Origin of the sequence: Vibrio maritimus, assembly GCF_021441885.1 — a bacterium.
Taxonomy (GTDB): Bacteria; Pseudomonadota; Gammaproteobacteria; order Enterobacterales; family Vibrionaceae; genus Vibrio; species Vibrio maritimus_B.
Window position 1 is genome coordinate 3286203 of sequence record NZ_CP090438.1, and the last position, 230686, is coordinate 3516888.

At 48.2% G+C, this 230686-nt stretch carries 214 protein-coding genes, 14 tRNA genes, 12 rRNA genes and 1 riboswitch (2 of these 241 only partly in view); of the genes, 118 read left to right on the plus strand and 122 right to left on the minus strand.

Annotated features, from left to right (window positions below):
• Both gpmM and LY387_RS15140 read left to right on the plus strand, forming a co-directional pair.
• Positions 1-1234, plus strand: partial view of a 2,3-bisphosphoglycerate-independent phosphoglycerate mutase gene (gpmM, locus tag LY387_RS15135; RefSeq protein ID WP_234494681.1) — the 3' portion only. The gene continues 299 nt to the left of window position 1, outside the view; the window shows 1234 of its 1533 coding nt (coding positions 300-1533); its start codon lies off the left edge, out of view; the stop codon is at positions 1232-1234.
• 197 nt (positions 1235-1431) lie between these two features.
• Positions 1432-2562, plus strand: a complete 1131-nt coding sequence (locus tag LY387_RS15140) for a murein hydrolase activator EnvC family protein (RefSeq protein ID WP_234494683.1) — start codon at positions 1432-1434, stop codon at positions 2560-2562.
• Positions 2563-2576: 14 nt separating this feature from the next.
• Here LY387_RS15140 and LY387_RS15145 read toward each other — a convergent pair whose 3' ends face one another.
• The 3 genes from LY387_RS15145 to zapB form a co-directional block, all read right to left on the minus strand.
• The gene (locus LY387_RS15145) at positions 2577-3551 is read right to left on the minus strand and encodes a DHH family phosphoesterase (RefSeq protein ID WP_234496137.1); all 975 of its coding nucleotides are present in this window, start codon (positions 3549-3551) and stop codon (positions 2577-2579) included.
• A 103-nt stretch (positions 3552-3654) separates the two neighbouring features.
• The gene (locus LY387_RS15150; RefSeq protein WP_128649666.1) at positions 3655-4299 is read right to left on the minus strand and encodes a TetR/AcrR family transcriptional regulator; all 645 of its coding nucleotides are present in this window, start codon (positions 4297-4299) and stop codon (positions 3655-3657) included.
• Positions 4300-4495: 196 nt separating this feature from the next.
• On the minus strand, positions 4496-4738 hold the full coding sequence (gene zapB / locus LY387_RS15155) for a cell division protein ZapB (protein ID WP_042478850.1): 243 nt from the start codon (positions 4736-4738) through the stop codon (positions 4496-4498).
• Positions 4739-5063: 325 nt separating this feature from the next.
• On the opposite strand from zapB, the gene glpX reads away from it, so the two are divergent.
• The 3 genes from glpX (at position 5064) to LY387_RS15170 (ending at position 7302) form a co-directional block, all read left to right on the plus strand.
• Positions 5064-6071 carry a class II fructose-bisphosphatase gene (gene glpX, locus LY387_RS15160; protein ID WP_234494684.1) on the plus strand — a complete coding sequence of 336 codons (1008 nt, stop codon included), beginning with the start codon at positions 5064-5066 and terminating at the stop codon, positions 6069-6071.
• A gap of 167 nt (positions 6072-6238) precedes the next feature.
• Positions 6239-6859 carry a helix-turn-helix transcriptional regulator gene (locus LY387_RS15165; protein ID WP_128649667.1) on the plus strand — a complete coding sequence of 207 codons (621 nt, stop codon included), beginning with the start codon at positions 6239-6241 and terminating at the stop codon, positions 6857-6859.
• A gap of 113 nt (positions 6860-6972) precedes the next feature.
• A complete protein-coding gene (locus tag LY387_RS15170) occupies positions 6973-7302 on the plus strand; it encodes a DUF3135 domain-containing protein (protein WP_234494685.1) in 330 nt (109 codons plus the stop codon).
• Positions 7303-7386: 84 nt separating this feature from the next.
• Here the strand turns inward: LY387_RS15170 and LY387_RS15175 are convergent, their stop codons facing one another.
• The gene (locus tag LY387_RS15175) at positions 7387-7812 is read right to left on the minus strand and encodes a DUF805 domain-containing protein (protein ID WP_042478839.1); all 426 of its coding nucleotides are present in this window, start codon (positions 7810-7812) and stop codon (positions 7387-7389) included.
• 15 nt (positions 7813-7827) lie between these two features.
• A complete protein-coding gene (locus LY387_RS15180) occupies positions 7828-8175 on the minus strand; it encodes a 5-carboxymethyl-2-hydroxymuconate Delta-isomerase (RefSeq protein ID WP_042478837.1) in 348 nt (115 codons plus the stop codon).
• Between the two features lie 254 nt (positions 8176-8429).
• Between LY387_RS15180 and tpiA the strand changes: the two genes are divergently transcribed.
• A complete protein-coding gene (gene tpiA / locus LY387_RS15185; protein WP_042478835.1) occupies positions 8430-9203 on the plus strand; it encodes a triose-phosphate isomerase in 774 nt (257 codons plus the stop codon).
• A gap of 142 nt (positions 9204-9345) precedes the next feature.
• Here tpiA and pfkA read toward each other — a convergent pair whose 3' ends face one another.
• The 3 genes from pfkA to LY387_RS15200 all read right to left on the minus strand — a co-directional run bounded on the left by pfkA (position 9346) and on the right by LY387_RS15200 (position 12237).
• Entirely contained in the window at positions 9346-10308 is a 963-nt protein-coding gene (pfkA, locus tag LY387_RS15190) for a 6-phosphofructokinase (protein WP_234494686.1), read from the minus strand.
• A gap of 290 nt (positions 10309-10598) precedes the next feature.
• Positions 10599-11507 carry a CDF family cation-efflux transporter FieF gene (fieF, locus tag LY387_RS15195; protein WP_234494687.1) on the minus strand — a complete coding sequence of 303 codons (909 nt, stop codon included), beginning with the start codon at positions 11505-11507 and terminating at the stop codon, positions 10599-10601.
• Between the two features lie 208 nt (positions 11508-11715).
• Complete coding sequence (locus LY387_RS15200; RefSeq protein ID WP_128649672.1) at positions 11716-12237, minus strand: CpxP family protein; 522 nt, start codon at positions 12235-12237, stop codon at positions 11716-11718.
• Between the two features lie 169 nt (positions 12238-12406).
• Between LY387_RS15200 and LY387_RS15205 the strand changes: the two genes are divergently transcribed.
• The 4 genes from LY387_RS15205 (at position 12407) to trmL (ending at position 16521) form a co-directional block, all read left to right on the plus strand.
• Positions 12407-13090 carry a response regulator gene (locus tag LY387_RS15205; protein WP_042478828.1) on the plus strand — a complete coding sequence of 228 codons (684 nt, stop codon included), beginning with the start codon at positions 12407-12409 and terminating at the stop codon, positions 13088-13090.
• Between the two features lie 2 nt (positions 13091-13092).
• The gene (gene cpxA, locus LY387_RS15210; RefSeq protein ID WP_234496138.1) at positions 13093-14478 is read left to right on the plus strand and encodes an envelope stress sensor histidine kinase CpxA; all 1386 of its coding nucleotides are present in this window, start codon (positions 13093-13095) and stop codon (positions 14476-14478) included.
• Between the two features lie 85 nt (positions 14479-14563).
• Positions 14564-15688, plus strand: coding sequence for a M14 family metallopeptidase (locus LY387_RS15215; protein ID WP_234494688.1), 1125 nt, complete (start codon positions 14564-14566; stop codon positions 15686-15688).
• 356 nt (positions 15689-16044) lie between these two features.
• Positions 16045-16521, plus strand: coding sequence for a tRNA (uridine(34)/cytosine(34)/5-carboxymethylaminomethyluridine(34)-2'-O)-methyltransferase TrmL (trmL, locus tag LY387_RS15220; RefSeq protein WP_128648823.1), 477 nt, complete (start codon positions 16045-16047; stop codon positions 16519-16521).
• A gap of 98 nt (positions 16522-16619) precedes the next feature.
• Here the strand turns inward: trmL and rpmG are convergent, their stop codons facing one another.
• The 3 genes from rpmG to radC form a co-directional block, all read right to left on the minus strand.
• On the minus strand, positions 16620-16787 hold the full coding sequence (rpmG, locus tag LY387_RS15225) for a 50S ribosomal protein L33 (RefSeq protein ID WP_002535344.1): 168 nt from the start codon (positions 16785-16787) through the stop codon (positions 16620-16622).
• A gap of 13 nt (positions 16788-16800) precedes the next feature.
• Entirely contained in the window at positions 16801-17037 is a 237-nt protein-coding gene (gene rpmB, locus LY387_RS15230) for a 50S ribosomal protein L28 (protein WP_004728407.1), read from the minus strand.
• Between the two features lie 299 nt (positions 17038-17336).
• Positions 17337-18011, minus strand: coding sequence for a RadC family protein (radC, locus tag LY387_RS15235; protein WP_128648822.1), 675 nt, complete (start codon positions 18009-18011; stop codon positions 17337-17339).
• A 207-nt stretch (positions 18012-18218) separates the two neighbouring features.
• Here radC and coaBC point away from each other — a divergent pair, with 207 nt between their 5' ends.
• From coaBC to lpxM, 4 genes are all read left to right on the plus strand, one after another.
• Positions 18219-19427 (plus strand): bifunctional phosphopantothenoylcysteine decarboxylase/phosphopantothenate--cysteine ligase CoaBC, encoded by a 1209-nt coding sequence (gene coaBC, locus LY387_RS15240; protein ID WP_234494689.1) that lies wholly within the window; start codon positions 18219-18221, stop codon positions 19425-19427.
• Positions 19428-19632: 205 nt separating this feature from the next.
• Positions 19633-20223, plus strand: coding sequence for a nucleoid occlusion factor SlmA (gene slmA / locus LY387_RS15245; protein WP_042478631.1), 591 nt, complete (start codon positions 19633-19635; stop codon positions 20221-20223).
• A gap of 5 nt (positions 20224-20228) precedes the next feature.
• Positions 20229-21170 (plus strand): Kdo(2)-lipid IV(A) acyltransferase, encoded by a 942-nt coding sequence (locus LY387_RS15250; protein WP_234494690.1) that lies wholly within the window; start codon positions 20229-20231, stop codon positions 21168-21170.
• Positions 21171-21182: 12 nt separating this feature from the next.
• Positions 21183-22139, plus strand: coding sequence for a lauroyl-Kdo(2)-lipid IV(A) myristoyltransferase (gene lpxM, locus LY387_RS15255; RefSeq protein WP_128648820.1), 957 nt, complete (start codon positions 21183-21185; stop codon positions 22137-22139).
• A 73-nt stretch (positions 22140-22212) separates the two neighbouring features.
• Here lpxM and mutM read toward each other — a convergent pair whose 3' ends face one another.
• From mutM to LY387_RS15270, 3 genes are read right to left on the minus strand one after another with little or no spacing between them, the layout of a single operon-like run.
• Positions 22213-23022 carry a bifunctional DNA-formamidopyrimidine glycosylase/DNA-(apurinic or apyrimidinic site) lyase gene (mutM, locus tag LY387_RS15260; RefSeq protein ID WP_234494691.1) on the minus strand — a complete coding sequence of 270 codons (810 nt, stop codon included), beginning with the start codon at positions 23020-23022 and terminating at the stop codon, positions 22213-22215.
• Positions 23023-23057: 35 nt separating this feature from the next.
• On the minus strand, positions 23058-23555 hold the full coding sequence (locus LY387_RS15265; protein WP_234494692.1) for a hypothetical protein: 498 nt from the start codon (positions 23553-23555) through the stop codon (positions 23058-23060).
• Positions 23555-24067 carry an FxsA family protein gene (locus LY387_RS15270; protein WP_234494693.1) on the minus strand — a complete coding sequence of 171 codons (513 nt, stop codon included), beginning with the start codon at positions 24065-24067 and terminating at the stop codon, positions 23555-23557. The genes LY387_RS15265 and LY387_RS15270 overlap by 1 nt, the downstream gene beginning before the upstream one ends.
• A gap of 352 nt (positions 24068-24419) precedes the next feature.
• On the opposite strand from LY387_RS15270, the gene aspA reads away from it, so the two are divergent.
• From aspA to LY387_RS15290, 4 genes are all read left to right on the plus strand, one after another.
• Complete coding sequence (gene aspA / locus LY387_RS15275; protein WP_234494694.1) at positions 24420-25871, plus strand: aspartate ammonia-lyase; 1452 nt, start codon at positions 24420-24422, stop codon at positions 25869-25871.
• Positions 25872-26007: 136 nt separating this feature from the next.
• A complete protein-coding gene (locus tag LY387_RS15280) occupies positions 26008-27318 on the plus strand; it encodes an anaerobic C4-dicarboxylate transporter (RefSeq protein ID WP_234494695.1) in 1311 nt (436 codons plus the stop codon).
• 138 nt (positions 27319-27456) lie between these two features.
• Complete coding sequence (locus LY387_RS15285) at positions 27457-29289, plus strand: protein-disulfide reductase DsbD (protein ID WP_234494696.1); 1833 nt, start codon at positions 27457-27459, stop codon at positions 29287-29289.
• Positions 29290-29434: 145 nt separating this feature from the next.
• Positions 29435-30064, plus strand: coding sequence for a response regulator transcription factor (locus LY387_RS15290; protein WP_128648817.1), 630 nt, complete (start codon positions 29435-29437; stop codon positions 30062-30064).
• Here LY387_RS15290 and LY387_RS15295 read toward each other — a convergent pair.
• The gene (locus LY387_RS15295; RefSeq protein WP_234494698.1) at positions 30061-31806 is read right to left on the minus strand and encodes a potassium/proton antiporter; all 1746 of its coding nucleotides are present in this window, start codon (positions 31804-31806) and stop codon (positions 30061-30063) included. The two genes, LY387_RS15290 and LY387_RS15295, sit on opposite strands and share 4 nt — an antisense overlap.
• Before the next feature lie 337 nt (positions 31807-32143).
• Here LY387_RS15295 and LY387_RS15300 point away from each other — a divergent pair, with 337 nt between their 5' ends.
• Both LY387_RS15300 and LY387_RS15305 read left to right on the plus strand, forming a co-directional pair.
• A complete protein-coding gene (locus LY387_RS15300) occupies positions 32144-32410 on the plus strand; it encodes a DUF4212 domain-containing protein (RefSeq protein ID WP_042478618.1) in 267 nt (88 codons plus the stop codon).
• Positions 32411-32422: 12 nt separating this feature from the next.
• Positions 32423-34126 carry a sodium:solute symporter family protein gene (locus tag LY387_RS15305; RefSeq protein ID WP_234494700.1) on the plus strand — a complete coding sequence of 568 codons (1704 nt, stop codon included), beginning with the start codon at positions 32423-32425 and terminating at the stop codon, positions 34124-34126.
• Between the two features lie 85 nt (positions 34127-34211).
• Here the strand turns inward: LY387_RS15305 and LY387_RS15310 are convergent, their stop codons facing one another.
• From LY387_RS15310 to LY387_RS15320, 3 genes are all read right to left on the minus strand, one after another.
• A complete protein-coding gene (locus LY387_RS15310; RefSeq protein ID WP_234494701.1) occupies positions 34212-34550 on the minus strand; it encodes a DUF3316 domain-containing protein in 339 nt (112 codons plus the stop codon).
• Positions 34551-35032: 482 nt separating this feature from the next.
• Positions 35033-38461: a PAS domain-containing hybrid sensor histidine kinase/response regulator gene (locus tag LY387_RS15315; protein ID WP_234494703.1), complete on the minus strand. Its 3429-nt coding sequence runs from the start codon at positions 38459-38461 to the stop codon at positions 35033-35035.
• A gap of 70 nt (positions 38462-38531) precedes the next feature.
• Positions 38532-39719 carry a 3-phenylpropionate MFS transporter gene (locus LY387_RS15320; RefSeq protein WP_234494704.1) on the minus strand — a complete coding sequence of 396 codons (1188 nt, stop codon included), beginning with the start codon at positions 39717-39719 and terminating at the stop codon, positions 38532-38534.
• A 217-nt stretch (positions 39720-39936) separates the two neighbouring features.
• Here LY387_RS15320 and LY387_RS15325 point away from each other — a divergent pair, with 217 nt between their 5' ends.
• From LY387_RS15325 to LY387_RS15370, 10 genes are all read left to right on the plus strand, one after another.
• Positions 39937-41757, plus strand: a complete 1821-nt coding sequence (locus LY387_RS15325) for a DUF294 nucleotidyltransferase-like domain-containing protein (protein ID WP_234494705.1) — start codon at positions 39937-39939, stop codon at positions 41755-41757.
• Between the two features lie 13 nt (positions 41758-41770).
• Positions 41771-42397 carry a 3'-5' exonuclease gene (locus LY387_RS15330; protein ID WP_234494706.1) on the plus strand — a complete coding sequence of 209 codons (627 nt, stop codon included), beginning with the start codon at positions 41771-41773 and terminating at the stop codon, positions 42395-42397.
• 176 nt (positions 42398-42573) lie between these two features.
• On the plus strand, positions 42574-44523 hold the full coding sequence (acs, locus tag LY387_RS15335; RefSeq protein WP_234494707.1) for an acetate--CoA ligase: 1950 nt from the start codon (positions 42574-42576) through the stop codon (positions 44521-44523).
• Between the two features lie 278 nt (positions 44524-44801).
• Entirely contained in the window at positions 44802-45251 is a 450-nt protein-coding gene (gene aroQ, locus LY387_RS15340) for a type II 3-dehydroquinate dehydratase (RefSeq protein ID WP_042478614.1), read from the plus strand.
• A gap of 59 nt (positions 45252-45310) precedes the next feature.
• Positions 45311-45775 (plus strand): acetyl-CoA carboxylase biotin carboxyl carrier protein, encoded by a 465-nt coding sequence (gene accB / locus LY387_RS15345; RefSeq protein WP_234494708.1) that lies wholly within the window; start codon positions 45311-45313, stop codon positions 45773-45775.
• Between the two features lie 14 nt (positions 45776-45789).
• Positions 45790-47133 carry an acetyl-CoA carboxylase biotin carboxylase subunit gene (gene accC, locus LY387_RS15350; RefSeq protein WP_234494709.1) on the plus strand — a complete coding sequence of 448 codons (1344 nt, stop codon included), beginning with the start codon at positions 45790-45792 and terminating at the stop codon, positions 47131-47133.
• Between the two features lie 104 nt (positions 47134-47237).
• On the plus strand, positions 47238-48119 hold the full coding sequence (gene prmA, locus LY387_RS15355; protein ID WP_234494710.1) for a 50S ribosomal protein L11 methyltransferase: 882 nt from the start codon (positions 47238-47240) through the stop codon (positions 48117-48119).
• Positions 48120-48319: 200 nt separating this feature from the next.
• Positions 48320-49288, plus strand: coding sequence for a tRNA dihydrouridine synthase DusB (gene dusB / locus LY387_RS15360; RefSeq protein ID WP_234494711.1), 969 nt, complete (start codon positions 48320-48322; stop codon positions 49286-49288).
• Positions 49289-49311: 23 nt separating this feature from the next.
• A complete protein-coding gene (gene fis, locus LY387_RS15365; protein ID WP_042478607.1) occupies positions 49312-49608 on the plus strand; it encodes a DNA-binding transcriptional regulator Fis in 297 nt (98 codons plus the stop codon).
• Positions 49609-49874: 266 nt separating this feature from the next.
• Entirely contained in the window at positions 49875-51518 is a 1644-nt protein-coding gene (locus LY387_RS15370) for a methyl-accepting chemotaxis protein (protein WP_234494712.1), read from the plus strand.
• 40 nt (positions 51519-51558) lie between these two features.
• Here the strand turns inward: LY387_RS15370 and zntR are convergent, their stop codons facing one another.
• Positions 51559-51966, minus strand: a complete 408-nt coding sequence (zntR, locus tag LY387_RS15375) for a Zn(2+)-responsive transcriptional regulator (protein WP_234494715.1) — start codon at positions 51964-51966, stop codon at positions 51559-51561.
• Between the two features lie 291 nt (positions 51967-52257).
• Here zntR and purH point away from each other — a divergent pair, with 291 nt between their 5' ends.
• Complete coding sequence (gene purH, locus LY387_RS15380; protein ID WP_234494717.1) at positions 52258-53850, plus strand: bifunctional phosphoribosylaminoimidazolecarboxamide formyltransferase/IMP cyclohydrolase; 1593 nt, start codon at positions 52258-52260, stop codon at positions 53848-53850.
• 149 nt (positions 53851-53999) lie between these two features.
• Positions 54000-55286 carry a phosphoribosylamine--glycine ligase gene (gene purD, locus LY387_RS15385; protein ID WP_234494718.1) on the plus strand — a complete coding sequence of 429 codons (1287 nt, stop codon included), beginning with the start codon at positions 54000-54002 and terminating at the stop codon, positions 55284-55286.
• A gap of 60 nt (positions 55287-55346) precedes the next feature.
• Here purD and LY387_RS15390 read toward each other — a convergent pair whose 3' ends face one another.
• A complete protein-coding gene (locus tag LY387_RS15390; RefSeq protein WP_042478602.1) occupies positions 55347-56033 on the minus strand; it encodes a DUF1481 domain-containing protein in 687 nt (228 codons plus the stop codon).
• Positions 56034-56244: 211 nt separating this feature from the next.
• A complete protein-coding gene (gene hupA, locus LY387_RS15395; RefSeq protein ID WP_042478600.1) occupies positions 56245-56517 on the minus strand; it encodes a nucleoid-associated protein HU-alpha in 273 nt (90 codons plus the stop codon).
• A 316-nt stretch (positions 56518-56833) separates the two neighbouring features.
• Here hupA and LY387_RS15400 point away from each other — a divergent pair, with 316 nt between their 5' ends.
• Positions 56834-57988: a CNNM domain-containing protein gene (locus LY387_RS15400; protein WP_234494719.1), complete on the plus strand. Its 1155-nt coding sequence runs from the start codon at positions 56834-56836 to the stop codon at positions 57986-57988.
• An 88-nt stretch (positions 57989-58076) separates the two neighbouring features.
• On the opposite strand, the gene LY387_RS15405 is transcribed toward LY387_RS15400, so the two are convergent.
• Entirely contained in the window at positions 58077-59966 is a 1890-nt protein-coding gene (locus LY387_RS15405; protein ID WP_234494720.1) for an ATP-dependent zinc protease, read from the minus strand.
• A gap of 274 nt (positions 59967-60240) precedes the next feature.
• Between LY387_RS15405 and LY387_RS15410 the strand changes: the two genes are divergently transcribed.
• Positions 60241-62559 carry a Tex family protein gene (locus tag LY387_RS15410; RefSeq protein ID WP_234494721.1) on the plus strand — a complete coding sequence of 773 codons (2319 nt, stop codon included), beginning with the start codon at positions 60241-60243 and terminating at the stop codon, positions 62557-62559.
• 96 nt (positions 62560-62655) lie between these two features.
• Here the strand turns inward: LY387_RS15410 and LY387_RS15415 are convergent, their stop codons facing one another.
• Positions 62656-63105, minus strand: coding sequence for an ATP-dependent Lon protease (locus LY387_RS15415; RefSeq protein ID WP_234494722.1), 450 nt, complete (start codon positions 63103-63105; stop codon positions 62656-62658).
• Between the two features lie 134 nt (positions 63106-63239).
• Positions 63240-64010 (minus strand): pimeloyl-ACP methyl ester esterase BioH, encoded by a 771-nt coding sequence (bioH, locus tag LY387_RS15420; RefSeq protein WP_234494723.1) that lies wholly within the window; start codon positions 64008-64010, stop codon positions 63240-63242.
• A 361-nt stretch (positions 64011-64371) separates the two neighbouring features.
• On the opposite strand from bioH, the gene LY387_RS15425 reads away from it, so the two are divergent.
• The 4 genes from LY387_RS15425 to cysQ all read left to right on the plus strand — a co-directional run bounded on the left by LY387_RS15425 (position 64372) and on the right by cysQ (position 67048).
• Complete coding sequence (locus LY387_RS15425) at positions 64372-64785, plus strand: ComF family protein (protein WP_234494724.1); 414 nt, start codon at positions 64372-64374, stop codon at positions 64783-64785.
• A gap of 67 nt (positions 64786-64852) precedes the next feature.
• The gene (gene nfuA, locus LY387_RS15430) at positions 64853-65479 is read left to right on the plus strand and encodes a Fe-S biogenesis protein NfuA (protein WP_156111134.1); all 627 of its coding nucleotides are present in this window, start codon (positions 64853-64855) and stop codon (positions 65477-65479) included.
• Between the two features lie 182 nt (positions 65480-65661).
• Entirely contained in the window at positions 65662-66219 is a 558-nt protein-coding gene (gene nudE / locus LY387_RS15435) for an ADP compounds hydrolase NudE (RefSeq protein WP_234494725.1), read from the plus strand.
• 1 nt (position 66220) lies between these two features.
• Positions 66221-67048, plus strand: a complete 828-nt coding sequence (gene cysQ, locus LY387_RS15440; RefSeq protein ID WP_042478598.1) for a 3'(2'),5'-bisphosphate nucleotidase CysQ — start codon at positions 66221-66223, stop codon at positions 67046-67048.
• Between the two features lie 79 nt (positions 67049-67127).
• Here the strand turns inward: cysQ and LY387_RS15445 are convergent, their stop codons facing one another.
• The 12 genes from LY387_RS15445 to gspC form a co-directional block, all read right to left on the minus strand.
• Complete coding sequence (locus LY387_RS15445; RefSeq protein ID WP_419153453.1) at positions 67128-67886, minus strand: type II secretion system protein N; 759 nt, start codon at positions 67884-67886, stop codon at positions 67128-67130.
• A gap of 3 nt (positions 67887-67889) precedes the next feature.
• On the minus strand, positions 67890-68384 hold the full coding sequence (locus tag LY387_RS15450; protein WP_128648810.1) for a type II secretion system protein M: 495 nt from the start codon (positions 68382-68384) through the stop codon (positions 67890-67892).
• Between the two features lie 6 nt (positions 68385-68390).
• Positions 68391-69623 carry a type II secretion system protein GspL gene (gene gspL / locus LY387_RS15455; RefSeq protein ID WP_234494729.1) on the minus strand — a complete coding sequence of 411 codons (1233 nt, stop codon included), beginning with the start codon at positions 69621-69623 and terminating at the stop codon, positions 68391-68393.
• Positions 69592-70605 (minus strand): type II secretion system minor pseudopilin GspK, encoded by a 1014-nt coding sequence (gspK, locus tag LY387_RS15460; protein ID WP_234496139.1) that lies wholly within the window; start codon positions 70603-70605, stop codon positions 69592-69594. The genes gspL and gspK overlap by 32 nt, the downstream gene beginning before the upstream one ends.
• Before the next feature lie 8 nt (positions 70606-70613).
• Positions 70614-71318, minus strand: coding sequence for a type II secretion system minor pseudopilin GspJ (gspJ, locus tag LY387_RS15465; RefSeq protein WP_234494730.1), 705 nt, complete (start codon positions 71316-71318; stop codon positions 70614-70616).
• Entirely contained in the window at positions 71305-71661 is a 357-nt protein-coding gene (gene gspI, locus LY387_RS15470; RefSeq protein WP_081936222.1) for a type II secretion system minor pseudopilin GspI, read from the minus strand. The genes gspJ and gspI overlap by 14 nt, the downstream gene beginning before the upstream one ends.
• Positions 71645-72247 carry a type II secretion system minor pseudopilin GspH gene (gene gspH / locus LY387_RS15475; RefSeq protein WP_234494731.1) on the minus strand — a complete coding sequence of 201 codons (603 nt, stop codon included), beginning with the start codon at positions 72245-72247 and terminating at the stop codon, positions 71645-71647. The genes gspI and gspH overlap by 17 nt, the downstream gene beginning before the upstream one ends.
• A gap of 48 nt (positions 72248-72295) precedes the next feature.
• Positions 72296-72739: a type II secretion system major pseudopilin GspG gene (gene gspG, locus LY387_RS15480; RefSeq protein WP_128648806.1), complete on the minus strand. Its 444-nt coding sequence runs from the start codon at positions 72737-72739 to the stop codon at positions 72296-72298.
• 62 nt (positions 72740-72801) lie between these two features.
• Positions 72802-74034: a type II secretion system inner membrane protein GspF gene (gene gspF / locus LY387_RS15485; RefSeq protein ID WP_234494732.1), complete on the minus strand. Its 1233-nt coding sequence runs from the start codon at positions 74032-74034 to the stop codon at positions 72802-72804.
• 1 nt (position 74035) lies between these two features.
• A complete protein-coding gene (gene gspE / locus LY387_RS15490) occupies positions 74036-75529 on the minus strand; it encodes a type II secretion system ATPase GspE (protein ID WP_234494733.1) in 1494 nt (497 codons plus the stop codon).
• Positions 75530-75531: 2 nt separating this feature from the next.
• The gene (gspD, locus tag LY387_RS15495; protein ID WP_234494734.1) at positions 75532-77556 is read right to left on the minus strand and encodes a type II secretion system secretin GspD; all 2025 of its coding nucleotides are present in this window, start codon (positions 77554-77556) and stop codon (positions 75532-75534) included.
• Between the two features lie 31 nt (positions 77557-77587).
• Positions 77588-78514, minus strand: a complete 927-nt coding sequence (gene gspC, locus LY387_RS15500; RefSeq protein ID WP_419153414.1) for a type II secretion system protein GspC — start codon at positions 78512-78514, stop codon at positions 77588-77590.
• A 262-nt stretch (positions 78515-78776) separates the two neighbouring features.
• Here gspC and hslR point away from each other — a divergent pair, with 262 nt between their 5' ends.
• The 4 genes from hslR (at position 78777) to LY387_RS15520 (ending at position 84038) form a co-directional block, all read left to right on the plus strand.
• Positions 78777-79163: a ribosome-associated heat shock protein Hsp15 gene (hslR, locus tag LY387_RS15505; protein ID WP_042478583.1), complete on the plus strand. Its 387-nt coding sequence runs from the start codon at positions 78777-78779 to the stop codon at positions 79161-79163.
• Between the two features lie 15 nt (positions 79164-79178).
• Positions 79179-80060: an Hsp33 family molecular chaperone HslO gene (gene hslO, locus LY387_RS15510; RefSeq protein WP_042478581.1), complete on the plus strand. Its 882-nt coding sequence runs from the start codon at positions 79179-79181 to the stop codon at positions 80058-80060.
• Positions 80061-80407: 347 nt separating this feature from the next.
• On the plus strand, positions 80408-82036 hold the full coding sequence (pckA, locus tag LY387_RS15515) for a phosphoenolpyruvate carboxykinase (ATP) (RefSeq protein WP_042478579.1): 1629 nt from the start codon (positions 80408-80410) through the stop codon (positions 82034-82036).
• A 109-nt stretch (positions 82037-82145) separates the two neighbouring features.
• Positions 82146-84038: an AsmA family protein gene (locus tag LY387_RS15520; RefSeq protein WP_234494735.1), complete on the plus strand. Its 1893-nt coding sequence runs from the start codon at positions 82146-82148 to the stop codon at positions 84036-84038.
• A gap of 35 nt (positions 84039-84073) precedes the next feature.
• Here the strand turns inward: LY387_RS15520 and LY387_RS15525 are convergent, their stop codons facing one another.
• The 21 genes from LY387_RS15525 to LY387_RS15625 all read right to left on the minus strand — a co-directional run bounded on the left by LY387_RS15525 (position 84074) and on the right by LY387_RS15625 (position 104236).
• On the minus strand, positions 84074-84994 hold the full coding sequence (locus LY387_RS15525; protein WP_234494736.1) for a bifunctional GNAT family N-acetyltransferase/hotdog fold thioesterase: 921 nt from the start codon (positions 84992-84994) through the stop codon (positions 84074-84076).
• A 38-nt stretch (positions 84995-85032) separates the two neighbouring features.
• Positions 85033-85467, minus strand: a complete 435-nt coding sequence (gene dtd / locus LY387_RS15530) for a D-aminoacyl-tRNA deacylase (protein ID WP_234494737.1) — start codon at positions 85465-85467, stop codon at positions 85033-85035.
• Positions 85439-86374 carry a virulence factor BrkB family protein gene (locus LY387_RS15535; RefSeq protein ID WP_234494738.1) on the minus strand — a complete coding sequence of 312 codons (936 nt, stop codon included), beginning with the start codon at positions 86372-86374 and terminating at the stop codon, positions 85439-85441. The genes dtd and LY387_RS15535 overlap by 29 nt, the downstream gene beginning before the upstream one ends.
• Positions 86375-86381: 7 nt before the next feature.
• On the minus strand, positions 86382-86966 hold the full coding sequence (locus tag LY387_RS15540; RefSeq protein WP_234494739.1) for an AAA family ATPase: 585 nt from the start codon (positions 86964-86966) through the stop codon (positions 86382-86384).
• Between the two features lie 421 nt (positions 86967-87387).
• Positions 87388-87503 (minus strand): 5S ribosomal RNA (rrf, locus tag LY387_RS15545).
• Positions 87504-87550: 47 nt separating this feature from the next.
• Positions 87551-87626, minus strand: a tRNA-Thr gene (locus tag LY387_RS15550).
• Positions 87627-87689: 63 nt separating this feature from the next.
• Positions 87690-87805, minus strand: a 5S ribosomal RNA gene (gene rrf / locus LY387_RS15555).
• A gap of 129 nt (positions 87806-87934) precedes the next feature.
• Positions 87935-90821, minus strand: a 23S ribosomal RNA gene (locus LY387_RS15560).
• A 258-nt stretch (positions 90822-91079) separates the two neighbouring features.
• Positions 91080-91155, minus strand: a tRNA-Ala gene (locus tag LY387_RS15565).
• A gap of 42 nt (positions 91156-91197) precedes the next feature.
• Positions 91198-91274: transfer RNA gene (locus LY387_RS15570), tRNA-Ile, on the minus strand.
• Positions 91275-91341: 67 nt separating this feature from the next.
• A 16S ribosomal RNA gene (locus LY387_RS15575) occupies positions 91342-92893 on the minus strand.
• A 403-nt stretch (positions 92894-93296) separates the two neighbouring features.
• Positions 93297-93412: ribosomal RNA gene (rrf, locus tag LY387_RS15580) — 5S ribosomal RNA — on the minus strand.
• 126 nt (positions 93413-93538) lie between these two features.
• Positions 93539-96426, minus strand: a 23S ribosomal RNA gene (locus LY387_RS15585).
• Positions 96427-96788: 362 nt separating this feature from the next.
• Positions 96789-96864: transfer RNA gene (locus tag LY387_RS15590), tRNA-Val, on the minus strand.
• A 66-nt stretch (positions 96865-96930) separates the two neighbouring features.
• A tRNA-Lys gene (locus tag LY387_RS15595) sits at positions 96931-97006 on the minus strand.
• Positions 97007-97008: 2 nt separating this feature from the next.
• A tRNA-Glu gene (locus LY387_RS15600) sits at positions 97009-97084 on the minus strand.
• A gap of 123 nt (positions 97085-97207) precedes the next feature.
• Positions 97208-98759 (minus strand): 16S ribosomal RNA (locus LY387_RS15605).
• Positions 98760-99075: 316 nt separating this feature from the next.
• A 5S ribosomal RNA gene (gene rrf / locus LY387_RS15610) occupies positions 99076-99191 on the minus strand.
• Positions 99192-99318: 127 nt separating this feature from the next.
• Positions 99319-102206: ribosomal RNA gene (locus tag LY387_RS15615) — 23S ribosomal RNA — on the minus strand.
• A 338-nt stretch (positions 102207-102544) separates the two neighbouring features.
• Positions 102545-102620 (minus strand) — tRNA-Glu (locus LY387_RS15620).
• 64 nt (positions 102621-102684) lie between these two features.
• Positions 102685-104236: ribosomal RNA gene (locus tag LY387_RS15625) — 16S ribosomal RNA — on the minus strand.
• The 16S, 23S and 5S rRNA genes sit together here with 7 tRNA genes alongside, the layout of an rRNA operon.
• Positions 104237-104805: 569 nt before the next feature.
• On the opposite strand from LY387_RS15625, the gene LY387_RS15630 reads away from it, so the two are divergent.
• Complete coding sequence (locus tag LY387_RS15630) at positions 104806-105258, plus strand: RNA recognition motif domain-containing protein (protein ID WP_128648374.1); 453 nt, start codon at positions 104806-104808, stop codon at positions 105256-105258.
• Here LY387_RS15630 and murI read toward each other — a convergent pair.
• The 3 genes from murI to LY387_RS15645 form a co-directional block, all read right to left on the minus strand.
• Complete coding sequence (gene murI / locus LY387_RS15635; RefSeq protein WP_234494740.1) at positions 105215-106012, minus strand: glutamate racemase; 798 nt, start codon at positions 106010-106012, stop codon at positions 105215-105217. The two genes, LY387_RS15630 and murI, sit on opposite strands and share 44 nt — an antisense overlap.
• A gap of 80 nt (positions 106013-106092) precedes the next feature.
• Positions 106093-106752, minus strand: coding sequence for an ATPase (locus LY387_RS15640; protein WP_234494741.1), 660 nt, complete (start codon positions 106750-106752; stop codon positions 106093-106095).
• A 50-nt stretch (positions 106753-106802) separates the two neighbouring features.
• Entirely contained in the window at positions 106803-108653 is a 1851-nt protein-coding gene (locus LY387_RS15645; protein WP_234494742.1) for a TonB-dependent receptor domain-containing protein, read from the minus strand.
• A 54-nt stretch (positions 108654-108707) separates the two neighbouring features.
• Positions 108708-108918: riboswitch (cobalamin riboswitch) on the minus strand.
• A 155-nt stretch (positions 108919-109073) separates the two neighbouring features.
• On the opposite strand from LY387_RS15645, the gene trmA reads away from it, so the two are divergent.
• Positions 109074-110183, plus strand: coding sequence for a tRNA (uridine(54)-C5)-methyltransferase TrmA (gene trmA / locus LY387_RS15650; protein WP_128648371.1), 1110 nt, complete (start codon positions 109074-109076; stop codon positions 110181-110183).
• A gap of 67 nt (positions 110184-110250) precedes the next feature.
• Here trmA and LY387_RS15655 read toward each other — a convergent pair whose 3' ends face one another.
• Positions 110251-110622 (minus strand): YijD family membrane protein, encoded by a 372-nt coding sequence (locus LY387_RS15655; RefSeq protein WP_234494743.1) that lies wholly within the window; start codon positions 110620-110622, stop codon positions 110251-110253.
• A gap of 5 nt (positions 110623-110627) precedes the next feature.
• Entirely contained in the window at positions 110628-111263 is a 636-nt protein-coding gene (fabR, locus tag LY387_RS15660) for an HTH-type transcriptional repressor FabR (RefSeq protein WP_234494744.1), read from the minus strand.
• Positions 111264-111644: 381 nt separating this feature from the next.
• On the opposite strand from fabR, the gene sthA reads away from it, so the two are divergent.
• Positions 111645-113045, plus strand: coding sequence for a Si-specific NAD(P)(+) transhydrogenase (gene sthA / locus LY387_RS15665; protein ID WP_234494745.1), 1401 nt, complete (start codon positions 111645-111647; stop codon positions 113043-113045).
• A 66-nt stretch (positions 113046-113111) separates the two neighbouring features.
• Here the strand turns inward: sthA and dinF are convergent, their stop codons facing one another.
• Entirely contained in the window at positions 113112-114458 is a 1347-nt protein-coding gene (gene dinF / locus LY387_RS15670) for an MATE family efflux transporter DinF (RefSeq protein WP_234494746.1), read from the minus strand.
• 97 nt (positions 114459-114555) lie between these two features.
• On the minus strand, positions 114556-115356 hold the full coding sequence (locus LY387_RS15675; protein WP_234496141.1) for a class I SAM-dependent methyltransferase: 801 nt from the start codon (positions 115354-115356) through the stop codon (positions 114556-114558).
• Between the two features lie 603 nt (positions 115357-115959).
• Here LY387_RS15675 and LY387_RS15680 point away from each other — a divergent pair.
• Entirely contained in the window at positions 115960-116103 is a 144-nt protein-coding gene (locus LY387_RS15680) for a hypothetical protein (protein WP_234494747.1), read from the plus strand.
• A gap of 21 nt (positions 116104-116124) precedes the next feature.
• Here the strand turns inward: LY387_RS15680 and LY387_RS15685 are convergent, their stop codons facing one another.
• Positions 116125-116742: a c-type cytochrome gene (locus LY387_RS15685; RefSeq protein ID WP_234494749.1), complete on the minus strand. Its 618-nt coding sequence runs from the start codon at positions 116740-116742 to the stop codon at positions 116125-116127.
• Between the two features lie 195 nt (positions 116743-116937).
• On the opposite strand from LY387_RS15685, the gene yihA reads away from it, so the two are divergent.
• Positions 116938-117597 carry a ribosome biogenesis GTP-binding protein YihA/YsxC gene (gene yihA / locus LY387_RS15690; RefSeq protein WP_197058828.1) on the plus strand — a complete coding sequence of 220 codons (660 nt, stop codon included), beginning with the start codon at positions 116938-116940 and terminating at the stop codon, positions 117595-117597.
• A 676-nt stretch (positions 117598-118273) separates the two neighbouring features.
• Here yihA and polA read toward each other — a convergent pair.
• Together polA and hemB are read right to left on the minus strand one after the other, a co-directional pair.
• Positions 118274-121063, minus strand: coding sequence for a DNA polymerase I (polA, locus tag LY387_RS15695; protein ID WP_234494751.1), 2790 nt, complete (start codon positions 121061-121063; stop codon positions 118274-118276).
• 675 nt (positions 121064-121738) lie between these two features.
• A complete protein-coding gene (gene hemB / locus LY387_RS15700) occupies positions 121739-122761 on the minus strand; it encodes a porphobilinogen synthase (RefSeq protein ID WP_234494753.1) in 1023 nt (340 codons plus the stop codon).
• A 132-nt stretch (positions 122762-122893) separates the two neighbouring features.
• Between hemB and LY387_RS15705 the strand changes: the two genes are divergently transcribed.
• Positions 122894-123655: a TatD family hydrolase gene (locus LY387_RS15705; protein ID WP_234494754.1), complete on the plus strand. Its 762-nt coding sequence runs from the start codon at positions 122894-122896 to the stop codon at positions 123653-123655.
• 346 nt (positions 123656-124001) lie between these two features.
• Here LY387_RS15705 and tatC read toward each other — a convergent pair whose 3' ends face one another.
• The 15 genes from tatC to LY387_RS15780 all read right to left on the minus strand — a co-directional run bounded on the left by tatC (position 124002) and on the right by LY387_RS15780 (position 138080).
• Positions 124002-124748, minus strand: coding sequence for a twin-arginine translocase subunit TatC (gene tatC, locus LY387_RS15710; protein WP_128648368.1), 747 nt, complete (start codon positions 124746-124748; stop codon positions 124002-124004).
• A 71-nt stretch (positions 124749-124819) separates the two neighbouring features.
• Positions 124820-125224 carry a Sec-independent protein translocase protein TatB gene (tatB, locus tag LY387_RS15715; RefSeq protein WP_234494756.1) on the minus strand — a complete coding sequence of 135 codons (405 nt, stop codon included), beginning with the start codon at positions 125222-125224 and terminating at the stop codon, positions 124820-124822.
• Positions 125225-125227: 3 nt separating this feature from the next.
• Positions 125228-125476 (minus strand): Sec-independent protein translocase subunit TatA, encoded by a 249-nt coding sequence (gene tatA, locus LY387_RS15720; protein WP_042477892.1) that lies wholly within the window; start codon positions 125474-125476, stop codon positions 125228-125230.
• Positions 125477-125531: 55 nt separating this feature from the next.
• A complete protein-coding gene (ubiB, locus tag LY387_RS15725; RefSeq protein ID WP_234494757.1) occupies positions 125532-127166 on the minus strand; it encodes a ubiquinone biosynthesis regulatory protein kinase UbiB in 1635 nt (544 codons plus the stop codon).
• The gene (locus LY387_RS15730) at positions 127163-127795 is read right to left on the minus strand and encodes a ubiquinone biosynthesis accessory factor UbiJ (RefSeq protein ID WP_234494759.1); all 633 of its coding nucleotides are present in this window, start codon (positions 127793-127795) and stop codon (positions 127163-127165) included. The genes ubiB and LY387_RS15730 overlap by 4 nt, the downstream gene beginning before the upstream one ends.
• Before the next feature lie 10 nt (positions 127796-127805).
• Positions 127806-128588: a bifunctional demethylmenaquinone methyltransferase/2-methoxy-6-polyprenyl-1,4-benzoquinol methylase UbiE gene (gene ubiE, locus LY387_RS15735; protein ID WP_042477886.1), complete on the minus strand. Its 783-nt coding sequence runs from the start codon at positions 128586-128588 to the stop codon at positions 127806-127808.
• Between the two features lie 45 nt (positions 128589-128633).
• A complete protein-coding gene (gene rmuC, locus LY387_RS15740) occupies positions 128634-130148 on the minus strand; it encodes a DNA recombination protein RmuC (protein WP_234494761.1) in 1515 nt (504 codons plus the stop codon).
• A 67-nt stretch (positions 130149-130215) separates the two neighbouring features.
• A complete protein-coding gene (fliJ, locus tag LY387_RS15745; protein ID WP_234494762.1) occupies positions 130216-130647 on the minus strand; it encodes a flagellar export protein FliJ in 432 nt (143 codons plus the stop codon).
• 49 nt (positions 130648-130696) lie between these two features.
• A complete protein-coding gene (gene fliI / locus LY387_RS15750; RefSeq protein WP_234494764.1) occupies positions 130697-132076 on the minus strand; it encodes a flagellar protein export ATPase FliI in 1380 nt (459 codons plus the stop codon).
• A complete protein-coding gene (fliH, locus tag LY387_RS15755; RefSeq protein WP_234494766.1) occupies positions 132069-132818 on the minus strand; it encodes a flagellar assembly protein FliH in 750 nt (249 codons plus the stop codon). The genes fliI and fliH overlap by 8 nt, the downstream gene beginning before the upstream one ends.
• 2 nt (positions 132819-132820) lie before the next feature.
• A complete protein-coding gene (locus LY387_RS15760; RefSeq protein WP_234494768.1) occupies positions 132821-133837 on the minus strand; it encodes a flagellar motor switch protein FliG in 1017 nt (338 codons plus the stop codon).
• Entirely contained in the window at positions 133803-135548 is a 1746-nt protein-coding gene (gene fliF, locus LY387_RS15765; RefSeq protein ID WP_234494770.1) for a flagellar basal-body MS-ring/collar protein FliF, read from the minus strand. Before fliF ends, LY387_RS15760 begins: the two co-directional genes overlap by 35 nt.
• A gap of 3 nt (positions 135549-135551) precedes the next feature.
• Entirely contained in the window at positions 135552-135908 is a 357-nt protein-coding gene (gene fliE / locus LY387_RS15770; protein ID WP_128648365.1) for a flagellar hook-basal body complex protein FliE, read from the minus strand.
• 12 nt (positions 135909-135920) lie between these two features.
• A complete protein-coding gene (locus LY387_RS15775; protein WP_234494772.1) occupies positions 135921-137264 on the minus strand; it encodes a sigma-54-dependent transcriptional regulator in 1344 nt (447 codons plus the stop codon).
• Complete coding sequence (locus LY387_RS15780) at positions 137265-138080, minus strand: OmpA family protein (protein ID WP_234494773.1); 816 nt, start codon at positions 138078-138080, stop codon at positions 137265-137267.
• Positions 138081-138647: 567 nt separating this feature from the next.
• Here LY387_RS15780 and LY387_RS15785 point away from each other — a divergent pair.
• The 18 genes from LY387_RS15785 to LY387_RS15870 all read left to right on the plus strand — a co-directional run bounded on the left by LY387_RS15785 (position 138648) and on the right by LY387_RS15870 (position 153994).
• Positions 138648-139466: a FliM/FliN family flagellar motor switch protein gene (locus LY387_RS15785; protein ID WP_234494775.1), complete on the plus strand. Its 819-nt coding sequence runs from the start codon at positions 138648-138650 to the stop codon at positions 139464-139466.
• Positions 139463-139834: a flagellar motor switch protein FliN gene (gene fliN / locus LY387_RS15790; RefSeq protein WP_042477867.1), complete on the plus strand. Its 372-nt coding sequence runs from the start codon at positions 139463-139465 to the stop codon at positions 139832-139834. Before LY387_RS15785 ends, fliN begins: the two co-directional genes overlap by 4 nt.
• 6 nt (positions 139835-139840) lie before the next feature.
• Positions 139841-140629 carry a flagellar type III secretion system pore protein FliP gene (fliP, locus tag LY387_RS15795; protein ID WP_419153415.1) on the plus strand — a complete coding sequence of 263 codons (789 nt, stop codon included), beginning with the start codon at positions 139841-139843 and terminating at the stop codon, positions 140627-140629.
• A 9-nt stretch (positions 140630-140638) separates the two neighbouring features.
• Positions 140639-140908, plus strand: coding sequence for a flagellar biosynthesis protein FliQ (gene fliQ, locus LY387_RS15800; protein WP_234494777.1), 270 nt, complete (start codon positions 140639-140641; stop codon positions 140906-140908).
• Positions 140908-141684 carry a flagellar biosynthetic protein FliR gene (fliR, locus tag LY387_RS15805; RefSeq protein ID WP_234494778.1) on the plus strand — a complete coding sequence of 259 codons (777 nt, stop codon included), beginning with the start codon at positions 140908-140910 and terminating at the stop codon, positions 141682-141684. The genes fliQ and fliR overlap by 1 nt, the downstream gene beginning before the upstream one ends.
• The gene (gene flhB, locus LY387_RS15810) at positions 141681-142808 is read left to right on the plus strand and encodes a flagellar biosynthesis protein FlhB (protein ID WP_234494780.1); all 1128 of its coding nucleotides are present in this window, start codon (positions 141681-141683) and stop codon (positions 142806-142808) included. The genes fliR and flhB overlap by 4 nt, the downstream gene beginning before the upstream one ends.
• Before the next feature lie 36 nt (positions 142809-142844).
• Positions 142845-144938, plus strand: a complete 2094-nt coding sequence (flhA, locus tag LY387_RS15815) for a flagellar biosynthesis protein FlhA (protein WP_234494782.1) — start codon at positions 142845-142847, stop codon at positions 144936-144938.
• 40 nt (positions 144939-144978) lie between these two features.
• Positions 144979-145947 carry a diguanylate phosphodiesterase gene (locus LY387_RS15820; protein ID WP_234494784.1) on the plus strand — a complete coding sequence of 323 codons (969 nt, stop codon included), beginning with the start codon at positions 144979-144981 and terminating at the stop codon, positions 145945-145947.
• Positions 145948-146121: 174 nt separating this feature from the next.
• Positions 146122-146973, plus strand: coding sequence for a lateral flagellin LafA (lafA, locus tag LY387_RS15825; RefSeq protein ID WP_234494785.1), 852 nt, complete (start codon positions 146122-146124; stop codon positions 146971-146973).
• A 418-nt stretch (positions 146974-147391) separates the two neighbouring features.
• Positions 147392-148726, plus strand: coding sequence for a flagellar filament capping protein FliD (fliD, locus tag LY387_RS15830; RefSeq protein WP_234494786.1), 1335 nt, complete (start codon positions 147392-147394; stop codon positions 148724-148726).
• An 18-nt stretch (positions 148727-148744) separates the two neighbouring features.
• A complete protein-coding gene (gene fliS, locus LY387_RS15835) occupies positions 148745-149131 on the plus strand; it encodes a flagellar export chaperone FliS (protein WP_234494787.1) in 387 nt (128 codons plus the stop codon).
• Entirely contained in the window at positions 149115-149426 is a 312-nt protein-coding gene (locus tag LY387_RS15840) for a LafD (RefSeq protein ID WP_234494788.1), read from the plus strand. Before fliS ends, LY387_RS15840 begins: the two co-directional genes overlap by 17 nt.
• Before the next feature lie 4 nt (positions 149427-149430).
• Entirely contained in the window at positions 149431-150504 is a 1074-nt protein-coding gene (locus tag LY387_RS15845; protein WP_234494789.1) for a flagellar hook-length control protein FliK, read from the plus strand.
• A gap of 18 nt (positions 150505-150522) precedes the next feature.
• Positions 150523-150999, plus strand: coding sequence for a flagellar basal body-associated FliL family protein (locus tag LY387_RS15850; RefSeq protein WP_234494790.1), 477 nt, complete (start codon positions 150523-150525; stop codon positions 150997-150999).
• 8 nt (positions 151000-151007) lie between these two features.
• Positions 151008-151736, plus strand: coding sequence for a FliA/WhiG family RNA polymerase sigma factor (locus tag LY387_RS15855; protein WP_042477850.1), 729 nt, complete (start codon positions 151008-151010; stop codon positions 151734-151736).
• Between the two features lie 9 nt (positions 151737-151745).
• Positions 151746-152603 (plus strand): flagellar motor stator protein MotA, encoded by an 858-nt coding sequence (gene motA, locus LY387_RS15860; RefSeq protein ID WP_042477846.1) that lies wholly within the window; start codon positions 151746-151748, stop codon positions 152601-152603.
• Positions 152603-153598, plus strand: coding sequence for a flagellar motor protein MotB (locus tag LY387_RS15865; protein WP_234494791.1), 996 nt, complete (start codon positions 152603-152605; stop codon positions 153596-153598). Before motA ends, LY387_RS15865 begins: the two co-directional genes overlap by 1 nt.
• 93 nt (positions 153599-153691) lie before the next feature.
• The gene (locus LY387_RS15870) at positions 153692-153994 is read left to right on the plus strand and encodes a hypothetical protein (protein ID WP_128648354.1); all 303 of its coding nucleotides are present in this window, start codon (positions 153692-153694) and stop codon (positions 153992-153994) included.
• A 100-nt stretch (positions 153995-154094) separates the two neighbouring features.
• Here LY387_RS15870 and LY387_RS15875 read toward each other — a convergent pair whose 3' ends face one another.
• The 14 genes from LY387_RS15875 to flgB all read right to left on the minus strand — a co-directional run bounded on the left by LY387_RS15875 (position 154095) and on the right by flgB (position 165624).
• Positions 154095-154922, minus strand: coding sequence for a hypothetical protein (locus LY387_RS15875; protein ID WP_234494792.1), 828 nt, complete (start codon positions 154920-154922; stop codon positions 154095-154097).
• A gap of 18 nt (positions 154923-154940) precedes the next feature.
• Positions 154941-155243, minus strand: coding sequence for a hypothetical protein (locus tag LY387_RS15880; RefSeq protein ID WP_234494793.1), 303 nt, complete (start codon positions 155241-155243; stop codon positions 154941-154943).
• A 290-nt stretch (positions 155244-155533) separates the two neighbouring features.
• Positions 155534-156568, minus strand: coding sequence for a flagellin (locus tag LY387_RS15885; protein WP_234494794.1), 1035 nt, complete (start codon positions 156566-156568; stop codon positions 155534-155536).
• A gap of 44 nt (positions 156569-156612) precedes the next feature.
• Positions 156613-157515: a flagellar hook-associated protein FlgL gene (gene flgL, locus LY387_RS15890; protein ID WP_234494795.1), complete on the minus strand. Its 903-nt coding sequence runs from the start codon at positions 157513-157515 to the stop codon at positions 156613-156615.
• 9 nt (positions 157516-157524) lie between these two features.
• Entirely contained in the window at positions 157525-158898 is a 1374-nt protein-coding gene (gene flgK / locus LY387_RS15895) for a flagellar hook-associated protein FlgK (RefSeq protein ID WP_234494796.1), read from the minus strand.
• Positions 158899-158903: 5 nt separating this feature from the next.
• Positions 158904-159458, minus strand: coding sequence for a rod-binding protein (locus LY387_RS15900; protein WP_234496143.1), 555 nt, complete (start codon positions 159456-159458; stop codon positions 158904-158906).
• A 9-nt stretch (positions 159459-159467) separates the two neighbouring features.
• On the minus strand, positions 159468-160556 hold the full coding sequence (locus LY387_RS15905) for a flagellar basal body P-ring protein FlgI (protein WP_234496144.1): 1089 nt from the start codon (positions 160554-160556) through the stop codon (positions 159468-159470).
• Between the two features lie 44 nt (positions 160557-160600).
• On the minus strand, positions 160601-161308 hold the full coding sequence (flgH, locus tag LY387_RS15910; protein ID WP_234494797.1) for a flagellar basal body L-ring protein FlgH: 708 nt from the start codon (positions 161306-161308) through the stop codon (positions 160601-160603).
• A 47-nt stretch (positions 161309-161355) separates the two neighbouring features.
• The gene (gene flgG / locus LY387_RS15915) at positions 161356-162141 is read right to left on the minus strand and encodes a flagellar basal-body rod protein FlgG (RefSeq protein WP_234494798.1); all 786 of its coding nucleotides are present in this window, start codon (positions 162139-162141) and stop codon (positions 161356-161358) included.
• Positions 162142-162162: 21 nt separating this feature from the next.
• Positions 162163-162894, minus strand: a complete 732-nt coding sequence (locus tag LY387_RS15920; RefSeq protein ID WP_042477831.1) for a flagellar basal body rod protein FlgF — start codon at positions 162892-162894, stop codon at positions 162163-162165.
• Positions 162895-162905: 11 nt separating this feature from the next.
• Positions 162906-164102, minus strand: coding sequence for a flagellar hook protein FlgE (gene flgE / locus LY387_RS15925; protein ID WP_234494799.1), 1197 nt, complete (start codon positions 164100-164102; stop codon positions 162906-162908).
• 45 nt (positions 164103-164147) lie between these two features.
• Positions 164148-164825, minus strand: coding sequence for a flagellar hook assembly protein FlgD (gene flgD / locus LY387_RS15930; RefSeq protein WP_234494800.1), 678 nt, complete (start codon positions 164823-164825; stop codon positions 164148-164150).
• Positions 164825-165259, minus strand: a complete 435-nt coding sequence (flgC, locus tag LY387_RS15935; protein ID WP_042477826.1) for a flagellar basal body rod protein FlgC — start codon at positions 165257-165259, stop codon at positions 164825-164827. Before flgC ends, flgD begins: the two co-directional genes overlap by 1 nt.
• A 2-nt stretch (positions 165260-165261) precedes the next feature.
• The gene (flgB, locus tag LY387_RS15940) at positions 165262-165624 is read right to left on the minus strand and encodes a flagellar basal body rod protein FlgB (protein ID WP_128648347.1); all 363 of its coding nucleotides are present in this window, start codon (positions 165622-165624) and stop codon (positions 165262-165264) included.
• A 204-nt stretch (positions 165625-165828) separates the two neighbouring features.
• Between flgB and flgA the strand changes: the two genes are divergently transcribed.
• The 6 genes from flgA (at position 165829) to LY387_RS15970 (ending at position 170690) form a co-directional block, all read left to right on the plus strand.
• A complete protein-coding gene (flgA, locus tag LY387_RS15945) occupies positions 165829-166479 on the plus strand; it encodes a flagellar basal body P-ring formation chaperone FlgA (protein WP_234494801.1) in 651 nt (216 codons plus the stop codon).
• Positions 166480-166640: 161 nt separating this feature from the next.
• Entirely contained in the window at positions 166641-166925 is a 285-nt protein-coding gene (gene flgM / locus LY387_RS15950; protein ID WP_042477817.1) for a flagellar biosynthesis anti-sigma factor FlgM, read from the plus strand.
• A gap of 30 nt (positions 166926-166955) precedes the next feature.
• Positions 166956-167399, plus strand: coding sequence for a flagellar protein FlgN (locus tag LY387_RS15955; RefSeq protein ID WP_042477816.1), 444 nt, complete (start codon positions 166956-166958; stop codon positions 167397-167399).
• Complete coding sequence (locus LY387_RS15960; protein ID WP_419153454.1) at positions 167383-168099, plus strand: lytic transglycosylase domain-containing protein; 717 nt, start codon at positions 167383-167385, stop codon at positions 168097-168099. Before LY387_RS15955 ends, LY387_RS15960 begins: the two co-directional genes overlap by 17 nt.
• A 104-nt stretch (positions 168100-168203) precedes the next feature.
• Positions 168204-169100 (plus strand): DMT family transporter, encoded by an 897-nt coding sequence (locus LY387_RS15965; RefSeq protein ID WP_234494802.1) that lies wholly within the window; start codon positions 168204-168206, stop codon positions 169098-169100.
• Between the two features lie 318 nt (positions 169101-169418).
• The gene (locus tag LY387_RS15970) at positions 169419-170690 is read left to right on the plus strand and encodes an NRAMP family divalent metal transporter (protein WP_234494804.1); all 1272 of its coding nucleotides are present in this window, start codon (positions 169419-169421) and stop codon (positions 170688-170690) included.
• 79 nt (positions 170691-170769) lie between these two features.
• Here the strand turns inward: LY387_RS15970 and LY387_RS15975 are convergent, their stop codons facing one another.
• Entirely contained in the window at positions 170770-172347 is a 1578-nt protein-coding gene (locus LY387_RS15975; protein ID WP_234494806.1) for a PTS transporter subunit EIIC, read from the minus strand.
• Between the two features lie 174 nt (positions 172348-172521).
• Between LY387_RS15975 and LY387_RS15980 the strand changes: the two genes are divergently transcribed.
• From LY387_RS15980 to LY387_RS15990, 3 genes are all read left to right on the plus strand, one after another.
• Positions 172522-173250, plus strand: a complete 729-nt coding sequence (locus tag LY387_RS15980; protein WP_234494807.1) for a GntR family transcriptional regulator — start codon at positions 172522-172524, stop codon at positions 173248-173250.
• A gap of 156 nt (positions 173251-173406) precedes the next feature.
• The gene (locus LY387_RS15985; protein ID WP_234494808.1) at positions 173407-174741 is read left to right on the plus strand and encodes a 6-phospho-alpha-glucosidase; all 1335 of its coding nucleotides are present in this window, start codon (positions 173407-173409) and stop codon (positions 174739-174741) included.
• A 38-nt stretch (positions 174742-174779) separates the two neighbouring features.
• A complete protein-coding gene (locus LY387_RS15990) occupies positions 174780-175763 on the plus strand; it encodes an aldo/keto reductase (RefSeq protein WP_234494809.1) in 984 nt (327 codons plus the stop codon).
• A gap of 92 nt (positions 175764-175855) precedes the next feature.
• Here the strand turns inward: LY387_RS15990 and LY387_RS15995 are convergent, their stop codons facing one another.
• The 3 genes from LY387_RS15995 to ftnA all read right to left on the minus strand — a co-directional run bounded on the left by LY387_RS15995 (position 175856) and on the right by ftnA (position 178161).
• Complete coding sequence (locus LY387_RS15995) at positions 175856-177043, minus strand: NAD(P)/FAD-dependent oxidoreductase (RefSeq protein WP_234494810.1); 1188 nt, start codon at positions 177041-177043, stop codon at positions 175856-175858.
• Positions 177044-177240: 197 nt separating this feature from the next.
• Positions 177241-177564 carry a universal stress protein UspB gene (gene uspB / locus LY387_RS16000; protein ID WP_042477798.1) on the minus strand — a complete coding sequence of 108 codons (324 nt, stop codon included), beginning with the start codon at positions 177562-177564 and terminating at the stop codon, positions 177241-177243.
• Between the two features lie 69 nt (positions 177565-177633).
• Positions 177634-178161, minus strand: coding sequence for a non-heme ferritin (gene ftnA, locus LY387_RS16005; RefSeq protein ID WP_234494811.1), 528 nt, complete (start codon positions 178159-178161; stop codon positions 177634-177636).
• A gap of 312 nt (positions 178162-178473) precedes the next feature.
• On the opposite strand from ftnA, the gene LY387_RS16010 reads away from it, so the two are divergent.
• Positions 178474-178899, plus strand: a complete 426-nt coding sequence (locus LY387_RS16010; protein WP_042477795.1) for a universal stress protein — start codon at positions 178474-178476, stop codon at positions 178897-178899.
• A gap of 103 nt (positions 178900-179002) precedes the next feature.
• The gene (locus tag LY387_RS16015) at positions 179003-179881 is read left to right on the plus strand and encodes a carboxylate/amino acid/amine transporter (RefSeq protein WP_234494812.1); all 879 of its coding nucleotides are present in this window, start codon (positions 179003-179005) and stop codon (positions 179879-179881) included.
• A gap of 24 nt (positions 179882-179905) precedes the next feature.
• Here LY387_RS16015 and LY387_RS16020 read toward each other — a convergent pair whose 3' ends face one another.
• Positions 179906-180418 (minus strand): hypothetical protein, encoded by a 513-nt coding sequence (locus tag LY387_RS16020; protein WP_234494813.1) that lies wholly within the window; start codon positions 180416-180418, stop codon positions 179906-179908.
• A gap of 135 nt (positions 180419-180553) precedes the next feature.
• A complete protein-coding gene (locus LY387_RS16025) occupies positions 180554-181333 on the minus strand; it encodes a class I SAM-dependent methyltransferase (protein ID WP_234494814.1) in 780 nt (259 codons plus the stop codon).
• Between the two features lie 172 nt (positions 181334-181505).
• Here LY387_RS16025 and asnC point away from each other — a divergent pair, with 172 nt between their 5' ends.
• The gene (gene asnC / locus LY387_RS16030) at positions 181506-181967 is read left to right on the plus strand and encodes a transcriptional regulator AsnC (protein ID WP_042502002.1); all 462 of its coding nucleotides are present in this window, start codon (positions 181506-181508) and stop codon (positions 181965-181967) included.
• Positions 181968-182029: 62 nt separating this feature from the next.
• Here asnC and LY387_RS16035 read toward each other — a convergent pair whose 3' ends face one another.
• Together LY387_RS16035 and prlC are read right to left on the minus strand one after the other, a co-directional pair.
• Positions 182030-184783 carry a cation-translocating P-type ATPase gene (locus tag LY387_RS16035; RefSeq protein WP_234494816.1) on the minus strand — a complete coding sequence of 918 codons (2754 nt, stop codon included), beginning with the start codon at positions 184781-184783 and terminating at the stop codon, positions 182030-182032.
• Positions 184784-185274: 491 nt separating this feature from the next.
• Positions 185275-187317 carry an oligopeptidase A gene (gene prlC / locus LY387_RS16040; RefSeq protein WP_234494817.1) on the minus strand — a complete coding sequence of 681 codons (2043 nt, stop codon included), beginning with the start codon at positions 187315-187317 and terminating at the stop codon, positions 185275-185277.
• Between the two features lie 186 nt (positions 187318-187503).
• Between prlC and LY387_RS16045 the strand changes: the two genes are divergently transcribed.
• From LY387_RS16045 to LY387_RS16065, 5 genes are all read left to right on the plus strand, one after another.
• Positions 187504-188343, plus strand: coding sequence for a 23S rRNA (adenine(2030)-N(6))-methyltransferase RlmJ (locus tag LY387_RS16045; protein WP_234494818.1), 840 nt, complete (start codon positions 187504-187506; stop codon positions 188341-188343).
• 223 nt (positions 188344-188566) lie between these two features.
• Complete coding sequence (locus tag LY387_RS16050) at positions 188567-189265, plus strand: glutathione S-transferase family protein (protein ID WP_234494819.1); 699 nt, start codon at positions 188567-188569, stop codon at positions 189263-189265.
• A gap of 219 nt (positions 189266-189484) precedes the next feature.
• Positions 189485-190840 carry a glutathione-disulfide reductase gene (gene gorA, locus LY387_RS16055; RefSeq protein WP_234494820.1) on the plus strand — a complete coding sequence of 452 codons (1356 nt, stop codon included), beginning with the start codon at positions 189485-189487 and terminating at the stop codon, positions 190838-190840.
• A 305-nt stretch (positions 190841-191145) separates the two neighbouring features.
• A complete protein-coding gene (locus tag LY387_RS16060) occupies positions 191146-192627 on the plus strand; it encodes a chitinase (RefSeq protein WP_234494821.1) in 1482 nt (493 codons plus the stop codon).
• A gap of 159 nt (positions 192628-192786) precedes the next feature.
• The gene (locus LY387_RS16065; RefSeq protein WP_234494822.1) at positions 192787-193803 is read left to right on the plus strand and encodes an acyltransferase; all 1017 of its coding nucleotides are present in this window, start codon (positions 192787-192789) and stop codon (positions 193801-193803) included.
• 12 nt (positions 193804-193815) lie between these two features.
• Here the strand turns inward: LY387_RS16065 and LY387_RS16070 are convergent, their stop codons facing one another.
• The 10 genes from LY387_RS16070 to LY387_RS16115 all read right to left on the minus strand — a co-directional run bounded on the left by LY387_RS16070 (position 193816) and on the right by LY387_RS16115 (position 201817).
• Complete coding sequence (locus LY387_RS16070) at positions 193816-194799, minus strand: SPOR domain-containing protein (protein WP_234494823.1); 984 nt, start codon at positions 194797-194799, stop codon at positions 193816-193818.
• A 111-nt stretch (positions 194800-194910) separates the two neighbouring features.
• Entirely contained in the window at positions 194911-195852 is a 942-nt protein-coding gene (locus LY387_RS16075) for an ABC transporter permease (RefSeq protein ID WP_234494825.1), read from the minus strand.
• Between the two features lie 2 nt (positions 195853-195854).
• On the minus strand, positions 195855-196832 hold the full coding sequence (locus LY387_RS16080) for an ABC transporter permease (protein WP_042477785.1): 978 nt from the start codon (positions 196830-196832) through the stop codon (positions 195855-195857).
• Between the two features lie 117 nt (positions 196833-196949).
• Positions 196950-198503 (minus strand): ABC transporter substrate-binding protein, encoded by a 1554-nt coding sequence (locus LY387_RS16085; RefSeq protein WP_234494826.1) that lies wholly within the window; start codon positions 198501-198503, stop codon positions 196950-196952.
• 85 nt (positions 198504-198588) lie between these two features.
• Positions 198589-200307 (minus strand): dipeptide ABC transporter ATP-binding protein, encoded by a 1719-nt coding sequence (locus LY387_RS16090; protein WP_112461466.1) that lies wholly within the window; start codon positions 200305-200307, stop codon positions 198589-198591.
• A 931-nt stretch (positions 200308-201238) separates the two neighbouring features.
• Positions 201239-201315 (minus strand) — tRNA-Pro (locus tag LY387_RS16095).
• A 55-nt stretch (positions 201316-201370) separates the two neighbouring features.
• Positions 201371-201446, minus strand: a tRNA-His gene (locus LY387_RS16100).
• A gap of 44 nt (positions 201447-201490) precedes the next feature.
• Positions 201491-201567 (minus strand) — tRNA-Pro (locus tag LY387_RS16105).
• A 68-nt stretch (positions 201568-201635) separates the two neighbouring features.
• Positions 201636-201711: transfer RNA gene (locus tag LY387_RS16110), tRNA-His, on the minus strand.
• A 29-nt stretch (positions 201712-201740) separates the two neighbouring features.
• Positions 201741-201817 (minus strand) — tRNA-Arg (locus tag LY387_RS16115).
• 296 nt (positions 201818-202113) lie between these two features.
• Here LY387_RS16115 and LY387_RS16120 point away from each other — a divergent pair.
• On the plus strand, positions 202114-202527 hold the full coding sequence (locus tag LY387_RS16120) for a c-type cytochrome (RefSeq protein WP_042477783.1): 414 nt from the start codon (positions 202114-202116) through the stop codon (positions 202525-202527).
• A 78-nt stretch (positions 202528-202605) separates the two neighbouring features.
• On the opposite strand, the gene rep is transcribed toward LY387_RS16120, so the two are convergent.
• Positions 202606-204624: a DNA helicase Rep gene (gene rep / locus LY387_RS16125; RefSeq protein WP_234494829.1), complete on the minus strand. Its 2019-nt coding sequence runs from the start codon at positions 204622-204624 to the stop codon at positions 202606-202608.
• 179 nt (positions 204625-204803) lie between these two features.
• Here rep and LY387_RS16130 point away from each other — a divergent pair, with 179 nt between their 5' ends.
• From LY387_RS16130 to ubiK, 4 genes are all read left to right on the plus strand, one after another.
• Positions 204804-205385 carry a TetR/AcrR family transcriptional regulator gene (locus LY387_RS16130; protein WP_042477781.1) on the plus strand — a complete coding sequence of 194 codons (582 nt, stop codon included), beginning with the start codon at positions 204804-204806 and terminating at the stop codon, positions 205383-205385.
• An 18-nt stretch (positions 205386-205403) separates the two neighbouring features.
• Complete coding sequence (locus LY387_RS16135) at positions 205404-206510, plus strand: efflux RND transporter periplasmic adaptor subunit (protein ID WP_128648336.1); 1107 nt, start codon at positions 205404-205406, stop codon at positions 206508-206510.
• An 11-nt stretch (positions 206511-206521) separates the two neighbouring features.
• Positions 206522-209638 carry a multidrug efflux RND transporter permease subunit gene (locus LY387_RS16140; protein ID WP_234494830.1) on the plus strand — a complete coding sequence of 1039 codons (3117 nt, stop codon included), beginning with the start codon at positions 206522-206524 and terminating at the stop codon, positions 209636-209638.
• A gap of 143 nt (positions 209639-209781) precedes the next feature.
• Positions 209782-210033, plus strand: coding sequence for a ubiquinone biosynthesis accessory factor UbiK (gene ubiK, locus LY387_RS16145; RefSeq protein WP_234494831.1), 252 nt, complete (start codon positions 209782-209784; stop codon positions 210031-210033).
• A 119-nt stretch (positions 210034-210152) separates the two neighbouring features.
• Here the strand turns inward: ubiK and ilvC are convergent, their stop codons facing one another.
• Complete coding sequence (ilvC, locus tag LY387_RS16150; RefSeq protein ID WP_006075378.1) at positions 210153-211637, minus strand: ketol-acid reductoisomerase; 1485 nt, start codon at positions 211635-211637, stop codon at positions 210153-210155.
• A 145-nt stretch (positions 211638-211782) separates the two neighbouring features.
• On the opposite strand from ilvC, the gene ilvY reads away from it, so the two are divergent.
• Both ilvY and LY387_RS16160 read left to right on the plus strand, forming a co-directional pair.
• Positions 211783-212673 carry an HTH-type transcriptional activator IlvY gene (gene ilvY, locus LY387_RS16155; RefSeq protein ID WP_234494832.1) on the plus strand — a complete coding sequence of 297 codons (891 nt, stop codon included), beginning with the start codon at positions 211783-211785 and terminating at the stop codon, positions 212671-212673.
• A 97-nt stretch (positions 212674-212770) separates the two neighbouring features.
• The gene (locus LY387_RS16160; protein ID WP_234494833.1) at positions 212771-214303 is read left to right on the plus strand and encodes a phospholipase D family protein; all 1533 of its coding nucleotides are present in this window, start codon (positions 212771-212773) and stop codon (positions 214301-214303) included.
• A gap of 266 nt (positions 214304-214569) precedes the next feature.
• Here the strand turns inward: LY387_RS16160 and LY387_RS16165 are convergent, their stop codons facing one another.
• Both LY387_RS16165 and LY387_RS16170 read right to left on the minus strand, forming a co-directional pair.
• Positions 214570-215529 carry a tyrosine-type recombinase/integrase gene (locus LY387_RS16165; RefSeq protein WP_234494834.1) on the minus strand — a complete coding sequence of 320 codons (960 nt, stop codon included), beginning with the start codon at positions 215527-215529 and terminating at the stop codon, positions 214570-214572.
• A gap of 46 nt (positions 215530-215575) precedes the next feature.
• Positions 215576-215872 (minus strand): helix-turn-helix domain-containing protein, encoded by a 297-nt coding sequence (locus tag LY387_RS16170; RefSeq protein WP_234494835.1) that lies wholly within the window; start codon positions 215870-215872, stop codon positions 215576-215578.
• Positions 215873-215982: 110 nt separating this feature from the next.
• On the opposite strand from LY387_RS16170, the gene LY387_RS16175 reads away from it, so the two are divergent.
• The 28 genes from LY387_RS16175 to LY387_RS27195 all read left to right on the plus strand — a co-directional run bounded on the left by LY387_RS16175 (position 215983) and on the right by LY387_RS27195 (position 227255).
• Positions 215983-216207 (plus strand): hypothetical protein, encoded by a 225-nt coding sequence (locus LY387_RS16175; RefSeq protein WP_234494836.1) that lies wholly within the window; start codon positions 215983-215985, stop codon positions 216205-216207.
• Positions 216204-216401, plus strand: coding sequence for a hypothetical protein (locus LY387_RS16180; protein ID WP_234494837.1), 198 nt, complete (start codon positions 216204-216206; stop codon positions 216399-216401). The genes LY387_RS16175 and LY387_RS16180 overlap by 4 nt, the downstream gene beginning before the upstream one ends.
• Before the next feature lie 4 nt (positions 216402-216405).
• The gene (locus tag LY387_RS16185; RefSeq protein WP_234494838.1) at positions 216406-216666 is read left to right on the plus strand and encodes a hypothetical protein; all 261 of its coding nucleotides are present in this window, start codon (positions 216406-216408) and stop codon (positions 216664-216666) included.
• Between the two features lie 10 nt (positions 216667-216676).
• Positions 216677-216901: a crAss001_48 related protein gene (locus LY387_RS16190; RefSeq protein ID WP_234494839.1), complete on the plus strand. Its 225-nt coding sequence runs from the start codon at positions 216677-216679 to the stop codon at positions 216899-216901.
• Complete coding sequence (locus LY387_RS16195; RefSeq protein ID WP_234494840.1) at positions 216898-217146, plus strand: hypothetical protein; 249 nt, start codon at positions 216898-216900, stop codon at positions 217144-217146. Before LY387_RS16190 ends, LY387_RS16195 begins: the two co-directional genes overlap by 4 nt.
• A gap of 5 nt (positions 217147-217151) precedes the next feature.
• Positions 217152-217415 carry a hypothetical protein gene (locus LY387_RS16200; RefSeq protein ID WP_234494841.1) on the plus strand — a complete coding sequence of 88 codons (264 nt, stop codon included), beginning with the start codon at positions 217152-217154 and terminating at the stop codon, positions 217413-217415.
• Positions 217412-217603 carry an antitoxin MazE family protein gene (locus LY387_RS16205; protein WP_234494842.1) on the plus strand — a complete coding sequence of 64 codons (192 nt, stop codon included), beginning with the start codon at positions 217412-217414 and terminating at the stop codon, positions 217601-217603. Before LY387_RS16200 ends, LY387_RS16205 begins: the two co-directional genes overlap by 4 nt.
• A gap of 18 nt (positions 217604-217621) precedes the next feature.
• Positions 217622-217837 carry a hypothetical protein gene (locus LY387_RS16210; protein WP_234494843.1) on the plus strand — a complete coding sequence of 72 codons (216 nt, stop codon included), beginning with the start codon at positions 217622-217624 and terminating at the stop codon, positions 217835-217837.
• Positions 217838-217851: 14 nt separating this feature from the next.
• Positions 217852-219897: a replication endonuclease gene (locus LY387_RS16215; RefSeq protein ID WP_234494844.1), complete on the plus strand. Its 2046-nt coding sequence runs from the start codon at positions 217852-217854 to the stop codon at positions 219895-219897.
• 438 nt (positions 219898-220335) lie between these two features.
• A complete protein-coding gene (locus LY387_RS16220) occupies positions 220336-220572 on the plus strand; it encodes a hypothetical protein (protein WP_234494845.1) in 237 nt (78 codons plus the stop codon).
• Positions 220553-220843: a hypothetical protein gene (locus LY387_RS16225; RefSeq protein WP_234494846.1), complete on the plus strand. Its 291-nt coding sequence runs from the start codon at positions 220553-220555 to the stop codon at positions 220841-220843. Before LY387_RS16220 ends, LY387_RS16225 begins: the two co-directional genes overlap by 20 nt.
• A complete protein-coding gene (locus LY387_RS16230) occupies positions 220840-221109 on the plus strand; it encodes a hypothetical protein (protein ID WP_234494847.1) in 270 nt (89 codons plus the stop codon). Before LY387_RS16225 ends, LY387_RS16230 begins: the two co-directional genes overlap by 4 nt.
• Before the next feature lie 4 nt (positions 221110-221113).
• A complete protein-coding gene (locus LY387_RS16235) occupies positions 221114-221689 on the plus strand; it encodes a hypothetical protein (RefSeq protein WP_234494848.1) in 576 nt (191 codons plus the stop codon).
• A complete protein-coding gene (locus LY387_RS16240; protein ID WP_234494849.1) occupies positions 221682-222386 on the plus strand; it encodes a hypothetical protein in 705 nt (234 codons plus the stop codon). Before LY387_RS16235 ends, LY387_RS16240 begins: the two co-directional genes overlap by 8 nt.
• Before the next feature lie 145 nt (positions 222387-222531).
• On the plus strand, positions 222532-222654 hold the full coding sequence (locus LY387_RS27190; protein ID WP_267967698.1) for a hypothetical protein: 123 nt from the start codon (positions 222532-222534) through the stop codon (positions 222652-222654).
• The gene (locus LY387_RS16245) at positions 222654-223502 is read left to right on the plus strand and encodes a major capsid protein P2 (protein WP_234494850.1); all 849 of its coding nucleotides are present in this window, start codon (positions 222654-222656) and stop codon (positions 223500-223502) included. The genes LY387_RS27190 and LY387_RS16245 overlap by 1 nt, the downstream gene beginning before the upstream one ends.
• Positions 223503-223511: 9 nt before the next feature.
• Positions 223512-223754 carry a hypothetical protein gene (locus LY387_RS16250; RefSeq protein ID WP_234494851.1) on the plus strand — a complete coding sequence of 81 codons (243 nt, stop codon included), beginning with the start codon at positions 223512-223514 and terminating at the stop codon, positions 223752-223754.
• Complete coding sequence (locus tag LY387_RS16255) at positions 223751-223960, plus strand: hypothetical protein (RefSeq protein WP_234494852.1); 210 nt, start codon at positions 223751-223753, stop codon at positions 223958-223960. Before LY387_RS16250 ends, LY387_RS16255 begins: the two co-directional genes overlap by 4 nt.
• Before the next feature lie 9 nt (positions 223961-223969).
• Positions 223970-224179 carry a hypothetical protein gene (locus LY387_RS16260; RefSeq protein ID WP_234494853.1) on the plus strand — a complete coding sequence of 70 codons (210 nt, stop codon included), beginning with the start codon at positions 223970-223972 and terminating at the stop codon, positions 224177-224179.
• Complete coding sequence (locus LY387_RS16265; protein ID WP_234494854.1) at positions 224164-224532, plus strand: hypothetical protein; 369 nt, start codon at positions 224164-224166, stop codon at positions 224530-224532. The genes LY387_RS16260 and LY387_RS16265 overlap by 16 nt, the downstream gene beginning before the upstream one ends.
• The gene (locus LY387_RS16270; RefSeq protein WP_234494855.1) at positions 224522-225019 is read left to right on the plus strand and encodes a hypothetical protein; all 498 of its coding nucleotides are present in this window, start codon (positions 224522-224524) and stop codon (positions 225017-225019) included. Before LY387_RS16265 ends, LY387_RS16270 begins: the two co-directional genes overlap by 11 nt.
• The gene (locus LY387_RS16275) at positions 225019-225654 is read left to right on the plus strand and encodes a hypothetical protein (protein WP_234494856.1); all 636 of its coding nucleotides are present in this window, start codon (positions 225019-225021) and stop codon (positions 225652-225654) included. The genes LY387_RS16270 and LY387_RS16275 overlap by 1 nt, the downstream gene beginning before the upstream one ends.
• A complete protein-coding gene (locus tag LY387_RS16280; protein ID WP_234494857.1) occupies positions 225647-226081 on the plus strand; it encodes a hypothetical protein in 435 nt (144 codons plus the stop codon). The genes LY387_RS16275 and LY387_RS16280 overlap by 8 nt, the downstream gene beginning before the upstream one ends.
• Positions 226065-226250: a hypothetical protein gene (locus tag LY387_RS16285; RefSeq protein ID WP_234494858.1), complete on the plus strand. Its 186-nt coding sequence runs from the start codon at positions 226065-226067 to the stop codon at positions 226248-226250. Before LY387_RS16280 ends, LY387_RS16285 begins: the two co-directional genes overlap by 17 nt.
• Positions 226231-226746, plus strand: a complete 516-nt coding sequence (locus LY387_RS16290; RefSeq protein ID WP_234494859.1) for a structural protein P5 — start codon at positions 226231-226233, stop codon at positions 226744-226746. Before LY387_RS16285 ends, LY387_RS16290 begins: the two co-directional genes overlap by 20 nt.
• Positions 226747-226781: 35 nt before the next feature.
• Positions 226782-226967: a hypothetical protein gene (locus LY387_RS16295; RefSeq protein ID WP_234494860.1), complete on the plus strand. Its 186-nt coding sequence runs from the start codon at positions 226782-226784 to the stop codon at positions 226965-226967.
• Complete coding sequence (locus tag LY387_RS16300) at positions 226967-227128, plus strand: hypothetical protein (RefSeq protein ID WP_234494861.1); 162 nt, start codon at positions 226967-226969, stop codon at positions 227126-227128. The genes LY387_RS16295 and LY387_RS16300 overlap by 1 nt, the downstream gene beginning before the upstream one ends.
• The gene (locus LY387_RS27195; protein WP_267967699.1) at positions 227121-227255 is read left to right on the plus strand and encodes a hypothetical protein; all 135 of its coding nucleotides are present in this window, start codon (positions 227121-227123) and stop codon (positions 227253-227255) included. Before LY387_RS16300 ends, LY387_RS27195 begins: the two co-directional genes overlap by 8 nt.
• Positions 227256-227326: 71 nt before the next feature.
• On the opposite strand, the gene LY387_RS16305 is transcribed toward LY387_RS27195, so the two are convergent.
• From LY387_RS16305 to LY387_RS16320, 4 genes are all read right to left on the minus strand, one after another.
• Positions 227327-227403: transfer RNA gene (locus tag LY387_RS16305), tRNA-Trp, on the minus strand.
• Positions 227404-227493: 90 nt separating this feature from the next.
• A tRNA-Asp gene (locus LY387_RS16310) sits at positions 227494-227570 on the minus strand.
• Positions 227571-227626: 56 nt separating this feature from the next.
• Positions 227627-227742: ribosomal RNA gene (rrf, locus tag LY387_RS16315) — 5S ribosomal RNA — on the minus strand.
• Positions 227743-227833: 91 nt separating this feature from the next.
• Positions 227834-230686: ribosomal RNA gene (locus tag LY387_RS16320) — 23S ribosomal RNA — on the minus strand (it continues 35 nt past the right edge of the window).

Consider the following 230686-nt stretch of genomic DNA (forward strand, 5'->3'; position numbering starts at 1 on the left):
TGCTATCGACAAAGCAGTTGCAGCAGGTAAAGCGGTTCACCTAATGGGTCTTATGTCTCCAGGTGGTGTTCACTCTCACGAAGACCACATCTACGCAGCCGTTAAAATGGCAGCAGAGCGTGGCGCTGAGAAAATCTACCTACACTGCTTCCTAGACGGCCGTGATACACCGCCTCGTAGCGCTGAAGGTTCATTAAAGCGTTTCGACGAGCTATTTGCTGAGCTTGGTAAAGGCCGCGTAGCGTCTCTAATCGGTCGTTACTACGCTATGGATCGTGATAACAACTGGGATCGCGTACAAGTCGCTTACGACCTACTGACTCAAGGCAAAGCTGAGTTCACTTACGACAATGCAGTAGCAGGTCTTGAAGCAGCTTACGCTCGTGAAGAGAACGATGAGTTCGTTAAAGCAACAGCTATCAAAGCAGAAGGTCAAGAAGACGCAGCGATCCAAGATGGCGACGCAGTTATCTTCATGAACTACCGTGCTGACCGTGCACGTCAAATCACGCGTACTTTCGTACCTGAGTTTGATGGCTTTGAGCGCGCAGTATTCCCAGCGATCAACTTCGTCATGCTAACGCAATACGCAGCTGACATCCCACTATCTATCGCTTTCCCACCAGCGTCTCTTGAGAACACGTACGGTGAGTGGCTATCGAAAGCAGGTAAGACTCAGCTACGTATCTCTGAAACAGAGAAATACGCACACGTGACGTTCTTCTTCAACGGTGGTGTTGAGAACGAATTTGACGGCGAAGAGCGTCAGCTCGTTGCTTCTCCAAAAGTAGCGACTTACGACCTACAACCAGAAATGAGCTCTGAAGAGCTAACAGAGAAGATGGTTGCGGCTATCAAGTCTGGTAAGTACGACACTATCATCTGTAACTATCCAAACGCAGACATGGTTGGTCACACAGGTGTTTACGAAGCTGCTGAGCAAGCTATCGAAGCTCTTGATGCGAGCGTTGGCCAAGTAGTAGACGCGATCAAAGAAGTGGGCGGTCAAATGCTGATCACGGCTGACCACGGTAACGCAGAGATGATGGTAGACCCAGTGACTGGCGGTACGCACACTGCTCACACTAACCTACCAGTACCTCTAATCTACGTAGGTGACAAAGCGGTTGAGTTCAAAGAAGGCGGTAAACTGTCTGACCTTGCGCCAACAATGCTAGCGATGACTGACATGGAAATTCCAGCAGAGATGTCTGGTGAGATCCTAGTTAAGTAATTGCCTTTCGCAGTCATGAAAAACGCCGATGTCTCTACATCGGCGTTTTTGTTTGCTTGCGCCTAAGGTGCCATGTGTGGATATAATGGCAACATCACTTTAGAGGTGCGGATTGCGAACAGCTATAGTGAACTATCAATCAGTTATGATTACTATTGAATGAGCAAACTCTTGTCGCTGCGTGTAGTGGAATTAGGATGAAACCAAACAAAATTAGGCTTTTTACCCCTCGTTTGTCTGCACTGGTCGTGTGTTTAGGGCTCGCTTTACCAAGCGCCCATAGCCTTGCTAACCAAAATGAACTCACAGGTGTAAAAAGTGAGATAAGCCGTCAGCAAAAATCACTATCTGCACAGCAAAAAGAGCTCGACACGCTGCAAAAATCACTGCGTGAGCAAGAGATTGGCATTTCTAATGTCGAGAAAGAAATCAAAGCAACAACGGCAGCGCTTGCTCAAGCCAACCGCAACCTAGATGGGTTTCATAGCCAAGTTGAGGCATTAACAAAGCAAAAAGAGCAGCAACAAAAGGTGCTCGCTGAACTGGTGCAAACCTACTACATCACTAAGCAAAATAATTCTGCGTCCGGTGTGCTTAGCACAGACCCTGACCAAGACCGTATCAGTCAATACTATCAGCATCTAGCGAAGGCCCGTGCCGAAACACTGGAACAACTTGCCGAGACCGAACGCAAGCTAGCGGAAAGTGAGCGAGCATTGGAGCTAGAGCGCAATCAGATCGCTCAGCTTTTAGAGCAACAAAAAGCCAAGCGTGACACCTTAGCTAAGAATCGAAGCAGCCGACAAAGCACGGTAAGCAAAATTCGCCGCAGTATCTCCAACGATAAAAATTACCTCGCGGAGCTGCAGCGCAATGAAACTAGGCTAAAAGCGGAAATCGCCAAAGCTGCGAAGCGCAATCAAGTTCCGATGGATGGTCTTGCACGTCAAAAAGGTCGTCTTCCATGGCCAGTAAAAGGCAAGGTGCTACACAGCTTTGGTACCAAACAAACCGGACAAGTTAATTGGAAAGGCATGGTCATTGCTGCCAATTACGGTGACTCGGTTAAGTCGGTTTACTCTGGTACTGTGGTATTCGCCGACTATCTGCGCGGCTATGGACTCGTGGTTCTGCTTGACCATGGTAAAGGCGATATGACGTTGTATGGCTACAACCAAACTTTGCTAAAGAAAGAAGGCGATAAGGTCGCGGCTGGTGAAACCATCGCTCTTGCCGGTGATACTGGTGGTCAAGACAGCTCATCCCTCTACTTTGAGATCCGTCGTAATAGTAAAGTCCAAAACCCGAAAAGCTGGTTAAAGCGCTAACTCAGTGCCGCTACTCATTGTGATGAGTAGCGCGTTGTTGCAATCTCAATCAACCTTTCTAGCTCGCTCTCTGGCATGCCGTTTATGCCGCCTGCCGCTTCTCTACCACCACCAGTGGCAAACTGACTGCAAATCTCCCCTGCCCCTTGCTTATTATTGAGTGGCGCTCTCACCGACACGGTATAGCACGGCTCTCCCGATGCATCGCTTCTTGGCACTAATGAGATGTGCGCTTGATTAGGGGATTGATTAGCAAGTCTATTAATCCAGGTACCCGACATTCGTCTCGCTGCCGCACTATCCGGCAGCAAGACCACTTTAAGCACCGCTGAATCATGGCGTGTCTGCGCTACGCTCAGCGCTGCTTCGTCCTGTGCAAAGGCCGCTTTGAGTACATGATATGGGGAGCGGTGATCACCAATACACTCAAAAGGATCATGGTAGGCCAAAAGCTGCTGATACAAATCAACCGGATTAAAATGCAGGTCTTCGAGGCTTTCACCGTAGCCGTTGTAATTGATCAGCGTACCCAGCTCGTTAAGTAAGCGGCGCTGCTCATCACTTAACCCTAAAGTCGATGCCAATGCCTCAGCGCTTGCCAGCATGTTGTCGCCATACGCAGCAGCAACCGCCCATAACCTAAATTGGCCTTGGAGCAACTTGTCGACAATCAGTGCCGTACAGGTATTCGCATCAAGGTCAATATGAGCATCAAGATATTGGCTATTTGGAATGGAAGATGCCTTGTGATGGTCAATATAAGTAGTAGGAACATTATGATCCAAAAGCCCCTCAAGCGCGGCTTGATTTTTATCCATCGAGATATCAAGCACCGTCACTGAGCTTGCCTGCTCGGGTGGTACCTGCTGCAACAAAGCGATATCACGTTTAATGCCCGAGATAAGTTGGCTCTCTATTGGCTGCGCCAAACGTAATTGCAGTAAGGCAAGTATGCCGTCGGCATCGCCATTGAATACATCGTAATGCACCTTCACACTCTTCCTTTAATGCGGGGATAGAAACCACAAACCCTACTTGTTAAGTAGGGTTTGGACAATACGAATTGGCTATATATCATGCCGTTAGCGACAGTTAGCTTGTTGGGCTACCCATCATGCGAACGCCATCTTCTAGCAATGTTAGTTGCTCTTTACCTTTATCGGTCGCCAGAGGCTTAACCACATGGATCATTTGCAGCATGCCTTGTTGGATCACCTCTTCGGTGATTTTAGTGCGTGGTGACATCGCCGACTGATAACTTAACCAACCCACCGCCATCATGTGCAGGGTTGTAACCAGTGACTTGAGCTCTTTATCGTTGATGGTGAGCAAATCTAGCTCTACAAATGCCTTGAGAATGTTAACCAAGTTGCCCTGCAAGCGCTCTTGAACCTCGATGTACTCTTCATGCAGCTTTGGGTCTCGCTGCAAAATCTCTGGCAGATTGGCATAGAAGAAGCGGTATTTCCACATCAGAGTGAAGATAGAATCTAGGTAATGTTTCAGCAGTGCTAGGCTCTCTTGCTGGCCTTGGACTGGGGTAAAACGCTCGATGAGTTCTTGCGAGTAAAGCGCAAAAATCTCGCGAACGATTTCTTGTTTGTTTCGGAAATGGTAGTAGAGATTGCCCGGGCTAATCTCAATGTGCGCCGCAATATGGTTGGTTGTCACGTTGCGCTCGCCATCAGTATTGAACAAGTCGAGGGCGGCATAGACTATTTTGTCACGTGTTTTCATTCTAACTTTTCCTTTCCCTAGTTAGAGTTAGTATACGTGCTCAACTTGTACACGAAAAGTCAAGAGACGGTGAGTTACACTGGTTAGACCAAACAACACCCGTGTTTCGCATGTTCACCACGTGATCCATTCATGGTGAGAAAACAAAAAAGCACCCAATGCAGGGTGCTTTCAATATTCTCGAAGGAGCGAAGAATTACTCTACTTCGTCCATTTTACCTAGTAGGTTGCGAATGCGCTCTTGCCATTGGCTATGCTCGCGCTGCATCTGTTCCGTCTTCTGCTCTAGCTCTACACGGCTGCTGCGTAGCTCTTCAGCTTGGTTCGCTAGCTGTGCTTTCTCTTCTTTCAATTCCTCTACTTCCATTTGAAGAAGAGCGATTGTGTCAACTGCAGTTTGAATTTTTGCTTCTAGTTGTTCCAGTACTTCAAAAGACATCTCGGCCTACCCTTGTTTAATCCTGTGAAATGAAAATGCTTCATTCTATATACCCTATAGTGCCCCATTCTACTCAGCCTAGAGAAGATAGACACGTCCTATATTGCAGATTTTTCACTATTCGGTCAAAAAAGCGCCGTAAACTGACCTGCCGTTTACTAAAAAACGTTATTCAATAATGGCTTCGGCTTTGCAAGCACTCCATCATCTGCGATTTTAACGACAAGATCGCCACCAAACAGATAAAAAGGCAAACGTTTCCCTTCTGATATGCTAGAATTCGCGCCGTAAATCATTTGTCATTTTTCATTAAATTGGAGTCAGTATGAAGCGCGATTTAGCAATGGCTTTTTCACGAGTTACCGAAGGTGCCGCACTAGCAGGTTATAAGTGGCTAGGACGAGGCGACAAAAATGCTGCCGATGGTGCAGCGGTGGAGGTCATGCGCAGCCTACTGAACAAGACCGATATCGAAGGTGAAATCGTTATTGGTGAGGGTGAAATCGACGATGCACCTATGCTGTACATTGGTGAGCACGTGGGTATCGGTGGCGATGCGGTAGATATCGCTGTTGACCCAATTGAAGGCACACGTATGACGGCGATGGGTCAGTCTAACGCGCTAGCCGTTCTTGCTGCGGGCGAGAAAGGCAGCTTCTTGAAAGCGCCGGATATGTACATGGAGAAGCTGGTTGTGGGTCCTGGCGCTAAAGGCGTCATTGATCTTAACAAGCCACTCAAAGAAAACCTAAACAACATCGCAGCCGCGCTGGGCAAAACCCTTGATACTCTCGTAGTGACCACGCTAGCAAAACCACGTCACGATCAGGTTATCGCTGAGATGCAAGCAATGGGTGTTCGCGTGTTCGCAGTGCCAGATGGTGATGTAGCGGCATCGATTCTCACGTGTATGCCAGACAGTGAAGTCGACGTGATGTACTGCATCGGTGGCGCGCCAGAGGGTGTAGTTTCTGCGGCGGTAATTCGTGCGCTTGATGGTGACATGAACGGTCGTCTGCTGCCTCGCCACGCTGTAAAAGGCGATACCGAAGAAAACCGTAAAGCAGGACAAGACGAGCTTGAGCGCTGTGCGGAAATGGGCGTTGAAGCGAATGTCGTGCTGCGTATGGAAGATATGGCACGTAGCGACAATGTCGTATTCTCGGCAACGGGCATCACTAAGGGTGACCTACTTGAGGGCATCGCTCGTCAAGGCAACATCGCGACAACAGAAACCCTGCTGATCCGTGGGCGCTGTCGTACCATTCGACGCATCAAGTCTACGCACTACCTAGAGCGTAAAGACCCAGAGATCCGCGATATCATCCTTTAAGCGGGTTCGCGATAGAAAAGCGCTGATCTCCATCAGCGCTTTTTTTATTTGGTTATACGTCATTTATCCATACGCAACATTGTAAATAATTTGCTTTATTAACCTTATCCGCCATAATACCTCGACTATCTTTACCTTAAGGCTGAACAAACAGAACGGATGCACTGATGAAAGCCACTGATCACATCATAGACATCATAAAACGCGAGGGAGCCGTCACCGCAAAACGTATTGCGGAGCGTTTGGGCATCACGACCATGGGGGCAAGGCAGCACCTCCAAAGCCTTGAAGAGGATGGATTGTTGCGATTCGAAGACGTCAAAGTCAAAGTGGGTCGCCCGAATAGACATTGGTCCTTGACCGCTCAAGGTCATGCGCGCTTTTCCGACCGCCATAGCGACCTCACCATTCAGTTTATTGACGCCATTGAGAATGTGTTTGGCAGTGAGGGGCTTGAGAAAGTCTCCAAAGAACGCGAGTTCAACACCCTCACAACCTACCAACCACACTTTGATCAACTACCCGACTTGCAAAGCAAGGTTCAGAAATTGACTGAATTGCGCGAGAAAGATGGCTACATGGCAGAGCTTGAGCAAACCGATGATGGGTTTGTGCTCATCGAGAATCACTGCCCTATTTGCAAAGCGGCTTCTCGCTGCGAAGCGCTATGTCAATCTGAGCTCAATGTATTTCAAGCCTTGGTTGGCAGCGATGTCAACGTCGAGCGCGATGAGCATATCGTTAAAGGCGCCAGACGATGCGTCTACAAGTTCCACGCAAAACAGTGATCCCAACCTACGTGTCTCAACTCTGAGACACGTCATGCATTTAAGTTTGTCTTTTCTCATTAAGTCCTACGCTATGAATATGGTTCGATAACGTTAGGCATAGGAAGGCAAACATGGCAGAGCCGATTTCACTCCCCTCTTTTGAGGAGCTAGCAGCGATGGCAAAAGAAGACCCTGAGAAGCTCAGCCAGCTGCGACATCAATTGTGTGAGCAGTTTATCGAGAGCTGCTCGAGTGACATGCAACCAAGACTGCATGCCCAACAATCGCACATTGAGCGAGTGCTGCAGCGCGCCAAAAACCCTATCCACGCCAATGTGCTGTTGAGAGAAGAGCTCCACAAGCAGATCGTTAAATTTTCAGAGGCACTGCATGGTGATCTCCCATCGCCAAAACAAACGGCCGATGTATTGCCATTTCGCCGCGATGAGGAGTGGCGCTGAACCAGCTCATTAGTAATAGAAAAACAGTCGCGCACTAAAAAGGGAAGCCAATGCTTCCCTTTTCTCACACGATTCGTAAGCGCATTACTTGGGCTCATCACCGTATTGGTTAGGACCTTCTGTGCCCTTAAGAAAACCGCACTCCACTAAAATCCATGCACCACACGCTAGGGCTGAAAACGACAACAAACTTTGCACCATCGACGGCTGAGCGGCTGTCGCAGGATCTAACGTCGGTAAACTCATGCGCCCAAACACCAATGGCAAGTTAAGCAATAGCCACCAATTAGATTTATTGCGGTCATGCCAACGCTTCGCCGTGATAGCTAGGTCAGGGATAAGCAACATCAGCAATAGCAAGGGCAACAAAAACTGCATCACATTAGGGAATAGAAAATTAAGCCCCTGTGCAACAATCATAATGGCTAAGTAGTAACAGACATTCCACATCCAGAATGTCTTACGCCCAATGCGTCCATTGAATGAAAACAGTAACGATTTTAACGGCATCAAATCACTCTCGTATTAATTGGTAATCTTTTGAAAGCAGGTCTTGTCCATATCGCGAATGTTCACTGTTAAGCTCTTAATATGGCTCGCCTGCTCTCTTAGCACTTCCATCAGCTTTCTTGAAAGCTCGCGTTTTTGCTCATCTGTCCTTCCAGATAATAGCTCAAAGCTGATGTGCACAAAATCTTCGCTGTCACCATACTCGCCAATCAACCAGTTGTGGCTGCGCAGGGAACGCGACTTAACAGAATCGGCGTCAAACAGTCCGCAGTTCAACGTCACTCGGTGTAGGTCTTCCAATAACCCTTGTACATTCAACCTTTCATCGGCTGTATTCGAATATTCTAGAACCAGATTCGGCATACGACTTCCCTTTGTTGTGACCAATAGGCGACAAGGTATAGCAAGCCGCGAGTAAAATTCCGAGAAGTATTCTATTATTCTGTTTACTGGATCACTTGGGCGAGCCATTCTGGGCAATTGTTAGGATAAGATACCAAAGCGATAAAGAAATGACCCCAATCATGATCTACATGAATTAATCTGTTATATTCTTTCGTAATCACGTTTATTTTTTACATTCGTTTTTTACAAACACTGATTTTGGAGAAAATCTCATGCGTCAACCTGTAGTTATGGGTAACTGGAAACTCAACGGCAGCAAAGCAATGGTAACTGAGCTGCTAACTGGTCTAAACGCTGAACTTGAAGGCGTAACTGGTGTAGACGTGGCGGTAGCTCCACCAGCACTATACATCGATCTAGCTGAGCGTGTAATCGCGGAAGGCGGCAACAAGATCATCCTTGGTGCACAAAACACAGACCTAAACAACAGCGGTGCTTTCACTGGCGACATGTCTCCAGAAATGCTGAAAGACTTCGGTGCTACTCACATCATCATCGGTCACTCTGAGCGTCGTGAGTACCACAACGAATCAGACGAGTTCATCGCTAAGAAATTCGCATTCCTAAAAGAGAACGGCCTGAAGCCAGTTTTCTGTATCGGTGAATCTGAAGCGCAAAACGAAGCAGGCGAAACTGAAGCAGTTTGTGCACGTCAAATCAACGCAGTGATCGACGCTTACGGTGTTGAAGCACTTAACGACGCTATCATCGCATACGAGCCAATCTGGGCTATCGGTACTGGTAAAGCAGCAACTGCTGAAGACGCACAGCGCATCCACGCTTCTATCCGCGCTCTAATCGCAGAGAAAGACGCAGCAGTAGCTGAGCAAGTAATCATCCAATACGGTGGTTCTGTTAAGCCAGAGAACGCAGAAGCTTACTTCTCTCAACCAGACATCGACGGTGCTCTAGTTGGTGGTGCATCTCTAGATGCTAAGAGCTTCGCAGCTATCGCTAAAGCAGCGGCGGCAGCTAAAGCTAAGTAATCTCTCTTGATTACCAAAGAGCCGGTTCTTGGGGAGCCGGCTTTTTTGTGCCTGCTCGCTAGGCATACTACTCTGGGCTCGCGCATAAAAAAAGCCGCTGCAAATGCAGCGGCTTTTTAAAATCATTTCAGTGCGAGTTCTATTAGAACAGCTCTTCAGCTACCTTGAATAGGTCATCACGTACTGGACGCTTCATGTTCTCAATCGCGTCAATGATGTCGTGGTGAACAAGCTGCTCTTTCTGGATACCAACACAACGGCCACCGTGGCCTTCTAGAAGAAGGTGAACCGCGTAGTTACCCATGCGAGATGCTAGAACGCGGTCGAACGCAGTTGGACGACCACCACGCTGAATGTGACCAAGTACCGTTGCGCGAGTCTCACGACCTGTTGCGTCTTCGATCTCTTTCGCTAGCTCATTGGCATCCATCATTAGCTCAGTAAGTGCAATGATTGCGTGCTTCTTACCTTTAGCAATACCGTCTTGGATGTTGCTGATAAGCTGCTCTTTATTCAGACCCGTTTCTGGAGTAATGATGTACTCACAGCCACCAGCGATTGCAGACATCAGGGTTAGATCACCACAGTGACGACCCATGATTTCTACGATAGAAATACGTTGGTGAGATGATGATGTGTCACGCAGACGGTCGATCGCGTCGATTACCGTGTTTAGTGCCGTTAGGTAACCGATCGTGTAGTCAGTACCTGCGATGTCGTTGTCGATAGTGCCTGGAAGACCGATACATGGGTAACCCATCTCTGTTAGCTTCTTCGCACCCATGTAAGAGCCGTCACCACCAATAACCACTAGTGCATCGATGCCGTGCTTCTTAAGGTTCTCGATCGCTTTTTCACGAACTTCCACTTCTTTAAACTCAGGGAAACGTGCAGAACCTAGGAATGTACCACCACGGTTGATCACGTCAGAAACGCTTGAACGATCAAGCGGCTTGATACGGTCTTCGTAAAGACCAAGGTAGCCGTCGAATACGCCGTACACTTCCAAGCCCTCTGACAGAGCAGTACGAACCACGCCGCGTACCGCAGCATTCATACCAGGTGCGTCACCACCACTTGTCAAAACACCAATTTTCTTAATCATGCTCACCCTCGATTTGGCAATCTAATTTTAAACTTTAAGTAGGTCGCATAAACCTGCGCCCCACGGAAATCTTGTTGTTATCGTTACTCTTTGTCAGCGCGTTCCCCAAAACATCACTGACGTAACTTTATTACTTATGTAAGAGTATTACAGTTTATACTGGCTCTTACGTTGATTCACATCAGAATCGCACTTTTTTATCACGCGCATTGATAATAGACAATTGAATTTAACATTGCCATGTCTACTCAGCCTCACCCCATAGAGCGGGTTGCTCTACGACCCGTGCGTTAAAAGTCTTGTTTCTTCTGTTCAGACTCTTCATGCAACACCACTGAATACGGGTCCTGGTGAATGATGACGTCTGCGCCCGGGAATGCCTCTATCACTTTTTCTTCTGCGAGATCGGCAATGCGATGCGCTTCTATCAGTGGTAAATGGTCATCCAGCTCTAAGTGTAACTGAATGAAACGAACCGGTCCGGACATGCGCGTTCTCAGCTGATGAACACCAATCACCCCTTCTACGTCATTACAGACCTGACGAATCACAACCAGCTCTTCTTCTGGTAGCTGACGGTCCAAAAGCGATTGAACCGCTTCATTAGCCATTTTAATCGCACTCACGAGAATGAAGACGCCAATCGCGACCGCGAACACAGAGTCAGCCTGACCAATGCCATACCAGCTCAGTCCCAGCGCCACCATAATTGCAACATTCATATATAGGTCGGTTTGATAATGCAAAGAATCTGCGGCAATGGCCTGACTGCCGGTCTTTCTCACTACGTATTTTTGAAAAGCTACCAAACCCGATGTGAGCACCAATGCGAATAAACTGACATAGATGCCAAGCTCAGGAGAATTAAGCTCATGGGGTCTAAAGAAGCGGTCAATACCGTTAAGAATGAGGAAGCAGGCAGAGCCAGTGATAAACATTGACTGCGCCAACGCAGCCAGGGATTCGGCTTTGCCATGCCCAAAGGTATGCTCTTTGTCTGCCGGTTGCAGAGAGTATCGAACCACCACTAAGTTAATAACTGAAGCGGCAATATCAAGTAGGGAGTCAATTAAAGAGGCGAGTAAGCTGACCGAGCCTGTCACCCACCAGGTGATTACCTTTGCTATTAGCAAAATGGTCGCTATCGTCGTTGCAGCCCATGCTGCAGTTGTCACCAGTTTCGCGTAGTTATCCTTCATGCGCTAAGTGTTAGGTCCTTGGGTTATTTCTAAACACAAAGCAAGTATACCGATTATTGATGACAAAAATAGAAAAAAGCGACCAAATTTGGTCGCAACAGATAGTGACAAAAGTGAATGAGAAAAAGTCACTATAAGGGAAATTCACAATCATCAGGCCGCAGGCCCCAAAGAAAAGCCATCGCGAACCGCGATGGCTATCAGACTATTACTCTTCAGCAAATTTCTCTGCGCGCTTCTCCATTTTCGCGAAGCATTTTTCCATACGCTCTTGAGACAGTTCTTTAAACTTCACTTTTTGCTCTGGCGTTAGAATGCTCATCATCTCATGTTGCTTCTCTAGCTTTTTCACACGACGCTCAGCTTGTTTTTCAACCATTTCCGTTGCTAGAGCATTTGCGGCTTCTGCATCAAAGGTATCGGCCAATACCAAATCTTGCATTTTTTGCTGGCGAGCCTGCATTTCCGCTTTCTTAGCAGCGAAATCACCACCAAACTTCTGTTTCATCTGCTGCTTGTTGCTTTCGCGAAGCTGCTTCATCTGCTCTTTCTGAGCGTCAGTTAAGTCAAGTTCACGGAACATGCGCTTACCGTCGAAGCCACCGCACATACCCTCACCGCCTTTACCGTGATGACCACCTTTACCACCACCGTATGCAAGTGCGCTTGCTGAGCCTAGAGCGAGTGGAAGAACTGTTGCAGCGATAACCAATTTTTTTGAAAGTTTCATAATCTTTACCCTTATGTGATTCATACCATGGCTGCCTCTGCAGCGCTTGAGTATAGAATAGGGGCTAGCGCGTAAAGCAACGTACAGCGAGCGTAAAGAATCGTAAAGATCGCTTTTTTGGGACATTAACGCTTTATTATTACAGGGCACAATAGATTCTGAGGTAGATATGGCACACATTCTTCTTATCGATGACGACACTGAACTCACCAGCTTATTAAAAGATATTCTCAGCTATGAGGGCTTTGATGTTTCCGAAGCTAACGATGGTTTCGCAGGTCTAGAAGCGATGAGCGAAGAGATCGATTTGGTATTGATGGATGTGATGATGCCGCGCCTAAATGGCATGGACACACTCAAGAAGCTGCGTGAAACCTGGGAAACGCCGGTATTAATGCTCACCGCGAAGGGCGAAGAGATCGACCGTGTCATTGGTTTAGAGCTCGGCGCTGACGACTACTTACCAAAGCCCTTCAGTGATCGGGAGCTCTTAGCACGTATCAAAGCGATCCTCAGACGCACCTCCAACAAATCCGAGACCAATACCTCTGACGGTGTGCGTTTCGACGATATTGAGGTTTTCCCAGCAAGACAAGAAGCAACCTGTCAGGGTAACTTGCTCGATCTCACTACAACCGAGTTCGCACTGCTGCATTACTTTGTGCAAAAGCCTGGGGAGACCTTAACCAAAGAAGCGCTCAGTCTTGATGTGCTCGGCAAGCGACTGTCTGCGTTTGACCGCGCTGTCGATATGCACGTATCGAACCTAAGAAAAAAACTTCCCGAGAAATTAGATGGCAAGCCTAGAATCAAGACCCTTCGTGGTCGCGGCTACTTGCTAGTGAAGGAATAATGATGAAACTGCCCAAGATCACCAGCCTGTATGGTCGTATTTTTGCCATCTTTTGGTTTACCATGTTGTTGGTGCTGATTGCGGTACTGGCACTCCCGCACCTTGATCCTCGCGTGGCAAAAGAGGTCTCCGGAGAAACACTTGGGCAAATGACCAATGTTCGCGACAGAATTGAGCGCGAATTTGTTGGTGAGGACAATATTGGGCGTATCGTCTACAAGATTGACAAATCTGAACGACAGCACAATAAAGACCATAAATCCAAAGGACCGAGCTTCTTTATTGTCGACCAAGAAGGCAACATCCTGAGCACGCAAAAGCGCACAGATTTCAAAGAGCGTATGCTCAAGAACTTCATCACCTCGGTTGACGCCTTCGACACGCCAATGCAAAAGCTCTACGGGCGCTATATGCTTGTAGGACCGATGCCTATCGAGCTAGCGAATCAGGATTACTATCTCTATATCGGACTGCGCTGGACGCAGCCACCACCGTTTCTGCTCCGTATGTTTGATAAGCCATTCCAGCTTTTGCTCGTGGTGATGGCGGTCAGTACACCGCTATTACTGTGGCTTGCCTGGGCGCTTAGCCAGCCTGCAAGACGCCTTGAGCGCGCCGCCAAACGGGTCGCCAATGGAGAGTTCAAGCCAGATCCAGACCTAGAAACCGGTACGACGGAGTTTCGACAGGCCGGTCAGAGCTTTAACCAAATGGTGCTGGCCGTAAATCAAATGATTTCAGGTCAGCAGCGGCTGCTCTCTGATATCTCTCACGAGCTTCGTTCACCACTTACGCGCCTCAGAATGGCGACTGGCCTAGCGGCGCGTAAGCAAGGAGAAAGTGCAGAGCTTACACGTATTGATACCGAGGCGCAGCGGTTAGAACAGATGATAGGTGAACTGCTCGAGCTATCCCGCATGAGCACTGACAGTCACGTCACGCGCGAAAGCCAACCAGCAAGCAGCCTTTGGGAAGAGATATTCAGTGACGCTCAGTTTGAAGCAGAACAAGTGGGTAAAGCGCTGCACTTCTCCGAGATACCTGACGTTTCCATTATCGGTAACCCGAAGCTTCTTATGAGCGCTATCGAAAATATCGTCCGTAACGCCATTCGCTATAGCGAATCAGAGATCAATATCGCCGTCTATCAGCAATCAGAGATGCTAAACATCGTCGTAGAGGATGATGGCCCTGGTGTGCCTGATGACGAGCTTGAAGATATCTTTAGACCTTTCTATCGCGTCTCTACCGCACGCGATCGTGACTCTGGGGGGACGGGTCTTGGTCTAGCAATCACACAAAGCGCTATCGTTCAACACAGTGGACAAATTAACGCCTCACGCAGTGATCTCGGTGGCTTAAAAATGCACGTTGAACTGCCGCTATAAAATCAGCAATTCAGCGATATTGATTCTACACTCTTTGTGGTAGCCTCTCGGCTCATGCTCAACATAGAATAAGAGAATCAAGCAGATGAAGATCTTCAGTAATTTCGAGAGTGGCAACATTGAGGTTGTCAGCATTGAAAACAGAGACGATATCCAGCTAAAAATACAAAACGACAACCAGTCTGAGTTCTATCAATGGTTTCACTTCCGACTAGAAACTCAGGCTGAACAGTCTCACACCATTAAGATCCTTGACCTCGCTAAGTCTGCCTACCCTGAAGGTTGGAAGGGCTATGACGTCGTTGCTTCTTACGACCGAGAAGAATGGTTCCGCATCCCATCCGAGTTCGATGGTGACACCTTGAGCTTTCACGTCCTTCCTGAGCGTGGATCGATGTACTTCGCCTACTTTGCACCGTACTCCTATGACCGTCACCTAGACCTGCTGCACATGGCACAAACCGAGCACCACTGCACTTTAGAGACCCTAGGCCACACGCTAGATAACAATGACATGTCGCTACTGACCTTTGGTGAGCCAGAGGAAGGTAAGAAGAATATCTGGGTTATCGCGCGTCAGCATCCTGGTGAGACCATGGCGGAGTGGTTTATGGAAGGCCTTATTCAGCGCCTTGTCGATGAAACCGACACCACGGCGCAAGCGCTGCTAGAAAAAGCCGTACTTTACGTGGTACCAAACATGAACCCAGATGGCGCAAATCGCGGCCACCTGCGCACGAATGCGGTTGGTGTAAACCTAAACCGTGAATGGCAGTCTCCTTCGATGGAAAAAAGTCCAGAGGTGTTCCTGGTACGCGAGAAGATGCTGCAAACAGGTGTCGATATGTTCCTCGACATCCACGGTGATGAAGCGATTCCCTACAACTTTGCAGCCGGCTCTGAAGGCATCCCTTCTTACGACGAGCGTCACGCAGGGCTTGAGAATGCGTTCAAACAAGCGCTACTCACCATTACTCCTGAGTTCCAAGACGACTACGGCTATGATAAAGATGAGCCGGGCAAGGCTAACCTGACCGTTGGCTCAAACTGGGTAGCAGAGCAGTTCCGCTGCCTGTCATACACCATTGAAATGCCGTTTAAAGACAACAACAACTACCCAGATCCTTTGTATGGCTGGTCGCCTGAGCGCAGTATTAAGTTTGGTCATGACATGGTGGCGGCAACGCTGGCGGTGACGGATAAGCTATAATCTCGAAAGACACTCTAATTGAATGTCTTGTCATTCCGCTAGCCGCGCGCCTGTGCACACAGGAATCTACTTGAGGCTTGGTGCGTGCTTTGGGTAGATCCCCGCCTGCGCGGGGATGACGGTAATTTTGGTTACGACCTACTCTACAACGCCGTCATTCCGCTAGCCGCGCGCCTGCGCACACAGGAATCTACTTGAGGCTTGGTGCGTGCTTTGGGTAGATCCCCGCCTCCGCGGGGATGACGATAATTTTGAGGACGACGGCAACCTTAGGGTGCACGATAGTCTTAGGGATGACGTTCTTTTTGCTCTTCGGGTATACTCATTCCATTATTTAGTATGAGTCGACACCCAATATGTTTGATATCGCCCTCTACGAGCCAGAAATTGCTCCTAATACCGGAAACATCATCCGACTTTGTGCCAATTGTGGTGCAAACCTACACCTTATCGAGCCGCTTGGTTTTGATTTAGAAGAGAAGAAGGTCCGTCGTGCCGGTCTCGACTATCATGACCTTGCTCGTGTAAAGCGCCATAAAGACTACGCAGCGTTTCTTGCTTATCTTGAAGAGAACAATCCGAGCTACCGCTTATTTGCTTGTACAACAAAAACCACTGGCCATCACACGGATGCGAAGTACCAGCAAGGTGATGTATTGCTATTTGGACCAGAAACCCGCGGTCTGCCCGCAGAAGTGATTGAAAGCCTGCCAATGGAACAGCGTATTCGTATTCCTATGATGCCAGATGCGCGCAGCCTAAACCTATCCAATGCGGTGGCGATTATTGCCTATGAAGCGTGGCGACAGTTTGGTTTTGAAGGGGCGGTTTAAGCCCTTTTTAGCGACAGCGTTAACCGAGCCTGATTTTCAGGCAATAAAAAACCCAGCCGAGGCTGGGTTTTCAATACTTACAAGCAGATGCTTATCAATTACTTGATTTTAGCTTCTTTGTACATAACGTGTTGGCGAACAACTGGATCAAACTTTTTGATCTCAAATTTGCCTGGCATGTTACGCTTGTTCTTGTCAGTTGTGTAGAAGTGACCAGTACCTGCAGAAGATACTAGACGAATTTTCTCACGAATGCCTTTAGCCATTGCTTAATTCCTCTTATACGTTCTCGCCACGAGCGCGGATATCAACAAGAACAGCATCGATGCCTTTCTTATCAATAATACGCATACCCTTAGCGGTTAGACGTAGTTTAACAAAGCGTTTTTCGCTTTCTACCCAGAAACGATGAGTTTGTAGGTTCGGCAGAAAACGACGCTTGGTAGCATTTCGTGCGTGTGAACGGTTGTTACCCGTTACAGGACGCTTACCAGTTACTTGGCATACTCGGGACATGAATGTCTTCTCCAAATCGTTTCAGCTCGATATCAACCTTGGTGGCCGAACCTCAATTATAAGAGGCCATAACCATTATGGAGTACCCATACAAGGCTATCAAAGGTCGCGCATTATACTAACTTGACATGCATTGCTCAAGACCCGAACAGATCCTTTTTTAAGGATTTGCTGATCTTTTTCACTTTGAGCTGATGTTGGTTGATAATTTAGTGCGCGAATCATAGCAGAAAATCACCAAAACAAAAGCTCTGTCTCACAGTTATTACAATAAAAAACGCTTTCTACTGTTTCAAAAGCTAAATCCAGCCTCTTTCAGCGAAAGAGGTCACCTCTCCATCGCCAATAACAAAGTGGTCTAGGATACGAATATCGACCAATCCCAGTGCATCGCTGAGCCGTCTTGTGATCCTTCGGTCTGCTTGGCTAGGCTCTGAGATACCCGACGGATGATTATGAGCCAGTATCAATGCCGCTGCATTATGCTGCAGAGCGCGCTTAACCACCTCACGCGGATAGACCGATGCGGCATCAATGGTTCCCTCAAACATCACTTCATCTGAAATCACCCGATTTTGATTATCTAGAAACAGAACATAGAAGGCTTCTCGCTGACGGTCACGCAATATAGACATCAGATAAAGCTTGGTCTGTTCCGGACTATTGAGGCTATCACCACGTTTAAGCGTTTCTGACAAATAGCGCTGACTCATCTCTAACACCGCTTGAAGCTGCACGAACTTCGCAAGTCCCAGTCCCTTGTGATGACAAAACTCCTCTTTCGATGCCGAGAATAGGGCTCGTAGTGAACCAAACTCAGTCAAAAGCCTGTCTGCGAGCTGAATGACATTCAACCCCTTGGTTCCCGTTCGTAGAAATATCGCCAGCAACTCGGCATCAGAAAGCGCTTGGCTGCCACGCATCAAAAGCTTCTCTCGTGGCATAGAGTCATTGGGAAGCTGTTTAATAGTCATATATAGAAGAAAACAGAAATAGGTGCCGTGTTATTGCCTAATACAGAAAGAGCGAAAAGTGCCTAAAAGACAAGCTGGGAGTCTTCCCTCTTTATTATGTAATTGTGTTGTCTGATAGCGTTCGAGAAATCACGGCATGAATGGCAGCAGTAGCGAGGGAGCATGGCTTTTGCTATCTTAGCCGCAGAAAAATGTAAGGAGCAAGCTATGCAAACGTTAGCGGGTAAGAAAATACTACTTGGCATCAGTGGTGGCATCGCCGCCTACAAATGTGCGGAACTCACCAGGCGTCTCATCGAGCGTGGTGCTGAGGTACAAGTGGTGATGACCAAAGCTGCAAAGGAGTTTATCACGCCACTCACCATGCAGGCGGTGTCGGGCAGACCCGTCTCAGATAGCTTGCTCGATCCTGCCGCCGAAGCCTCCATGGGACACATTGAGCTGGCGAAATGGGCCGATCTTGTCTTGCTTGCTCCAGCGACCGCTGACCTCATTGGGCGCATGAGCGCTGGCATGGGTAACGATTTGCTAACAACACTCGTCCTAGCCACCGACGCCCCGATTGCCGTCTCTCCGGCCATGAACCAGCAGATGTACCGCAATGTCGCGACACAAGAAAACATCGCAACCCTTGCCCGTCGAGGCATGACGATATGGGGACCAGCGGCAGGCGAACAGGCTTGTGGCGACGTCGGTCCTGGCCGAATGCTGGAGCCTATGCAACTTGTCGAGCGCTGTGAGCAGTTCTTTGGACCAAAACTATTGACGGGTAAATCCGTTGTGATTACAGCGGGCCCAACTCGTGAAGCCATTGACCCAGTGCGCTACATCTCTAACCATAGCTCAGGAAAAATGGGCTTCGCACTTGCCGAAGCTGCGAGCCAACTTGGCGCACAGGTCACGCTGATTGCAGGCCCAGTTTCACTATCCACACCAGCCAACGTGGAACGTATTGATGTCGTCAGTGCTGAGCAGATGCATAAAGCCGCACTTGAAGCGGCAACCAAGCACGACATCTTTATTGGCTGTGCGGCTGTTGCCGACTATCGCCCTGTCGATGTGGCTACTCAAAAAATCAAGAAAACGGCCGACAACAATGATATGCAGATCATGATGGTGAAAAATCCAGACATCATTGCTGATGTGGCGTCCCTTACTCAGCATCGCCCTTTCACCGTCGGTTTTGCCGCAGAAACGCAAGATGTAGAGACTTACGCGTTAGGTAAGCTAGCACGTAAGAATCTGGATATGATTTGCGCAAATGATGTCTCAGTGGAAGGTCAAGGCTTTAACAGTGACTCAAATGCGATTACCGTGTACTGGCAAGGCGGTCAGCAAGCCCTTGGTAGCGCGAAGAAAACCGAACTAGGTCGCGCTATTCTGGAGTGCATTTCAGCTAAGCTAGCCAGCGCTTAATCCCTATGGGTCCCGCGCGGTGTCAAACGGACATCGTGCAAACCCCGCCCTATGCTCGCCAGCCCTGCGAGATAGATTGTTACACACTTCAACCATTTAGCATGTTGAACTGTGTAGATAAAACGCGCTTGGGTACACTAACAGATTCACTAATGGGCGTTATCGTGCTGATTTAGGCATGCAGTAATCAAAAGGAATAGGATTTATGTCCGCTACGAGAAAGTCGAACCGAAAAGAGGAGATCCTTCAGGCTCTTGCTCAGATGCTAGAGTCCAACGAAGGCACATCTCGCATCACGACCGCAAAGCTTGCAAAGCAAGTGGGTGTGTCTGAAGCGGCACTCTATCGTCATTTTCCAAGCAAAGCGCGAATGTTTGAAGGGCTCATCGAGTTTATCGAAGAATCGCTCATGTCTCGCATCAATCGTATCTTAGATGAAGAAAAAGACACCCTGACCCGCATTCGTATGGTGTTGCAACTAATTTTGGCGTTTTCTGAGCGTAATCCAGGTTTGAGTCGCATTCTCTCTGGCCATGCTCTAATGTTTGAGAATGAACGATTACGTGACCGAATTAATCAGCTTTATGAAAGAATTGAGACATCTTTGCGTCAAATCTTGCGCGAGCGCAAAATTCGTGAAGGCAAGAGTTTCCCAGTCGATGAAAAGATCCTTGCCGCCCAATTACTGGGGCAAGTCGAAGGCAGTTTAAATCGCTTCGTGCGTTCTGATTTTAAATACACTCCAACGTCCACCTTTGACGAGTACTGGTCGTTGCTAAAACTACAATTGCAATAACGCTAATGAAAATAGATAAAAAACCTGACTTCACACTCTCACTGCTGCATCCAAAGCACTGGGGAGTATGGATAGGCTTTGGTTTGCTGGCGCTTATCGTCAACCTTCTACCTTATGCTGTGCTTTACAAAATGGGGCGCGGCCTAGGTAAGTTCGGTATGCGCTTTGGTGGCAAACGCGCGCAAATCGCTCGCCGCAACTTAGAGCTGGCATTTCCCGAGAAGACTGAGCAAGAGATTGACGCCTTCGTCGAAGAGAACTTCAAAAACTCCGGTATGGCCCTGATTGAAACGGGCATTACTTGGTTTTGGCCTACATGGCGCTTTAAACGTATTCTTATTGCCAGAGACATCAGTGCCATAGAGCAACACGAAGCGAACGGTAAAGGCGTACTGCTTTGTTGTGTCCATGCGCTCAACCTAGAGGTCACCGCGCGAGCGTTTGCTGTGCTTGGTCTTCCGGGTTATGGCGCTTATCGTCCTCACAGCAACCCCGCTTACGAGTTCATCCAGTATCGCGGACGCACCCGTAATGGCAATAAGCTTATCTATCGCACCGATCTAAAATCTATGATCCGAGTCATGCGCCAGGGTCACCGACTCTTCTACTTACCCGATCAAGACTACGGTCATAACAAGTCAGTCTTCGTCCCGTTTTTTGCTGTAGAAGAAGCTTGTACTACGACAGGGACCAGTATTTTGGCTTACACCAGTAAATGTGCCATTGTGCCGGGCTCTGGCTTTAGAAATGCCGACGGTAAATATGAGATCATGGCTGATATCTCTATCGAAGATGAATATCCAAAGAAAGATGAAGTAGCGGCTGCGGCGCTTATGAACTCATACGTAGAGAAAATCATTCTGCGCGCGCCAGAGCAATGGTTATGGATGCACAAGCGATTCAAATCTCTGCCTGATCACACCAAAACTAACTCTCGCTACCTGTAACGAGTAGGCATTATGAGCAATCAAGAACACATCGATAAGAACCTCTATGACCCTCGTTTCCAGTGGGCGTTTTTACACCCTAAGCATTGGGGAACCTGGCTAGGTATTCTCCTTGCTGTCTTTCTAGCTTTTGTTCCCGCGAAACCTAGAGACCGCTTTGCACGCTATATTTCTGGCATCATAGTCAACAAGAATGGTCGCGTGGTAAGGCGCACTCGACTTAACTTAGTTAAGTGCTTTCCAGAAAAGAGCGAGCAAGAGATTCAACACATTGTCGAAGAGACATTTGCCAAAGCGGGTCAATACCTGTTTGGCTATTCAGAGTTTTTGGTGCGCTCGACCAAGCACAACCAAAAGCGCGGTGTGATGATTGGCGAAGAAAACCTAATGCCACTGCTTGAGGCAGGTGAGAATGTCATCATCCTAGCGCCGCATGCTTGGGCCGTCGACTATCCGGCGGTAATGCTCGCTGCGCAAGGGCACAAAGTCGCGACCATCATGAAGCCGCAAAACAACCCTATCGGGGACTGGCTGATGCACGTCCAGCGTATGCAGTATGGCGGTCGAATCTTTGCTCGCAGTGCTGGAGTCAAACCTTTTGTGCGCTCGATTAAAGACGGCTACATCGGCTACTGGCTTCCAGATGAAGACCACGGTCCACAAAACTCGGTGTTTGTACCCTTTTTTGCCGCCGAAAAGGCAACCTTAAAGGGGTTCGGTAAGATGTCGCGGTTATCGCGCGCTAAAGTGGTACCAGTGCTGCCCGCTTACAACGACCAAACCAGCAAATACGAGGTGCATATTCTTCCTGCCATCGACAATTTCCCAACCGGCGATGAAGAGCAGGATGCACGCGCAATGAACAAAGCGATTGAAGATTTGCTGCGTGATAAGCCAGAGCAGTACATGTGGAACTTATATCTGTTTGAAACTCAGCGAGATGGTAAACGTATCTACGATAACCACTAGAGAGTTTAGCTTTCAGGTACTAAAAAAGCGCTTGTCGATAAGACAAGCGCTTTTTTATCGTCATCACTCGCCATTAACTCTGGCAAGCATCGCAGAAAAAGGTGTTTCTCTGCCCAATCTTCATCTCTTTGATTTCATTACCACACTGACGGCAAGGTTCGCCAGAGCGGCCGTATACTTGAAGCTCCTGGGCGAAGTATCCAGGCTTCCCATCCGTCTGAGAGAAATCTTTCAGCGTCGTTCCGCCTTGCGCTATGGCCTGTTCAAGCACTAACTTAATTTCAGACACCAGTCGCTCCCATTGTTCAGGGCTAATCTTGTAGCTTGGTGTGGTTGGAAGAATTGCGGCGCTAAACAAGGACTCACAGGCGTAAATATTCCCGACGCCGACAACATTGGCATTGTTCATAATGAAGGTTTTGATCGCAACACGCTTATTCTTAGCGCGCTCGCTCATCCACTCGGCATTAAATTCATCCGTCAAAGGTTCCGGGCCACAGTTGTCCAAAAGCTCATGAGACTCTCCTGGTGCACACCATAACCAAGCCCCAAAGCGGCGCGGATCGTTATAGCGCATCACTTTGCCGTTGCTGAGCACCAGATCGACATGGTCATGCTTCTCCGGGGTTGGCGGGTTATCAAGCACGCGTAAACTCCCTGACATACCAAGATGAACAATGGCCGTCCCCGTCGGAGTATCAATGAGCAAATATTTCGCGCGTCGGCGTATCGATATAATGGGCTGACCATGCAGTTCATGGATAGCCTCGGGGATCCACCAGCGAAGCTGTCGCTGACGGACCACAATTTCTTTGATGGTCTCTTCGAGAAGATGGGGGCTGATGCCCAGACGAGAGACTTCTACTTCTGGTAACTCTGGCATAATTCACACGCTGTGTTGCCGATTCACTCTATGGATTACTGAGTGCGCTCAGGCAAAATTTGATTATTGTCGAAGCTGACTGCCACCCATTGGCTATCAAAGGTGCTAAGTAGCCAAAATTTGTTGAGCGGGTAGGCGGTGACTCGCTGCGGCTCTTCAATATCTCGATACCATACTTCAATCGTCATCGACGTCTCAAACGCTGGTCGCAGCTTTTGGTAGGTCTCTGCATCCACCGGAGTACCTCGGATTCCACGCCAGCGCTCTATAACATTCGAGGCTTGCGCATCCCACTTTTCAGGAATCGCTCGCCATACACCGTTTTGCAGATAAAACTGGATCCCTGCGTAATTAATTTCTATGGGATCCGCGGTAGGGTCTAATATATACCCTTGTCCCATATGAGCGCTAGGTTCCAGTAGGTACTGCTTAATCAAAGTCGGCGCCGACACCATCAACATAAAAAAGGTGATGGCGACGATAAGTACCGTGTTCCAGCGACGACGAGTTAGCCTGAGACGATTGAAAAACATTAGTTCAGCTTATTACGGTCGTCATCATCTTTGCGTTCAAACTCACCCTCAAAGGTATTGCCACCCTGCTGGTCACCACGGCGAGAATCAAAGGGGTCTTGCTGAAATGGGTCTTGATGAAAACCGCCTTGATGGTGGAAACCACCTGACATGGTTTTCACCACCATTTTGCTCATTAGATATTTGGCAATCGCGGCTCTTGGTGCAGGAAGTAGCACCAGCATCCCCATTGCGTCAGTCATAAAGCCAGGAGTAAGCAAGAGCACGCCAGATACGGCCAGCATCACGCCTTCGACAATCTGCTGCGCTGGCATTTCACCTTGCTGTAGACGGTTTTGCACTGACATCAGGGTTTGCAAGCCCTGACTGCGAACCAAAGACGCACCCACCACGGCAGTGAGCAACACTAGACCGATGGTCGTCCAAAGCCCTAAAAAGCCACCCACCTGAATAAACAGTCCGATTTCAATGATCGGTACAAAAATAAATAGTAATAACAGTATCGGAAACACGCTGTCCTCCTTGGTTTGCTGTCAGTTTACGCCTACCCTTATCTAAACCACAAATAAATTACTCAGATTCAACCGTTAATCGCACAAAATTAGTTTTTCAAACTATAAATAACCTCAGTAATTCCATTAATTTTTTTGAGGAAAATCGCATCTCACGATGACTTTGATAACTTGTGCAATAATTCGGTGAAAAAGGTGATCTGGCTACTATTTTTATGTGCCACTTTGAGTAATATGTACCCCATAAGTCAGGACGTAATAACTAGCCAATTATTCTGGCGAATGGATTCTTAAAACAGATTTGGCAAATAAACTGTAAATAACGCAGAACTATTCTCTAAGGATCCAAAATATGGCGACAACTACCCTTGAGCACAATGTTGCTTCTCAAGCCACTCGTATTGAAGAAGATCTATTAGGTCAACGTCATGTCCCGGCCGATGCTTACTACGGCATCCACACGCTTCGCGCTATCGAAAACTTTAATATCTCAAATGTGACCATTTCGGATGTGCCCGACTTTGTTCGTGGTATGGTCATGACCAAGAAAGCCGCGGCGTTAGCAAACAAAGAGTTAGGTGTAATCCCTAAAGATATCGCACAATTTATCATCCAAGCCTGTGACGTTATTTTGGAAACAGGCAAGTGCATGGATCAATTCCCTTCAGATGTGTTCCAGGGCGGCGCGGGTACGTCGGTTAACATGAACACCAATGAAGTCATCGCCAACGTGGCACTAGAACTGATGGGCAAAGAGAAAGGCCAGTATGAGTTCATCAACCCAAATGACCACGTTAACAAGAGCCAATCAACAAACTGCGCATACCCGACGGGTTTCCGTATCGCGGTCTACAACAGCGTACAAAAGCTTGTCGATGCCATTGAATATCTAAAAGGCGCGTTCGAAGCGAAGAGCCAAGAGTTCTCTACCGTTCTAAAAATGGGTCGTACTCAGCTGCAAGATGCGGTACCTATGACCGTTGGCCAAGAGTTCCATGCTTGGGCAGTGACGCTAAACGAAGAAATTCGTGCACTCGAATACACATCAAAACTATTGCTAGAAGTGAACATCGGTGCGACAGCCATCGGCACGGGTCTAAACGCAGCTCATGGCTACCAAGAACTTGCGGTTAAACACCTATCTGAAGTGACGGGTCTTGAGTGTGTGCCAGCCGAAGACCTTATCGAAGCGACATCTGACTGTGGCGCGTATGTAATGACTCACGGTGCACTTAAGCGCCTTGCGGTGAAGCTGTCTAAGATCTGTAACGACCTGCGTCTGCTTTCTTCTGGTCCACGTGCGGGTCTGAACGAGCTAAACCTCCCTGAGCTGCAAGCGGGCTCGTCAATCATGCCAGCGAAAGTGAATCCAGTGGTTCCTGAGGTCGTCAACCAGGTGTGCTTTAAGGTGCTAGGTAACGACAATACGGTCTCGTTTGCCGCAGAAGGTGGTCAGCTTCAGCTTAACGTTATGGAGCCAGTGATTGCGCAAAGCATGTTCGAGTCGCTGGATATTCTTAAAAACGCCTGTATCAACCTAAGAGATAAGTGCATCGATGGCATCACCGTCAACAAAGAGGTGTGTGAAAGCTACGTGTACAACTCTATCGGTATCGTGACTTACCTAAACCCATACATCGGCCACCACGAGGGTGATATCGTTGGTAAGATCTGTGCTGAAACAGGTAAGAGCGTCAAAGAAGTGGTACTTGAGCGTGGGCTTCTATCAGAAGAAGAATTAGATGACATTTTCTCTGTAGACAATCTGATGAAACCTCAGTATAAAGCCAAGCGCTACGAGTAATGACATTCAAAGGCTTCCCTTTTAAGGGAAGCCTTTTTAGTAACTTATTCTCATTTATCGAAATTATACCCCTTATACATTTTACTAGGTCCCCCTGTGACACTCAGGACAGGGACAAACGCAAAAAGGATTGATTATGGTTGCTATAGAGCTTGCCGTCGTACTGCTGTTTATTTATTTAGGCGCACGTATTGGCGGTATTGGAATTGGTTTAGCCGGCGGTGCCGGTGTAATAGCCCTATCACTGGTACTTGGTGTACCAACCAGCCAAGCCTACATCCCGGTTGATGTAATCTTGATCATCATGTCAGTGATTACCGCGATTGCAGCAATGCAAGTTGCTGGCGGTATGGACTGGCTAGTACAAATTGCTGAAGACTTCCTTCGTAAACATCCAGAAAGAATTACCTTTTACGCACCCATCGTGACTTTCTTGATGACCCTGATGGCAGGTACCGGTCATACCGCTTTCTCTACCCTACCCGTCATTGCAGAAGTTGCAAAAGGTCAAGGTGTTCGCCCTTCTCGCCCTCTTTCTATCGCCGTTGTTGCCTCGCAAATCGCGATCACTGCATCCCCTATTTCAGCAGCCGTCGTGGCGTTTGCTGCGATGCTAGCACCAATGGGCGTTGACTACCTAACACTGCTCGCGGTGTGCATTCCAACCACATTCATTGCTTGTATGGTCGGCGCTTTTGTTGCCAACTTTATGGGTAGCGAACTAAAAGACGATCCAGTCTACCAAGAACGTCTAGCGCAAGGTCTGATTAAGTTAAGCGACGCGAAAGAGCGAAACATCCTGCCGACAGCGAAAACAGCGACCTACATTTTCCTTGCGGCTATCGGTTTTGTTGTGTGCTACGCCGCGGCTATCTCAGGCTCAATCGGCCTTATCGAAGATCCAGCGCTGGGTCGAAACGAAGCCATTATGACCGTCATGCTTGCTGCGGCTGCGGCAATTACCCTGGTCACTAAGATTGATGCATCGAAAATCCCGTCAGCGGCGACTTTCCGCTCTGGTATGACAGCGTGTGTTTGTGTACTTGGTGTGGCATGGCTAGGCTCGACGTTTGTTAACGCTCACGTAGACGGTATTAAAGAGCTTGCTGGTGCGCTACTTGAAGATTACCCATGGATGCTTGCTATGGTGCTATTCTTCGCGTCAATGCTGCTTTACTCGCAAGGTGCAACGACAGTTGCTCTCATGCCAGCGGCTTTAGCTATCGGTGTTGCGCCGCTAACCGCAGTGGCCTCTTTTGCTGCGGTAAGTGCTCTGTTTGTATTGCCAACCTACCCAACACTGCTAGCTGCGGTTGAAATGGATGACACAGGTTCTACGCGAATCGGTAACTATGTATTCAACCACCCATTCTTCATTCCGGGTGTAACGACTATTGCTACGGCAGTGGCGCTTGGATTCGCGTTTGGCGGTCTATTGATCGGCTAAACTCAGCTGCGACTCGCAATATCATTAAAGAGCAGCTTTTACGCTGCTCTTTTTTTATCTCAGATGAAACATTTGACGCTATCTTCCTGTCTTAACTTCATATAACCTCAATATATTGTTTTGGCTTGGTTGCGTTTTATGACTCGGATATTCACACATCTATTACTGCTCTCTCTATTTACCATCTCCCTACCAAGCTGGGCGTTGTTTGGTGACAGTAGTTCTAGCTCCGCTTTTGCACCGAGCTCACCGAACACGTTCGTGCCGGTAGATGAAGCCTTTCCGATGAACGCCTACCAACAAGGCGATCGTGTATTCATCGATTGGCAAGTAAAACAAGACTACTACCTCTATCAAGAGCGCCTGTCGTTCAGTGGCGAAAACGTCACATTGGGTGATATCACGATGGAAGATGGCGAGCCCTACAATGATGAGTTCTTTGGTGACGTAAACATCTATACTCAACCGCTGTTCGTGGAAGTACCGCTAACGGCATATCAAGATGGCGCGAGATTGATTGTTCAATACCAAGGCTGTGCGAAAGCGGGTTTTTGCTATCCGCCTGAGACTCGCATCATCGATATCACACCATTTAGCTTTGATGCCGCTCAAGAGGTACAAACGACATCACAATCTATTGCGCCTACACCTCAAAACTCCAACGCTCAGTCGAAACAAAGCACCCCTGAATCTGGTTCAGCCGCCCCATCCAATGGCAACCTAACCGATAAACTGGCACAGAACTGGTGGACACCTGCGTTATTCTTATTGCTTGGTATCGGACTGGCGTTTACACCTTGTGTGCTCCCTATGTACCCGATTTTGACCAGCATTGTGCTTGGCGGTGGCAAACGCAGTCACAAACAGGCGCTTATTCTTTCACTGGTGTACGTGCAAGGTATGGCGCTCACATATACCTTACTAGGTCTGGTGGTTGCGTCTGCGGGTATGCAGTTTCAAGCGGCAATGCAGCACCCTTACGTGTTGATCGGGTTGAGTGCACTCTTTATTGCGCTGTCGCTGTCTATGTTTGGTCTATACACGCTTCAGCTACCAAGCGGGGTGCAGACTTGGCTCAATAATCTCAGCAACAAGCAACAGGGCGGTAACTTGCTCGGTGTCTTCGCCATGGGCGCAATATCGGGATTAGTGTGTTCACCTTGCACCACAGCGCCGCTTTCTGGAGCACTGCTTTACGTCGCGCAAAGTGGTGATTTGTTGACGGGCGGTATTGCTCTGTATGCGCTTGCGTTGGGTATGGGCATTCCGCTTATCGCAGCGGCGGTGTTTGGTAATAAACTGCTACCGAAAGCGGGTAACTGGATGGAGCGTGTCAAAGTGTTGTTTGGCTTTGTTCTACTCGCTGCCCCGATTTTCCTGCTTGAGCGCTTACTACCCGAATTTTGGAGCAGTGTACTGTGGTCTGGACTCGGGATTGCTGCCTTTAGCTGGCTCTACCATCAGAAGAACGCGTTGCCTTTTGGAGGCTGGAAACAAAGCTGCGTGGGTATTATTGCCATATTAGGCCTGTTTGCCTCAGCGCAGCCACTGCTCAATCACTGGCTTGGCAATCCTAGCGGTGCTGAAGCTTCAAAGGTCTCGATTAGCTTTGTTCAAATCAACAACACGACCGAGCTACAAGCAGAATTGGACAAAGCGAAACTGGCGGGTAAGCCAGTGATGTTAGATTTTTATGCGGACTGGTGTGTAGCCTGCAAAGAGTTTGAGAAATACACCTTCCATGCTCCTAATGTTGAGCCTGTGTTGAGTGATTTTGTCCTGCTGCAAGCAGATGTGACTCGTAATCAGCCACAGGATATAGAGCTACTTAAGTCAATGGACGTGTTAGGTCTACCCACTATTGAGTTTTGGGATGCACAAGGTAATCCCATTCCTCATGCTCGCTTAACTGGTTTTGTTGGTGCCGATGATTTTCTGCAGCACCTCACTCAACATGCGCTCATCCAATAGTGAGCAGGTCGATTTATGAAGCGGTTGTTTACAGAGTCATAGCTAAAAAGTCGATTCTGCTCAGAGTTTTGTATTGATTTAATTGTCCAAACATCAGACTGAATCAATAATAGCATTAACACTTTCGCAAAATAATTGAGACACTATGGAACCGAGCTATACCATCATTATCGCCGATGACCATCCACTGTTTAGAAATGCACTATTTCAGTCGGTCCATATGGCGATAAGTGGCGCGAACTTGCTGGAAGCTGACTCGCTGGAGTCGTTACTCAGCTTGCTCGAGAAAAGCGAAGAGCCCGATCTTATTTTGTTGGACCTCAAGATGCCGGGGGCCAACGGCATGTCTGGACTGATTCACCTACGTGCCGACTATCCTGATATTCCTATCGTCGTCATTTCTGCCAGCGAAGAGCCCAGCATTGTCTCACAGGTCAAAATGCACGGTGCCTTTGGGTTTATCCCAAAATCAAGCGATATGCGCGCTTTGATCAGTGCGCTAAACCAAGTGCTCGAAGGCGAACCCTACTTCCCAGCGGAGCTTCTTGTCGACAGCAACGAAAGTAATGATCTTGCAGAGAAAATTGCCACCCTCACTCCGCAGCAATACAAAGTACTGGGCATGCTGTCAGACGGTCTCCTTAACAAGCAGATTGCGTACGATCTCAATGTCTCAGAAGCGACTATCAAAGCGCACATGACGGCGATTTTCCGCAAATTAGGGGTTAAAAACCGCACTCAAGCGGTGATCTTGCTGCAAGAGTTCCACAATTAGTGGCCCTCTTGTGCCTCTTCAGATTTCGGTAGACATAGGCCCAACTTCACCACCTCGTGATCGTCAATGTCTGCCACAACCCAAGTGATATCGTGCCACTCAAAGCTATCACCTAAAACTGGATACATTCCAAGCTCCTGGTCAACCAGCTCTTTCAGCGACATCTTGCCATTTTCCTCTGTATCCAACTCGATACCATAGTACTCGCTAACGTTAGCCACCGATTGAGTCACATCTAAGAAGAAATCACCGAAGAAACGGACCGCTTCTTCCGACTCTGGCGCCTCACTAAACAGCGCACTCAAGCTATCTAGATCTTGGTCTTGACCTAACACACATAGAGTGTCATACGCTTCCAACACAGTACTACCCGATGGGTGAAGCAGTTTGTCATCTCTAAATAGCGCAGTAATTCGCGTACCTTCTGGCATCGACAATTTTCTCAGAGGTTCACCCACACACCACTTTTCTGGTTTGAGCTTGTAGACAAACATCTCCCATTCACTGGCAGGGAAGATCTCAACCCCAGTGCGATAAACAGGTGTAGGTTTGGGAGGAAGTGTGACTTGAGCTAACCCTGCCACCTTCATCAAACTACCGCCCTGTACAATCAACGAAACCATAACCACGAAGAAGGCGATATTAAAATAGAGCTGTGCATTCTCAAGCCCTGCCATCATAGGGAATACCGCTAAGATGATAGGGACGGCACCGCGAAGACCCACCCACGAGACGAACCAACGCTCTTTGGTGGTAAACGCCCTAAAGGGCAATAGGCCTATCCAAACCGATAATGGGCGCGCAAAAAGAATCATTCCAAAGGCGAGTATTAACGCTGGTAGCGCAATTTCCATCAGCGTAGATGGCGTTACTAGCAAACCAAGAACTAAGAACATCACAATTTGGCTGAGCCATGTCATACCGTCTAGTACATTGAGAATGGCGTGGCGACCACGAGTTGGTCGGTTACCTATAAACAAACCCACAAGGTAGATAGATAAAATTCCACTGCCCCCCAACATGCCAGAGAAGGCAAACAGAGCGACACCACCACTTAATACCAAGATCGAGTACAGACCATCGGCTAACTGGACACGATTAACCAGACTCCACAACAACCAACCACCAGCAAACCCAACTACCGTTCCAACTCCAAACTGCATCAAGAAACTCTTGAGCAGGAAACTCGCACCCATATCAGCATTAGGGTTACCAAGCAAAGCAATCAGGGTTACGGTTAAAAAGACCGCCATTGGGTCGTTGGTACCTGACTCTATCTCTAGTGTTGAGCCGACACGTTCATTCAGGCTTTGGCCTTTTAACAATGAAAACACCGCCGCCGCGTCGGTAGAGCCGACGATTGCCCCCACCAAAATGCCTTGCATTAAGGTTAAGTCGAACAACCAAGCCGCCATCAGTCCAGTAAGGGTCGCTGTGAGCGCCACACCTACGGTAGCTAATGAAAGTGAGGGCCAAAACGCGACTTTAAAGCTCGCGACTTTGGTGCGCATTCCCCCATCAAGAAGAATGACCGCAAGGGCGAGGTTACTCACAAGATAGGTTAACGAGTAGTCATCAAAAGCGATGCCACCTGGGCCGTCTTCGCCAGCTAGCATGCCAACAAAGAGGAAAATAACGAGAATAGGAACGCCGATTCGGGAAGAAACTTGTGAAAACAGGACACTCAAAGCAATGAGTACCGCCCCCGTTAAAAACAGTTGATTAATGGTGACTGCGTCCAATTCTTTCCCCCTGTACAAAACCGTATGTTGCGCAACTAAAACTATACCAAACAATTTCCTGTATGAGTGGGTTTGATGGTATTCACTGGCCTGTTTATCGGAAAATAGTTGTTAAATTTTAAGACTCTTATCTTAAAACCCATCCAAATCTTAGACCTTTGGCTAATTTAACATCAGATTAACATCACACTTTTCCACCCACACTACCTTAAGCACCTGTATCTACGGCGCTTTCTTGTTTTTTACAGTCGACTAAAGTTGCACTGAGTTCTTGCCTTCACCCTGCTACCTTATAAAACGTAACAATACGTTAACACACACGATAAAGGAGAAGGCCATGGCGTTCGAATCATCAGAACAAGCTCAAGCCTATTGGAAGGAAAATCTAGGAATCATGGGTTCGCTACTCGCAATCTGGTTCCTTGTGTCTTACGGTGCAGGCATCCTATTTGTTGACGCACTTAATGCAATCCAGTTTGGTGGTTTCAAACTCGGCTTCTGGTTTGCACAGCAAGGGTCAATCTACACCTTTGTTGCTCTGATCTTTGTTTATGTTGCTCGCATGAATGCGCTCGACAAGAAATACAACGTACAGGAAGACTAAGAGGCATTTAAAATGGATATTCAAACTTGGACGTTTATTCTTGTCGGTATTACCTTTGCGCTCTACATCGGCATCGCGATCTGGGCTCGTGCTGGCTCAACCAGTGAGTTCTATGTTGCAGGTGGTGGTGTTCACCCTGTGGCAAACGGCATGGCAACAGCGGCTGACTGGATGTCGGCAGCATCTTTCATTTCAATGGCAGGTATCATCTCATTCATCGGTTACGATGGTGCGGTATACCTTATGGGTTGGACTGGCGGTTACGTACTTCTTGCACTTTGCTTAGCCCCTTATCTACGTAAGTTCGGTAAGTTCACCGTGCCAGATTTCATTGGCGATCGTTACTACTCAAAAACAGCGCGTATGGTAGCGGTATTCTGTGCCATCTTCGTTTCCTTTACCTATGTAGCAGGTCAGATGCGTGGTGTAGGTGTTGTATTCTCACGTTTCCTAGAGGTAGACATCAACCTAGGTATCGTTATCGGTATGGCCATCGTATTCTTCTACGCAGTAATGGGTGGAATGAAAGGGATTACCTATACTCAGGTTGCTCAATATTGCGTACTGATCTTCGCTTTCTTGGTGCCAGCGGTATTTACATCGCTAATGATGACAGGCTCGGTACTGCCACAGGTTGGTTTTGGTTCGACGCTGACAGGGTCAGAAACCTACTTGCTCGATAAACTCGATGGACTGACTGAGGAGCTCGGCTTTACCGCCTATACCGACGGCTCTAAGAGTATGGTTGACGTCTTCTTCATCTGTGCGGCGCTAATGGTGGGTACAGCAGGTCTACCACACGTTATTATTCGCTTTTTCACTGTACCTCGCGTAAAAGATGCACGTATTTCAGCAGGTTGGGCACTCGTCTTTATCTCGCTTCTTTACACAACTGCACCAGCAGTCGCAGCGTTCGCTCGCGTTAACATGATCGACACCATCAATGGTCCAGACATGAAAGGCGTACAAGCAGAAGAGGCACCAAGCTGGTATAAGAACTGGGAAAGCACAGGTCTTGTTGGTTGGGAAGATAAGAATGGCGATGGTCGTATGTTCTACTCAGGCGATGAACGCAATGAGATGAAGATCAACCGCGATATCATCGTATTGGCTTCTCCAGAGCTTGCTCAACTTCCTAACTGGGTTGTCGCACTGCTCGCAGCAGGTGGCTTAGCCGCAGCACTATCAACAGCAGCGGGTCTACTATTGGTTATCTCGACAGCGGTCTCTCATGATCTGCTCAAGAAAGGCTTTAAACCCGATATGACCGATAAGCAGGAACTCATGTATGCTCGGATAGGCGCCGCCGCCGCGGTCATCGGTGCCGGTTACCTAGGCATCAACCCACCAGGCTTCGTGGCTCAGGTTGTTGCATTCGCCTTCGGTCTGGCAGCCGCATCCTTCTTCCCTGCTATTATCCTGGGTATCTTCTACAAGAAGATGAACAAAGAGGGTGCTATCGCAGGTATGCTTTCAGGTATCTTGTTTACTGCGGCTTACATCATCTACTTCAAGTTCATCAACCCTGCGGCAAGCACACCAGACAATTGGTTGTTTGGCATCAGCCCAGAAGGTATTGGTACGCTTGGTATGTGTCTAAACTTCACGGTATCCATTGTGGTTAACAAGTTTACGGCAGAAGTACCGAAAGATGTGCAAGATATGGTGGAATCGATTCGCTATCCGAAAGGCGCTGGCGCGGCTCACGACCACTAATCTACAAGCAATAACCTTATCCACACGTAATAACAAAGGCCGCTGCAGATGCAGCGGCCTTTTTTCGTGCTAGCGAAATCAAATGTTAGTCATAACGAGAGAAACGATACTCTACGTCAACAACGCCTTGGTACATGGTTGCACCGTTGTCACCAGGCATAGTGTTGTATGACACGTCTTTGTCGTAGATTTCGATACTGTTGTGGTCAAGGCTTTTCAAAGGAGTGCGCAACACAAACGCCAACTCATGTGACGGCTTAGAAGAAAGCTGTTCCGAGATACGGTTCGCTTCTGCCATCGCTTCTGCCTTAGTTTCAAAGAACTCGGTGTGCACGCCACCGTTTCCGTATAAGTTGTCTGCATTTGCAAAGGCTAAAGCCGGAGCCATTGCAAGGATAGCTGCAAGTGGTAATAGTTTTTTCATAATGACACCTCATCAAGTAGCACCGTTAAGTGCTCAACATTCGGTGAACGTACAACGACCTAACGCTCAACCAACTCCCTCTTTAATACGGAGGGATACCTAAAAAGTATTAAAAGAAAATCAAATTTAAATGATACTAGTAACAATTAGCATTTTGCTTTGGTATCACTTTTTGTTTTCATTTGATACTCATCTCTTACCCAATACGACCTGACACAGGTCACATTAATTTCAAAAAATTGCACCTTTTTTCAGCATTTTTCGAAAGAGTACTGATTCATAACGAATTAATTTCAGCGTTGCGTTGACAGAAATCCCGCCAAGGCTGTGAGTGTTGCTATCCGTTAGTTGATGTCACAAAGAATAACTGGAACGACGTAAAGGGTCTGTCAAGCGAGGTAAAGGTAAGGTGATATTGAGTAAAGACATGGAAAGAACACTAACATCGAAATGACAAATGCTTTCCCATGCCTTATTGATCGCTAGGATTGATTGAGTATCGAACGCAGCTTAAGTGGCTTAACGGGTTTAGCAATAAAGGCAAAGCCATTGGATTTAATGCCCTCGAGCATAGACTCTGTTCTATCAGCACTAATGATGACGCCTTTAAACGAGTCACCCACGCGTAAACGAAATTGCTGCAGGACTTCTAATCCCGTTCGCCCATTGTCGAGTCGATAGTCAGATAAGATGACGTCAGGCTCCCAACCTTGATCCAAATGTTTAAGACTGCCCACTAGATCCAATGCTGTGCGGACGTCACACCCCCAACGCTCTAACAAGGTCTCCATTCCGACCAAAATATCAGGCTCATTATCAACGCAAAGTACTTTAAGATGCTTAAGTCCAGCGTCACTCGATGCCGCGACTTTTTCTGCAACAGGCGCTACCTCGCTCGCCAAATCAAGCGTTATGGAGAACACGCTGCCGCGATCCGGCCACGAACGCATAGAGATTTGATGATTGAGCACTCTCGCAATGCCTCGAGAGATAGCGAGGCCTAGCCCTAGTCCCCTGTCTGCTCGAGCTTGATCAACTCGGGTAAACTCATTGAAAATCTCTTTCTGCTTATCTTCTGGAATCCCGATCCCATCATCCCAAACATCAATTCGTACTCGACCATTGATTCTTCTCGCCCCAAGAAGCACCTTGCCCTCTGGGTTGTAGCGAAACGCGTTAGTGAGAAAGTTCTGTAGCACACGACGCAGCAACTTGGGGTCAGATTTGACGATAAGCGAGCTTGAAACCACTGAAAAATCAATATTTTGCCCTTTTGATATGGCACTAAACTCCGCTTTTAAGTTATTGAATACCTCTGATAGTTGAAAGCCACGTACGTTGGTCTGTAGCTTGCCAGACTCCAGTCTCGATATATCGAGCAAATCGCCGATCAACTCTTCTGCCGCGCCCAACGCACTCTCGATGTGACCGGAGAGTTTACGGGTTTCATCATCCTTACTCGCCTCAGAAAGGGAGGATGCGAACAGTCGCGCTGCATTGAGTGGCTGCATGAGGTCGTGACTCACCGCAGCCAAAAAGCGCATTTTAGACTGAGATTCAGACTCCGATTTTCGGGTTGCCAAGACTAAGCGCTGGTTAAGCTGTTCGAGCTCATGAGTTCTCTCAACCACTCGTTCTTCTAGACGTTCATTAGCATCTCGCAGCGCAGATTCGGCTTCTCGGAACACCGTAATATCGGTAAAGCTCATCACAAACCCTCCGCCTGGCATGGGGTTGCCTTGCACCTCGATGACACTGCCATCCGCTCTCACTCGCGACGAGGTATGTGGTGAGCCTTGCTCTAAATAATAGATACGCTTGCGCACATGTTCGTTTGGATCGCCAGGACCACATAGCCCTTGCTCAGCATTGTGACGAATCACGTCCGCAATGGGCCTACCAACTTGAATCAGCCCCGGAGGAAAGGTAAACAGCTCTAGATATCGCCGGTTCCATGCGACCAAGCGTAGTTGCTTATCAACAACCGCAATACCCTGCCCGATGTGCTCGATGGCGCCTTGCAATAACCCTCGGCTAAAGTGGTACAGCTCGGAGGCTTCATCAACTATCGTCGCGACTTCCTCGAGCTGCATGTTACGCCCTTGCAGCGCAGAGGTAAGAACCAGTTTCGCTGACGATGCACCAAAAACCCCGGCCAACACACGCTCGGTATGTCGAATCAGCTCTGCGGTCGCTTGCTGATTTGGCAGGGGTTGGCTTTCTTGCTGCCTCCAGTACTGACGAAATGCACTGCGAACCCGCGTTCGCCCAACAAATCGGGACGCCAGCATCTCTAGTTCAGCTACTGTGACTCGACTTTGGTAGAGACTCAGGTTTTCACTTTCAGGAAGAGGCGTACCGACAAAAGAGGCTGACTGTAATCGCTCAGTCAGGCTAGAGCGTGTCGCGAGCGAAATGACGACAAAACAGATAGCGTTTAACACCACACTTATCAACATCCCCCAATCCGAGCTCGCAATGCCCCATGATGAGAGCAGATCTGGTGGCGTAATCATCCATATCAAAAGGTTACTGCTCGCATCACCCGCCAGAAGGCCGGTTTCACTCATCAGTGTGATAAGCCAAATGGCAAAACCAACAAACAGTCCGACATAAACCCCTTTACGGTTGCCAAGACGCCAGTACATTCCGCCTATCAGAGCGGGTGCAAACTGGGTAATTGCCGAAAATGACAAGAAGCCAATTGCTGAGAGTGAGTGGATCGTATCGAGCGCCTGATAAAATAGCCAAGCACCAAACAACAGCAAACAGATCAAGGCTCTACGGATAACCAATAACAAGCCCGAAAGATGGCGGTGCGAGCGATGTGCTAGCTTAATACGACGCAAAAGCAGTGGCATCACAAGATCATTCGACATCATAATCGCCAGCGCGATCGTAGATACAATTACCATACCGCTCGCAGCCGACGTGCCACCTAAAAATGCCAGCAAAGCAATGTTATTAGCCTCGGCAAACTTAGGGATACTGATAACAAACGTATCTGGCGATGTCCCCATTAACAGCCCTTGCCCGACCCAAGCAATAGGAAGCACAAATAGCCCCATCAGCACTAAGTAAACTGGGAATAACCATCGAGCTGTATGCAAATCTTGAGCACGTTCATTCTCAACCACCATGGTATGGAACTGCCTTGGCAGACAGACGATCGCCATCATGGTAAGCCCTGTGTGTATCAGCAAGGTTGGGACATTGGGGGATTGGTAGGTGCTTGACGCCAGTTCGGCGAGATGAATATCTGGTCGGTCCCATGCAAGGTAAAGAATAAACACACCGACGACTAAGAACGCCACCAGCTTGACGATAGACTCAAACGCGACCGCCATCATCATACCGCGGTGATGCTCGGTATTATCGATGTGTCGAGTGCCAAACAGCATGGTAAAGATTGCCAAAGCACCAACGACAAACCATGAGATGTGTTTATCTTGATAACCGAGCTCGCTGGCAAGATCGGGAGCGACAACCTCGAGCCCCATAGTGATGCCGCGCAGTTGCAAGGCGATGTAAGGCAAGATCCCAGCCACGGCAATCAAGGTCACAACGACAGCAAGCCCTTGAGACTTTCCGTATCGCGCGGCTATAAAGTCAGCGATGGAGGTGATGTGCTCGCGCTTAGCGATAAGAATAAGGCGGGCAATGACGCGCCAGCCTAATGTAAAGACGATGATTGGGGCTAAGTAGATGGGCAAGAATGCCCAAGGATTTGCGCTCGCTTGTCCGACCGTTCCGTAGAAAGTCCAGGATGTACAGTAAACAGCAATCGATAGACTGTAGACCCAAGGTCGCCAGTTAGAGAGCCATTTTTTCTGCCTATCGCCGTACCACGCTATTAAAAATAGTATGCCCAAATAGGCCAGTGACACGGGGACGACGATCCATCCTTGCATATGTGATATCCCTTTAAATTTGTTAACTATTATTTAAAGGGTTATCAGCATTTTTCTCAAATGTCGCCAATCAATTCTGTGGCTCAGGCTGAGGTTTTTCCGTGATATCTTGCGCGCCTTTTCGACTCGGCTCAACTTTAATGAACAGCGCCAGTAGCCCCATGACAGCCATACCCCAGAATACGTTAGCTCCCCAGTTCTCGTAGCCCCAACCGCTGACTGCCATCATCAGCGCAATAAACGCCCCCAACGGAATCGCATTGTAGAGCGCTTGCAGTGCCACCATCTTGTTCGGCTCAGACTTCTGGATATATTGAATCGCGGCAATATGAGCGATAGCAAAGGTCACGCCATGCAACAATTGAATCACAACCAAGGCTGCAACAGCGGTTGTCGATGCCGTCAGTCCCCAGCGAATCATGACGCCCACAGAAGAAATGACAAACAAGGTACGCAGTGACCAGCCAGCAAACCACTTCTTACTAAAGGCAAACAGCATGACTTCTGATACGACACCTAGACTCCAAAGATAACCGATCAAGCTTTCTGGATGACCCGCCTCTTTCCAATAGATAGAGCTAAAACTGTAGTAAGCGGCGTGGCTACCTTGGATAAGGGCTATCAATGCCAGAAAGCGAATCACTTCGGTATCTTTGAGCAGCGCACTCAACTTAGGTCTCACGGTATCTTCTTCGCTCTGCGAAACCGGCATAGTGGCTGGGTTTCTCATCACCAGCAGCATAGAAATCACGAAACCAGCGATTGCCGTATAGACGATCATATTGGCGCCAAACTGAGACGCTAAGTAGCCAACGACTGACGAGCCCGCAATAAAGGCGACCGAGCCCCATAGTCTCGTGCGACCATAATCGAGCATATTGCGGTTCGCATAGTGGTTCGCGGCGGCGTCCGATAGAGGAACAACAGGACCAAAGCTGAGGTTAAACAGCACAGTCACCAATGCCAGCATGGCAAAACTCGGACCCGCAGCTAGGTGCGCAGCAAGGAAAATCGTACAGGCTAACGTCGCCCAGCGAAGCGCAGGCAGCAGGCTCTCTGCTTTGTGGATCCTAGGCGTGATGATCAGGTTGGCAACGCAGCGCGTAGCAAAACCCAACCCCATCAATAGGCCCACATCCGCTGCCGACACCCCTTGGTCTTCAAACCAAAGTGCCCAAAACGGAAGATAAACACCGTAAGAAAAGAAGAAACCAAATAAGTACTGGGAGACCCAAGCAAAAGGGGTTGGCGTTATCATGCAAATTAACCTAACTACAGCAGAACGGACAGAACAGAGGAAACGGCGCCATTATGCTACGAGTCTGCGCTCATAAAAAGGGAATTAATGAGTGAACGAATTTTCCCTTATTTGCTTGGCACCTAAATCTCGGTTGCTCTACGACTAAAGTCGTCTGGAGCTTAGCCACGAATTTGCCAGACTATTGCCATGATGTGGGAAAATGGAGCTTACTGGTATGCCTGATAAATTTAATATGTCGTCCCCCCCTTTCGACAGACTCAGTGAGCCTCAACAGAATCAGCTCCGCTCCGCCTTGGATGTGGCTTACTATCGAGATAAAGACACCATTGTTAAAGCGGGAGCCGAAGCTGACCAGCTCTACATCATCATCAAGGGCTCAGTTGAAGAGCGCGATGCTGAGCGCAAAGAGGTCTACGCCCACTACACCTACGATGACATGTTTGATGTACGTGCGCTTCTGAGTGGCGCAGTAAAACATGACTATGTGGCGCTCGAAGACACCCTAGTGTATCTGCTCCCCAAAGATGTCTTTGTCACCCTTTACCACAGCAATGGGCAGTTTGCGGCCTACTTTGATACCAGCTTGGCAACACGCCAACAACTTATTGAAGAAGCGCAGAAGCAGCAAAATCTTGGTGAATTTATTCTGACTAAGGTCGATGAAGAGATCTACCATCCACCCTTGATCCTGCCAGCAAGCATGCCCATTACCGAGGTCACTCAAGCCCTATTAAATCAAGGTGTCGACGCTGCTTTGATTGAGCTCGATGAGAATGACCCGAGACTTGCCGCGCACACATCCCGTTATGGTATTGTCACTCGAACCAATATGCTGCATGCCGTAGTACTCGAACAGCTCGCTGCCAATACCGCTATTGGCGACATCGCCACTTACCCGGTTCATCAAGTCGAAAAACATGAGTTCCTCTTTAACGCCATGGTCACCATGACGCGTCAAAGAGTAAAGCGCTTGATGGTCTGCGAAGGGAAAGAGGCGGTTGGGATGCTGGATATGACCCAGATACTGAGCGCATTTTCCACCCACTCTCATGTGTTATCTCTTAGCATCGCGCGGGCGAATAGCATTGATGAGCTCGCCTTAGCCTCCAATCGCCAGCAGCAATTGGTCGACAGTCTCGTGACCAACGGCATCCGAACTCGCTTCATGATGGAACTGGTTTCCGCGGTCAATGAACAGATCATCGAGCGCGCCTTTGAGCTTGTTGTCCCGCCAGCCATGCATAATCACTGCTGTTTAATCGTGATGGGGTCTGAAGGTCGAGGCGAGCAGATCCTGAAAACCGACCAAGATAATGCGCTGATATTAGAGCAAGGATTAGAGTGGCCGAATCAGCAACGTGTCCTTGATGATCTCAACCATACTCTTGCCCGACTCGGCTACCCTCTTTGCCCCGGCAACGTCATGGTCAGTAATCCTCACTGGGTCCGAACAACAAATGAATGGCAGCAACATATCGAAAAGCTTGTCGCCAGTGCAAACAGTGAAAGTGTCATGGAAATCGCCATCCTTGCCGACGCTCGGGCTGTTGCGGGGAACCTCGAACTGCTTGCTCCTGTAAAACAGCACTTGCAGCAGCAGATGGAAGGACAAGAGCTCATATTGACCGAGTTCACTCGCCCAGCACTGAACTTTGCGGTCCCTCTAACCCTGTTTGGTAATGTAAAAAGCTCCAAGCAAGGAGTGGATCTAAAACAAGGGGGGATCTTCCCTATTGTTCACGGTGTTCGAGCCCTGAGTATGGAATACGCCATCGATGCCACTAACACCTTTGATCGCATCGACCAGTTGGTGACTAAGCGAGTACTAGAACAAGAAACCGCGGAGAACCTAGCGGAGGCACTGAAGCATTTTTTCAAGCTCAGATTACAACAACAGCTGTCGCATCACGATATTAGTAATGCCATTCAATTGGACGCGCTTGAACGCCCTGAACGCGACCTGTTACGTCATGGGCTGCACGTGGTGAAAAAGTTTAAACAGTGGCTTGGCTACCACTACCAGATTCGTCATTGATAGTGATCTTGCTATGAATATTCTTACCAAAGCCTACTGGCGCTATCAAACCAAAGGGAGTGATTACCAAAGCCTCTTCACTCGCCCAGTGCCAAATGAGTTTGTTTCACTCGATTGTGAAACCACCAGCCTCGATCCGAATGTGGCGGACATTGTGACCATTGCCGCCACAAAGATTATTGATAACCGCATTATCACCAGCGCTCCGTTTGAGGTCAGACTCTCTGCGCCAAAGTCTTTGGATGAAGACTCTATCAAGATCCACCATATCAGACACGACGACCTCAAGCATGGCATCAGTGAAAAGCAAGCCATTCAAGCGCTGATAAGATTCATCGGTAACCGGCCACTGGTGGGCTACCACATTCGTTATGACAAAAAGATCCTCGACCGTGCCTGCAAAAAGCACCTCGGCTTTCCCTTGCCTAATGCCCTGATTGAAGTGAGCCAAATCTATAACGACCAGCTGCTTAAAATGCTGCCCAATGGCTATTTTGATCTGAGTCTTGAAGCCATCTGTCGCCATTTACAAATACCCAATTACCACAAACACGATGCGCTCGAAGATGCCAAAGCGGCAGCGATGGTTTACCTAAAGCTGACTCGTGGTTCACTGCCACCGTTTCGACCTCAGAGCTAGTTTCACCCGAACTGCGACCCACATCTCATTACCAACCTTCGTTAACCCACTAATTTAGCTTAACTTTTCACCAGTACGCCTAAAGTCTAATTGCTCATTGCCTCGAACTAGCCGAGAGTTAATACACGATCTAGTTCAGCCCTAGCCCGCTAAGCTCAATTCAAAGGAGAGAAGCAATGAGTGAAGTTCATGTTTATCCGGTAAAAGAAAACATTAAAACCAACACACATGCGGATAACGACACTTATCTATCTATGTATCAACAGTCCGTCTCGGACCCTGAAGGATTCTGGGGAGAGCACGGCAAAATCGTTGATTGGATTAAGCCATTCACCAAAGTCAAACACACCTCTTTTGACACTGGCCATGTCGACATTCGCTGGTTTGAAGATGGCACACTCAACGTCTCGGCAAACTGTATCGACCGACACCTAGCAGAGCGTGGTGATGACGTCGCAATCATTTGGGAAGGCGACGATCCTGCTGACGATAAAACCCTCACCTTCAATGAACTGCACAAAGAAGTGTGTAAGTTCTCTAACGCGCTAAAAGCACAAGGCGTCAACAAGGGTGATGTGGTCTGTCTATACATGCCGATGGTTCCAGAAGCGGCAGTCGCAATGCTCGCTTGTACACGTATCGGTGCTGTCCATACCGTTGTCTTCGGTGGCTTCTCTCCTGAAGCACTGTCAGGTCGTATTATCGATTCAGACGCAAAAGTGGTGATTACCGCAGATGAAGGTGTACGTGGTGGCCGCGCAGTACCTTTGAAAAAGAACGTTGATGAGGCACTGACGAACCCAGAAGTGAAAACCATTTCCAAGGTTATGGTACTTAAGCGCACGGGTGGCGATGTGGCTTGGCATGAGCATCGTGATGTGTGGTGGCATGAAGCAACCGAAAATGCCTCTGAAGTGTGCCCACCAGAAGAAATGAGCGCAGAAGACCCGCTATTCATTCTTTATACTTCTGGCTCAACAGGTAAACCAAAAGGCGTTCTGCACACCACGGGTGGATACCTCGTTTACGCAACCATGACCTTTAAATATGTCTTCGACTATCAGCCAGGCGAAACCTTCTGGTGTACCGCTGATGTTGGCTGGATTACCGGTCACACCTACCTAATCTATGGTCCACTCGCCAATGGAGCGAAGACTATTTTGTTTGAGGGCGTACCTAACTACCCAGATACCAGCCGTATGAGTGAAGTTGTCGACAAGCACCAAGTCAACATCCTCTATACTGCACCGACTGCGATTCGTGCGCTAATGGCGAAGGGCGATGAAGCGGTCAAAGGCACCACTCGCGACAGCCTACGCATCATGGGCTCAGTTGGCGAACCAATTAACCCAGAAGCCTGGGAATGGTATTACAAAACTATCGGTAACGAGCAATCACCTATCGTCGACACCTGGTGGCAGACAGAAACAGGCGGTATCTTGATTACTCCACTACCGGGGGCCACAGAGCTCAAACCAGGTTCGGCAACTCGCCCATTCTTCGGCGTGCAACCTGCGCTAGTCGACAACATGGGGAATATTGTCGATGGCGCGACCGAAGGCAACTTAGTCATCCTAGACTCTTGGCCGGGTCAAATGCGTACCGTTTATGGAGACCACGACCGCTTTGAGCAAACCTACTTCTCGACCTTTAAAGGCATGTACTTTACGGGTGACGGCGCTCGCCGTGATGAAGATGGTTACTACTGGATTACCGGCCGTGTTGATGACGTACTTAACGTCTCTGGTCACCGAATGGGTACCGCAGAGATTGAATCTGCGCTGGTTGCTTTCGATAAGATTGCTGAAGCTGCAATCGTTGGTATTCCACACGACATCAAAGGTCAGGCTATCTACGCCTACATCACGCTAAATGATGGCGAGTTCCCATCAGCTGAGCTGCATAAAGAGGTGAAAGATTGGGTTCGTAAAGAGATCGGTCCAATCGCCACGCCAGATGTCCTGCACTGGACGGACTCACTACCTAAGACTCGCTCTGGTAAAATCATGCGTCGAATTCTACGTAAGATAGCCACCGGCGACACCAGCAATTTAGGTGATACGTCAACGCTTGCTGATCCGAGCGTCGTCGACAAGTTGATTGCAGAGAAAGCCGAGCTGGTTTAGTGCATCTCTGTGACAATCTGATAACAAGCCGTCCCTTCTGGGGCGGCTTTTTTGTTTCAGCTTTTTTCAGCTGGCTGTCAAAATGTGCTCTGTGTTGCAATTTTTCTGACAGACCACAGGAGATTAGACCAGTAAATTGCTGCTAAATGTTGTGAATTAGCTATAATCTTGGTCAATTTTTAAAAATATGAGCTTGGCGAGCTTCTCAGCCGCTCCTATTTTTATGTAAACTTGGGATAAACCCCGTTTATTTCACGTTAACCGAAGATGGCGACAATATGACAGCAAAGTCTCGAATTCTAGTTTTAAATGGCCCAAATCTTAATCTGTTAGGAGTAAGAGAACCGGGACATTACGGCAGTGAAACACTCTCACAAATTGTTGATAACCTAGAAAAGCAGGCTGCTCAGGCAGATATCGAGCTGTCCCACCTTCAATCTAACCGTGAATATGAGCTCATTGAGGCCATACACGCAGCATTTGGGAATACCGATTTTATTATCATTAACCCTGCGGCGTTCACCCATACCAGTGTTGCACTGCGTGATGCATTACTAGGGGTCTCAATTCCGTTTATCGAAGTGCACTTATCAAACGTTCATGCCCGAGAACCATTCCGTCATCACTCTTATCTGTCTGATGTGGCACAAGGTGTGATTTGCGGATTGGGTTCGCAAGGCTATGAATTTGCGCTTTCAGCCGCCATTAAGGCGCTAAAAGCAAAATAACCAAATACTCTACGGCTTAATGTAAAGCCGTCTTACTCACAAGACAAAGAGAAAGAAACATGGATATTCGTAAAATCAAAAAGCTAATTGAACTGGTTGAAGAGTCTGGCATCGCTGAGCTAGAGATCTCAGAAGGTGAAGAGTCAGTACGCATCAGCCGCAGCGGTCCTGCTGCTGCAGCTCCAGCACCAATTCAATACGCAGCAGCACCTACTCCAGTAGCAGCGCCGGCAGCAGCTCCAGCCGCGGCACCAGTTGCAGCTGAAGAAGCAGCACCTGCAGCACCAGCTGGTCACCAGGTTCTTTCTCCAATGGTTGGTAGCTTCTACCGTGCACCAAGCCCAGATGCAAAACCATTTGTTGAAGTTGGTCAATCTGTTAGCGCTGGCGACACTATCTGTATCGTTGAAGCAATGAAGATGATGAACCAGATTGAAGCAGACAAGTCAGGCGTTATCACTGCAATCCTAGTAGAAGATGGTCAAGCTGTAGAATTCGATCAACCGCTAGTTATCATCGAATAAGCGGGGCTTTGACTATGTTAGATAAAGTCGTTATCGCAAACCGAGGTGAGATTGCACTTCGTATTTTGCGCGCTTGTAAAGAGCTAGGTATCAAAACGGTGGCTGTTCACTCAACAGCGGACCGCGACCTTAAGCACGTACTACTTGCTGATGAAGCCATCTGTATTGGTCCAGCACGTGGTATCGACAGCTACCTAAACATCCCACGCATCATTTCAGCCGCTGAAGTAACAGGTGCTGTGGCGATCCACCCGGGATACGGTTTCTTGTCTGAAAACGCTGATTTTGCTGAGCAAGTTGAGCGCTCTGGATTCATCTTCATCGGTCCTAAAGCAGACACGATTCGCATGATGGGCGATAAAGTATCGGCTATCACTGCGATGAAAAAAGCGGGCGTACCTTGTGTACCTGGCTCTGACGGCCCACTGGACGATGACGAAGCGAAAAACAAGGCGCACGCGAAGCGCATTGGCTACCCAGTGATCATCAAAGCCTCTGGTGGTGGCGGCGGTCGCGGTATGCGTGTGGTTCGCAGTGAAGCTGAGTTGGTTGAATCCATTGCCATGACACGTGCAGAAGCAAAAGCTGCCTTCAACAACGACATCGTTTACATGGAGAAATTCCTAGAAAACCCTCGTCACGTTGAAGTTCAGGTTATCGCAGACGGTCAAGGCGGCGCTATCCACCTTGGCGAACGTGACTGTTCAATGCAGCGTCGCCACCAAAAGGTCGTTGAAGAAGCACCAGCACCAGGCATCACTGAAGAGATGCGTAAGTACATTGGTGAGCGTTGTACACGTGCATGTATCGAAATCGGTTACCGCGGCGCAGGTACGTTTGAGTTCCTATACGAAAACGGTGAGTTCTACTTCATCGAAATGAACACGCGTATTCAGGTAGAGCATCCAGTAACAGAGATGGTGACTGGCGTTGACCTAATCAAAGAGCAGCTTCGCGTTGCAGCAGGTCAACCACTGTCATTCACTCAGGATGACATCAAACTGCGTGGCCATGCGATCGAATGTCGTATCAACGCGGAAGACCCTGAGCGCTTCCTTCCATGTCCAGGTACCATCGAACGCTTCCACGCGCCGGGCGGTATGGGCGTTCGTTGGGAATCGCACATCTACACGGGCTACACAGTACCACCTCATTACGATTCAATGATCGGTAAGCTGATCACGTTCGGTGAGAACCGCGATGTAGCGATTGCTCGTATGAAGAATGCACTGGGTGAGATGTTCATTGAAGGCATCAAGACCAACATTCCTCTACAAGAATCAATCATGAATGATGAAAACTTCCAACACGGCGGTGCCAACATTCATTATCTAGAGAAGAAGCTTGGCATGAGCTAATCGCTTCTCTATTGATAAAAACCCGCCACGGCGGGTTTTTTTATGCCGAGCGTCAGTGAATCTGCTACACTCTGCGCAAAATTCATCTTGCTAGGACCCAACTTATGCCTTGGATTCAAATTAAACTCAACGCGACCAATGAAAATGCAGAGCAAATCGGCGATATGCTGATGGAAGAAACGGGCGCATTGTCTGTTACCTTCCTAGATGCGCATGATACGCCTGTATTTGAACCGTTGCCTGGTGAGACGCGTCTGTGGGGCGATACTGATATCGTTGCGCTATACGACGCCGAAGCGGACACACAATGGGTGGTTGAGACAATTAAAGGCAGCAATATGCTACCTGAAGGCTTTGCTCACAAGGTCGAGCAGCTAGAAGACAAGGATTGGGAACGTGAGTGGATGGAAAACTTCCACCCAATGAAATTTGGTGAGCGCCTATGGATCTGCCCTAGCTGGCGTGATGTTCCAGAGCCCGATGCGGTGAATGTGATGCTTGACCCAGGTCTTGCATTCGGTACAGGTACACACCCAACCACGGCTCTGTGTCTTGAGTGGCTAGAGTCACTAGATCTTGCTGGCAAGACAGTTATCGACTTTGGTTGTGGTTCAGGGATCCTAGCGATTGCCGCGATCAAACTTGGCGCAGCGAAAGTGATCGGGATCGACATTGATCCTCAAGCGCTTATTGCGTCGAAAGACAACGCACAGCGCAATGGCGTTGCCGATCAACTAGAACTTTTCCTACCTCAAGACCAACCAGAAGGTCTGATTGCCGACGTTGTGGTGGCGAACATCCTTGCCGGTCCTTTACGTGACCTTTCCGGCATCATTAAAGGACTAGTAAAACCAGGTGGTGAGCTCGCCATGTCTGGCGTTTTGGATACTCAAGCTGAAGATGTCGCCAACTATTATCGCGATGAGATGAGCATTGACCCTATCGTTGAACTTAACGAGTGGTGTCGTATCTCGGGCAAAAAATAACCATTCTCGTTTAAATCGCGGTGTTTTAGGGGGCTAAAATACCGCGATTTTTGCTCTAAAAAGAATAGTTTTAAGACTAAGCGCCTGAAAATGCGACAATTTGCAGAAACAAATTGTAAATGCTCAAATATTAGTCTTTTCACGCACCGAAAAAATGCGTAAAATGCGCGCCCTTGCTTGTGTAAACCTGTGGCGCTGTTTTGAAAATCGGACAATACCAACTTAAGAACAACCTGATTGTCGCACCTATGGCGGGTGTTACTGATAGGCCGTTCCGTGAGTTGTGCCTTCGTTACGGTGCGGGTATGGCCGTCAGTGAAATGATGTCGTCAAATCCAAAACTGTGGAAAACAGCCAAGTCACAGCAGCGCATGGTGCACGAGGGCGAATCCGGTATTCGTTCGGTGCAGATTGCAGGAGCCGATCCAACGCTTATGGCGGAAGCGGCACAGTTCAGTGTTGAAAACGGTGCGCAAATCATCGACATCAACATGGGCTGCCCTGCTAAGAAAGTGAATAAAAAGCTGGCGGGTTCAGCACTGCTTAAGTACCCAGATATCATCGAAGATATCCTGCGTACCGTAGTCGATGCCGTCGATGTCCCTGTGACATTAAAAACCCGTACAGGTTGGGATACAGACAACAAAAACTGTGTCCAAATTGCAAAACTAGCCGAAGACTGCGGCATACAGGCGCTCGCCCTTCATGGTCGAACGCGTACCTGCATGTACAAAGGCGAGGCAGAATACGACAGCATCAAAGCGGTAAAAGAAGCTGTCTCTATACCGGTTATCGCTAACGGTGATATCGATAGCCCAGAGAAAGCGAAATATGTACTGGATTACACCGGTGCAGACGCTTTGATGATTGGACGTCCGGCCCAAGGACGGCCATGGATTTTCGAGGAAATCCAACACTATTTGGAAAACGGCACACTGATGCCTGAGCGCCCGACTTCGGACGTGCAGGGTATCTTGCTTGGTCATGTTCAAGCGCTTCACCAGTTTTATGGTGAGTTCTTAGGTCCACGCATCGCGCGTAAGCATGTTGGCTGGTACCTAAAAGAACATGAGCAGGCGGGTGAGTTCCGCCGTACCTTCAACGCGATTGATGCTGCTAATGAACAGCTCGACGCATTGCAAGGTTATTTTGACAACGTTGCATCATAATTACGAGAAGAGCTAAACCGATTATGTTCGAACAAAATTTGACTTCAGAACCATTGACAGTTACTACAGTAACATCTTCAGACCAAATCACTCAGAAGCCACTACGTGACTCTGTAAAAGCGTCTCTAAAGAACTACCTTGCTCAATTAAATGGTCAAGACGTCACTGAATTGTATGAACTAGTTCTAGCGGAAGTTGAACAGCCGCTACTAGACACCATCATGCAGTACACTCGCGGTAACCAAACTCGCGCAGCAACTATGATGGGTATCAACCGCGGTACTCTTCGTAAGAAGCTTAAGAAATACGGCATGAACTAATTCGCCTTTAGCGAACGTATTTGACATTAAAGGGCCTGAAGTACGCTTCAGGCCCTTTTCTTATTCTCCCTCCCAGCATTCAACCGCTTTCCACCACCCAACTGACTTCATATTGCGTCTAGCAACTTTGTGATCTGACGTAAAATTAGACGATAGTGGAATAGAGTCCGTGATCAGCATGGCGTAAGGTATTGTTATAACAACAATATAAAACCTTTAATAAACGCTAGGTAATATCTGCCCTTTTAAGAAAAGGAGTTCTTAAGATGACTACCCCGTTGCTGCGCAATACCTCTATTCAACACCGCTTGTTTGTGCTTATCGCACTGGTTTCTGCGGCCCTGTTTGTGCCACTGGTGTTGGCACTGATGGACTATCAGAACTCACTAATGGAAAACAAGCAAAGTAAGACCCAACACTTAGTTCAAACTGCCTACACCCTCGTGGAGCACTATCACCAACAATATAGCTCTGGTCAACTGACGCTAGAGCAAGCTCAGTCTGAAGCGTCAAAGGCCGTTCAAAGCCTTCGCTATGATGCTAACGACTATTTTTGGATCAACGATCTCCAACCTGCGATGGTTATGCACCCCATGAAACCCGCGCTCAATGGGCAAGATCTCAGCCAAGTTGCCGATCCAAATGGCAAAAGACTGTTTGTTGATATGGTGAATCTCGCGAAACAGCAGCAATCAGGGCTTGTGAACTACATGTGGCCTAAGCCAGGCTCAGACGCGCCGGTAGAGAAAGTGTCTTATATCAAGCTATTCAAACCGTGGGGCTGGGTTATCGGCTCTGGTGTCTATGTCGATGACGTCGAAGCATTGACCTGGCAGGCCACCAAGAAAGTGTTGATGAGTGTGGTCGTAGCACTCGCTGTGATGCTTGTGCTTGCTTATCTTATTGGTCGCAGCATCGTTCAACCCTGCCGTGACACACGCGACGCATTGAACGACATTGCCAGCGGTGATGGCGATCTCTCCAAAACCCTTCCAGAAACAGGGACGGACGAGCTCAGCCAAATCGCATCCGCGTTTAACCGCTTTACTCACAAGCTAGAGAACACGATTAAAGAGATTAAGCCGGTCACCGAGAACATTACCCAAGCCGCCGTGTCATTGAATCAAGTCGCCCAAAATGGCGCTGCCCAGTCTGAGCAGCAGCAACAAGCCGTCGATACTGTTGCCTCGGCCATGAACCAGTTGCACGCCAGCAACCAAGAGGTCGCTCATTCTGCGCAGCAAGCCGCGAGTGCCGCTAAGATGGCGAGTGAACAAGGCCAGCAAGGCAGTCGCGTGATTGAACTCGCGACGCAGCACATGCAATCGCTATCCGAACTATTAACCACCACGGATAGCAGCATTCAGATCCTCGCCAACGATACGCAAGAAGTCAGCTCAGTGCTAGAGGTTATTCGAGGAGTGGCAGAGCAAACCAATCTACTTGCTTTGAACGCCGCAATCGAAGCTGCTCGCGCCGGTGAACAAGGACGTGGATTTGCCGTGGTAGCAGACGAGGTCAGGACCCTAGCCACCCGCACTCAAAGTAGCACCGATGAAATAGAACAGATCATCCAGAAGCTTCAAAGCCAAGCGGCAGAAGTCAGCCAATCGATGATTCACACTCAGCAGCAATCAGTTGAAACCTTATCTGAGGTAGCGAATGCCAAACTCGCATTGGATGAGATTGATGCCCAGGTCAATGAGATTGTGTCACTCAATGAGCAAATCGCGGAGGCAAGCGCTCAGCAGACTCAAGCGACCGATGAGATCAGTCAGAACGTGACGCAAATTGCCGACCACGGCAGTCAATCAGCGAAAGAAGCTCAGAATCTGGCGAAAGCTAGCGAGCAGTTGATGGAAAATGGTCACACGCTTAGCCAAGGCATTGGCGCATTCAAAGTATCTTAAACAGCGGGAATAAAATTGAGAGGAGTCGCTCAGGCTCCTCTTAGTCTTTGTTGGACTCCAAGGCTGCTAGTATCGAGCAGTGGCTCGCATCGTGTTCATGCCCGCAGCAGGCATCATTGATTTTTTTCAGCGCTTCGCGAATCCGTGTTAGCTCGGCAATTTTGTCATCAATCGTTGCCAGCTTAGCGCTAGTGATAGACTTAACCTCCGCACAGCTATGCTCAGTGGCTTCAAGCTTAATGCCTAGCAGCTCTTTGATCTCATCTAAGCTCAGCCCTAAGGATTTCGCCTTGAGGATAAAGCTCACCTGTTGCTGACTCTGCTCATTGTAGAGACGATATCCCGACTCGCTGCGCCCTGCTGGCTCAATAAGTTGGTTTTTCTCGTAAAAACGCAACGTATCCGTAGTGACTTTGCAGCGTTTTGCTAACTCACCTATTTGAAACATAACCGTTTAAATTAACCTCTTTGTTACAAAAGTGTTCTTTAATAGGCTTTTTTGCACTTTTTTTGCCTATGCCAAACGATTGCGCGAGCTTTTTTGTAATAGATTGGTTAGAATACGCGCCATCGCCACCCTGGTGGAAAAATTCCAAGGGTATTTACCCAACAGACAACTGGGTCGCCTCAATCATGAAAGACCTCGTCCTGTTTGGCAACTATCTTTAAATCCGCAGGCCAAACCAATCGTTTGCCCTGTACACAGCAACACAATCTGTGACTTTGAGGAAACAGAAGCATGAGTAACGCTCGTCCAATTCGCCGCGCTTTAATCAGCGTATCTGACAAAACTGGTATCGTTGAATTCGCACAAGCACTAGCACAACGCGGTGTTGATATCCTTTCTACTGGTGGTACTGCTCGCCTACTTGCTGAGCAAGGTATCGCGGTAACTGAAGTATCTGACTACACTGGCTTCCCAGAGATGATGGATGGTCGTGTTAAGACGCTACACCCGAAAGTACACGGTGGTGTGCTAGGTCGTCGCGGTCAAGATGACGAAGTGATGGCAACTCACGGCATCAACCCAATCGATATGGTTGTGGTTAACCTATACCCATTTGCTGCGACTGTAGCAAAAGAAGGCTGCACACTAGAAGACGCGGTTGAGAACATCGATATCGGTGGTCCAACTATGGTTCGTTCTGCAGCGAAAAACCACAAAGACGTGACTATCGTTGTTAACGCACACGACTACGACCGCGTTATTGCTGAAATGGACGCCAACGACAAATCTCTTACTCTAGAGACACGTTTCGACCTAGCTATTGCAGCGTTCGAGCACACAGCATCTTACGACGGCATGATCGCGAACTACTTCGGCACTATGGTTCCATCTTACGGTGAGAACAAGGAAGGTGACGAGGAGTCTAAATTCCCTCGCACGTTTAACCAACAGTTCGTGAAGAAGCAAGACATGCGCTACGGTGAGAACAGCCACCAAGACGCGGCATTCTACGTAGAAGCAAACCCAGAAGAAGCGTCTGTGTCTACTGCTCGCCAGATCCAAGGTAAAGCCCTGTCTTACAACAACATCGCCGACACTGACGCAGCACTTGAGTGTGTAAAAGAGTTTGATGAGCCAGCTTGTGTTATCGTTAAGCATGCCAACCCATGTGGTGTTGCACTAGGTAAAGACATCCTTGAAGCGTATGACCGCGCTTACAAAACTGACCCAACGTCAGCGTTTGGCGGCATCATCGCATTCAACCAAGAGTTAGATGCAGACACAGCGAAAGCGATTGTTGAGCGTCAGTTCGTTGAAGTGATTATCGCACCTTCTGTTTCTGCGGAAGCAGTAGAAGTGGTTGCGGCTAAGAAAAACGTTCGCCTCCTAGAGTGTGGCGAGTGGACAACTAAGACGACTGGCTTTGACGTTAAGCGCGTTAACGGTGGTCTTCTGGTTCAAGACCGTGACCAAGGCATGGTATCGCTTGATGACCTTAAAGTGGTTTCTAAGCGCCAGCCTACAGAAGAAGAGCTAAAAGACGCACTATTCTGCTGGAAAGTAGCTAAGTATGTGAAATCAAACGCGATCGTTTACTCGAAAGGCGACATGACTATTGGTGTGGGCGCTGGTCAAATGAGCCGCGTGTACTCAGCGAAAATTGCTGGCATCAAGGCTGCTGACGAAGGTCTACAGGTTGAAGGCTGCGTAATGGCATCAGATGCGTTCTTCCCATTCCGTGATGGCATTGACGCTGCTGCAGAAGCTGGCATCAAGTGCGTTATCCAACCAGGTGGCTCTATGCGTGATGACGAAGTTATCGCAGCGGCTGACGAGCATGGCATGGCGATGATCTTTACAGGCATGCGCCACTTCCGTCACTAATTACTCGTCGCATTTGGCGCTGTAGCCGCGTTAGCGCTTTCATTCACCCCGGTCTCATAGCTAGGCTATGCTCCCGGGGATGAACTCAAGCACTGCCTTGCTACAACACCAACTGCTTAGAGTAATCCAAACTTTGAAAGGATTATTAAATGAACGTTCTAATTATTGGTGCTGGTGGTCGTGAGCACGCTCTGGGTTGGAAAGTGGCTCAGAATCCAAATGTTGAAACGGTTTTCGTCGCACCTGGTAACGCAGGTACTGCGCTTGAGCCTAAGCTAGAAAACGTTGCGATTGACGTTGAAGACATTCAAGGTCTGGTGGCGTTTGCAAAAGAGAAGAACATCGAGCTAACGATTGTTGGTCCTGAAGCACCGCTTGTGATTGGCGTAGTTGATGCATTCCAAGAAGCAGGTCTAGCGATCTTTGGCCCAACTCAAGCTGCTGCTCAGCTTGAAGGCTCTAAAGCGTTCACCAAAGACTTCCTAGCTCGTCACGCTATCCCGACTGGCGCTTACGCGAACTTCACTGAAATTGAGCCTGCGCTGGCTTACGTTCGCGAGCAAGGCGCTCCGATCGTGGTTAAGGCTGACGGCCTTGCGGCTGGTAAAGGTGTGATCGTTGCGATGACACTAGAAGAAGCGGAAGAAGCAATCAAAGACATGCTGGCTGGCAACGCATTTGGCGACGCGGGTAGCCGCGTGGTTATCGAAGAGTTCCTAGACGGCGAAGAAGCAAGCTTCATCGTGATGGTTGATGGCGAAAACGTATTGCCAATGGCAACCAGCCAAGACCACAAACGTGTTGGTGATAAGGATACAGGTCCTAACACTGGCGGCATGGGCGCTTACTCTCCTGCTCCAGTTGTGACTCAAGAAATCCACAACCGCATCATGGAAGAGGTTATCTATCCAACGGTTCGCGGTATGGCATCTGAAGGCAACCCATACACAGGTTTCCTATATGCAGGCCTGATGATCGACAAAGACGGCACGCCTAAAGTTATCGAATACAATTGCCGCTTTGGTGACCCAGAAACACAACCTATCATGATGCGTATGCAATCAGACATGGTTGAGCTTTGCCAAGCTGCGATCGACAAGAAGCTAGACCAAGTTGAGTCTAAGTGGGACCCACGTGCGTCTATCGGTATCGTTCTAGCGGCTGGTGGCTACCCAGCGTCTTACAACAAGGGTGATGTTATCTCTGGTCTACCGACTACAGAAGTGGAAGGCGAGAAGGTATTCCACGCTGGTACGGCTGACAACGACGGCAATGTTGTGACTAACGGTGGTCGCGTACTATGTGCGACAGCACTAGGCAACACTGTCTCTGAAGCGCAAGCACGCGCGTATGAGCTGACTAAGAAGATCAGCTGGGACGGCATGTTCCACCGCAACGACATCGGCTACCGTGCGATTGCTCGCGAGCAAAAGTAACCGAGCCTAGCTCATATTGAAAAGGGTGCCGATTGGCACCCTTTTTTTGTTCAAAACTCGTTAGATTAACTCTGGCTTCGGGATACAGTCTTTCGAACCTTCAGCAAGCATCAGCAGTTGCTCTACTCTAGCGCCTGTTAGTCGTGTGCTTCCCAGAAAAGCCACATAGCTTTCAACCTCAGCTAAGCGCTTGACCACAAAATTCGGTAAGCTCTCCTCAAACTTGATATCGCTAAACTCGATGCCATTGCAGGTTTCTAGAGTTTCACCGTCCCAATGCCCTTGAACGAGCTCTAGACCGTCACTGTCTTGCTCTTTAACACGCTCAACGAGCAGTGAGGCTTCTCTTTGATAGTTCTCAAGCTGAGCTTTCTTGACCGGTAAAACCTTACCGTTGCGGCGATATTGCTGATAGATAGCTTCGCCATCTTTATTGAAACGTACATGAATGCGGTACGTCACCTCACCTGTCTCTATCTCGTTCTGCACCCCTTCGCGCACGAACTCACGCAATGTATCGCCTTCCCAGCGATAGTTGGATTGATACCAACCATAGTCGTTCATATTGACGTAATCAGCAGCACTGTATGGACGCGTCAGCTTTTCGGTGTACCAATAGAAACTCGTCGCATCACCAAGGGTTTGCCCGCCCGTATAGTTCGAGAATTGATTGAGACTAGGCGATGGTGTTGAGGAACAGCCAATCAAGGTGGCCGCGAGAAGTGAAACCAACAGTGTTTTTTTCATAATTTGTTAGACACCTCGTGTGAACGCAAGATATGGAAAATGACTCTCCTACAGAAGTAAGACAGTAAATAGCGAATCGCGTTCAGTCAATTGTAGCTCTTTAGTGAGGAGACAGATGGGTAATCGCGCTGGGGCTCAACACGCTTAACAATCCATCACAGAAAGGAAGTGGAGAGAACAGCACCGACGCTGGGCGTCGGTGCTGTAGAAATTATTTAACTGCGTCTTTTAGCGCTTTACCAGCTACGAATGCTGGAACGTTCGCTGCAGCGATTTGGATCTCATCACCAGTCTTTGGGTTACGACCAGTACGAGCTGCACGGTGGTTTACTTTGAACGTACCAAAACCAATTAGTTGAACTTGGTCACCTTCAGTTAGCGCTTCAGATACGCCTGAAAGCGTCGCTTCTAGCGCTGCTTTAGCTTGTGCTTTTGATAGGTCAGCTTTTTCAGCGATAAAGTCGATTAATTGGGTCTTGTTCATTAGGTTTCCCTTCTTCATGTTATCGAGTTAAAGCCCACTCTAAATCATAAAGCCCCCATCTGGCAAAGGTTTGTAGCCGTTCTTTGTCGCTTATGACGTAGATTTAACCGTTTTATGAGCATTAACTCACAATTTGTTACCCAAAGATTGAGTTTGAAACCTTGTAAATTATTGCATAAAGTCCCATAAATGCTCTGCGGCTCAACCGATAAGCCTGATAAATCGGTCTGTCGCTACTGTTTTTAAGCACTCACCAACAATGCACAGGCTCATTTGCAGCAAAGTTAGGTTGATGTGTGCACTTACTAGGAAATGAATGTTTCTCTTATCGGTTTATATCGCTGTCGCCATTGGTGTGTCGTTTATCTGTTCGGTATTGGAGGCGGTACTGCTGAGTATTACTCCAAGCTATCTTGCTCAGCTAAGACAACAGGGCCACCCTGCGGCAGAAAAACTGTCCAAGCTAAAAGCAGAGCTTGATCGTCCGCTGGCGTCTATCCTGACCCTAAACACCATCGCCCATACTATTGGTGCGGCGAGTGCTGGTGCTCAAGCAGCGAAGGTTTTCGGTAGCCAATGGCTAGGTGTGTTCTCTGCCGTACTTACCTTGGGTATCTTGGTGTTGTCAGAAATTGTCCCTAAAACCATTGGTGCGACCTACTGGCGCCAATTAGCGCCAGTGTCAGCAACTGTGCTGCGTTGGATGGTATGGGCATTGACGCCATTCGTATGGTTCTCGGAGCAAATCACTAAACGCCTAGCGCGTGGTCATGAAACGCCGAAGATGCGTGATGAGCTATCAGCGATGGCCATGCTGGCAAAAGAGAGTGGTGAATTTGCTGAGGGTGAGTCGAACATCTTGAATAACATTCTCAACATTCAAGACATTCCAGTGACTCAGGTAATGACGCCTCGTCCGGTGGTATTCCGCGTACCCGCTGAGATGACCATCAATGAGTTTTTGACTGAGCACAAAGATACGCCGTTCTCACGCCCATTGGTGTATAGCCAGCAGAAAGACAATATTCTAGGCTTTGTACACCGCTTAGAGCTGTTTAAGCTTCAACAGCAAGGCAGCGGTGAGAAGCAACTAGGATCGGTGATGCGCCCAATCCAAGTGTTGTTTAACACCATCATGTTACCGAAAGCATTTGAACAGATGATGGCGGCACGTCTGCAGATTGCCATGATTGTCGACGAGTACGGTACCATTCAAGGCATCATCACTCTGGAAGACATCTTCGAGCACTTATTAGGGCAAGAGATTGTCGATGAGGCGGACAAAACCACCGACATGCAAGAGTTGGCTTATCAGCGCTGGGAAAACTGGAAAGAAAAACACAGCATCGTAGATAACTCTGACGATGATGACGAAGAAGCACCAGTAGAGAAGCCAGAGTCAACAATCGCCTCGGACGAGTCTGAAGAAGCAAAACAAGAGCAAGACACGAAAGACAAAAAAGAGTCTTAAGCCCGCTTAATCAAATAATGCTCAAACAAAAATGGCTGCGAACTTCGCAGCCATTTTTTATCAGTGGCACTTTTTCATCAGTGATGAGTTAGTGACTGCCAATCTCATTGCCGAGCAAAAAGTTCTCATCACTGCTTACTACGACACCATACTTAAGGAAATTCTTACCTAAGATCATGCTGTAGTGAAAGCGAGAGCGGTCTTGCAGATTGACACGAATGGTTTTCTCAACGTCACCTAGCTTCACGCGCATATTCACCACAGGGCGAACATTCGCTTTCTCACCCGCTTTAGCTCGGATGCGCATAACATCGACCACCTCACGAGTAAACTCTTGCTTCATGTCCATATCGTTGGTGTAGGTAAAGGTGACCATCTTCTTGCCATCTTTTTCGAATTGCTTGATGTTGGTCGCGTTCATTGAGCTAACATCCGCGCCGGTATCAAGTTTAACTGGGAAGGTTAACCCCTCAACGGTCGCGTTCTCGATGTGACCGGCAGTAAACACCGGGTAAGCATCAAGCAGGTTTTCACTGCGTGAATTGACTAAAACGCCACCTTTGGTCGCCTTTTTGCCAATGATGAAATATGGCTCTTCACCCTCATCACTGTCGAGCGCCTCCAAAGCAAACTCAACGGTCACATCGCGATCGCCGACGATAAACTCGCCATCAACCACAGGTCTTACCGTATCGCCTACCTTGATGCGACGTAGAATGGTTTTGCGGATCTTTTCTTCATTGCCTAGGTCACTCGACAGGTAATACTCCACTTTGTCTCGCCCTTTAGCTTCGATAATCTCAAAGCTGCTAACTTTGAGTAGTGGCGTACTGACCGCAAACGACGGCTCCGCATTGAGTTGGTAACCATCTAGAATCAAACTCTCAGTTGGAGAGACCACCAGCGGCTTATCTTTCATACGTTGAGCAAAACTTTGCTTTTTCTTCTCAAGTTTGCCTTTAGCACCGGTATCAACCACAAAATTCTTGTTGAGGGTATTCAAACCCAAACGCAGCTGCGTACTCTGCTTAGAGCGATCTTTCAAATAAACCTGAATCGTGCCCTCAAAATCTTTGCCACCCTTGAATGGCACAAAGATCATCGGATATTCATTACCCGATACTGACAACATCTTCACCAGTGGATAAGTCACCCGCTTTTGCGCCGCTTCTTTGCCGACGAGATCAAAGCTGACTGTGTTGGCTTTCTTGTCGATCTCAATATTCTGCGCATTGAGAATACTGTAGTTATTTTTCAGCGAGATACTAACGTCAACTGGCACATCATCAATAGAGCCAGACTCGCGGCGACCAATCACTTGCGCGTCTTTTTGCTCTTGTAAGTAGTCATAACCCGCCATTACCCAAGCGTTGTTGGCCAAGAAGGTTTTACCAATCAGAATGGGCGCACTGAATCCGCTACGGTCAGTCAGATTGACCTCAGTTTCGACGGTTTTGCCGGCGATGGTCATAGGCAGGGTGATAACCGGGCGATAGATAGGTGTTGAACTCGTACGGCTACGAATCACACTAGTGCGCGTCAAAGGGCGCTCCATTTCAATCTTTTCACCGGTGTAAGGGTGTCTAAGCGTGAACGTCACAACACCTTGGAAGTTACGCTCATCGTTATCAAACTCTTCAAGCCACCAGTCACTCGCTGAGCCACCGTACTCATCCACGATAGTCTGCATCAGCTTTTCACCACTAAGCCCTTGGTATTTTGGGTTATTACTGATGACTTTGATGTTTTCAGCGTGCATCGATGTAGTGTCTGCACCCGTGTCAATCTTACCGACAAATGGGATGCCTTCTAGCGCTTCAATATCTTGGTAGTAAACACTTTCAACGCGCCCGAGGACGATTTTATCTTCAATAGATAAAACTGGCGCCTGTGTAGTAGAGAGATCTGGTGCAGCCATAGCCCACCCGCTTGTCATTGTGGCAAGAATTAACGCCAACTTAGTTGCTGTAGTTTTCATTTTAATACATCCATTCATCGACTGACTCTGAATAAGCATGAGTCCCTAAGACAACGGTCGACTCACATCGTTTACCGACTCCTTTAAACTTTACAGAAAACCAACGGAATATCCACGTGATTATCAATAAATTAGCAAACCCTCGCTAAATTTCACCTTCTAGTGAAACATAAAAATAACCCAGTAATTGCAAATCGGCGCTCACGCCCCTATATCCTATGGATATCAAGGAGTACAAAAGCACTCCCCAACACAACCACAAGAGAATACACGGATGAGCCAAGCTATCTGTCAACTGATTGCTAAAGAGCTGAATGTCAGCCATAAGCAAGTTGAAGCCGCTGTTACCCTGATTGATGACGGCAACACCGTCCCATTTATCGCTCGCTATCGAAAAGAGGTCACGGGAGGTCTTGATGACACCCAACTACGTACCCTCGACTCTCGCCTAAGCTATCTGCGTGAACTTGACGATCGCCGTCAGACGATTCTTAAATCCATCGACGATCAAGGCAAACTTACCGACGAACTGCGTGCGGACATTGAAAGCGCTGACAACAAAACTCGCCTAGAAGATCTCTATCTACCCTACAAACCAAAGCGCCGCACCAAAGGTCAGATTGCGATTGAAGCAGGTCTCGAGCCACTTGCAGACCTGCTCTGGAATGAACCAAGCAATGAGCCTGATAGCGCTGCATCTAACTACATCGATGCAGACAAAGGGATCGCGGACAGTAAAGCGGCGCTGGATGGTGCTCGTGCCATCCTCATGGAGCGCATTGCCGAAGATGCTGACCTACTAGAGAAGGTCCGTCAGTACCTCAACCGACATGCAGAGCTGCGCGCTCGCGTGGTATCTGGAAAAGAAAACGAAGGCGAGAAGTTCAAAGACTACTTTGAACATGATGAGCCAATGAGCAAGGTTCCCTCACACCGAGCACTCGCCATGCTGCGCGGTCGTAACGAGGGCTATTTACAGCTTTCCGTTAACGCTGATCCTGCAAACGAAGAGGGAGCTCGCGAGTCATACTGCGAAACCCTGATCGCTGAGCATTATGGTATTCATCTAAGTCAGGCGCCTGCCGATGCATGGCGCAAGCAAGTAATTAGCTGGGCATGGCGCATCAAGGTATCGATGCACATGGAAACCGAACTGATGGGCGCACTAAAAGAGCGTGCTGAAGTCGATGCCATCACGGTATTCGCCACTAACCTGAAAGATCTGTTGATGGCAGCACCAGCAGGTCCAAAAGCCACCTTAGGTCTTGACCCAGGTTTGCGCACTGGCTGTAAAGTGGCCGTTGTGGATGCCACAGGTAAAGTTCTCGCAACCGATACCATCTACCCACACGCCCCGCAAAAACAGTACGACAAAGCGGCACACGTCGTGGAGCAGCTAGTACGTCGCTTCAACGTGGACTTGATCGCCATCGGTAACGGTACAGCTTCTCGCGAGACTGACAGCTTTGCCGCCGACGTCATCAAGCGCGGTAATCTCAGCGTGCAAAAGATCATTGTTAGCGAAGCGGGTGCCTCAGTGTATTCAGCGTCAGAACTCGCAGCAAAAGAGTTCCCGAATATGGACGTGTCACTGCGCGGCGCCGTGTCTATCGCAAGACGCCTACAAGACCCACTGGCAGAGCTTGTGAAGATTGATCCTAAATCGATTGGTGTCGGTCAATACCAGCACGACGTCAGCCAAACTATGCTGGCGAAACGCCTTGATGCGGTCGTCGAAGACTGTGTAAACGCCGTTGGCGTGGATGTGAATACCGCTTCGGCTGCCCTACTAACGCGTGTGGCAGGTTTGTCTTCGACGCTTGCTCAGAACATTGTCGACTACCGTGATGAGAACGGTCGCTTCGAAGCACGCACCACTCTTAAGAAGGTCGCACGTCTTGGTCCAAAAGCCTTCGAGCAGTGTGCAGGTTTCCTACGTATTATGGATGGCAAGAACCCGCTTGATGCTTCATCGGTGCACCCGGAAGCGTACCCAGTGGTTAAAACGATGGCAGAAAAGACAGGTCGCGCGCTCAAGTCTATCATTGGTGATACGGCATTTCTTCGAACCGTTAATGCGGTCGACTACACCGATGACACATTCGGTTTGCCAACCGTCACAGACATCATCCGCGAGCTTGATAAGCCGGGTCGTGACCCGCGCCCAGAGTTCAAAACGGCGACCTTCGCGGAAGGCGTCAATACGATCAATGATCTCGAACCGGGCATGGTACTGGAAGGCGTGGTTTCTAACGTCGCGAATTTCGGTGCCTTTGTCGATATTGGTGTTCACCAAGATGGTCTGGTCCACATTTCAGCGCTTACCGATAAGTTTGTTGCCGATCCACGTGAAGTGGTGAAAGCGGGCGATATCGTTAAGGTCAAAGTGATGGAAGTAGACGCCAATCGTAAGCGCATCGGTCTATCCATGCGCTTGTCCGATGAACCTGGTGCGGACAACCGTCCCGCTCGCGGAGGTAAAACCGCTCGCGACAACCGTGGGTCTCAGCGTCAGCGCGCACCAAGACAAGAGTCAGGCAACAGTGCGATGGGTGGTGCATTTGCAGCAGCCTTCGCCAAAGCCAAGAAATAACGCTCTGGCTAATAACACAGACTGAAAACGCAAAAGAGCACCTATCTAGGTGCTCTTTTGGTATTCATCAAAAGCTATCTCACTCACTGCTAAACACTACCCAACGGCAATGATGTCCGACGGCGTATTTGGGGCAACCGAGTGCCCATAATGATATCGGATCACGGTACGACGCTTCGCCATTCTCCCTTCCATCAACGCTGCCTGCATGATTTTAGGAGGTAAGCGAAATCGCATCGCATAGCCTTTTCCTTGCGACTCACTATAGGTATTTAGTGATAGCAGATGAAACAAGCGCTCTATGGGGTCTTCGTTGTCAGACACGTCTTCTTCGGTGTCATACTCGGGATGCTCTGCGGGATCCCAAGCGGTGCGCTTGCGCCGTTTTTCCTCTTCGTTGATGCGACGCTCGGCATTGGTGCGCGCCAATTCCACAGTAGGGACTATCGGCTCTCGCACCTTGTTGTCACGCGCTGCTTGCTCCGTCTGGGGATTCACAGATGGAGCAATAACTGGAGCACTAACACTGTTGGGCGACACTATCATAGGTCACTCTCCTCTGCTGTGAGTGATTAACGCCAAAACCTCAACAACTAAACAGGATTGATTTTCAATCCTCTGACTACTTTATCGGAAAAACGGCTCCAAGCTTTACCGATTTGTGTAAAAAACATGCAAATTTAGACGCGTAACCCAATGACTCTTGTGACAAACTCGTCTGTTTCAGTGATAAATGGTGCATGAGAAGACTGGGCAAAAATATGACTCTGATGAGTTGACATTTGCGCATCTAGCTGCTTTACAATTCGCACTGGAACCAGTCCATCCAAACGTCCATACCAACGATGTACTGGCATCGACAATTGCGACAACTGCGGGCGATAGTCTAAGTTATCTAACCATTCCAGCCCCAACATAAGGGCGCTTGGACACGGCATAGGTCTGGAGAGTACCGCTTGCTTGAGCAACTTAATATCTTGACGCGCGCTCGGACTACCCATGGCTTGAAGCGCCATAAAGCGTTCGATCGTGAGCTCAAAGTCATTACTGAGCTGTGCCATGAACGCGCTGAGTACGTCTTTCTTGATACCGCGCCACTGCTCTCCCTCCGAAAACTTAGGCGAGCTTGCCAGTGTCACCAACTGGCTGACTCTCGATGGGTAACAATGAGCGATATGGGTAGCAATCAAGCCACCTAGCGACCAACCCAACCAAATGGCGCTCTCAGGCGCTTGTTCTAATAACATGTCAGCAAGTTCTGGCATCGACTGATAGGACACTTGATGGCTGAGTCCATAACCAGGTAGATCGACCGTATGCACCGTAAAGTGTTTGGCCAATTCACGGCTGCATGCTGACCAAACCGCACCGTTCATCCCCCAGCCATGTACTAGCACAAGATCCGGTCCTTGTCCTTCAGTCTGCCAATGGACTTTTGCTACTTCACTCACACGCTCTCCTACTCATTTGGTTCTTTTTCTGTTTCGATTTGCTCCATGCTAAAGGGAATCCCCTTCACGTCAACTCAGACCAATGCGATTTATCACTCAACTACCCAAATTGTGTCACCTATGCGGACTCACCATCGAACGCTCTCTCGGTCATAACCTATGGTGTCACCACTGCCAGCCTTTGTTTAACTTTCATCAGCATCGATGCCAACAATGCGGACTCACATTTGAGGGCAGTGCAAGCATCTGTGGTGAATGTCTTAAGACACCGCCACCGTGGGATAAAATGGTATGCCTTGGTGATTACCAGCATCCTCTTTCGCACTTTATAAAGCGCATCAAAAATAACAAGCAACCCAGCATGGTTAAGCCACTGGCCCAGATGCTGAGTAGAAAAATAGACCACCCTGCCCCGTTACTGATATCTGTACCCATGCTGTTTCACCATGAGTTCTTGCGAGGTTTTAATCTGAGTGAAATGATGGCAAACGACATCGCTAACCAGTTCTCTGGCTCAGAGTGTGCGCATCACATCTTTCGTAAGCACCGCCATACACGTGTTCAGAAGGATCTCAATCGAGAGGAAAGGCTCCACAATGTGCGCCGAGCATTTTCGCTTAAGCGATCACCCAGTTTGAAACATGTGGCAATAATTGATGATGTGGTCACAACCGGTGCAACGGTTCGTCATTTAAGTGAATTATTACTTGAAGTAGGCGTAGAAAAAATTGATATTTACTGTTTATGCCGCACCCCAAAGTCATCCTACGGATGATTCGTTAGCCAGATTGCGCATAGGATATGCAAATTATTTTTTGGCATCTACTCGTGACAGGAGTAGAATGGGGGTAATAACCTACAAACTTACTCAGGTATTCGTCGTGTCAAATCCAATTACTATTACAGAAAGTGCGCAAAGTCACTTCGCCAAACTGCTGGCTCAACAGCCAGAGGGTACGAACATCCGTGTTTTTGTCGTTAACCCAGGCACTCAAAACGCAGAGTGTGGCGTGTCATACTGCCCACCTGAAGCGGTTGAGTCTAACGACACCGAATTCAAGTACGAAGCGCTATCTGCTTATGTTGACGAACTCTCTCTACCGTTTCTAGAAGACGCAGAGATCGACTTCGTGACGGATAAAATGGGCTCACAACTTACTCTCAAAGCACCAAACGCGAAGATGCGTAAAGTCTCTGATGATGCGCCACTCATGGAGCGTGTTGAGTACGCTATTCAAACACAGGTTAATCCACAACTTGCTGGTCACGGTGGTCACGTAAGCTTGATGGAAATTACCGATGAGGGCATCGCAATTGTCCAGTTCGGTGGTGGTTGTAACGGCTGTTCAATGGTGGATGTCACGCTAAAAGAAGGCATCGAGAAGCAATTGCTTCAGGAGTTCTCTGGCGAGCTAACCGCCGTACGAGACATGACTGAGCACGATCGTGGCGAACATTCCTATTACTGATCGCTGCAACCGCTAATTGCAAACCAGTATTTGAATCAGAGCGCCGAGGTAATCCTTTGCGCTCTTTTTTTTAAGCGTTCCATTTGGCGCGCGACTATTTCCTATATATATTAATGACAAACAGACTATTCGTACCATAGGCTCACACGACTTCGTTATGGTACTAGCCAAGGAGAAAGCCCATGCCGTCCAAAAAAGGACCTGAGATCTTAGCCCAAAAGACCGTTGCCGAATCTAGGCTATTCAAAATTGAGGCATTAGACTTAGCGTTTTCCAATGGCACCAAGCGTACCTACGAGCGCATGAAACCGAGTGGTCGTAACGCCGTGATGATGGTGCCTATTACCGAGCATGGTGACATCTTATTGGTTCGTGAATATGCAGCGGGTACTGAGCGATATGAGCTTGGCTTCCCGAAAGGGCTTATCGACCTTGGCGAAAGTCCTGAACAAGCCGCCGTTCGTGAGCTGAAAGAAGAAATTGGCTTTGGTGCCAACACACTCACCCCTCTCAAAGAGGTCATTTTGGCTCCTTCTTATTTTTCGAGCCGCATGACGCTATTCGTTGCTCAAGATCTCTTCCCTGAGCAGCTCGAGGGTGATGAACCCGAACCTCTAGAAATCGTAAAGTGGCCGCTAGCTCAAGCCGATGAGCTACTCACCCATCTCGACTTCTCTGAGGCTCGCAGTATAACCGCATTGTTATTGATGCTAAGAATGAAGTCAGAATTGGGGTTGTAACGTGACAACAAGACACTTAGATCTATCGCACCATCTTCCTGATGTCATCGACATCGCGCGTCAAGCCGGGCAGCTTATTCTCGATATCTATGAGAATAAAGAGTACGAGGCTTACACCAAAAACGATGACACTCCGGTAACCAGTGCTGACTTAGCGGCGCACAAGCTGATAGTCGAAAAGCTCTCGAACCTGACACCAGACATCCCAGTCCTTTCCGAAGAGGCCGCGGATATCAGCCTCGAGCAGCGTTCTCAATGGGATACGTATTGGCTCGTGGACCCACTTGATGGCACACAAGAGTTCATCGCACGTAGTGGCGATTTCGCCACCATTATCGCTCTGGTCAGCAACAATAAGCCGATAATGGGAGTCGTGTACGCGCCAGTATCAGGCGTGACCTATCACGCTTATGAAGGCAAAGGGGCGTGGAAAATACCAAGCCTGGGTGAGAGCTTGCGTATTAAGGTGCTCAAGCACGAGCTACCCAACCAATCTATCGCTATTGCAATAAGCCGTCGCCAGAATATCAACCGCATCACTCAGCGTATGAGCTCGGCATGGAATTATGACTTGGTTCCCCTCGGCTCCGCGGCCCTTAAAGCCTGCTTAGTTGCAGAGGGCGCTGTAGATTGCTATCTGCGCTTAGGACCAACGGGTGAGTGGGATACTGCCGCTACACAGTGCATCGTCGAAGAAGCCGGTGGCACCATTCTCGATACCGAACTTCAACCACTCTCTTACAATGAAAGAGAGACTTTGGAGAACCCAAACTTTATCGTGATAGGCGATCGAGACTTACCTTGGGACCAGATTCTCATTCAACAGTAGGCAGCGTCAGTTGCTACATGAACATTAAAAAAGGAGGCTATGCCTCCTTTTTTAATGTTCTACCTTCTATCACAGCGCACTAGAAGCGGCCTTGATAGTTAAACGAGTAACGCCCCTGCCCATCTGGATTGCCTAGCCAGCTCAACTGCTGGCGCATACCGTTTGGGAACTCATCTTCAGGTTTAAACCACGCCTCAGATTGATACTGACGATTGGGGGTCACACTGGCTGAAAACTCGCTCGACACTTGATTGCTGCTTTGACTACCTTTTGCCGACAACACGCTCTCGCTACATGACAAATCAACAATAGTCGGACCGAGACCAAGACTGCCAATCGGTGATTCTATATACCCAGCATTCCACGATAAGCTACCATCTCCGCTCGCACACCAAGGTGAGGCGTAGTTTAGCGATTTAATCGCCAGCTCTAACTGGCCACCCGCTTTGATCGGGACTGGCACCGGCGCATATTGCACGACGGTATCTGCTGGAATCGACGCGAGGACATTCTCTAAATAAGCCCCAGACATACCGACACCTAAGTTACCGCGCCCAGACAAACCTAAAGCACTGCCTCGACCAAAACGCACAGCGTATTCAGGAGAGAGTGTCATCAGGCTCGACCAACTGAACTGCCACGACACATCACCAATAGAATAGTTTTGTACTCGCACATTTTGTGCGCTGCCCTGCCAAATAGTGCCTGTGGTACCATCGAGCGCCAGCTCTCGCGGCATTGGGGCGTAACTCAATACTATGCTGGCAGGAAGATGATAGATCGCACTCGCTACGAATACGGTGGTACCTAATAAACAGTACTTGATGACCTTCTTGATCACTTAGCCACCCCTCGTAAATTGCAGTCGGTTTACCTCTATGACACCGCTTTGATCTGCTTTATCGATATCTAGAATCTCAACCGTCACACCATGGTTGTCTTGCAAATAAAACAGCCAGTTGACGAAAAACTCGAATGGAATCGGTTTAATCCAAACCTGAAGCTGGTCATTACGAGGCTGCATACGAATCAGTTCAATACTGAAGCGGTTAGTCGATGAGGTAATCACTCGGTTGAGAGGCTCTTTTGATACCACGACACCACCCGCTTGTCTTTGCTGGGAGATATCATCTGCCTTTTGCTTTACCCAACTGAGCAGTTGACGCTCCGACTGAATGCGTGACTGAGCCATCTCGGTGCGCTGTGCAAAGGGAGCCAGAATGCCCCAATAAATGATGCCGAGCACAGTGACCAGCGAACAAGCGATCACTAAGCGCTGCTCACGCTGGCTAATACTCAGCCACCAGCTTTGAAGATTAAGTAATAGTCCTTTCATCACGCCCTACTTCTTCTTAAGTACAAAGTTACCCATGACCACTTCGCCATTACGGTTGAGTGGACCTTGCGTTACTTCAAATTGCGTTTCTAGCTTCACTCGCGCGGCTTCAAAACTATCAAAATCGCGACTGGTCACATTCATGCGAACTTCATTGCGGTTACCGTCAAAGGTGAAGCTCTGGACCTGCATACCATTCACCTGTCCCACGGTATCGGGCAGTTTCGATAGCCACTCCAATACCGACTCACTGGACAAATCACTTCCGCCTAGACGCTTAAGCTCATCGTCCATTTGTCGCTTAAGGTAACTCACCGTTGGGATACGTTGTTTATCTGGCAGTACCGCTCTGAAAATACGCTCACTTTCAGCTCGGTAGGCAGCCGCTTGAGATTCGTACTGATTCACCAGCACAATTTGCTGCGCAACGAGTGCTACAACAAGAATGGAGGCAGCAATAGCGACTTTTTGCCAAACCTTCCAATGTCTTAAAAAGGATGCCTTCGGTTTAAAGTCACCCGTCATTAGATTGGCACCACTCTCTACGGTACCTTTCGACAACAATGCCATTGCAGGCTCTGGCGGCATGCTGTGCCAGTCAATATGCTCTGAGCGCTCAACGAAGGATGTCGGGACGGGAGAGTAGCTCTCTATCGCGACTTTGCTCTCATCTTCACTCTCCGACACCAGCAAATAATCGGAATCGATCACCGCGTCCATCCAGCCTTCATCTACGACCAGACCGCGCTGGTTCGCCGTACGAAACAGCCATTGACCATCAAGGTGGATAGCACTGACCTGCTCCGTTTGAGGCAAAGCGAGCACATCAGGGATAACCTTTTTGACTTCGATTCCCTGTTCAGCAAAGCTTTGAATAACATGCGCCAGATATTGACGGTCTACCGCTGCAATAGACGCACTGCCACCCTGCTTGCTAAATATGGTGAAATGCAGCTCATCGACGTCCTGAGCAATATCGTCTTCGACAAGAAATGGCAGCATAGTCTCGAACTGACGTGCACCACCCTGCGGGATCTCGACATCAGCAAAGTGCACGTCCTGTCCACTTAGCATCAATAGCGTCACACGCTGCTGTGCATACTCTTTAATGTCAGCGAGCTGGTCGAGGTTGTTAAGCTCTCCGCTGGCTATCACTTCTTGCTGACTAGTTGACCATACAGCCCAATGTATTTGGCTATCTGGTTGGCTATTCAGGCGAACGGTTAAGAACTCGCTCACTAAATCCTCCAAATCGACGACGGACTACCGTCACTTCCTGTCTATCTTGACTAAAAAACAAGCTGCGCAGTCGCATTCGCGACTCTCCAACGACAACCTGTGTGTCCATTTCAAAATAGGCGCTGTCTACAGCAAGATACTGTTGGGCTTGCTGTTTGGTGTTACTGTCTACACTGGCCATTTGAGACTCGGCCATAAACTTATCGATACCTGACCAACCGTCAAAGGGGCGGTTTTCAATCAGCTGTCTCGCATTCTCTACCGATAGACTCGGCGCAAACAGCGCTGACAGCAGCTCCGCTTGCTCCACGACTATCGTGTTTACATTTAGGCGCCAATCTGCGGTAGGTAGCGCACATACAACGGGCGACATTTTCAGCATGGCGTCACCGCTCATCTGGTTAATCGCTCTCAGCTCTGTACTGTCAGCGACGAATCCATTAGGAGCCACATAGCTTGGTGACAAGGACTCATAGTAGCTATCCCCCACACCGGATACCGACCTCACGCTGGTCTCTTTATTAACGAACTCCCACGTCGAGTCCGCAACCTGTTCCGCTTGGTAATTCTCCACGCCAGTTTCTTCAAGCAGCTCTTGGAAAAAACGCACCAGAAATGGCTTAGTGGCGCTGTTTGTCGCTGGCTGCACCGTAGAGAGCGCATTGATATTAAAGCACGCCTGCATATCACGGATATAGCCAGTCGCCTCGCCGTAATCAAGTGGATACGTCCGCTCTTCAATCGCCCATGGCTGGTTGAGGTTAACGCTGTCCTTATTGTCTTTATAGCTCTCTTTTATGGCCACCGATGCCAAAGCTTCAACGCCAATCGCATACCAATACGCTTGTTGATAATTTACCTGATTCGACGCACGGGTAAATTGGCTAAATAGGCGCTCTGACATCGTTGCAGCGATTGAAACCATAATGGCAAGTAACAGCAGAATCACAATCAACGCGACCCCTTTTTGGGATTTAGCCATCACTCTTCTCATGAGTTACCGCCTTGAGCGCTGCCTTGATTATTGCCTTGGTTATTGCCACCCGAGTTACCGTTGTTATTACTTCCACCTGACGAAGCATTTAAGGTGCCCGCTGGGGTTAGATAAATTCGGTTAATTTCGTCATAGTCTTCAAAGCGGATCTTTACCTCGACAGCAAGCGGCAGCGTTAAATCAGCCTGCCATTCGTTAGCCCAGGACTCACCATTGTAGAAACGCATATCGAACGACTCGACCTTGGTAAATATCGGCAAGGCAACCGGCTCTTCACCCACCGTCGTATCTGGGTAGCGCCACCACAGTCGTTCAAGCTTACCTTCTTGCAATCGGTAGCCTATTTTCGCCACTTCTCCGCGAGGAAATTGGTTCTGCGGATTCAGCCAGCCCAAGCGAGCAAACAGCAATCCTCGTCCTTCTGATTCCAACAACCCCTCTTGCCAAAGCATCAAACGAGTGAGGGGCTCTTCCCCTTCATGGCGAAACTGCCTAAGCGCTAACTGCTTGAAGTCACTATCTAAATAGACAAAGCCACGCTGAATCTCTTGCAATCTGGCACTTCGTGCTTGCGACAGTTCATTGCTGCGCTGAACTTGGTTTACCACTTGGTAAGCCGCAACACTTAAACTGGCGAAAATCGCGATGGCCACCAGCACCTCAATCAAGGTAAAGCCTTTAGCACGGTTACTTATCGACATAACTTCTCACCGTAACAATCGGGCTCGCTTTGGCATCCGTAGCGACACTGACATCAAATGCTGATAACAAGTTATCCGCCGTCTCGATTGGCTGAACACTCCAATACCACTCACGACCAGCCAGAGTCTCTTTGCCTTTTTTCGCCTTGAGTTCTGAGGTATCCAACATGACCTTCGCCATTTGGTTATCAACCACCATGCTCGCAAACGCTTTCTCTTCCAAGTAGCTTAGCGTATTGATGTGTTGACTGACCGAACGAATAATAGAGATCGCAGCAGTAGCAAAAATGGCCATTGCTATCAGCACCTCTAGTAAGGTCATGCCTCTAACGCTCTTTTTCATTCCAATCTTTCACATCCATTAGCGCAAGGTGTCCGCTCTCTTCTACTTCAACATACCAAGTTTGATCTTGCTGAGCCCGATTAACGGGCGCTAAGACAAACACCCCTGCGGTAATCTCCCCACTGGAGAGAATGAATACTTGTGGCGGCTTTTCTTGCTTCTTCTCTTTTTCGACATCCGCAAACATATCTTCATCGAATAGAGAGCCAGGCTCAAAAAGTCTGTCATCGTTGCCCCAGATGCCTGAGCTCAAATCGAGCTTAATCGACAACGCCTCAGGCAAGGTTGTTTCTTCAGGGATCTTACTCAACGAGACCCTTTGCCAACCGTCTTGTTTGAGCTCCAAGAACACATACTGCTTTTTAGCCTCATCAACACGTATACCAAAATCTTTGCCAGCTAACATGGCTTCTTCATTAAAGAGTTGAAGTCTTTGGTATAGGCGCTGCGCTTGTTGTTTGGTTTCGTCACTCTGGCTTTGTGGCAGGGTTGAAATAACCGCCACGGCACTGACCGACAGCAGCACCAACACCAGCATAATTTCTAATAGGGTAAAACCACCTTGATGGCGCTTGCGAAATAACATGAGGGTTCACTTTGGATTAAAGAGGGGCTGATGCCCCTCAATACGAAATTACTGGAAGTCTTGAATGTTCCAGTTGCCGATATCAGCGGCAGGGCCTTCACCACCTTCTTGACCGTCCGCACCCAGCGTGAAGATATCGATCGTGCCTTTATCGCCTGGGCTTAGGTATTGATATTCGTTGCCCCATGGATCGGCAGGAAGACGACGAATATAGCCACCATCGCGGTAGTTACGTGGCTCAGGGTTGCTAGGCTTAGTTACCAATGCCTCTAGACCTTGGTCAGTCGTCGGGTAAACGCTGTTATCCAACTTGTACATGTCCAGCGCGTTTTCAAGAGCTACAATATCGGTTACGGCTTTTTGTTGGTCCGCTTTCTCTTTGTTACCCAGCAAGTTAGGCACAACGAAGCTCGCCAAAATCCCCAAAATAACAACCACTACCATTACCTCTAGCAGGGTAAAGCCGGATTGTTTTTTCATTCTTTTTTTCATCTCTAACTCCAAATAAAGCATCCTCAAAATTGAGGACAATAGTAACCGTCCGCCTGGTTAGATTAACCAGACATCAAATTGTTCATTTCCAATATTGGCATTAAGGTCGCCATCACAATAAACAGCACTAACCCAGCCATCACCGCGATCAACGCGGGAGTAAAAATACCAAGCGCGATGTTCACCGTAGACTCAAAGCTTTGGTCTTGGTTATCAGCGGCGCGAGTCAACATACTCTCTAACTCACCACTTTGTTCACCACTGGCAATCATATGCAGCATCATAGGTGGGAACAGCTTGGTTTGCTCAAGCGCTTTGCGAAGGCTGGCACCTTCTCGCACGTTATCGGCAGCGGTCGACACCTGCTTCTTAGCAAAGTGGTTGGTCATCACATCAACAGAGACCTTCATTCCCTCTAGGATAGGAATGGCACTGGAGGTACAAATTGCCAGAGTGCGAGCAAAGCGCGAGGTGTTAAGGCCTCGAGCGATCTTACCAATCAATGGGAAACCCAGAACCTTAGTATCCCAACTCATTCGAATTGAGGGCTTACTCAGCGCCACTTTAATCAGATAAAAAGTGACAACAAAGCCGCCTAATAACATCAGACCCCATTGCTGGATAAAGTCACTCGATGATAAGAGAAATTGCGTCGATGCGGGTAACTCTTGTCCCATCTGTACAAACTGACCGACAATCTTAGGCACCACGGCAGCAAGCAGAAATGCCACAATCGCGACCGCAAATACCACCAGCACAACAGGGTAGATCATCGCTTGCTGCAGTTTGGAGCGCATTTTTTGTCGATTCTCAGCATAATCCGCCAACCGCTCCAAAATAGAATCTAGGTGCCCTGACTTCTCCCCTGCCGCGACCATAGAGCGAAACAGTTCATCAAAAACGTGTGGGTAGTCAGCTAAGCTATCTGACAGGGTATAACCTTCAGTAACCTTAGAGCGGATTGCTGCCAACATGGTTCTAATGCGTGGCTTCTCCGATTGCTCAGACACCGCTTTTAGACATTCCTCAAGCGGCATGCCCGATTGTACTAAGGTCGATAGCTGTCTGGTTATGAGAGCCAAGTCAGGTGTGCTCAAACCTCGTTTGAACATCGGCTTGGCATTGGTATTGCCCGATGAGCCAGATTGAGCCTTGCCTTTCGCCTCAACAATATCAACCGGCATCAGGCCTTGCTCTTTTAGGCGTTGGCGTGCCTGACGAGCGTTATCGCCCTCAATGAGCCCTTTGACTTGTTTGCCCTTCGCATTGAGAGCTTTGTATTCAAACGCTGCCAAGTTACGCTTCCTTCGTCACACGCATGACTTCTTCTAGCGAGGTCACGCCAAGTTTTACCTTGTGGAAGCCATCATCACGAATACTTGGCGTATGAGAGCGTATGGCTTTTTCAATCGCCTGCTCACCGGCTTCGTCATGAATCAGTGACTGCACGGTATCGTCAACCATCAACAGTTCGTGAATACCAGTACGTCCACGGTAGCCTTTGTGGTTACAGTGCTCACAGCCCACCGCTTTATGTAGCGTCAGTGGCTGCGCTTCTGTTAGACCAAACAGTTGCTTGGTGGCCGAGTCAGCTTCGTAAGGCGCTTTACAATCATTACAAAGCGTTCGTACCAATCGCTGAGCAAGAACGCCCAACAAAGATGACGAGATAAGGAATGGTTCAATACCCATATCACGCATACGCGTAATCGCACCAACTGCAGTGTTAGTATGAAGCGTCGACATCACCAAGTGACCCGTTAAGGACGCTTGCACCGCAATCTGCGCCGTTTCTAAGTCACGGATCTCACCAACCATCACCACGTCAGGGTCCTGACGCAAAATAGCACGCAACCCACGAGCGAACGTCATATCAACCTTTGGGTTCACCTGAGTCTGCCCAATACCATCGATATCAAATTCGATAGGATCTTCTACGGTCAGTATGTTGCGCTCGTTACTGTTGATCTCTTGTAAGCCCGCATACAGGGTGGTCGATTTACCTGAACCCGTAGGACCGGTGACTAGGATAATGCCGTGCGGACGTTGGATGAGGTGTCTAAATTTCTCGTGATTCTCAGGCGTCATACCTAGACTGTGCAGATCCAAGCGTGTTGCGTTTTTATCGAGAAGACGCATCACCACACGCTCACCGTGTGACGACGGCATGGTCGACACACGTACATCCACCGCTCGACCACCAATACGTAGCGAGATACGACCATCTTGAGGAACACGCTTTTCAGCGATATCCAGCTTCGCCATAACTTTAACGCGTGAGACCAAAAGCGGCGCTAGCTTACGACTTGGCGCGAGAACATCACGCAATACGCCATCAATTCTAAAGCGAATCGACAGCACTTTTTCGAAGGTTTCGATGTGAATATCCGACGCGCCCTCTTTAATCGCTTCACCAAGCATGGCGTTGATAAGCTTGATAATCGGTGCATCATCGTCAGACTCAAGTAGGTCTTCGTCTTGAGGGAGCTCTTCCGCCAGCGAGAAAAAGTCGTCACTATCTGCACCAATGTCTTCCATCAATTGGCGCGCTTCAGATGAGTCACGCTGATAAGCTTGAGTCAGTTTGGCATCGAACTCACTTGATGGTAGAGAGTGCAGCTCGAAGGGTCTACGAAAGACCCTTTTCACCTCTTGCAATGCGTTGAGTGCAAGCGGCTCTACATAGTAGAGCACCGACTGCTCTTCATGTGCTTCAAACACCACTTTAAAGCGATTAGCAAAGCTAAACGGCAGGCGGTTTGCCAAAGGGCGATGCTCTAAGCTTTCCATAGTTAGTTCGCTTCTACTTGATCGATAAAGGCTTGAATCTCTGAAGGATAACGATCGGTTTCGTTAAACTCAGGTAGTACCGGAATAAAGCCGTCGTCCATTAATTTCAGACCTTTGTCTGCCTTAAACAGCTGCTCAGCACGAATGTAGTTATACTTACGCTGAGTAATACCATCGGAGGTCATGCCATCACGAATAATGGTTGGCTTGATGAACACCATTAGGTTCTTTTTCTCAACGGTGGTCGATGTAGAGGTAAACAGGCGACCTAGGTAAGGAATGTCACCCAGGAACGGAACTTTGGATTCACTCTCTGCAGCACGCTCGTCAATCAAACCACCAAGCACCAGCATCTGACCATCTTGGATCATCACAGAGGTATTCAACTGACGCTTGGCAAAGCGCACGTCTACCGCACCGTTGGCGCCCAGTACGTTCGATACTTCTTGCTCAATGTTGAGCTGTACTGAGTTACCTTCGTTGATCTGCGGCACAACCTTCAGCTTGATACCCACTTCTTTACGATCGACGGTCTGGAACGGGTTGCTGTTGTTTGAGCCTGCGGTTGAGCCCGTCAAGACTGGCACCTCTTCACCGACAATAAACGAGGCTTCACCGTTATCCATTACGGTAATACTTGGTGATGACAGAATGTTCGAGTTGGATTGACTCGATACCGCGGTAATTAACGCGGTCCAGTCACCCAAGGCAATACCCACAGCGGCACCTTGAACACCACCCAAGGCACTTGCCAATGCACTGTAGTCACCACTGGTTGTCGTTTCTACGTTGTACGGATTGCCATCTGAGTCGACACGCGTTTCTGTTGTTTTCTGATCTTTGGCTTCTTCCATACCGACCATAACACTGCCGATAGACGCACCTGTATTACTAAACTGAACCACACCACCGTTGGATAGCGAGCCCCATTGAACACCTAAGTTGGCACCATCGACATCCGCCAGTTCGACAATCAGTGCTTCAATCAACACCTGTGCACGACGAATATCGAGCTGAGAAATAACCTCAAGCAGCGCTTTCATGATATCTGGCGGCGCAGTAAGTACTAACGCATTGGTATCTGGGTGAGCGGCAATCATGACCTCTGTGCGGTTCGCGGTCGAACCTGATTTCGAGCCCGATTGCTTTTCCTTTTGTAGGTTGTCTGATACGCCCTTCAGCACATCAACAAGATCTTCAGCTTTCGCGTATTTTAGATATTGAACGCGGTTGTTGCCTTTGGTCGCCATCTCAATATCAAGCTGGCCAATCAGACGACGTAGACGTTGACGAACTTTTGGATCGCCTGAAATAAGAATGGAGTTGGTACGCTCATCCGCCACCAGCTTAGGTTGAAGCAATGCAGGCGTATTCTTTGCGTCGGTGGTTTTGTTTAGCGCATCGACAATACGCACCATTTCAGCTGCTGATGCGTTTTTAAGCTCAACGACTTCCACTTCTTTGTCGCCTGCCTGGTCAACGCGACGAATGATATCCGCCAGACGGTTAACAACTGCAGCACGACCTGTAATGAGGATGATGTTTGCTGGGTCGTAGTGGACTACGTTACCTGCCCCAGCATTATCATTTAGCTGTCTTAGTAGCGGTGATAGTTCACGTACCGAAACGTTCTTCACCGCCACAACGCGCGTTACTACCGTATCACCGGCCGTAATGTCGGTATCGCCAACGACTGGGATTGCCGATGTCTTCGCGTCTTTTGCCTTAATCACTTTCAGAATGCCGTTGTCCATCTCAACAACCGCAAAGCCATATACCTCAAGTACATTTAGGAAAAAGCTGTAATACTGCTCTTCATTGAGGACGTCGTAGCTGCGTACGTCGACTTTGCCACGTACTGACGGATCAACGATGATGGTCTTGTCGAGGTTTCGCCCGACAATATTGATAAACTCATGAAGGTCAGTGCCTTTAAAACTGGCGCTAAATTCATTGGCTGATACCGCTGGGACAGCCAATAGGCTCCCCATCAATAACCAGGTACTTGTTTTAAGCCAACTTTTCACTTAATGCTCCCTTGTAATACTGTCCACATGACTAAAATTGGATAAAGATGTCATGTTGCTGTCCATCGCGCTCAACGGTGAGGTTTAATTCTGTCAGTTCAGTGATGGATTGATAAATCTGTCCCATAGCCGCAGGGTCGGTCAGGTCTGCACCGTTAAGTGCTACGGCGATATCGCCATTTTGTAGACCAACCGAGTTAAATAACTCAGGATCTCGTCCTGGGCTCACTCGATATCCCTTCACCTGGCCGTCACGCTTTACTTGAGAAAGCCTAACGTACTGAAATATTTGCTGTGGGTCTTGAGTAATTGTGTTACGAATCGCTGCTAGCTTTTCTTCTGCATCTACTGGGTTGTTACCAACCACATTGGATGCTGCTGCTTGAGGTCGTTGATTTAACTCAAGCTTTTTATATTCGAGTCCTTCAAGCATAACGGTCTCGTCACGACCTGCGTTGGAGATGATAATACGATCAATTAATACCGCATTGATGGTTGCTCGAGTGCCATCAATTTGCTCACCAATACCATAGGTGCCTTGCTTACCACGATTAGCCACTACTGCTAAGCTTAGGTCAGGATTAGAACTCACGACAGAACCCACCAGCACCACATTCAAACGACTTTTTGGCGCATCGGTCACGACAGGGGCTTGTACCACTTTTTGTTCTCGGTTGTAAGCACCGAAGATATTGGCGTTATTAATATCTGAAGATTGCAGCTTGGCGGTTTGTGATGAGTTCGCAGTGCTTACTGCCGCTGGCGGAGCCCAACGCGTCACAGAATGAGATTGGGGAAACAACTGCCATAACAACGCACCCGCGATCCAACAAGAGATCACAAGTAACACTAACGTCAGAAGTAAACTGATTTGAGGCTGATACTGCGTGCAACGTCTTAAGAGTGAGGTCAAAGAGGCAGCGGAGACACTGTTCGCCGATATAGATAATCCTTTCACTCTCTAACTTCCTGCTTGGTAATGAACTTTCCAGTTATTCACTATGTTATAAATCCAATGATATAAGCAACTTTTGCTTCCTGCCAACCGACAGAATATAGCATAACTAGTATTACAGTAATGCGAATACGTGTTTGGGGTTGAATTTTTTAGACCCAAGCACCATTTAGTACACCAATAGCAAGATAAAAGTATCACTAGTTCCGTACGGTAAGTCATGACTGACTTTTTGCCGTCACTTACTTAGAAAGTAGGATTCACGATGAGTTCCGAGAATAATTCTGTTCGATTGGATAAATGGCTGTGGGCCGCTCGCTTCTATAAAACCAGAAGTATCGCGCGAAATATGGTCGATGGTGGCAAAGTCCACTACAATGGACAGCGCTCGAAGCCGAGTAAAATAGTGGAATTGGGAGCTGTCATCGCTCTACGCCAAGGTAACGAAGAGAAAACCGTGGTCATTGAGCGTATTTCAGATCAACGCCGAGGTGCACCGGAAGCCCAGACTCTCTATAGCGAAACCTCTGAGAGTATCGCAAAGCGAGAAGACAACGCGTTGAAGAGAAAGCTGCACGCACACAACCCAAGTCCTGAACGTCGACCTGACAAAAAGCAGCGTCGCGATATCATTAAATTTAAACACCAATAAGCTGGAGCTTCCTCAATGGCTAACAACATACTTAACCGCTACCTTTTTGAAGAACTGTCTGTGCGCGGCGAACTCGTGCAAATGGATACAGCTTATCAAGAGATTCTATCGAGCAAGGAATACCCTGCGCCGCTACAAAAGCTGCTGGGTGACCTGCTGGTATCAACAAGTCTACTTACAGCGACACTGAAGTTTGAAGGTTCGATTACCATGCAACTTCAAGGTGATGGTCCAGTATCGCTAGCAGTTATCAATGGCGATCACAACCAGAAACTCCGTGGCGTTGCACGCTGGGAAGGTGACATTGCTGATGATGCAACTATCCACGACATGATGGGCAAGGGCTACCTTGTGATTACGATTACTCCGGACAAGGGTGAACGTTATCAAGGTGTTGTCGGCCTAGAAGGCGACAACCTATCTGAGGTACTAGAAGGCTACTTCGAGCGCTCTGAACAGCTTAAGACGCGCCTCTGGATCCGCACTGGTGAGTTTGAGGGCAAACCTCACGCTGCAGGCATGATGCTGCAGGTAATGCCTGACGGCACTGGTACACCAGAAGACTTCGAGCACCTAGAGCAGCTTACTGACACCATCAAAGATGAAGAGCTGTTCGGCCTAGATGCGAATACCTTACTGTACCGCCTATACAACCAAGACAAGGTTCAAGTATTCGAGCCGAAAGAGGTTGAATTCTTCTGTGGCTGCTCGCGCGAGCGCAGTGCCAATGCGATTGTGACTGTCGCACAAGAAGAGATCTTCGAGATCATTGCTGAAGAAGGTCAAGTGGCGCTTCATTGTGACTACTGTGGCACGACTTACGCGTTCGATGAAGCGGAAGTCAAAGCGCTTTACGCGGAAGCAAATTCAGACACGGGTGACAAGACGATCCATTAATCGTCACTCGACTCCAATCCAAAAAGCCAGATCGCTAGCGATCTGGCTTTTTTTGTTCTTTTTATTTAACAGAATTGCAAAAAACATGAACAGAGCATCTAACCAAATACGTAAATGATGTGTTACATTTGATCTAGCGCAAAGGTTTGCTTTGAGGAGAAATTAGCCCAAATTCAATATGTGATAGAACACTTAAAACCATCAATAACTGATGACTAATTTTTGAACTACCTCCCTGTTTTATCGGATATCCGTTGCTAGCATGGAGTTCAAAATAAAAAACAAAATAACAAATAAACAATTACTACAATTTTAAAATCCCTACAAAAATCCAATAAGGAGCACCTATGACCGTTATGGACATTAACAAGGCTGCACAAATCGATCTTACCAAGTACGGAATCACTGGCGTAACTGACATCGTTCGCAACCCAAGCTACGAACAGTTATTTGAAGAGGAAACTCGCGAAGGTCTGGAAGGCTACGAAAAAGGCGTAGTCACTGAGCTTGGCGCCGTTGCTGTAGATACGGGAATCTTTACTGGACGCTCTCCTAAAGACAAATTTATCGTTAAAGACGCTACAACAGAAGAACACATGTGGTGGACAAACGATAAAGTCAAAAACGACAACAAACCTATGTCCCAAGAGGCATGGAATGACCTTAAAACGCTTGTCACTGGTCAACTATCCAATAAACGTCTATTCGTGATCGACGGATTCTGCGGTACCAACCCAGATACACGTCTATGTATCCGAATCATCACAGAAGTCGCTTGGCAGGCTCACTTCGTGAAAAACATGTTCATTCGTCCAACCGAAGAAGAACTCGCAACCTTCGAGCCAGACTTCGTGGTTATGAATGGTGCGAAGTGCACTAACCAGAAATGGCAAGAGCACGGTTTGAATTCTGAAAACTTCACAGCATTTAACCTAACCGAAAGAATGCAGCTTATCGGCGGAACATGGTACGGCGGCGAGATGAAGAAAGGTATGTTCGCAATGATGAACTACTTCTTGCCACTGCGTGATATTGCATCGATGCACTGTTCTGCCAACATGGGTCAAGAAGGCGACGTTGCTATCTTCTTCGGCTTGTCAGGCACCGGTAAGACAACACTTTCAACCGATCCTAAACGTGCACTTATCGGTGACGATGAGCACGGTTGGGATGACGATGGTGTGTTTAACTTCGAAGGCGGTTGCTACGCGAAAACAATCAACCTATCTAAAGAAGCTGAGCCAGACATCTATAACGCTATCCGCCGCGATGCGTTGCTAGAGAACGTAACGGTTCGCAATGACGGCTCTATCGATTTTGATGACGGCTCGAAGACAGAGAACACCCGTGTTTCTTATCCACTTCACCACATCGAGAATATCGTTAAGCCGGTATCAAAAGGTGGTCATGCGAATAAAGTGATCTTCCTTTCTGCTGATGCATTCGGCGTACTACCTCCGGTTTCTAAACTGACGCCAGAGCAAACCAAGTACCACTTCCTATCAGGCTTCACTGCGAAACTAGCCGGTACTGAGCGTGGTATTACAGAGCCAACACCAACCTTCTCTGCTTGTTTCGGTGCGGCGTTCTTGACACTTCACCCAACTAAGTACGCGGAAGTGTTAGTTAAACGCATGGAAGCTGCAGGTGCTGAAGCTTACTTGGTTAACACTGGTTGGAATGGCACAGGCAAACGTATCTCTATCCAAGATACACGTGGCATTATCGATGCGATCCTAGATGGCTCTATCGAGAAAGCAGAAACCAAGAACATCCCTGTATTCAACCTAGAAGTTCCGACTTCACTTCCAGGTGTCGACCCTGCGATCCTAGATCCTCGTGAAACTTACGTTGACCCGCTTCAGTGGGAAAGCAAAGCAGCAGATCTTGCACAGCGCTTTATCAACAACTTCGATAAGTACACGGATAACGACGAAGGTAAGTCATTGGTAGCAGCGGGTCCTCAGCTCGACTAATACTTGGATAGATATCCAACTTTTTAATACCAGCCCCTCAATTTGAGGGGCTTTTTTGCGCTATACGCGCTAAATTATTGTTTATGTTGAAAGCTTGGACATACGTTTCGTGGTAAGAAAGATTGTTGCGCTGTTTGTCGCCGTATTGGCACTGGGTCTACTGACCATATTGATCGTGTTCGGTTTACTGCATACCCAATATGCAAAACCGATGGTGATCTATACCCTAGATAAAGGACTCGGCATTCACGTTAAAAGCGAATCGATTCAATACCATTATCCAAATCAGGTCATTTTCCAGAACGCTCGATTTGAGCTTCCTGATCAGCAGCCTGTGGAAGTCGCTGAGCTTTCCGTCTGGCTATCTACTCAGCTCTCTACCAAACAGCCGATCACTATTCATGAGCTCTTGATCGACGGCGCATCATTATCCGCATCGCAGACACCATCAATAACGCTGCTAAAACAATGGCAGATCGAGAATATCGCACTCGATCATATTGATTACAGCCATGGCGAGATGATCATCAACGATCTTCGACTACAGCTAACCGGCATCGAGTTTGGCGATAGTGTCATAACCAGCAAAGGAAACGTGCAGCTTCAAGCCTCTCAGTTCTACTATCAAGGCTCTTCGCTGCGAAACCTATTAGTCGATGGGGAGTTGGATGGCGATAACAGCAAAATACTCGGTGCCTCGTTTACATGGAATAAATCCAGTATCTCGACACAAGCACAAATACAAAATGGACGTTGGTCACTGGTCAATACCACAATAGATCGATTGGACTTAGATGCCACAGCCCAAGATGATCCATTACTTTCAATTCTTAAGGAGCACGTGGGTCATATCAATAGCTTAGATATTCTCAACTCAACGCTAAGCAATCATGATATGACCGTCGACAACATCAGCGCTTCTTTAGAGAATATTGATTTGGATAAATCGCTTTGGAAACAATCCGAAGCCTATATCTCTGTTGATGCAGACCAACTCATATGGCGCGGCTTTGAGTTCATCGAACCAACTCTAGAGGTTTACGCAAATGAAGAGCGAATAGAGGTTGCGGACCTCGATACCCAACTAGAGCAGGGTCGCATCCAGCTTTCCGGCTACTTGAAGCCCAATGAAATAAAGCTCGATAAACTTGAAGTAGATGGCGTTAAATACATTCAAGAGGGAGACAAACCTTCTCTATTAGACCTGTTTGCAGATGTGAGCATTGATGATCTCAAATCCGTCGCCATTGATCGCGTTGCTATCAACCGCTCACAATGGATTCAGCTTTCGACAAAGCCATTTTGGCAAGTCACTGGATTTAATATGGAAGCTTCTGACTTACTGCTAAAAAGAGACTATCAATGGGGACTCTGGCAAGGCAAAGCAACAGCATCGGCTAATAGCGCCAGTATTGATAAGATACTTGCTAACCAGGTCATCATGGAGACAGAAAGCAAAGAAGGAAAATGGCAGTTAAACCGTCTCTTCATCCCATTCGAGCAAGGCTACTTTACCTCGACGGCAAGTTTAGATTTTGGTGCACCGAGTCAGCCTCTCGCACTTAATGCGAAAGCATTTTCCCTCCCTCTCGCATTGACGCAGTACTTGTTTGATTCTGATGACATTCAACTGACAGGTACCGCGGATTTAGACCTCGATATCAGCGCCCTTATCGCAGATAACCTCTCTCTTTCACAGACGCTGTCAGGTAGCCTAAGCAGTAGCTTTTACAACACTGAAATCCAAACCCGACATTCGGAGCAGCCTCAAGCACTGGAGGTTACGCCCCTCAAGATGACGGCTGACAGAGGGGTAATAGAGTTGGAGTCTCTAGAAATATCTGGGGGGGACATTGAGGGCTCTGCGGGCGATTCAATAGACCTTCATTCCCAGTCGATGCAAGCGGTCACCATTAAGTTAACCGAGACTTGCAAGGCCGAATACGAACTACACATTCTGACCGGAGAGGTGGTCTCCTCTCCTTTAGACGCCTGTCCTTAAACAAAACCCCTATCTATAAGATAGGGGTTTTTCTATTAGCTCGATAGCAGCTTGTCTTGGTAGTTGGGTAACAGCATATAGGTCCCAACGAACTCCACCGCGGGGCTATCACCACTATAGATGGTGACATTGATGACGATACGTGCCTTCTTACCTGCCGCAAGCCTATCCAAGTCACCACTAATTCCATCAAGAGACGTAACAGAAACCGGACTAGACTCCACTGGGTGTTTGTAGCGAATTCGACTGTCTGCCAGAACAATATCGGCAACCAATCCGCGCTCACGCATAAGCAGCCACGTCATTCCCCAGCCAGTTAAGGTCGCTAGAGTAAATGCCGAACCGGCAAACATAGTGTTATGAGGGTTCAGATTAGGGTTCAATTGGGCACTGCACTCAAAGCGATAGCCCGTGTATTGATTAATCTTAATGCCCATCTTGTCACTGATTGGGATCTGTTGTTCCCAGCGGTCTTGCAACTCGGCGCACCATTCCGGACGTCGTAACACTTTTGCAAGCGGGTCAAGTTGTTTGACCATCTGTTGGTGACGAACCGGGCCCTTCTGATCGTTGAGCTCTCCCTGACTACTAAACCCATTGGTTTCGTAAAAGGAGATAGCATCCTCTCGAGCGTTACAAACAAGTCTCTTAACGCCCTCTTGACGAGCAAAAGACTCTAGAGCAACGAGTACTAAAGACCCCATACCCTTGTTACGGCGGCTATTTTTAACCGCCATATAACGGATCTGACCTTCGTTGTCTGGGGTAATGTACAAGCGACCGATTGCCATGGGTCTTCCTCGACCATCGACAATCATACGGTGATGACTCATTTCATCATACTCATCGCGCTCCGAACCCACAGGCAAACGCCACGGTTCTCGCAGCATTTGCCAACGGAAGTGGTAATACTTGGCGAGTTGATTCTCAGTCTTTGGAGTAATGAGTTTAAACATAGATATCCTTTCGCATGTAAACCTAAAGCGTTACTCGTTTATACCTGCAACCAAAAAGTTACGGGACCATCATTCACTAGAGACACCTTCATATCCGCGGCAAATTGACCACGCTCTGTAGGGAGTATCTCTAGGCAACGATCCGAAAAATAGTCGTAAAGGCGCTCCGCATCAGTTGGATGCGCACCTCTTGAGAAGCCCGCTCGAGTACCTTTCTTTGTATCGGCTGGAAGCGTAAATTGCGATACCACTAAGACGCTACCACCAACATCCTTCACACTCAGATTCATCTTGCCGGCGTCATCTTCAAAAACACGGTAAGTGGTGACACGCTCAACTAGGCGCTTCGCCTTAGCTTCGTCATCTTCCTTCTCTACGCCAAGTAGCACTAATAAGCCCTTGCCGATCTCACCAACTACTTCGCCGTCTACTTTGACAGAGGACTCACTCACTCTCTGTATCAGTGCTATCACTTAGTCGTTCCTTATTGGTGAATTCTTTTTGATTGGCTGTCGATTGTAACATGGTGCACTTTGGTCGCCAGTGTTCTTTCTCTCCAAGTGCTGCGGTAAACTCAGCACCAATTAGCACGATGAACCAGCACAGATAGATCCACAAAAACAGGATTGGAATTGCCGCAATGGCCCCATAGATAAGCTGATATGACGGAAACTGAGTAATGTAATATGCGAAGCCCTTCTTACTGATTTCAAACAGCAGCGTGGCAATCACAGCACCTATTAAGGCATGACTTAGATAGACCTTTTTATTCGGTACCAACATGTAAAGCCCGGTAAATGCTAACATCGCTAAGAACGCAGGGAGCCAGTTAATGAAGAAGCTAAACGCTCCACTTAGGATTTGGTGTTCAAGTATCTTTAATGACGTAACATAGGAGGTACCAACAATACTGGCACCCACCAAAATAGGCCCAAGAGTCAGAATCATCCAATACATCGAGAATGAAAATACCCGGCGACGTTTCTTTTTGACTCGCCAGATATAGTTAAGGTTGTTATCGATATTGGAGATAAGCGTCACTGCAGCGACAAACAAAAACGCACTACCAATCGCCGTCATCCTTCCGGTATTAGAGACGAATTCAGTTAATGCACCATAGACCGCATCCCCGGCTGCTGGTACAAAATGTTGAATAATGAAGTTCTGTAGTGTCTCGCCAACATTAGCAAAGATAGGAAAAGACGATAGTACCGACAGCAATACCGTCAGCATAGGAACGATAGAAAGCAGGGTAATATAAGCAAGATAACCCGCATTCACGTTGACCCTATCGTGAGCCATGCGCTGCACGAGATAGCGAACAAAGCTTACTAAGATAGAGATTGGCTGAATAAATTGTTGGGGGATTTTGTCGCGCATGTTCAATCTAGCACTCCTTGCTAACTTGTGTTGCGATAACGTCAGTTGTGAGCTGATTCTTACACTGATTCAAAACAAACTCGACTCGCTTAGCTACTGACATTAAAGGGACATCAACAACTCTATATCCCAAGCTTTGATAAGTGTCGCAAAGTGATTCGTGAATACTCAGAGCTTCTTCGAAGGGATACGGGCGTACATCGTCTTGGACATAGGTCTCTAGAGTAGGCTTACAAAACAGGACGATCTTTTGATAACCATTAGCTGCCTCGCTGCCAATAGTTTCTGACACCGGTAAGTCTCCAAATGATAGATAGGCGCAGACATCAGGAATGGCACGGTCAACAAAGCTTAGTTGTTCAGACAGCTGTGCTTTGTTTCGCTGATCCAGCATTTGCTCAAAACACATATCCGCAAATAACCCAAGCTGCTGCCAAGGCAATACGCCACCTTCAAGCTTAGACTGCTCTTCTATGAGTAATCGCGGGATCTCTGGATATACGTCGTAGCCTTCGTTTCCTAAAGCCTCTAAAAGCGTTGTTTTTCCTGATCCAGGACCACCTGAGATAATAAAGGGTAATGTCGCACTCATAATACATAGCTAATTCAGTAACATGATTAAAGTTTAACTTAAACCGTCAAGGTATAGTGAGTCAGAGTTGAAATAGTAGGGGAGTAATTGAATAAATAAGAAAATATGCGGATACAAAAACGCCCCAGCAGATGCTGAGGCGTGGAAATAAAGCTTGGCGATGTCCTACTCTCACGTGGGCGGTGCGGCGATCCGCAAGACACACTCTACCTTTTAAGCAAAACATTAGTATGATCATACGCTAGATACGAAAACGCCCCAGCTTTTGCTGAGGCGTGGAAATTAAAGTCTGGCGATGTCCTACTCTCACGTGGGCGGTGCGGCGATCCGCAAGACACACTCTACCTTTTAAGCAAAACATTAGTATGATCATACGCTAGATACGAAAACGCCCCAGCTTTTGCTGAGGCGTGGAATTTAAGCTTGGCGATGTCCTACTCTCACATGGGGAAGCCCCACACTACCATCGGCGCTATTGCGTTTCACTTCTGAGTTCGGCATGGAATCAGGTGGGTCCACAATGCTATGGTCGCCAAACAAAATCTTGCTTGGTGCACCTTGCTCTGCAAGATGACTCTAAATACTGGTGCTGATACCCAGACTCGAACTGGGGACCTCATCCTTACCAAGGATGCGCTCTACCACCTGAGCTATATCAGCATAGTGGTTGTCCTTCAGGACTAAAAAAGCCCGTCTTTTCAAACGGGCTCTTTAAAATTTAAAGCCTGGCGATGTCCTACTCTCACATGGGGAAGCCCCACACTACCATCGGCGCTATTGCGTTTCACTTCTGAGTTCGGCATGGAGTCAGGTGGGTCCACAACGCTATGGTCGCCAAGCAAATTCTGCTTTGGTCTTCAGCTTTTCAAAAAAGCTAAAAGCCAAAATATCTGGAAAGCTGTTAATGCATTCTCATACACATTCAATTTGTTCTTGCTTTGAGTCCATCAAAACCCTTTGGGTGTTGTATGGTTAAGCCTCACGGGCAATTAGTACAGGTTAGCTCAACGCCTCACAACGCTTACACACCCTGCCTATCAACGTTCTAGTCTCGAACAACCCTTTAGGACACTTAAAGTGCCAGGGAAGACTCATCTCAGGGCTCGCTTCCCGCTTAGATGCTTTCAGCGGTTATCGATTCCGAACTTAGCTACCGGGCAATGCGATTGGCATCACAACCCGAACACCAGAGGTTCGTCCACTCCGGTCCTCTCGTACTAGGAGCAGCCCCCTTCAATCTTCCAACGCCCACGGCAGATAGGGACCGAACTGTCTCACGACGTTCTAAACCCAGCTCGCGTACCACTTTAAATGGCGAACAGCCATACCCTTGGGACCGACTTCAGCCCCAGGATGTGATGAGCCGACATCGAGGTGCCAAACACCGCCGTCGATATGAACTCTTGGGCGGTATCAGCCTGTTATCCCCGGAGTACCTTTTATCCGTTGAGCGATGGCCCTTCCATTCAGAACCACCGGATCACTATGACCTGCTTTCGCACCTGCTCGAATTGTCATTCTCGCAGTCAAGCGGGCTTATGCCATTGCACTAACCTCACGATGTCCAACCGTGATTAGCCCACCTTCGTGCTCCTCCGTTACTCTTTGGGAGGAGACCGCCCCAGTCAAACTACCCACCAGGCACTGTCCGCAACCCCGATAAGGGGTCGACGTTAGAACATCAACACTACAAGGGTGGTATTTCAAGGACGGCTCCACTAATACTGGCGTACTAGTTTCAAAGCCTCCCACCTATCCTACACATGTAGGGTCAATGTTCAGTGCCAAGCTGTAGTAAAGGTTCACGGGGTCTTTCCGTCTAGCCGCGGGTACACTGCATCTTCACAGCGATTTCAATTTCACTGAGTCTCGGGTGGAGACAGCGTGGCCATCATTACGCCATTCGTGCAGGTCGGAACTTACCCGACAAGGAATTTCGCTACCTTAGGACCGTTATAGTTACGGCCGCCGTTTACCGGGGCTTCGATCAAGAGCTTCGACCGAAGTCTAACCCCATCAATTAACCTTCCGGCACCGGGCAGGCGTCACACCGTATACGTCATCTTACGATTTTGCACAGTGCTGTGTTTTTAATAAACAGTTGCAGCCACCTGGTATCTGCGACTCCCCATAGCTCCATCCGCAAGGGACTTCACCGCGAGGAGCGTACCTTCTCCCGAAGTTACGGTACCATTTTGCCTAGTTCCTTCACCCGAGTTCTCTCAAGCGCCTTGGTATTCTCTACCCGACCACCTGTGTCGGTTTGGGGTACGATTCCTTACAATCTGAAGCTTAGAGGCTTTTCCTGGAAGCATGGCATCAATGACTTCACTACCGTAGTAGCTCGACATCGTGTCTCAGCCTTAAAAAGAGCCGGATTTACCTAACTCTTAAGCCTACGCACTTGAACCTGGACAACCGTCGCCAGGCCCACCTAGCCTTCTCCGTCCCCCCATCGCAATTGTAAGAAGTACGGGAATATTAACCCGTTTCCCATCGACTACGCCTTTCGGCCTCGCCTTAGGGGTCGACTCACCCTGCCCCGATTAACGTTGGACAGGAACCCTTGGTCTTCCGGCGAGGAGGTTTTTCACCCCCTTTATCGTTACTCATGTCAGCATTCGCACTTCTGATACCTCCAGCAAACCTTACAGTTCACCTTCAACGGCTTACAGAACGCTCCCCTACCCAATACATAAATGCATTGCCGCAGCTTCGGTTTATAGCTTAGCCCCGTTACATCTTCCGCGCAGGCCGACTCGACTAGTGAGCTATTACGCTTTCTTTAAATGATGGCTGCTTCTAAGCCAACATCCTAGCTGTCTAAGCCTTCCCACATCGTTTCCCACTTAGCTATAATTTGGGACCTTAGCTGGCGGTCTGGGTTGTTTCCCTCTCCACGACGGACGTTAGCACCCGCCGTGTGTCTCCCGGATAGTACTTACTGGTATTCGGAGTTTGCAAAGGGTTGGTAAGTCGGGATGACCCCCTAGCCTTAACAGTGCTCTACCCCCAGTAGTATTCGTCCGAGGCTCTACCTAAATAGATTTCGGGGAGAACCAGCTATCTCCAGGTTTGATTGGCCTTTCACCCCTAGCCACAAGTCATCCGCTAATTTTTCAACATTAGTCGGTTCGGTCCTCCAGTTGATGTTACTCAACCTTCAACCTGCCCATGGCTAGATCACCTGGTTTCGGGTCTATATCCAGAGACTGAACGCCCAGTTAAGACTCGGTTTCCCTACGGCTCCCCTAAACGGTTAACCTTGCCACTGAATATAAGTCGCTGACCCATTATACAAAAGGTACGCAGTCACACCACGAAGGTGCTCCTACTGCTTGTACGTACACGGTTTCAGGTTCTATTTCACTCCCCTCACAGGGGTTCTTTTCGCCTTTCCCTCACGGTACTGGTTCACTATCGGTCAGTCAGTAGTATTTAGCCTTGGAGGATGGTCCCCCCATATTCAGACAGGATATCACGTGTCCCGCCCTACTCGATTTCACTGATGATGAGATGTCGGTTACGGGGCTATCACCCTGTATCGCGGCACTTTCCAGAGCCTTCACCTGTCTCATTAAAAGCTTAAGGGCTAATCCAATTTCGCTCGCCGCTACTTTCGGAATCTCGGTTGATTTCTCTTCCTCGGGGTACTTAGATGTTTCAGTTCCCCCGGTTCGCCTCGCTGAGCTATGTATTCACTCAGCGATACCTGCTTATGCAGGTGGGTTTCCCCATTCAGGAATCCCAGACTCAAAGGTTATTACTACCTAATCTGGGCTTATCGCAAGTTATTACGCCTTTCATCGCCTCTGACTGCCAAGGCATCCACCGTGTACGCTTAGTCACTTAACCATACAACCCCAAAGGGTCTTTGTTACGTAACCAAAGTTGTCTGCATTTTTATACATGTGCAGACTCGATTTTGCCGGACTCAAATTCCAAGAACACTTGAATGTGTGTTGGTACCTAAATGATTAAATCATCTAGGATTTGAGAACTTTTAATTGAATAACATTAATCAAATGTTATTCGTCAGCTTTCCAAATTTTTAAAGAGCTTGATTCATAAAGAACCATTTTTAAATATTCTCAAAGAGAAAACACTTAAAGATGGTGGAGCTAAGCAGGATCGAACTGCTGACCTCCTGCGTGCAAGGCAGGCGCTCTCCCAGCTGAGCTATAGCCCCATCAGTGTTTGATGCTTACCGCCAATCATCTGGGAGGAAGATTGGTGGGTCTGAGTGGACTTGAACCACCGACCTCTCGCTTATCAGGCGAACGCTCTAACCACCTGAGCTACAGACCCAAGCATCGTCTTTAATTCATAAACCTAATCAATCTGTGTGAACACTCATCGCAATAATCTATTCGTATAAGGAGGTGATCCAGCCCCAGGTTCCCCTAGGGCTACCTTGTTACGACTTCACCCCAGTCATGAACCACAAAGTGGTGAGCGTCCTCCCGAAGGTTAAACTACCCACTTCTTTTGCAGCCCACTCCCATGGTGTGACGGGCGGTGTGTACAAGGCCCGGGAACGTATTCACCGTGGCATTCTGATCCACGATTACTAGCGATTCCGACTTCATGGAGTCGAGTTGCAGACTCCAATCCGGACTACGACGCACTTTTTGGGATTCGCTCACTTTCGCAAGTTGGCCGCCCTCTGTATGCGCCATTGTAGCACGTGTGTAGCCCTACTCGTAAGGGCCATGATGACTTGACGTCGTCCCCACCTTCCTCCGGTTTATCACCGGCAGTCTCCCTGGAGTTCCCACCCGAAGTGCTGGCAAACAAGGATAAGGGTTGCGCTCGTTGCGGGACTTAACCCAACATTTCACAACACGAGCTGACGACAGCCATGCAGCACCTGTCTCTCAGTTCCCGAAGGCACAAGACTGTCTCCAGTCTCTTCTGAGGATGTCAAGAGTAGGTAAGGTTCTTCGCGTTGCATCGAATTAAACCACATGCTCCACCGCTTGTGCGGGCCCCCGTCAATTCATTTGAGTTTTAATCTTGCGACCGTACTCCCCAGGCGGTCTACTTAACGCGTTAGCTCCGAAAGCCACGGCTCAAGGCCACAACCTCCAAGTAGACATCGTTTACGGCGTGGACTACCAGGGTATCTAATCCTGTTTGCTCCCCACGCTTTCGCATCTGAGTGTCAGTATCTGTCCAGGGGGCCGCCTTCGCCACCGGTATTCCTTCAGATCTCTACGCATTTCACCGCTACACCTGAAATTCTACCCCCCTCTACAGTACTCTAGTCAGCCAGTTTCAAATGCAGTTCCGAGGTTGAGCCCCGGGCTTTCACATCTGACTTAACTAACCACCTGCATGCGCTTTACGCCCAGTAATTCCGATTAACGCTCGCACCCTCCGTATTACCGCGGCTGCTGGCACGGAGTTAGCCGGTGCTTCTTCTGTCGCTAACGTCAAACGATGCCGCTATTAACGACACCGCCTTCCTCACGACTGAAAGTGCTTTACAACCCGAAGGCCTTCTTCACACACGCGGCATGGCTGCATCAGGCTTGCGCCCATTGTGCAATATTCCCCACTGCTGCCTCCCGTAGGAGTCTGGACCGTGTCTCAGTTCCAGTGTGGCTGATCATCCTCTCAGACCAGCTAGGGATCGTCGCCTTGGTGAGCCATTACCTCACCAACTAGCTAATCCCACCTGGGCATATCCTGACGCGAGAGGCCCGAAGGTCCCCCTCTTTGGCCCGAAGGCATTATGCGGTATTAGCCATCGTTTCCAATGGTTATCCCCCACATCAGGGCAATTTCCCAGGCATTACTCACCCGTCCGCCGCTCGACGCCGTTAACGTTCCCCGAAGGTTCAGTTAACTCGTTTCCGCTCGACTTGCATGTGTTAGGCCTGCCGCCAGCGTTCAATCTGAGCCATGATCAAACTCTTCAATTTAAAGTTTTGATTCCCTAAATAAATAGGGGAGGCTCAATGAATACTGAACATTCCCTTCGCTAATAAATAGCAAAAGTAATGTTTGAATTGACTGTGCTGAATCTTTCGATTCAATGGTCACTTCGTTTCATTGAAACCTAATTTGATACCGAGGTATCTAATTTGATTATCATCAACGAGTGCCCACACAGATTGATAGGTTTATATTGTTAAAGAGCAATTCTCTAAAAAGAGAGAGCTTTCAGTGCCTTAGCACTTAAGCAGGACGCGTATAGTACGCTACTGACTCTGTAAGTCAACATAAAATTCTAAGTTTATTTAGAACTCTATGGTGACTTGCTTATCAAATAAGCAAAGTCGAACCTTTTGTCTTCACTTTTCAAAAAAGTGAAAATAAATAAGAGCCTGGCGATGTCCTACTCTCACATGGGGAAGCCCCACACTACCATCGGCGCTATTGCGTTTCACTTCTGAGTTCGGCATGGAGTCAGGTGGGTCCACAACGCTATGGTCGCCAAGCAAATTCTGTTTTGCCTTCAGATTTTCTGAAAATCTGAAAACAATAAATCTGGAAAACTGATTTAAAAGTCTAAATACACATTCAAAGTTCTTGCTTTGAGTCCATCAAAACCCTTTGGGTGTTGTATGGTTAAGCCTCACGGGCAATTAGTACAGGTTAGCTCAACGCCTCACAACGCTTACACACCCTGCCTATCAACGTTCTAGTCTCGAACAACCCTTTAGGACGCTTAAAGCGCCAGGGAAGACTCATCTCAGGGCTCGCTTCCCGCTTAGATGCTTTCAGCGGTTATCGATTCCGAACTTAGCTACCGGGCAATGCGATCGGCATCACAACCCGAACACCAGAGGTTCGTCCACTCCGGTCCTCTCGTACTAGGAGCAGCCCCCTTCAATCTTCCAACGCCCACGGCAGATAGGGACCGAACTGTCTCACGACGTTCTAAACCCAGCTCGCGTACCACTTTAAATGGCGAACAGCCATACCCTTGGGACCGACTTCAGCCCCAGGATGTGATGAGCCGACATCGAGGTGCCAAACACCGCCGTCGATATGAACTCTTGGGCGGTATCAGCCTGTTATCCCCGGAGTACCTTTTATCCGTTGAGCGATGGCCCTTCCATTCAGAACCACCGGATCACTATGACCTGCTTTCGCACCTGCTCGAATTGTCATTCTCGCAGTCAAGCGGGCTTATGCCATTGCACTAACCTCACGATGTCCAACCGTGATTAGCCCACCTTCGTGCTCCTCCGTTACTCTTTGGGAGGAGACCGCCCCAGTCAAACTACCCACCAGGCACTGTCCGCAACCCCGATAAGGGGTCGACGTTAGAACATCAACACTACAAGGGTGGTATTTCAAGGACGGCTCCACTAATACTGGCGTACTAGTTTCAAAGCCTCCCACCTATCCTACACATGTAGGGTCAATGTTCAGTGCCAAGCTGTAGTAAAGGTTCACGGGGTCTTTCCGTCTAGCCGCGGGTACACTGCATCTTCACAGCGATTTCAATTTCACTGAGTCTCGGGTGGAGACAGCGTGGCCATCATTACGCCATTCGTGCAGGTCGGAACTTACCCGACAAGGAATTTCGCTACCTTAGGACCGTTATAGTTACGGCCGCCGTTTACCGGGGCTTCGATCAAGAGCTTCGACCGAAGTCTAACCCCATCAATTAACCTTCCGGCACCGGGCAGGCGTCACACCGTATACGTCATCTTACGATTTTGCACAGTGCTGTGTTTTTAATAAACAGTTGCAGCCACCTGGTATCTGCGACTCCCCATAGCTCCATCCGCAAGGGACTTCACCGCGAGGAGCGTACCTTCTCCCGAAGTTACGGTACCATTTTGCCTAGTTCCTTCACCCGAGTTCTCTCAAGCGCCTTGGTATTCTCTACCCGACCACCTGTGTCGGTTTGGGGTACGATTCCTTACAATCTGAAGCTTAGAGGCTTTTCCTGGAAGCATGGCATCAATGACTTCACTACCGTAGTAGCTCGACGTCGTGTCTCAGCCTTAAAGAGAGCCGGATTTACCTAACTCTCAAGCCTACGCACTTGAACCTGGACAACCGTCGCCAGGCCCACCTAGCCTTCTCCGTCCCCCCATCGCAATTGTAAGAAGTACGGGAATATTAACCCGTTTCCCATCGACTACGCCTTTCGGCCTCGCCTTAGGGGTCGACTCACCCTGCCCCGATTAACGTTGGACAGGAACCCTTGGTCTTCCGGCGAGGAGGTTTTTCACCCCCTTTATCGTTACTCATGTCAGCATTCGCACTTCTGATACCTCCAGCAAACCTTACAGTTCACCTTCAACGGCTTACAGAACGCTCCCCTACCCAATATACAAAGTATATTGCCGCAGCTTCGGTTTATAGCTTAGCCCCGTTACATCTTCCGCGCAGGCCGACTCGACTAGTGAGCTATTACGCTTTCTTTAAATGATGGCTGCTTCTAAGCCAACATCCTAGCTGTCTAAGCCTTCCCACATCGTTTCCCACTTAGCTATAATTTGGGACCTTAGCTGGCGGTCTGGGTTGTTTCCCTCTCCACGACGGACGTTAGCACCCGCCGTGTGTCTCCCGGATAGTACTTACTGGTATTCGGAGTTTGCAAAGGGTTGGTAAGTCGGGATGACCCCCTAGCCTTAACAGTGCTCTACCCCCAGTAGTATTCGTCCGAGGCTCTACCTAAATAGATTTCGGGGAGAACCAGCTATCTCCAGGTTTGATTGGCCTTTCACCCCTAGCCACAAGTCATCCGCTAATTTTTCAACATTAGTCGGTTCGGTCCTCCAGTTGATGTTACTCAACCTTCAACCTGCCCATGGCTAGATCACCTGGTTTCGGGTCTATATCCAGAGACTGAACGCCCAGTTAAGACTCGGTTTCCCTACGGCTCCCCTAAACGGTTAACCTTGCCACTGAATATAAGTCGCTGACCCATTATACAAAAGGTACGCAGTCACACCACGAAGGTGCTCCTACTGCTTGTACGTACACGGTTTCAGGTTCTATTTCACTCCCCTCACAGGGGTTCTTTTCGCCTTTCCCTCACGGTACTGGTTCACTATCGGTCAGTCAGTAGTATTTAGCCTTGGAGGATGGTCCCCCCATATTCAGACAGGATATCACGTGTCCCGCCCTACTCGATTTCACTGATGATGAGATGTCGGTTACGGGGCTATCACCCTGTATCGCGGCACTTTCCAGAGCCTTCACCTGTCTCATTAAAAGCTTAAGGGCTAATCCAATTTCGCTCGCCGCTACTTTCGGAATCTCGGTTGATTTCTCTTCCTCGGGGTACTTAGATGTTTCAGTTCCCCCGGTTCGCCTCGCTGAGCTATGTATTCACTCAGCGATACCTACTTATGTAGGTGGGTTTCCCCATTCAGGAATCTCAGACTCAAAGGTTATTACTACCTAATCTGAGCTTATCGCAAGTTATTACGCCTTTCATCGCCTCTGACTGCCAAGGCATCCACCGTGTACGCTTAGTCACTTAACCATACAACCCCAAAGGGTCTTTCTATTTGTCTTCACTTTTGAAAAGTGAAAGCAAACGGTCAAACAACCAAAGTTGTCTGCATTTTTATACATGTGCAGACTCGATTTTGCCGGACTCAAATATGAATAGCTTTCGCTATTCCCAAGAACACTTGAATGTGTGTTGGTACCTAATCAAAAGATTAGGATTTGAGAACTTTTAATTGAATAAGAATAATCAATTCTTATTCGTCAGCTTTCCAAATTTTTAAAGAGCAATGCAAACTTAATGCATTTTCTAAAGAATCTCAGCGTCAAAAATCCCAACCACGTACGTTTTAATGAAGTGGTTTGGAAAATCTTAATCCAAAATTACTTAGAGAATGGTGGGCGATACCGGGCTCGAACCAGTGACCCCCTCCTTGTAAGGGAGGTGCTCTCCCAACTGAGCTAATCGCCCACATAAGTTTCCTATTGTTTTTACTTTAGAAAAGTAAAACAAAGGCCATTCCTTCGTGGAAAAGAATGGTGGGTCGTGCAGGATTCGAACCTGCGACCAATTGATTAAAAGTCAACTGCTCTACCAACTGAGCTAACGACCCAATGGTATCCCGTAGGGGAGTCGAACCCCTGTTACCGCCGTGAAAGGGCGGTGTCCTAGGCCTCTAGACGAACGGGACACTAAGCAGTAAGTGTTGGGCACTTACTATTTTCTGCTTTCGCTTTTCAGCAAAAACAAAATCTCTTTATCTTTACAAACCTAATCAATCTGTGTGAACACTCATCGCAATAATCTATTCGTATAAGGAGGTGATCCAGCCCCAGGTTCCCCTAGGGCTACCTTGTTACGACTTCACCCCAGTCATGAACCACAAAGTGGTGAGCGTCCTCCCGAAGGTTAAACTACCCACTTCTTTTGCAGCCCACTCCCATGGTGTGACGGGCGGTGTGTACAAGGCCCGGGAACGTATTCACCGTGGCATTCTGATCCACGATTACTAGCGATTCCGACTTCATGGAGTCGAGTTGCAGACTCCAATCCGGACTACGACGCACTTTTTGGGATTCGCTCACTTTCGCAAGTTGGCCGCCCTCTGTATGCGCCATTGTAGCACGTGTGTAGCCCTACTCGTAAGGGCCATGATGACTTGACGTCGTCCCCACCTTCCTCCGGTTTATCACCGGCAGTCTCCCTGGAGTTCCCACCCGAAGTGCTGGCAAACAAGGATAAGGGTTGCGCTCGTTGCGGGACTTAACCCAACATTTCACAACACGAGCTGACGACAGCCATGCAGCACCTGTCTCTCAGTTCCCGAAGGCACAAGACTGTCTCCAGTCTCTTCTGAGGATGTCAAGAGTAGGTAAGGTTCTTCGCGTTGCATCGAATTAAACCACATGCTCCACCGCTTGTGCGGGCCCCCGTCAATTCATTTGAGTTTTAATCTTGCGACCGTACTCCCCAGGCGGTCTACTTAACGCGTTAGCTCCGAAAGCCACGGCTCAAGGCCACAACCTCCAAGTAGACATCGTTTACGGCGTGGACTACCAGGGTATCTAATCCTGTTTGCTCCCCACGCTTTCGCATCTGAGTGTCAGTATCTGTCCAGGGGGCCGCCTTCGCCACCGGTATTCCTTCAGATCTCTACGCATTTCACCGCTACACCTGAAATTCTACCCCCCTCTACAGTACTCTAGTCAGCCAGTTTCAAATGCAGTTCCGAGGTTGAGCCCCGGGCTTTCACATCTGACTTAACTAACCACCTGCATGCGCTTTACGCCCAGTAATTCCGATTAACGCTCGCACCCTCCGTATTACCGCGGCTGCTGGCACGGAGTTAGCCGGTGCTTCTTCTGTCGCTAACGTCAAACGATGCCGCTATTAACGACACCGCCTTCCTCACGACTGAAAGTGCTTTACAACCCGAAGGCCTTCTTCACACACGCGGCATGGCTGCATCAGGCTTGCGCCCATTGTGCAATATTCCCCACTGCTGCCTCCCGTAGGAGTCTGGACCGTGTCTCAGTTCCAGTGTGGCTGATCATCCTCTCAGACCAGCTAGGGATCGTCGCCTTGGTGAGCCATTACCTCACCAACTAGCTAATCCCACCTGGGCATATCCTGACGCGAGAGGCCCGAAGGTCCCCCTCTTTGAGCCGAAGCTATTATGCGGTATTAGCCATCGTTTCCAATGGTTATCCCCCACATCAGGGCAATTTCCCAGGCATTACTCACCCGTCCGCCGCTCGACGCCGTTAACGTTCCCCGAAGGTTCAGTTAACTCGTTTCCGCTCGACTTGCATGTGTTAGGCCTGCCGCCAGCGTTCAATCTGAGCCATGATCAAACTCTTCAATTTAAGATTTTGTTCGGCTCAATGAATACTGAACATTACATAAGTAATGTTTGAATTGACTGTGCTGAATCTTTCGATTCAATGGTCACTTCGTTTCATTGAAACCTAATTTGAAGCCGAAGCTTCTAATTTGATTATCATCAACGAGTGCCCACACAGATTGATAGGTTTATATTGTTAAAGAGCTTTGCTATCAAGGACTTGCCCTTGAAGCGGATGCGTATAATACGCTACTGACTCTGTAAGTCAACATAAAATTCTAAGTTTATTTAGAACTCTATGGTGACTTGCTTATCAAATAAGCAAAGTCGAAATTAAAGCCTGGCGATGTCCTACTCTCACATGGGGAAGCCCCACACTACCATCGGCGCTATTGCGTTTCACTTCTGAGTTCGGCATGGAGTCAGGTGGGTCCACAACGCTATGGTCGCCAAGCAAATTCTGCTTTGGTTTTCAGCTTTTCAAAAAAGCTAAAAGCCAAAATATCTGGAAAGCTGTTATGTGTTCTCTACACATTCAATTTGTTCTTGCTTTGAGTCCATCAAAACCCTTTGGGTGTTGTATGGTTAAGCCTCACGGGCAATTAGTACAGGTTAGCTCAACGCCTCACAACGCTTACACACCCTGCCTATCAACGTTCTAGTCTCGAACAACCCTTTAGGACACTTAAAGTGCCAGGGAAGACTCATCTCAGGGCTCGCTTCCCGCTTAGATGCTTTCAGCGGTTATCGATTCCGAACTTAGCTACCGGGCAATGCGTCTGGCGACACAACCCGAACACCAGAGGTTCGTCCACTCCGGTCCTCTCGTACTAGGAGCAGCCCCCTTCAATCTTCCAACGCCCACGGCAGATAGGGACCGAACTGTCTCACGACGTTCTAAACCCAGCTCGCGTACCACTTTAAATGGCGAACAGCCATACCCTTGGGACCGACTTCAGCCCCAGGATGTGATGAGCCGACATCGAGGTGCCAAACACCGCCGTCGATATGAACTCTTGGGCGGTATCAGCCTGTTATCCCCGGAGTACCTTTTATCCGTTGAGCGATGGCCCTTCCATTCAGAACCACCGGATCACTATGACCTGCTTTCGCACCTGCTCGAATTGTCATTCTCGCAGTCAAGCGGGCTTATGCCATTGCACTAACCTCACGATGTCCAACCGTGATTAGCCCACCTTCGTGCTCCTCCGTTACTCTTTGGGAGGAGACCGCCCCAGTCAAACTACCCACCAGGCACTGTCCGCAACCCCGATAAGGGGTCGACGTTAGAACATCAACACTACAAGGGTGGTATTTCAAGGACGGCTCCACTAATACTGGCGTACTAGTTTCAAAGCCTCCCACCTATCCTACACATGTAGGGTCAATGTTCAGTGCCAAGCTGTAGTAAAGGTTCACGGGGTCTTTCCGTCTAGCCGCGGGTACACTGCATCTTCACAGCGATTTCAATTTCACTGAGTCTCGGGTGGAGACAGCGTGGCCATCATTACGCCATTCGTGCAGGTCGGAACTTACCCGACAAGGAATTTCGCTACCTTAGGACCGTTATAGTTACGGCCGCCGTTTACCGGGGCTTCGATCAAGAGCTTCGACCGAAGTCTAACCCCATCAATTAACCTTCCGGCACCGGGCAGGCGTCACACCGTATACGTCATCTTACGATTTTGCACAGTGCTGTGTTTTTAATAAACAGTTGCAGCCACCTGGTATCTGCGACTCCCCATAGCTCCATCCGCAAGGGACTTCACCGCGAGGAGCGTACCTTCTCCCGAAGTTACGGTACCATTTTGCCTAGTTCCTTCACCCGAGTTCTCTCAAGCGCCTTGGTATTCTCTACCCGACCACCTGTGTCGGTTTGGGGTACGATTCCTTACAATCTGAAGCTTAGAGGCTTTTCCTGGAAGCATGGCATCAATGACTTCACTACCGTAGTAGCTCGACGTCGTGTCTCAGCCTTAAAAAGAGCCGGATTTACCTAACTCTTAAGCCTACGCACTTGAACCTGGACAACCGTCGCCAGGCCCACCTAGCCTTCTCCGTCCCCCCATCGCAATTGTAAGAAGTACGGGAATATTAACCCGTTTCCCATCGACTACGCCTTTCGGCCTCGCCTTAGGGGTCGACTCACCCTGCCCCGATTAACGTTGGACAGGAACCCTTGGTCTTCCGGCGAGGAGGTTTTTCACCCCCTTTATCGTTACTCATGTCAGCATTCGCACTTCTGATACCTCCAGCAGACCTTACAATCCACCTTCAACGGCTTACAGAACGCTCCCCTACCCAATATACAAAGTATATTGCCGCAGCTTCGGTTTATAGCTTAGCCCCGTTACATCTTCCGCGCAGGCCGACTCGACTAGTGAGCTATTACGCTTTCTTTAAATGATGGCTGCTTCTAAGCCAACATCCTAGCTGTCTAAGCCTTCCCACATCGTTTCCCACTTAGCTATAATTTGGGACCTTAGCTGGCGGTCTGGGTTGTTTCCCTCTCCACGACGGACGTTAGCACCCGCCGTGTGTCTCCCGGATAGTACTTACTGGTATTCGGAGTTTGCAAAGGGTTGGTAAGTCGGGATGACCCCCTAGCCTTAACAGTGCTCTACCCCCAGTAGTATTCGTCCGAGGCTCTACCTAAATAGATTTCGGGGAGAACCAGCTATCTCCAGGTTTGATTGGCCTTTCACCCCTAGCCACAAGTCATCCGCTAATTTTTCAACATTAGTCGGTTCGGTCCTCCAGTTGATGTTACTCAACCTTCAACCTGCCCATGGCTAGATCACCTGGTTTCGGGTCTATATCCAGAGACTGAACGCCCAGTTAAGACTCGGTTTCCCTACGGCTCCCCTAAACGGTTAACCTTGCCACTGAATATAAGTCGCTGACCCATTATACAAAAGGTACGCAGTCACACCACGAAGGTGCTCCTACTGCTTGTACGTACACGGTTTCAGGTTCTATTTCACTCCCCTCACAGGGGTTCTTTTCGCCTTTCCCTCACGGTACTGGTTCACTATCGGTCAGTCAGTAGTATTTAGCCTTGGAGGATGGTCCCCCCATATTCAGACAGGATATCACGTGTCCCGCCCTACTCGATTTCACTGATGATGAGATGTCGGTTACGGGGCTATCACCCTGTATCGCGGCACTTTCCAGAGCCTTCACCTGTCTCATTAAAAGCTTAAGGGCTAATCCAATTTCGCTCGCCGCTACTTTCGGAATCTCGGTTGATTTCTCTTCCTCGGGGTACTTAGATGTTTCAGTTCCCCCGGTTCGCCTCGCTGAGCTATGTATTCACTCAGCGATACCTGCTTATGCAGGTGGGTTTCCCCATTCAGGAATCCCAGACTCAAAGGTTATTACTACCTAATCTGAGCTTATCGCAAGTTATTACGCCTTTCATCGCCTCTGACTGCCAAGGCATCCACCGTGTACGCTTAGTCACTTAACCATACAACCCCAAAGAGTTTCAGATGAAATCTTGAGATTGTGCATTTGCTTTCACTTTTGAAAAGTGAAGACAAACTGGTAAACAACCAAAGTTGTCTGCAATTTTTATACATGATGCAGACTCGATTTTGCCGGACTCAAATATGAATCACTTTCGTGATTCCCAAGAACACTTGAATGTGTGTTGGTACCTAATTCTAAGAATTAGGATTTGAGAACTTTTAATTGAATAACATTAATCAAATGTTATTCGTCAGCTTTCCAAATTTTTAAAGAACTAATCACTTCGTAATGAAGTAACCATTTTTAAGAATTCTCAATAGAGAAAACGCTTAAAGATGGTATCCCGTAGGGGAGTCGAACCCCTGTTACCGCCGTGAAAGGGCGGTGTCCTAGGCCTCTAGACGAACGGGACACGGTGTCTTAAATCTATAAACCAATCAATCTGTGTGAACACTCATCGCAATAATCTATTCGTATAAGGAGGTGATCCAGCCCCAGGTTCCCCTAGGGCTACCTTGTTACGACTTCACCCCAGTCATGAACCACAAAGTGGTGAGCGTCCTCCCGAAGGTTAAACTACCCACTTCTTTTGCAGCCCACTCCCATGGTGTGACGGGCGGTGTGTACAAGGCCCGGGAACGTATTCACCGTGGCATTCTGATCCACGATTACTAGCGATTCCGACTTCATGGAGTCGAGTTGCAGACTCCAATCCGGACTACGACGCACTTTTTGGGATTCGCTCACTTTCGCAAGTTGGCCGCCCTCTGTATGCGCCATTGTAGCACGTGTGTAGCCCTACTCGTAAGGGCCATGATGACTTGACGTCGTCCCCACCTTCCTCCGGTTTATCACCGGCAGTCTCCCTGGAGTTCCCACCCGAAGTGCTGGCAAACAAGGATAAGGGTTGCGCTCGTTGCGGGACTTAACCCAACATTTCACAACACGAGCTGACGACAGCCATGCAGCACCTGTCTCTCAGTTCCCGAAGGCACAAGACTGTCTCCAGTCTCTTCTGAGGATGTCAAGAGTAGGTAAGGTTCTTCGCGTTGCATCGAATTAAACCACATGCTCCACCGCTTGTGCGGGCCCCCGTCAATTCATTTGAGTTTTAATCTTGCGACCGTACTCCCCAGGCGGTCTACTTAACGCGTTAGCTCCGAAAGCCACGGCTCAAGGCCACAACCTCCAAGTAGACATCGTTTACGGCGTGGACTACCAGGGTATCTAATCCTGTTTGCTCCCCACGCTTTCGCATCTGAGTGTCAGTATCTGTCCAGGGGGCCGCCTTCGCCACCGGTATTCCTTCAGATCTCTACGCATTTCACCGCTACACCTGAAATTCTACCCCCCTCTACAGTACTCTAGTCAGCCAGTTTCAAATGCAGTTCCGAGGTTGAGCCCCGGGCTTTCACATCTGACTTAACTAACCACCTGCATGCGCTTTACGCCCAGTAATTCCGATTAACGCTCGCACCCTCCGTATTACCGCGGCTGCTGGCACGGAGTTAGCCGGTGCTTCTTCTGTCGCTAACGTCAAACGATGCCGCTATTAACGACACCGCCTTCCTCACGACTGAAAGTGCTTTACAACCCGAAGGCCTTCTTCACACACGCGGCATGGCTGCATCAGGCTTGCGCCCATTGTGCAATATTCCCCACTGCTGCCTCCCGTAGGAGTCTGGACCGTGTCTCAGTTCCAGTGTGGCTGATCATCCTCTCAGACCAGCTAGGGATCGTCGCCTTGGTGAGCCATTACCTCACCAACTAGCTAATCCCACCTGGGCATATCCTGACGCGAGAGGCCCGAAGGTCCCCCTCTTTGAGCCGAAGCTATTATGCGGTATTAGCCATCGTTTCCAATGGTTATCCCCCACATCAGGGCAATTTCCCAGGCATTACTCACCCGTCCGCCGCTCGACGCCGTTAACGTCCCCCGAAGGTTCAGTTAACTCGTTTCCGCTCGACTTGCATGTGTTAGGCCTGCCGCCAGCGTTCAATCTGAGCCATGATCAAACTCTTCAATTTAAGATTTGTTCGGCTCAATGAATACTGAACATTACATAAAGTAATGTTTGAATTGACTGTGCTGAATCTTTCGATTCAATGGCCACTTCGTTTCATTGAAACCTAATTTGATACCGCTCTTTATTAAGAGAGGTATCTAATTTGATTATCATCAACGAGTGCCCACACAGATTGATAGGTCTATATTTTTAAAGAACATTTTCTAACTCTCGAGCCGCTTCGCGTCTCGTCGTTAGGGGTGCGTATCTTACGCTTCCCGTTTTGAGAGTCAAGCGTTTTTTCAAACTTTCTTTTCTCTCTCAACCGACGCTGCTTTGTGACTTTCGTCTCACTCCGTGTCGGTGAGGCGGCATTATAGAGATCACTCCATCGATGACAAGTGTTTTTTCCAAATTAATTTTCGTTCGTTCAAAAAGCCATCAAAGACCGCGTTTCTTGATAAAAATTCAACATTTGAAATACATCACACCAATTAATTGGAAAAATAACCCTCAACTACGTAATATTCTTGTATCTATTTGTTAACGATAGATGCCATTATTCGTCAATAAGATAAGTAGTACTTTAATATGGACTCCAATAAATCTCTTTTTCTGGTTATAGCTATCGCTATTTTGGGCGGTATTGTGTTTTCACAGTTCGCCGACATTCCACCAGCTGTTGCTTTCGTTCTTGGTGTAGTAGCCACATTTTTCGTTGTTAAGTTTTCATCTGCTGCGCCTTCTACCTCAACAGACTCATCTCAATCTACTAAAACGCTTTATGTGGGTAATCTTCCATACAAAGCGAATGAATCCCATGTGAAGGAGTTATTTGCTGAGCACGGTGAAGTTTTTGCTGTAAGGCTAATGAAGGATAAGCGCACAGGTAAGCGCCGTGGGTTTGGTTTTGTTGTTATGGCAAGCTCCGATGCTGAGGGTGCGATCGAAGCGCTCAACGAAAAGGATTATATGCAGCGTACTTTAAAGGTTCGTATTGCTAACGATCCGAAACATCCAGAGTCATCAGTTGAACAGGACTAAAGCCAAGTTGCTTTAACGTAATATTTAGTGCTTCTTCTTGATAAGGGGAAGCACTACTAAATACCTCTCTTCTTCCGCAACCTTTCTCTCGCTCTCTTATTTCAAGCAAGCTTTCTACTCTGCGTGCGATCGCTGAGCCAGAATCCACCAACTCAACGTTACCACCAAGAACGATAGATATCTCTTGTTTGATTAATGGGAAATGAGTGCACCCTAAAACGGCAACGTCGATATTGCCAATCAAAGGACTTAGTATCTCTCTAAGTTGCTCAAGATCGATCGTTTGATTTCTTAGTTTCTTTTCCGCCATATCGACAAGCTGGCTATTACCAAGAAGCTTAACATCTTTGTCGTCTGCAAAATCCCGAATTAAGTCGTGTGTATACTGGCGCGTGATTGTCGCTGGAGTGGCAATGAGCCCAACTGCTTTTTTCGATAGTAATGAAGCTGGTTTGATCGCCGGGACAACTCCGACAACTGGAATACTCAGTAACTCTCTCAAATGCGGGAGCACTATCGTACTCGCGGTATTACAGGCGATAACTACGATATCGATGGATTCACGAACCATCATTTTTCTAATCAAGCGACACGTTCTGTCCACGAGCACATCTGGTGCCAACTCGCCATAAGGGTAGGCTTCGTTGTCAAAAAGATAAAAGTAGTTTTCGCTGGGTAATAGTGAGGCGATCTCTTGAAACACCGAGAGACCACCGACACCAGAATCAAACATTAGGATGTTTTTTCTATTCATCGTTATCGTATTAAGCTTATGTTGCCCGTTCGAACACATGATACTTCACTACTGAATAGACGGTAAACCTGTCATGAGCTCTAAGATGCGACTTCGTATCTAAGGTGGCTAAAGCGCTGTGCTGATTCTACTGAGTGAGATTGAATCTCTATAGGGCGGCTAAAGTACTTCGAGTTACAAACTAGAGTGTGAAACTCACCATCCTCCCCACATGGGTCAACACCCGTTGGCAATCCATCAATCAGTTCACGTGAATATCGTTTTCCGCAAAGTGATTCTGAGAGTACATTTCTATCTACAGTGACCAGAACGGTTTCGATTCCCCTATCTAGAATTTCGTTTGCCAAATCATGGCTGTCTTCACCCACTAGTGGGAACACCGCTTCTAGTCCCGCAGGTTCGACATAACTGCGCCGATACTCCACAATCCCGTTGCAGAACATATCGCCAAACGCAATACCCTCTACGTTCAAACCAGACGCCTTTACGCCCTCTATAACGAGTGACTGATACACGTCATTCGCGGGGAATACTTCCGGCAGTTCGATAGTCACCAAAGGCATGCCTAATCTATCGGCTTGCATTTGGACTACGTCTAGAGGAGTTACCTGGAAAGGAACTTCGCCTTTAACATGGGTAGTATATAAACCAACAACGTTATAGTCGGATGATTCCATTAGGCGTTCGAAGGTAAGTGTGGAGTCTTTGCCAGAGGACCAGCTGATGATGACGTTTTTCATAGATTCTCCCAAAAAGAAAAACCGCCTCGCGATTGGAGGCGGCGTTTTGGTTAAAATTCGTATATCGCGTTTACATAGTAGTTACGCTCTGGCGTTTTATAGCCGCTTGCTGTTTCGTACTCTTCATTTAGAAGGTTGCCAACTTTCGCGCCTAGGCTAAGCCCATTATCAAAATAGTAAGTACCAGCGATATCTACTAGAGAGTATGGATCTAACACTCTGGTGTTTGAAGCATCATCATAACGCTTCCCTTGATATAGGTAACTCAAGTCAAACCGCCACGCAGCGATGTTGTACGATGCGTTCCACTTACCGCTGTGACGCGCTCGTCTCACAAGGTCTTTCCCGGTTGTATCGTCTTTTGCATCCAGATAGTCGTAGGAAACTTGATGATCAATAGGGCCTGTATGGAAGCTTGTCGCTACTTCAATTCCTTTGATCTTTGCCTTATTGATGTTGACGTTCGTTGAGCCATTACTGGCGATCATTTTGTCTACGTCACTTTGATATGCCGCTAAACGGAAACCTGCAATATCGTAGTCGCCTTCAATCGCAATCTCTGACGTTTGAGACTCTTCAGGGACAAGGTTTGGATTACCCTCGTAACACCCCCAAGATCCACACTCTTTTGGCCAGTAGAGATCATTAAATGTCGGCGCTTTAAAAGCTGTGCCATGCAACGCAACTAGCTTAATACTCTCTGTTACGTTGACACCGCCCCCAAGCTGATAAGTGGTGTAGTTACCATAAGCACTATTGTCATCGAATCGTACGTTACCTTCCAATGACACAATGCCTTGGGTATAAATAGCGCCAGCAAAGACTGCTCCATTATCTCTAGAGTCTTTAGTCATCGCTTTGGTGGTGTTATCCACTTTATCTTGATACCAATCTATACCACCCAGCACTTTCAGCTGCTCATTGACTTGTAGATTGTTATTCCAATTAACCGCAACTCTATTAGTTGAAATTGTACCCTCAGCAGCACCTTGCCCATAAGACTTAGCTTTATCTTGATTCGTGGTCAACGCGAGCGAAGAATCAAAGTTGTTGCGGGTATACTCTCCAGCAAAACTCAAACTGTATAAGTCGCTATCCGTTTTATCTACGCCCGTCCAAGGGTTGTCGTATTCGACATTATGCTTTTGATAGTAACCGTTCGCTTTTAGAAGCCACTTCTGATTCAGTCTCTTACCCGAATCTAGAACCAGATATTGACTTGTATAACCATCATCATCTGCATCAATCGGGTTACTACTCGTTGGTTGCACGTTGTAACCATTGCTAGACTGGTGAGTGGCGGTCAGGTTCAACCAGCCTGTACGTGCATCACCTAAAGATAATGTTCCGCCTACGTTATAGCTTCCGAAGCTTCCAAACCCGGCTCTTACCTTACTTGGTGAACCATTAGGGTTAGTCGTGATTACGTTAACGACACCACTTACAGCATCTGAACCATACACAGCTGCTCGAGCGCCTCTGATCACCTCAATACGCTGAACACCATCAAGAGGGATTGCCGAAAGATTTGCAGCGCCGGTTGTGGCACTGCCGATACGTACACCATTAATGAGTACTAAAGTGTTTTTAGTTGAACGGCCTCGAACGTAAAGCTCTGTGTTTTGCCCAATGCCACCTTGGCTAGCAATCTGAACCCCTGGTAGTCGTCGTAATACCTCAGAGAGCGATTTTGCCTGAATGGCATCGATTTCTTGTCGAGTTACGACCTCCACGGGCGCGAGCACATCTTTTAATTGTTGCTCAACACGGTTCGCGGTTACCACGACAGTTTCATCCGCTTGTGGGGAGTTTGTACTTGGGCTCGATACTTCTGCCAGTGAAAAAGAAGCATAAGAAGAGAGCGATGCAGCCACTGCTATCGCCAAAAATGATTTGTTCATTCGTTATGTTGTCCTAAATCGCGTAAGTCCTTACGACTCGAGCATTCCTTTTATTACATCGAGTCGATTGCTGGCAGGTATTCGGACTTTAGAGCAGAGGGATAATGCCTATCCCCGCCTACTACCTCGACTTCCCGTCTGATCAACAGTGTCTTCTTGAGGGTTCGTTCTCTATTACCGCTGCGCGTCAGTTCTGGAGTTACACCAGATTCCCTTTTCAGTGAGAGTCGTCGTTGATTCTCACACCAGCTAGGGACGCATGTTATTAACTGATTGATTATTTGTCCATAACGGATTGAACTAAGCTATAAATGCGCGGTTAGAATACGAGACAATTCGGGGAAACACTGGACAACGACGGGAGATTGAATAAAATCTGCCCTCCTTTTAGATAACTCATTACGACGATAGGCAATTACCATGGCAAATCTCGACTTCACACCAGAAGGCTATCAAGTTCAACTTGAAGAAAAATCTCAACGTTTGATCGATATGATGGCGCCGTATTCTGCTCCTGAACTCGAAGTATTTACTTCACCAGAAAAGCACTATCGCATGCGTGCCGAATTCCGCGTATGGCACGAGGGTGACGACATGTACTACATCATGTTTAACCAAGAGACTCGTGAGAAATACCGTGTTGATCAGTTCCCAGCCGCTAGCCGTCTTATCAACGACCTAATGCCGCTACTGATGGACGCCATGAAAGGTAATGAGGTTCTGAGAAAGAAGCTGTTTCAGGTTGATTTCCTATCGACAATGAGCGGCGAAATCCTTGTGTCTCTTCTTTACCATCGCCAACTTGATGATGCATGGAAAGAACAAGCGCAAGCATTGAAGCAGCGCTTGAATGATGAGGGCTTTAAGCTGAATCTAATTGGGCGTGCTCGTAAGATGAAGATAGTGATGGACCAAGACTATGTTGTAGAGACGCTGCATGTAAATGGTCAGCCATACCACTACCAGCAAGTAGAGAACAGCTTCACTCAGCCAAATGGTCCGGTCGCACAAAAGATGCTGGAATGGGCCGTCGACTGCACTCAAGACAGCAAGGGTGACCTACTCGAGCTTTATTGCGGTAACGGTAACTTCTCATTGGCGCTGGCGCAAAACTTCGAACGAGTACTAGCGACTGAGTTAGCAAAACCATCGGTAGAGTCAGCACAATACAACATTGCAGCGAACAAGATTGATAACGTACAGATCATTCGTATGTCAGCAGAAGAGTTCACTGAAGCAATGGAAGGTAAGCGTGAGTTTCGACGTCTGCAACAACAAAACGTTGATCTGAAGAGTTACAACTGCAACACGATTTTTGTTGATCCGCCACGCGCAGGCATGGATATCGATACCTGTAAGATGGTTCAAGGCTATGAGCGTATTCTATATATCTCTTGTAACCCAGAAACCCTAAAAGACAACCTAGATGTGTTAGGTGAAACTCACCACATCACACGTTTTGCACTGTTTGACCAGTTCCCGTTCACTCATCATATTGAAGCGGGTGTTTTACTAGAGCGTAAAGCCTAAGTATCAAGCCTCCGATACAAAAAAACGAGCCATTCGCGGCTCGTTTTTTATTACCCAAGAAGCACTCTTATGCTTCTTTGAGGATGTAACCCATCTTTTTGCCAATCCAAAATAGCAATACCAGCACCACCATGATGGCGAAAAAGTTGGAACCGGCATCTGGATACTGCGCCTTGGTAAAGGCGGAGTGGCCAAATGCGCCCACAAAGAAAGCCGCTAGACCCACTAGTGGGAAATCTTCTGGGATTGGATTTTTAAGATACTCTTGATAGAGAGCTTGCACTGACAGCACAAGCGCAATCAGTGGGAAAATTGAGAACGCCACTTCGCTGATGGTCAGCCAAGACAACATTGCATTACCACACATACCTGCAATAAGCGCGAGTACTAGGGTTTTCTTACCGCTGTCGCGGTTTTCGGAGGACACTTCATTGGACATTAGTTCTACCCTTCTTTTTGACGGTTTCTTTCACGTTCTTTGCGATACCAGTGTGCACCTTTGGCCACTATCCTAAGTTGGACAATTAACCTCTCCGCCAGTTCATATCTTTCTTTTTTGCTGAGGTCTAATGCCTCTGCTCCTGAACTGAACACGAGAACGACAGAAGCCTCTGCTTGTGCAAATGCCTCGTCGCGGTCCATACCTGTGCTAACCAAATACTCGGTTAACTCAGCCGAAAAATGTTGGATCTCTCGGGCCACCGCGGCACGAAAATCGAAAGAGGTTCCAGAGCGTTCGCGTAGCAATAAGCGGAACACGTTGGGACTGCTTTCTATAAACTCCATAAACGTCTCGACCGAAGTACGGATCACACTGCCTTCTTTGACAATACGTTGGCGCGCTTGTCTCATTAACTGCCTGAGCAGCAGCCCCCCTTCATCTACCATGGTCAATCCAAGCTCATCCATATCTTTAAAGTGACGATAGAAAGAGGTTGGAGCGATACCGGCTTCGCGCGCGACTTCACGTAAGCTCAAGTTCGAAAAACTGCGATCAGCACTCAATTGGCTAAAAGCAGCATCGATCAATGAACGACGCGTTTTTTCTTTTTGTTGTGCACGAATACCCATTGATTTCATGTATAACCTAGATGCTCTTGTTGGTTACCATCGATGACGGCAATTGAGGGAGTGCTTGTAATATAGCGCGAATAGTCACTTTGTATAAGTGTGTGAATAGCGATTTTTATCAAAAACGCTTACGCATCTCAATTCATTAACCTATGGCTCTACTCGAGTAAGTGTCACTACTTTACATACATCAAACGTTTATCCGATGCTAAGTCTCAATAAAACTGCGTGATCTTTCACACTCTATTCATGCAGTAATATTTACCTAAGTTAATAATCCGTTAAAATTTCGCCATTGTTAGTGTAAAAACCCTAAGCATCGTTGGCATGGCTAGAAGCCTTGATGGTTTATCTAAGAGCCAAACGGTGTGGAAACAACGAGGATACTATATGAGTCGCTCCAAACATTTTGATGCCATCGTGATAGGCAGTGGTCCGGGTGGTGAAGGTGCTGCTATGGGGCTGACTAAAGCTGGCCTAAACGTCGCGATCATCGAAAAAGAGAGCAGCGTTGGTGGTGGGTGTACACACTGGGGAACCATCCCTTCTAAAGCTTTGCGTCATGCGGTTAGCCGCATCATTGAGTTCAACAGCAACCCTCTATTTTGCGGCAATAACACCAGTCTGCATTCAACGTTCTCCAATATTCTAGGGCACGCTAAAACTGTCATCGATAAACAGACTAGATTGCGCCAAGGTTTCTACGACCGCAATGAATGTACCCTACTTTACGGCACTGCGCGCTTCGTTAGCGAGAATAGTCTAGAGGTGACCAAGTCAGATGGCACTGTCGATACGTATTCTGCAGACAAGTTTGTTATCGCAACAGGTTCAAGACCTTACCGCCCAGCAGATGTCGACTTTAACCATCCACGCATCTATGACAGCGACTCAATTTTGTCACTTGAGCACGATCCAAGGCACATCATCATCTATGGGGCAGGTGTGATTGGTTGTGAATACGCGTCGATTTTCCGTGGTTTGGATGTGAAAACCGATCTTATTAATACGCGTGAACGTCTATTAGCGTTTTTAGACAATGAGATGTCGGACTCTCTGTCTTATCACTTCTGGAACAGTGGCATGATGATTCGTAATGACGAAACTTACGCCAAGATTGAGGGCACTGAAGATGGCGTGATTATCCATCTAAACTCCGGCAAGAAGATGCGTGCCGACTGCCTACTGTATGCCAACGGTCGTACCGGTAATACCGATGCGCTTAATCTAGACGCTGTGGGTCTGATTGCGGACTCTCGTGGCCAGCTTAAAGTCGACACGAATTATCAAACCGAAGTGTCTCATATCTACGCAGTAGGGGATGTGATTGGCTACCCTAGCCTAGCAAGCGCGGCGTATGACCAAGGTCGATTTGTTGCACAGGCGATTACGCGTGGCGAGGCTGAAGGTAAATTGATTGAAGATATCCCAACAGGTATCTACACCATTCCAGAGATCAGCTCAGTCGGTAAAACCGAGCAAGAGTTAACGGAGGCCAAAATCCCTTATGAGGTAGGTCGCTCTTCGTTCAAACATCTCGCGCGCGCACAGATCGCAGGCAAAGATGTCGGAAGCTTGAAGATCCTATTCCATAGAGAGACGAAAGAAATCCTAGGTATTCATTGTTTTGGTGAGCGCGCCGCGGAAATCATTCACATCGGCCAAGCGATCATGGAACAGAAAGGTGAAGCAAATACCATCGAGTATTTTGTGAATACCACCTTTAACTACCCAACTATGGCAGAGGCATATCGTGTTGCTGCGCTTAACGGCTTAAACCGATTGTTCTAAGTCCATTAGTGACTTGTACAAAAAACGATAAAGGCGACAGTAAGTCGCCTTTATTATTTGAGAATCCTAACTCACCAAAAACCGGTTACCCTTCCATTGACGCCAAAATATCACGCCTAGCCCCACTCCGCGCATTCCCATAAAGGTCAGCATCGCCAGCCAAAGTGCATGATTGCCTAAACTGCTCGCGGCAAAGAAAACGCCAAAGAAGCAACACGTCGCGACAAACATACTGTTTCTCATATCCTTGCCCTTTGTGGCGCCAATAAAAATGCCATCAAATAGAAAGCACCACATCGACACTAGCGGCATAGCAATTAACCATGGCAAATAGTGCCCAGCCTCCATCTGAACACTCTCTATTGAGGTAATCATGGTAATAAGCCCTTGCCCTAACGCGCCAAAAACCAAGGTCAACACTAGGCAGATCACGACACTCCAGAAGAAGGTAGCCACGAGCGAGTCAACAAGCTCACTTCGGCTCTTCGCGCCAATCGCTTTTCCAACCATCGCTTCCATGGCGTAAGCAAAACCATCCATTCCATAGGAAATGATCATCAAAAAGCTCATGAGTACCGCATTGGCTGCCACGATATCGTCTCCAAATGCAGCACCCTGGAAGGTCATGAAACTAAATGTGGCTTGCAAGCACAGTGAGCGTAGGAAAATGTCTCGATTGAGCTTTACGAAACGGCCAATGCCTCGGCTGACTTCCGAAACCAAACTCAGTAGCTTAGGAAGATTTCGCGGACGCCAGGTTCGCATGACGCACCAAAGACCAAACGCACACCCGGAGTAATCGGCAATCACTGACGCGAGTGCCGCACCTTCCACTTTCCATCCCAACCCAATGACAAACCATACATCGAGGCCAATGTTGACCACATTAGTAATGATCACCATCCACATTGGTGCCTTCGCGTTTTGGGTACCAAGTAGCCAACCAAGCAGTACAAAATTCATCAGTGCTGCCGGTGCGCTCCATGCACGAATGGCGAAGTACTGGTAGCCGTAGTGCTTTACTTCTTCACTCGCTGAGCTCAGCGAGAAAATCAGATCAGCAATAAAGGTATGCAGGAGCAAAAATACCAGTGCGAATCCAAGCGCCATCACGCTACCTTGCAGAAAGACCAACCCTAGAGAGCGATTGTCCTCAGCGCCAAAACACTGAGCCGTGAGACCTGTTGTCGACATTCGCAAAAATCCGAGCAACCAAAATGTCACACTGATCATGGTACTGCCAAGCGCCACACCACCGAGGTACCACGAGTGTTCAAGGTGGCCAATTACAGCGGCATCAACGAGTCCAAGCAGAGGGACGGTGATATTAGATAGCACCATAGGTATCGCGAGTAGGAGAACTCGACGATGCAAGGGTAGATTGGAAAGTATGGTGATAGATTGTTGAAACACAGACACTCCAGCTTGGCACAGTTTCAACTGGTAAAGCCACAGCAGAAACAAAGGGTTGAGCCGCTATAGTATCGTTATTTAATGACAGGTTCTGCTTTTACCATTCGATATTAACAATGTTTGGCGTGAGACGATGTCGATACAAAGGCAATTTCGCCAATATCCGCTGCCAGCGAGACCAGCGCTGACAGTGCTGGTCAATAGGTGACAATAGAGAGGTCTTGTAGGTCCACGGCAACCAATTGGTAAGCTTTTGAACGGGCTTTCGAAGTCCATGTTGGTAGGACTCGCATCCCATCTTCTTTCCTAGGTGGCTATCAGTAAGATCACCGGCGAGTACGAGACAGGCCTGCGCATGCTGAAAATGACAACCAATGGCTTGAATGAAGTGCGCGATACGATTTTCTCGTCGCTCTAATAGCGCTTGTTCACAAACGACTAGGATGGGTCTATCGGACGGAATAGAAAGTGAATTTAGCCAACCCATATCATCGATGGAACCTATGGTCAGAGTGTAACGCTCGCTTTTGTGGAACAGTCGCTGACGCCATACCAGGTGCTCATTGGTATCCACCTCTACCCAATGACATCTGCCATTATCAAGACGGTAAAAGCGAGTATCGAGACGGGCACCTACATTAATCACCCAACCGTCAGGATTGGTCTCCAAAAAGCGCTGCACTTGTAAGTCACACAGCTGAGTCAAGGTAGCGTGCAAGAGCTGGCTTTGATCAACATTACCCGTAAGGCAATCTGGTGCTAATTGGCAGCGACGACAGGCATGAGCAGCAATAGGGTCATAAATAATACCGTCATCGAGAAGGCTTTCTCTGCTTCGATACCACAGCGGTCGTAGTAGCTTGGTTGGCACATCCAAGTGCTCCGTTTGACGACTCATACGATTATTCATGATCACCCCCATCCTTAGTGCCTAGATGATAATCGGTCGCAACAACTTTAGCAAGACAAATGCTATTGATTATCATTTATCAGCAGACTCTAGACGTAAAAAAAGCGACAGGCTGACCTGTCGCTTTCCATCACCATAGGGGTGAAACTGTTGGCATTCGTTGAACGCCTCACAAATATCCATTTGTTATTTGTGCTTCCACTGCTAATTCTTGTTTGTCATCATCCTGATGCGTTTTCACGTTCCCTAGCAAAACCATTTGCTCGAGTTCTTCCTAAACCCTGTCCGTTTGTTTTCTCGTCCTGAGAATAGTTGACCATCCCTATCTGCCCGCACTCCTAGTGCGAGCGACATCCTTTTAATTATATTGGCAACCCTTACCAAACTTCCTTGAAGACCATCTTGGTCTGAAATCCCTGTGTCGTCATCCTGTCGACAAGGAACAATTTACCCTAGCCTCGAATGAAAACAACCAAGGTTTAGACTTTTTCTAGTCACTTACAAATGGAAATAGTTAAAAACATTTATTTTCATATAGTTAGAGCTAGCTTACGGATAATCTGCGATCGCAAGTATGGCAAATGTCTCACAATGCGCTTAGGCAACTCGCCAATGTCTCACCTTGCTTACTTGAAGAGCGATGAGAGCCAGATCACCAAAAACGACAATGCCCCTTCAGAAGAAGAGGCATCGGTTGCTCGGTTTGGCGTTAGAGAAACTATTTTGGGCTGCTAAGTTATGCAACGTGGATTGTTATTAGTGAAGGCCGCCGACGTATTTTGACAGTGTGTCGATGTCTTCATCGTTAAGTTTCTTAGCGATATCACGCATCATAGCGTTCATATCGTTCGCTCGGTCGCCACTGCGGAATTTTTCTAGCTGCGACTTCACGTATTCTGCGTGCTGCCCTGAAATTTTAGGGAAGCCAGACAGCTCTGTACCGTTACCACGTGGGCCGTGACATGCAATACACGCTGTAATACCACGTTCTGCGTCACCAGCCATGTACAATACCTTGCCCTGATCTACAACGTTCTCAGGCGTGCTGTTTGGAGCGATTGGCATAGAAGCATAGTAAGCAGCCAAATCCGCCATATCTTGCTCAGATAGAGGCATAGCCATGCCACTCATCACAGGATCATAGCGACCTTGCTTGCCATTGCTTGTCATACCAAGCTTTAGATCTTTCAGTTGTTTTTCAATGTATTTTGCGTGCTGTCCTGCGATGCTTGGGTACATCGTTAGCTGACTGTTACCGTCTGCTCCATGACACGCTACACACGTTTGGGATTTTGCTTTACCAGCTTCAATATCGCCTTGGGCCCATACTGAGCAGCTGACTACAAGACTCAAGATTAGCGCTAATTTTTTCATGACATTCCATTATAATTATCAAGCTTCCAGTACCACTATACGCCTCGCAAAACCCTACAGATTGGTGTCAAAGGGACAAAATAAGGTAACGCGGGCAATTAATACCGATCATGGTACAATGTGTGGCCATATGCCGAGCACGGTTATTTTACACAATTTCACAAAAAAGTAATCAATCGACTACACAAAGTCGAGATGGAGTTAACAGTGAGCGTAAAAATTCATTATCAAAACACGCATTTCATAACAAGTGCACCCGATATTCGTCACTTGCCAGAGGATGAAGGGATCGAAATTGCGTTTGCAGGACGCTCCAATGCTGGTAAATCCAGTTCACTGAACCGACTAACTAACCAAAGAGCCCTGGCAAAAACCAGTAAAACGCCAGGTCGTACGCAGCTTATTAACCTTTTCAAAGTTGATGAAGGCTGTCATATCGTCGATCTTCCAGGATACGGCTTTGCTCAAGTACCTCTTGAGATGAAAAAGAAGTGGCAGAAGTCACTAGGTGAATACCTACAGAAGCGCCAGTGCTTAAAAGGCGTGGTTGTTCTGATGGATATTCGTCACCCAATGAAAGATCTCGATCAACAATTGATCCAGTGGGCAGTTGAATCGGGTATCCCTGTACAAGTGCTACTGACGAAAGCTGACAAGCTAAAAAGTGGCGCACGTAAAGCACAAGTATTGAAGATTCGTGAAGCGTCTTTGGCGTTTGGTGGCGACGTGCAAGTAGATGCGTTTTCATCTCTGAAAGGCATTGGTGTTGACCAACTACGCAACAAACTAGACACTTGGTTTGCACCTGCTTTTGCGCATTTAGAACAACTTGAAGAAGGTGATAGCGAGGAGTAACTCACTGCTAATTCAGCGCGTTAAAGAGCTGAGCAGAGGCCTTCCTTAGAAACAAAACGCCCCGCCATCCTGGCAGGGCAATGGGAGAGAGAAGATTTAGTATTATTGTTTGTCCAAAGCATCTACGAAGCCTGCAAACAATGCAATCGCCTACCACGCAAAGTGTGAGCTAGACTTCTCTCCACCAACGACCTCTTCCCACATATAATTCAAACTTTTTCTTATTTTTCATAGAATTATGATTCATTATACCTAGTCGCGGCTACGCTTGATTCAACCTGAGAATTATACAAAGTGTGAAGGTCGTTTAATTACAGAATGGTGTTGTGATATTTCGTAATGACGGGACGTCTTTGAGAGGAATTAAGGACGTTTGGAAATTTTCTTTGCCACAAGAAAAAACGCCCCAGTCAAATACTGACTGGGGCGGCTGAATCAGCCTAATCCAATAACGTGAAACAAAAGGTCTGAAAGATAGAACATCTTACCTCTGTACCCTACGCGTTCTAATGTACAACAACTGATCAGAAAATGAAACTATTTTTGTAGTTTTTTTTCATGACATTTTTGTTAACAGACATAAGTCTTTTAGATGCATAAACTTTTTTAACGGCAAAAAAAAGCCAGCGAGTGTGCGCTGGCTCATGTTAATTTGGTCATTTAGCTCAAATTATGACTAATGCGCCTCGTCCCAGTTCTCTCCGTGACCAGCTTCTGCAACAAGCGGTACGTCTAGTTCTGCTGCAGATTCCATCAATTTTTGTATTTTACTTTCAATTTCGCTTAAAGATGACGATTCGACTTCAAATACCAGTTCATCGTGAACCTGCATCAGGAGTTTAACCTTGCCTTCGCCTTCTGCCTGAATCCACTCATCCACCAACAGCATCGCTTTTTTAATGATGTCTGCGGCCGTCCCCTGCATCGGCGCATTGATAGCAGCTCGCTCTGCCGCTTTACGACGCATACCATTTCGGGACTTAATCTCAGGTAGGTGTAGACGACGACCATAGATCGTTTCGACGTAGCCTTTCTCGGTTGCAAGTGCACGGGTATCTTCCATGTACTGCATCACACCCGGATAACGCTCAAAATACGTATCCATATACTGCTGAGCTTCACCACGAGGAATGCCTAATTGCTTAGACAGACCAAATGCGCTCATGCCGTAGATCAAACCAAAGTTCACCGCTTTCGCTCGGCGACGTTGCTCACTCGTTACTTGCTCAATGTCGACACCAATGATCTCAGCCGCCGTTGCAGCGTGAATGTCTTTGCCTTGCTGGAAGGCTTCCAACAGCGCTTTATCGCCTGACAGGTGAGCCATGATTCGAAGTTCAATCTGAGAGTAATCGACGGCCAAGATCTTCCAACCATGCGGAGCGACAAATGCCTGACGAATACGGCGGCCTTCTTCGTTACGAATTGGAATGTTCTGCAGGTTTGGATCGGTAGACGATAGACGACCTGTCGCCGTTACCGCTTGGTGATACGACGTATGAACGCGACCCGTTTCTGGGTTGATCATCTTCGGTAGTTTATCTGTGTAAGTCGACTTCAGCTTCGCCAGACCACGGTACTCAAGAATAAGCTTCGGTAGTGGGTAATCTAGTGCGAGTTCTTGCAACACTTCTTCGTTCGTCGACGGGGCACCCGATGGTGTTTTCTTCAATACAGGCAGACCCATTTTTTCGAAGAAGATAGCTTGTAACTGCTTCGGAGAGCTTAGGTTGAATTCTTCGCCCGCAATCTCAAAGGCTTTTTGCTCAAGTTCATCAAGACGCGCTGCAATTTCTTGCGACTGAGCGCCTAGCAACATGTCATCGATGAGCACACCCGTTCTTTCAATGCGAGACAGTACCGGTACGAGTGGAACTTCAATCTCTTGATAAACACGATTGAGTGCTTCGTTCTTTTCCAACTCCGCATTAATGCGTTGATGTAGACGCAGAGTCACATCGGCATCTTCCGCTGCATAAGGAGACGCTTGGTCCATCTCGATTTGGTTGAAAGTGAGCTGTGATTTACCTTTACCAGCAATCTGCTCAAATGAGATACAGCTGTGTTGCAAAAAGCGCAACGCTAAGCTGTCCATATCGTGTTTTCCGCCAACACTGTTGTAAACATAAGACGCCAACATGGTGTCGTACTTGATGCCTTTAAGCTCGATACCATAACGTGCAATCACACTGGCATCATATTTAAGGTTTTGTCCGACTTTCAGAATGTTTTCATCTTCAAGTAGTGGCTTTAGTTGCTCCAATACCCAAGCTCGATCAAGTTGCTCTGGCGCCCCCACGTAGTCGTGAGCGACTGGCAAGTATGCCGCTACACCCTCTTCGGTAGCAAAAGACAAACCGATAAGGTTAGCGACCATATAATCTAAGCTATCCGTCTCGGTATCAAATGCGATGACCTCTGCCGACTTTAGCTTTTCAAGCCAGGCATTAAAGCTTTCTTCTGTCAGAATAGTCTCGTATTGGCTACGATCAATCTTGACCGCTGACGTGTCCATCGCAGGGGCATCATCATTACCTGAGGTACGTTTTGCTGCACTCTCAACCGCTTGCACTTCACCAGTGCCGCCTTCAAGTAGCTCATTTAGCCAAGACTTGAACGTCAATTGACCATAAAGCTTAGTCAGCTCATCGACGTTTGGTTTCTCTTTCACTAGTGAGTCATGAGTGCAATCAAGCTCAACATCCAGTTTGATGGTCGCTAAGTCATACGACAGCAATGCGTTTTCTTTGTTCTCGGTAAGCTTCTTCGCCATGGTTTTTGAGCCACGGAAGCCAAGAGGAGCGATATCATCGAGTCTATCGTAAAGGTCTTTAATGCCACCGATGCCCTGCAATAGTGCTGTTGCTGTTTTATCACCAACACCCGGTACACCCGGGATGTTATCGACTTTATCACCCATTAATGCCAAATAGTCGATGATAAGCTCAGGTGGAATCCCAAACTTCTCCACCACGCCTTCTCGGTCCATAACAACATTAGTCATGGTGTTAATCAGGGTGACATTATCGTCAACTAGCTGAGCCATATCTTTATCACCCGTACTAATTAGCACTGGCATGCCTGCTTTTGAGGCTTCATGTGCGAGCGTACCGATCACATCATCGGCTTCTACTCCAGGTACACAAATCAATGGCAGACCCATTGCACGAATCACGTTATGCAGAGGTTCAATCTGACAACGAAGGTCGTCGGGCATTGGTGGACGGTTTGCCTTGTACTCTGGGTACATATCGTCACGGAATGTTTTGCCCTTGGCATCAAACACAACCGCGATACGGTCGGAGGCAAACTGACGCATCATGCTTCGCAGCATGTTAACAACACCATATACCGCATTAGTTGGGATTTCGCCGTTACTCATCGTTTCTGGATAAGCATGAAAAGCTCGGTAAAGATAAGAAGAACCATCGATAAGAATCAGTGGGTTGTCTGGTATTTGCGCCATGTTTAGTCGTCCAAAATTTTGGGTAGTGATCCATAAGAATGCCACGACTAGCACAACGATGCTACGACCTTTCACTGTCTATATAGACAGTTGCACTTTGTCAGGCAATCGATTTCCAGCCCAGCCTGTGGATAAATCTGTTTATAGGTTTATTTTATTAAAAGATAAAGTTATACAGAAGCAACAAAAAATACCCGTAACACACTGTAAATAAACAAATAAATATTAGATCCACGCTCTTTTGCTTGATCCTTGCCGGATCATACAATGTGGAAAACCTAATTTTGCGATTGAACTGAGCTTTAGGATTATATTCTAGTCAGAGTGACCATTTAATCCTCAAACTGTAGATAGAAAAAAAGCGACACCTAAGGTGTCGCCTAGCAATAATAGGAGGAGGTTATCTCGATTATCGAGTACAGCTAACCAACCAAAAAGCTATAAATACACTGGAAGCAATGTGAGCAATGTCGTGTCAAAAAGAATTGAGTTTCGCAAGTGGTCGACACCCAGTGGGTACCGATTGCTTAACCTTTTTCCTTAGGACGAGTTAATAGTAATCATTCTCATTTATTGCGTCAACCACTAATTGAGAATTTTTCTCATTTATTTTAGAAGACAAATTTCGCGCACAAAAAAGCCGACGATACGTCGGCTCTCTCAGCGTTTATTTGACTAGGCTTCATCGTCATCTTGCGACAACCACTCCGCCACGTCTTTCGCAAAGTAAGTCAAAATACCATCGGCGCCGGCTCGCTTGAAACAAAGCAGAGACTCAAGCACAGTTTCACGCTCTTTTAGCCAACCATTCTGAATAGCCGCTTTGTGCATCGCGTACTCACCTGATACTTGGTAAGCAAACGTCGGCACCTGCAACTCACTCTTAACACGGCGAACGATATCAAGGTAAGGCATACCCGGCTTCACCATAACCATGTCGGCACCTTCATTGATGTCCATCGCCACTTCGTGTAGAGCTTCATCGCTGTTCGCAGGATCCATCTGGTAGTTCTTCTTGTTACCACCTTTTAGGTTCGATGCCGAACCGACTGCATCACGGAAAGGACCATAATAGTTTGACGCATACTTAGCGGAATACGCCATGATCTGAGTATGAACATGCCCGGCTGCTTCCAGAGCCTCACGGATACGGCCAATACGACCATCCATCATATCTGATGGCGCCACAACGTCTGCACCAGCCTCTGCATGGGACAAGGCTTGCTTGATCAAGACTTCGGTTGTCTCGTCATTTTGTACGTAACCATCTTCATCAATGATGCCATCTTGTCCGTGTGTCGTGAATGGGTCCAACGCCACATCGGTGATCACACCCATTTGCGGAACATTTTCCTTCAAAGAGCGTACCGCTCGTTGAACGAGACCTTCTGGGTTATAGGCCTCTGCTGCACAGATGCTTTTCGCATCCTGATTCACCACTGGGAACAGCGCAATCGCAGGCACGCCCAGTTTTGCTAGATACTCGGCTTCCTCTAGCATCAAATCAATAGAAAGACGTTCAATACCAGGCATAGACTCCACCGTTTCACGACGGTTTTTACCCATGAGAATGAACATTGGATAGATCAAATCATCCACAGATACCTTGTTCTCTGCCATCAAACGTCGGCTGAAATCATGTTTGCGCATACGGCGCATACGGCGCGCTGGGAATTGACCTTGAATCGATACAGACACCTTTCTCTCCTTGTCTGGAAAAATGCGAAAATCAAGCATATCACTCTGGCTTGTTCATGCTAGTAGTAAAATTGGAAAATGCTAAACCACAAACGATATACTTAGCGTATTACTCACCGAATGTAGCTTGTCATGATAGATACACACGCCCATATTTACGCCACTGAATTCGACCAAGATCGCGACGATGTGGTCAAGCGAGCAATAGCGGTTGGCATCGAGCACATATTGCTGCCAAACATCGATCTTGAATCAATAGGGCCAATGCTGGCAACAGAAGCGGCTTACCCAGAGATCTGCCGCTCAATGATGGGATTGCACCCGTGCTATGTCGATGCCAACGTCGATGCGACACTCAACACCATTCACTCTTGGTTCGATAAGCATAACTTTATCGCAGTGGGTGAGATTGGTATCGACTTGTACTGGGATAAAACCTATCGCAAAGAGCAAGAACGCGCGTTTGTCACCCAGCTTAATTGGGCGAAAGAGATGGACTTACCTGTCGTGATCCATACCCGTGACTCCATTGAAGAAACGCTCGCCTTACTTAAGACTGAACAAAATGGCGACCTACGCGGTGTCTTCCACTGTTTTGGTGGCAGTATCGAAGAGGCTAGAGCTATCAATGAGTTAGGTTTTCACCTTGGGCTTGGCGGCGTGTCGACCTTTAAGAACTCAGGCATGGACAAGGTGATTCCAGAGCTCGATATGACCAAGGTTATCCTTGAAACCGATTGCCCTTATCTCGCTCCAGTGCCTAATCGCGGAAAACGCAACGAGCCTGCTTACACTGAGTTAGTGCTAAACCGTATTGCTGACGTACGAGGCATCAGTACTAAAGAAGTGGCAGAGATAACAACAAACAATGCAAAATCACTGTTTTTATTGTGATTTTGCAGGTTTCGTTACCCATTATGTGAGTTAGATCTGATTTACTAGTCGCTTACCGGCCACCAGTTAACGTAGAATATGCACCAGATTTATATGCCACTAGTAGTAAATGATATGTGGCACGGTTCACGCATTTTCTATCAAGGAGGTCCGGTATGTGCCAGCACGGAAATATGCTGCAACGCCAACATCGCACATTTTGGCAAAAGCTCATGGGTATTAAAGAAATCTATGTCTGCTCAGAATGCGGATACGTCCTCAAGATTCGATAACCTCCTATCTCTCTAGCACACATACAAAAATAGCGGCCTAAGCCGCTATTTTTTATCTCATCAAATTGATGACACTACTCTTCTTCCTCGTCGACTTCTTCTTTTCGTGTGTAGAAACGCGCAAAGAACAAGCCCACCTCAAACAGCAAGCACATCGGAATCGCTAGCAACGTCTGAGAAATAAGATCAGGAGGGGTCAATAGCATACCCACAACAAACGCCCCCACGACAATGTAAGGACGCTTTTGCTTCAGGCTATCGACATCTGTCGCACCTGTCCAGCACAGCAGGATAATGGCTACAGGTACCTCAAAGGCAATACCAAACGCTAAAAACAGCGCTAAAACAAAGTCTAGGTAACTGGATATATCCGTTGCAAACTCAACTCCGCCTAACGATATTGCCGTGAAAAAGCCAAACACGAGTGGGAATACCACAAAGTACGCAAAGGCAACACCGCAATAAAAAAGCAACGAGCTCGAGAACATCAGCGGCATGACCAACCTTTTCTCGTGCTTGTATAAGCCTGGCGCAACAAATGCCCACACCTGATACAAAATAAACGGTACCGCAATGAAGACTGAGGCGATCAACGTCAGTTTAAGAGGGGTAAAGAAAGGCGATGCTACGTCGGTTGCGATCATTGTCGCTCCCTCTGGTAGCCTCTCTACTAGCGGCTTGGAAACAAAATCATAAATATCGCCAGAGAAGTACACCAGAGCCAAAAATACCACTAACACCGCAACAATAGCGCGCAGGAGTCGGTTTCTTAGCTCTAGCAGATGACTAATCAAAGGCTGTGTCTGTTCGACGGACGGCATGAAAACCTCGAATAAAATAAGTGACCACCAGCGCGATCACTTTCGATATACAAATAGACAAGGGCTGATAATCAGCCCTTATTCAGATCTTTCTCTGGAGACTCACTCTCAGCAGGTTTTATCGTCTCTGAGCTCTCTGTCACTTGAGGACTCGGCTCAGAGTCTGTTGCCTTCGACTTATCGGTCGCGTAAGGACGCGTCACGTCTTGTGCAGCCTGCTTCAATTCTTCTACCGAACTTTTAAGCTCAGGCGAAAGGTCTTCCATGCCCATTTTCTCAGCTTTTCGCAGATTCTCTTGAAGCTCTTGGACTTTAAGTTCATGCGAAAGCTCATCTTTGACATTATTTGCCATCGCTTTCGCAGAGCTGATAAAACGAGAAACACTTCGGATAGCAGTCGGCAAGCGCTCTGGTCCCAGAACCACTAAACCAACCACAGAGATGAGTACCAGTTCCCAAAAACCGATATCAAACACGAATTATGCCTGCTCTTTATCTTTCTTTGTTTCAGTAGAAGCGTCTGTCTTTTGTTGCTCAATGTTCTTAGGTTCAAAATCTGCATCTTTTTTGTCAGATTTTGCCGTCGGCTCATCTTCGCTCATTGCTTTCTTAAAGCCCTTGACTGCCCCACCTAGGTCGCCGCCAATGCCACGCAGTTTTTTCGTTCCAAACAGCAGAATAACGATTACTGCAATGATAAGAAGTTGCCAAATACTAATACCGCCCATTCTTTCTACCTCGGGTCTTGATTAACAAATTTATGATTTAATGCGAGTTTATCGCTTAACGTCTGTAAGTACGCCAACTTAACAGCCAAAATGTGATACCACCAACGCCTGATGTAACAGACAACTGGTGATAAGGACTATCCAGCAGTATGGCGGAGCATACGATTAAAGTTGCGCCAACGCCAAACAAAAATTTACCTGTACCATGTTGCCGTTTTGTTTCACGGTATCCTTGATACAAACTATCCATGCGCTGATTCATAGCCTTACCTTGTTTGAGGCTATCGTACAGCAACTCTGGAAGCTCAGGCAATTTTTCTGCCCAAAACGGAGCGCGTTCTTTGATACCATTAATGACGGCTTGCGGTCCTACCTGATTCGCCATCCAGTTCTCGAGAAACGGTTTCGCTGTCTCCCATAAGTCTAGTTGCGGATAGAGCTGTCTGCCTAAACCCTCTACATACAGCAAAGTTTTCTGCAGCAGCACCAACTGAGGCTGCACTTCCATATTAAATCGACGTGCCGTATTGAACAGGTTCAATAACACATGACCAAAGGAAATTTCGCACAAAGGCTTAGCGAAGATCGGCTCACACACCATGCGAATGGCGAACTCAAACTCATCGACATTGGTATCCATTGGCACCCAACCCGAGTCAACGTGCAGCTCGGCGACTTTACGATAGTCTCGGTTGAAGAACGCCAAAAAGTTTTCTGCTAAATAGCGTTTATCTTCGCTGTTGAGCGTGCCGACGATGCCGCAATCAAGACCAATCCATAGCGGGTTTTCAGGATGCTCGTAGCTGACAAATACATTGCCGGGGTGCATATCCGCATGGAAGAAGCTATCGCGAAATACCTGGGTGAAGAAAACGCTCACACCACGCTCAGCTAACAGCTTCATGTTGGTGCCATTCGCTTCTAGGGTTGGAATATCCGATACCTGAATGCCATAGATGCGTTCCGACACCATTAGTGTCTCACTGCTAAAGTCAGGAAGCACTTCTGGAACGTACAGCTCTTCACTGCCTTCGAAGTTGCGGCGCAATTGAATCGCATTTGCCGCTTCGCGTCTCAGATCTAGCTCATCTAATAGCGTTTTTTCGTACTCACGCACCACTTCGACGGGTTTGAGTCGGCGCGCATCAGGTAAGGCTTTAGAGACAATGCGAGCCATGCGATACATCAGCTTCAGATCGGCATCAATAACAGGACGGATATCAGGGCGTATCACCTTGAGTACCACCTCCTGCCCTGTCTCTTTGAGCTTGGCAGTATGAACCTGCGCGATGGATGCCGATGCTAATGGCTCGATGTCAAAATCATCAAACCAGTTTTCAATTGGACCACCGAGCGCCTTCTCCATTTGCGTTTTAGCCAACTCACCGTCAAACGGTGACACTTGGTCTTGCAGCAGCGCTAGTTGGTCAGCGATATGGGGAGGAAACAGGTCGCGGCGCGTTGACATCATCTGACCAAACTTGATCCATACCGGACCAAGTTCTTGCAATGCTAGACGAAGTCGCTCACCAAGTGGTTTGTCTGGATGTTGATTCTTCATCCAAAACAGTGAGCGCCTTGCTAATAGTGGCGCTTTGGTCAACTGATGAGTTGGCATCAACTCATCTAGGCCATACTCAAGTTGAACCTTAACGATGTGATAGAGGCGCTTTATTTCACTCGGGGTCATACACGCTCCGAGTCTGGTTGGCCATCGACCGACGCCAGCAAAGCGTCCAAACGGGCATTCAGTCGCTCAGTTTGGCTGCGCACATCATCCACATCGTCACAAAACGCTGCGACGGCAAGCGGTGGCGGTGCAATTTTCCACTCTTCTGTCAGTACTTGACCAAAATGGTCTTGATGCTTGGCAGCTTGCGAAGCAAAAAAGCCGAACAGGTTTTTGGCACCTTGTACTGCCGTATGAGCGACAACATCGCCCGTCACGCGGGACATCCACTCTTCAATGTCTGGCTTACAATCGGTAAGCAGCGCCGAAAACTTTTGCGCCAACTGAATATCACCGTCAAGCTCAAGCTTATCTTGCTTGATAAGTTTGGTGATATTGGCTTGCTCTTTGAGCTCAGGCAGAACCGACAAATTGAGCGACAGGTAACAGTCGGGTTCACCCTCGTAGTTAGCCAATACATCAAGCTGATTGCTAAACACAAAGGTGAGCGATTTATTGAATTCACGCAGATGAATTTGAATCACCTGACCTTTTAGGCGGGCCACGCGGTTAATCAGCGCTTCATCGTCTTTAATCAGGGTATTGAGTGTGGTTTCCACCACGGCCGTCACTAATGGATCAAAAGGCATGGCTCAGTCCTTAGAATTTGTATCCACGGTGTAGGGCAACAATACCACCGGTCAGGTTGTAATATTTGGTTTGCTCAAAGCCAGCGTCTTGCATCATGCCTTCCAGCGTATCTTGGTCTGGGTGCATGCGGATTGATTCGGCTAGGTAGCGATAGCTCTCGGCATCGTTGGCCACTAGCTCACCCATCTTAGGTAGCAGGTGGAAAGAGTACGCATCGTACACTTTAGAAAGAGGCTCAATGATTGGTTTCGAGAACTCCAGAACCAATAGGCGACCACCCGGCTTAAGCACACGGAACATAGAGCGCAGTGCTTTGTCTTTGTCCGTCACATTACGAAGACAGAAGCTGATTGTGATGCAGTCAAAGTAATCGTCTGGAAATGGCAACTCTTCAGCGTTGGCTTGAACATAGTGAACGTTACCAACAATGCCAGTATCACGCAGCTTGTCGCGACCCACGTTGAGCATTGAGTTGTTGATGTCGGCAAGCACTACGTGCCCTTTATCGCCAACAATACGAGAAAACTTAGCGGTCAAATCACCAGTACCGCCACCTAGGTCTAGAATACGCTGACCTGGTCGTGCACCACTGCAATCAATAGTGAAACGCTTCCATAGGCGGTGAACACCACCTGACATCAAATCGTTCATGATGTCGTATTTTGCTGCCACCGAGTGAAACACTTCCGCTACGCGCGTTACTTTTTCTTGTTTCGCAACAGTTTCGAAGCCGAAGTGCGTGGTGTCGTCTTGTTGATTTACTTGATTCGATTGCACAGTACTTTCCGTCATTATTCTTCCTCTTGGGCAGCGCTACTTCTCCGTCGCCGCAGACGGTCAGTTTACTTTATCCATGTCTGGTTGTCTTTCCACCAAAGCATCATTTTGTGCAATTTCTGTGAGCGAGGGAGAAATCGAGCGTTTCACCTCAACCCCAAGCTGTTTAAAGCTTTCCGCCTGACGAATCGCATTACCGCGACCCGTCGCTAACTTGTTCATCGCCCCTTGGTAACTTTGGTTGGCTTTATCCAATGCGCCGCCCAAACCTTCCATGTCATCCACGAAGAGGCGCAGCTTGTCGTAGAGCTTGCTGGCTTTGTCTGCGATCACCTGAGCATTTTGGTTTTGTCTATCGTTGCGCCAAAGGTTGTCGATGGTACGCAGCGCCACCAGCAGTGTGGTTGGGCTAACCAAAATAATGTTGCTCTCCATTGCCTCTTTCACCAAACTCGGGTCAGCTTGAATCGCCACTTGGAATGCGGGCTCAACGGGGATGAACATCAAGACGTAATCGAGGGAGCGAATACCCTTAAGTTGGTGGTAATCTTTTTGCGACAGCCCACGAATATGGTTACGAAGCGCCAATAAGTGATCACTCAGCGCTCGATCGCGTTCGGCATCGGTTTCAGCATTGAAATAGCGCTCGTAGGCAACCAACACCATCTTCGAATCGATCACCACCTGCTTATCTTGTGGTAAATGAACGATCACATCGGGCTGATAACGCTTACCCGCTTCGTTTTGCAGACTCACCTGCGTTTGATACTCGTGTCCTTCGCGAAGCCCCGACTCTGCCAATACGCGCGCCAAGACCACCTCACCCCAGTTGCCTTGTTGTTTGTTGTCGCCCTTCAGAGCTTGCGTCAGGTTCATCGCTTCTTTAGTCATCTGATCATTAAGACGCTGGAGGTTTTTTAGCTCATGCACCAGCGTATGTCGCTCTTTTGCCTCTTGACTAAAACTATCGTTGACCTGCTTTTTAAAGCCCTCAAGCTGCTCTTTGAGTGGGGATAGAATCCCCTCGAGGCTTTGACGGTTTTGCGCATCAACTTTGGCGGTTTTCGCTTCAAACACTTGATGAGCAAGGCGCTCAAACTGCTCTTTAAGGCGTAACTCAGATTGCTGCAGCAGCTCTAGCTTCTCTTGATCCGAGCGCTGTTGTTGCTGATACGTGGCGAGCTGCTCGCGTAACTGCGCCTCAGATTGCGCACGCTGCTGCTTAACCTGCTCAAGCTCGGTAGCGTACTGCTGACGCTCTTGCTTCACAGCCTCGAAATAGCGCAGCTTTTCCATTGCTGCCATCACCTTGCCGTGCGCTTGCTTGAGCTCAAATGCCGACTTGTCACGCTCATCATCCAGCTCATCGAGTTCTTGTTTGGCATCAGATAACTCTTGCTGCATGCGCGCGATTTGCTGCTCTAGTGCCGTCGTCTCGAGCTGTGCTTTGTGTTCCGCTAAGGCTTCTATTTGACGAGATTTAAAATGCAACACCGCAGCGGCAGAAAAGCCAACCACAGTGCTAAGTGAAGTGATTGAAAGTAGGAGGGTTTGATTATCAATAATCCATTGCATTGTTTACTTGCCATCAGCCTTAGTTATTAAGCTAATGGTAATTTATACTGGATAAATGTCCAGATATTTACAGGGAGCGGCGCTTGAGGCGGGCGTTGATGATGTCCTCTATTAGCTTTTGTTCGCGCTTTGCTTTTTCATAGCTCTGCTTTTTGTTCCAGCGCTCTAATACCTGCTCAAGCCCTTGAACGCGAGCCGCTTTTTGCTGTAGCTGCTTTTGTACCGACTGACACTGAGCCTCCATCACGGCTTGCTCTTGCTGATGGTGCACCAACATCTTTTGTAGCATCTGATCCGCCAAGTTAAGGTTCATCAGCCCCACACTGCAGGTTTTCGTTGCCCCTTGATAGTTGCGAGATTTCAGCTCTGAAAGTGCTTCCAACTGAGCACAGAGATGCTCACTCTGATGGCGCATGGATTCGAGCTGAGCGCCGATCTGATCGCGCCTTAGCTCCTCGACTTGGGTCATCTTGCCGACTGCGCGGATCTTGCTTTCCATTGCACTGCTTCCTTATTCGCGACGTACGATTTGCGCATCACGTCATCGTTTATTGCGCTTGCTGAGCCTGAAACAGCTGAGCAAGCTCGGTTAAACTGCTGGTTAAGTTCACCGCCTCATTCGCGCCTTGCAACAAATACCCTTTAAGCTGCGGATGCATGGCAACCGCTCGGTCTAACTCAGGGTCTTGTCCCGGCTGGTAGCCACCTAGCGGTAGAAGTTCTTTAACCTGAAGGTAGCTCGAATAAAGCTGTCTAAATTGATTTGCGATCGTGGAGTGCGCCTCTGGCGTGCAGCCAGACATACAGCGACTGATAGAAGCATTGATATCAATGGCAGGATAGTGCCCTTGCTCTGCCAATTGACGAGACAGCACCACATGCCCATCCAAGATCGCCCGCGCCGAATCCACCACAGGGTCTTGTTGGTCATCCCCTTCTGCTAACACGGTGTAGATAGCGGTAAGACTGCCATCTGGATGTTCACTGTTACCGGCACGCTCCAAAAGCTGCGGCAACACACTAAACACGGAAGGCGGATAACCCCTTGAGGCAGGTGGCTCACCTAAAGCCAACGCAATCTCACGCTGCGCCATCGCATAGCGAGTGAGTGAATCCATCAGCAGCAGTACATCGTTACCCTTGTCGCGAAAATACTCGGCGACACGATGACACAGCAGTGTGGCACGCAGTCTCATCAGTGGTGACTCATCGGCAGGCGCCGCGATAATGATTGCCTTGCGGCGCATCTCTTCGGTCAGATTGCGCTCGATAAACTCTCGAACTTCTCGACCGCGCTCGCCAATCAAACCGACCACGATGACATCGGCTTCGGTGTTTTGGGTGATCATGCCCATGAGTACACTTTTACCTACACCACTGCCTGCCATTAATCCGATGCGCTGCCCTTTGCCCACGGTAAGTAAACCATTGATTGCGCGCACCCCCACATCAAGCGGTGTGTCCACTGGGCGTCTTTTTAAAGGGTTAATCGATTTAGGCTCTAGCGAGACACGCTCGCCGCCTTTTAACCTAGGTCCATCATCCAGAGCTTCACCTAGCCCGTTAACCACACGACCCAGCCAGTGATTACCAAGGTTCACTGAGCTGTCGCCATCCAGCGGCACTACCTTGGCACCTGCAAACAAACCACCAAGACGCCGAACTGGCATTAGGTAGGCTATGTTATGATCAAAGCCGACTACCTGAGCCTCAATCATGTCGCCTTCGTCGGTCTCTACTAAGCAACGCTGCTCAAGCTTAAATCGGCAACCGACCGCTTGTAGCATTAAGCCATTCACCTTGACCAAACGTCCCGTCACTCGCGCCACGGGCACGGTATCAAGTGATGCTATCGCATCAAACAGTCGATCTTTAAGCAACCTATCTTTGAGCACCCGATCTTTGAGCAGCGGCGACACATTAGACATTGCGTTCCTCGGATTCGTTAGCAATCACTTCATCGAGCAAGTGCTCTTTAACGGCGTCCATGCACGACTCCAATCGAGAGTCGCAGCTTGCGTCTGCTTCGGCGTCTTCAGTCACAAGCTGACAGCCACCCACAGGCAAATCGGCTTTCGCCATCAGCTTCCAGCCCGCGGCAAGCTCTGGGTTAATATGCGTGATGCGCTCAAGGTCCTGAGGGTTTAGGAACACGGTGACCTTTTCCGTTTTACCCGGCATGGCTTCTAACGTTTCATCCACCAGCGTGAGAATTTGTTGCGGCATCAGAGTCAGCTCAGCTCGAATCACTTGTTGCGCCACTTTCTGCACTAACTCACAGATCATATGACGCTGTTGCTGCTCTTTTTCCTCTTGCCACCGCGACAATGCCACATAGATATCGTTGACAGGTTTAACTGCATCGACAAACGTCTGCTTACCCGTTTGTTCACCCGAAACAAAACCTTGTTGAAAGCCCTCTTTTTGGCCCTCAGCAATGCCCTGTTGTTTGCCCTGTTCAACCCCCTGATTAAAGCCTTCGCGGTGACCACGCTCCAATCCTTGTTGAAACCCTTCTTCTAAGCGCTCTTGGATATCCATTTGTGTTGGCGCATCATCCCAATTGAGGTCTGCGGCCAGTTCATCACTCGCAGAAGGCTGCGCTACCGGAGGAAAGCGGTGCTGGCGATAACCAGTCGCAGGTAAGGAAAATATCTTAGTGCGCGTCATGACTACTCCACCGTTTGCTCTTGGTATAGCGTGAGCTCAATCTCACCCGCTTCCGACATCTCTTTGATAATCTGCATGATTTCATTACGTGCACGTTCGACCGTACTCAATGGCACCGCGCCGCGAAGCTGCATATCATCTTCTAGCGCTTTCACCATACGCTGCGGCATCGACGCCTTAATGGCTTGCTGCAAGGTGATCTCTGCGCCTTTAAGAGCCACAGACCAAAGCTCGACAGGCACCTGCTGTACCAAGGCGTCCATGGTGTCTTCGCGCTGTCTACCAAGCACCATAAAGTCAAACATGTTCTCTTCAATCTCGCTGACCACGTTTTCATCGTGCAACTTCAGCATTTCCATCAACATAGCTCGGTCACCAGAGAAGCGGTTGATGATATCGGCAACCTGCTTCACCCCTGACATAGGTGCACTTTGACTCACCGATACTTGCTCAATGCAGCGCTCAATCAATTCGTTCAAATCGCCCACGACTTGATGATCAATGTCTTGCAACGTCGCGATCCGATATAAAAGCTCATCGTGATAATCCGACGGCAGATGATTGAGTACTTCTGACGAGGTTTCTGGTGGCAAATAGGCCAAGAAAATTGCCTGCATCTGAGGATGCTCACTGGCGACAAATCGGGCTAGCACTTCAGCTTCTACCCATTGCAGCCTCTGCATGTTGTTGCGAATCTCATCACCATACAGGTTGTTCAACAGCCCTTTCGCAAGATCGTTGCCCAAAGCTTTGCGAAGCGTATTCGACAAGTACTCTTTCGAGGCTCCGCGGATACCACTGTGCTGTCTAAAATCCTCAAAGAAGTGTTGAATAACATTCTTCGCGTTATCACTTTTGATGCCGCTAAGCTTGGCCATTGCTTTAGTGACGCGTTGAGTCTCATCACGAGAGAAGTGGCGTAACACTTGCGCAGCGGCGTCCTCACCCATACCGAGTAACACCAATGCCGTGCGTTCGACGTGACTAAGCGTTGCTGGCGTTGACTGTGCTGTTTTCATTGACGTTTACCCATTGTTTAAGGACTTCCGCGACGCGCTCTGGCTCTTCGGTCGCAATAAGCTGTAGATGTTTCAATTGCAGTTCTAGCGGCGAACCTGGTGGTGGCAACATGTCGCTGCTCGCATCCAGACCCGACGATGTCGACTCGATACCACGCTCGGTCAGTTTGCGGTTTAGGCGCTCTTCGCGCTCACGCTCTTCACGGGTTTGAATGTTTTCTTGGTACTCTTCTTCTTGAGGGTCTGCAAACTCTAGCTCTTGACCACGCTGGTCAGCGCCAGTTAAGTGCATGATAAGTGGGCGTAGTACGAAGAAGATCATCGCCATACCTAGCATGCCACCTATGATGTAGCGTAGCGGCTGCTGAACCGTCGGGTCTTGCCACCAAGGCATCGCCGGTGGCGCTTCAATCTCGATTGGCGTGAAGTTAAAGCTCATTAGACTGAGGCTATCGCCGCGCGCCGCTGAGATACCCACAGCATCGGTGATCATCGTTGAGATCTGCGCGCGCTCTTCTGGTGTCCACGCCGTGCCATTAGGTGCTGCGGTCTCATTAAGTAGCACCGAGACACTTAGCTTGTCGATTTGTCCCTGCTGATACTGAGTACGGCGAATACTGCTGCCAACAGCATACTGACGATTAAGCTCACTGCGTGCATTGGTGTTTTGGCTGTCGTTGGTTGGCACTTCACCGGTAACCGGTGGCTGGTTGCTCAATGAACCTGGGATACCAAGCGCAATCTTATCGACGGTGTTGTTTTGAATGCTGTGCTCATTACGAACCACAGGATTGGAGTCGAGGATCTCTTGCGTTTCTTCCACCTGACTAAAGTCCATGTCGGCGGCAACTTGCACTCGGAAGTTACTTGGACCCACAATCGGCGTCAGCATGTCGGCTGCACGCTGGATGATCTGCTTCTCTACATTCTTTTGATATTCCAGATATTTGGCATTCACTTTGCCTGTTGCTGCAGAGGCCACATCAGCACTCAGTAGACGCCCATATTGGTCTATCACGGAAACGAACTCTGACTTCATGCCAGTGACACTGCCGACAACCAAGTTGATGATCGCTTCTACCTGATCTGGCTTAAGGTCTTCGCCAGGTTTGAGTTCAATCATTACCGAAGCGGAAGGGTCTTCTCCCTGCTGGCGCACAAACAAGGTTTGTCTTGGAATCGCAAGGTGGACTCGAGCATTTGAAATCGCATTCAAAGAGATGATGGTGCGAACCAACTCACCCTCTAGACCATGTCGATAGCGCGCATTTTCCATAAATTGGCTGGTGCCGAGTGAGCTGTCTTCTTTTAATGAGTCCAGACCCGTTGGCAATTGTGCTTTAACGCCTTTCGCCGCCAGAAGCATACGAATTTTGGCAACTTGACCCTCTGCCACCAGTACTTGACCGTTCTGCTCTTGCAGGCGGTAGGCAATGCCTTCTGACTCCAACACAGACACAATTTCACCGATGTCAAAGCGCTCTTGCTGACTGTAGAGAGGGCGATAGCTTTGCGAAGAACTCCAAAGCGCGACCACTATGATGGCCGCCACAATCGCCGCTAGAACTGCAGACAAGACTAAGTTGCGCTGTGAGCTAGACCAAAGCTGTTTAAGCTTCGCCTGAACATCGTTCATGTTATTAGGTGTCGACTTAGGTGCGACATCAATGGGACCTGGGGTCGCCGCTGTTTGAGGTGCTAATTCTGACATGTTTTACACCGGCATCTTCATTACATCTTCAAACGACGCAACAACCTTGTTACGCACCTGCATCAGCGCCGAGAACGACAAGCTGGCTTTCTGACTGGCAATCATGGCACCGACCAAGTCATCACTTTGACCCGTTTCTACCGCAGTCATTTTTTGTGATGCTGTAGATTGATGCTGGTTAACCATGTCGAGCACGTTTTTCATCGCCCCAGAAAACGCCATTGGAGGGTTCACCTTATTCACATCCATCGGGTTGTTCGCCACTAAGAAGTCAGGTTGTACCTGCTGCTGCATGTTTTGCATTTTGGTGAGCATCAATTGCTCTGCTGATACCGCATTATTGATTGGTTGCATCGCCATCTAAATTCTCCTTTATGCAGCCGAGCCGATGGCTGACTGTAGATCAATTCCTTGCTCACGCATTGCGGCCAACTTGTAGCGTAGTGCGCGTGTGGTTACCCCTAGGGCATCCGCCGTTTTTGTTCGGTTACCGCCAAACTGGCGCAGTTTCTCGAGAATAAATTGGAACTCCGCCTGTTTTTTCACCTCAACATGCCCCATTCCTTGTGCTCTGTGTGTCACAACGTGAGTGGTAGGAAGCTCAACAGGAAGCATCAGGTCTTGCGCGGTAATATAGTCGCCATGGCGCATTACAAGCGCGCGCTGAATAACGTTCTCAAGCTCACGAATATTGCCGGGCCAGTGGTAATGACACAGCGCCTGCTCTGCATCGGCAGAGAGATGACAGTTGCTGTGCTCTTTGTATTTGTTGATAAAGAATTGGCTGATTGGCAGGATGTCATCTTTACGATCGCGCAGTGGCGGCCAGTGCAGCGGCAACACATCGAGGCGGTAGTAGAGATCTTCACGGAATGTGCCTTTGCGAACTTCTTCGCGCAGATCTTTGTTGGTCGCAGCGATCACACGAATATCTAGAGCGATCGCCTTGTGACTTCCTACTCGCTCAACTTCGCGCTCTTGCAGTACTCGCAATAGCTTAGCTTGGACCGCTGGCGACATCTCACCAATCTCATCAAGCAAAATCGTGCCGCCATTCGCCTCTTCAAACTTACCTGACTGAGATCCCGTCGCGCCCGTAAACGCGCCTTTCACATGACCAAACAGCACAGCTTCAAGCATGGATTCTGGAATCGCTGCACAGTTCACGGCAACAAACGGCTGTGAGCCACGTGGGGATTGGTCGTGTACGTAGCGCGCCAACACTTCTTTACCCGTACCCGACTCCCCAGTGATCAATACACTTGCACTGGTGCATGCGGCTCGATGCGCCAATTGCAGAACCTGTTTGCTGCGCCAAGACTCAGCCACGATGTTCGCCATTGGCTTCTCAAGCGCTTCGACACGTTGAATAAGATTGATAAGCTGCGTCGCTTCAAAGGGACGCAATAGGTAATCGGTCGCACCCGCCTTCATGGCTTCGGCAGCAAGTACACCTTGGTCTTGCTCGACAATCGCGATAGCCACGCCCGGATTCGATTTACGTTGGTGACAAGCAATCCATTCACGCACGCTCATGTCAGGGAGTGCCGAGCTAATTAAGCTGATTGCCGACTTGTCGTGCAGTAACGCAGCTCGACCTGTTTTTACGTGGGTGACCTGGAAACCTTGCGCTGTGAGCAGGTCGATGATGGGGTTCGCATTATTCTCACACGGTTCAACGAAGAGAATGTCCTTATGCTTAAGCTGAGTTGGCATTTATTGCACCTCTGTCTTCGTATCCGTTGAAGACGCTGAATTTGAAGATGTGTGTCTCACCACTCTCACGGTGACACGACGGTTTTTCGCTTGACCAAATTCGGTTTCATTGCTGCTCACTGGGTAACGAGCGCCATGGGCACGCACCTCAACCAAAGATTTTGGTGCGCCTAACTCAATCAAGGTACTGGCAACATCATCTGCTCGAACTCGCGACATCTGCAGGTTGCTTGTGGTTGAACCTACGTTGTCGGTATGGCCATCAATTAACACTCGAGATACCGCTTGATCTGCGTTGATATAGCTCACCAAGGAAGCCAAGGTGCGCCTCTGATCGCCGGAGACCACGCGCTGACCAAACTCAAAGTTCAGTACCACATCGCGTGCTTGTTGGTAGTTCATTTCAGGTAAGGCGACACGACAGGCATTAAACGAGACAAAAGCCGATTCAATTCGTGTAGAAGGCAAAACATAGGCGTCACTGTGCGTGTGCTCATCAGACATGGCACTGACTCTTACCCAGGCACCTTTGGTCACGGCTGCAAGCAATGATTCAATGCCGACATCAAAAATGGCGTAGCCTTTGGTGGTTTTAGCCGCTTCATCGACGACGCTGTGCTGCGCAGGAGAATGCCATGGTGCCGTTAATTGAAACAGCTGCGCATGTTGAATAGGTTGGTTGGGTAAATATAGAACGGCGGAAAGCGGATTATTTGGTTCCGCGTGGAAGTAAAACTTCCCCATGTTATTTGGCAAATTATGTTCAAGACGACACTCAAATTCACCTTGCTTTGCCTGCCAATTAACTAAATCCATAGGGATATTAACTTCATTACCAAATGAGACTTTAGTCCCAAAAATAAAGGCAATAAAAACCAATATTGGAAACAGTTTATTAACAAACGTAATTGCAGACTGTATTTTACATTCTTCTGACCTACTTAAACTAGCCAATAATAAGTAAGTTCGATTTTTAACTGACGCAGAATTCATATTGCCATCCAATGAAAGCTCTTGTTACTGACATATGTAAACCTAGTTTCACATGAGCACTAGTCAAAAAACTGCCAAACATAGTGCTTATAAAACATAAATTTAGGTAAATCACTCATTCTGATGTTGCTAGCCAACTAGATATATCGGCTATTTGCCAGACGATATATTCGCCCGGATATAATAATTATTGAATTAAGCTACCTGCATTTATTTTATATTTAAAGATGGTTTATTAAGTGAAAACAAACATATGAACCAAGTTCACAAATTTACGTTCAAGAGCTAAAAACAACTAAAAAAACCAGAGTAGACTGACGAAAAATAACAATGTTAACCAATTAATTCTGCTTAACATCCAGCAGAACAGTCGCAGGCTATGAGATAGGTATGAGTGAACAAACTTTGAGTAAACGAGAATCTGTTCAAGTGCTAAATGTTGAATTATTAGGCAAGCCGATTCATATCATCAAAAATAAGCTTGAATCGATTATTAATAGCTCCCAGCAATATTTATCAACGGAATTACAGGCGTGGCTCAAAACCCCCTCCGTTCATGTCGAACTGACCGATATACAACTGGAAACACTGGGAAGCAACGTGCTGGATAGCCGCAACAGCGCAGCGCAAAAGCACAACGACAAGGGGGCTCTTTACGTAAGCATCGAACCCGTGATGTTGATGCGACTGTCTGACGAATTTTACGGCGCAGGGGTTGAGCGCAGTCAAACTGAACTAACCAATAGTGATATCCGCTTACTGCAGCGAATCACCAAACATATCGCAGGCTGGATAGCACCCGAGGATGCATGGCAACCCCAGGAGATGGATGCATTATCAGGCGTGGGGATCATCGCAACCCTAACCGTTCAAATGCACGACAAAGTGGCACCACTTTCTATCGTCCTCGACAGTGAACTGATTCAAACCTTAGTTAGCGAACTAGAGCTAACCGCCAACCCAGAGCTTGCTGGTGAGTTTTGCCAAGCACTACGCACCACACCAGTCAAACTCGATGTTCAGCTCAGCAAGAATGTTATGCCACTCACTCAGGTGTTAACACTCAAGCCAGATGACATCCTACCTATCGAATTACTTAACCATGCCCCAGTAAAAATCGGTAAGCAAACACTGTTTACGGGTCGTGTGGCCGAGCAAGACGGCCAATTGGTATTGATTTTAAACGAAGATAAGGAAAACCACCGATGAGCGACTCGCAAGATCAGACGGCTTTCGACAGCAACGACTTACAGTTCGATGATTTTGAGCTAGAAGACTTCGATGCGGACGTACCTGCGGCTGCCACAACAGCGACGGCAACACGCAATCTGGATTTTTTCAAAAACATACCGGTTACCGTGACACTGGAAGTCGCCAGCAAAGAAATTGCCCTAGGTGACTTAATGACCGCAGGTGAAGGCAGCATCATTGAGTTAGATAAGCTCAACGGCGAGCCATTGGATGTCAAAGTGAACGGCTCTCTCATGGGACATGCTGAAGTTGTCGTGGTCAACGATAAGTACGGACTTCGCTTAATCGACGTCGTGGAATCCGCTCTCACGTCTATGGGACAGTAATCCATTATGTTGGCTTCAAGCACACTGCAAAGATGGCTCCCAAAAACATTGAGTTGTGGTACGTTAGTCATCATATCTCTGGTGCTTTTGCTTGGTAGCCAAATGGCGTGGGCAGACAACGGATTAACGTTTCTTACCGTCAATGATGGGCAGTCAGAGCAGGAGTACAGCGTCAAGCTGCAAATCTTGCTACTGATGACAGCGTTAAGCTTTTTACCCGCCTTCTTGCTGATGGCCACCAGCTTTACGCGCATTATCGTCGTGTTGGCGATTCTACGTCAGGCACTGGGTCTGCAGCAAAGCCCACCTAACCGAGTGCTGATTGGTATCGCCTTGTGTTTAAGCATTCTTATCATGCGTCCCGTCTGGAGCGACGTCTATGAGAATGCATTCCTGCCTTACGACCAAGGTGAGATCACCTTGATGCAAGCCTTCTCAACCGCAGAAAAGCCGGTGAGAAACTTTATGTTGGCACAAACGCAGCAAAACTCCCTTGAGCAAATGCTGAGGATCGCCAACGAGCCGGTTGACTCCAACGTCGACGACATCTCATTTGCCATCGTGCTTCCAGCGTTTGTCATCAGTGAACTTAAGACCGCGTTTCAGATCGGCTTCATGCTGTTTATCCCGTTTCTGATCATCGACCTGGTAGTAGCAAGCGTGTTGATGGCTATGGGTATGATGATGCTATCGCCACTGATCGTCTCGCTGCCGTTTAAATTGGTCGTCTTTGTGTTAGTCGATGGTTGGGCGATGACCGTTGGCACGCTTTCAGCCAGTTTTAGTACTGGATAAGGAGACGCGATGACCCCTGAAATGACAGTGGCGCTGTTCTCCAATGCCGTCTGGCTGATCATCAATATCGTTATGGTACTCGTGGTGCCGGGCCTTCTAGTCGGCTTGGTCATTGCCGTATTTCAAGCCGCGACACAAATCCAAGAGCAGACACTGAGTTTCTTACCCAAACTTTTGGCGACCCTGCTGATGGTGATCTTTGCTGGTCACTGGATGCTTAGAAAAATCATGGAGTTATTCGACTACTTGTTCCACAACATTCCAGGGATGATTGGTTGATGCAGATAACGTTCGCCGAGATTTCACAATGGTTAGGCCAATTATGGTGGCCCTTTTTCAGGATTGGGGCCGCCTTTTTGGCCATGCCATTTTTCGGTGACGCTTTGATTCCCGTCTGGGTTCGTGCACTGCTCGCTCTATCTATCGTGGTCATTACCGCACCATTAATGCCAGCCATGCCTGCCGTTGACCTGTTTTCCATGACCTCTCTGTTCCTGGCTTTCGAGCAAGCGATGTGGGGGCTTTTCTTCGGCCTTATCCTGCACTTTTTCTTTAATATCTTTACCATGCTCGGGCAAATCGTTTCGCTGCAAATGGGTCTTGGTATGGCCATCATGAATGACCCAGTGAATGGACTCTCGGTTGCCATACTCGGTCGTATTTTCTTGCTGTTGTGTACCCTACTGTTCTTAGCACTCGAGGGTCACCTGCTGGTGATCGATATTTTGGTGCAGAGCTTCGTAGTATGGCCTGTGGGCTCTGGGCTTTCGGTGCTCTCGCTGGACAACATCATCTCGCTGTTTGGTTGGATGTTTGCCTCAGCACTGGCATTAGCACTGCCAGCCATCGTCTCTATGCTGCTGGCCAACATTAGCTTTGGTGTGATGAATCGCGCCGCACCCAGCTTGAACGTTTACGCACTAGGTTTTCCTATGACCATGCTACTCGGTCTGTTCAGTATCTTGATTACGGTTAGCGGCATACCTAGTCGCTACACCGCGTTGGTGCACGAGACACTCTCGCACCTCAACCAGTTTATGGTGGGCGGCGCATGAGTGAACAGTCGAGTCAGGACAAAACCGAGAAAGCCTCACCCCAGAAAATTAAAAAGGCCAGGCAAGAAGGTCAGATCCCGCGAGCAAAAGAGTTCACGACGGCAGTACTGTTTTTGATCGTGGCGATGTTTTTCTATAGTCAACTTCACTGGATTTGGCAGCACATCTCTGGAGTGTTCCACTTCAACATGTCACTCACTCGCCAAGACTTAGAAAATCCACAACAGATGCTGGAGCAACTCGGTCAAAGCCTCGCGATCATCATCGAGCTCTTACTGCCAATGTTTGCAGTCATCATCATAGCGTCGATTGGCAGCAGCTTGATATTAGGGGGCTGGATGTTTCGCCCTGCTAACATACAACCCAAGCTCAGCAAGCTTAACCCCTTGTCAGGCATCAAGCGCATGTTCTCGACACGCTCCTTGGTTGAGCTGATCAAGTCGTCACTCAAGGTCGCCGTCATCTTTGCGCTACTTTATACCTATCTCGACAGCAACTTCTCACAGCTGTTAGGCATGCAGCAGTTGACCTTGAATCAGGGTATTACCATGGTCATGACCATACTGTTCGAAGGCCTGCTTCTAATGGGAGTGGCGCTGCTTATCTTTGGTGTGATTGATATCCCCTACCAGCGCTGGGAGCACCTAAAACAACTCAAGATGACCAAGCAAGAGCTTAAAGAAGAGTACAAAAACAACGAAGGTCGACCTGAGGTCAAACAGCGCATTCGCCAAATTCAGCAGCAGTTTGCTCGTCGCAAGATTGACCAAGCTGTTCCCAAAGCTGACGTGGTTATCACCAACCCAACCCATTATGCGGTGGCACTCAAGTACGACACCAGTTTGTCGGAGGCCCCCTTTGTGGTTGCCAAAGGCATAGATGAGACCGCAATGCACATTCAGCGCATTGCACGAGAAAACAATGTGGAAGTCCTCAACTCACCACCACTGACTCGTGCTATTTACCACACCACCGCCATCGAGCAAGCCGTACCGAGCCAGCTCTATATCGCGGTCGCGCACATTTTAACTTACGTCATGCAGCTCAAAGCGTTTCGACGTGGCAGTGGGGATAAACCCATGCCGCTGCCAACATTTACCATCCCTAAGCATTTGCAGCATTGATTGGCTTAGGACACTTGCAACAACGAAGGAACACATATGTTGAATCGTCTTACTCAACTTAGACGCTCAGGAAAAGGATACATTGGCATACCGATCGTGCTGCTGATGATTTTGGCGATGGTGATTTTGCCACTGCCACCTTTGCTGCTTGATGCCTTGTTTACCTTTAACATCGTGCTGGCAATCTTGGTGTTATTGGTCAGTACCACGGCAAAGCGTCCACTCGATTTCTCGGTGTTCCCAACCATCTTGCTCATCGCTACTCTAATGCGCCTGACGCTCAACGTTGCCTCGACGCGTATCGTACTGCTAGAGGGTCACAATGGCGGTGATGCAGCCGGTAAGGTCATTCAAGCCTTCGGTGAGGTTGTGATTGGCGGCAACTATGTCGTGGGTATGGTGATTTTCGTTATCTTGATGATCATTAACTTCGTGGTGATCACCAAAGGTGGCGAGCGTATTTCCGAGGTCTCAGCCCGCTTTACCCTCGATGCCCTACCCGGCAAGCAAATGGCTATCGATGCGGATCTCAACGCCGGTCTTATCGACCAAGAGGCGGCACGAACCCGACGTAAAGAGGTTGCTAACGAAGCGGACTTCCACGGCTCGATGGATGGTGCCTCCAAGTTTGTCCGTGGCGACGCCATTGCAGGCTTAATGATCCTCTTCATCAACATCATTGGTGGTATCAGCATCGGTGTGTTTGAGCATGGTCTACCCGCTTCCGAAGCCTTTAAAACCTACGCTCTACTGACCATAGGTGACGGTCTGGTTGCTCAGATCCCATCGCTATTATTGGCGACCGCCGCGGCGATCATCGTGACGCGCATTAACGACAGCGATAGCGACATGGCTGACACTATGCAGAAGCAGCTGTTAGCGACACCAGCGACCCTGTTTACTGTTGCTGGCATCATGTTGATCATCGGTCTCGTTCCGGGCATGCCGCATTTGGCGTTCTTTACCTTCTCAGCAGTGCTCGCCTTCGCGGGTTGGAAACAATCCAAAAAGCCCATCGAAGACCCTCAGCTCGATGAAGTGGAAGCCATCTCCAACGCGATGCAAAACGACAATGAGCAGCCACTGTCATGGGATGATATTCCTCATGTGCAAAGCCTATCATTGGCATTGGGTTACCGCTTGGTCCACCTAGTCAACAAAGAGCAAGGCGCTCCGGTTTTGCAGCGTATTCGTGGGGTTCGCAAAAACCTCTCGGAGCAAGTCGGATTTCTTCTGCCCGAGGTACGCATTCGTGACAACCTGAGTCTGAAACCAAACCAATACACGGTGTCGCTCAATGGAGAAGTGATTGAAGAGGGCTTTATTGAACCCGATCGCTTGATGGCCATCGCGGTAGGTGAAACCTACGGTGAAGTCGACGGTATTCTAGGGAGCGATCCTGCCTACCATCTTCCTGCAGTCTGGATTGAACACAACGATAAAGCCAAGGCGCTGAACATGGGCTACCAAGTGGTCGATGACGCCACTGTGATTGCGACTCACATCAGCAAAGTGATGAAGACCCACCTTGCTGAGCTATTCACCCACGATGATGTGGATGCCATGAACCTGCGCTTGACCCAACAAGCGCCCAAACTCGCAGAAGCACTTGGTGCAGCTTTAAACCCTGCACAGCAGTTAAAGGTGTACAGACAACTGCTTTTGGATCAGGTACCACTGAAAGATATTCGCACCATTGCCAACACTATGCTGGAATCGGCAGAAAACACCAAAGAGCCGATTCTGCTTGCCTCAGATGTACGCTGCGCGCTGCGCCGAACTCTGGTGAATTTGGTGGCAGGGCAGCGCAAAGAACTTAATGTCTACGCACTCTCTGACGAACTAGAGCAGATGCTGATGCAATCGCTGCATCAAGCTCAAGCGAATGGCAATGTGATACTCGATAGCTTCCCAATTGAGCCAAACATTTTGAGTCAGTTCCAACAGAACCTACCGCTGATACAACAGCAGCTTAAGCAGCAAGGACTTGCGCCGATTCTCTTGGTGATGCCGCAGCTGAGACCGTTGATCGCGCGCTATGCCCGCACCTTCTCGCAAGGGTTGGCGGTTCTGTCATACAACGAAATCCCCGAAAGCAAACAAATAAACGTGGTAGGAAACCTTGGATAATTTAAGTAGCTACAGGGCCCAGTTTCTCTATGTGCTGCGCATGATAGAGGACAATGCGGTCACCGAAGACGATGAAAAGCTCGCGCAACTGATGGCAGCGGACGAAGTGTGTCATGCCTGCCAACCGATTCGACACTGCAATAGCGACGAGATTCAGTACCAATACATCACGCTGCGCTATGGTGAGAAAAAGGACCACAGCGTGTTCGCGCTCGACATTTCCGATACCGTGCGCGCGGCTCTAGACTTGTTTGCGCTCTATCTTGCGGTCAGGCAAACCCAATTTGAGCTGGAAACCTTCCACCCTGACTTGCTCAATAATCTAGTGTTCTCGATGAACGCTTGCACCTTATTGCGTCCAGAGGGAAAACATTTCATCGACCAGCTTGCTCAGCACTACAAGCGACCGATGTCGATGTTGATCCCAAGCCTGCACCTAACCCAAGGCGAGGCAACCAACCCAGCAAGTAAGGCGCTGCTTGAGCACTTGGAAGACCGATTCCACAGCGTATGCTTTGATGTGCATCTTCCCGTGAGTAATCTCGACTACCTCACGCCCTTTGCACCGCAGATCATCAAAATATCTAATTCACTGGATAGTCAGGATGAAAAGCGTACCCTACTTCCGGTGATCCGCTACATCAAGCGATGCAAAGCCACGCTAATCGCCGGTCGAGTCACCAGTCAGAACACCTTATCGCAATATAAGATGCTCGGCGCTAAGTACTACTTTGGTTATGTCACCGATGTGCCCATCCCAGTGCACTTTAAAGGCTTTGAAGATCCCAAAGCAGAGATGCGTAAGAAACAGCGCGAGCGCGCTAAAGAAGAACAAGCCGCCGAGCAGCAAGCATTAGCGGAACAACAACTCGCTTTAGAACAAGCCGAGCGAGACAAGCAGCAAGCGCTGCTCGATGCCAGTATCGATAACATGTATCAGTCCGCGAAAACGGAATATGTCGACGAAGACATCGCCGCCATCGTCAAGCAGGTTGACGAGAATCCGTAAGCACAAATGGGGCATTAGCCCCATTTTCTTTGAAGCGGCATCACAGTTTTCTTCCTATTTTCAATAATTTCCAGTTTTTTTTCATTTCCAGTTAATTTTCAAAATCAACTTACCGCCTCTAGTTAGTGAGCGGGGCGATAGTCCCACATTGAGACAAATCTAGGAGAATTCACAATGGCTCTATCAATGCACACTAACTACGCTTCGCTAGTTACTCAAGGAAACCTAAACAAAACAAACGACCTTCTAAGCACAGCAATGGAGCGTCTAAGTACAGGTTACCGTATCAATTCAGCTGCAGATGACGCTGCTGGCCTTCAAATTGCCAACCGTCTAGAAGCTCAAACTCGTGGTATGGGTGTTGCGATGCGTAACTCGCAAGATGCTATCTCTTACATGCAAACAGCTGAAGGTGCGCTGGATGAGATGACTAGCATCTCATACCGTATGAAAGACTTAGCAACTCAAGCTGCAAACGGCATCAATACGGCGGACGAATTGGCGGCTCTAGATTCAGAATATCAAGAGCTAGCAACTGAGGGGGCACGTATTCTTGCGGAAACCTCTTATGGTGCTGGTGTTAAAATGCTGGATGGCTCTGCTGGCTCTATCTCTGATGCTGCAGGTGTTACCTTCCAAATTGGTGCTAATAACTCAGCGGGCGAGCGCTTAACAGTGTCTATCGGTACAGAAGTGACAGCTCTTGACACTTTCTTCGGTGCGGCAGGTGACCTTACTTCTCAAGCAAATGCTCAAACAGCAATCTCAGCTAACGATCAAGTTCTTAAAGATGTAGGCTCAGCACGTGCGACTATGGGTGCTAACATCAACCGTCTAGAGCACACTATTAGCAACCTACAGAATATCTCTGAAAACACTTCTGCAGCGAAAGGTCGTATTATGGATGCGGACTTTGCCGTTGAGTCGTCTAACATGACTAAGAACCAAATGCTGATGCAAGCGGGTACAACTGTACTATCGCAAACTAACCAGCTACCTGGCATGGCAATGTCTCTACTTCGCTAATTGATAGCAAGCATTTTCGATAGTTGGAGGAGATTCTACCAGCCTACTCCAGCTATCGAAGATATGATGAATTATCCTTCGTTAACGATTCATCCGTCCTTTGAACCTCCTTCGGGAGGTTTTTCTTTTTAAGCTAACAAACGAATTCGGAATGCAGATCTCAATTCGCTAACCGACTTAAAGCAATTATTAACGTTGCCCTTCTCTTTGTCGCCTTAACCCTCTGAGTAATCGATATTTTTCGGGTGGAAATGCGGAACTAGAACCAAGGAATATCTCCTTCCGCCGCCACACCAATAGCATCATAAGCTAATGATTTTTATAAGTTTAGATCATGGCATACATCTTGATTTAAACCACCAAGATGATTTCGCCACTCGCATCAAATCTGCGAGCAGCAAGATTAAGGAGCACTCCAATGAGTTCGTTAGATCCAATTACCATGGCCACCCAGCTTGCCACGTATGATATCCAGCCATTTCAGCAGCGTTATCAAATGCAAGCAGATAAATATCAGGCGCAGATCTCTGCGTTAGGAAAGGTTGAAGCCGCATTAAGAGAGTTCCGCACCGCTGTGACCAATATTAACAGCAGCAGCTCAAACATAATTAAAAATTCAGCCACTATTTCTCAAGATGGGTATTTATCCGCAACAGCTAACGCAAGTGCGCTATCAGGCAGCTATCAGATTTTTGTTGAACAAATTGCTACCGCTCACCAGATGATGACTGACATGCCGGCTGATCTAGAGTCAACGACAGAGATCCCTACTACTGGCACATTAGATTTCACCGTCAATGGTGAAACCATGACAATTGACCTCTCTACCCTTGATACCGATGGAGATGGTAAAGCTACGATGACGGATCTCGTATCTGCTATCAACAATAATCCCGATAACATTGGAGTTAACGCAACCTTAGTGCGCTCTAATGGTCAGACACATTTTATGTTATCAAGCACCGAAACAGGTGTGGCGAATACTATTAACGTATCAGCTTCAGGGACTGGCGCTGCCTGGTTTGAAGACGCGTTTACCAATAGCAGCGACATCAGTTCACCACAAGATGCGGTCATCTGGCTCGGTGGTCAGGGTGGCTTGAAGCTCGAGAACAGTAGTAACACCTTTACAGGGGTGATTGATGGTGTCGATCTTACCGTAAGCCAAGCACAAAAAGCAGGGGAACAGCCGCTAACTCTGAATATTGGTCCCGACCAAGAAGCGACAAAAGAGCAAATCAATACCTTTATCGACGCTTACAACAACTTAGTCACCCTTATGGATGAGCATTCGTCAATTGGCGGGGAAAACAGCGCTCGAGGTGTACTTGCTAGTGATTCGACCCTTCGTTCGATTGACAGTCAACTCACCAACATCGTTCGCGGTGAGTACAACGGTATGCGTCTGAGCCAGATCGGTATCGACATAGATCGTAATGGAAAAATGACACTGGATTCCACAAAGTTCGAAGAAGCACAGAAGAATAATAGTGCAGCACTGGAAGCAATGTTCAATGGCGACGGAAATCTTTTGGACTCCATTGACACTATGGTTGACCCCTTCTTGAAATCAACCACTGGCCTGTTTAAGACACGTAAAGACAATCTTCAACAAAACATTTCTCGCATCGACGATAAGCAAGCGTCCTTAGATCGCAAATACGACATGGCGTATAGCCGCTATCTCGCGCAGTTCACCCAAATGAATACCTTAATGACACAAATGAACCAAACCATGAGCATGTTTGGTTAAGGCTAGGAGTACAAATTTATGCTAATGGATTCAGGTTACGACTCATATCAACAAGTAGACCTTGACGCGCAAGCAGCGGCAGCCAACCCACACCAACTCGTGGTGATGCTTATCGATGGACTTCTTAATGAAATCGAGCGCGTTCGCGGTCATATGACAGAAGGTCGCTTAGAACAAAAAGGACAAGGTATCAGCAAATGCATGAACATCCTTGTCGGTCTGGATAGCGCACTCGATGACGAAAATGGTGGCGAGATAGCCGCAAACCTTCACCAACTTTACGACTTTTGCCAAGCCGAGCTGTATCAAGCAAGCGTCAATAACGACGTTGAGAAGCTAGAGAATGTGGAAAAGGTCATGGCTCACATCAAAGAAGGATGGCAGAACTTTGGCCAACACGCATAAGGTTTCCCCAGAGCGGTTTCGCCACCTTAGCCAGTGCATGAGGGTGGCAGCAAAAACTGAGGATTGGCAGTCACTTAAGCGATACGACGGGCAGCTTCGTGAGCTTTTGGACACCCATAGGCCTTTCCTTAAAGACCCGCGACTGGCACCCGAAATTGAACGTGCACGCAAGGCGCATCTTAGCGCTTATGAGGCGTTATCCGTTGCCACCAGCAAACTGAAAAAGAAGCTAGACAGCAACGACGCTGAAAAAGAGCGAGCGATGGCATACCAACTGGCGATGACCTTGGAGTAATGGAATGTTAGTGACCAACCAGACAGGCAGTCTCTCTGCCGCAAAGCAAGGTGAAAGAAGTGGACCAGCCAGTATTAATCCCTCTCACGTTCCTAACGAGGGAGGCGCTGCGCTGCAAACGACACGTGGGTTTGGTTCACTCATCCCATCAACTGAGCGCGAGCAGAGGTTAGGCCAACATGAACAAGACGGAGAGTCATTGGCTGAAATGTTATCTGACGCCCTCCAGCAGGAATCCTTGTCAGGTGAGCTAGTCGGCTTTGTCAGTACGCCCGATCAAACATTCGGTGCTGCTGGTGCAACAAATGCGGTCATTAGTGGCGAGCAATTGGGCGCCGCGACGAACCCTATGATAACGAGAGCGATAGATAGCGAGCGCATGTCGTTTAATCAGCTTGCTCAGCTCAATGCGAACTCGACCACTTCTAACGCAACGAGAGAAGGCGCTGCTTCCGCACTTTTGCAAACAACAACATCGTTATCTTCAGAGACAACAAGCAAATCTTTAGCAAGCGACGTTGCCGGTCTATTAAGTGCGAGTCAGTCTCAAAGCAGTGCCAATAGCGCTTTGGCAGGCGCACAGTCTGCTGCGCCTCAAACGCAAGCGACCTCAACAACCATGGCAAATGTCACGACAACTGAGTGGGCACCCGTTCGTATTGACCCACAAGCAGGCAAGTGGGGTGAGCAGATGCTTCAGGTTCTACACGACCGCGTGACCTTACAAGCTCAGCAGAACCTGCAAGAAGCGCGTATTCGCTTGGACCCGCCCGATCTTGGCAAGCTCGATCTGATGGTGCGGGTGGAAGGAGACAAGCTCAGCGTTCAACTGAATGCCAACGTGGCTGCCACGCGTGAGGCACTAATCCAGGTGTCAGAACGACTGCGTGCAGAGCTACAAAACCAGAGCTTGATGCATGTGGATGTGCAGATTGGTAGTGGAGATAAGCAAGAGTCTGACGCCCACCCATCGCATGACCAGAGCGCCACTATTTTTGCCAATCAACGTCATGATGGCGAACACGACGCAGCCATGACCTTCTCAACGGATGAACACTGGCTTAACACCCAGGTGTAACGGCTTTAGGAAAACAGCATGAATAAAAAATACCTTGTTTCACTCTTCGCCGCCTGCATTACGACCAGTGCTTTGGTCTCGGCGGCGACGGTTTATGGCACCATGTGGTACCTCAACAATCAACCGACGGTGAATGCTAGCGAGTTCTCACTATTTAACTCAGAGCCAAAGCGCAGCGCCGATCCAACGTTTCATGCATTGGATAATGTGATTGTCAGCGTTCGCGGTAAAAAACAGACCCACTTTGTGATGCTAGAGCTGGCATTAGAAACGCGTCATCCAGAGCGTCTAGAGTTTGCCCGCGACTATATGCCCAAAGTTCGCCACGCGATGCTGAATCTATTTAGCCAGAAGCGCTATGAGGATCTGCATGGCGCTGAAGCACTGGAGCAGCTCCAACAAGAAGTGAAAGCATCGGTGCTAACCGCCTATGCTGATACCCAACTTAAGCGCGATATCGACGATGTTCTGCTGACGAAATTTGTTATTCAGTAGGAGCCGCCATGCTGGATATGAATCATTCTGAAAGCTACGGAGTGGTCGACGAAGTCTCGACGCCCACCAACCGTATCGATGAAAATCGCTTGCTTAGTCAGCATCAAATCTTGGTTAAGCGCGTCGTCAACCAATTGCGTAATCACGCCACCACCCATTGCAGCATTGAAGACATGCAACAAATCGGGCTGATTGGATTACTCGAAGCTGGTCGTCGCTATGGCAACATTGACGACCCTAACTTCCCCGCTTTTGCCGTGTGTCGTATTCGTGGCTCGATTTTAGACGAGCTGCGACGGCTCGATTGGCGCTCACGCAAAACCCGTCAGCAGGCGCACGAGCTTAACGATGTCACGCGCGATCTGACCAAGAGTCTCAAGCGAACACCGACCGAACAAGAGATCATACGCGCCCTTGGTACCGATCAGCAGGATTATCACGCCAGACTCAACGCCACCATGGCGGCCGAAATGCAGAGCCTTGACCAATTAATTGAAAGTGGTCTCGAGGGGACGGTGGATTCTGACTACGACGGCATGAATCACGAACACATCCGCCGTAGCCTTGAAAAAGCGCTCGACAAACTCCCTAAACGTGAGCAGCTACTGCTCACCCTGTTTTATCAACACGACTTGAACTTACACGAGATTGCTTTAGTGCTCGAGCTGACACCACCGAGGATATGTCAGCTACACAAACAAGCACTCAAGCAGCTCAACCAACTACTGTCTTCTTAGGAGTCCACTATGCAAAAGTTTACTGGCGCAATCATCATATTGATGTGTGTCTTCGGCGGATACGTCTGGGCCGGAGGCAGTCTAATGGCGATTTGGCAGCCGGCAGAAATGCTGATCATTGTCGGCGCAACCCTGGGCTCATTGATCATAGGTAACCCGCCTCAAGTATTGAAAGAGATGCGCAGCCAACTGCGCGCTATCGTATCGCCACCCAAAGATGAACGTGAGTTCTACATGGAGCTTATGGCACTGCTGCAAGTGCTACTTGAGACTGTGCGCAGCGGCGGCTTCAAGGCGCTCGATAAGCACATTGAAAACCCAGAGCAGAGCGATATTTTTGCTCGCTACCCACGAGTTAGCCGTGACTATCGCCTAGTTTCTTTCATTACCGACAATTTACGTTTAATGGCAATGGGACAAATGTCGCCTCATGAGTTAGAGGGACTACTAGAGCAAGAGATTGAAGCCATCGAGGCTGATTACATGCAGCCGGCCCGCTCAATGCAGCGTACCGCAGAAGCCATGCCTGGCTTCGGTATCTTGGCCGCGGTTGGTGGCATCATCATTACGATGTCCGCAATTGATGGCTCGATTGCCATGATTGGCTATCACGTTGCCGCCGCTCTAGTAGGCACATTTATCGGTATTTTCGGTTGTTACTGCTGTCTAGACCCAGCGAGTAACGCCATGGCTCAGCGTGTTAAACGCAACATGTCCGCCTTCGACTGCACCCGCGCCACCTTGGTTGCGTACGTAGCGAAGAAGCCGACATTGCTGGCGATTGACGCAGGCCGCAAGCATATTCAGCTAGACATTAAACCGACCTTTAACCAAATGGAGGTGTGGCTCGCTGAACAGGAGGGATAATGCAAAAACATGAGCAAGTAGTCTTCAAACGCGCCAGTCGCAGTCATCACCATGAATCTCATGGCGGTGCGTGGAAGGTGGCGTTTGCCGACTTTATGATTGCCTTGATGGCATTGTTCCTCGTACTTTGGGTCATGCAGGTCGTCGATAAAGAAGAGCGCAAAGCGATTGTTGCTCATCTGCAAATGGCGAGCGTGTTTGACCAGAGTACCGGTAATCTTTTCGATACCTCGCAAAGTATTTCTCCGATCGACCTAGCGACGGATTCGTCCGTGGCTAGTCGTCACGACTCAGTCCACACAGTGAGCTCTTTTTTTCAGGGTGATCGAGAAGGGCCTGAGGCAGACTCTCTCATCGATGGCACCTTTGATACCCAAGAACGCTTAGCTGCGCTTGCGCAGGTGATCAATGACATGGTGCGCCAAATCAACGCAGAGGGAAATGTCGACGTCACCGTGACCCCGCAAGGGCTGCGCATCGTGCTGCAAGATGATTACAAGCAAAACATGTTTCGTCGCGGCGGCTCAACCTTAACCCCATTCTTTGAAGACTTATTGCTCGCGCTAGCGCCCGTATTTGAGCGCGTTGAAAACCCGATGATCATCAGCGGTCACACAGATTCGACGCAGTATCGTCAAACCTTCTCAAGTAAGTCCAATTGGGAGCTTTCATCATCGAGAGCCAATACGGCACGGCACACCTTAGTTTCGGGTGGCATGCCTGAAAAGCGTGTTCTACAAGTCACGGGAATGTCGGATCGCGCTCTACTGAACCATTCAGAGCCATCGTCGAGTGAAAACCGTCGCATCGAGCTGTTTATCTTGACCACTCCAGCAGCTGAAGTGATCAGCACCCTGTTTGGTCAACAGCCAAATAACGAACTCGAAAAGGCGCGAGAAAAGGCGAAGTTCAACCAACCGGTATTCCGAACCGATACTATCCGCTTCGATACCGACACTGCGCCAAGCTCCACCACCGACGCCCAAGCGCTTTAACTTGCACCTCTCTTCGGGTGTTCTATCCTTGAAGTAGAACACCCTTGATATGTCGAAAGTTTCTTATTGAGCACCGAATCAGTAGAGTGTGTTATGCGACGAACTATTCCCCACATGCCAACGAAGGCAAACAAAGCTCCTGACGGACTACAGAAGGCATTTCTGTGGCTAATCATTGTTGATTATGCGCTACTTGCCCTGTTCCTGAGCCAGCTCACCACACTGTCGCTCAGAGGCGGCACCTTCATCAGTTTGCTTCTGGTGGTGTACAACATACTGCTGACGTTTATGTGCTTTCGCCGAACCCATCGTCAGGATGCTTATATTATCTATCCGACCATATCGGCTACACTGCTGGCGTTTGTGTGCTTTTTGTACTTTTTCTTTTTGGTGTAAAAAGAACCTTCAATTGTTAAGCAAATCAAAGCAAGCAGAAAGGGAAAGGAAACACAATTGGAAAAGACAAAAAAGGGCGACTAAGCCGCCCTATCTAATTCTATTTCTGATTCAGTTTTTGATGAATCCGTTTAACGTTGAGATCTCTTTTGACTGAAGCAGCCGATACTTTAGACATCTGACTAGCAGCCGAAGGCTCAAATTTGACCAGTTTCATTGCATAGTCATACTCTCCCCACGCAATCAAACCTAGTCCTTTACACGCTATCTCACCATTGGTACCAACTAAACAATCTGTCACACTAGAGCCGTCATCCAAGTTGAACGTACTCAAACGAGCCCCATATTGATACTCGTTAGTATATGAGTACTTTTCACCAACTTCTCTGTCTTCATTAGTCGTTTCTAACAGCTCTTCTTCAAAGAATCTGACCATAAGGCTTCCGAGTAAGTAGCTTGTTTGCGGTACGGTTAGCTCTGTTTCTCGAAACGTTTCAACGGTCACTTTTTCTTCAGAAGTTTCATTTCCATCTGGATCAATCTGCACGAAATCATATGTAAGTGTTGAAGTATATGTACCATCACCGTTTTCTACCACCTGGTAGACAGAACTTTCGACCCAACTACCATCATCAACCTTCCAATAATTTCTATAAGTAACTACTTGTTCAGTTTCTTCAATTACAAGCTTTTGGTTTGCTTGATTAAGAAAAGTATATGTACCACTCTGACTAGAAAAGTAATCACTTATCTCAATTTGGTTTTTCTGGGCATACTCCAGACCTACAAGATTACCATTATTATCGATAACCGTCTGACCATTAATTTGAATTTCACCTTCCACATTCAAAATAGCATCACCCGATGCAAAAGCCGATGTCGCACCTAACACTGACGACAGTGCCACTACTAGTAGTTTCTTATTCATTGTTACATCCATATATTATTATTTTATTGTTAGTTTTCCTGAGACAACCAATTTTTCCGCTATATCACCACTATCTTCATTACTTGAAGATAAAGAAAATACAGCCTTGTCTTGTTCGTTCTTCGCGACAGATATAATGACATCTTCTGTAGAAGACACCTCAATCTGACTGAACTGTGCACCATCACTGTCCTCGACAATTGATGCTCTTTTCTTAAACTCATCCCCGCTCTGACTGACAGAGTCGACAGACGAACTATCGCCATCGCCTCCACAGCCCGAGAGAAGTAAGCTCAAACTTGCTAGAAGCAAATATCTCACGCACTCTCCTTATCCATATGGTTTAATGCAGTGATATTTATACCAGAGACTTACAACATCATTGCAACCAATTGATTACAAATGAGACTCACATCAACAACCGTTCAGGTTTTTATTTAAACTCATAAATAAAAACCTAAATATATGATTAGTTATAAAATTAAATGCTGGAAGCAAAATATCACTTGGCAAAAAATTAATTATTTCAATATATCAATAAGGCCTCATACATAAGTGATATTTATTTAATAACCGAAAGCTTATGGCATTAAAAATATATTACTTCATTGTTATTTAAGTAATGCCACTACTGTATGTCTGCGAACATTCGCTTGGGCATTTAGCGCTTGGAACGTAGTAGTAAAGTCTTGGGAGAGTTGATTAAAGCTTGAGAGCTGTTGATTGACCTGCTCGGTTGAAGGGAGGTTCGACTGGCTCTGAATTCGCGTCATTTGCGTATCCAGTTGGGATTGGAACTGTCTGGCTTCGTTTAAGCTCAACTGAGCTTGTTTGAGGTGCTGGTTGACCTTAGCGATGGACTGTTTGATACCGTCGCGTGAGCCAAGGTCAAATTTAAGCTCTGCCATACCGTCTGGCTCAGCTTGGATAGAGAAGGTGTTAGCTTGCCCGGCAGGGAAGCGGTGACCTTCACCTGTGACACGCACGTGCTGCTGCATCGCTGCGTATGCCGACTCATGGACTTCAAATACGATGCTGCCATCGTTGGCAAGAGATGCGCGCATCCCCATAGGAATCATACTGCGGTCGAGCTGCTTCACCGTGCGCTGTCCATCCGATGAACCATCAAACTGCAGCATGACTGACCCGCCGCTCGGAAAATCCAGACGCACCTGTTCTGCGCGTTCACTCATGCGGTGTACGTTCAAACCAGGAATAGAGAATCGTCTGACATCGGCGGTGTCGAGCTTGAGGTGCAGCTCGTTATCAACCACACGTTTACCATCAAAGCGCGCTTGATTCAGTGTGGCTTCAATCATGTTCTTAGAACGGGCAAGCTTGTCAGTAGTTTGAGGTGATGCACCGTGTGATAGTGCTTGAGTTAACTGCTTTTTCACTTGAGTGAGCTCTTTACCCACACCTTGTAACGCCTTGGTCGCAATTTGAACCGAGGTCGCGTGCTGCTGACCTTGAGTCAGTAACACGCCAGAAAGTGAATACGCCGAAGCAATTTCTGCTTGTGGTTTAAGCAGATGTTTTGATAAGGAAGTGGTGGTATCAGAAGCCTGGGAGGGGGCAATACTCGTGGTGCCCTGCCCTGTGAGCTTAATACTATGCGGCCTAACTTCAACCGTACTTACTGCCATACCGTCATTCCTTGAAACGTGTTACCTAAGACCTAAAGCGACCGCTAGATGCGGTCGAATAAAGAGAGATCATTTATCTTCATATAACTGGCCTGCGTTGCCTGTAGGGCAGCCATGTAGTTGCTTAGCCGAACTGAGGCTTCACCATAGTCTAGGGCGGAGACATCACTGGTCACCTTGTCGACAAATAGCTTATTCTCCACATGCGCACCATCCATCAAATCGAGGTTGTTGTGGCGTCCACCGATTTGAGTCATCGCACCCAGAACGTTACCTAAGGTATCATCAATGGCGTTGAGGCTAGCTTCAACTTCATTTTGAAAATTTGGACTCGGGCTCTTAAATTCAGCAATCAAACGATCGATTTGATTCAATACGTTATCGCCGCCACCCAAGTCGAGAATTTCTTGAGCTGTGGTGTTGGACTCCATGGTCACCCCTTTTGCCACGGTCACAACACGCTTGTCGCTGTTGCCATCTAGGGAATAGACACCGCCACCCGCATCAGAAATAGCTGGCGTATCGGTTTTAGTACCCGAGAACAGATAGTGCCCTTCTTCGTCTTGGGCATTAAACGACGACTGCACCGATTCGCGTAAGCTCTCAAGCTCAGAAATCATCCCTAAGCGGTCTTCATCCGTTAAGGTACCATTCGCCCCCCACAGCACCAATTCACGCATGCTTTTCAGACTCTCGTTAACCGAATCCAGATGTACCTCTTGGCTCGATAGTGTGGTTTTCACATTGGCGATATTGCGCTGATACTGAGAAATCGCCGCCCCTTCACGGTCAAGGTTGAGCAGCTTAATCGATGCCATTGGGTCGTCAGACAACTTAGTGAGTCGATCGCCTGTGGCCATTTGCTGCATCACTTTACCAAGCCCTGCGTTATTGATTTGCAGGCTTTGCAGCATCATCTGGCTAAATTGAGTATCACTGATTCTCATGGTCTCTCCTTAAAATAGCTGCAATACAGAGTCAAACAGCTGATTCGCTGTGCTGATCACTTTCATATTGGCATTATGGGCGTTGGCAAAGGTCATTAGGTTTGCCGCCTCTTCGTCGCTGTTTACGGCACTGACGTTGTCGCGCGCTGCAACCGCTTGATCCGACATCGCTTTTTTCGCCTGATAATCAGACTCCGCTTGTCGCGCTTTAATGGCTGTTTCACCGACCATCGCGGTAAACGCATCATTTAGGGACAGCGAGCCAAGTCCCGAGATCGCCACTGGCTTATTGCTGATGGCAATCAAATCTTTGAGGTTGTCACTGTTACCCGGATTGCCGTCGGCAGAAAAAGCCAGCTCATCGGCGGTAATATTAGTGATGTCTAGGCTTGCTGCTGGGTTCGCTGGATCATAGGTAAATAGCGGCGCGCCAGGGTTTCCATTTAGGTCCAACCCCGCAGCTAGGACGGCATTAAACTCATCGGCAACACTACGGGCCATGTCATCTATGGCTTGTTGATTCGGTACAAGCACATCGACTTGGTAGTCATGAAGTGCGCCTAGCTTGCCGCCAATATCCCCTTTCGCTGCAAAGGTTTGATTACCGAATTCAATATGCAGATCCGCAAGGTACGGGTCGCTTGGGTCTGGAATCGCCTTAATCACGCTCGAGTCCGAGCCCATCACAAGTGGCTGACCTGACGCCAAGGACACTTGCACGCTGCCATCCGGTTGGTCGGTGGTTTTCACCGCCATAATGGTCGACAGCTCTCCAATGAGCGCATCACGAGTATCCATAAGCTGAGAGGCATTGCCACCGGTGCCTTGCATCTCAACGATCTGCTTGTTCACTTGAGCAATGTTCGCCATCAAGCTGTTGGCATGGGACAGCGCAGCATTGCGCTGATCGTGTACATCTTTATGCTGATTATGCAGCGATTCGGTGAGCGTATTGAATCGGCGCGCTAAGGCTTCTGACTCGTTGATCACCTGCTGACGCAACGGCGTCGATTCTGGTTTGGTGGTTGCGTCATTGAGCGATGCAAACAGACTATCGAGTCCCGCCGACAAGCTAAAGCCATCTGCACCCAGCATGTTCTCTAGTTGGCTCATGGCCGACAAGTATCCCGCCGAATAATTGGCTTCACTGGCTGTCGACCAGGTTTGTTTCACTAGGTATTGGTCTGTCACACGGCGTATGCTGGTGACTTCGACCCCCATGCCTGGTGAGTTGAAATCGTATTTTCCGCCCGCCACCGAAGACATCAAGGCTTGCTGGCGGCTGTATCCTGGGGTGTTCACGTTAGCAACGTTTTGCGCCGTGACATCAAGTGCCACGCGGTTGGCATTCATGCCTGAAAGCGCGATATTAATAAGGCTCATTGCAGTTAACGCTCCGTGATTGTCATTAGAGGCTGAGAGAAGGCCATGGTCATGGCAGCCTCACGAGGAGACTGAAGATTAAAGGCGGCGGAAGTGGGCTCGTCGTTAACTGACAAAGACGCGTTTGTATCACCCAATGCATGAGTTTGTGATTTGCCTTCCATGTCATTGGCTGAGCCCATGGCTTGCACGCGCGCAGCATCGAACTGCACCTCTTGATTAGAGCTCACACTTTGGGCTGGTCCCAATTGCTTAACCAACATATCGGCGATACCCGAGTTTTGTTTCTTCGCCAGCTCGATAGAGAGCTGACCATCGTGCATATCGCGAAATACCCCATGCTGCTGGGAAGAAAAAGGACTGTCTTCATCGGCAAGCACATCACTACTGCTGCGCATCTGTCTGAGTACCATCTGCAAAAACATGGCTTCAAACTGGCCTGCCACCTCTTTTAGCGCTTCTGGGCTATCATTGCTGTGTCTGATATTAATCAGCGCTGCGTTGTCGTGATACAGCATACTGTTGACACGAGTCGTGTCGTTCATGGCATCTATTTTCATCATCGCCTCCTAGATCACTACCAACTCAGCATTCAATGCGCCTGCTTCATGCAGGGCTTGCAGAATGGACATCAAATCGGTTGGTGTTGCGCCTAAGCTATTGACTGCGTTTACTATCGTGTTCAGCTCTGTCCCTTCAGGCCAGATCACCATTTGTGCTTGGTCTTCGTTAATGTCGATCTTGGTTTGGTCGACAACCACGGTATCGCCATCAGCGAACGCGTTTGGCTGACTGACTCGCTGTGACTCACTGATAGCCACAGTAAGGTTACCGTGACTGACTGCTGCCTCGGTGACTTTGACGTTCTTACCGACTACAACGGTGCCGGTGCGCGAGTTGAATACGATACGAGCTGGCTTACGCCCCTCAACAACACTCATCTCTTCAAGCATCGACATCATGGTGACACGTTGCTGGCTGTCTTTCGGTGCACGCATATCAACACGTACCTTGTTGACCGCAATCGCGACCTCAGGACCAAACGTGCTGTTGATCTCACGAGCAATATTCTTCGCAGTAGTGAAGCTCGCCTTGCGAAGGTTCAGCGTGATTTGTGGCCGTGAGTTAAAGTCCGATGGGATTTCACGCTCCAGTGTTGCCCCATTGGGTACGCGACCCGCGGTTGGCGTATTTACTGCAATCTTAGAGCCGCTGCGTCCCTCAGCAGAAACGCCGCCTACAACCACGTTGCCTTGTGCTACTGCATACACCTCGCCATCAACACCGCGCAGCGGTGTGAGCAGCAATGTACCGCCACGCAAGCTCTTAGCATCACCAATCGATGACACCACGATATCCAACATCTGACCCGGGCCTGCCATTGGGTCAACAGAGGCCGTCACGCTCACCGATGCCACATTACGCAGCTTAGGGTTAGCGTCATCACCAATCTGCACACCGAACTGACGCAGCATGTTGGTAATGGATTGTGCCGTGAACTTCACCTGGTTTCGGTCACCCTGACCATCAAGACCCACGACCAAGCCATAACCCACCAATTGGTTAGTACGCACACCTTGCACATCGACAAGGTCCATAATCGGAATTTCCACTTCAGCATGAGCGGACGGCATCAAGATAATCGCCGATGCGGTCATCAATACCGTGAAAAAAGTATCAAGAAAACGACGAGTGTTAAGCATTAAAACGGCATCCATGGGCTAGTAAAGAACTGCGTTAACCAACCGGCTGAGTTGCTGTCGGCTAAGGCTCCGCGTCCTGAGTAGGTAATGCGAGCATCACCAATTCGATGAGAGAACACTTGGTTGTAGCGGTCGACGTCATCGGCTCTGACGATTCCTGTCACACGAATAAACTCATCCCCTTGGTTAAGACGAATCCACTTTTCGCCGCTGACTTTCAGTACGCCGTTAGGCATGACTTCATGGACAGTGACCGTGATGGCCCCTTCAAGCTTATTGCCCTGAGAGCTCGCTGCGCTGCCATCAAAGGCTCGGCTTCCGCTGATGCCAACGGCAGTTTCATTTAACGTTTTTCCGCCTACCGTTGCCGCGCCAAAGTCGACGTTGGAAGACTTACCAAACTTGGTGTCGGCTTTCTTGCTTGATTGGGTTTCTTCCACAAGAAGAATGGTTAGCACATCGCCGACGCGATACGCGCGGCGATCTTGAAATAACGTGAGGTTGTATTGGTGACGATACAAACTGCCATTGGTCGCCTCTGGCAACGCATAACTAAGCTCTGGTGGCGCGTACTTCTGCTCGTCTGGCTCTGGCGGCACAAACTCAGGTCTTGAGGCACACCCAGCCAATACCAGCAAGCTCAGCAGCGCTATTCTTCTCGCAAGAACAGTGCTTCGCGTCAAAAGGCTTCGAGAAAACCATTTCATGTCACAACTTCCTTTCACGTTATTTCCCGCTAACTTAATTGACCGAATTACACGGCTTGAGCAACAAACTTAAGCATGTCATCGGCAGCCGACACGACCTTGGCGTTCATCTCGTAGGCACGTTGAGTGGTGATCATGTCCACCATCTCTTCGACGACTTGCACGTTAGAGCCCTCCAACGCACCTTGCTTAATACTGCCCGCACCTTCTTCACCAGCGATGAGTTCTTCCGCCTGACCGCTCGCTTCCGTTTCTTTAAACAGGTTGCCACCAATCGCCTCTAAGCCAGCGGGGTTGATAAACTTCGCTAACGTTATCTGACCAAGCTCTTGAGGAGCTGGACCATCTGCCGTTGTCGTGGTTACCGTGCCATCCACACCAACCGATAGCGTCAACGCGTTATCTGGGATCTGGATTTGTGGCTCAAGAGGCAAGCCCTGACTGTTCACCATCAAGCCCTCAGAGTTGACATGAAACTGGCCGTTGCGGGTATACATGATTTGGCCATCAGAGTTTTCTATCTGGAAGAAGCCTTGCCCCATAACCGCGAGATCCAGCTCTTGCCCTGTGTTTTGTGCACTGCCCTGAGTGAAGACTTTCTGTGTACCAACAACACGAACGCCGCTACCCAGCTGCACACCCGTTGGCAGCTCATTCACTTGGTCGACTTGTGCGCCCGGTTGGCGCTGAATGCTGTAGAACAGGTCTTCGAAGACCACTCGGTCACGCTTAAAACCGACCGTATTAACGTTGGCTAGGTTGTTTGAGATTGCCGTCATTTTCGTGTCTTGGGCGGCCATCCCTGTTTTACTGACCCATAATGCTGAATGCATGGTTTACTCCTTTAAACGCGACTAGCTCGCGCTCATTAATTTATTTCCTGATTGCGCTAGGGTTTCTGCGGTTTTCATCATGCGGATCTGCATTTCGAAGTTGCGCGTTAGCGACATCACACTGAGCAGTTCATCGATGGCAGACACGTTACTGCTTTCGATGTGCTCTGGGGCAAGATTAACGGTGGCATCAGCAGCAAAAGGCTGACCATCCAAGCTGTGCAGCAGGCTGTCGCTCTCTTTTTGCAGTTGGGTAATGTCCGGCTTTACCAGCTTTAATGTGCCAACTTCCACCTCTGCACCGCCGCCAGGCGGGATCACCGAGACGCGTCCACGCTCACTGATTTCCACCTTCTGAAATTCCGGTAGCACCATAGGTCCGTTATCACCGACAACAGCAAAGCCGTTGATGGTCATTGCGCCGAGGTCATCAACCTTAATGTTACCGGCACGCGTGTATGCCTCGTTGCCTGCTGGCGTTTGCACACTGATGTAGCCCTCACCCATGATGGCAATATCCAGTGGACGACCCGTTTTAACGACGTCACCAGAATCAAAACGGGTTGCCGCTGAGTTGGTGACCACCATAGTGCGACCATCAAAGCCAGAGCCTTGCAGTGGAACGCTATTAACGCGTTCCATATCCGCACGAAAGCCGGCGGTGTCGGCATTCGACAGGTTGTTGGAGCGAACATGCTGAGCTTTAAGTACTCGGCTGGCCCCCGTTGTCGCAGTAAATAGCAAGCTATCCATAGGTTAGGTTCCTATACCGCGTTAAACAGAGCTTGAGTCAGCTTGTCAGATGTAGAGATTGTCTTCGCATTCGCCTGATAGTTGCGCTGAGCGGTCATTAGGTTCACAAGCTCAGAGGTCAAGTCCACATTAGAACCCTCTAGCGCACCTGGGGTGAGATCGCCCAAAACGCCAGTACCTGGTGTGCCGACTACGGGTGCGCCTGAGCTAAAGCTTTGAGTCCAAGCTGTGCCATTAGTTTTGGCAAGACCTTGAGGGTTGGCAAAATTAGCCAGTACGACCTGACCTTGAAGCTGAGATTGACCGTTGGTGTATGTTGCGAACACCATGCCGTTGTTCTCAACGCGAACACCCGCAAGTTCACCGGATGTGTAGCCATTTGGGCTATTGGTGCTCACACCAAACGAAGCGCCAAATTGGGTGCTGCCTGCTAGGCTAATATCGATGCTCATTGGGTTAGCACCGGCTGCAGGGAAGCTGATATTCGTCGTGCCTGTTGGCGAGTTTAGTGTGCCGTCTGGATTAAAGGTTACGGGAACCGTTGAAACAGGTGTGGTACCACCATCGACTTGAACGTTCACTTCCCAAGTGTTGTCCGCTGTTTTCGTAAAGTACTGCGTTACTGTGTGAGAGTTACCAAGCGAGTCGTACACCTTAGAGGTGTATGATGAGTTAAATGAATCTGGGTTATTTGGGTCAAAAGGGGTGACCGATTGATCGATGGCTGTCGCACTCGCATCAAAGTTGGCGACAAAATCCAGTTTGTCGGTGGCTTTTGCCGCTAGCGAAGAGGTGCTGATCTTGATATCGCCAACCGCACCGTCAAGCAGATTGTTATTGCTATCGACACCGTAGCCCTGAAGCTTAGCGCCAGTATTACCCACAACAAAGTTGTCTTTGTCAGTACCAAACACACCTGAGCGGGTGTAAAGCGTCTGCCCCATCAAGTCTTTCGTTACGAAGAAACCGTTACCATTGATGGCGAGGTCCATCGCGCGACCTGTGCCAGAGACTGAACCATTCTTATCGAAGTTTTGCGAGATAGATGCGACCTCAACGCCGCCCGGTTGCATGCCGTTATAAACAGCAGAGAACTCGGTGCGCGCCTCTTTAAAACCGTAGGTCGACGCGTTAGCAATGTTGTGGCTGATGGTGTTTAGCTGAGTATTAGTGGCGTCCAAGCCGCTTAAAGCAATATTAAAACTCATGATGTCCTCTTTATTCTGATAGTTTTGTTGGTTTTACACTCGGCGCTAAGCACCAAACTGACTGATTTGATAGAAAGGCACGTTACCGACACCCGCGACGTTGACCATAGCGGCGCCGCCACTACTTGGAATGCGAACCTGCTGCACTTCACCAGCCAACATCACGGAAGGTGATGCTTGTCCTTCCTGTACCTCTACCGAAACGCTGTACTTACCAGGTTTGAGACCCAACTCTTCTGGGTCGATAGAAAAATCCACATCCCCAGCCGGATGAGCACCTAGTGGCACCTTGGTTTTTTGCCCAAACTCATCTTCGACAACTAAGGTCACTTGACTTGATGAATGTGCTAGCTCTACACGACCTTTCTGAGCACCGTCACTGAGCTCAAATTCGTTGCCATTGACGTAGACGGTTTGACCAACCAAGCCTGCCGTCGACAGTACCTGCATGTTGTCGAGTAGTACCATGCTGTTTTGCATCAGCATCGACATGTTCTCGGTACTTTGAACCTGAGAGAACTGTGCGAGCTGACTGACATACTCAGTACCATCGAGCGGGTTTAGTGGGTCTTGGTTTTGAATCTGCGCCACCATCAAGGTGATGAATTCATTTTGAAGTGAGCTGGCACTATTAGAATCTTGAGGATTTGCCGACACGCCTGCATTCGCTTGCTGGCTAACCGGAGTGTCCGTATCCAATGCGTTGAACTGTGCAATACTCATTAGCTACCCTGCCCTAGACGAAGCAGGCCCTGCTGCATGCTTTTCACATTCGACAACACTTCCACATTGGTTTCGAAGCTGCGAGTGGCCGACATCATGTCCGCCATTTCAGAGACCACATCGACACCCGGGTAGTAGACATACCCCTCTTCGTTTGCCAACGGGTTATTCGGTTCAAAGCGCTGTTCAGCCTGAGCACTGCCTTGAACCACATCGACAATGCGAACCTCGGCATTGGGATACACACCCTGCTGGCTCGCCAGTTGTGTTTGGCTATACACAGTAGCAAACACTGGTTTAAGGGGTTTATAGGCATCATCTGGATTGGCCGATACCGCATCAGCATTGGCCAGGTTACTGGCTACCGTATTAAGTCGAACGGTCTGCGCGGTCATCGCAGAGCCAGCAATGGAATAGATATCAGTAAATGACATGATTAACGTCCCTCGATCGCTTTCGCCAGCCCATTAAACTTCATGTTCATGAATGTCAGGCTGGTTTGAAAATCCATGTTGTTTTGAGTGAATTTGGCTTGTTCAACACCCAGCTCGACCGTATTGCCATCCTTGCTGTTCTGGTACGGCACCGAATACTGGGTCGCGATATCCAATTTAGGCGTAGCGGTATGCACACCATTGGCGCTAGCTTGCTTCATCACTGTGGTAAAACTCAGGTCCTTAGCTAGGTACCCAGGCGTATCGACATTTGCTAAGTTACTTGCAAGCACCTTGGTTCTTTGGACTCGAAAATTCAGTGCTTCTGGATGTACACCCAATGCACTGTCAAAACTGATTGCCATGTCTCTGTCCTTAAATGGGCGATAGTCACAAAGAAAGAACAAGATACATGCCAACTTTTAAAGCCAATAAAAACAATGAATTACACAAAACAAAGGAAGCGGAACTTCCGATTTACGGAAGCGAGAGACAGGATGGGGAAGTGGATTTTGGGCTCGTTTTTGAGCCTTTTGCTCAGTAATCATGCCTTAGCGAACGAGCTCAAAATGACTCAAATGAGTATTGAGCAAGTTGTGCGACAAGCACTGAATTCCGAACTAGAACAGCTTGCAGCGACGCATCACTGGGACCACTACGAGGCAAGGCTAGTGATATTGGTTCCAGAGTCAGCAAAACATCTCAATCGCTGCCTTTCCCCTCTCATTACGAGCAGTCGCGATCACCAAACACTGCCTGTTGGCAACCTTAAACGCAGCGTCAGCTGTGAGGATGGCAGCAATGACTGGCGCATCAATGTCAGCATCCGAGCCACGTTGTCGCTACCTGTCGCCGTTGCCAGCACCACGCTCAATCGGCATGACAGCATCGACTCTCGCTCGATACGTCTAGAAACTCGAACCCTATCACGGGCGACCTCGTTTGTTACCGACCTCTCCACATTGCAGGGTAAGCAAGTCACGCGACGCATGCGCACGGGTCAAATCATCGATAGCAAATTTGTCAGTAGCCCACCTTTAGTCGAGAAGGGAAATGAAGTGGTCATCATCGCTGAAAAGGATGGGTTCAATGCGACAACTAAAGGAATTGCGCTGGAAACCGGCGCTTCAGGAGAGCAAATAAAGGTGCAAAACAGCCAATCTAAAAAAGTCATTCGAGCGGTCGTGTCTGGCTTGAACCAGGTTCACACTCAATTTTAAATTTCTGACTCAAGGTAACATTTTTCAATCAACGCGCTCGAAATGTCATAGGGCATTGAGATAGAAAAAAAAGAGCAACAAATTTAGCTGGGCAGATTTAATACTGATGCTCGCTTTGTCGCCCTATACTGTTATCGACATATTGATAGGACAGCAACACAATGAAAATCGACAAAGTGGCCGGCGGACATGTCCCACAAACCAACTTCAATCAGTCTAAGACTCAAACGCCTGAAGCACCGGCACGTAAGACCGTTTCACAAGCCGCATTCAATGCAAATACAGCAGCACTAGACAAGGCGCAAGCTGAGCTTGCTGCAATGCCAAACGTCGATATGGCGAAAGTGGAAGCGGTACGAAATGCACTCGCAAACGGTGAACTTGGACTGGATGTCAAAGCCCTTTCGCAAGCTGTGATGCGTTTCCATACCGGTCACGAGTCCTAAGCGAACCACCCATTTAGTGGAGTAACCAAGATGGCCACCTCGAAAACCGAGCTCGTGCAGAACTTTGTCGTTAGCATTTCTGAAGACATCAAACTGTATCGCAAGCTGCTCTCATTGCTGCAGCACCAAAAAGCCCTGTATCTAAAATTCGATGGTGAGTCACTAAGTCACAACATCAGCAAACAGCTGCCAGTACTTAAACAGCTTGGCCACAATGCCAGCCAGCGTAGTCGGCTTCTTAGTCAGCTAAATTTGCCCTGCTCGGAACAAGGGGTTGAGCGTTTAGTCAGAGCGCTACCTATCAAGCTGTCTGATAATGTCCGCAAGCAGTGGCAGATCCTTGAGTCACTGATTAAAGAGTGCCAAAAATACAATCAAGAGAATGGACAAAGCTCAGCGGCTTTTCATGAACTGCTTGGTGAGCTGACCGGGCGAGAGCAACACAGTTATGAGGAACATGCACGCTCGCTGTAGAGTCAGCTTGAGCGTTAGTCACTGGCTGCTTTGGTTAGTGATAGGCTTGCTGTGTATCTGGCACACCCAAAGTGATGCCAAACCTGCTCAATCTGATGTGGCACCGCATATTGCCACGCTCAAGCCGTATCAAAATCATATCATTAAGAAGTTTGAAGAGTTCAGCCCACTGGTGGATGAGATATTCAAGCAGCTTAAACAAAAATCGCTACCAGACAGCTTAGTCCTGGTCCCCATGCTCGAGTCCTCCTATAACCCCAAAGCCGTCTCACCTGCCAAAGCCGCCGGGCTTTGGCAACTGATGCCAGCCACCGCCAAGCGCTTTGGGTTAACCGTAGACCAAAACCTCGACCAGCGCTTTGAGATTGAGCCGAGTACTCGTGCTGCCATGCAATATTTGTCGTTTCTGTATCGCAAGTTTGATGGTGACATCAACCTCACGTTAGCGGCTTACAATGCGGGTGAAGGACGAGTTCAACGCGCCATCAACAGAGCAGGCAGTCGAGAATTTACCAAGCTGACCTTACCCAATGAAACCGTCCATTATGTGCGCCGGTTTTATGCTCTCATGACGCTGGTTGATATCTCGTCTCTCAAGCGCGATCGCGTCGATACCCTATGGCTGTTCGCCAGTGAGACATCATGGCAACAAGCGCCGTTGATTGACCTGACGCCTCTACCGCCACTTATCTCTCTCTAGTCTTGTGTGACCAGCAATCATAATCTGACATTTGTGGGTTTTCAGAATGCCATTCACTGGTAAGATGCTGGCATTGTTCACTCCATCCCAACGCTAACATCTCAATGCATAACGAACGCAAAGCCCTGCTATTTGGGTTATCCGCCGTCTTATTGTGGTCCACCGTCGCAACCGCATTTAAGCTTACACTGGCTGAATTCACGCCCACTCAAATGGTCGCGGCTGCTTCTGTCGCCTCAACGATCGCTCTGGTTGTCGTGTGTGCGATGAAAGGGACACTTTCTCAGCTAAAGACAACTTTTATATCAAACCCTTGGTACTACTTGTTGCTTGGGCTGATCAATCCGTTCGCCTACTATCTGATCCTGTTCAAGGCCTACGATCTACTACCAGCCTCTCAAGCGCAGCCCATCAACTACAGCTGGGCCATTACACTGACCTTAATGGCTGCCGTGTTCCTAAAGCAGAAAATCCGTCCGCAAGATTGGTTTGCGTGTGCCTTGGGGTATCTCGGTGTGGTGGTGATCGCCACTAAGGGTGATGTATTGGGACTTCAGTTTGATAGCCCTGCTGGTGTGGCACTCGCCCTGCTCTCCACACTATTGTGGGCAGGTTATTGGATCCTAAACACCAAAAACACGGCCGATCCAGTTGTCGGTGTACTACTTGGCTTTTTGGTTGCTCTGCCCTTTGCGTTTGGTGTTGCCATCTACGAGGGCGCCACATGGTCTAATATCACGCTGAAAGGCTGGCTGGCGGTTAGTTACGTCGGGCTGTTTGAGATGGGGATTACTTTTGTCCTCTGGCTTAGCGCACTAAAGCTAACTCAAAACACTGCGCGTATCAGCAATCTTATTTTTGCTTCGCCGTTCATCTCACTCATGCTACTGGCCACTATCATCGGTGAAGAGATCCATCCCTCTACATTGATAGGTTTAGTGCTTATTGTCATTGGTCTCATCGTTCAACAGATAAAAAGAAAGCCTCAGCCACAGGAATAGCTGACAACATCGCAAAACCCAACACTTAGCGTCGCGAGAGCTCACTCTCGCGACACTTTCCGGTATTTTTTCCTACTCTTTTTCCTTTGCCTTCAATGATGATGCTTTAATTACACCCACATTGTCAGCATAAAACACTACCTTTTATCGGCCGTTCAGACATACCGACCAATCATTGATTAATTTCGTCGCTTCTTGCATTGCATCCTGCTGAAATTTCTGTAGAAATGGAGGGGTCGAAAATAATTTTTTATCGTTTCGTAAACTATTTTTTACAGCGATTTTATTACGGATAATAATCATAAAAGGACTCGTGTCATGGATACCTCTATCCCTTCTGAGCCAGCACCACGCCCTGGCCTTTCCCATTTAGTACGCTCTCTTGGCCCTGGCATTATGATGGCTGCCGCAGCAGTCGGTGGCTCTCATCTTGTCGCCTCAACAAAGGCGGGTGCCATCTATGGCTGGCAACTCGCTGCGCTGATCCTGCTCGTTAACCTGTTTAAATACCCATTCTTTAGAGCAGGAGTGCAATATACCGTTGGTACGGGTAATAGCCTGATTCAAGGTTATGAAGGATTGGGTCGCGGCTACCTATGGGTGTTTACGCTACTTACCGTCGTTTCCGCTGTCGTGAACACCGCCGCTCTACTGTTGTTTAGTGCCAGCTTGCTTGGTTACTTCCTACCGTTCGAACTCTCATCACTTGCGTTATGCGGCATCGTACTCGCAACATGCGTCGGCATTTTGTTTGCGGGTCACTATAAAGCGCTCGACGGGCTCTCAAAAGCCATTATGGCGACGTTGACCGTTGCCACCGTCACAGCCGTCATTATTGCGGCATCAAATGGCAGTGTTGCACCGGCAGATTACCAAGCGCCATCACCTTGGACCATCGCCGCTATCGGCTTCATCGTCGTCACCATGGGCTGGATGCCAGCGCCTATCGAGATCTCCAGCATCACATCCATGTGGCTCAAGAGTCAGTGTAAAAAGCAGAAGGTGACCGCTGAATCAGCGCTGTTCGACTTTAACGTCGGCTATATCGGTACGGCTTTATTAGCTTTAGTGTTCGTTGCACTAGGTGCACTGGTGATCCACGGTTCAGGGACAGAGCTGTCCGCATCGGGTGTAGGGTTCTCACATCAATTGGTGGGCATGTATGCGTCAACGATTGGTGAATGGTCGCGCTACCTCATTGCTGTCATCGCCTTTTTCTGTATCTTTGGTAGCACGATTACTGTAATTGATGGCTACTCGCGCGCAATTGCTGAGTCACAACGCCTGCTTCAGAACAAAACCGAAGAGAACCCGAAATCCTACCAAGCATGGGTCATTGTGGTGTCTATTGCGGCTATCTCGATTATCGCTTTCTTCGCTAAAGCACTGATGCCAATGCTCGACTTTGCGATGATCATGGCATTTGTCACCACGCCGGTGTTTGCACTGCTTAACTATATTCTGGTATCAAAAGCCACGCTGCCACCAGTGTTGCAAATGGGCAGCCGCCTAAAAGCACTGTCGATTGTAGGTCTGATTTATCTATTTGGATTCTTAGCCGTATTTGTTTGGTGGAAGTGGTTGATGTAGCGACATCACTCGCTTGCAATCAAAAGGCCTAGGTATGATCACCTAGGCCTTTTAGTAGAGAGAGGAAAATATAGCCTTACTACGCCATGGCTTCTAAAAACTCATTCACTTCTTGGCGCACCGACGCTACGTGGCTTCCGAAGATGATTTGGATGTTCTGTCCCTTGTTCACCAAGCCCATAGGGTTCGATTCTTGGATTTTCGCCTCGTCCACTAATGATGGGTCACGAATTTCGACGCGTAATCGGGTGTAGCAGTTTTGCACATCAACGATGTTATCTTTACCACCTAGGCCTTCAATGATAGCAACCGAGTTGAACTCACCGACTGCGCTATCAATCGCCGCCGTCTTGTTGCGATTCTTGTAGTCGTCTTTGGTTTGTAGCTTCATTTCCGCTTCACCGCGACCAATGGTTTTCAGGTTAAGGTGTGTGATCAGCGCGCGGAACACAAAGTAGTACACGGCTAGCTGAACCAGACCAATCGCCACGTACATCGGCCAATCGGTTTTATCCGTACCTAGTGGGATGTTGTAAACGATGAAGTCGATAAGACCCCCTTTACCTACCGCCACGACATCCAGCAGAGACAATACAGCCATGAATAGACCGGTAAGGATAGCGTGCACAACAAATAGAATTGGCGCGACGAAAAGGAATGAGAATTCAATCGGCTCAGTCACACCCACCAAAATAGAAGACAGCACTGCAGGGAACACAATCGCTTTCACTTTTTCACGCTTATCTTGGTCAGCACAGTGGTACATGGCGAGACCCGCACCCGTTAAACCAAAGATTTTGACTAGGCTGCGTGAATCAAACACGATTGAGCTAGAAAGACGCGTCGTCTCAGGGTCACCAATTTCAGCAAGGAAGATGTTCTCGATACCGCAGTAGTTTTGACCAGCCACCATGGCACAGCCACCGAGATCAGAGAAGTGCATTGGCACCCAAAGCAGGTGGTGAAGACCAGTTGGAATAAGGATACGCTCTAGGAAACCGTACATGCCAACGCCCATAGAACCTGCGCTGCGAATGCTCTCGCCAAAGCCGAAGATAGCATGCTGAACCGGTGGCCAGATGTGGGTGAACAGAATACCAAGGCCAATCGCAACCGGGATCATGATAATAAGTACCAGACGAGATTCACCGTATAGTGATAGTGCGCCCTTAAGCACCTTTTGGCTGTATTTGTTGTGGAAGTAAGCGTTAACAATACCGATCAGCATACCAACGAAGATACCCGTATCGACCACTTGCAAACCAAGAATGCTCGCCTGACCGGTGCCCCCCAAGTCACCATCTAGTAGCAGACCATTGAACTTCATATAGGTATGCATGGTGTACAGGTAAATGAAGTAGATGATCAGCGCGTTAAAGCCAGCAAGGTGCTTGTCTTTTTTCGCAAGCCCCATCGAAATACCGACAGCAAAGATGATATGCAGGTTAATAAGAACGCTCAGCGTCGACCAAACCAACACTTCCCCCATCCCTTTAAAGAAAGGGGCATCTAAGAAAGGCAGTACTTCGACAATGCCAGGGTTGGTTGTTGCCGCTCCGATAGCAATCACAAAACCCACTAGTGGAAGGACATATATCGGTGCCAGCATGGCGCGCGATAAGTCACTCATATAAGTGGTTATAGCTTCTTTGTTCATTATTGATGTTCCTAAATACGCTATTAATTATTTTATTTCTGCAAATCACTTTATTCAGAAAATAAGTCATAACAACTTTGTTGTACCTAGAATGTGACGAACGACCTAATACAGAACCAATTTATTATGTTATTGTGATATTGATATAACCAATAATTTTTTGGAAATGACATCGTGCTATACGTAAAAGTACTAGAAAGCTTAAAAGAGAAGATCAACGCGGATGTGTACTGCGTTGGCTCAGCATTACCGACAGAAAAGCAGTTAATTGAAGAGTACCAAGTCAGCCGCATCACCATTCGCAAGGCAGTGGATGAACTGGTTAAACTCAAGCTGGTCGAAAAGCGCCGTGGTTCTGGTACCTATGTACTGGAAAAGCAATATTCGCATCAGCTTAATAGTTTGGCCGGTACCTCTGAAATTCTGACCCACAACAATAAGACTGTGAAGTATCAGGTGACGCAGTTTTTGATGAGCAGTGACAACGCCCCCGTCCATAAACTCCTAGGTCTCAAACCTAATGAGCCCTTGTATTATATACGTCGAGTGAAGTTTATTGATGACCAGCCAAGGATTGTCGAAGACAGCTATATGCCTGTCGCATTGTTTCCCGACCTCAATATCTCTACGTTACAGAAGTCGAAATTCGATTATGTCGAACATGAGAAAGGAATGCTGATACAAGGCAGTCGCCAAGAGTTCACCGCCGTCGACTCCGATGAGGAGATCATGGCCTTGCTTGGAATGGAGAAAAGCCACCCAATCATGAACCTGCGCTCAATATCCAACCTCGAAGACGGTCGCTATTTTGATTATACCGAGGCCTGGTTTCACCCTAACGCTCACAAGCTGGCTATCTACTTATCTCGTAAAAGAGGGCATAAAAAACCCGTATTTCCATAACCAATCCCAACTATTGTTTGAATACGATCACACATTAAAGGTATTTAATTTGTCACATCACAACAAATCCATAGGATAAGACCTATTCAAGATAGGTTATAAATTATATGACCTTTAAATATCCGAACAGCATTCAAAAACACATTGGAGTTGGTTATGACCAAACAACCACAAATCATCGCAATCGCAGGCGGCGGCTCAACATACACTGCCGGTATCGTTAAAGCTCTTCTAATGAAAGGGGATGACTTCCCTATCGCGGAAATCCGCATGTACGACATCGATGCACAGCGCCAAGACAACGTTGCAGTATTGGTGGACTACGTGGTCAAAACTCATGCTCCACACGTGAAACTGACCGTGACGACGGAACCGGAAGTGGCTTTCTCTCACGCTGACTTCGTATTTGCTCAAATCCGCGTAGGTCAGTACAAGATGCGTGAAACCGACGAGAAGATCCCACTTCGTCACGGCTGTGTAGGCCAAGAGACTTGTGGTGCAGGTGGTCTCGCTTACGGCATGCGTACTATCTTCCCAATGATTGAGCTTATCGATCATATGGAGCGCTTCGCTAAAGACTCTTGCTGGATGCTGAACTACTCGAACCCAGCGGCGATTGTGGCTGATGCGGTTCATCGCCTACGTCCTAATGCTCGCGTGCTTAACATCTGTGATATGCCAGTGGCGATTGAGCGTAACCTATCGAACATCCTTGGTGTGAACCGTTATGATCTCGACGTTGAGTACTTCGGTCTAAACCACTACGGCTGGTTTACGTCTATCAAGGTTGATGGCGAAGAAAAGATCCCATTCCTTCGTAACCACATCCAAAAATTCGGCATGTTGACTGAAGAAGAAGTGGAGAACGCGTGTCACTCTGAACCTTCTTGGATCAAGACCTTCAAGAACACTCAGCCTCTGATGCAGATGTTCCCAGAGTACGTGCCAAACACTTACCTTCAATACTACCTAATGGCTGACGATATCGTGGCTCAGTCTAACCCAGAGCACACTCGTGCTAACGAGGTCATGGAAGGTCGTGAGAAGAAGATGTTTGAAGCGATTGAGCAGATCAAAGCATCAGATGGCAACGTAGAAGGTAAATTCCACGTTGGCGTGCACGGTGAGTTTATTGCAGACGTAGCGATGTCTATGGCTTATGACCTACGCCAGAAGTGGCTAGTGATCATTCCTAACAACGGCATCATCAAAGGCTTACCAGATGACGCGATGGTGGAGGTGCCTGCGCTGCTCGGCCGCGATAAAGTCTACCCAATCCAAGTGGGTGAAGTGCCACACTTCTACCAAGGCATGCTGCAGCAACAGCTAATGTCTGAGAAGTGCCTAGTTGATGCTGCAATTGAAGGCTCTTACAACAAAGCGCTACAAGCCTTTGCGCTTAACAAGACCATTCCATCAGCAAAAGTGGCGAAGCTCATCCTTGATGACATGATAGAAGCGAACAAAGAGTACTGGCCGGAGCTTAAGTAATCCAATCCCGACCCTTGAATGAGAAAACAAGAGAACGAATGATGAAAAACAAACAAATCAAAGATCTTAATGCCTCAGCGGTGGGTTTTGGCTGCTGGGCAATCGGCGGGACCTGGAACAACGTCTCTGACAATGAATCCATCAACGCAATCAAAGCGGCAATCGACAATGGCATCAACTTTTTCGATGTTGCACCGGTTTACGGTAAAGGTCATGCGGAAACGGTACTCGGCCAAGCGCTGAAAACCGAGTCTCGCGAAAACATTATCATCGCGACCAAATGCGGTCTGCCATGGTCTCAAGATGAGCGTAAAAAGACCCGTAAAGATCTGACAAAAGAGAGCATCTTCAAAGAGATTGATGACTCCCTAACGCGCCTACAAACTGAATACATCGACCTGTACCAAGTGCACTGGCCAGATCCAAACACGCCAATCTCAGAAACCGCAGACGCGCTGGCCGAGCTTAAACGACAAGGCAAGATTCGCCACGTCGGTGTATCGAACTACTCGCTCGATATGACGCGTGAAATGATGGCGGGTGTGGAAGTGGCTACGTTCCAAGGTCTCTACAACCTGCTAGAGCAAAACCCAGAACACTACCACAACATTCCATTGCAGTACCGTGCGCGTGAAGAAGCACTGCCGTTCTGTAAAGAGCACGACATGAAGTATCTGCCGTACTCACCGCTGATGCAGGGTCTGCTGACAGGTACGTTAAAGCGCTCTGGTAACTGGGATGAAAACGACGACCGTCGCAATAACCCTAAGCTCAACGGCGACGCATTTGAACCTTACTTCAACTGTGTGGAAGAGCTAAAAGTGCTGGCCAAAGAAGCCAACATTCCGCTTTCGCACCTAGCTATCCACTGGCTTGTGGCGCAAGAAGAAGTAGGACCTGTGATTGCCGGTGCGCACACGGTAGAGCAAGTGCGTGATAACGCGGCGTTCATGCAATCAACATCGAGCACAGAGCTACTGGCACGTGCCGAAGCGATTGTGGCGAAGTGGCAACTTAACTAACTCGCATGCAACATCAGTTGGCTTAAAAACGACAAAAGCCGCATCCTAGGATGCGGCTTTTTGAATTTGATTCGATTGTTGTGTAGGAACGATTAGACGTGCTGACCCGCTACAAATCCTGATGACCAACACCACTGGAAGTTATAGCCACCCAGCCAACCCGTCACGTCCATCACCTCTCCGATAAAGTACAAGCCTTCGATAGACTTACACTCCATGGTTTTAGAAGAAAGATGGTTGGTGTTCACACCACCTAGCGTCACTTCTGCGGTGCGATAACCTTCGGTGCCATTGGGTACAATGGTCCAGTTTTCTAGAGATTCGCGAATCGCCACCAGCTCTTTCGGGTTGTATTGCTTAAGCGGTTTATCTGCAAAGACTTTGCGCTCAATCAGCACTTCGACCAAGCGCTTTGGCAGTACACGCGCCAAGGTGTTTTTCAAACTTTGATTTGGGTGTTTTTCTAGTGAGCGCGTCAGAAGCTCTTCAATATCCGCCTCTGGCACTAGGTTCACCGACACGTTTTGTCCCGGCTTCCAGAAGGATGAAATCTGCAATACCGATGGACCAGATAGCCCACGGTGGGTAAACAGCAATGCCTCTTTAAATAACGTACCGTCATTAGCGGTGATTTCCGCTGGAACCGCAATACCAGAAAGCTCGGCAAAGTCTTCTTTGTCTTCTTTATGTAGCGTAAATGGCACCAGACCCGCGGTGGTTGGCACGACTTCCAAACCAAACTGCTCAGCAATCTTATAGCCAAATGGTGTCGCACCCAGTTTTGGCATTGAAAGACCACCAGTGGCTACCACTAAAGAATCACATTCAATCGTGTCGGTATCGGCGTGCAAAGAGAAGCCTTGCTCGGTTTTCTCAATACTGTGCACATCGGTTTGGTAGCGGAACTGGATGTTTGGCGATTCACACTCAGAGAGCATCATTTTAACGATATCTTTCGCAGACTCTAGGCAGAACAATTGTCCATGGTCGCGCTCTTCAAACTCAATGCCGTACTTACTCACCAGCGAGATGAAATCCCAGTTGGTGTACTGAGACAATGCCGACTTTACGAAGTGAGGGTTTTGACACAGGTAGTTGTTCGCGGACACATCGTAGTTGGTGAAGTTACACTTACCACCGCCTGAAATCAGGATTTTTCGACCCGGTTTTTTGGCATGATCAAGCACCAGCACGCGACGACCTCGTCTGCCCGCTTCTGCTGCGCACATCAAACCCGCTGCGCCTGCACCAATAATTACCACATCAACTTTCTGATTCATCACGGTTTTCCGACAAAATTTGAATAAAAAAAGGATGTGCGTATTGCACATCCCTTCAACAATCTGGCGCTATTCTAGCGGCTTCATCGACTAAAGCCAACTCTTCCAACCTCGTACAGACCGCCGAAGTCGGAGACTAACACCAAGCGCGTCGTGACACTCTATGCCACAACGTTGGTTATGACTGCTTCACTCGTCTAGAGCAAGAAACCCGCAAACAGGGTGACGCCGATAAGCGCGACACAGAGCACAAACAGCTCACGAACGCGATCGCATTTACCCGTAAACACCGGATCATGGTGGTGATGGTATTCTTTGCTTTTGAGATAGTGATACAGCCGCACTTGTTTAGACATGTTGCCGTGTGTGGTGAAAAAGCCACGTCCGTCGACTTGTTGATACAAGAGCGGATGCGCCTCACGCATGATGAATATAAGTGCGCGTAGTGCTGTCAGATACCTCGCCATATTGACTGAGGTAATGAGCATCAATGCTAGTAGAATAGTGTCTCCACTGATCATCTTTTCCTCCCTACATCTTCCAAGACACCCAAGAGAAAAAGACGATCAAACGGCTTTTAATCGCTGATGTTAACCAGCAGGGGCGTCCATAATGGAAGAAGAACCCTCTTTCGCTAATGTCGCTAAGTCCTTGTCGATGAAGAACAGCGCCTGTCCATTCTCACCTACGAGTTCTAGCTTATCTAAGATCCCTTTAAACAATTTTTCTTCTTCATGTTGCTCCGCAACATACCACTGAAGGAAGTTAAAGGTTGAGTAGTCTTGTGCTGTGAACGCGACATGAGCCAGTTTGTTGATTCTCTCAGTAATCATTTGCTCATGCTTATAGGTTTCACGGAACACATCGCCCAGACTTTCGAAGTCGTGTCGTGGCGCTTCAATGCTACCTAAAATTGGTAAAGCACCTGTCTCACTGACGTAAGTGAACAGTCTATGCATGTGTTGCATTTCTTCGTCCGCGTGCTTACGAAGAAATTCAGCCGCACCTTCGAATCCTCTATCTTCACACCAAGCACTCATTTGTAAGTATAGATTGGATGAAAAGAATTCGAGGTTAATTTGCTCGTTCAGGTGTTGAACCATCGATGGAGAAAGCATTTACGACTCCTAATTTCGTAACTGGAATTAACGCCACTATAACATAACTAATTGAGGAGTCTTCTGATCTCATACCCAAACTTGGTAACAACGGTGTACTCAACCTTTACTATGAGTCTAGAAAACTTTGGCGACTTTGCTCACAATTTATCGTCTTGTAGTTGAGAAAATTATTGAGAAACAAACCTTCGCACTGGGTCACGTTACGGCACAGTTTTATAGCCATGACGGCTGATTTGAGATCACATCAACATAATTTTCGGGCGCTAAATGCTATGTTTTTACTAGGACTAACGTCAGGAGGAGTGCGTTATGAGTTACAAACATATTATGGTCGCATTAGATCTCTCAGAAGAAAGCAAAATGCTCATAGACAAAGCGGTCTCACTCGCGAAACCACTGGATGCAGAGGTGTCTTTTATCCATATCGATGTCAATTATGCCGAGCTATATACCGGCTTGATTGATCTGAATATGGCTGAGACGCAACATCAGGCAATGGAAGCCTCGATGACGCAATTACGAGATTTTGCCGAGTACGCCAACTACCCGATCAAACACTCTTTGGTCGGCAGCGGTGATTTAAGTAATGAGCTGCGCGATACCATCGGTGAATACAATGTCGATTTGGTGGTGTGTGGTCACCATCAGGACTTTTGGAGCAAAATCCTGTCGTCTACCAGACAGCTTATCAACACCTCACCCGTCGACATGTTGGTCGTGCCGATCAAAGACTAAAAATAGCAAAAGGCTTCTTCGGAAGCCTTTTTTGATCGGATCTCTCATCGTGACGAAAAGTGTTACACTGACTGCATTTGTTATTAAATGATAATTGTTAACTATGGGTTATCTCTATTCTGTTACCCTGCTTTGGGCTTTTTCTTTCAGCCTAATTGGGGTTTATCTCGCGGGTCAGGTCGACTCTTGGTTTTCGGTATTAATGCGCGTTGTCCTGGCGGCACTTGTCTTTTTACCGTTCACTAAGTTCAAGCAAGTTCCCAACAAGCTCAAAGCCAAACTGATGGCGATTGGTGGTATCCAGCTAGGACTGATGTACTGCTTCTACTATCAATCATTCTTGCTGCTTTCGGTACCGGAAGTACTGCTGTTTACCGTATTCACACCGATCTACGTCACCTTGTTCTATGACTTGCTCAAAGGTCGCTTTTCGCCATGGTATTTGGTGACGGCGGCAATAGCGGTCGCTGGCGCGGCGTTCATTAAGTTTGCTGGCATTAATGAAAACTTCTTGATGGGCTTCTTGGTCGTGCAAGGCGCGAATCTCTGTTTTGCCATCGGTCAGGTGGGTTACAAATACGTGATGGAGCAAGAGCAAGTAGAATTGCCGCAGCATAGCGTATTCGGTTATTTCTACATTGGCGCGACTGTCGTTGCGACCATCGCATTCTCGATTTTTGGTAGCTTCGATAAGATGCCGACGACGGGTGTGCAGTGGGGCGTGCTTATCTACCTGGGCACGATCGCTTCTGGGTTGGGTTACTTTATCTGGAACAAAGGCGCGACAATGGTCAACGCTGGTGCACTGGCGGTGATGAATAACCTTCTGGTGCCAGCGGGGCTTATCGTTAACATTGTGATTTGGAATCGCGATGTGGACTTGGTGAAACTGTCGATTGGTGGTGGGATTATCTTGCTGTCACTGATGGTGAACGAGCTTTGGGTCAAACCAAAAGCAGAAGCCCAACTGGCAAACAGCTAGGCTTCGCTCAATATAAAGATCTTATTAGTGCAGCTGTTCTGGCTGCACTTTCATTACCTGCTTTTCAACTGTGGCTGCCGCTAACTGGTACTTGTGCTCCAGCTTGCTCTGTTTGCGCAGTAGCTTCTGACTTTTCTTCAGTACCTTACGCAGTTTCTTCTGTGCCTTTTTCTGTGCTTTGAGTGCTTTTTTCGCACGCTTCAGCGACTTCTTATCGATTGTATCTAGGCTTAACTCTTCAGCCATTTGAACATCGATCGCTGATTTAGGTTCGGCTTTATTGGCAGACTTAGAGAGTTTTGGTGTGGTTGTGATTGGCAACGCTTCAGCCAACACGCCGCATTGCTGCTGCGCACTCAGTGGCTTGCTCTGGCAAGATGCTGGCGGGATAGCAGCCGGTTTGCAAAGTGTGGATTTATCGGCAGATGAACGTGAGCAAGAGCGGCACAAGAACTTAGGTTCTGCGACCAAACGATGGATAGCACCAAGGTTGTCACTGATGTCGCGACGATTTAACTTGCACAGTCGTTTAGTCATACTACTCAATCTCCAACTAACCACAACGAAAACAGGAATGATTCTTAGTTAGATATAACGTCAATTGACAACAGTTGCAAGTAACTTGCTCCAGTTACACCAGAGCAATTTACTCAAAAAACATATAGGAAGGGATTAACTCATTGATGCGTTAACATAAACGTCGAAGCGATTTTTTTTGGTCTCAATCGCCATTGTCGGCTTTTTCTCATCCAGCCATTCAGCGTAGTCTGGGCGTTTGACCACAACGCGTTTTGCCGCAAGCTTAAGAGCTGGCTCCAACAGTCCGTCTGCATCGGTATCTGCGCCAACCAAAGATTGGAAAACACGCATCTCTTTTTTCACCAGCGCCGATTTCTTTTTGTTCTCTGGATGCGGATACATTGGGTCTAGGTAGACGACATCAGGCTTGATAAAGGCGTTGTCATCAGCAAGTTCACCTAAAGCAACTAGGCTAGACGCATGCAGCAGTGACATACGCTCACTCACCCACTCGCCAATTTCCGGATCTTGTTTGGCGCGCTCAAGGCCATCATCAAGCAATGCGGCGACCACTGGGTGGCGCTCCACCATCTGCACTTTACAGCCCAGTGAAGCCAACACAAAAGCATCTCGACCTAGACCCGCCGTACCATCAAGTACCGTTGGTGTCGCTCCCTTGTTTAAGCCCGCAGCTTTGGCGATAGCTTGACCTTTGCCACCACCGAACTTGCGTCTGTGCGCCACCGCACCACCCGCAAGGTCGACGTAAATTGCGCCCAGTTTCGGCTCATCCAGCTTACGAAGCTCCAGTCTTTGTTCGGTCAGCACCAATGCAAACTCGGAATCGTCAGACGCCACCAATCCCCAACGCTCAGCAAGTTGCTGAAGCTCAGGTTGACGTGGTTGATGTTCGCAAATGAGTTGAATGTGCAAAGTGAAGCTCCGATAAAAGGCAATGGGCGCCAGTGTACCTCAAGTCGATAGCGCGACCAATAAGCGTGATCGACACAAAGACGGCTACGCAAAAATAGTGATAAGCTTGTGCACCAAATAAAACGGCACGTGTTCCGCGATGTCGCCCACTCACTCAAACAAAGGATTCGATATGCACGGCACCAACAATCTCGACGATCTGGATAAAGCGATCCTAAAAACTTTGATGGAAGACGCTCGTCGCCCGTATGCCGAAATGGCAAAGCAGTTTGATGTGAGCCCGGCGACGATTCACGTGCGTATCGAGAAGATGAAAGCGGCTGGGATCATCGAGGGTACTGAGGTGGTGGTGAACACCAAAAAGCTTGGTTATGACGTGTGCTGTTTTATCGGTATCAACCTCTACGCAGCGCGTGACTATCACTCGGCACTTGAAAAGCTCAATGCCTTGGATGAAGTGGTCGAAGCCTATTACACCACTGGTGCGTATAACATCTTCGTGAAATTGATGTGTCGCTCGATTGAAGAGCTACAGCACGTGCTGATCGATAAGCTGCAGGCGATTGAAGAGGTGCAGTCGACGGAGACGTTGATTTCGTTGCAGAATCCGATTAGTCGGAATGTGAATCCTTAACCGTTCACCTCAACAAAAAAGGCGCTCATCAGAGCGCCTTTTTTACTATTTCAAGTGAGAGATTAAACCCACTTAGTCTTAGTTGCTTCTTTCACTGCAGACATAACAAGCGTCGGTAGTGATGCCGCCATGATGACACCGAATAGGTGACCTGCTGCTAGTGCTTCCGTGTTGAAGATTAGCTGACCTAGACCTGTGTAGATAACCCCTAGCGATAGAATCGCTGACACCGCTACTGCACCTAGTAGGTACGGGTTGGTGAATGGGTTTCTGCGGTATAGCGACGTAAATGTACGAGAGTCAAATAGGTGCCATAGCTGAGCAAAGACTAGCATCGCAAATGCCATTGTCTGTGCGTAGTTCGCAGAGAAGCCATTCGTTAGTGCCCAGTTGAACGCCATGTAGCTCATGCCACCCAGTGCTAGACCACGAGTTAGGATACGAGTACCTAAGTGGTCGCTGAAGAAGCTCTCGTTACGTTTGCGAGGCTTACGCTCCATCAGATCTTTCTCTTCTGGCTCAACACCCAGCGCTAGCGCTGGTAGGCCATCCGATACCAAGTTGATCCATAGAATCATCAGTGGAGTTAGCGGCAAGATAGCCTCTGGACCCATCATTAGGAACGCAAACAGGATAACCGATACTTCACCCACGTTCGCAGTCAGAGCCTGACGGATAAACTTACGAAGGTTATCGAAGATCTGACGACCTTGGCGAACCGCTTTCACGATAGTGCTGAAGTTGTCATCCAATAGGATAAGGTCACCTGAGTCTTTCGCTACAGACGTACCAGTGATACCCATAGCAACACCGATATCAGCGCGGCGCAGTGCTGGTGCATCGTTCACACCGTCACCTGTCATCGCTGCTACTTCGTTGTTGAACTGCTGAGCCTGAACGATACGCAGCTTGTGCTCTGGCGTTACACGGGCAAATACTGCAACTTCCGGACAGATCTGACGAAGCTTGTCATCGTCCATCTCATCAAGCTCAGCACCCGTTACTACTAGGTCTTTCTCACTACGGATGATACCGATATCACGAGCAATCGCTGCCGCTGTTAGCGCGTGGTCACCGGTGATCATTACCGTTCTCACACCTGCTTGGTAGCAGCTTTCAATCGCATCGCGTACTTCTGGACGCGGTGGATCCATGATGCCGTAAAGACCCAGTACCGTAATGTCCTTCTCTAGCTCTTCGAAGTCACGCTCTAGGTCTGCTTCTGTTAGCTCTTTGAAGCCAACCGCTAGGGTACGCAGTGCGTCTTGAGCAAAGTTCTCAATTGCCGCTTCGTAGTTTGCAACGATCTCCGCACTTGGGCTCGTCGCGAGTGCTAGGTTGCCGTCCGATGCAGTTGGCGTGTGCTCAACAGAGGTACCGTCAACCATGAATCCTGCTGCGTTGCGAAGAATCACATCTGGCGCACCCTTGATAGCAAGGAAGTGGTTGCCTTCAGGACCTTTCACGATAACCGATGCCATCTTACGAGAAGAATCGAATGGGAATTTCTCAACGATAGAGTAGCCACCTGACGTTAGCATCTCAGACTGGTTCAGACCTGCCTTCGCTGCTGCCACAATCAGAGCACCCTCAGTTGGGTTACCACGCACGGTCGACTTGTCGCCGTCCATGATGTACTCAGAATCGTTACATAGCGTCGCGACAACTAGACCTTTCATCATCTCTGGGCTTTGTTTCGCATCTGTGCTGTGCGATAGCGGCTTGAATTGACCTTCAGGGCTGAAGCCTTTACCGCTTACTTCCCAGTAACGACCACTTGCATCGTACGCCTTCATTACCTGCATTTGGTTTTGAGTTAGCGTACCTGTCTTGTCTGAACAGATAACCGTGGTCGAACCTAGCGTCTCAATCGCAGCCAACTGCTTAGCAAGCGCATTGTTCTTCACCATGCGAGTAGAACCCATGGTTAGAACGATCGTGATAACCGTAGGAAGACCTTCAGGGATCGCAGCAACAGACAGTGAGATACCCGTATTTAGGATCTCTAGCCAAGGCATGCCGTAGTAAAGACCGATAGCACACACAACCGCTACCACGCCCAGTGCGACTAACATTAGCGTCTTCGCGATGGTGTCCATGCGCTCTTGCATTGGAGTCTTGGTTTCTTCGGTGTTCGCCATTAGGTCAGCGATATGACCCACTTCGGTCTGCATACCGGTCGCAACCACAACACCTAGACCCGTACCCGACGTCACCATCGTGGTCATAAAGCCCATGTTTAGCTGGTCGCCAAGACCCACGGTTTCGTCTTCGATAACCTTAGATGTCTTATCTACTGGCTCAGACTCACCCGTTAGCGCGGCTTCGTCGATAGATAGACGGTTAGCCTCAAGAATACGTACATCAGCCGCCAGGATGTCACCTGTGCTGATTTTTAGGATATCACCCGGAACGATATCGCTCGCTGGGATGTCAATCCACTCCCCATCACGCTTAACCTGCGCCGACGGTGCTGCCATTTGACGTAGCGCTTCCATGCCTTTCTGAGCTTTAAACTCTTGCCAGAAAGCAATCAACGCGTTGATAAAGATGATCGCCGTAATCGCGATCGCATCCACTAGGTGCCCGGTGAAATAGGAAACAATAGCACCGACTGCAAGAATGAAGATCAGTGGATTTTTGAATTGGTGGATAAACAGCTCAAGCGCAGATTTGCCTGCCTTCTCTTGCAGCTCGTTTTTTCCGTATTGTGATTGACGCTCGGCTACTTCCTTTGAAGTCAGGCCTTGCTCCGCCGACACACCCTGCATCTGCTGGGTATTCTCAACGGTTTCAGTGAACCACTTTTTAGTCATGGGGTAACTCTCCAAGTAAATTCAGTCGACATCGGTAGAATGACAAACCGATAAAAAACAATCGCTGAATAAAATGATGAAAATGCCCCGCTCTTAATTTGCATTTTTATTAACAATTAATGCGTAAGCGGAAAGCCAAATTACGTTACCCGAAACCCAATATCCTTGTAATTAACTTTCGGAGTGCTTGCATGCACTCTAGGACGCTTCTTTGATTTAAAACAAACTTGATTTTTATTCGAACCTCAAAGGGAATAATGGTTTGTAAGCAATGGTTAATAACACCTAATTTTGGCTGAAATGATACTTCTGTTTTTTCGAAGAATGAAAGTGAGTGACATTATCGAGAGGTTGGTTGGGGAGTGCATTTTGACAACGAAATGGCTTTTGGAAGGTTTTATTCAATAGTTATTCACTGGGGAATATATCATTTGGATCGAAAAAGCCCCCAACCAAAAGTCAGGGGCTCTCATCTATTTCAAGCTTGCTAACTAAGCACTAATCCCAGAATGACGCAGCAACGCATCAATCTGCGGCTCACGGCCTCGGAAGCGCTTAAACAGCTCCATCGGCTCTTCACTGCCACCCATCTCGAGGATGTTGTTTAGGAAGCTTTGACCGGTCTCTTTATTAAAGATGCCCTCTTCTTCAAAGCGAGAGTAAGCGTCTGAAGACAACACCTCTGCCCATAGGTAGCTGTAGTAACCAGCGCTGTAGCCACCAGCAAAGATGTGGCTGAAGCTATGCGAGAAGCGGTTCCACTCTAAGCTTGGCAATACGGCGACTTTGGATTTCACATCAGCAAGCGTCTCTAGTACACGTGCGCCAATGTCTGGATCGTATTCAGTGTGCAAAGTGAAGTCGAACAGACCGAACTCAAGCTGGCGCAGGATAAACATCGCCGATTGGAAGTTCTTGGCTGCCAACATCTTGTCGAGCATCGCTTTTGGTAGTGGCTCACCAGTGTCATAATGGCCAGAAATAAACGCTAGCGCCTCTTCTTCCCAACACCAGTTCTCAAGGAACTGACTTGGTAGCTCGACCGCATCCCAAGGCACACCATTAATGCCAGACACAGCACCAGTATCGATCTTGGTCAGCATGTGGTGAATACCGTGGCCTGTTTCATGGAATAGCGTCACCACTTCATCGTGAGTGAACATAGCAGGCTTATCGCCCACTGGCTTGTTGAAGTTACACGTTAGGTAAGCCACTGGAGTTTGCAGCTCGCCGTCAGCATTGGTGCGGCGCACTCGGCATTCGTCCATCCATGCTCCGCCACGTTTGTGCTCGCGAGCATAGAGGTCTAGGTAGAAGCTGCCGCGCAGTGTGCCTTCACTATCGAAGATATCGAAGAAACGTACCGACTCATGCCAAGTATCGACACCTTCACGTTCAGTAATCGTCATACCGAAGACGCGATTAAGCACCTCGAACAGGCCGCTAACCACTTTTGATTCAGGGAAATATGGGCGCAGCTCTTCGTCTGAGAACTGGAATAGGTGCTGCTTTTGCTTCTCGCTGTAGTAAGCGATATCCCAAAGATTTAGCTCAGTCACACCAAACTCTTTTTCAGCAAACTGGCGTAGCTCTTCAACTTCACGCTCACCTTGAGGCTTGGCTTTCGTCGCTAGGTCGTTCAAGAAACCAAGCACTTGCGCTGGGCTCTCAGCCATTTTGGTCGCCAGTGATTTCTCACTGAAGGTGCCGAAACCTAGTAAGCGAGCAATTTCATGACGCAGTTTTAGCTGCTCTGAAATGATCTCTGTGTTGTCCCACTGACCGGCAGTCGGACCGCGATCCGAGGCGCGAGTCACGTACGCTTCGTACAGCTCTTTGCGCAGCGCTTGGTTATCACAGTATGTCAGAACCGGAAGGTAAGAAGGAATATCCAGCGTTAATAGATAGCCCTCAAGCTCTTTGGCGTCAGCGGCGGCTTTCGCTGCGGCCAATGCTGATTCCGGCATACCCGCGAGTTCTTTCTCATCGGTGATGTGCTTGGTCCAGCCCATAGTGGCATCGAGCACGTTGTTCGAAAACTGTGAGCCGAGCTCTGACATGCGTTTGCTGATTTCGCCATAGCGATGCTGCTCGTCTGCTGGCAAACCAATGCCTGAGAGCTCAAAGTCACGTAGAGAATCTTTGATGGTTTTTTGCTGAGCTTGGCTAAGCGCAGCAAACTCATCGCTGGCTTTGATCGCTTTGTATGCTTCATACAAACCTTTGTGCTGGCCAACCCAAGTGCCGTATTCAGACAGAATGGGTAGACAACTCTCATACGCTTCGCGCAGCTCGTCGCTGTTCACGACAGAATTCATATGGCTCACTGGTGACCAAAGGCGGCTTAGCTTGTCATCAATCTCTTCGATTGGCGCAACAACATTGTCCCAAGTCGGGTTGGTATTACCGTCAAGCACCGCATCAATCTTCGCGCGGCAGGCATCAATCGCTTGCTCGACTGCTGGTTTCACATGTTCTGGTTTAATTTGTGAAAAAGGAGGTAAGTCGGTAAACGTCAGTAATGGGTTTGACATGCAGCGTCCCTTTTTAGTTATTGGGTTCCCTCACTCATTTGGTAGCAAGTGAGCGTAATTATTAAATAAATGTAGTCATTGGACTCGAATTTCAATCCTTACGACATGACGAAGTTGTAAGATCTCTGCCGCTTCGGGAAAGAAGAGGTTATACTTCGTCCATTATTGTCTAACCGAGTCTTTATTTTGCTGAGCTATCGTCACAGTTTTCACGCGGGCAACCATGCCGATGTCGTGAAGCACATAGTACAAAGTCTTATCCTTAATTCTCTAAAAAACAAGGAAAAGCCATTCGTTTATCACGACACCCACTCAGGTGTAGGTCGTTACGATCTGACCCATGAATGGTCGGAGAAAACGGGCGAATACAAGCAAGGTATCGGCAGGCTTTGGGGTAACTCAGACATCCCAGAAGACATCGCCAGCTACATCGAGTCGATTGATACGCTAAATAACGGCGATGCGCTGCGTTACTACCCCGGTTCACCACGTGTGGCGCGCGCGCATCTGCGCCCGCAAGACCGTATGGTGCTGACCGAGCTGCACCCAAGCGATTTTCCACTGCTGGAGCAAGAGTTTCATCGCGACCGTCAGGTGAAGATCTTTAAAGAAGATGGCTTTAAACGCCTTAAAGCGAGCCTGCCACCCGCAGAGCGTCGCGGCTTAGTACTGATTGACCCACCCTACGAGCTCGCCAGAGAGTATCGCGATGTGGTAACCGCGATTGCACAGAGCCATAAGCGTTGGGCAACCGGTATTTACGCAATTTGGTACCCAGTGGTGAATCGTTACGACATCGACGACATGATTGATGGTCTGGAAGGGCTTGGCATTCGCAAGATCCTACAGATTGAGCTTGGGGTGTCTCCTGACACCAATGAGCGCGGCATGACAGCTTCGGGCATGATTGTTATCAACCCGCCGTGGATGCTAGAGCAGCAAATGAAAGAGATTCTGCCATACCTTAAAGAGAAAATTGCCCCAGCAACAGGTCACTTTAAGGTGGAATGGATTGTTCCTGAATAAACAGTTCCAGAATAAGAGCTGATAAAAATCGGCGAACAAAACACAAGGCGCAAGCATCTGTTTTTCATAACAAGCTTGCGCTTTTTTATTGCCCCAATCTCTCTCATTCAAAAAATATTTCGACTTTATTGAAATTATTTTCGTCTTTTTCAACCTCTCCTCGTCTTACTAGTGAAAGTACTGAAGCAGTACACCTAAATTACATCCTAGTGAGGAAACCAACATGATTAAGATTGTTAGCTTTAAGATTTGTCCCTTTGTTCAACGCGTGACAGCAGCACTGGAAGCTAAGCAAATCCCTTACGAGATTGAGTACATCAGTCTAAAAGACAAACCGCAGTGGTTTTTAGATATCTCACCAAATGGCCAAGTGCCTGTCATGGTGACCGAGTCCGGCACGGCGCTGTTTGAGTCTGATGCAATTATTGAGTACATCGAAGATGAATATGGCCCGCTTGAGCAAGGTGTTACCAATGAGCAGCGCGCTCTTGACCGCGCATGGAGCTATCTTGGCTCGAAGCACTACCTTGCTCAGTGCGGCACCATGAGCAGCAAAGATAAGGCAACCTTTGAAGAGCGTGCAGATAAGCTGATTAAAGCGTTTCAAAAAGCAGAGAACCAACTGTCGGGTGAGACAAAGTTCTTTAAATCGGATGCGCTTAGCAATGTGGATATGGCGTGGTTACCATTACTGCATCGAGCTGCCCTTGTTAAAGCACACTCTGGGTATGACTTCTTCTGTGGTCTACCGAAGATGCAAGCGTGGCAGCAGAACATTCTCGAGTCGGGTTTAGTGGAGAAAACCGTATCTGAAGACTTCGATACGCTGTTTAGCAACTTCTATCTCACCAACACCTATCTGGCAGAAGGTAAAGATATGGCACCAACATCAGGCTGCGGCACAAGTAGCTGCTGCGGTTAATCATGATCCTCTGAGGGCGCTCGCTCTCAGAGTCATCGACATTAATCGTTATTAGTCATAATCAACGCAACTTTTTCCCATTGGAGAAAGTTGCTAGACTCGATTTATCATACGGACAGAGATTGTGGCTAACATGTTGGGTTGTTGAGTTCTGACAACATCGCCCCAATATGCTTTAGTACAAGCAATCAAAATATTTATAAGCTCTTGGAGAACGTAATGGCAACGCATTTTGACTATATCTGTATTGGTGGCGGCAGCGGCGGTATCGCATCTGCAAACCGTGCGGCAATGTATGGCGCGAAGGTTGCGCTTATCGAAGCGAAAGACCTAGGCGGTACTTGTGTAAACGTTGGCTGTGTACCTAAAAAGGTCATGTGGCACGGCGCGCAAATTGCTGAAGCCATGAACCTATACGCGGAAGACTATGGTTTTGACGTTGACGTTAAAGGCTTCGATTGGAACAAGCTCGTTGAAAGCCGCCAAGCGTACATTGGTCGTATCCACCAATCTTACGATCGCGTACTAGGTAACAACAAAGTAAACGTTATCAAGGGCTTTGCTAAATTCGTTGACGCAAAAACCGTTGAGGTTGATGGCGAGCTATATACAGCTGACCATATTCTTATCGCAGTCGGCGGTCGCCCAACAATTCCAAACATCCCGGGTGCCGAGTACGGTATCGACTCAAACGGCTTCTTCGACTTAGACGCACAACCTAAGCGTGTTGCTGTTGTAGGTGCAGGTTACATTGCTGTTGAGATCGCAGGCGTACTAAGCGCACTGGGTACAGAGACACATCTGTTCGTTCGTAAAGAGTCGCCACTACGTAGCTTCGATCCAATGATCATCGACACACTAGTCGAAGTAATGGATGCAGAAGGCCCAACACTGCACACTCAGTCTGTACCAAAAGAAGTGGTTAAAGAAGCAGACGGCAGCCTGACTCTTCATCTAGAGAACGGTGAAAGCCAAAACGTTGACCAGCTTATCTGGGCAATTGGTCGTCACCCAGCAACGGACGCAATCAACCTAAGTGCAACGGGCGTTGAAACTAACGATCGCGGCTACATCAAGGTAGATGAGTACCAAACAACCAACGTTGAAGGCATCTACTGTGTGGGCGATATCATGGAAGGTGGTATCGAGCTAACGCCAGTGGCAGTTAAAGCGGGTCGCCAGCTTTCTGAGCGCCTATTTAACAACAAGCCAAACGCGAAAATGGACTACGACCTAGTTCCAACCGTGGTATTCAGCCACCCACCAATCGGCACTATCGGTCTAACGGAGCCAGAAGCGGTTGCGAAATACGGCGAAGAGAACGTGAAAGTGTACACATCTGGCTTCACAGCGATGTACACCGCAGTTACTAAGCACCGTCAGCCTTGTAAGATGAAGCTAGTATGTGCGGGCGACGATGAGAAAGTGGTTGGCCTACACGGCATCGGCTTTACCGTGGATGAGATGATTCAAGGCTTTGCGGTTGCGATGAAGATGGGCGCAACCAAAGCAGACTTTGATTCAGTGGTTGCTATCCACCCGACAGGCTCAGAAGAGTTCGTGACAATGCGTTGATAGCGTTGATGGCGTTAATGTGGCTAAGCATTAATCGCGACAAACGTATATCACCTAAAAGCCCAGCCATCGCTGGGCTTTTCTACATCTAAAGTTTCGAACCACCACACATCTTTACGCAATCGAGTTATTACTCATTCCCTCCCGCCATGAAACGCCTCGCAGCAATCTAACAACAAGCACAGAACTAATGGTTTTCATAGTAACCAGCACATAGCCTTTGTTTTAGTTTTTTCTGCTAGCTAATAGATCTCATTTAGCATGAGACTCTGCAAACTAGCCCAATAAAATATAAGGAACGTGAAATGAACCCCAGCCAATTGTTGGTTGCGGCAGCACTTGTAGGCACAAGCCTGCCAGCACTTGCCGTCAACCCTCAGCCCGACCCTACTAATCCAACTGGCTACGTATTGTTGCGTAGTGAAGTGCAAGCCAGCGCTGCAGCTCAAACCAGTGACCCAATGTACGCGGTTTGGGCTAATGCGCTTTCGACAGCACCGAATACCATTGTTGATGCGATTGACGCGGGACTGGCCAGCAACCCTGACAACGTCAAGCGAACAGAGCGCGTGTTCCCTCGCTCGGAGTGGGACTTTCTCACTCAAATGGCCGCCCCGGAATACACCTATCAGCGATTTTTACAGGCTATTGGTAAGTTTCCCGCATTTTGTGGCGACTACACCGATGGACGTGACGCCGACGCCATCTGTAAACGCTCTATCGTTACTGCGTTTGCACATTTCGCCCAAGAAACTGGCGGACATATCGCCATTGATAACACCTGGGATAACCCACTGGCTTTAGAAGAATGGCAACAAGCCTTAGTACATGTGCGCGAAATGGGCTGGTCCGAAGGACAAAAAGGCTACACCACAGGGTGCGGTCAAAATGATTGGCAAAACAAGCGCTGGCCATGTTCACCGAACCAAGGATACTTCGGCCGCGGCGCCAAGCAGCTTTCCTACCATTTTAACTACGGCCCTTTCTCGGAAGTGATGTTTGATGGTGACGCGACTGTTCTTCTTGATAACCCAGCCTTGGTGGCGGATTCATGGCTCAATCTCGCCTCTGCCATCTGGTTTTTCTTAACCCCACAAGCACCAAAACCCGCTATGCTGCACGTGATTGACCGAACTTGGACACCCTCGCAGCGTGAGCTTGATGCCGGTATTGGTTATGGCTTTGGTACCACGATTAATATCATTAACGGCGGCATTGAGTGCGGTGAGCAAAACAAAACCAAAGGCCAACCGGTCAACCGTATTCGCTATTGGGAAGGACTCGCAGCGCATTACCAAATTCCGATTGATGCCGATGAGGCGAATACCTGTTGGCAACAAACGCCTTACGGTAGCTTGAACCTTAATGGTGCTACCGACGTGTTATACACCAACTGGGAGGCAAGCTGGAAATATCATGCCGATCGCCCTGGCGGGGTCTCGTTTGAATGTAACCTGGTCGGGTATCAAACGGCATACTCTGCGCTTGTCCCTGGCGATTACGAGAAGTGTGTGACGAACTTTTATGGCTCACACGCTAACTGGCCAGAAGTTCGTATCGTCGATCAGCCACCCAACACAGGTGGTGGCGATACGGGTGGAGGCAATGGTGGCGGTGATACCAGCACACCGTCTGGCGTCATCGTTTGGGAAGCGGGAGTGACCCAAGCCGACGTTGGCGATACCGTGACACACCAAGGAAAGTGCTTTACCGTGAAAAACAAACCTGGAGTTTGGGAGACGCCCACTCAAACCAATTGGTTCTGGGAACAGGTCACCTGCCCATAGACTAGCAAGAGCCGCAGCTTGGTTAATAGCTGTGGCTCGAGTCCTCTTTTTGACTTACTTGCCTGAGTACAGGGCAATTTTTACACAACTCTGATCCACTCTCCCTTTCCTAGGTCGGAAAACTTCCTTATAGTTTGTTAAGACTGTAAGGAGTTGTTAATGGACAAAAAACACGTTTATTTCTTTGACGCTATGCGCTGTGTCGCCGCACTGGCGGTGATCATCATTCATGCTCTTGGGCCTTACCGTCATGAATTAGGACAAATCCCAATGGGCGAATGGGTCACGGCGATCACCTTTAACGGCTTCAGTCGCTGGGCAGTGCCGGTATTCATACTGATCACCGGTGCATTGATGCTCAATGACACACGCCTATTTGATCTCAAATATTACCTATCGCGCCGACTCGGCAAGGTGTTGATCCCATTTTTGGTGTGGTCGCTGTTTTATGCGTATTTATCAGGCTGGACGATTGAGGGCTTTGATGGCGGCACGGTGAAAGAAGTACTGGCAGAGAGCTACCATCACCAGACCTATTACCACCTTGGGTTCTTTTACTACTTCATTCCTTTGTATGCGGCTATTCCGTTTCTGCAAATCTTTGTTCGCAAGTTTGATGATGCAGCGCTCTACGCCTTCACGGGTCTTTGGCTACTGACGACTCTGCTGTTTTTGATGCGCATCGACGGACCTTGGAGTGAGCAGTTCTGGCTATATATGGGGTTATTGCCCCTTGGCTACATTCTGTATCAGAAGCTGCCTGCCAGTCGCAGCGTGGTTATCGCCTCGGTGATTTTGGGTGTGGGTGCTATGGCTCTTAGCAGCTATATGGTGGTGCAAGGCAGTATCGAAGCGGAACGCTATTATGTGGGTCGCTGGTTCTCTTATAAGACACTGAATACCGTATTGGCAGCCAGTATGATTTTCATTGTTTGTAAGGCGTACGCCGATAGCCTAGCGCCTAAGGTGAAAAAAGTAGTGAGCTTTATCAGTCAATACAGCCTTGGTATTTACATTCTGCACCCACTGTTTTTGTGGCCTATGAACGAGCTCGGGCTACATCATGGTCACCCTATTTACATGATCCCGTTTTGGGTTGTTATCAGTGGTGGCTTAGCACTGGCAACTAGCTGGCTTTTAGCTCGCAGTGCCAAAACCCGCTGGTTACTACCTTAAGGACAAGTTCGTTTACTTGCCTACACACACCACATTTAGCAGGGTGTTGCCTTTTAACGGTGACACCTTGCCATTAGTGAATAGCCCCTTTTGACCATCTCCCCAATAAGGCATTTGCAGCGGCCATTGATTGTTGACCATGACCTTAGAGTCCACCAAGGCTTGCCACTCACTGTTGCTCACCAAATGCATATCAAGATCGCTGCACACCTTAATTGCGCTGTTGTAGCTTAGACGATTCCACGCCTTATCATGTTCCATATAAAACTGGTGGTCACCGCCTGAGAGGTAGGGTACCGCATAGCGCTTACCATCAAGTTCTGCGGAAAGTCTGACTGAGAGTGGCGAGGATTTAGTGGTTGGCAGTTCAGGAATGGTGGCTGCCTTTTTAACGGACTTGCTCGTGGCCGTTGAAGAAGATTGAGAAACGGCTGGCTTAGGAATGTCTTGCTTTGCGAGTTTTTGCTCTGAGACTTGAGGCTTAGCGAAGGCTGCTTTGACGCCTGTGGGGTTTGATTGAGACGAGGACGAAGCCTTTGCAGTCTTCTCGCCGCGCTCCACCACTCGGATAAAGGCATCACGGTAACCGCGGATTCCCTTCACCTCATTTAAGTCTTGCTTAACTTTATTCACATCCGTATAGGGACCAATTAGGCAGCGGTAGCTGCTTTTTTGCGGCAACATCCAAACATCAGAAGATATCTCAGAGTACAGCGGCATGGCTTGTTCCAAAGGCATGGGCGCTTCGAGTATCCCACATTGAATCCAGTATACCGCGCCCTCAGATACTGGCACCGTACTCCCCCACACACCATTTCCTATTGGGCAATTTTCGGCAAGAACAGGGAGTTGATTTATGGAGGCTTGGCTAGCATCACATAGCGCATCATCCGCCGACGCCCCTGACGATATGACCAATATTCCGAGCAGAACACTACTACGCAGCCAGCTTATTGATGCGCTCGCTAATCCCTTTACTCTGCTAAAAGAGCTCATATCTATCCCCTGAACACTTCTTGTGAAATTTGCGACACAAATAAAAAGAGCCGCAATGATTTGCGACTCTTAGTGTAGTGAGGATTGGGTTTAAAAATCAATCACTCTCGATCACCCTTTGTAGATTTTCGGGTTAAATACATCACGCAACCAGTCACCTAATAGGTTGATTACTAGTACTAAAGTGACCAGAACCAGACCAGGAAATGCCGTGATCCACCAAGCACCAGAGAAGATGTACTTAAAGCCGATACTGATAAGAGCACCCAGCGACGGTTGGTCAACCGGTAGGCCAAGACCTAGGAATGACAGCGCCGCTTCAGACATGATCGCGTTCGCCACCTGTACTGTTGAGATAACCAAGATAGGCGACAAACAGTTAGGAAGAATGTGACGGAACATGATGCGAGGCGCTTTAAAGCCCATCACACGTGCTGCTTCTACGTACTCTTTCTTCTTCTCAGCCAGTACCGAAGCACGAATGGTACGTGCATACTGTGGCCATTCGGCAATACCGATGATCACCACCAGCATCAGCACCGCATATTGACTGAAGAACTCGCTACCAAAGCTCGCCTTAAAGATAGCGGAGACAATGATCGCTACCATCATGGTTGAGAACGACAGCTGAACATCCGCAAAACGCATCAGGAAGCTATCAACACGACCGCCGAAGTAGCCCGCAGACAAACCGATGACGGTACCCAGAAATAGCTGAAGACCGACTGCCGCAAAGCCAATCGTTAGCGATAGACGAGAACCGTAAAGAATCGTCGACAGAATATCACGACCTTGCTCATCAGTACCCAGCGGGAAGGTTGCGTCGCCGTCTTCCATCCAAGATGGTGGCAGCTCGGCATCCATAATGTCGATGGTACTGAGATCATACGGGTTATGCGGTGCAATCAGCGGCGACGCTAACGACATCACTAGAATCACCATAAACACAGTGAAACTCGTCATCGCAACTTTGTCGCGCTTGAAGTAATACAGAAAATCCGATTGTTTGAAACGCTCCCAACGTGAAGGAACGACTTGTACTGCTTGTGTCATGGTTATGCTCCTTTACCAGTTAGGTTTACTGTTGGGTTAATCAAGCCGTATAGCAGGTCGACGATGGTGTTAGTCACAACGAAGATAAGACCTACAAAGATAACGTACGCGGTGATAAGCGGCGTATCTACGCGGTTGATTGCCTCTAGGAAAAGGAAGCCTGTTCCAGGCCACTGGAATACGGTTTCGGTTAGGATGGTGTACGCCACCATAGTACCGATTTGTACGCCACCTACCGTCAATACAGGTAGCATGGTGTTTTTAAGCGCGTGTTGGTAGTAGATCTTATGTAGAGCTAGACCTTTCGCCTTACCAAACTTGATGTACTCAGAGCTCAGCACTTCTAGCATCTCTGCACGCACCAAACGAATAAACAGCGGCAACATAATGGAAGCCAGTGCGATACACGGCAGCACCAAGTGTGCCAGACCATCAAGCGTTAGGAAGCCAGAGTCCCAACCAAACCAGTTCGCGGTTTCACCTCGTCCATAGGACGGGAACCAACCCAGTTCGATAGAGAAGACATACATCAACATGATTGCCGTTAGGAAAACAGGGATCGAGATACCGATGCTGCTGCCTGCCATCACGACTTTGGTAAAGAAACTCTTCGGGTTAATTGCAGAGTAAACCCCAAGAGGGATAGATAAACAGATTATGATTAACGTGGCACCAAATACCAGCTCTAGCGTCGCCACTAGTTTGCTCGCAATCACTTCAACCGCTGGACGCTTGAAGAAGTATGAGTTGCCTAAATCACCTTGTACCGCGTTACCAAGAAAACGCGCGTATTTCGTAATGAAGGGATCGTTGAGGCCCATTTCATCACGCATCGCTTGACGCTCTGCTTCTGAAACCGACTGACCTACAAGTTCACGCAACGGGTCGCCCAGGTTATCCTGAATGGCAAACGCCACCAAACTGATCACAAACATCACTATCAGTGCCTGAAACAGGCGCTTGACCAGAAACGAAAACATTCCTTGCCCCTTATGTATCCATTACATTAAAAATTCGTTCAGCCTAAAAAACGCGCTCTGCTCGCTGAACAAAGCAGAGCGCGATTATCTGTCGCTTACTCAGCGAGAGAGTGCCGCTTATTTAACGACTAGGTCACCAAAGTATGGGAAGTTCATGCCGTTGATGATTGGGCCAATCTCAACGTTAGACTTCGCTGCCCATGATGGATCTTGCCAGTGTAGAGGAACAAACGCCGCTTCATTGTAAAGCGTTGCTTCTACTTGCTTAAGCATCGCGCTACGCTTCGCTAGGTCTGTCTCAGAGTTAGACGCTTCAACAATCTTGTCCACTTCTGGATTCGAGTAGTGACCACAGTTGTACTGACCACGACCAGTATCTTCGTTACGAGTCATCGTTAGGAACTCTGTGAAGTTCGCTGAATCTTCCGTATCTGGGTGCCAGCCGATCATCATCATGTCTGCTGCACACTTATCAAACTCTGGCCAGTATTGCGCTTTAGGCATTGTCTTCAGATCAACCTTGATGCCGATCTTAGATAGCATTGCCGCCGCAGCTTGAGCAATCTTGTCATCGTTCACGTAACGGTTATTTGGCGCCATCATAGATAGCGTAAAGCCGTTCTCGTAGCCCGCTTCCTTCATTAGCTCTTTCGCTTTCTTCAGGTCGTAGCGTGGTACTAGCTCTTCGTTGTAACCCGCATAACCAACTGGGCTTTGCTGACCAGCAGGTGTCGCAGCACCTTTCATGATCTTCTTAGCAATACCTTCGTTGTTGATTGCGTGAACGATAGCTTGACGAACGCGAACGTCTTTTAGAGCTTCGTTGCTGTTTTGGTTCATTTGGAACGTGATTACACGCGTACCTGGCATAGTGTATAGGTTGATGTTGCTCGCGCTATCCACACGCTTGTAGTCGTTTGGTGCTACTGGAGCAATCATGTCTACATCGCCAGAAAGAAGTGCTGCTACACGCGTTGCCGCTTCTTTGATTGGTACAAGTGTTAGGTTATCAACGTTACCTTTTGATTCGGTATCCCAGTAGTTAGGGTTACGCTCAAACTCAACCTTGATGCCTTGCTCACGAGATTTAACCGTGAATGGGCCAGTACCAGAAACGTTAGTAGAAGCAAAAGAGTTACCGTGCTTAACGATTTCGCCTTTGTCTTTACCGTCTTCTGTTGTACCAGAGTAGAACTTGCTGTCCATTGGGAAGATGTACGTTGCCACGTTCTCAACTAGCGGGTAAGTACCGTCAGTCTTGATTTCGATGGTGTAGTCGTCAACTTTAGTCAGTGATACTAGCGGCGCAAAGATACCTTTGAAGTCAGCAGACTTCTTAAGACGCGCAAATGTCCACACTACGTCGTCAGCCGTTAGCTCGTTACCAGAGTGGAACTTAACGCCTTTACGTAGGTTGAAACGCATAGTTTCGTTGTCGACACGCTCCCAAGACTCAGCCAAACGAGGCTCAAATTCCATGTCTTGGTTAAAACGTACTAGTGGGTCAAATACCATGTGTGAAAGCTGCATCACACCGCCAGATAGCTGCTCTTGTGGATCAAGCGTTACTGGGTCAGCGTCGTATGCTACGGTGATGTTTGCTGCTGCAGCGCTAAAGCTTAGGCCAGCTGCCATCAAAGCCACTGCTAATTTACTTTTCATGGTTTTCATTGTGCATAACTCCTTCATGCGGGGATCCGGATCCCTTTTTGTTGTGTTTGCTTCTGCTTATATTTCCATTAGGAACTTATTTGGCTTACGCCGTTTTTACTACGTCTTCTCTTAAACCTGTAAATTCAGGCATCAAGGAAATCAGTTGCTTGCTGTATTCGTGTTGTGGGTCGGTAAACAATTGCTCGGTTGGTGCTACTTCCAGTAGCGTACCCATTTGCATTACCCCTACTCGGTCACACATCTGACGGATAACCGGCAAATCGTGACTGATGAACAGCATGGTGAGGTTCAGCTCTTGCTGAAGGTCTTTAAGTAGGTTCAAAATCTGCGCCTGAACGGATACATCAAGCGCTGATGTCGGCTCATCACAAATCAATAGACGCGGACGCGTTGCCAGTGCGCGAGCGATAGAGATACGCTGACGCTGACCACCAGAGAACTCGTGTGGATACTTCACACCCGCCATCTTGCCAAGACCCACGTGCTCAAGCAGATCTTCAACAATCTGTTTAGTTTCTGACTCGTTAGCGGTCAGTTTGTGGAAACGAATTGGCTCAGCTATGATGTCGTAGATCTTCATGCGCGGGTTCATTGAGGTGTATGGGTTTTGGAACACCATCTGCATCTGACGACGCATCGGACGACGCTCTTTCTCCGACTTAAGTGAGGTTAAGTCGATACCCTCAAACGTCACCTTACCTGAATTTGGAGCGTACAGACCTGCGATAACTCGAGCAATAGTAGATTTACCTGAACCCGACTCACCTACTAGGCCAAATGTCTCACCTTCGTGAACCTCAAAGCTCACGTTGTTCGACGCCTGAACGTACTCACGACGACTTTCGAACAAAGAATCTTTGGTCACAAAGCGCAGGTTGACGTTCTCTACGTTAAGCAGTGGTCCTGTGTAATCACGGTGATCTTGGCTTTGACCTAACCAGTGGTTTTTCACATCAAGCGGCTCCATTTCATGAGCTTCTTCGATGTAACTAACCAGTGGGAAGCGATCCAGTTTCATGTCTGAACGAGGAACCGCTGAGATTAGGCTGCGCGTGTATGGGTGATCTGGGTCGCCCAGTACTTTCTTCGTCGCACCAAACTCAACTAGGTCACCGCGATACATAACTGCCACGCGGTCAGTCACGTTAGAAACCACACCCATATCGTGCGTCACTAGCATACAACCCACGTTATTCTTGATGCACAGGTCGCGAATCAAACCTAGGATTTGATCTTGAATTGATACATCGAGTGCCGTGGTTGGTTCGTCGGCAATGATAAGGTCAGGTTCACCCGCTAGCGCGATAGCGATAACCACACGCTGACGCATACCACCAGAGAACTGGTGTGGGTATTGCTTAAGACGGTTTTCAGGCTGTGGAATGCCCACTTGCTTCATTAGGTTAAGCGAGCGCTCATAGGCTTGCTCATCCGTCACCTTCATATTGGCGTGGATGGTCTCTTTTAATTGTTGCTCAACCGTGAAGAGTGGATTAAGTGAGGTCATTGGGTCTTGGAAAATAAACCCGATTTTTGAGCCACGAACTTTTCGCATCTGTTCAGGAGATAAACCGGAGATTTTCTCTCCATCCAAGAACACTTCGCCACCAGCGATAGTCCCTGGAGGTGATAGCAAATCGATCACCGCATTACCTACGGTCGATTTACCTGCACCAGACTCACCCACAACACCAACTATTTCGCCGCGTTCAATATTGAACGACAAATTTTTAACCGCGGCATGTACCCCATGGCGAGATGGGTATTCGATACGAAGATCTTTAACTTCTAATAATGACATTACCAGACCTCTACTGCTTTGGCAGTTTTCTGCCCCTGTCTGAAAAATTGAATCCATTCTTAGGCAGCATTTTCTGCTGACTAATTACAAGTGCATCAATTTGGCAAATCTTTCACAGAAAAGCAACAAAAATAGGATAAAAATTCGAAATTGAGCAAATCTAAAGCAGTATAAATAAATATTTATGCACATTAACTACATATAGTAATGAGAGTACCCATCTAAAAACTTGATGTAGCACCAATAAAACGCACTATAAAACGATCATAAATCGCTATGCATCACGATATTAGCCATATTAATGACTAAAGCAGTGCGAATAGTTATTCCGCAATCATTTTAACACTATGGAAACATAAGTTTTGTAACAATGCCGTTTGCAGAACTAAAGTCTAGATCTTAATCACACTTCACAAGCGAAACGCTCAAAGATCGAGAGTAGGCAACATTTTCCGCTACATTAAATTGCAACATGATTGTGGCATGCAATATAGACAAAACTCTGGGATTCTGGAGTTAGCTAGAGTGAAACACCATTTCTTATCAGACAAGAATCGTAGAAATGTTATTCAGCCAAGCTCCAATAAGACAACAGGCTATTTATAAAGAGGGAAAACACGATTCAACGAGAAAATGCCGCTAATCGGACAACAAAATGATATGTGACTAGATAGATGAACTAATGATAAATAGTTTTGGAGATCATGTCGGGTTTTCAACTTGGCGCTTTTCTAGCGTGTAGATGAAAGAACCTCGTATGACGAGGAGGCTTCAAATGATGTTCGGTGAAAAGGGATTCGATTGGTTCGACACTCGACGACTGGGCTTCCATGGGACTGGCCTTCCAGCCTCCGACTCGTATGGGTTTTCCTCAAACCTGCAAACCATATATACGAAAAAAGCCTCGTCTTTCGACGAGGCTTTCGAATGGTGGTCGGTGAAGAGGGATTCGAACCCCCGACCCTCTGGTCCCAAACCAGATGCGCTACCAAGCTGCGCTATTCACCGACAATGTTTTATTACGAGTCAACTCGTAAGGGGAAGCAAATGCTACCAAAATAAATGGGGTGGCTAACGAGATTCGAACTCGCGACCACCGGAATCACAATCCAGGGCTCTACCAACTGAGCTATAGCCACCACAAATTTTGTTTTGTTACTGTCATCAACAGTAACTGAAATAGTGGTCGGTGAAGAGGGATTCGAACCCCCGACCCTCTGGTCCCAAACCAGATGCGCTACCAAGCTGCGCTATTCACCGACAATGTTCTTTTCAGAACGCTTTCGTTTCGATTAAATCAAAACTGGAGACAAAAGTCACCGAAATAATGGGGTGGCTAACGAGATTCGAACTCGCGACCACCGGAATCACAATCCAGGGCTCTACCAACTGAGCTATAGCCACCACTATTTTTGCCAATAATTATATCCGGATGGCACGCCCGAAAGGATTCGAACCTTCGACCTTTGGCTCCGGAGGCCAACGCTCTATCCAGCTGAGCTACGGGCGCATGCCCTATCGGCGGATGGGAATAATACGGATATCACACTATGCCGTAAAGTACTTTTTTAACTTTTTTTTTCGTTTGTTGGCTTTTTCAGCACTTTGGTACAGAAAATACTAGCTTTACGATGTGATTCACCCCGTGAAGCTGAAAAGTTGTGGTTTATTGCAACAAGTTAACAGGATATAATCACCCAATGTTTACATTGATTTAACAGCCGTTAGATCAGCAAGCAGAATAAAATCGTATAAATGAATAGCAAGCAGCGACTTGCTACCTTGTTGGATAGTAAAGTGAGTTTAATGGATATGTCTCGTCGAATCTTAACTGTGTTGTTCGCCGCACTAACTTTTTCTACTGCCTCTTTTGCAGCGGATGTGAGCCAAGAAGAATATGACGCTATCGCAGAGCGTATTAAACCCGTTGGTGGCGTTTACTTAGCAGGTAGCGAACCTGTTGTTGCAGAGCCAACTGGTCCACGTGATGGTGCCACTGTTTACAATACCTTCTGTACTGCTTGTCACTCTATTGGTGTCAGCGGTGCTCCTAAAACGGGTGACGCTGGTGACTGGGCACCACGTATCGCGCAAGGCAAAGACGTGTTGGCTGATCACGCCATCAACGGCTTTAACGCGATGCCAGCGAAAGGCTCTTGTATGGATTGTTCTGACCAAGAAATCATTGATGCTATCGAGCACATGATCGCGGGTCTGTAATCCAGCAATACGCACTGTGTATAAAGAAGGGGCTCACTATCTAGTGAGCCCCTTCTTTATACACAGTGCAATCTCGCGTTACTTCTTATTAAACATCGCGCGAATATTGGCGATATGCGCCTGACCTTTTTGCATGCGCTCTTCCGCTGACACCGGCTTTTTCGCTTGCTCCCATTCAACATCATCAAACGGCAGCTCATCGAGAAATCGGCTGTGCTCAGGCTTGATTAGCTCACCAAACTGACGGCGCTCCTTACATATCGTAAAGGTCAGCTCCTTTTGCGCGCGAGTGATGCCGACATACATCAAGCGGCGTTCTTCTTCGACATTGTCCTCATCGATGCTGGTTTGATGCGGCAAAATGCCCTCTTCTGACCCTATCAAATAGACATAAGGAAATTCCAACCCCTTTGAGGCATGCAGCGTCATCAATTGAACCGCATCGCTGTCATCATCTTCTTCACCGCGTTCCATCATGTCGCGCAGGGTTAGACGTTGAACCACTTCTTTGAGCGTCTTCTCTTCTTTGTCGTAGTTGTCACCCTCTAAATCAGCAACAATCCACGAATAAAGATCAGAGACGTTCTTCATGCGCATTTCAGCCGCTTTTGCGCTGGATGACGTTTCGTACAGCCAATCTTCATAGTTGATATCACGAACCAAGGCTCGCACAGCCTCTACTGTATTGCCGCGCTCTGCGTTATCGGCGATAGCGACGATCCATTGGGTAAAGCGGCGCAAGTTTTCAAGGCCGCGGCCGGTAAGGTGCTGCTCTAACCCAAGCTCGAAGCTTGCCTCAAACAAGCTTTTTCCTCGCATATTGGCATAACTGCCCAGCTTCTCCAGTGTTGCAGGACCAATTTCGCGACGCGGCGTGTTTACGATGCGCAAGAAAGCATTATCATCGTCTGGGTTCACGAGCACACGTAGATACGCCATGATGTCTTTGATCTCGGCGCGCGCAAAAAATGACGTGCCTCCTGAGATCTTGTAAGGCACACGGTTTTGCATCAATACCTTTTCAATCAGGCGCGACTGATGGTTGCCTCTATATAAGATGGCATAGTCACGATACTCAGTTCGATTCACAAATCGATGAGCAATAAGTTCGCCGGTGACGCGTTCTGCCTCATGCTCCTCGTTTTTGGCTTTAAGTACTTTAAGCTTTTCACCATCGGGGATCTCTGAGAACAGCGACTTCTCAAATACGTGCGGGTTATTGGCAATCAGAATATTTGCAGCGCGCAAAATTCGGCTGGTTGAGCGATAATTTTGCTCCAGCATCACCGCTTTCAGGTTTGGAAAGTCTTTGTTGAGCAATACCAGGTTCTGCGGTTTCGCGCCACGCCATGAGTAGATAGATTGGTCATCATCACCCACGACGGTAAATCGAGCCCGTTCGCCGACCAACAGTTTAACAAGTTCATACTGACTGGTATTGGTATCTTGATACTCATCCACCAGCAAATACTGAATACGTTTCTGCCAACGCTCACGGACTTCTTGATTGGTCTTAAGCAAAATCACAGGAAGCGCGATCAGGTCATCAAAGTCGAGCGCGTTATAGGCTTTCATCTGGATTTGGTACATCTCAAAGCAGTGCGCAAACAGTTGTTCTTGTTCTGAACGTGCACTGCCTTTGACCTGCTCTGGTGTGAGCATGTCGTTTTTCCAGTTCGAAATAGAGCTGAGCAGCGAACGGAGGAGGTCCTTATCACCATCAAGCTGTTTTTCAGTGAGCTCTTTGAGCAGTGCCATCTGGTCCTGATCATCAAACAAAGAGAAGCCCGCTTTCAAGCCCAGCGCCTTATACTCACGACGAATAATATTCAGCCCCATGGTGTGAAAGGTCGACACCATCAAGCCTTTAGATTCATTCTTACCAAGCGTTTGACCAACACGCTCTTTCATCTCCCGAGCGGCTTTGTTGGTGAACGTCACCGCAGCGATATTTCTCGCCTTATACCCGCAGTTTTGAACTAGGTAGGCTATCTTATTAGTAATCACGCGGGTTTTACCTGACCCTGCACCAGCGAGAACCAGGCATGGACCAGAGACGTATTTCACCGCCATATCTTGCTGCGGATTTAGCTTCATTAATGTGCTCACTACTCACGACTTGTAACGCGCACATAATAGACTGCTACCGATAACAATGCCACGCTCTGTAGGAGTTTTTAACTTTTATAGAATTCTGATTAAAAATAAGTTGCACAAATAGACGTCAATTGTTTTATAATGAATGAACGTTCATTCAGTTATTGGTTGGATGGCTCATGACAACTGTAAATACCAGCGACAAACGCCTACAAATACTTGAAGCGGCTCAAAAAATGGTAGCCGAAGTAGGCATTCAAGGTGTATCTATGCAGAAGCTAGCCAATGAGGCTGGCGTCGCTGCAGGCACCATCTATCGCTACTTTGACGACAAAGACCATTTGTTGGAGGAGTTGCGACAGTATGTGGTCGCGCGTATGGCGAAAGCCGTACAAGCGGGCGTGGATGCAGACAAGCCACTGAAGGAACAGTATAGGACCATGTGGCTAAATATTTGGCGAATGGCGGCATCGAATATCAATTCGTTAAAGACACGCGCCCAATATGATTCAATTCCTTCGAAAAATTGTTATAGCACTCGGGAACAAGAACGAAAAATGTTTGCCCAAGTCGATAACCTATTCAACGAAGGAAAGAAACAAGGGGTTTTCAAAAACCTCGATAATGAAATTCTTTCTGGACTAAGCTTAGAAGCAAGTGTTTCGCTTGCGCGTAAGCATGCTCTGGGTCTCTATCAACTGGATGACGATGCGCTGGAATCAGCTATCGAAGCCAGTTGGGATGCAATTATAAAACACTAATGTGGAGTTCTCGTTAGAATGAAAAAGTGGACATTTTTCATGCTACTTATCGCAATACTGCTATTCGGCAGTGTGATAGGTTTCAACCTGTTCAAGCAACAGAAGATTGCTGAGTATTTAGCAAATCGCCCTGAGCCTGAATTTCCAGTCACCGTGACCACGGTTCAACCTGTTGATTGGGTACCGGTTATCGAAGCCATCGGTTTTGTTGAGCCTAACCAAGGTGTCACACTGACTTCAGAAACCAGCGGCGTGATCAGCAATATCTCATTTGCTTCAGGCTCAATGGTTGAGAAAGACCAGCTTCTTGTATCTCTGGATTCAGACGTAGAAAAAGCGAACCTTAAGAGTTCACAAGCACGTCTACCTGCAGCGAAAGCGAAATATGAACGCTACCAAGGTCTTTACAAGAAAGGCTCTATCTCGCGCGAAGCATACGATGATGCAGAAGCAAGCTACTTCTCTCTATCGGCTGACATCGAGAGCCTAAAAGCACAGATCGACCGTCGTGAAATCAAAGCACCATTCTCTGGTGTCGTTGGTATCCGTAACGTGTTCCTTGGTCAGTATCTGCAACCAAGTGATGATATCGTGCGCCTTGAAGACACTAGTCTAATGAAGCTGCGTTTTACTGTTCCTCAGACCGATTTCTCTCGCATTTCTATTGGACAAGATGTCGATATCTTCGTTGATGCGTATCCAAATCAGCCATTTAAAGGCTCTATCTCGGCTATTGAGCCTGCGGTAAGCATTCAAAGCGGCCTGATCCAAGTGCAAGCGGATATTCCAAATAACGATGGCAAGCTACGTAGCGGCATGTTCGCTCGCGCTAACATCATTCTGCCTAAGCTAGAGAACCAAGTGACGCTACCGCAAACGGCGATCACGTTTACGTTATATGGCGACAACGTATATGTCGTGACTGATGTTGATGGTGAGAAACGCGTTAAGCAGCAAGTCGTTAAAGTTGGCGAGCGTACTGGCGATATCGCCCACATCCTAGAAGGTGTGAACCCAGATGACGTTATCGTTACCTCTGGTCAGGTACGTCTAAGTAACGACGTGAAAGTCAAAGTGGTGGAAAGCGATGCGACTGTCCCACCAGCTGAGACACCGATGCTGTAATTGGAGGCAAAATGCGTTTTACTGATATTTTCATAAAACGTCCTGTTCTTGCGGTATCGATCAGCTTCTTGATTGCCTTGCTTGGTTTGCAAGCGGTATTCAAGATGCAGGTACGTGAATACCCAGAAATGACGAATACGGTTGTCACCGTGACAACCAGTTACTACGGTGCAAGTGCCGACTTGATTCAAGGCTTTATTACTCAGCCTCTGGAGCAAGCCGTCGCGCAAGCCGACAACATTGACTACATGACGTCACAGTCTGTGCTTGGTCAATCGACCATCACGGTAAACATGAAGCTTAACACCGACCCGAACGCGGCGCTGTCAGACATTCTGGCAAAGACCAACTCGGTTCGCTCTCAGCTTCCGAAAGAAGCCGAAGACCCAACGGTAACTATGTCGACTGGTTCGACGACCGCGGTACTTTATATCGGCTTTACCAGTGATGAGTTGGCGTCGAGTCAGATCACCGACTACCTAGAGCGCGTAATCAACCCACAGCTATTTACCGTTAACGGTGTATCTAAAGTAGATATGTACGGTGGTATGAAATACGCCCTGCGCGTATGGCTAGACCCACTGAAAATGGCCGCGCTGAAGATGACAGCTTCGGACGTGATGAACGTTCTGAATGCCAACAACTATCAGTCTGCAACAGGTCAAGCAACGGGTGAGTTCGTTCTTTATAACGGCAGTGCCGATACTCAGGTTTCGAACACCGAAGAACTAAAGAACCTGGTTGTGAGCTCAGGCGACGGCCAAGTGATTCGCTTAGGTGACATCGCGAAAGTGACGCTTGAGAAGAGTCACGACGTTTATCGTGCGAGTGCTAACGGTCAAGAAGCCGTAGTAGCAGCGATCAACGCCGCACCGAGCGCTAACCCGATCAACATTGCAGCCGATGTGCTTGAACTTCTTCCTCAGCTTGAGAAGAACCTACCAAGTAACATCAAAATGAACGTGATGTATGACTCGACGGTGGCAATCAACGAGTCAATTCAAGAGGTTATCAAAACCATCCTTGAAGCGGCCTTAATCGTACTTGTGGTTATCACTCTGTTCTTAGGTTCATTCCGTGCAGTTCTGATCCCTATTGTCACTATCCCGCTATCCCTGATTGGTGTAGCCATGGTGATGCAGGCGATTGGCTTCTCATGGAACCTGATGACGCTGCTGGCGATGGTATTGGCTATCGGTCTGGTGGTAGATGATGCGATCGTTGTTCTTGAAAACGTTGACCGTCACATTAAGCTCGGTGAATCGCCGTTCCGCGCGGCCATCATTGGTACTCGTGAGATTGCGGTACCGGTTATCGCGATGACACTCACACTAGGTGCGGTATACGCGCCAATCGCATTGATGGGTGGTATCACGGGCTCGCTGTTTAAAGAGTTCGCTCTAACGCTGGCAGGTTCGGTGTTTGTATCCGGCATCATCGCGTTGACGTTATCGCCAATGATGTGTTCGAAGCTACTTAAAGCCAACGAGACACCAAACCGTTTCGAGCAGAAAGTGCATCATGTACTTGATCGCATGACCGCTCGCTACGAGAAAATGCTCACAGCAGTTATGCAGCACCGTCCGGTTATTATCGGCTTTGCGGTTATCGTGTTCGCGTCACTTCCGATGCTGTTCAAGTTCATTCCAAGTGAACTGGCACCGTCAGAAGATAAAGGTGTTGTGATGTTGATGGGTACGGGTCCGTCGAATGCGAATCTAGACTATCTACAAAACACCATGAATGATGTGAACAAAATTCTGAGCGACCAGCCTGAAGTGGCATTTGCACAGGTATTTACTGGTGTACCTAACTCAAACCAAGCGTTTGGTATTGCGTCAATGGTGCCGTGGAGTCAACGTGAAGCTAGCCAAGCTGAAGTGGCGAACCGTGTAGGTGCTCTCGTCGCTGAAGTACCGGGCATGGCTGTGACTGCGTTCCAGATGCCAGAACTTCCTGGTGCAGGTTCAGGTCTGCCTATTCAGTTTGTTATCACGACACCAAACAGCTTTGAGAGCTTGTTTACTATCGCGACCGACATCTGGGGTGAAGTACAACAAAACCCACAGTTTGTTTACTCAACACTGGATTTGAACTACGACTCAGCCACGATGAAAATCAATATCGACAAGGACATGGCTGGCGCCTACGGCGTGACCATGCAAGATATCGGTATTACGCTGAGTGCAATGATGGCCGATGGCTACGTAAACCGTATCGACCTAAATGGTCGTTCGTATGAGGTAATTCCTCAGGTTGAGCGTAAGTATCGTCTAAACCCAGAGTCGATGAACATGTACTTCGTGCGTTCTGACGACGGCCAAGCTATCCCACTAGGTAGCCTTATCAGTATCGATGTGGTTGCGGAGCCTCGCTCACTGCCTCACTTCAACCAGCTGAACTCAGCAACAGTGGGTGCGGTACCGTCGCCGGGCGTGGCAATGGGTGATGCAATTGCATGGTTTGAATCGATTGCAGAAAGCAAACTGCCAAGCGGCTACAACCATGACTACATGGGTGAAGCACGTCAGTACGTAACCGAAGGTAGCGCACTGTACGCAACGTTTGGTCTGGCACTGGCAATCATCTTCTTGGTACTGGCTATTCAGTTCGAGTCGATCAAAGACCCATTCGTTATCATGGTCTCGGTACCGCTAGCGATTTGTGGTGCCTTGATTGCTCTTGCTTGGGGCGCAGCGACCATGAACATTTACTCGCAGGTTGGTTTGATTACCCTAGTTGGTCTAATCACCAAGCACGGTATTCTAATCTGTGAGGTAGCCAAAGAAGAGCAGCTTCTGCATAAGAAGAGCAAGATGGAAGCGGTCATGGAAGCGGCGAAAGTACGTCTTCGCCCAATCCTAATGACCACGGCGGCGATGATCGCAGGTCTTATCCCACTGATGTACGCATCAGGTGCGGGTGCAGCTCAGCGCTTTAGTATCGGTATCGTAATCGTTGCTGGTCTTGCGATTGGTACACTGTTTACGCTATTTGTACTGCCAGTTATCTACACCTACTTGGCAGAGCGTCATAAGCCACTACCTGTATTTGTTGAAGACAAAGACTTAGAGAAAATTGCTCGAGTTGACGAAGCTTCAGCTGCATGCAAAGAGAATCGCGTATAAACAGTTAATGTGATTCTACGTTGTGAGTTAAAAACAGCGTTACTTAGAAAAAGGCCACATTGTGGCCTTTTTTATTACGCTAAATAACGACATTGCCCGGTGGATTACATAGAATAGTGGGATTACTTAAGGAGTTACCAGACATGTTTGACCCAAAGAAACTTGAACAGATTGCTAAGCAGATTCACGACTCTATGCCACAACCCGTGAAAGAGCTTGGTGCGGATGTTGATCAGAAAGTACGTCAAGTGATTCAAGGCCAATTGAATAAGCTTGATGTGGTTAGCCGTGAAGAGTTTGACGTGCAGACTCAAGTACTGCTTCGTACTCGCCAAAAGCTAACTGAAATGGAGCAAAAGCTTACTGAGCTAGAGCAAAAGCTAGCAGACAAGTAACCATTTGTTCGCTGCATTCCGAGCATTAGGCTCGAATGGCACAGACAAAAGAAAGGGGCTACCGATTGGTAGCCCCTTTTTACTATGTTGTGTTTACGTTTTATTTATTCTTGGTCGGCTTAGCCGCCTACAGCGATGCGCTTCATGTCTGTCATGTAGCCACGTAGCTCTTCACCGATGTACTCAACAGGGTGGTTGCGGATAACGTCGTTTACTTCGATTAGTTTGCCGTTATCTACTTGATTAGATGTCTCGCCTAGACCTTTACCGATTACGTCAGTACCTACTGATGGCATGAACTTCTCACGAAGCAGTGGTGTTGCTACGTTAGCGAATAGGTAGTTACCGTATTCTGCTGTGTCAGAGATGACTACGTTCATTTCGTATAGGCGCTTACGTGCAATCGTGTTTGCAATCAGTGGTAGCTCGTGTAGCGACTCGTAGTACGCAGACTCATCGATGATGCCTGATGCCGTCATTGCTTCAAATGCTAGCTCAACACCTGCACGAACCATAGCCACCATTAGGATACCGTTGTCGAAGTACTCTTGCTCAGAGATTTCTACATCTGATGCAGGGTAGTTTTCGAATGCTGTTTCAGCGGTCTCTGCGCGCCAACCTAGAAGATTCACATCGTCATTTGCCCAGTCAGCCATCATAGTGCTAGAGAATTCGCCTTGGATGATGTCATCCATGTGCTTGTTGTAAAGCGGACGCATTAGGTCTTTTAGCTCTTCAGACAGGTCAAACGCTTTCACTTTCGCAGGGTTAGATAGACGATCCATCATGTGCGTGATGCCACCGAATTTCAGTGCTTCTGTGATCGTTTCCCAACCGAACTGAAGTAGTTTACCTGCGTAGCTTGGGTCGATGCCGTCAGCAATCATCTTCTCGTAACATACGATTGAGCCTGCTTGTAGCATGCCACATAGGATAGTTTGCTCACCCATTAGGTCAGATTTAACTTCAGCAACGAATGAAGACTCGAGAACACCTGCACGGTGACCGCCGGTTGCTGCTGCCCATGCTTTCGCGATTTCAAGACCATCACCTTGAGGATCGTTCTCTGGGTGAACTGCGATAAGAGTTGGAACACCAAAACCACGCTTGTATTCTTCACGAACCTCAGTACCTGGACACTTAGGTGCAACCATGACAACCGTTAGGTCTTTACGGATTTGCATACCTTCTTCAACGATGTTGAAGCCGTGAGAGTAACCTAGAGATGCGCCTTCTTTCATTAGCGGCATTACCGTCTCAACCACGTTAGTGTGCTGCTTGTCTGGAGTTAGGTTAACAACTAGGTCAGCTTGAGGGATTAGGTCTTCGTAGCTACCCACAACGAAGCCGTTGTCTTTCGCGTTTTTGAACGATTGACGTTGCTCATCGATTGCTGCCTGACGAAGTGCGTACGACACGTCTAGGCCAGAATCGCGCATGTTCAAGCCTTGGTTTAGGCCTTGAGCACCACAACCAACAATGACTACTTTCTTACCTTTTAGGTAATCCGCTTCTGAAGCAAATTCAGAACGATCCATAAAACGACAACGACCTAGTTGGTCCAATTGCTCACGCAAGTTAAGAGTATTGAAATAGTTAGCCATAGTGGGGCTCTCCTGTTGAATTCTGTCCGTAGTGTCGATGCTTATCATCGAATGACTTCATACTAAAACAGAGACTAAATTGCTTAAAGTGATATATTCACAATTTGTCATTGCAATTAATGCAACTACCGATATCTTTAGTGTTATGAATATTAAAAGTCTCCAAGCTTTTATCCATCTTTGTGAGAGTAAAAGCTTCAGTAAAACCGCAACCGCTATGCACGTCAGTGCCTCGGCACTTAGCCGTCAGATTCAAAAGCTTGAGCAGGATACTCATCAAAGCCTATTCCTGCGTGACAACCGATCTGTAGAGCTCACACCCGCAGGTAAAAAGCTGCTACCGATTGCCATCAATATCGTCAGTGAATGGCAGCAGTTTCAATCTGAAAGCCAACATGGTGAAAACGAGCTCAGAGGCAAACTTCGGTTGTTTTGTTCAGTCACCGCCAGCTATAGCCATTTACCTGAACTGCTTGCGGAGTTCAGGCTGCTCTATCCGTACATCGAATTCGAACTATCGACAGGCGATCCAGCCCAAGCGATAGACAAAGTCATGAATGATGAAACGGATATCGCTATCTCTGCACTGCCTGAACTGCTCCCCGCGCGCTTGGAGTTTGAGACGATTAGTGAGATCCCCTTATCTGTTATTGCGCCAGCCGGGGTAAGCAGCTTTGGCTCTGAGCTAGCCGATGGTATGCCTGACTGGAGTAAAATCCCATTCATTGTCCCAGAAGCTGGCACCGCTCGCGAACGCGCAAATTACTGGTTCAAAAAAATGCGTATAAAGCCCAATATCTATGCTCAAGTATCCGGTCATGAGGCGATTGTTAGCATGGTGGCATTAGGATGTGGCGTCGGTATTGCGCCAGAAGTCGTCATCGTCAACAGCCCTGTCAGAGACAAGATACAGCGCTTGAAACTAGAGCCTATAAAGCCATTCAAACTCGGTGTGGTGTGTAAGCGCTCTAACTTGGATAACCAGCTACTCTCTGCATTTTGGAAAGTGGCGGAAAATGTTTATATCCAACCATAACTTGGCTCACTGACTGTTGTGACAGAGAGGTGATACTTTATTACTCTGGTTATCGATATCATATTGCCGATTTTCTGCCCAAAAGGCTTTTACCCTTATGTCCGCATTCAAAAAAACGCTACTTGCTTCTGTTTTAATTGCTTTATTTGGCTGCTCAACGGCTCCCGATAGCGTACCAGTCTCGAATAGAGACTATTGTGCCGACCTCGTCGATAAAGAGCGCTTGCCTTTGTCTCACTACACTCAGCCTTTTGAGACTGAAATGAAAAATGGCACAGGCGTCTATGTTTTAGAGCAAGGAGCGGAAGCAATGATGTCCCGTGCTTGGTTAACAGAGCGCGCTGAAGCCTCTATCGATGTACAGTACTTTATCTTCTCAGTCGACAACGTAGGGTTGATTGCGACTGACTATCTCGTAAGAGCGGCTGAGCGAGGCATAAAGGTGAGAGTTCTTGTCGATGACATCATGCTCAATGCCAAGGAAGATGAACTTCTCATGTTGGCAGCGCATGAGAACTTTGACATCAAGATATATAACCCCAACGCCAATATCGGTAAGAATATAGTTCAAAAGATGACAACTGTTATTACCGACTTTCACGGCATCAACCAACGCATGCACAATAAAGTGTTTTTAGTCGACGACCAGGTAGCGATCACTGGAGGAAGAAATATTGCCGACGAATACTTCGGGTTTGATCATGAGTACAACTTTAGAGATCGCGATGTATTCCTAGCTGGCAAAGCAGTTAACGCGATCGATACCTCCTTCGAGCAATATTGGAATAGCGAGCTCAGTGTCCCAGTCGAAGATCTCTTCAAATCCAACCCATATAACGGTAATCCTGATTTTTCACGATTGCATTCCTATGCGTGTAACCCTGAGCATTTTCATCCCGAGATCAGAGCAGAGATAGATAAGGTACCTGAGACCTTTCAGGCACTATCTAATGAAGGGAAATTCCTATTCGTTGATAAGGTAGAGTATATAGCGGATGAGCCCGGCAAAAACGATCAACAAACGTTCTTGGGTGGAGGTAGTATCACTCGAGATAAGTTGACCGAGCTTGCAGAGAGTGCTCAATCCTCCATTCTGATCCAAACACCCTATCTGGTCACAACCAAAAAAGATCGAGTCTTTTTACGTAGTCTGGTTGAAAAAGGTATATCCATAAAAATCTTAACGAATAGCTTGGCCTCTAACGACAACCTGGCAGCCTTTAGCGGCTACCAAAGAAATAGGAAACAGCTATTGGCCACTGGGGTTGAGGTTTATGAATTTAAACCTGATGCTAAAGTCAGGCAGCGAGTAATGACTGAACACATGTATAAGAAGCTACCAACTACGCCTATTTTTGGTCTTCATGCGAAAACAATGACGATTGATCACAGCATTACCGTTGTTGGTACCTACAACCTTGACCCACGCAGCGCTCATTTGAACACAGAGAGCTTTGCCATCATCCATTCTCCAGAGATCACTAAGCATGTCTCAGCCGCTATGAAGGTGGAAATGGAGCCTGAAAATGCGTGGAGAATAACTACAGATTTCAATCCAGATAATGAAGTTAGCGTCACTAAAAGAGTCGGAGTAAAGCTGCACCGAGTCGTGCCTAAGAATATCCTCTAGTTACAGCACCGTTGTTTAGCGACAAACTGCAGAAACGAAAAAGGCCCTGACCTAAGTCAGAGCCTTTTAATATGGCAGGGGTGGAGAGATTCGAACTCCCAACACGCGGATTTGGAATTCCACTAAACCACAAGAAAAAACAAAGCGTTACAAAGGTCAAAAAATCCGATATGGGGTTATATGAGGTTATACTGTGTTCATCTGTATGCTTTAAGCAAAAAAACGACACAAACCTAAGCTTGTATCGCTCTTTGAGGTGTGAATAGTTATCCTGATAAATACCTATTTAGCGGATTCAATTGCAGCACTTCCTCTAAATGATCAGGTGCAAGGTGTGCATAGCGCATCGTCGTCGTAATTTCACTATGACCTAGCACATCTCGAAGTTTGACAATGTTCCCTCCACTCATGACATAGTGACTTGCGAAGGTGTGCCGTAAAACGTGTGTCATTTGCCCTTTAGGTAAGTCGATATATGCCTTATCAATAGCTTTGCGAAACGTCGAAAGGCTATTAAAAAACATTCGGCTATCACTGATAGGCTCAATGGCTTTGAGTTCATCAAAGAGATACTGATTAATGGGAACGGTGCGGTTCTTCGTTGACTTGGTATTTAAGAATGTGATCTTATTATTCTTGATCTGTGAGGGCTTCAATTCTTCAGCCTCACCCCATCTTGCACCAGTCGCAAGGCAGATTTTAACGATATAGACAAGTGAGCGATTACTAAAGGTTTTACATACCTCCAGCAAGCGGGCTATCTCTTCGTGGTCAAGAAACCTTAGTTCTTTCTCGCGCTCTTTGAACTGGCGGATCTTAGTTAGTGGGTTTTTGAATGTGATCACCCCTAGCCTGTCCAATTCGTTAAACATGGCCCTTAGATAAGCGTGCTCTCTGTTAATTGTCGTCGTGGAGACCTCAACACTTCGCCTCTCTCGATACCGCGCAAAATCTTCACTAGTCAGGTCACTAGCTACTGGATTACCGAGTTGTTCCGATATCCAATAGAGCTTTTTTCTGAGCCTAATGTGATCACTTAGTGACTTTCCATGCAGTCGATACCAGAGCGTAACCAGTTCATCTAGCCGCCTCATGTCCTTGTTGATACTTTTACGTTTTAGCTCTAATTCAAGTTGCACATCAAGCTGCACAGCATCCCGTTTCCTAGCAAAAACTCGCTCAGGTGCATAGCTTGAAAAATAACCTTTTTCATTCTTTAGCAGCATGTCACGTTAATCCTTTCCATAGAATAAAACGAACGATAACAAAGGGTTAGGCAGTCTTTTTGTCGCTGTCTATTTTTTCGACAATGCCGAGTTCTAATAGAATAGTAAAATCCGGAGCTATCTGGCCGGATTCTGGAAGGGTCTTGTCGGTTGCTATCCAATAGGCGTATTTATCAAACCGCTCATGCTTTGTGACTTTCATCAAATTTTTCTCATTTACCGACCTTTTGCCTAACTCGTAGCTTCTCACTGAAACTAACGGAACATCAATAAGTTGCGAAAACTCATCTTGCGTCAATCCCTCTGCAATACGTATTGCTTTCAATTTTTTTCCAAGATCCATGCTTGACCTCGCCACATATACGATCGTATATTCTACACAACCTATACGAACGTATGACCATAAATAACCCGATATGGACAGATATCGGAACCAAACAAGGAGTGTATCACATGGCTACCGAAGTCCAGTACATGAAGGTCACGCTCTATTCCAGGAAGTCTGGAATGGGAGTTAAGCAAATCAAAGCACGCATGGACATTGGAGAAATTCCTGAAGTTATACACCTGCGAGAAGGTGGTGACCGCTACATCAATTGTACTGAACTTGAGAAGCGGCTAGAGCGTGGTGAGGTTGTATTTTCTGACCTGTCAGAACTTGAGGAAAGCAAAGCATGACCCCACTAGTCCAAATCTACTCAAACGAAAAATGCCTACCCGTTGAGAACATTCCAGCAAATGAGCATTCATCAAACTTCTATCGCGCTGTGGCTGAAATGGAATTTCGAGCTGGGAATTCTGTTTTCTACATTAACCCGAAAATCGCGGTGATCTCCTTAAAAGGCGATCTACGCATTGTCATTCAAGGATAAGAACATGACACACGCCGATGTAGTGAAATACGAGTACAACTTTTGGGTTCAGCGCTTTCAGTTTGACATTAGCGCCATGCGCGAGAACGCCGCTCCAGAGAACACCTACCTATTCATGAGCGAAAAGCTACGCGAAGAGGCTGCCAAACAATTACACCATATCGCCGAATTCGCCCATGCAGGCGGCGAAGGCGACTTAGCCTACCAAATCAACCGCGCCGCCGCTGAGTTAAACGCTGACGGCGTACCACCAATGCCAATGTAAGGAGTCCACAATGCCAAAATCACACATAGAACGAATGCAAAAAGAGCGATATGAGTTAAGTGAGCGGGTGCGAAAACTAACGGTGTTCATCTACCAAGAAGAAACGCTGTTCAAAGAACTCAACGAAATAGACCAAAGACTCCTCAAAGCACAACTAAGAGCTATGAATGCTTACCAAGAGGTTCTAGAAATCCGACTTGACCTCGAAAATACAGGCATGGAGCATACGCAATGATCGTTAAAACTGAAAACAACCTTCTTTACGATAGCTCGCACCCAAAGTGCCAACTCCACTTTGCACGCACTCACGGACGCGGATTTGCGTTCATTCAATGTCTCGATACTGGTCTAAACGGCAAAGCGGAGCATGTAAAACGCTATTGGGGCTTTTATGCTGACTCTCTCAATGAGAAAGAAAATGAAGCGGATATCTACCACATCATGAATTCAGGCAGCCCATGGCCTGATATACCGAAGTAATCCACATGGGTGATGTTACTTACAAAGAGGCAGTATCTAGCGTAGATCTGCCTATCACTAACCCCATACACAAGCCCTGTCCCGATAGGGAAGCGCTTGAAAACTTTGACCCAAAGAAAACGGACAGAGCGTGTTTCTTAATATCGAAGCTTCGAGAAAAGCACGGTATTAAAAAGCGCGTCAAGCCAAAACCTAACGCCCTTACCTACACATGCACCGAGCAAGGCTGTATCGAGTCTTGGGGAACAGTGAGTAACGCAAAGCCATGAGTCGTAACGCCAAGTACGAAGCCAACAAGAAAGCGCAAGGATTAAAGAAGGTCACTTTGTGGATACCAGAAGAGCGAGAAAGTGAATTTCATATGCTCGCTAAAGCTTGTTGTGACTATCGACATTTAACCTTCAACACACTACGAGATACGCAATCTGGAAAGTTCGTTTCTCTCGAAAACCTATAGCCCGTCACTGGTGACAGCATGAAAACAAGAACAGAACAAGACCTAAGAGAAACCCAAATAACAAGTAGCAACATCTACGACTTTCAAGGGACGGAGGTTATTTGCAACAGCAATGATTGTCAGGGGCTACTTGTCGAACTTGAGCTAGTCGAAACTATGTCCGATAACCTTGAGCTACGCTGTCCTGCGTGTGGTGAAGCATACGCACATGTCACTAGCGACAATGAGTATTAACCGCAAATATACCTATGAAAAACGCCTCCACTATCCGCAATAGCATCAAGCGCACGATGCGCCAAAAGGATCTTATTCCCGTAAGACTCCTTTTTGATGCGCCTGAACTTTTGGTTACTGCGATGCAAGAAGCGGATAAACAAGGCTCACTCTTCACTCAAGAACTCAAAGACACCGCAAGAGATTACGTCCATAGGCATGGCACGCCCTTTTCTCGTCACTTTATCCCGCGCCTACCGTTTATCGTTCGTGAAGATGTGGAATACCAAATCGCTAAGCGCCTCAAGCGCAAGAACGCCACACGCTCGAACATGGAGCGCTTTATCAATACCGCCGTCAAACACGCCTTAAAATTTGCACCCGTGATTGAAGACAAGTTTCCGTTCGTCGATGAGCGCTGCGTTATCAACGAAAAGCAGCCCCTTGAGCGAACCAATCAAGACAGTAAACCCATTCATACCAACACCTTTACCAGTAAAATGTATGAATCTATCTCATTCGACCATCATGCGTTGATGTGTGATAACCGTATTGAAGCCATAGCCAGACACCTAACCGCACGATTCACCGATATCATTCACGGCATCCAGCCCAATGAGGAAGATGAGCGCGGTTATGCAGACGCCCTGATAGAAGCCTATCGCACCATCTCAAACGAAATGGAGCCGTTTTTCATTCAGCCCCCTACCGTGAATAAAAAGTACAAAGAAATCCAAGATGCGGAAAGGGATTTAGAAATCGCCATTCGTCGCTGTCTGGATGCGACCTACCTTATCCGCAAGTTTAAGTACCTACGCACTCAGTACATTGAATATTCACAAATCGCCCTTGGTCGTGTGGGCAAAAAGAAAGGACAAGTAAAATACGTCTCCCCTCGCTCAATGACAAGGTGGAAACACAAGCAACGAGAGTCCGAGCAGTGGCTAGAAGCAATGGCGGCCTACGACCCTGAAACGGGCATTACCTTTGCCCTTGATGAAGTGGTCAAGCGCACCGTATCAAACCAAGAAAACCGCCGCGTTGAATTGGTGGTTCGCACCCGTGGCGATGAAGAGCGCGCAATTGATTTGGATTATGAGGGCGTCTTCATCACGTGGACACTCCCATCAAAGTATCACCGTAATTCGGTAAAGTGGAACGGCTGCACCGTCAAAGAGGCGCACCAAAACCTCATGCACCAATGGCAGCTCGCTCGCGCATGGTTCAAAAAGATGGATATTGATTGGTTTGGGCTTCGTGTGGCTGAGCCTCACAATGACGGAACACCTCACGCGCACCTATTTATCTATGTTCACCCCAACCAAAAGCAAGCACTCATTGATATCTGCCGCACTATCGCTTGCGATGAAGACAGCGACGAACTGAGCACAACAAAAGCACGTGAAGCCCGTTTTCTTGCCAAAGAGTGCGATCCAGAAAAAGGCACAGCAACGGGCTACATCATCAAGTACATCTCTAAAAACATCAACGGCGCGCACATGCCAGAAACCGACGCGGAATTTAACGCTGAGCGTGTCCGTGCGTGGGCGTCAACGCACCGCATTAAGCAGTTCTCGCAATCAGGTGCAAAACCTGTGGGTATCTGGCGACAGCTTAGGCGCGCAACCGCAAAAGACACCTTCTTTGATGAAGAGCTAGAAGCCCTGCGGGATGCGGCTGACAACTCTCGTTGGTCTGCGTTCTGCGAGATAGCAGGGCATGAAAAGTTAGCCTATGAAGAAAAACTCAACCAATTTGGTGAAACCACTAAGCGCGTGATAGGTATCGAGTGGTTAGGAAAAGTGATCGAGACTGCCAGCGCAAAATACAGTTTGGTCAAGAAATCGGACGTCAAGCGTTTGCAAGAAGCGCGGCGCGCTTCCCCTTGGAGCACTGAAAATAAGTGTAACCAGCCTCCCCCAGATACGGTTACACCGCTTGAAAAAGCGCTGATGGATGTGACCGGATGGAGCATTAAAGGGGTTCAGTGCTTGATTGGGCCACTCAAAAGGGGGAGCAAGATACCAATCGACAAACACACAAAACTTAGCATTCGAAGTGGGCGGCTGTGTACCACATAACGGTGGTTCAAAAAGTTGCAGAAAAAAAAAGCGCGCCTGGAGCCAATAGCGCGCAAAAAAAAGGACTTACACATCAACGGTCAATACGAACCCGTGCTTAGAAATCACTTCAGGTAGGAAGGCTCATAAAGACCGCACGGAAAAGTTATCACGTTTTCACTCAATGGCGAGTTATAACTAGAGTTATAAGCTCATTACAAACACATAACTATTGTGTAAATACCAACATCGTGAGACAAGGGAGCGCTCATGAACAACACTCTCAAAGCGCTCAGGTCTAGCAAAATTCGCAACAAAGTGAAGCAAGCCTGCTTTGCTTGGGTGGGAATTCAACAAGCGAAGTGCGTTAGCTGTAATCGATATTATCGATTACTATGTGAGCTATCGATTCAATTAATCGATTAACTTTAATCCAACGTCGTGAGACAGGGGAACACTATGAAAACCACACAGCAAACACTCAACCGTCAAGCGTTCGATAGCTTAGCGCGAGCCGGTAACCTTTTTCCATACCACAACACACTGATTGAACTACTGGAAGCGCAAGCCTCTCAGCTCGATAAACAAGCTCTCGAACTTGCTAGGTTCAAAAAAGACAACGCCAGCCTAAAAGGCCAAGTCACCAAGCTAACTAACCGAGTTAAGGAGTTTGAACGTGAACATGCCAACCATTAAGCATCTACCCGCGCTAATCATTCAGCACACTCGATGCGTGAAAGCCACCAGTGATGCAAGGACATTGCTGATACATTCTCTGGGCAACATCGATATCGATACGTCCGGCGGTTTGATGGGTACCCTTAAGACCTTATGGTCATCCGGTGGTGAGCTTGCCCCTGCTGGAGCTTTACTGCTGGATTATCTCGACAAAATGGAGCAAGAGCGTGATGTGAGCAATCAAATACTCATCATCAATGCAAGGCATTCAATGGAGAATAGCTCATGACTCAAATAATCAAAACCGTTCATTGCCCTACGTGTGGTGAATACGCTGACGTTCGACAGCGCAAAGGCAAATACAAACAGCTCGATTTGAAGTGCCCTACATGCGGCGTACTGAACTATCAAACTCGTCAAGGTCAAGCAGCCCTCACCTCTCTACCAGAAGTGAAGAAACCGGAGCCCAAACCGGAAAGCGGCAGTGAGGATAAGCCGGAAAATAAACCGGAATATACCGGTAATACGTTATCCAATTTCTTAGGGTGGGAGTAATCAAATGAACCAAGTTGATATCAGCCCGGAAACAGTCGAACGCAGCTATGATGCCATTGCGGAAAAATGGTGCCCTCAGACACTTGCCACTCCACTTGATAACCAACCGGATTTTAAACCGGACACGTTAACACCGGAGCCGGACTTTGAGCCGGAAAGAGTCTCCTCAGCAGACTCCCTCGCCGCGCAGCGAGAGATTGACATTCCGATGGTGACACTACGCCGATGGGAGCATGACGAGTCCATTTCCCCCGAGCTTATCCGCAATAGCATTCATGTTACCCGGGAATTCGTAGCGGAAAACACCGAGCTTGTCATTCGTGAAATGGCCGAACTCGATGTAGAGCGCGAGACCATTGATAAGTTTGCGCTCTCCAATGCCAAACTGGTGGTGCACTACTACCCGAAAGGCGGCGTACTTGAAGTGATGGAGAACTACGGATTGTGGTTTGGTGCACTGTCTTCCACTGCTGGACTTATCTTCGCGATTAAAAACGCCAGTGAGAAAAAAGCGCAAACCACGAACAAACCGGTGGTTAAGCCGGGGAAGGCAGCCAATGAGGAGGATTACCATGCGTAAAGATGGTCAGTTAATATTATCGTTAGGTATTGCTCGCTCCGGAAAAAGCACCTTAGTGAAACGAATTGCTGAGCAGTTTAACCGGGTGATTGCCTTTGATCCCAAAGCGGAATACGTTACGCAATTAGGCTTTGAAGCGTGCGTCACGCCAGAAGAGCTGATTAGCAAGGCAAGAGACCTAGACAGTGATGGCAAATTAGCCTTTGTCGCCCATGACAAAAAAGCGTTTGAGCTGTTTTGTGAAGTGGCCTTTGTGTTTAACCAGCAAAAGCCGGCGCTTATCATCTGCGAAGAGCTGGCGGCGGTGACGAACGTCGCCAAAGCATCTGGGGCGTGGGGGCGGCTTGTCAGTCAAGGACTGGCGTACGAGCCAACCATTATCGGTACGGTGCAGCGCGGTCAAGAAGTGGATAAGTCCATTATGAACAATGCCACGTTCTTGAACATCTGCCAGCATCAAACCGACGATGACGCCAATTACATTGCAAAAAAACTGGGTATTGATGTTGCGATGGTGCCAAGGGAGCCGCTTAAGTTTATCCAGTGGCGAGCCGGAAAGGGATTATTGTGCGCCGGTCACATTGACCATGCTGGGGCAAGCTCAGCCCATTGGCCGAAAGGAACGCCAAGGTTTTTAATCAACAACAGCCCTAAAAAGCTCAATAAAACGCAATTCGCGACCGTCAAGTATCGATAGCGCTAGTCAATTTAGGCTCACGGTTCAACGCCCAATCAGTATTTAATCCGGCTAAGCCGGATTAAATACTGTCTTCACCTTGTCACCCCTTCCATCCTAAGAAACGATGACCGTGCTCATTCACTTTTGTTTTTTAGGTAAACACATGAAAAAAGCCAAACCCTACATCGTAATGGTTGTTGTGATTTTGGTTGTGATGGCGGGTGTTGGCCTTGCCAAGCGCAACTCAAAGACCGCGAACAAGGCTCTAGATAAGGTAGGTATCTAATGTCTCAAGCTCTCAAACAAGCCATGAACATGCTTCGTGCCAACGTGATGCCACGTCGCCAAGAAATCGACCGCTGGGAAAACATTCGCGCAGGGGGTGAAGCGATTCTGACTATCCCTGTCGGCCCGACGTATTGGGCGATTGAGTTCATCCTCAAGAACCTCGCTTTGTCGGACATTGAATATTTTCAGTTTAAACTCAATGGTCGTCCCCATATTCACGTTACCCCTCAAGAGATGAAAAAGCTGGCCGTGGAAGCCGGTATTCATTGGGATGATACGCGCCCTACCCTCTATTTTGGTGACCCATCCATGCTCACCTGGGAAGGACAGTTTTTGAAAACCATGGTGACCAAAGTCACCGACACTTGGAAGTGTTACGTGCGCATCAAGTCTGGCGTATCGAACCCTGAAATCACTTCAAACGCCTTGACCACCCCTAGTGAGCCAGAGCGCTACTTCCTGCCTGAAATTATATCGACCTCATTTCGTGCTGGCCGCGCTGGGTACAATGACATCAACATTGATAACGAGCCGGACTTTTATGTCTCACGCCTGTTTATGGAAGGCAGTGACTTGAACCACATCGAAATCAAACGTGATGGCTCGACGTTCTTAAAAGGGACGCGCGACGATTTGGATGAAGACTTAAAGCGCTTTAAGCGAACCCCTCAAGCCAATAACCTCACACTGGATTTTGTGCAGCAGGGATTTGGGGCATTGGGAGTCTTCCATAAAATGGCACCGCAAGGGGATTTAGTGTTTCGCGTCCACAAAGGGGCAGCCGGTGACTTTCCGGTATTGATTGAAGGCGTTCGTCAGGTCTCCGCGTTCCCAACACCAAAATAAGGGGGCGATATGTCTTGGTGGGATAATTTAAACAACACGTTAGGCACGCTTGGCGGGATTTGGGTTGACTACAACAAGAGCGCTGACCCTAACGAACACAAAGGTAAAGAGCCACCAAAAGGGGAAGACAGTGACGGGTCAACCCTCGTGGCTACCCCTCCTCAATGGGCGAGCCCTAACACGCAGTGGCTTGTGGTTGGCGGTGTGGTGTGCCTCTTGCTTGTTGTGCTGCTTCTTGGAGGCCGTCGATGATACCGTTCATTATCGGCGCGGCGGCGGCTTCCGGCCTTGGTGCGGGATGGTGGGGCGCAACCAAGACCGCCGAAAGCAGCAAGAGTGACATCATCATTGAAGGTGACGCGAGCGTCAAAAACGCTAACCTCACCACAACGATTGTCATTACCTTGGTGGTGACGATTGTCGCCAGTATGGCTCTCAAAAAATTCACGAAAACGTAAGGGGTTCATATGATTCCGGGTATGCCAAGTTTTGGTGATATCGCTGGCGGTCTAGGTAATGGCGGCCCCAGCAGTGCTGGCTCTAGCGCGGACATGGGGAGCCTTGGCGGTGCGAACGTCGGTGGTATCGGAAATCGTGTCGATAACTCAAGGATTGCCATGGCTATTGTATTGGGCTTTGTGCTCATTGGAGGGGTGTTACTGTGGAAATTAAAATAGTTCCCTACAGCCCTGAGGCGGTGACACGATTTGCTTCTGCTTTGGGTGACTACTCAGAAGATATCCTTCGAAGCGTTCGCTGTGGTCATTCACACATTTGGCAACTCGAAGACACGCACTACATTGTGACCATTGAGCAAGACTCAAAAGGCAAAGTGTTGGTGGTGCTGTGCGCTGTTGGGGAGGGTTTAGCAAACACGGCCCCTCGTATCTTAGAGCAAGCCAACAATATTGGTGCTTACGGCTGCCGATTCCACAGTACCCATAAGGGACTACACCGACTCATCAACCTACCCGTGCAATGGGTAGAAAATGTGTTCTTAGTGCCAGTGGAGGGATGCAATGGGAAGTAGAAGTAGTTCTTCATCCTCAACCACTAATCATTACACCACGAATACCGAAAACTATGCGCTGCAAGGTGATAACACCGGCAACGCCATTCTAGGCAGTGGTAATACCATGATATCCACTGACCATGGCGCGATTGACTCCGCTTTCGACTTTGCCGAAGTCGGACTCAAAGAGGCGTTTGGGTTTGGTGAGAGTGCGTTGGACTTTGGAGAAACGTCCCTAAAATTTGCAGGGAATGCGTTCGATGGTGCGCTGGATGCGGTCACCGGCACCACGCGAGACGCTATGGATATGGTGTCTGGCTTAACCGCTTCCCAAAATGCGCAGAACGACAAGTCCATCTCTGCCATTAAGGATTTAGCTGAAAACGTACAAACCGGTGGGGAAGCAATGATTGCGAAAACCTCTCAGGAAATGACCAAAATGGTCATGGTAGTGATTGGGGTGGGACTGGTTGTGATGGGCGTAGTGGTTTGGAGTAAGAAGTAATGTCTATTGAAAAAACGCTCAGTCCTAACGCTCGAACCACCATTCTTGAAGTCGGTCGTTTTCTGTACATTCGTAAAGCCAGTGCGGCACTGTCTATCATATTAACCTCAGACGTTGACCAAGGCCAATCGGTTGAAATCAAAATGCACAGAGGTGAGCAATACGATATCGGTGAGTTTTCTCCAACTGCGAGGTTCACTCGATTAGAAATACAAAACCTCTCGGATGAACGTAACGATATTGAACTTGAGATTGGTTTACACCGGTTTACGCCATCCATTGCAGGCTCAGACATCAACGCCACTATTACGGGCATTACGATAGATTTACCTGTTGAGGTGGTCAAGCCTGTTGAGGTGAGTAGCATCACCAAACCGGTGACCATTGAATATCACCGTAAACGCATGGTGTCACTGGGCACAATGAGTTTAGGTGCCGGTAAAATATCCCTCCCCGCTAACCCCGAGCGTTATGAGCTTCTTATTACGGGTTACACCGATAACTCTGGTCCTGTTTTTGTCAGCGGCATTCCCGTGTACCCCGGTCAAGTTTTTATCGTTGAAACCAATAGCGAAGTCGAAGTTAAAGGCGCTGCGGCGAGCATCATTTTTGTTAGTGAGATTGTGTATGAGTAGTCTTTCTTCCGTCACGTTTGGCGGCGCATCCAGTCCTTCCGAGACTCTAAAAGTCGAGTTTGATGATACTTGGCACTATGGGGCAACAGACATTGCTTCCCATAAACCAACTGTGGCCTTTTCACTCGATAGCCATGATGCTATTCGCTTAATCGATGTGTACATCACACAGCGCACACCGACCTCTTCACCAGGAAAACTGATGACGCTTTCTTGGTTTTGTATCAATACCTCTTCAGGTTCAAGCGATGCGATTGGGTTTATGGAAGTCGAAGCAAGTCAGGTCTGTAAACAGGTCTATCGCCAAACCATATTTTGTCCAAAGGGCGCAGATAGAATTGAGTTCTCAGTACAAGACCTTACTAATGGCGTTGATATCGGCGTCAGAATACATCATGAGGTTCGGTTTTATGAAAGTTCAAGTTAACGCACAGGGTCACATCATCTCCATCAACGCACTGCAAGAGCGTGAATCACTCACCTTGCTTGATATTGAGCTTAGCCGTGATGTGTTGACCAACCCCGAAATGTATCGATGGAACGGCAAAGCGTTCGTGCTCATTGAGGAAGCCAGCCATGAACAAACTTCAGATTAGTGCCGTCGTTGGTTTGGGGCTGATTGGCCTTCAACTTTTTCGTCACAAGGACTCTAGAAATCCAATTGACACTGCCATCGACGAGGTATTAGGTATGGGAACGCCACGAGGTATCCGCAACAACAACCCAACGAACATCAAGTACAGTGAACACAATGACTGGTTAGGTCAAACAGGCAGTGATGGAACATTTGCTGTATTCGGCTCACCAGAATACGGCATTCGCGCTGCAACAAAGCTTATACAGAATTACCAAAACCACCACAACCTAGGCACAGTTCGAGACATCATTAGCCGCTGGGCACCCGCTGGCGAAGAGAATCCACATTTAGAAAATTACATCAAGCATGTTGCAAGGAAGCTTGGTATCAGTGAGAGCAACCATAAAATTATGTCCTCCCAATTCCCGGTATTAATCGCAGCCATGATTGAGTTTGAAAACGGCGTACAGCCCTATGACATGGATTTAATCGCACATGGGGTTGCGCTCGCTTAACGTCACTTTCTAACGTCGTGAGACAGGGGGAAATAGTGAAAACTTTTTTGAATTACTTAACGCAAGCATCAACGTGGGAAGGCATTGCTACCGCAGCACTTACCATTGGTGCTATCGCTGATGTTGCCACTACGGGCGGAATGGTCTCGGGTGTGTTAGCAGCGGCGGGTGCCATTGCTTCGACGACTTCCATTATTCGTAATGACCGAAAGGATAAGTAATGGATGGTGCACTGCTTCACGCACTCACGGGGTTATTGAATGACATTAACCCCTTTATCAGCTTAGCCGCGGCGTACCTTTACTTAAAGGCTGCGAGAACGCTCAATGAGCATGACAAACGTATATCAAAATTAGAATGGAAGGATGAAAGCAATGGCTAAAGTCGGATTGAAAGCAAACGGCACGCTAAAAAAGGGGTATCGCTTCGCCAAAGGTGGGCGCGTTGTGAAAGCAAAAGGTACTACCACCAAAAAGCGCAAGCCAGCAAGACGCAGAAAGCGTAAATAACCAAATATCAGATGGACAAAAGGCCGCTATTTCTAGCGGCCTTTCTTTTTGCATGTTTATGCAAATAAAGATGGCAGGGGTGGAGAGATTCGAACTCCCAACACGCGGATTTGGAATCCGCTGCTCTGCCAATTGGAGCTACACCCCTAAAGTGATATCTAATCTATGTTATTTAATAACTAAAATCAACACGTTAGATTCAAAAAAGCCTCGTCGTTAGACGAGGCTTCTTAATAAGTGGCGGAGTGGACGGGACTCGAACCCGCGACCCCCGGCGTGACAGGCCGGTATTCTAACCAACTGAACTACCACTCCGCAGTGGTCTATTTAAAGTCTTATCTAAATCGTGCTTTAAACAGATAATGTTCAAAGCCTGGCGATGTCCTACTCTCACATGGGGAAGCCCCACACTACCATCGGCGCTATTGCGTTTCACTTCTGAGTTCGGCATGGGATCAGGTGGGTCCACAACGCTATGGTCGCCAAGCAAATTCTTTAATTCGGAAAACTGATTTTAAAAGTTCTGAACTCACATTCAATGTTCTACTTTGAGTCCATCAAAACCCTTTGGGTGTTGTATGGTTAAGCCTCACGGGCAATTAGTACAGGTTAGCTCAACGCCTCACAACGCTTACACACCCTGCCTATCAACGTTCTAGTCTCGAACAACCCTTTAGGACACTTAAAGTGCCAGGGAAGACTCATCTCAGGGCTCGCTTCCCGCTTAGATGCTTTCAGCGGTTATCGATTCCGAACTTAGCTACCGGGCAATGCGATTGGCATCACAACCCGAACACCAGAGGTTCGTCCACTCCGGTCCTCTCGTACTAGGAGCAGCCCCCTTCAATCTTCCAACGCCCACGGCAGATAGGGACCGAACTGTCTCACGACGTTCTAAACCCAGCTCGCGTACCACTTTAAATGGCGAACAGCCATACCCTTGGGACCGACTTCAGCCCCAGGATGTGATGAGCCGACATCGAGGTGCCAAACACCGCCGTCGATATGAACTCTTGGGCGGTATCAGCCTGTTATCCCCGGAGTACCTTTTATCCGTTGAGCGATGGCCCTTCCATTCAGAACCACCGGATCACTATGACCTGCTTTCGCACCTGCTCGAATTGTCATTCTCGCAGTCAAGCGGGCTTATGCCATTGCACTAACCTCACGATGTCCAACCGTGATTAGCCCACCTTCGTGCTCCTCCGTTACTCTTTGGGAGGAGACCGCCCCAGTCAAACTACCCACCAGGCACTGTCCGCAACCCCGATAAGGGGTCGACGTTAGAACATCAACACTACAAGGGTGGTATTTCAAGGACGGCTCCACTAATACTGGCGTACTAGTTTCAAAGCCTCCCACCTATCCTACACATGTAGGGTCAATGTTCAGTGCCAAGCTGTAGTAAAGGTTCACGGGGTCTTTCCGTCTAGCCGCGGGTACACTGCATCTTCACAGCGATTTCAATTTCACTGAGTCTCGGGTGGAGACAGCGTGGCCATCATTACGCCATTCGTGCAGGTCGGAACTTACCCGACAAGGAATTTCGCTACCTTAGGACCGTTATAGTTACGGCCGCCGTTTACCGGGGCTTCGATCAAGAGCTTCGACCGAAGTCTAACCCCATCAATTAACCTTCCGGCACCGGGCAGGCGTCACACCGTATACGTCATCTTACGATTTTGCACAGTGCTGTGTTTTTAATAAACAGTTGCAGCCACCTGGTATCTGCGACTCCCCATAGCTCCATCCGCAAGGGACTTCACCGCGAGGAGCGTACCTTCTCCCGAAGTTACGGTACCATTTTGCCTAGTTCCTTCACCCGAGTTCTCTCAAGCGCCTTGGTATTCTCTACCCGACCACCTGTGTCGGTTTGGGGTACGATTCCTTACAATCTGAAGCTTAGAGGCTTTTCCTGGAAGCATGGCATCAATGACTTCACTACCGTAGTAGCTCGACATCGTGTCTCAGCCTTAAAGAGAGCCGGATTTACCTAACTCTCAAGCCTACGCACTTGAACCTGGACAACCGTCGCCAGGCCCACCTAGCCTTCTCCGTCCCCCCATCGCAATTGTAAGAAGTACGGGAATATTAACCCGTTTCCCATCGACTACGCCTTTCGGCCTCGCCTTAGGGGTCGACTCACCCTGCCCCGATTAACGTTGGACAGGAACCCTTGGTCTTCCGGCGAGGAGGTTTTTCACCCCCTTTATCGTTACTCATGTCAGCATTCGCACTTCTGATACCTCCAGCAGACCTTACAATCCACCTTCAACGGCTTACAGAACGCTCCCCTACCCAATATACAAAGTATATTGCCGCAGCTTCGGTTTATAGCTTAGCCCCGTTACATCTTCCGCGCAGGCCGACTCGACTAGTGAGCTATTACGCTTTCTTTAAATGATGGCTGCTTCTAAGCCAACATCCTAGCTGTCTAAGCCTTCCCACATCGTTTCCCACTTAGCTATAATTTGGGACCTTAGCTGGCGGTCTGGGTTGTTTCCCTCTCCACGACGGACGTTAGCACCCGCCGTGTGTCTCCCGGATAGTACTTACTGGTATTCGGAGTTTGCAAAGGGTTGGTAAGTCGGGATGACCCCCTAGCCTTAACAGTGCTCTACCCCCAGTAGTATTCGTCCGAGGCTCTACCTAAATAGATTTCGGGGAGAACCAGCTATCTCCAGGTTTGATTGGCCTTTCACCCCTAGCCACAAGTCATCCGCTAATTTTTCAACATTAGTCGGTTCGGTCCTCCAGTTGATGTTACTCAACCTTCAACCTGCCCATGGCTAGATCACCTGGTTTCGGGTCTATATCCAGAGACTGAACGCCCAGTTAAGACTCGGTTTCCCTACGGCTCCCCTAAACGGTTAACCTTGCCACTGAATATAAGTCGCTGACCCATTATACAAAAGGTACGCAGTCACACCACGAAGGTGCTCCTACTGCTTGTACGTACACGGTTTCAGGTTCTATTTCACTCCCCTCACAGGGGTTCTTTTCGCCTTTCCCTCACGGTACTGGTTCACTATCGGTCAGTCAGTAGTATTTAGCCTTGGAGGATGGTCCCCCCATATTCAGACAGGATATCACGTGTCCCGCCCTACTCGATTTCACTGATGATGAGATGTCGGTTACGGGGCTATCACCCTGTATCGCGGCACTTTCCAGAGCCTTCACCTGTCTCATTAAAAGCTTAAGGGCTAATCCAATTTCGCTCGCCGCTACTTTCGGAATCTCGGTTGATTTCTCTTCCTCGGGGTACTTAGATGTTTCAGTTCCCCCGGTTCGCCTCGCTGAGCTATGTATTCACTCAGCGATACCTGCTTATGCAGGTGGGTTTCCCCATTCAGGAATCCCAGACTCAAAGGTTATTACTACCTAATCTGGGCTTATCGCAAGTTATTACGCCTTTCATCGCCTCTGACTGC

Excerpts from the sequence above, each read along its gene's own strand:
- LY387_RS15140 (WP_234494683.1), top strand. The coding sequence starts at position 1,432 with ATGAAACCAAACAAAATTAGGCTTTTTACCCCTCGTTTGTCTGCACTG.
- LY387_RS15150 (WP_128649666.1), bottom strand. The coding sequence starts at position 4,299 with ATGAAAACACGTGACAAAATAGTCTATGCCGCCCTCGACTTGTTCAAT.
- zapB (WP_042478850.1), bottom strand. The coding sequence starts at position 4,738 with ATGTCTTTTGAAGTACTGGAACAACTAGAAGCAAAAATTCAAACTGCA.
- glpX (WP_234494684.1), top strand. The coding sequence starts at position 5,064 with ATGAAGCGCGATTTAGCAATGGCTTTTTCACGAGTTACCGAAGGTGCC.
- LY387_RS15165 (WP_128649667.1), top strand. The coding sequence starts at position 6,239 with ATGAAAGCCACTGATCACATCATAGACATCATAAAACGCGAGGGAGCC.
- LY387_RS15170 (WP_234494685.1), top strand. The coding sequence starts at position 6,973 with ATGGCAGAGCCGATTTCACTCCCCTCTTTTGAGGAGCTAGCAGCGATG.
- LY387_RS15175 (WP_042478839.1), bottom strand. The coding sequence starts at position 7,812 with ATGCCGTTAAAATCGTTACTGTTTTCATTCAATGGACGCATTGGGCGT.
- LY387_RS15180 (WP_042478837.1), bottom strand. The coding sequence starts at position 8,175 with ATGCCGAATCTGGTTCTAGAATATTCGAATACAGCCGATGAAAGGTTG.
- tpiA (WP_042478835.1), top strand. The coding sequence starts at position 8,430 with ATGCGTCAACCTGTAGTTATGGGTAACTGGAAACTCAACGGCAGCAAA.
- pfkA (WP_234494686.1), bottom strand. The coding sequence starts at position 10,308 with ATGATTAAGAAAATTGGTGTTTTGACAAGTGGTGGTGACGCACCTGGT.
- fieF (WP_234494687.1), bottom strand. The coding sequence starts at position 11,507 with ATGAAGGATAACTACGCGAAACTGGTGACAACTGCAGCATGGGCTGCA.
- LY387_RS15200 (WP_128649672.1), bottom strand. The coding sequence starts at position 12,237 with ATGAAACTTTCAAAAAAATTGGTTATCGCTGCAACAGTTCTTCCACTC.
- LY387_RS15205 (WP_042478828.1), top strand. The coding sequence starts at position 12,407 with ATGGCACACATTCTTCTTATCGATGACGACACTGAACTCACCAGCTTA.
- cpxA (WP_234496138.1), top strand. The coding sequence starts at position 13,093 with ATGAAACTGCCCAAGATCACCAGCCTGTATGGTCGTATTTTTGCCATC.
- LY387_RS15215 (WP_234494688.1), top strand. The coding sequence starts at position 14,564 with ATGAAGATCTTCAGTAATTTCGAGAGTGGCAACATTGAGGTTGTCAGC.
- trmL (WP_128648823.1), top strand. The coding sequence starts at position 16,045 with ATGTTTGATATCGCCCTCTACGAGCCAGAAATTGCTCCTAATACCGGA.
- rpmG (WP_002535344.1), bottom strand. The coding sequence starts at position 16,787 with ATGGCTAAAGGCATTCGTGAGAAAATTCGTCTAGTATCTTCTGCAGGT.
- rpmB (WP_004728407.1), bottom strand. The coding sequence starts at position 17,037 with ATGTCCCGAGTATGCCAAGTAACTGGTAAGCGTCCTGTAACGGGTAAC.
- radC (WP_128648822.1), bottom strand. The coding sequence starts at position 18,011 with ATGACTATTAAACAGCTTCCCAATGACTCTATGCCACGAGAGAAGCTT.
- coaBC (WP_234494689.1), top strand. The coding sequence starts at position 18,219 with ATGCAAACGTTAGCGGGTAAGAAAATACTACTTGGCATCAGTGGTGGC.
- slmA (WP_042478631.1), top strand. The coding sequence starts at position 19,633 with ATGTCCGCTACGAGAAAGTCGAACCGAAAAGAGGAGATCCTTCAGGCT.
- LY387_RS15250 (WP_234494690.1), top strand. The coding sequence starts at position 20,229 with ATGAAAATAGATAAAAAACCTGACTTCACACTCTCACTGCTGCATCCA.
- lpxM (WP_128648820.1), top strand. The coding sequence starts at position 21,183 with ATGAGCAATCAAGAACACATCGATAAGAACCTCTATGACCCTCGTTTC.
- mutM (WP_234494691.1), bottom strand. The coding sequence starts at position 23,022 with ATGCCAGAGTTACCAGAAGTAGAAGTCTCTCGTCTGGGCATCAGCCCC.
- LY387_RS15265 (WP_234494692.1), bottom strand. The coding sequence starts at position 23,555 with ATGTTTTTCAATCGTCTCAGGCTAACTCGTCGTCGCTGGAACACGGTA.
- aspA (WP_234494694.1), top strand. The coding sequence starts at position 24,420 with ATGGCGACAACTACCCTTGAGCACAATGTTGCTTCTCAAGCCACTCGT.
- LY387_RS15280 (WP_234494695.1), top strand. The coding sequence starts at position 26,008 with ATGGTTGCTATAGAGCTTGCCGTCGTACTGCTGTTTATTTATTTAGGC.
- LY387_RS15285 (WP_234494696.1), top strand. The coding sequence starts at position 27,457 with ATGACTCGGATATTCACACATCTATTACTGCTCTCTCTATTTACCATC.
- LY387_RS15290 (WP_128648817.1), top strand. The coding sequence starts at position 29,435 with ATGGAACCGAGCTATACCATCATTATCGCCGATGACCATCCACTGTTT.
- LY387_RS15300 (WP_042478618.1), top strand. The coding sequence starts at position 32,144 with ATGGCGTTCGAATCATCAGAACAAGCTCAAGCCTATTGGAAGGAAAAT.
- LY387_RS15305 (WP_234494700.1), top strand. The coding sequence starts at position 32,423 with ATGGATATTCAAACTTGGACGTTTATTCTTGTCGGTATTACCTTTGCG.
- LY387_RS15310 (WP_234494701.1), bottom strand. The coding sequence starts at position 34,550 with ATGAAAAAACTATTACCACTTGCAGCTATCCTTGCAATGGCTCCGGCT.
- LY387_RS15315 (WP_234494703.1), bottom strand. The coding sequence starts at position 38,461 with ATGCAAGGATGGATCGTCGTCCCCGTGTCACTGGCCTATTTGGGCATA.
- LY387_RS15320 (WP_234494704.1), bottom strand. The coding sequence starts at position 39,719 with ATGATAACGCCAACCCCTTTTGCTTGGGTCTCCCAGTACTTATTTGGT.
- LY387_RS15325 (WP_234494705.1), top strand. The coding sequence starts at position 39,937 with ATGCCTGATAAATTTAATATGTCGTCCCCCCCTTTCGACAGACTCAGT.
- LY387_RS15330 (WP_234494706.1), top strand. The coding sequence starts at position 41,771 with ATGAATATTCTTACCAAAGCCTACTGGCGCTATCAAACCAAAGGGAGT.
- acs (WP_234494707.1), top strand. The coding sequence starts at position 42,574 with ATGAGTGAAGTTCATGTTTATCCGGTAAAAGAAAACATTAAAACCAAC.
- aroQ (WP_042478614.1), top strand. The coding sequence starts at position 44,802 with ATGACAGCAAAGTCTCGAATTCTAGTTTTAAATGGCCCAAATCTTAAT.
- accB (WP_234494708.1), top strand. The coding sequence starts at position 45,311 with ATGGATATTCGTAAAATCAAAAAGCTAATTGAACTGGTTGAAGAGTCT.
- accC (WP_234494709.1), top strand. The coding sequence starts at position 45,790 with ATGTTAGATAAAGTCGTTATCGCAAACCGAGGTGAGATTGCACTTCGT.
- prmA (WP_234494710.1), top strand. The coding sequence starts at position 47,238 with ATGCCTTGGATTCAAATTAAACTCAACGCGACCAATGAAAATGCAGAG.
- fis (WP_042478607.1), top strand. The coding sequence starts at position 49,312 with ATGTTCGAACAAAATTTGACTTCAGAACCATTGACAGTTACTACAGTA.
- LY387_RS15370 (WP_234494712.1), top strand. The coding sequence starts at position 49,875 with ATGACTACCCCGTTGCTGCGCAATACCTCTATTCAACACCGCTTGTTT.
- zntR (WP_234494715.1), bottom strand. The coding sequence starts at position 51,966 with ATGTTTCAAATAGGTGAGTTAGCAAAACGCTGCAAAGTCACTACGGAT.
- purH (WP_234494717.1), top strand. The coding sequence starts at position 52,258 with ATGAGTAACGCTCGTCCAATTCGCCGCGCTTTAATCAGCGTATCTGAC.
- purD (WP_234494718.1), top strand. The coding sequence starts at position 54,000 with ATGAACGTTCTAATTATTGGTGCTGGTGGTCGTGAGCACGCTCTGGGT.
- LY387_RS15390 (WP_042478602.1), bottom strand. The coding sequence starts at position 56,033 with ATGAAAAAAACACTGTTGGTTTCACTTCTCGCGGCCACCTTGATTGGC.
- hupA (WP_042478600.1), bottom strand. The coding sequence starts at position 56,517 with ATGAACAAGACCCAATTAATCGACTTTATCGCTGAAAAAGCTGACCTA.
- LY387_RS15400 (WP_234494719.1), top strand. The coding sequence starts at position 56,834 with ATGTTTCTCTTATCGGTTTATATCGCTGTCGCCATTGGTGTGTCGTTT.
- LY387_RS15405 (WP_234494720.1), bottom strand. The coding sequence starts at position 59,966 with ATGAAAACTACAGCAACTAAGTTGGCGTTAATTCTTGCCACAATGACA.
- LY387_RS15410 (WP_234494721.1), top strand. The coding sequence starts at position 60,241 with ATGAGCCAAGCTATCTGTCAACTGATTGCTAAAGAGCTGAATGTCAGC.
- LY387_RS15415 (WP_234494722.1), bottom strand. The coding sequence starts at position 63,105 with ATGATAGTGTCGCCCAACAGTGTTAGTGCTCCAGTTATTGCTCCATCT.
- LY387_RS15425 (WP_234494724.1), top strand. The coding sequence starts at position 64,372 with ATGGTTAAGCCACTGGCCCAGATGCTGAGTAGAAAAATAGACCACCCT.
- nfuA (WP_156111134.1), top strand. The coding sequence starts at position 64,853 with ATGGGGGTAATAACCTACAAACTTACTCAGGTATTCGTCGTGTCAAAT.
- nudE (WP_234494725.1), top strand. The coding sequence starts at position 65,662 with ATGCCGTCCAAAAAAGGACCTGAGATCTTAGCCCAAAAGACCGTTGCC.
- LY387_RS15450 (WP_128648810.1), bottom strand. The coding sequence starts at position 68,384 with ATGAAAGGACTATTACTTAATCTTCAAAGCTGGTGGCTGAGTATTAGC.
- gspK (WP_234496139.1), bottom strand. The coding sequence starts at position 70,605 with ATGGCTAAATCCCAAAAAGGGGTCGCGTTGATTGTGATTCTGCTGTTA.
- gspJ (WP_234494730.1), bottom strand. The coding sequence starts at position 71,318 with ATGTCGATAAGTAACCGTGCTAAAGGCTTTACCTTGATTGAGGTGCTG.
- gspI (WP_081936222.1), bottom strand. The coding sequence starts at position 71,661 with ATGAAAAAGAGCGTTAGAGGCATGACCTTACTAGAGGTGCTGATAGCA.
- gspH (WP_234494731.1), bottom strand. The coding sequence starts at position 72,247 with ATGTTATTTCGCAAGCGCCATCAAGGTGGTTTTACCCTATTAGAAATT.
- gspG (WP_128648806.1), bottom strand. The coding sequence starts at position 72,739 with ATGAAAAAAAGAATGAAAAAACAATCCGGCTTTACCCTGCTAGAGGTA.
- gspE (WP_234494733.1), bottom strand. The coding sequence starts at position 75,529 with ATGGAAAGCTTAGAGCATCGCCCTTTGGCAAACCGCCTGCCGTTTAGC.
- hslR (WP_042478583.1), top strand. The coding sequence starts at position 78,777 with ATGAGTTCCGAGAATAATTCTGTTCGATTGGATAAATGGCTGTGGGCC.
- hslO (WP_042478581.1), top strand. The coding sequence starts at position 79,179 with ATGGCTAACAACATACTTAACCGCTACCTTTTTGAAGAACTGTCTGTG.
- pckA (WP_042478579.1), top strand. The coding sequence starts at position 80,408 with ATGACCGTTATGGACATTAACAAGGCTGCACAAATCGATCTTACCAAG.
- LY387_RS15525 (WP_234494736.1), bottom strand. The coding sequence starts at position 84,994 with ATGTTTAAACTCATTACTCCAAAGACTGAGAATCAACTCGCCAAGTAT.
- LY387_RS15535 (WP_234494738.1), bottom strand. The coding sequence starts at position 86,374 with ATGCGCGACAAAATCCCCCAACAATTTATTCAGCCAATCTCTATCTTA.
- LY387_RS15540 (WP_234494739.1), bottom strand. The coding sequence starts at position 86,966 with ATGAGTGCGACATTACCCTTTATTATCTCAGGTGGTCCTGGATCAGGA.
- LY387_RS15630 (WP_128648374.1), top strand. The coding sequence starts at position 104,806 with ATGGACTCCAATAAATCTCTTTTTCTGGTTATAGCTATCGCTATTTTG.
- murI (WP_234494740.1), bottom strand. The coding sequence starts at position 106,012 with ATGAATAGAAAAAACATCCTAATGTTTGATTCTGGTGTCGGTGGTCTC.
- LY387_RS15640 (WP_234494741.1), bottom strand. The coding sequence starts at position 106,752 with ATGAAAAACGTCATCATCAGCTGGTCCTCTGGCAAAGACTCCACACTT.
- LY387_RS15645 (WP_234494742.1), bottom strand. The coding sequence starts at position 108,653 with ATGAACAAATCATTTTTGGCGATAGCAGTGGCTGCATCGCTCTCTTCT.
- trmA (WP_128648371.1), top strand. The coding sequence starts at position 109,074 with ATGGCAAATCTCGACTTCACACCAGAAGGCTATCAAGTTCAACTTGAA.
- LY387_RS15655 (WP_234494743.1), bottom strand. The coding sequence starts at position 110,622 with ATGTCCAATGAAGTGTCCTCCGAAAACCGCGACAGCGGTAAGAAAACC.
- fabR (WP_234494744.1), bottom strand. The coding sequence starts at position 111,263 with ATGAAATCAATGGGTATTCGTGCACAACAAAAAGAAAAAACGCGTCGT.
- sthA (WP_234494745.1), top strand. The coding sequence starts at position 111,645 with ATGAGTCGCTCCAAACATTTTGATGCCATCGTGATAGGCAGTGGTCCG.
- LY387_RS15675 (WP_234496141.1), bottom strand. The coding sequence starts at position 115,356 with ATGAGTCGTCAAACGGAGCACTTGGATGTGCCAACCAAGCTACTACGA.
- LY387_RS15680 (WP_234494747.1), top strand. The coding sequence starts at position 115,960 with ATGCGCTTAGGCAACTCGCCAATGTCTCACCTTGCTTACTTGAAGAGC.
- LY387_RS15685 (WP_234494749.1), bottom strand. The coding sequence starts at position 116,742 with ATGAAAAAATTAGCGCTAATCTTGAGTCTTGTAGTCAGCTGCTCAGTA.
- yihA (WP_197058828.1), top strand. The coding sequence starts at position 116,938 with ATGGAGTTAACAGTGAGCGTAAAAATTCATTATCAAAACACGCATTTC.
- polA (WP_234494751.1), bottom strand. The coding sequence starts at position 121,063 with ATGGCGCAAATACCAGACAACCCACTGATTCTTATCGATGGTTCTTCT.
- LY387_RS15705 (WP_234494754.1), top strand. The coding sequence starts at position 122,894 with ATGATAGATACACACGCCCATATTTACGCCACTGAATTCGACCAAGAT.
- tatC (WP_128648368.1), bottom strand. The coding sequence starts at position 124,748 with ATGCCGTCCGTCGAACAGACACAGCCTTTGATTAGTCATCTGCTAGAG.
- tatA (WP_042477892.1), bottom strand. The coding sequence starts at position 125,476 with ATGGGCGGTATTAGTATTTGGCAACTTCTTATCATTGCAGTAATCGTT.
- ubiB (WP_234494757.1), bottom strand. The coding sequence starts at position 127,166 with ATGACCCCGAGTGAAATAAAGCGCCTCTATCACATCGTTAAGGTTCAA.
- LY387_RS15730 (WP_234494759.1), bottom strand. The coding sequence starts at position 127,795 with ATGCCTTTTGATCCATTAGTGACGGCCGTGGTGGAAACCACACTCAAT.
- ubiE (WP_042477886.1), bottom strand. The coding sequence starts at position 128,588 with ATGACGGAAAGTACTGTGCAATCGAATCAAGTAAATCAACAAGACGAC.
- rmuC (WP_234494761.1), bottom strand. The coding sequence starts at position 130,148 with ATGCAATGGATTATTGATAATCAAACCCTCCTACTTTCAATCACTTCA.
- fliJ (WP_234494762.1), bottom strand. The coding sequence starts at position 130,647 with ATGGAAAGCAAGATCCGCGCAGTCGGCAAGATGACCCAAGTCGAGGAG.
- fliI (WP_234494764.1), bottom strand. The coding sequence starts at position 132,076 with ATGTCTAATGTGTCGCCGCTGCTCAAAGATCGGGTGCTCAAAGATAGG.
- fliH (WP_234494766.1), bottom strand. The coding sequence starts at position 132,818 with ATGACGCGCACTAAGATATTTTCCTTACCTGCGACTGGTTATCGCCAG.
- LY387_RS15760 (WP_234494768.1), bottom strand. The coding sequence starts at position 133,837 with ATGAAAACAGCACAGTCAACGCCAGCAACGCTTAGTCACGTCGAACGC.
- fliF (WP_234494770.1), bottom strand. The coding sequence starts at position 135,548 with ATGTCAGAATTAGCACCTCAAACAGCGGCGACCCCAGGTCCCATTGAT.
- fliE (WP_128648365.1), bottom strand. The coding sequence starts at position 135,908 with ATGGCGATGCAACCAATCAATAATGCGGTATCAGCAGAGCAATTGATG.
- LY387_RS15775 (WP_234494772.1), bottom strand. The coding sequence starts at position 137,264 with ATGCCAACTCAGCTTAAGCATAAGGACATTCTCTTCGTTGAACCGTGT.
- LY387_RS15780 (WP_234494773.1), bottom strand. The coding sequence starts at position 138,080 with ATGGATTTAGTTAATTGGCAGGCAAAGCAAGGTGAATTTGAGTGTCGT.
- LY387_RS15785 (WP_234494775.1), top strand. The coding sequence starts at position 138,648 with ATGAGTGAACAAACTTTGAGTAAACGAGAATCTGTTCAAGTGCTAAAT.
- fliN (WP_042477867.1), top strand. The coding sequence starts at position 139,463 with ATGAGCGACTCGCAAGATCAGACGGCTTTCGACAGCAACGACTTACAG.
- fliP (WP_419153415.1), top strand. The coding sequence starts at position 139,841 with ATGTTGGCTTCAAGCACACTGCAAAGATGGCTCCCAAAAACATTGAGT.
- fliQ (WP_234494777.1), top strand. The coding sequence starts at position 140,639 with ATGACCCCTGAAATGACAGTGGCGCTGTTCTCCAATGCCGTCTGGCTG.
- fliR (WP_234494778.1), top strand. The coding sequence starts at position 140,908 with ATGCAGATAACGTTCGCCGAGATTTCACAATGGTTAGGCCAATTATGG.
- flhB (WP_234494780.1), top strand. The coding sequence starts at position 141,681 with ATGAGTGAACAGTCGAGTCAGGACAAAACCGAGAAAGCCTCACCCCAG.
- flhA (WP_234494782.1), top strand. The coding sequence starts at position 142,845 with ATGTTGAATCGTCTTACTCAACTTAGACGCTCAGGAAAAGGATACATT.
- LY387_RS15820 (WP_234494784.1), top strand. The coding sequence starts at position 144,979 with ATGATAGAGGACAATGCGGTCACCGAAGACGATGAAAAGCTCGCGCAA.
- lafA (WP_234494785.1), top strand. The coding sequence starts at position 146,122 with ATGGCTCTATCAATGCACACTAACTACGCTTCGCTAGTTACTCAAGGA.
- fliD (WP_234494786.1), top strand. The coding sequence starts at position 147,392 with ATGAGTTCGTTAGATCCAATTACCATGGCCACCCAGCTTGCCACGTAT.
- fliS (WP_234494787.1), top strand. The coding sequence starts at position 148,745 with ATGCTAATGGATTCAGGTTACGACTCATATCAACAAGTAGACCTTGAC.
- LY387_RS15845 (WP_234494789.1), top strand. The coding sequence starts at position 149,431 with ATGTTAGTGACCAACCAGACAGGCAGTCTCTCTGCCGCAAAGCAAGGT.
- LY387_RS15850 (WP_234494790.1), top strand. The coding sequence starts at position 150,523 with ATGAATAAAAAATACCTTGTTTCACTCTTCGCCGCCTGCATTACGACC.
- LY387_RS15855 (WP_042477850.1), top strand. The coding sequence starts at position 151,008 with ATGCTGGATATGAATCATTCTGAAAGCTACGGAGTGGTCGACGAAGTC.
- motA (WP_042477846.1), top strand. The coding sequence starts at position 151,746 with ATGCAAAAGTTTACTGGCGCAATCATCATATTGATGTGTGTCTTCGGC.
- LY387_RS15865 (WP_234494791.1), top strand. The coding sequence starts at position 152,603 with ATGCAAAAACATGAGCAAGTAGTCTTCAAACGCGCCAGTCGCAGTCAT.
- LY387_RS15870 (WP_128648354.1), top strand. The coding sequence starts at position 153,692 with ATGCGACGAACTATTCCCCACATGCCAACGAAGGCAAACAAAGCTCCT.
- LY387_RS15875 (WP_234494792.1), bottom strand. The coding sequence starts at position 154,922 with ATGAATAAGAAACTACTAGTAGTGGCACTGTCGTCAGTGTTAGGTGCG.
- LY387_RS15885 (WP_234494794.1), bottom strand. The coding sequence starts at position 156,568 with ATGGCAGTAAGTACGGTTGAAGTTAGGCCGCATAGTATTAAGCTCACA.
- flgL (WP_234494795.1), bottom strand. The coding sequence starts at position 157,515 with ATGAGAATCAGTGATACTCAATTTAGCCAGATGATGCTGCAAAGCCTG.
- flgK (WP_234494796.1), bottom strand. The coding sequence starts at position 158,898 with ATGAGCCTTATTAATATCGCGCTTTCAGGCATGAATGCCAACCGCGTG.
- LY387_RS15900 (WP_234496143.1), bottom strand. The coding sequence starts at position 159,458 with ATGAAAATAGATGCCATGAACGACACGACTCGTGTCAACAGTATGCTG.
- LY387_RS15905 (WP_234496144.1), bottom strand. The coding sequence starts at position 160,556 with ATGACCGCATCGGCGATTATCTTGATGCCGTCCGCTCATGCTGAAGTG.
- flgH (WP_234494797.1), bottom strand. The coding sequence starts at position 161,308 with ATGAAATGGTTTTCTCGAAGCCTTTTGACGCGAAGCACTGTTCTTGCG.
- flgG (WP_234494798.1), bottom strand. The coding sequence starts at position 162,141 with ATGCATTCAGCATTATGGGTCAGTAAAACAGGGATGGCCGCCCAAGAC.
- LY387_RS15920 (WP_042477831.1), bottom strand. The coding sequence starts at position 162,894 with ATGGATAGCTTGCTATTTACTGCGACAACGGGGGCCAGCCGAGTACTT.
- flgE (WP_234494799.1), bottom strand. The coding sequence starts at position 164,102 with ATGAGTTTTAATATTGCTTTAAGCGGCTTGGACGCCACTAATACTCAG.
- flgD (WP_234494800.1), bottom strand. The coding sequence starts at position 164,825 with ATGAGTATTGCACAGTTCAACGCATTGGATACGGACACTCCGGTTAGC.
- flgC (WP_042477826.1), bottom strand. The coding sequence starts at position 165,259 with ATGTCATTTACTGATATCTATTCCATTGCTGGCTCTGCGATGACCGCG.
- flgB (WP_128648347.1), bottom strand. The coding sequence starts at position 165,624 with ATGGCAATCAGTTTTGACAGTGCATTGGGTGTACATCCAGAAGCACTG.
- flgA (WP_234494801.1), top strand. The coding sequence starts at position 165,829 with ATGACTCAAATGAGTATTGAGCAAGTTGTGCGACAAGCACTGAATTCC.
- flgM (WP_042477817.1), top strand. The coding sequence starts at position 166,641 with ATGAAAATCGACAAAGTGGCCGGCGGACATGTCCCACAAACCAACTTC.
- LY387_RS15955 (WP_042477816.1), top strand. The coding sequence starts at position 166,956 with ATGGCCACCTCGAAAACCGAGCTCGTGCAGAACTTTGTCGTTAGCATT.
- LY387_RS15960 (WP_419153454.1), top strand. The coding sequence starts at position 167,383 with ATGCACGCTCGCTGTAGAGTCAGCTTGAGCGTTAGTCACTGGCTGCTT.
- LY387_RS15965 (WP_234494802.1), top strand. The coding sequence starts at position 168,204 with ATGCATAACGAACGCAAAGCCCTGCTATTTGGGTTATCCGCCGTCTTA.
- LY387_RS15970 (WP_234494804.1), top strand. The coding sequence starts at position 169,419 with ATGGATACCTCTATCCCTTCTGAGCCAGCACCACGCCCTGGCCTTTCC.
- LY387_RS15975 (WP_234494806.1), bottom strand. The coding sequence starts at position 172,347 with ATGAACAAAGAAGCTATAACCACTTATATGAGTGACTTATCGCGCGCC.
- LY387_RS15985 (WP_234494808.1), top strand. The coding sequence starts at position 173,407 with ATGACCAAACAACCACAAATCATCGCAATCGCAGGCGGCGGCTCAACA.
- LY387_RS15990 (WP_234494809.1), top strand. The coding sequence starts at position 174,780 with ATGATGAAAAACAAACAAATCAAAGATCTTAATGCCTCAGCGGTGGGT.
- LY387_RS15995 (WP_234494810.1), bottom strand. The coding sequence starts at position 177,043 with ATGAATCAGAAAGTTGATGTGGTAATTATTGGTGCAGGCGCAGCGGGT.
- uspB (WP_042477798.1), bottom strand. The coding sequence starts at position 177,564 with ATGATCAGTGGAGACACTATTCTACTAGCATTGATGCTCATTACCTCA.
- ftnA (WP_234494811.1), bottom strand. The coding sequence starts at position 178,161 with ATGCTTTCTCCATCGATGGTTCAACACCTGAACGAGCAAATTAACCTC.
- LY387_RS16010 (WP_042477795.1), top strand. The coding sequence starts at position 178,474 with ATGAGTTACAAACATATTATGGTCGCATTAGATCTCTCAGAAGAAAGC.
- LY387_RS16015 (WP_234494812.1), top strand. The coding sequence starts at position 179,003 with ATGGGTTATCTCTATTCTGTTACCCTGCTTTGGGCTTTTTCTTTCAGC.
- LY387_RS16020 (WP_234494813.1), bottom strand. The coding sequence starts at position 180,418 with ATGACTAAACGACTGTGCAAGTTAAATCGTCGCGACATCAGTGACAAC.
- asnC (WP_042502002.1), top strand. The coding sequence starts at position 181,506 with ATGCACGGCACCAACAATCTCGACGATCTGGATAAAGCGATCCTAAAA.
- LY387_RS16035 (WP_234494816.1), bottom strand. The coding sequence starts at position 184,783 with ATGACTAAAAAGTGGTTCACTGAAACCGTTGAGAATACCCAGCAGATG.
- prlC (WP_234494817.1), bottom strand. The coding sequence starts at position 187,317 with ATGTCAAACCCATTACTGACGTTTACCGACTTACCTCCTTTTTCACAA.
- LY387_RS16050 (WP_234494819.1), top strand. The coding sequence starts at position 188,567 with ATGATTAAGATTGTTAGCTTTAAGATTTGTCCCTTTGTTCAACGCGTG.
- gorA (WP_234494820.1), top strand. The coding sequence starts at position 189,485 with ATGGCAACGCATTTTGACTATATCTGTATTGGTGGCGGCAGCGGCGGT.
- LY387_RS16060 (WP_234494821.1), top strand. The coding sequence starts at position 191,146 with ATGAACCCCAGCCAATTGTTGGTTGCGGCAGCACTTGTAGGCACAAGC.
- LY387_RS16065 (WP_234494822.1), top strand. The coding sequence starts at position 192,787 with ATGGACAAAAAACACGTTTATTTCTTTGACGCTATGCGCTGTGTCGCC.
- LY387_RS16070 (WP_234494823.1), bottom strand. The coding sequence starts at position 194,799 with ATGAGCTCTTTTAGCAGAGTAAAGGGATTAGCGAGCGCATCAATAAGC.
- LY387_RS16075 (WP_234494825.1), bottom strand. The coding sequence starts at position 195,852 with ATGACACAAGCAGTACAAGTCGTTCCTTCACGTTGGGAGCGTTTCAAA.
- LY387_RS16080 (WP_042477785.1), bottom strand. The coding sequence starts at position 196,832 with ATGTTTTCGTTTCTGGTCAAGCGCCTGTTTCAGGCACTGATAGTGATG.
- LY387_RS16085 (WP_234494826.1), bottom strand. The coding sequence starts at position 198,503 with ATGAAAACCATGAAAAGTAAATTAGCAGTGGCTTTGATGGCAGCTGGC.
- LY387_RS16090 (WP_112461466.1), bottom strand. The coding sequence starts at position 200,307 with ATGTCATTATTAGAAGTTAAAGATCTTCGTATCGAATACCCATCTCGC.
- LY387_RS16120 (WP_042477783.1), top strand. The coding sequence starts at position 202,114 with ATGGATATGTCTCGTCGAATCTTAACTGTGTTGTTCGCCGCACTAACT.
- rep (WP_234494829.1), bottom strand. The coding sequence starts at position 204,624 with ATGAAGCTAAATCCGCAGCAAGATATGGCGGTGAAATACGTCTCTGGT.
- LY387_RS16130 (WP_042477781.1), top strand. The coding sequence starts at position 204,804 with ATGACAACTGTAAATACCAGCGACAAACGCCTACAAATACTTGAAGCG.
- LY387_RS16135 (WP_128648336.1), top strand. The coding sequence starts at position 205,404 with ATGAAAAAGTGGACATTTTTCATGCTACTTATCGCAATACTGCTATTC.
- LY387_RS16140 (WP_234494830.1), top strand. The coding sequence starts at position 206,522 with ATGCGTTTTACTGATATTTTCATAAAACGTCCTGTTCTTGCGGTATCG.
- ubiK (WP_234494831.1), top strand. The coding sequence starts at position 209,782 with ATGTTTGACCCAAAGAAACTTGAACAGATTGCTAAGCAGATTCACGAC.
- ilvC (WP_006075378.1), bottom strand. The coding sequence starts at position 211,637 with ATGGCTAACTATTTCAATACTCTTAACTTGCGTGAGCAATTGGACCAA.
- ilvY (WP_234494832.1), top strand. The coding sequence starts at position 211,783 with ATGAATATTAAAAGTCTCCAAGCTTTTATCCATCTTTGTGAGAGTAAA.
- LY387_RS16160 (WP_234494833.1), top strand. The coding sequence starts at position 212,771 with ATGTCCGCATTCAAAAAAACGCTACTTGCTTCTGTTTTAATTGCTTTA.
- LY387_RS16165 (WP_234494834.1), bottom strand. The coding sequence starts at position 215,529 with ATGCTGCTAAAGAATGAAAAAGGTTATTTTTCAAGCTATGCACCTGAG.
- LY387_RS16170 (WP_234494835.1), bottom strand. The coding sequence starts at position 215,872 with ATGGATCTTGGAAAAAAATTGAAAGCAATACGTATTGCAGAGGGATTG.
- LY387_RS16175 (WP_234494836.1), top strand. The coding sequence starts at position 215,983 with ATGGCTACCGAAGTCCAGTACATGAAGGTCACGCTCTATTCCAGGAAG.
- LY387_RS16180 (WP_234494837.1), top strand. The coding sequence starts at position 216,204 with ATGACCCCACTAGTCCAAATCTACTCAAACGAAAAATGCCTACCCGTT.
- LY387_RS16185 (WP_234494838.1), top strand. The coding sequence starts at position 216,406 with ATGACACACGCCGATGTAGTGAAATACGAGTACAACTTTTGGGTTCAG.
- LY387_RS16190 (WP_234494839.1), top strand. The coding sequence starts at position 216,677 with ATGCCAAAATCACACATAGAACGAATGCAAAAAGAGCGATATGAGTTA.
- LY387_RS16195 (WP_234494840.1), top strand. The coding sequence starts at position 216,898 with ATGATCGTTAAAACTGAAAACAACCTTCTTTACGATAGCTCGCACCCA.
- LY387_RS16200 (WP_234494841.1), top strand. The coding sequence starts at position 217,152 with ATGGGTGATGTTACTTACAAAGAGGCAGTATCTAGCGTAGATCTGCCT.
- LY387_RS16205 (WP_234494842.1), top strand. The coding sequence starts at position 217,412 with ATGAGTCGTAACGCCAAGTACGAAGCCAACAAGAAAGCGCAAGGATTA.
- LY387_RS16210 (WP_234494843.1), top strand. The coding sequence starts at position 217,622 with ATGAAAACAAGAACAGAACAAGACCTAAGAGAAACCCAAATAACAAGT.
- LY387_RS16215 (WP_234494844.1), top strand. The coding sequence starts at position 217,852 with ATGAAAAACGCCTCCACTATCCGCAATAGCATCAAGCGCACGATGCGC.
- LY387_RS16220 (WP_234494845.1), top strand. The coding sequence starts at position 220,336 with ATGAAAACCACACAGCAAACACTCAACCGTCAAGCGTTCGATAGCTTA.
- LY387_RS16230 (WP_234494847.1), top strand. The coding sequence starts at position 220,840 with ATGACTCAAATAATCAAAACCGTTCATTGCCCTACGTGTGGTGAATAC.
- LY387_RS16235 (WP_234494848.1), top strand. The coding sequence starts at position 221,114 with ATGAACCAAGTTGATATCAGCCCGGAAACAGTCGAACGCAGCTATGAT.
- LY387_RS16240 (WP_234494849.1), top strand. The coding sequence starts at position 221,682 with ATGCGTAAAGATGGTCAGTTAATATTATCGTTAGGTATTGCTCGCTCC.
- LY387_RS27190 (WP_267967698.1), top strand. The coding sequence starts at position 222,532 with ATGAAAAAAGCCAAACCCTACATCGTAATGGTTGTTGTGATTTTGGTT.
- LY387_RS16245 (WP_234494850.1), top strand. The coding sequence starts at position 222,654 with ATGTCTCAAGCTCTCAAACAAGCCATGAACATGCTTCGTGCCAACGTG.
- LY387_RS16250 (WP_234494851.1), top strand. The coding sequence starts at position 223,512 with ATGTCTTGGTGGGATAATTTAAACAACACGTTAGGCACGCTTGGCGGG.
- LY387_RS16255 (WP_234494852.1), top strand. The coding sequence starts at position 223,751 with ATGATACCGTTCATTATCGGCGCGGCGGCGGCTTCCGGCCTTGGTGCG.
- LY387_RS16260 (WP_234494853.1), top strand. The coding sequence starts at position 223,970 with ATGATTCCGGGTATGCCAAGTTTTGGTGATATCGCTGGCGGTCTAGGT.
- LY387_RS16270 (WP_234494855.1), top strand. The coding sequence starts at position 224,522 with ATGGGAAGTAGAAGTAGTTCTTCATCCTCAACCACTAATCATTACACC.
- LY387_RS16275 (WP_234494856.1), top strand. The coding sequence starts at position 225,019 with ATGTCTATTGAAAAAACGCTCAGTCCTAACGCTCGAACCACCATTCTT.
- LY387_RS16280 (WP_234494857.1), top strand. The coding sequence starts at position 225,647 with ATGAGTAGTCTTTCTTCCGTCACGTTTGGCGGCGCATCCAGTCCTTCC.
- LY387_RS16285 (WP_234494858.1), top strand. The coding sequence starts at position 226,065 with ATGAAAGTTCAAGTTAACGCACAGGGTCACATCATCTCCATCAACGCA.
- LY387_RS16290 (WP_234494859.1), top strand. The coding sequence starts at position 226,231 with ATGAACAAACTTCAGATTAGTGCCGTCGTTGGTTTGGGGCTGATTGGC.
- LY387_RS16300 (WP_234494861.1), top strand. The coding sequence starts at position 226,967 with ATGGATGGTGCACTGCTTCACGCACTCACGGGGTTATTGAATGACATT.
- LY387_RS27195 (WP_267967699.1), top strand. The coding sequence starts at position 227,121 with ATGGCTAAAGTCGGATTGAAAGCAAACGGCACGCTAAAAAAGGGGTAT.